The sequence below is a fragment of the Nocardia higoensis genome (genome assembly GCF_015477835.1).
GTDB classification, from domain to species: Bacteria; Actinomycetota; Actinomycetes; order Mycobacteriales; family Mycobacteriaceae; genus Nocardia; species Nocardia higoensis_A.
The window spans coordinates 1-227,293 of record NZ_JADLQN010000002.1 but is presented as its reverse complement, the minus strand read 5'-3'; the positions used below and the strand labels follow the sequence as shown (position 1 = coordinate 227,293).

General features: G+C 68.5%; 229 protein-coding genes, 1 tRNA gene, 3 pseudogenes and 1 riboswitch (1 of these 234 cut by a window edge). Of the genes and pseudogenes, 99 read left to right on the top strand and 134 right to left on the bottom strand.

Annotation, left to right across the window (positions count from 1 at the left end):
• On the top strand, positions 1–1,077 hold the 3' portion of the coding sequence (locus IU449_RS15205; protein WP_195002760.1) for an NAD(P)H-dependent flavin oxidoreductase. It extends 21 nt beyond the left edge of the window; only the last 1,077 of its 1,098 coding nucleotides appear in the window; its start codon lies beyond the left edge, outside the window; the stop codon is at positions 1,075–1,077.
• Between the two features lie 194 nt (positions 1,078–1,271).
• Here IU449_RS15205 and IU449_RS15200 read toward each other — a convergent pair whose 3' ends face one another.
• Positions 1,272–2,039 (bottom strand): SDR family oxidoreductase, encoded by a 768-nt coding sequence (locus IU449_RS15200; RefSeq protein WP_195002759.1) that lies wholly within the window; start codon positions 2,037–2,039, stop codon positions 1,272–1,274.
• 102 nt (positions 2,040–2,141) lie between these two features.
• On the opposite strand from IU449_RS15200, the gene IU449_RS15195 reads away from it, so the two are divergent.
• From IU449_RS15195 to IU449_RS15185, 3 genes are all read left to right on the top strand, one after another.
• Positions 2,142–3,011, top strand: coding sequence for a helix-turn-helix transcriptional regulator (locus IU449_RS15195; RefSeq protein WP_195002758.1), 870 nt, complete (start codon positions 2,142–2,144; stop codon positions 3,009–3,011).
• Positions 3,012–3,081: 70 nt separating this feature from the next.
• Positions 3,082–3,261, top strand: a complete 180-nt coding sequence (locus IU449_RS15190; RefSeq protein ID WP_195002757.1) for a hypothetical protein — start codon at positions 3,082–3,084, stop codon at positions 3,259–3,261.
• Between the two features lie 220 nt (positions 3,262–3,481).
• Positions 3,482–4,480: an Lrp/AsnC family transcriptional regulator gene (locus tag IU449_RS15185; protein WP_195002756.1), complete on the top strand. Its 999-nt coding sequence runs from the start codon at positions 3,482–3,484 to the stop codon at positions 4,478–4,480.
• Between the two features lie 179 nt (positions 4,481–4,659).
• Here the strand turns inward: IU449_RS15185 and IU449_RS15180 are convergent, their stop codons facing one another.
• Positions 4,660–5,214, bottom strand: coding sequence for an NAD(P)H-dependent oxidoreductase (locus tag IU449_RS15180; protein WP_195002755.1), 555 nt, complete (start codon positions 5,212–5,214; stop codon positions 4,660–4,662).
• Between the two features lie 345 nt (positions 5,215–5,559).
• Entirely contained in the window at positions 5,560–6,672 is a 1,113-nt protein-coding gene (locus IU449_RS15175; protein ID WP_195002754.1) for a hypothetical protein, read from the bottom strand.
• A gap of 425 nt (positions 6,673–7,097) precedes the next feature.
• On the opposite strand from IU449_RS15175, the gene IU449_RS15170 reads away from it, so the two are divergent.
• Complete coding sequence (locus IU449_RS15170; RefSeq protein ID WP_195002753.1) at positions 7,098–8,612, top strand: GMC family oxidoreductase; 1,515 nt, start codon at positions 7,098–7,100, stop codon at positions 8,610–8,612.
• 106 nt (positions 8,613–8,718) lie between these two features.
• Here IU449_RS15170 and IU449_RS15165 read toward each other — a convergent pair whose 3' ends face one another.
• The 10 genes from IU449_RS15165 to IU449_RS15120 all read right to left on the bottom strand — a co-directional run bounded on the left by IU449_RS15165 (position 8,719) and on the right by IU449_RS15120 (position 18,943).
• The gene (locus tag IU449_RS15165) at positions 8,719–10,101 is read right to left on the bottom strand and encodes an aldehyde dehydrogenase family protein (protein WP_195002752.1); all 1,383 of its coding nucleotides are present in this window, start codon (positions 10,099–10,101) and stop codon (positions 8,719–8,721) included.
• A complete protein-coding gene (locus IU449_RS15160; RefSeq protein WP_195002751.1) occupies positions 10,101–11,201 on the bottom strand; it encodes a phenazine antibiotic biosynthesis protein in 1,101 nt (366 codons plus the stop codon). The genes IU449_RS15165 and IU449_RS15160 overlap by 1 nt, the downstream gene beginning before the upstream one ends.
• 35 nt (positions 11,202–11,236) lie before the next feature.
• A complete protein-coding gene (gene phzG / locus IU449_RS15155; protein ID WP_195002750.1) occupies positions 11,237–11,917 on the bottom strand; it encodes a phenazine biosynthesis FMN-dependent oxidase PhzG in 681 nt (226 codons plus the stop codon).
• 24 nt (positions 11,918–11,941) lie between these two features.
• Entirely contained in the window at positions 11,942–12,775 is an 834-nt protein-coding gene (locus tag IU449_RS15150) for a PhzF family phenazine biosynthesis protein (RefSeq protein ID WP_195002749.1), read from the bottom strand.
• 41 nt (positions 12,776–12,816) lie between these two features.
• Positions 12,817–13,110 carry a hypothetical protein gene (locus IU449_RS15145; RefSeq protein WP_195002748.1) on the bottom strand — a complete coding sequence of 98 codons (294 nt, stop codon included), beginning with the start codon at positions 13,108–13,110 and terminating at the stop codon, positions 12,817–12,819.
• Positions 13,107–14,981, bottom strand: coding sequence for an anthranilate synthase family protein (locus IU449_RS15140; RefSeq protein ID WP_416382174.1), 1,875 nt, complete (start codon positions 14,979–14,981; stop codon positions 13,107–13,109). Before IU449_RS15140 ends, IU449_RS15145 begins: the two co-directional genes overlap by 4 nt.
• The gene (locus tag IU449_RS15135; RefSeq protein ID WP_195002747.1) at positions 14,978–15,601 is read right to left on the bottom strand and encodes an isochorismatase family protein; all 624 of its coding nucleotides are present in this window, start codon (positions 15,599–15,601) and stop codon (positions 14,978–14,980) included. The genes IU449_RS15140 and IU449_RS15135 overlap by 4 nt, the downstream gene beginning before the upstream one ends.
• A 15-nt stretch (positions 15,602–15,616) precedes the next feature.
• Complete coding sequence (locus IU449_RS15130; protein ID WP_195003216.1) at positions 15,617–16,828, bottom strand: 3-deoxy-7-phosphoheptulonate synthase; 1,212 nt, start codon at positions 16,826–16,828, stop codon at positions 15,617–15,619.
• A 116-nt stretch (positions 16,829–16,944) separates the two neighbouring features.
• Complete coding sequence (locus IU449_RS15125) at positions 16,945–17,436, bottom strand: PhzA/PhzB family protein (RefSeq protein ID WP_195002746.1); 492 nt, start codon at positions 17,434–17,436, stop codon at positions 16,945–16,947.
• Positions 17,437–17,572: 136 nt separating this feature from the next.
• The gene (locus IU449_RS15120) at positions 17,573–18,943 is read right to left on the bottom strand and encodes an FAD-dependent oxidoreductase (protein ID WP_195002745.1); all 1,371 of its coding nucleotides are present in this window, start codon (positions 18,941–18,943) and stop codon (positions 17,573–17,575) included.
• A 527-nt stretch (positions 18,944–19,470) separates the two neighbouring features.
• Between IU449_RS15120 and IU449_RS15115 the strand changes: the two genes are divergently transcribed.
• The gene (locus tag IU449_RS15115; protein WP_195002744.1) at positions 19,471–20,115 is read left to right on the top strand and encodes an RNA polymerase sigma factor; all 645 of its coding nucleotides are present in this window, start codon (positions 19,471–19,473) and stop codon (positions 20,113–20,115) included.
• A 155-nt stretch (positions 20,116–20,270) separates the two neighbouring features.
• On the opposite strand, the gene IU449_RS15110 is transcribed toward IU449_RS15115, so the two are convergent.
• Positions 20,271–20,738 (bottom strand): hypothetical protein, encoded by a 468-nt coding sequence (locus tag IU449_RS15110; RefSeq protein ID WP_195003278.1) that lies wholly within the window; start codon positions 20,736–20,738, stop codon positions 20,271–20,273.
• Here IU449_RS15110 and IU449_RS29065 point away from each other — a divergent pair.
• The 4 genes from IU449_RS29065 (at position 20,622) to IU449_RS15090 (ending at position 24,795) form a co-directional block, all read left to right on the top strand.
• Positions 20,622–22,502, top strand: coding sequence for a BTAD domain-containing putative transcriptional regulator (locus tag IU449_RS29065; RefSeq protein WP_416382185.1), 1,881 nt, complete (start codon positions 20,622–20,624; stop codon positions 22,500–22,502). The genes IU449_RS15110 and IU449_RS29065 overlap by 117 nt on opposite strands.
• Before the next feature lie 19 nt (positions 22,503–22,521).
• Positions 22,522–22,722, top strand: a complete 201-nt coding sequence (locus tag IU449_RS29060; RefSeq protein ID WP_228804726.1) for a hypothetical protein — start codon at positions 22,522–22,524, stop codon at positions 22,720–22,722.
• 793 nt (positions 22,723–23,515) lie between these two features.
• Complete coding sequence (locus IU449_RS15095; RefSeq protein WP_416382173.1) at positions 23,516–24,031, top strand: type IV toxin-antitoxin system AbiEi family antitoxin; 516 nt, start codon at positions 23,516–23,518, stop codon at positions 24,029–24,031.
• Positions 24,028–24,795, top strand: coding sequence for a nucleotidyl transferase AbiEii/AbiGii toxin family protein (locus IU449_RS15090; RefSeq protein ID WP_195002742.1), 768 nt, complete (start codon positions 24,028–24,030; stop codon positions 24,793–24,795). Before IU449_RS15095 ends, IU449_RS15090 begins: the two co-directional genes overlap by 4 nt.
• Before the next feature lie 208 nt (positions 24,796–25,003).
• On the opposite strand, the gene IU449_RS15085 is transcribed toward IU449_RS15090, so the two are convergent.
• Genes IU449_RS15085 through IU449_RS15070 form a run of 4 tightly spaced genes read right to left on the bottom strand, consistent with a single transcriptional unit; the run spans position 25,004 to position 28,560 of the window.
• A complete protein-coding gene (locus IU449_RS15085; RefSeq protein WP_195002741.1) occupies positions 25,004–25,312 on the bottom strand; it encodes a hypothetical protein in 309 nt (102 codons plus the stop codon).
• Positions 25,285–25,560 carry a hypothetical protein gene (locus tag IU449_RS15080; protein WP_195002740.1) on the bottom strand — a complete coding sequence of 92 codons (276 nt, stop codon included), beginning with the start codon at positions 25,558–25,560 and terminating at the stop codon, positions 25,285–25,287. Before IU449_RS15080 ends, IU449_RS15085 begins: the two co-directional genes overlap by 28 nt.
• Entirely contained in the window at positions 25,550–26,830 is a 1,281-nt protein-coding gene (locus IU449_RS15075; protein ID WP_195002739.1) for a cytochrome P450 family protein, read from the bottom strand. The genes IU449_RS15080 and IU449_RS15075 overlap by 11 nt, the downstream gene beginning before the upstream one ends.
• 17 nt (positions 26,831–26,847) lie before the next feature.
• Positions 26,848–28,560 (bottom strand): cytochrome P450, encoded by a 1,713-nt coding sequence (locus IU449_RS15070; RefSeq protein WP_228804724.1) that lies wholly within the window; start codon positions 28,558–28,560, stop codon positions 26,848–26,850.
• On the opposite strand from IU449_RS15070, the gene IU449_RS15065 reads away from it, so the two are divergent.
• Positions 28,470–29,498 (top strand): helix-turn-helix transcriptional regulator, encoded by a 1,029-nt coding sequence (locus tag IU449_RS15065; RefSeq protein WP_324188262.1) that lies wholly within the window; start codon positions 28,470–28,472, stop codon positions 29,496–29,498. The two genes, IU449_RS15070 and IU449_RS15065, sit on opposite strands and share 91 nt — an antisense overlap.
• Positions 29,495–29,701 carry a DUF397 domain-containing protein gene (locus IU449_RS15060; protein WP_195002737.1) on the top strand — a complete coding sequence of 69 codons (207 nt, stop codon included), beginning with the start codon at positions 29,495–29,497 and terminating at the stop codon, positions 29,699–29,701. The genes IU449_RS15065 and IU449_RS15060 overlap by 4 nt, the downstream gene beginning before the upstream one ends.
• Before the next feature lie 340 nt (positions 29,702–30,041).
• Here IU449_RS15060 and IU449_RS29055 read toward each other — a convergent pair.
• A pseudogene (locus tag IU449_RS29055) lies at positions 30,042–30,186 on the bottom strand (IS3 family transposase); the annotation flags it as partial.
• Between the two features lie 218 nt (positions 30,187–30,404).
• Positions 30,405–30,989: a hypothetical protein gene (locus IU449_RS15055; protein ID WP_195002736.1), complete on the bottom strand. Its 585-nt coding sequence runs from the start codon at positions 30,987–30,989 to the stop codon at positions 30,405–30,407.
• Between the two features lie 157 nt (positions 30,990–31,146).
• Here IU449_RS15055 and IU449_RS15050 point away from each other — a divergent pair, with 157 nt between their 5' ends.
• Positions 31,147–31,392 (top strand): hypothetical protein, encoded by a 246-nt coding sequence (locus IU449_RS15050; protein ID WP_195002735.1) that lies wholly within the window; start codon positions 31,147–31,149, stop codon positions 31,390–31,392.
• Positions 31,393–31,668: 276 nt separating this feature from the next.
• Here the strand turns inward: IU449_RS15050 and IU449_RS15045 are convergent, their stop codons facing one another.
• Positions 31,669–32,244 carry a hypothetical protein gene (locus IU449_RS15045; protein WP_195002734.1) on the bottom strand — a complete coding sequence of 192 codons (576 nt, stop codon included), beginning with the start codon at positions 32,242–32,244 and terminating at the stop codon, positions 31,669–31,671.
• Positions 32,245–32,823: 579 nt separating this feature from the next.
• Between IU449_RS15045 and IU449_RS15040 the strand changes: the two genes are divergently transcribed.
• From IU449_RS15040 to IU449_RS15020, 5 genes and pseudogenes are all read left to right on the top strand, one after another.
• Positions 32,824–33,177 carry a type II toxin-antitoxin system RelE/ParE family toxin gene (locus tag IU449_RS15040; protein ID WP_195002733.1) on the top strand — a complete coding sequence of 118 codons (354 nt, stop codon included), beginning with the start codon at positions 32,824–32,826 and terminating at the stop codon, positions 33,175–33,177.
• 5 nt (positions 33,178–33,182) lie between these two features.
• Positions 33,183–33,485 carry a helix-turn-helix domain-containing protein gene (locus tag IU449_RS15035; RefSeq protein WP_195002732.1) on the top strand — a complete coding sequence of 101 codons (303 nt, stop codon included), beginning with the start codon at positions 33,183–33,185 and terminating at the stop codon, positions 33,483–33,485.
• Between the two features lie 183 nt (positions 33,486–33,668).
• Positions 33,669–33,905, top strand: a complete 237-nt coding sequence (locus tag IU449_RS15030) for an EndoU domain-containing protein (RefSeq protein ID WP_195002731.1) — start codon at positions 33,669–33,671, stop codon at positions 33,903–33,905.
• Positions 33,906–34,003: 98 nt separating this feature from the next.
• Positions 34,004–34,276: a hypothetical protein gene (locus IU449_RS15025; protein ID WP_195002730.1), complete on the top strand. Its 273-nt coding sequence runs from the start codon at positions 34,004–34,006 to the stop codon at positions 34,274–34,276.
• A 95-nt stretch (positions 34,277–34,371) separates the two neighbouring features.
• Positions 34,372–34,695 (top strand): annotated as a pseudogene (locus tag IU449_RS15020) (IS701 family transposase); the annotation flags it as partial.
• A 125-nt stretch (positions 34,696–34,820) separates the two neighbouring features.
• Here the strand turns inward: IU449_RS15020 and IU449_RS15015 are convergent.
• The 3 genes from IU449_RS15015 to IU449_RS15005 all read right to left on the bottom strand — a co-directional run bounded on the left by IU449_RS15015 (position 34,821) and on the right by IU449_RS15005 (position 37,636).
• Positions 34,821–35,975: an acetyl-CoA C-acetyltransferase gene (locus IU449_RS15015; protein ID WP_195003214.1), complete on the bottom strand. Its 1,155-nt coding sequence runs from the start codon at positions 35,973–35,975 to the stop codon at positions 34,821–34,823.
• A gap of 82 nt (positions 35,976–36,057) precedes the next feature.
• Positions 36,058–36,681 (bottom strand): TetR/AcrR family transcriptional regulator, encoded by a 624-nt coding sequence (locus tag IU449_RS15010; RefSeq protein WP_195002729.1) that lies wholly within the window; start codon positions 36,679–36,681, stop codon positions 36,058–36,060.
• A gap of 25 nt (positions 36,682–36,706) precedes the next feature.
• Entirely contained in the window at positions 36,707–37,636 is a 930-nt protein-coding gene (locus IU449_RS15005) for an MBL fold metallo-hydrolase (protein WP_324188261.1), read from the bottom strand.
• A gap of 47 nt (positions 37,637–37,683) precedes the next feature.
• Between IU449_RS15005 and IU449_RS15000 the strand changes: the two genes are divergently transcribed.
• Entirely contained in the window at positions 37,684–38,106 is a 423-nt protein-coding gene (locus IU449_RS15000; protein WP_195002727.1) for a MerR family transcriptional regulator, read from the top strand.
• A gap of 32 nt (positions 38,107–38,138) precedes the next feature.
• On the opposite strand, the gene IU449_RS14995 is transcribed toward IU449_RS15000, so the two are convergent.
• Positions 38,139–38,957 carry an SDR family oxidoreductase gene (locus IU449_RS14995; RefSeq protein WP_195002726.1) on the bottom strand — a complete coding sequence of 273 codons (819 nt, stop codon included), beginning with the start codon at positions 38,955–38,957 and terminating at the stop codon, positions 38,139–38,141.
• Positions 38,954–40,195 carry an acyl-CoA dehydrogenase family protein gene (locus tag IU449_RS14990; protein WP_195002725.1) on the bottom strand — a complete coding sequence of 414 codons (1,242 nt, stop codon included), beginning with the start codon at positions 40,193–40,195 and terminating at the stop codon, positions 38,954–38,956. The genes IU449_RS14995 and IU449_RS14990 overlap by 4 nt, the downstream gene beginning before the upstream one ends.
• A gap of 89 nt (positions 40,196–40,284) precedes the next feature.
• Here IU449_RS14990 and IU449_RS14985 point away from each other — a divergent pair, with 89 nt between their 5' ends.
• The 6 genes from IU449_RS14985 to IU449_RS14960 are packed head-to-tail and all read left to right on the top strand — an operon-like array spanning position 40,285 to position 46,476.
• Positions 40,285–41,856 (top strand): FadD3 family acyl-CoA ligase, encoded by a 1,572-nt coding sequence (locus tag IU449_RS14985; RefSeq protein ID WP_195002724.1) that lies wholly within the window; start codon positions 40,285–40,287, stop codon positions 41,854–41,856.
• Complete coding sequence (locus tag IU449_RS14980) at positions 41,856–42,827, top strand: enoyl-CoA hydratase (protein WP_228804720.1); 972 nt, start codon at positions 41,856–41,858, stop codon at positions 42,825–42,827. Before IU449_RS14985 ends, IU449_RS14980 begins: the two co-directional genes overlap by 1 nt.
• Positions 42,827–43,969, top strand: a complete 1,143-nt coding sequence (locus tag IU449_RS14975; RefSeq protein ID WP_195002723.1) for an acyl-CoA dehydrogenase family protein — start codon at positions 42,827–42,829, stop codon at positions 43,967–43,969. The genes IU449_RS14980 and IU449_RS14975 overlap by 1 nt, the downstream gene beginning before the upstream one ends.
• Positions 43,966–44,976 (top strand): acyl-CoA dehydrogenase family protein, encoded by a 1,011-nt coding sequence (locus IU449_RS14970; protein ID WP_195002722.1) that lies wholly within the window; start codon positions 43,966–43,968, stop codon positions 44,974–44,976. The genes IU449_RS14975 and IU449_RS14970 overlap by 4 nt, the downstream gene beginning before the upstream one ends.
• Positions 44,973–46,028: an acyl-CoA dehydrogenase family protein gene (locus IU449_RS14965; RefSeq protein ID WP_195002721.1), complete on the top strand. Its 1,056-nt coding sequence runs from the start codon at positions 44,973–44,975 to the stop codon at positions 46,026–46,028. The genes IU449_RS14970 and IU449_RS14965 overlap by 4 nt, the downstream gene beginning before the upstream one ends.
• A gap of 37 nt (positions 46,029–46,065) precedes the next feature.
• Complete coding sequence (locus IU449_RS14960; protein WP_195002720.1) at positions 46,066–46,476, top strand: cupin domain-containing protein; 411 nt, start codon at positions 46,066–46,068, stop codon at positions 46,474–46,476.
• Between the two features lie 16 nt (positions 46,477–46,492).
• On the opposite strand, the gene IU449_RS14955 is transcribed toward IU449_RS14960, so the two are convergent.
• From IU449_RS14955 to IU449_RS14940, 4 genes are read right to left on the bottom strand one after another with little or no spacing between them, the layout of a single operon-like run.
• The gene (locus IU449_RS14955; RefSeq protein WP_195002719.1) at positions 46,493–46,753 is read right to left on the bottom strand and encodes a Txe/YoeB family addiction module toxin; all 261 of its coding nucleotides are present in this window, start codon (positions 46,751–46,753) and stop codon (positions 46,493–46,495) included.
• Positions 46,750–47,004, bottom strand: coding sequence for a type II toxin-antitoxin system prevent-host-death family antitoxin (locus IU449_RS14950; protein WP_267468335.1), 255 nt, complete (start codon positions 47,002–47,004; stop codon positions 46,750–46,752). The genes IU449_RS14955 and IU449_RS14950 overlap by 4 nt, the downstream gene beginning before the upstream one ends.
• Before the next feature lie 50 nt (positions 47,005–47,054).
• Entirely contained in the window at positions 47,055–47,387 is a 333-nt protein-coding gene (locus IU449_RS14945; RefSeq protein WP_195002717.1) for a hypothetical protein, read from the bottom strand.
• Positions 47,387–48,625: a Rieske 2Fe-2S domain-containing protein gene (locus IU449_RS14940; RefSeq protein WP_195002716.1), complete on the bottom strand. Its 1,239-nt coding sequence runs from the start codon at positions 48,623–48,625 to the stop codon at positions 47,387–47,389. The genes IU449_RS14945 and IU449_RS14940 overlap by 1 nt, the downstream gene beginning before the upstream one ends.
• A gap of 198 nt (positions 48,626–48,823) precedes the next feature.
• Here IU449_RS14940 and hsaA point away from each other — a divergent pair, with 198 nt between their 5' ends.
• From hsaA to hsaB, 4 genes are read left to right on the top strand one after another with little or no spacing between them, the layout of a single operon-like run.
• A complete protein-coding gene (gene hsaA, locus IU449_RS14935; RefSeq protein WP_195002715.1) occupies positions 48,824–49,987 on the top strand; it encodes a 3-hydroxy-9,10-secoandrosta-1,3,5(10)-triene-9,17-dione monooxygenase oxygenase subunit in 1,164 nt (387 codons plus the stop codon).
• Entirely contained in the window at positions 49,987–50,895 is a 909-nt protein-coding gene (gene hsaD, locus IU449_RS14930) for a 4,5:9,10-diseco-3-hydroxy-5,9,17-trioxoandrosta-1(10),2-diene-4-oate hydrolase (protein ID WP_195002714.1), read from the top strand. Before hsaA ends, hsaD begins: the two co-directional genes overlap by 1 nt.
• Before the next feature lie 3 nt (positions 50,896–50,898).
• The gene (hsaC, locus tag IU449_RS14925) at positions 50,899–51,804 is read left to right on the top strand and encodes an iron-dependent extradiol dioxygenase HsaC (RefSeq protein WP_040794235.1); all 906 of its coding nucleotides are present in this window, start codon (positions 50,899–50,901) and stop codon (positions 51,802–51,804) included.
• A 47-nt stretch (positions 51,805–51,851) separates the two neighbouring features.
• Positions 51,852–52,457, top strand: a complete 606-nt coding sequence (hsaB, locus tag IU449_RS14920) for a 3-hydroxy-9,10-secoandrosta-1,3,5(10)-triene-9,17-dione monooxygenase reductase subunit (RefSeq protein WP_195002713.1) — start codon at positions 51,852–51,854, stop codon at positions 52,455–52,457.
• Between the two features lie 57 nt (positions 52,458–52,514).
• On the opposite strand, the gene IU449_RS14915 is transcribed toward hsaB, so the two are convergent.
• Entirely contained in the window at positions 52,515–52,718 is a 204-nt protein-coding gene (locus tag IU449_RS14915) for a type II toxin-antitoxin system VapB family antitoxin (protein WP_195002712.1), read from the bottom strand.
• Between the two features lie 122 nt (positions 52,719–52,840).
• On the opposite strand from IU449_RS14915, the gene IU449_RS14910 reads away from it, so the two are divergent.
• Together IU449_RS14910 and IU449_RS14905 are read left to right on the top strand one after the other, a co-directional pair.
• Complete coding sequence (locus tag IU449_RS14910) at positions 52,841–53,497, top strand: SRPBCC family protein (RefSeq protein WP_195002711.1); 657 nt, start codon at positions 52,841–52,843, stop codon at positions 53,495–53,497.
• On the top strand, positions 53,497–53,895 hold the full coding sequence (locus tag IU449_RS14905) for an ArsR/SmtB family transcription factor (RefSeq protein ID WP_195002710.1): 399 nt from the start codon (positions 53,497–53,499) through the stop codon (positions 53,893–53,895). Before IU449_RS14910 ends, IU449_RS14905 begins: the two co-directional genes overlap by 1 nt.
• A 73-nt stretch (positions 53,896–53,968) precedes the next feature.
• Here IU449_RS14905 and IU449_RS14900 read toward each other — a convergent pair whose 3' ends face one another.
• The gene (locus IU449_RS14900) at positions 53,969–55,597 is read right to left on the bottom strand and encodes an FAD-binding protein (protein WP_195002709.1); all 1,629 of its coding nucleotides are present in this window, start codon (positions 55,595–55,597) and stop codon (positions 53,969–53,971) included.
• Between the two features lie 108 nt (positions 55,598–55,705).
• Between IU449_RS14900 and kstD the strand changes: the two genes are divergently transcribed.
• Both kstD and IU449_RS14890 read left to right on the top strand, forming a co-directional pair.
• Positions 55,706–57,421 carry a 3-oxosteroid 1-dehydrogenase gene (kstD, locus tag IU449_RS14895; protein ID WP_195002708.1) on the top strand — a complete coding sequence of 572 codons (1,716 nt, stop codon included), beginning with the start codon at positions 55,706–55,708 and terminating at the stop codon, positions 57,419–57,421.
• A gap of 109 nt (positions 57,422–57,530) precedes the next feature.
• A complete protein-coding gene (locus tag IU449_RS14890) occupies positions 57,531–58,391 on the top strand; it encodes a MaoC family dehydratase (protein WP_195002707.1) in 861 nt (286 codons plus the stop codon).
• Between the two features lie 33 nt (positions 58,392–58,424).
• Here IU449_RS14890 and IU449_RS14885 read toward each other — a convergent pair whose 3' ends face one another.
• Entirely contained in the window at positions 58,425–58,733 is a 309-nt protein-coding gene (locus IU449_RS14885; protein WP_416382171.1) for a Txe/YoeB family addiction module toxin, read from the bottom strand.
• Positions 58,734–58,845: 112 nt separating this feature from the next.
• Here IU449_RS14885 and IU449_RS14880 point away from each other — a divergent pair, with 112 nt between their 5' ends.
• A complete protein-coding gene (locus tag IU449_RS14880) occupies positions 58,846–59,655 on the top strand; it encodes an alpha/beta fold hydrolase (RefSeq protein WP_195002706.1) in 810 nt (269 codons plus the stop codon).
• Between the two features lie 41 nt (positions 59,656–59,696).
• Positions 59,697–60,044: a zinc ribbon domain-containing protein YjdM gene (locus IU449_RS14875; protein WP_195002705.1), complete on the top strand. Its 348-nt coding sequence runs from the start codon at positions 59,697–59,699 to the stop codon at positions 60,042–60,044.
• Positions 60,045–60,126: 82 nt separating this feature from the next.
• Here IU449_RS14875 and IU449_RS14870 read toward each other — a convergent pair whose 3' ends face one another.
• The 6 genes from IU449_RS14870 to zapE form a co-directional block, all read right to left on the bottom strand.
• Positions 60,127–60,585 (bottom strand): hypothetical protein, encoded by a 459-nt coding sequence (locus IU449_RS14870; RefSeq protein WP_195002704.1) that lies wholly within the window; start codon positions 60,583–60,585, stop codon positions 60,127–60,129.
• Positions 60,582–61,856, bottom strand: a complete 1,275-nt coding sequence (locus IU449_RS14865) for a DUF58 domain-containing protein (protein ID WP_195002703.1) — start codon at positions 61,854–61,856, stop codon at positions 60,582–60,584. The genes IU449_RS14870 and IU449_RS14865 overlap by 4 nt, the downstream gene beginning before the upstream one ends.
• An 11-nt stretch (positions 61,857–61,867) precedes the next feature.
• Complete coding sequence (locus IU449_RS14860; protein ID WP_195002702.1) at positions 61,868–62,830, bottom strand: AAA family ATPase; 963 nt, start codon at positions 62,828–62,830, stop codon at positions 61,868–61,870.
• A 12-nt stretch (positions 62,831–62,842) separates the two neighbouring features.
• A complete protein-coding gene (locus tag IU449_RS14855) occupies positions 62,843–63,340 on the bottom strand; it encodes a hypothetical protein (protein ID WP_195002701.1) in 498 nt (165 codons plus the stop codon).
• The gene (locus IU449_RS14850; protein ID WP_195002700.1) at positions 63,337–64,308 is read right to left on the bottom strand and encodes a DUF4129 domain-containing protein; all 972 of its coding nucleotides are present in this window, start codon (positions 64,306–64,308) and stop codon (positions 63,337–63,339) included. Before IU449_RS14850 ends, IU449_RS14855 begins: the two co-directional genes overlap by 4 nt.
• A gap of 132 nt (positions 64,309–64,440) precedes the next feature.
• Positions 64,441–65,754 carry a cell division protein ZapE gene (gene zapE / locus IU449_RS29050; RefSeq protein ID WP_324188260.1) on the bottom strand — a complete coding sequence of 438 codons (1,314 nt, stop codon included), beginning with the start codon at positions 65,752–65,754 and terminating at the stop codon, positions 64,441–64,443.
• 125 nt (positions 65,755–65,879) lie between these two features.
• Here zapE and IU449_RS14840 point away from each other — a divergent pair, with 125 nt between their 5' ends.
• Positions 65,880–66,482: a TetR/AcrR family transcriptional regulator gene (locus IU449_RS14840; RefSeq protein ID WP_324188259.1), complete on the top strand. Its 603-nt coding sequence runs from the start codon at positions 65,880–65,882 to the stop codon at positions 66,480–66,482.
• A 79-nt stretch (positions 66,483–66,561) separates the two neighbouring features.
• On the opposite strand, the gene IU449_RS14835 is transcribed toward IU449_RS14840, so the two are convergent.
• From IU449_RS14835 to IU449_RS14805, 7 genes are all read right to left on the bottom strand, one after another.
• On the bottom strand, positions 66,562–67,002 hold the full coding sequence (locus IU449_RS14835) for an NUDIX hydrolase (RefSeq protein ID WP_195002699.1): 441 nt from the start codon (positions 67,000–67,002) through the stop codon (positions 66,562–66,564).
• An 88-nt stretch (positions 67,003–67,090) separates the two neighbouring features.
• The gene (locus tag IU449_RS14830; RefSeq protein WP_195002698.1) at positions 67,091–68,272 is read right to left on the bottom strand and encodes a lipid-transfer protein; all 1,182 of its coding nucleotides are present in this window, start codon (positions 68,270–68,272) and stop codon (positions 67,091–67,093) included.
• Positions 68,273–68,285: 13 nt separating this feature from the next.
• Positions 68,286–68,732 (bottom strand): MaoC family dehydratase, encoded by a 447-nt coding sequence (locus IU449_RS14825; RefSeq protein ID WP_195002697.1) that lies wholly within the window; start codon positions 68,730–68,732, stop codon positions 68,286–68,288.
• Positions 68,729–69,685 (bottom strand): bifunctional MaoC family dehydratase N-terminal/OB-fold nucleic acid binding domain-containing protein, encoded by a 957-nt coding sequence (locus tag IU449_RS14820; protein WP_195002696.1) that lies wholly within the window; start codon positions 69,683–69,685, stop codon positions 68,729–68,731. The genes IU449_RS14825 and IU449_RS14820 overlap by 4 nt, the downstream gene beginning before the upstream one ends.
• Positions 69,686–69,786: 101 nt before the next feature.
• The gene (locus IU449_RS14815; RefSeq protein WP_195002695.1) at positions 69,787–70,956 is read right to left on the bottom strand and encodes an acyl-CoA dehydrogenase family protein; all 1,170 of its coding nucleotides are present in this window, start codon (positions 70,954–70,956) and stop codon (positions 69,787–69,789) included.
• Positions 70,941–72,029 (bottom strand): acyl-CoA dehydrogenase family protein, encoded by a 1,089-nt coding sequence (locus IU449_RS14810; protein ID WP_195002694.1) that lies wholly within the window; start codon positions 72,027–72,029, stop codon positions 70,941–70,943. Before IU449_RS14810 ends, IU449_RS14815 begins: the two co-directional genes overlap by 16 nt.
• 27 nt (positions 72,030–72,056) lie before the next feature.
• The gene (locus IU449_RS14805; protein ID WP_195002693.1) at positions 72,057–74,225 is read right to left on the bottom strand and encodes an acyl-CoA dehydrogenase family protein; all 2,169 of its coding nucleotides are present in this window, start codon (positions 74,223–74,225) and stop codon (positions 72,057–72,059) included.
• A 160-nt stretch (positions 74,226–74,385) separates the two neighbouring features.
• On the opposite strand from IU449_RS14805, the gene kstR reads away from it, so the two are divergent.
• The 7 genes from kstR to IU449_RS14770 all read left to right on the top strand — a co-directional run bounded on the left by kstR (position 74,386) and on the right by IU449_RS14770 (position 83,012).
• A complete protein-coding gene (gene kstR / locus IU449_RS14800) occupies positions 74,386–75,021 on the top strand; it encodes a cholesterol catabolism transcriptional regulator KstR (RefSeq protein ID WP_195002692.1) in 636 nt (211 codons plus the stop codon).
• Between the two features lie 182 nt (positions 75,022–75,203).
• The gene (otsB, locus tag IU449_RS14795; protein ID WP_195002691.1) at positions 75,204–77,774 is read left to right on the top strand and encodes a trehalose-phosphatase; all 2,571 of its coding nucleotides are present in this window, start codon (positions 75,204–75,206) and stop codon (positions 77,772–77,774) included.
• Positions 77,775–78,026: 252 nt separating this feature from the next.
• Positions 78,027–79,043 (top strand): metal ABC transporter solute-binding protein, Zn/Mn family, encoded by a 1,017-nt coding sequence (locus IU449_RS14790; RefSeq protein ID WP_324188258.1) that lies wholly within the window; start codon positions 78,027–78,029, stop codon positions 79,041–79,043.
• A gap of 104 nt (positions 79,044–79,147) precedes the next feature.
• Positions 79,148–80,014, top strand: coding sequence for a metal ABC transporter ATP-binding protein (locus IU449_RS14785; RefSeq protein ID WP_324188257.1), 867 nt, complete (start codon positions 79,148–79,150; stop codon positions 80,012–80,014).
• A complete protein-coding gene (locus IU449_RS14780; RefSeq protein ID WP_416382170.1) occupies positions 80,014–80,892 on the top strand; it encodes a metal ABC transporter permease in 879 nt (292 codons plus the stop codon). Before IU449_RS14785 ends, IU449_RS14780 begins: the two co-directional genes overlap by 1 nt.
• Before the next feature lie 96 nt (positions 80,893–80,988).
• Positions 80,989–82,158: an acyl-CoA dehydrogenase family protein gene (locus IU449_RS14775; RefSeq protein ID WP_195003207.1), complete on the top strand. Its 1,170-nt coding sequence runs from the start codon at positions 80,989–80,991 to the stop codon at positions 82,156–82,158.
• A gap of 50 nt (positions 82,159–82,208) precedes the next feature.
• Complete coding sequence (locus IU449_RS14770) at positions 82,209–83,012, top strand: enoyl-CoA hydratase/isomerase family protein (RefSeq protein WP_195002690.1); 804 nt, start codon at positions 82,209–82,211, stop codon at positions 83,010–83,012.
• Between the two features lie 21 nt (positions 83,013–83,033).
• Here the strand turns inward: IU449_RS14770 and IU449_RS14765 are convergent, their stop codons facing one another.
• From IU449_RS14765 to carD, 6 genes are all read right to left on the bottom strand, one after another.
• Positions 83,034–83,309 (bottom strand): DUF4190 domain-containing protein, encoded by a 276-nt coding sequence (locus IU449_RS14765; RefSeq protein WP_195002689.1) that lies wholly within the window; start codon positions 83,307–83,309, stop codon positions 83,034–83,036.
• A 248-nt stretch (positions 83,310–83,557) separates the two neighbouring features.
• On the bottom strand, positions 83,558–84,532 hold the full coding sequence (gene rlmB, locus IU449_RS14760; RefSeq protein ID WP_195002688.1) for a 23S rRNA (guanosine(2251)-2'-O)-methyltransferase RlmB: 975 nt from the start codon (positions 84,530–84,532) through the stop codon (positions 83,558–83,560).
• Entirely contained in the window at positions 84,532–85,932 is a 1,401-nt protein-coding gene (gene cysS / locus IU449_RS14755) for a cysteine--tRNA ligase (protein ID WP_195002687.1), read from the bottom strand. Before cysS ends, rlmB begins: the two co-directional genes overlap by 1 nt.
• A gap of 98 nt (positions 85,933–86,030) precedes the next feature.
• Positions 86,031–86,498: a 2-C-methyl-D-erythritol 2,4-cyclodiphosphate synthase gene (gene ispF / locus IU449_RS14750; protein ID WP_195002686.1), complete on the bottom strand. Its 468-nt coding sequence runs from the start codon at positions 86,496–86,498 to the stop codon at positions 86,031–86,033.
• Between the two features lie 107 nt (positions 86,499–86,605).
• Positions 86,606–87,298 (bottom strand): 2-C-methyl-D-erythritol 4-phosphate cytidylyltransferase, encoded by a 693-nt coding sequence (ispD, locus tag IU449_RS14745; RefSeq protein ID WP_195002685.1) that lies wholly within the window; start codon positions 87,296–87,298, stop codon positions 86,606–86,608.
• Positions 87,299–87,317: 19 nt separating this feature from the next.
• A complete protein-coding gene (carD, locus tag IU449_RS14740; protein ID WP_011206964.1) occupies positions 87,318–87,806 on the bottom strand; it encodes an RNA polymerase-binding transcription factor CarD in 489 nt (162 codons plus the stop codon).
• Between the two features lie 397 nt (positions 87,807–88,203).
• On the opposite strand from carD, the gene IU449_RS14735 reads away from it, so the two are divergent.
• Both IU449_RS14735 and radA read left to right on the top strand, forming a co-directional pair.
• Complete coding sequence (locus tag IU449_RS14735; protein ID WP_324188256.1) at positions 88,204–88,842, top strand: hypothetical protein; 639 nt, start codon at positions 88,204–88,206, stop codon at positions 88,840–88,842.
• 98 nt (positions 88,843–88,940) lie between these two features.
• Complete coding sequence (gene radA / locus IU449_RS14730) at positions 88,941–90,329, top strand: DNA repair protein RadA (protein WP_195002684.1); 1,389 nt, start codon at positions 88,941–88,943, stop codon at positions 90,327–90,329.
• A 55-nt stretch (positions 90,330–90,384) separates the two neighbouring features.
• Here radA and IU449_RS14725 read toward each other — a convergent pair whose 3' ends face one another.
• Positions 90,385–91,038, bottom strand: coding sequence for a hypothetical protein (locus IU449_RS14725; RefSeq protein ID WP_195002683.1), 654 nt, complete (start codon positions 91,036–91,038; stop codon positions 90,385–90,387).
• A 123-nt stretch (positions 91,039–91,161) separates the two neighbouring features.
• Positions 91,162–91,785, bottom strand: a complete 624-nt coding sequence (locus IU449_RS14720) for a carbonic anhydrase (protein ID WP_195002682.1) — start codon at positions 91,783–91,785, stop codon at positions 91,162–91,164.
• Positions 91,786–91,897: 112 nt separating this feature from the next.
• On the opposite strand from IU449_RS14720, the gene IU449_RS14715 reads away from it, so the two are divergent.
• Complete coding sequence (locus IU449_RS14715) at positions 91,898–92,809, top strand: A/G-specific adenine glycosylase (RefSeq protein ID WP_416382169.1); 912 nt, start codon at positions 91,898–91,900, stop codon at positions 92,807–92,809.
• Between the two features lie 187 nt (positions 92,810–92,996).
• On the opposite strand, the gene IU449_RS14710 is transcribed toward IU449_RS14715, so the two are convergent.
• Complete coding sequence (locus IU449_RS14710; RefSeq protein ID WP_195002681.1) at positions 92,997–93,791, bottom strand: alpha/beta fold hydrolase; 795 nt, start codon at positions 93,789–93,791, stop codon at positions 92,997–92,999.
• Positions 93,792–93,826: 35 nt separating this feature from the next.
• On the opposite strand from IU449_RS14710, the gene IU449_RS14705 reads away from it, so the two are divergent.
• The 3 genes from IU449_RS14705 to IU449_RS14695 all read left to right on the top strand — a co-directional run bounded on the left by IU449_RS14705 (position 93,827) and on the right by IU449_RS14695 (position 95,393).
• A complete protein-coding gene (locus tag IU449_RS14705; RefSeq protein WP_195002680.1) occupies positions 93,827–94,150 on the top strand; it encodes an antibiotic biosynthesis monooxygenase family protein in 324 nt (107 codons plus the stop codon).
• Positions 94,151–94,187: 37 nt separating this feature from the next.
• Positions 94,188–94,364: riboswitch (cobalamin riboswitch) on the top strand.
• A gap of 31 nt (positions 94,365–94,395) precedes the next feature.
• Positions 94,396–94,593 carry a CbtB domain-containing protein gene (locus tag IU449_RS14700; RefSeq protein ID WP_195002679.1) on the top strand — a complete coding sequence of 66 codons (198 nt, stop codon included), beginning with the start codon at positions 94,396–94,398 and terminating at the stop codon, positions 94,591–94,593.
• On the top strand, positions 94,584–95,393 hold the full coding sequence (locus tag IU449_RS14695) for a CbtA family protein (protein ID WP_195002678.1): 810 nt from the start codon (positions 94,584–94,586) through the stop codon (positions 95,391–95,393). The genes IU449_RS14700 and IU449_RS14695 overlap by 10 nt, the downstream gene beginning before the upstream one ends.
• Before the next feature lie 224 nt (positions 95,394–95,617).
• Here the strand turns inward: IU449_RS14695 and IU449_RS29045 are convergent, their stop codons facing one another.
• The gene (locus IU449_RS29045) at positions 95,618–95,869 is read right to left on the bottom strand and encodes a zinc ribbon domain-containing protein (RefSeq protein ID WP_324188255.1); all 252 of its coding nucleotides are present in this window, start codon (positions 95,867–95,869) and stop codon (positions 95,618–95,620) included.
• Entirely contained in the window at positions 95,832–96,878 is a 1,047-nt protein-coding gene (locus IU449_RS14690; protein WP_324188254.1) for a transposase, read from the bottom strand. The genes IU449_RS29045 and IU449_RS14690 overlap by 38 nt, the downstream gene beginning before the upstream one ends.
• Before the next feature lie 46 nt (positions 96,879–96,924).
• Here IU449_RS14690 and IU449_RS14685 point away from each other — a divergent pair, with 46 nt between their 5' ends.
• On the top strand, positions 96,925–97,545 hold the full coding sequence (locus IU449_RS14685; RefSeq protein WP_228804714.1) for a transcriptional regulator: 621 nt from the start codon (positions 96,925–96,927) through the stop codon (positions 97,543–97,545).
• A gap of 27 nt (positions 97,546–97,572) precedes the next feature.
• Here IU449_RS14685 and IU449_RS14680 read toward each other — a convergent pair whose 3' ends face one another.
• Positions 97,573–98,013, bottom strand: coding sequence for an OsmC family peroxiredoxin (locus IU449_RS14680; RefSeq protein ID WP_195002676.1), 441 nt, complete (start codon positions 98,011–98,013; stop codon positions 97,573–97,575).
• 236 nt (positions 98,014–98,249) lie between these two features.
• The gene (locus tag IU449_RS14675; protein ID WP_195002675.1) at positions 98,250–98,702 is read right to left on the bottom strand and encodes an SRPBCC family protein; all 453 of its coding nucleotides are present in this window, start codon (positions 98,700–98,702) and stop codon (positions 98,250–98,252) included.
• Between the two features lie 70 nt (positions 98,703–98,772).
• Between IU449_RS14675 and IU449_RS14670 the strand changes: the two genes are divergently transcribed.
• Entirely contained in the window at positions 98,773–100,188 is a 1,416-nt protein-coding gene (locus IU449_RS14670) for a sensor histidine kinase (protein WP_195002674.1), read from the top strand.
• 241 nt (positions 100,189–100,429) lie between these two features.
• On the opposite strand, the gene IU449_RS14665 is transcribed toward IU449_RS14670, so the two are convergent.
• The 17 genes from IU449_RS14665 to ftsH all read right to left on the bottom strand — a co-directional run bounded on the left by IU449_RS14665 (position 100,430) and on the right by ftsH (position 118,046).
• Positions 100,430–102,979: an ATP-dependent Clp protease ATP-binding subunit gene (locus tag IU449_RS14665; protein WP_195002673.1), complete on the bottom strand. Its 2,550-nt coding sequence runs from the start codon at positions 102,977–102,979 to the stop codon at positions 100,430–100,432.
• A gap of 284 nt (positions 102,980–103,263) precedes the next feature.
• The gene (locus tag IU449_RS14660; RefSeq protein ID WP_195002672.1) at positions 103,264–103,887 is read right to left on the bottom strand and encodes an FHA domain-containing protein; all 624 of its coding nucleotides are present in this window, start codon (positions 103,885–103,887) and stop codon (positions 103,264–103,266) included.
• A 302-nt stretch (positions 103,888–104,189) separates the two neighbouring features.
• A complete protein-coding gene (locus IU449_RS14655) occupies positions 104,190–104,549 on the bottom strand; it encodes a histone-like nucleoid-structuring protein Lsr2 (RefSeq protein WP_067858458.1) in 360 nt (119 codons plus the stop codon).
• A 149-nt stretch (positions 104,550–104,698) separates the two neighbouring features.
• Complete coding sequence (gene lysS / locus IU449_RS14650) at positions 104,699–106,165, bottom strand: lysine--tRNA ligase (RefSeq protein WP_195003204.1); 1,467 nt, start codon at positions 106,163–106,165, stop codon at positions 104,699–104,701.
• Positions 106,166–106,367: 202 nt separating this feature from the next.
• Positions 106,368–106,790: a rhodanese-like domain-containing protein gene (locus tag IU449_RS14645; RefSeq protein WP_195003203.1), complete on the bottom strand. Its 423-nt coding sequence runs from the start codon at positions 106,788–106,790 to the stop codon at positions 106,368–106,370.
• Positions 106,791–106,795: 5 nt separating this feature from the next.
• A complete protein-coding gene (locus IU449_RS14640; RefSeq protein WP_228804864.1) occupies positions 106,796–107,350 on the bottom strand; it encodes a cysteine dioxygenase in 555 nt (184 codons plus the stop codon).
• A gap of 405 nt (positions 107,351–107,755) precedes the next feature.
• Positions 107,756–108,550, bottom strand: coding sequence for a type III pantothenate kinase (locus IU449_RS14635; RefSeq protein WP_195003202.1), 795 nt, complete (start codon positions 108,548–108,550; stop codon positions 107,756–107,758).
• A gap of 47 nt (positions 108,551–108,597) precedes the next feature.
• Positions 108,598–109,017 carry an aspartate 1-decarboxylase gene (gene panD, locus IU449_RS14630; protein WP_067858451.1) on the bottom strand — a complete coding sequence of 140 codons (420 nt, stop codon included), beginning with the start codon at positions 109,015–109,017 and terminating at the stop codon, positions 108,598–108,600.
• A gap of 13 nt (positions 109,018–109,030) precedes the next feature.
• On the bottom strand, positions 109,031–109,987 hold the full coding sequence (gene panC / locus IU449_RS14625) for a pantoate--beta-alanine ligase (RefSeq protein ID WP_195002670.1): 957 nt from the start codon (positions 109,985–109,987) through the stop codon (positions 109,031–109,033).
• Entirely contained in the window at positions 109,984–110,931 is a 948-nt protein-coding gene (locus IU449_RS14620) for a Rossmann-like and DUF2520 domain-containing protein (RefSeq protein WP_195002669.1), read from the bottom strand. Before IU449_RS14620 ends, panC begins: the two co-directional genes overlap by 4 nt.
• A 136-nt stretch (positions 110,932–111,067) precedes the next feature.
• The gene (locus IU449_RS14615) at positions 111,068–112,426 is read right to left on the bottom strand and encodes a DUF6779 domain-containing protein (protein WP_195002668.1); all 1,359 of its coding nucleotides are present in this window, start codon (positions 112,424–112,426) and stop codon (positions 111,068–111,070) included.
• A 70-nt stretch (positions 112,427–112,496) separates the two neighbouring features.
• Entirely contained in the window at positions 112,497–112,964 is a 468-nt protein-coding gene (locus tag IU449_RS14610; RefSeq protein ID WP_195003201.1) for a DUF3180 domain-containing protein, read from the bottom strand.
• Positions 112,961–113,512, bottom strand: a complete 552-nt coding sequence (gene folK / locus IU449_RS14605; protein ID WP_195002667.1) for a 2-amino-4-hydroxy-6-hydroxymethyldihydropteridine diphosphokinase — start codon at positions 113,510–113,512, stop codon at positions 112,961–112,963. The genes IU449_RS14610 and folK overlap by 4 nt, the downstream gene beginning before the upstream one ends.
• Positions 113,509–113,937 (bottom strand): dihydroneopterin aldolase, encoded by a 429-nt coding sequence (gene folB / locus IU449_RS14600; RefSeq protein WP_195002666.1) that lies wholly within the window; start codon positions 113,935–113,937, stop codon positions 113,509–113,511. Before folB ends, folK begins: the two co-directional genes overlap by 4 nt.
• The gene (folP, locus tag IU449_RS14595; protein ID WP_228804860.1) at positions 113,934–114,773 is read right to left on the bottom strand and encodes a dihydropteroate synthase; all 840 of its coding nucleotides are present in this window, start codon (positions 114,771–114,773) and stop codon (positions 113,934–113,936) included. Before folP ends, folB begins: the two co-directional genes overlap by 4 nt.
• Before the next feature lie 74 nt (positions 114,774–114,847).
• A complete protein-coding gene (gene folE, locus IU449_RS14590) occupies positions 114,848–115,522 on the bottom strand; it encodes a GTP cyclohydrolase I FolE (protein ID WP_416382168.1) in 675 nt (224 codons plus the stop codon).
• Positions 115,523–115,592: 70 nt separating this feature from the next.
• Positions 115,593–118,046 carry an ATP-dependent zinc metalloprotease FtsH gene (gene ftsH, locus IU449_RS14585; RefSeq protein WP_195002664.1) on the bottom strand — a complete coding sequence of 818 codons (2,454 nt, stop codon included), beginning with the start codon at positions 118,044–118,046 and terminating at the stop codon, positions 115,593–115,595.
• 333 nt (positions 118,047–118,379) lie between these two features.
• Between ftsH and IU449_RS14580 the strand changes: the two genes are divergently transcribed.
• The gene (locus IU449_RS14580; RefSeq protein ID WP_195002663.1) at positions 118,380–119,333 is read left to right on the top strand and encodes a hypothetical protein; all 954 of its coding nucleotides are present in this window, start codon (positions 118,380–118,382) and stop codon (positions 119,331–119,333) included.
• Position 119,334: 1 nt separating this feature from the next.
• Here IU449_RS14580 and IU449_RS14575 read toward each other — a convergent pair whose 3' ends face one another.
• Positions 119,335–120,270 (bottom strand): DUF1266 domain-containing protein, encoded by a 936-nt coding sequence (locus IU449_RS14575; RefSeq protein WP_228804713.1) that lies wholly within the window; start codon positions 120,268–120,270, stop codon positions 119,335–119,337.
• Between the two features lie 141 nt (positions 120,271–120,411).
• Here IU449_RS14575 and IU449_RS14570 point away from each other — a divergent pair, with 141 nt between their 5' ends.
• Positions 120,412–120,711 carry a DUF2277 domain-containing protein gene (locus IU449_RS14570; RefSeq protein WP_195002662.1) on the top strand — a complete coding sequence of 100 codons (300 nt, stop codon included), beginning with the start codon at positions 120,412–120,414 and terminating at the stop codon, positions 120,709–120,711.
• Here IU449_RS14570 and IU449_RS14565 read toward each other — a convergent pair.
• Positions 120,687–121,979 carry a PucR family transcriptional regulator gene (locus IU449_RS14565; protein WP_195002661.1) on the bottom strand — a complete coding sequence of 431 codons (1,293 nt, stop codon included), beginning with the start codon at positions 121,977–121,979 and terminating at the stop codon, positions 120,687–120,689. The two genes, IU449_RS14570 and IU449_RS14565, sit on opposite strands and share 25 nt — an antisense overlap.
• A gap of 293 nt (positions 121,980–122,272) precedes the next feature.
• On the opposite strand from IU449_RS14565, the gene IU449_RS14560 reads away from it, so the two are divergent.
• The 4 genes from IU449_RS14560 (at position 122,273) to IU449_RS14545 (ending at position 130,887) form a co-directional block, all read left to right on the top strand.
• Entirely contained in the window at positions 122,273–123,796 is a 1,524-nt protein-coding gene (locus IU449_RS14560) for an aldehyde dehydrogenase family protein (protein WP_195003199.1), read from the top strand.
• Positions 123,797–124,262: 466 nt separating this feature from the next.
• Positions 124,263–125,156: a LysR family transcriptional regulator gene (locus IU449_RS14555; RefSeq protein WP_195002660.1), complete on the top strand. Its 894-nt coding sequence runs from the start codon at positions 124,263–124,265 to the stop codon at positions 125,154–125,156.
• A gap of 1,202 nt (positions 125,157–126,358) precedes the next feature.
• Positions 126,359–128,344: a protein kinase domain-containing protein gene (locus IU449_RS14550; protein WP_416382184.1), complete on the top strand. Its 1,986-nt coding sequence runs from the start codon at positions 126,359–126,361 to the stop codon at positions 128,342–128,344.
• Positions 128,341–130,887, top strand: coding sequence for a protein kinase (locus IU449_RS14545; RefSeq protein WP_195002658.1), 2,547 nt, complete (start codon positions 128,341–128,343; stop codon positions 130,885–130,887). The genes IU449_RS14550 and IU449_RS14545 overlap by 4 nt, the downstream gene beginning before the upstream one ends.
• Positions 130,888–130,890: 3 nt before the next feature.
• Here the strand turns inward: IU449_RS14545 and hpt are convergent, their stop codons facing one another.
• The 4 genes from hpt to IU449_RS14525 form a co-directional block, all read right to left on the bottom strand.
• On the bottom strand, positions 130,891–131,448 hold the full coding sequence (hpt, locus tag IU449_RS14540; protein ID WP_195002657.1) for a hypoxanthine phosphoribosyltransferase: 558 nt from the start codon (positions 131,446–131,448) through the stop codon (positions 130,891–130,893).
• Positions 131,449–131,484: 36 nt separating this feature from the next.
• Positions 131,485–132,501, bottom strand: coding sequence for a tRNA lysidine(34) synthetase TilS (tilS, locus tag IU449_RS14535; RefSeq protein WP_324188253.1), 1,017 nt, complete (start codon positions 132,499–132,501; stop codon positions 131,485–131,487).
• A gap of 94 nt (positions 132,502–132,595) precedes the next feature.
• Positions 132,596–133,714 (bottom strand): zinc-dependent metalloprotease, encoded by a 1,119-nt coding sequence (locus tag IU449_RS14530; RefSeq protein ID WP_195002656.1) that lies wholly within the window; start codon positions 133,712–133,714, stop codon positions 132,596–132,598.
• A 13-nt stretch (positions 133,715–133,727) separates the two neighbouring features.
• Positions 133,728–135,182 (bottom strand): D-alanyl-D-alanine carboxypeptidase, encoded by a 1,455-nt coding sequence (locus IU449_RS14525; RefSeq protein WP_195003197.1) that lies wholly within the window; start codon positions 135,180–135,182, stop codon positions 133,728–133,730.
• Positions 135,183–135,378: 196 nt separating this feature from the next.
• On the opposite strand from IU449_RS14525, the gene IU449_RS14520 reads away from it, so the two are divergent.
• Positions 135,379–135,870 (top strand): inorganic diphosphatase, encoded by a 492-nt coding sequence (locus IU449_RS14520; protein ID WP_195002655.1) that lies wholly within the window; start codon positions 135,379–135,381, stop codon positions 135,868–135,870.
• Positions 135,871–135,997: 127 nt separating this feature from the next.
• Here the strand turns inward: IU449_RS14520 and IU449_RS14515 are convergent, their stop codons facing one another.
• Positions 135,998–136,252 (bottom strand): hypothetical protein, encoded by a 255-nt coding sequence (locus IU449_RS14515; protein ID WP_195002654.1) that lies wholly within the window; start codon positions 136,250–136,252, stop codon positions 135,998–136,000.
• A gap of 276 nt (positions 136,253–136,528) precedes the next feature.
• Positions 136,529–137,350 (bottom strand): crotonase/enoyl-CoA hydratase family protein, encoded by an 822-nt coding sequence (locus IU449_RS14510; RefSeq protein WP_195002653.1) that lies wholly within the window; start codon positions 137,348–137,350, stop codon positions 136,529–136,531.
• Between the two features lie 318 nt (positions 137,351–137,668).
• Between IU449_RS14510 and IU449_RS14505 the strand changes: the two genes are divergently transcribed.
• The 3 genes from IU449_RS14505 (at position 137,669) to IU449_RS14495 (ending at position 143,815) form a co-directional block, all read left to right on the top strand.
• Complete coding sequence (locus tag IU449_RS14505; RefSeq protein ID WP_195003196.1) at positions 137,669–138,136, top strand: flavin reductase family protein; 468 nt, start codon at positions 137,669–137,671, stop codon at positions 138,134–138,136.
• Positions 138,137–138,476: 340 nt separating this feature from the next.
• Complete coding sequence (locus IU449_RS14500; RefSeq protein WP_195002652.1) at positions 138,477–142,427, top strand: Pls/PosA family non-ribosomal peptide synthetase; 3,951 nt, start codon at positions 138,477–138,479, stop codon at positions 142,425–142,427.
• Positions 142,427–143,815, top strand: a complete 1,389-nt coding sequence (locus IU449_RS14495) for a M1 family metallopeptidase (RefSeq protein ID WP_195003195.1) — start codon at positions 142,427–142,429, stop codon at positions 143,813–143,815. Before IU449_RS14500 ends, IU449_RS14495 begins: the two co-directional genes overlap by 1 nt.
• Before the next feature lie 39 nt (positions 143,816–143,854).
• Here the strand turns inward: IU449_RS14495 and IU449_RS14490 are convergent, their stop codons facing one another.
• Together IU449_RS14490 and IU449_RS14485 are read right to left on the bottom strand one after the other, a co-directional pair.
• Positions 143,855–144,151 (bottom strand): hypothetical protein, encoded by a 297-nt coding sequence (locus IU449_RS14490; protein ID WP_228805135.1) that lies wholly within the window; start codon positions 144,149–144,151, stop codon positions 143,855–143,857.
• A 16-nt stretch (positions 144,152–144,167) separates the two neighbouring features.
• On the bottom strand, positions 144,168–144,656 hold the full coding sequence (locus IU449_RS14485; RefSeq protein ID WP_195002651.1) for a DUF2752 domain-containing protein: 489 nt from the start codon (positions 144,654–144,656) through the stop codon (positions 144,168–144,170).
• 308 nt (positions 144,657–144,964) lie between these two features.
• Between IU449_RS14485 and IU449_RS14480 the strand changes: the two genes are divergently transcribed.
• Positions 144,965–146,032: an alpha/beta fold hydrolase gene (locus tag IU449_RS14480; protein ID WP_195002650.1), complete on the top strand. Its 1,068-nt coding sequence runs from the start codon at positions 144,965–144,967 to the stop codon at positions 146,030–146,032.
• 143 nt (positions 146,033–146,175) lie between these two features.
• On the opposite strand, the gene IU449_RS14475 is transcribed toward IU449_RS14480, so the two are convergent.
• From IU449_RS14475 to IU449_RS14445, 7 genes are all read right to left on the bottom strand, one after another.
• Positions 146,176–146,985 (bottom strand): SDR family NAD(P)-dependent oxidoreductase, encoded by an 810-nt coding sequence (locus tag IU449_RS14475; RefSeq protein WP_195002649.1) that lies wholly within the window; start codon positions 146,983–146,985, stop codon positions 146,176–146,178.
• Between the two features lie 195 nt (positions 146,986–147,180).
• Positions 147,181–148,362, bottom strand: coding sequence for an NADH:flavin oxidoreductase (locus IU449_RS14470; protein ID WP_195002648.1), 1,182 nt, complete (start codon positions 148,360–148,362; stop codon positions 147,181–147,183).
• A 43-nt stretch (positions 148,363–148,405) separates the two neighbouring features.
• Complete coding sequence (locus tag IU449_RS14465) at positions 148,406–148,987, bottom strand: TetR/AcrR family transcriptional regulator (protein ID WP_195002647.1); 582 nt, start codon at positions 148,985–148,987, stop codon at positions 148,406–148,408.
• Between the two features lie 55 nt (positions 148,988–149,042).
• Entirely contained in the window at positions 149,043–149,723 is a 681-nt protein-coding gene (locus tag IU449_RS14460) for a DUF305 domain-containing protein (protein ID WP_195002646.1), read from the bottom strand.
• The gene (locus IU449_RS14455) at positions 149,723–151,303 is read right to left on the bottom strand and encodes an LVIVD repeat-containing protein (RefSeq protein ID WP_195002645.1); all 1,581 of its coding nucleotides are present in this window, start codon (positions 151,301–151,303) and stop codon (positions 149,723–149,725) included. The genes IU449_RS14460 and IU449_RS14455 overlap by 1 nt, the downstream gene beginning before the upstream one ends.
• A 174-nt stretch (positions 151,304–151,477) precedes the next feature.
• Positions 151,478–152,407, bottom strand: coding sequence for an alpha/beta fold hydrolase (locus IU449_RS14450; RefSeq protein WP_195002644.1), 930 nt, complete (start codon positions 152,405–152,407; stop codon positions 151,478–151,480).
• Positions 152,408–152,427: 20 nt separating this feature from the next.
• A complete protein-coding gene (locus IU449_RS14445; RefSeq protein WP_195002643.1) occupies positions 152,428–153,300 on the bottom strand; it encodes an oxygenase MpaB family protein in 873 nt (290 codons plus the stop codon).
• 44 nt (positions 153,301–153,344) lie between these two features.
• Between IU449_RS14445 and IU449_RS14440 the strand changes: the two genes are divergently transcribed.
• Positions 153,345–153,992 (top strand): TetR/AcrR family transcriptional regulator, encoded by a 648-nt coding sequence (locus tag IU449_RS14440; RefSeq protein ID WP_195002642.1) that lies wholly within the window; start codon positions 153,345–153,347, stop codon positions 153,990–153,992.
• A gap of 137 nt (positions 153,993–154,129) precedes the next feature.
• Here IU449_RS14440 and IU449_RS14435 read toward each other — a convergent pair whose 3' ends face one another.
• Positions 154,130–154,870, bottom strand: coding sequence for a GntR family transcriptional regulator (locus tag IU449_RS14435; RefSeq protein WP_195002641.1), 741 nt, complete (start codon positions 154,868–154,870; stop codon positions 154,130–154,132).
• A 93-nt stretch (positions 154,871–154,963) separates the two neighbouring features.
• On the bottom strand, positions 154,964–156,115 hold the full coding sequence (locus IU449_RS14430; protein ID WP_195003193.1) for an acyl-CoA dehydrogenase family protein: 1,152 nt from the start codon (positions 156,113–156,115) through the stop codon (positions 154,964–154,966).
• 171 nt (positions 156,116–156,286) lie between these two features.
• Between IU449_RS14430 and IU449_RS14425 the strand changes: the two genes are divergently transcribed.
• The 9 genes from IU449_RS14425 to IU449_RS14385 all read left to right on the top strand — a co-directional run bounded on the left by IU449_RS14425 (position 156,287) and on the right by IU449_RS14385 (position 166,022).
• Positions 156,287–157,342, top strand: a complete 1,056-nt coding sequence (locus IU449_RS14425) for a MaoC family dehydratase (RefSeq protein ID WP_195002640.1) — start codon at positions 156,287–156,289, stop codon at positions 157,340–157,342.
• A 53-nt stretch (positions 157,343–157,395) separates the two neighbouring features.
• Positions 157,396–158,634, top strand: a complete 1,239-nt coding sequence (locus tag IU449_RS14420; RefSeq protein WP_195003192.1) for a CoA transferase — start codon at positions 157,396–157,398, stop codon at positions 158,632–158,634.
• Positions 158,631–158,870: a hypothetical protein gene (locus IU449_RS14415; protein WP_195002639.1), complete on the top strand. Its 240-nt coding sequence runs from the start codon at positions 158,631–158,633 to the stop codon at positions 158,868–158,870. The genes IU449_RS14420 and IU449_RS14415 overlap by 4 nt, the downstream gene beginning before the upstream one ends.
• Complete coding sequence (locus IU449_RS14410) at positions 158,867–160,240, top strand: NAD-dependent succinate-semialdehyde dehydrogenase (RefSeq protein WP_195002638.1); 1,374 nt, start codon at positions 158,867–158,869, stop codon at positions 160,238–160,240. The genes IU449_RS14415 and IU449_RS14410 overlap by 4 nt, the downstream gene beginning before the upstream one ends.
• A gap of 32 nt (positions 160,241–160,272) precedes the next feature.
• On the top strand, positions 160,273–161,475 hold the full coding sequence (locus tag IU449_RS14405) for an acyl-CoA dehydrogenase family protein (RefSeq protein WP_195002637.1): 1,203 nt from the start codon (positions 160,273–160,275) through the stop codon (positions 161,473–161,475).
• On the top strand, positions 161,462–162,688 hold the full coding sequence (locus tag IU449_RS14400) for a CaiB/BaiF CoA transferase family protein (protein ID WP_195002636.1): 1,227 nt from the start codon (positions 161,462–161,464) through the stop codon (positions 162,686–162,688). The genes IU449_RS14405 and IU449_RS14400 overlap by 14 nt, the downstream gene beginning before the upstream one ends.
• Positions 162,689–162,883: 195 nt before the next feature.
• On the top strand, positions 162,884–163,621 hold the full coding sequence (gene fabG / locus IU449_RS14395; RefSeq protein ID WP_195002635.1) for a 3-oxoacyl-ACP reductase FabG: 738 nt from the start codon (positions 162,884–162,886) through the stop codon (positions 163,619–163,621).
• A complete protein-coding gene (locus IU449_RS14390; protein ID WP_195002634.1) occupies positions 163,621–164,835 on the top strand; it encodes an acetyl-CoA C-acetyltransferase in 1,215 nt (404 codons plus the stop codon). The genes fabG and IU449_RS14390 overlap by 1 nt, the downstream gene beginning before the upstream one ends.
• On the top strand, positions 164,832–166,022 hold the full coding sequence (locus IU449_RS14385) for an acyl-CoA dehydrogenase family protein (RefSeq protein ID WP_195002633.1): 1,191 nt from the start codon (positions 164,832–164,834) through the stop codon (positions 166,020–166,022). Before IU449_RS14390 ends, IU449_RS14385 begins: the two co-directional genes overlap by 4 nt.
• 52 nt (positions 166,023–166,074) lie before the next feature.
• Here the strand turns inward: IU449_RS14385 and IU449_RS14380 are convergent, their stop codons facing one another.
• The 4 genes from IU449_RS14380 to IU449_RS14365 form a co-directional block, all read right to left on the bottom strand.
• Positions 166,075–167,235: a hypothetical protein gene (locus IU449_RS14380; protein WP_228804711.1), complete on the bottom strand. Its 1,161-nt coding sequence runs from the start codon at positions 167,233–167,235 to the stop codon at positions 166,075–166,077.
• A 260-nt stretch (positions 167,236–167,495) separates the two neighbouring features.
• Positions 167,496–167,765 (bottom strand): hypothetical protein, encoded by a 270-nt coding sequence (locus IU449_RS14375; RefSeq protein ID WP_195002631.1) that lies wholly within the window; start codon positions 167,763–167,765, stop codon positions 167,496–167,498.
• Positions 167,766–167,874: 109 nt separating this feature from the next.
• Positions 167,875–168,114, bottom strand: a complete 240-nt coding sequence (locus tag IU449_RS14370; protein WP_195002630.1) for a CsbD family protein — start codon at positions 168,112–168,114, stop codon at positions 167,875–167,877.
• 117 nt (positions 168,115–168,231) lie between these two features.
• Complete coding sequence (locus IU449_RS14365; RefSeq protein ID WP_195002629.1) at positions 168,232–168,717, bottom strand: ArsI/CadI family heavy metal resistance metalloenzyme; 486 nt, start codon at positions 168,715–168,717, stop codon at positions 168,232–168,234.
• A gap of 94 nt (positions 168,718–168,811) precedes the next feature.
• Between IU449_RS14365 and IU449_RS14360 the strand changes: the two genes are divergently transcribed.
• Complete coding sequence (locus tag IU449_RS14360) at positions 168,812–169,171, top strand: Rv2640c family ArsR-like transcriptional regulator (protein WP_195002628.1); 360 nt, start codon at positions 168,812–168,814, stop codon at positions 169,169–169,171.
• Between the two features lie 76 nt (positions 169,172–169,247).
• Here IU449_RS14360 and IU449_RS14355 read toward each other — a convergent pair whose 3' ends face one another.
• Both IU449_RS14355 and IU449_RS14350 read right to left on the bottom strand, forming a co-directional pair.
• Positions 169,248–171,389, bottom strand: a complete 2,142-nt coding sequence (locus IU449_RS14355; RefSeq protein WP_195002627.1) for a catalase — start codon at positions 171,387–171,389, stop codon at positions 169,248–169,250.
• Positions 171,390–171,514: 125 nt separating this feature from the next.
• Complete coding sequence (locus IU449_RS14350; protein ID WP_195002626.1) at positions 171,515–171,988, bottom strand: DUF5994 family protein; 474 nt, start codon at positions 171,986–171,988, stop codon at positions 171,515–171,517.
• Positions 171,989–172,081: 93 nt separating this feature from the next.
• Here IU449_RS14350 and IU449_RS14345 point away from each other — a divergent pair, with 93 nt between their 5' ends.
• Positions 172,082–172,792: a TetR/AcrR family transcriptional regulator C-terminal domain-containing protein gene (locus IU449_RS14345; RefSeq protein ID WP_416382167.1), complete on the top strand. Its 711-nt coding sequence runs from the start codon at positions 172,082–172,084 to the stop codon at positions 172,790–172,792.
• Between the two features lie 219 nt (positions 172,793–173,011).
• Entirely contained in the window at positions 173,012–174,211 is a 1,200-nt protein-coding gene (locus IU449_RS14340) for a fatty acid desaturase family protein (protein ID WP_195002625.1), read from the top strand.
• 24 nt (positions 174,212–174,235) lie between these two features.
• Here IU449_RS14340 and IU449_RS14335 read toward each other — a convergent pair whose 3' ends face one another.
• From IU449_RS14335 to IU449_RS29855, 13 genes and pseudogenes are all read right to left on the bottom strand, one after another.
• Positions 174,236–174,568, bottom strand: a complete 333-nt coding sequence (locus IU449_RS14335) for a hypothetical protein (RefSeq protein ID WP_228804707.1) — start codon at positions 174,566–174,568, stop codon at positions 174,236–174,238.
• A 255-nt stretch (positions 174,569–174,823) separates the two neighbouring features.
• Positions 174,824–175,144 (bottom strand): thioredoxin, encoded by a 321-nt coding sequence (trxA, locus tag IU449_RS14330; protein WP_195002624.1) that lies wholly within the window; start codon positions 175,142–175,144, stop codon positions 174,824–174,826.
• A 116-nt stretch (positions 175,145–175,260) separates the two neighbouring features.
• On the bottom strand, positions 175,261–175,878 hold the full coding sequence (locus tag IU449_RS14325; RefSeq protein ID WP_195002623.1) for a hypothetical protein: 618 nt from the start codon (positions 175,876–175,878) through the stop codon (positions 175,261–175,263).
• Between the two features lie 30 nt (positions 175,879–175,908).
• Entirely contained in the window at positions 175,909–177,096 is a 1,188-nt protein-coding gene (locus IU449_RS14320; RefSeq protein ID WP_228804705.1) for an MlaD family protein, read from the bottom strand.
• Positions 177,097–177,182: 86 nt separating this feature from the next.
• On the bottom strand, positions 177,183–178,295 hold the full coding sequence (locus IU449_RS14315; protein ID WP_228804703.1) for an MCE family protein: 1,113 nt from the start codon (positions 178,293–178,295) through the stop codon (positions 177,183–177,185).
• Positions 178,292–179,407 carry an MCE family protein gene (locus IU449_RS14310; RefSeq protein WP_195003188.1) on the bottom strand — a complete coding sequence of 372 codons (1,116 nt, stop codon included), beginning with the start codon at positions 179,405–179,407 and terminating at the stop codon, positions 178,292–178,294. The genes IU449_RS14315 and IU449_RS14310 overlap by 4 nt, the downstream gene beginning before the upstream one ends.
• Positions 179,404–180,456: an MCE family protein gene (locus IU449_RS14305; protein WP_324188250.1), complete on the bottom strand. Its 1,053-nt coding sequence runs from the start codon at positions 180,454–180,456 to the stop codon at positions 179,404–179,406. The genes IU449_RS14310 and IU449_RS14305 overlap by 4 nt, the downstream gene beginning before the upstream one ends.
• 4 nt (positions 180,457–180,460) lie before the next feature.
• Complete coding sequence (locus tag IU449_RS14300) at positions 180,461–181,498, bottom strand: MlaD family protein (RefSeq protein WP_195002621.1); 1,038 nt, start codon at positions 181,496–181,498, stop codon at positions 180,461–180,463.
• Positions 181,495–182,805 (bottom strand): MlaD family protein, encoded by a 1,311-nt coding sequence (locus IU449_RS14295; protein ID WP_195002620.1) that lies wholly within the window; start codon positions 182,803–182,805, stop codon positions 181,495–181,497. The genes IU449_RS14300 and IU449_RS14295 overlap by 4 nt, the downstream gene beginning before the upstream one ends.
• Before the next feature lie 3 nt (positions 182,806–182,808).
• Entirely contained in the window at positions 182,809–183,663 is an 855-nt protein-coding gene (locus IU449_RS14290) for an ABC transporter permease (protein WP_195002619.1), read from the bottom strand.
• A 1-nt stretch (position 183,664) separates the two neighbouring features.
• On the bottom strand, positions 183,665–184,564 hold the full coding sequence (locus IU449_RS14285) for an MlaE family ABC transporter permease (RefSeq protein WP_195002618.1): 900 nt from the start codon (positions 184,562–184,564) through the stop codon (positions 183,665–183,667).
• 14 nt (positions 184,565–184,578) lie between these two features.
• Positions 184,579–185,784: a GMC oxidoreductase gene (locus IU449_RS14280; protein ID WP_324188249.1), complete on the bottom strand. Its 1,206-nt coding sequence runs from the start codon at positions 185,782–185,784 to the stop codon at positions 184,579–184,581.
• 141 nt (positions 185,785–185,925) lie between these two features.
• A pseudogene (locus IU449_RS29855) lies at positions 185,926–186,093 on the bottom strand (FAD-dependent oxidoreductase); the annotation flags it as partial.
• A gap of 468 nt (positions 186,094–186,561) precedes the next feature.
• Here IU449_RS29855 and IU449_RS14275 point away from each other — a divergent pair.
• The 8 genes from IU449_RS14275 to IU449_RS14240 all read left to right on the top strand — a co-directional run bounded on the left by IU449_RS14275 (position 186,562) and on the right by IU449_RS14240 (position 192,132).
• Positions 186,562–187,299: a carboxymuconolactone decarboxylase family protein gene (locus IU449_RS14275; RefSeq protein WP_195002616.1), complete on the top strand. Its 738-nt coding sequence runs from the start codon at positions 186,562–186,564 to the stop codon at positions 187,297–187,299.
• 55 nt (positions 187,300–187,354) lie between these two features.
• Positions 187,355–187,828, top strand: coding sequence for a hypothetical protein (locus tag IU449_RS14270; RefSeq protein ID WP_195002615.1), 474 nt, complete (start codon positions 187,355–187,357; stop codon positions 187,826–187,828).
• A 70-nt stretch (positions 187,829–187,898) separates the two neighbouring features.
• Complete coding sequence (locus tag IU449_RS14265) at positions 187,899–188,507, top strand: TetR/AcrR family transcriptional regulator (RefSeq protein WP_324188301.1); 609 nt, start codon at positions 187,899–187,901, stop codon at positions 188,505–188,507.
• Between the two features lie 92 nt (positions 188,508–188,599).
• Positions 188,600–189,196, top strand: coding sequence for a carboxymuconolactone decarboxylase family protein (locus IU449_RS14260; RefSeq protein ID WP_195002613.1), 597 nt, complete (start codon positions 188,600–188,602; stop codon positions 189,194–189,196).
• Between the two features lie 79 nt (positions 189,197–189,275).
• The gene (locus tag IU449_RS14255) at positions 189,276–190,115 is read left to right on the top strand and encodes a glucose 1-dehydrogenase (RefSeq protein ID WP_195002612.1); all 840 of its coding nucleotides are present in this window, start codon (positions 189,276–189,278) and stop codon (positions 190,113–190,115) included.
• 125 nt (positions 190,116–190,240) lie between these two features.
• Complete coding sequence (locus IU449_RS14250) at positions 190,241–191,239, top strand: iron-containing redox enzyme family protein (RefSeq protein WP_195002611.1); 999 nt, start codon at positions 190,241–190,243, stop codon at positions 191,237–191,239.
• Complete coding sequence (locus tag IU449_RS14245; RefSeq protein WP_195002610.1) at positions 191,232–191,912, top strand: HemK2/MTQ2 family protein methyltransferase; 681 nt, start codon at positions 191,232–191,234, stop codon at positions 191,910–191,912. The genes IU449_RS14250 and IU449_RS14245 overlap by 8 nt, the downstream gene beginning before the upstream one ends.
• Positions 191,893–192,132 (top strand): CDGSH iron-sulfur domain-containing protein, encoded by a 240-nt coding sequence (locus IU449_RS14240; protein WP_416382166.1) that lies wholly within the window; start codon positions 191,893–191,895, stop codon positions 192,130–192,132. Before IU449_RS14245 ends, IU449_RS14240 begins: the two co-directional genes overlap by 20 nt.
• A 57-nt stretch (positions 192,133–192,189) precedes the next feature.
• Here IU449_RS14240 and IU449_RS14235 read toward each other — a convergent pair whose 3' ends face one another.
• Both IU449_RS14235 and IU449_RS14230 read right to left on the bottom strand, forming a co-directional pair.
• Positions 192,190–192,462 carry a hypothetical protein gene (locus tag IU449_RS14235; protein WP_324188248.1) on the bottom strand — a complete coding sequence of 91 codons (273 nt, stop codon included), beginning with the start codon at positions 192,460–192,462 and terminating at the stop codon, positions 192,190–192,192.
• Positions 192,459–192,833, bottom strand: a complete 375-nt coding sequence (locus tag IU449_RS14230) for an SHOCT domain-containing protein (RefSeq protein WP_195002609.1) — start codon at positions 192,831–192,833, stop codon at positions 192,459–192,461. The genes IU449_RS14235 and IU449_RS14230 overlap by 4 nt, the downstream gene beginning before the upstream one ends.
• A 298-nt stretch (positions 192,834–193,131) precedes the next feature.
• On the opposite strand from IU449_RS14230, the gene IU449_RS14225 reads away from it, so the two are divergent.
• A complete protein-coding gene (locus IU449_RS14225; protein WP_195002608.1) occupies positions 193,132–193,617 on the top strand; it encodes a CinA family protein in 486 nt (161 codons plus the stop codon).
• Positions 193,618–193,790: 173 nt separating this feature from the next.
• Here IU449_RS14225 and IU449_RS14220 read toward each other — a convergent pair whose 3' ends face one another.
• The gene (locus IU449_RS14220; protein WP_195002607.1) at positions 193,791–194,447 is read right to left on the bottom strand and encodes an SRPBCC family protein; all 657 of its coding nucleotides are present in this window, start codon (positions 194,445–194,447) and stop codon (positions 193,791–193,793) included.
• A 241-nt stretch (positions 194,448–194,688) separates the two neighbouring features.
• Between IU449_RS14220 and IU449_RS14215 the strand changes: the two genes are divergently transcribed.
• Entirely contained in the window at positions 194,689–195,930 is a 1,242-nt protein-coding gene (locus tag IU449_RS14215) for an MFS transporter (protein ID WP_324188247.1), read from the top strand.
• 1,563 nt (positions 195,931–197,493) lie between these two features.
• Positions 197,494–198,324 (top strand): class I SAM-dependent methyltransferase, encoded by an 831-nt coding sequence (locus IU449_RS14210; protein ID WP_195002606.1) that lies wholly within the window; start codon positions 197,494–197,496, stop codon positions 198,322–198,324.
• Positions 198,325–198,382: 58 nt separating this feature from the next.
• Here the strand turns inward: IU449_RS14210 and IU449_RS14205 are convergent, their stop codons facing one another.
• Positions 198,383–199,060 (bottom strand): GntR family transcriptional regulator, encoded by a 678-nt coding sequence (locus IU449_RS14205; RefSeq protein ID WP_195002605.1) that lies wholly within the window; start codon positions 199,058–199,060, stop codon positions 198,383–198,385.
• 206 nt (positions 199,061–199,266) lie between these two features.
• On the opposite strand from IU449_RS14205, the gene IU449_RS14200 reads away from it, so the two are divergent.
• From IU449_RS14200 to IU449_RS14155, 10 genes are all read left to right on the top strand, one after another.
• Positions 199,267–199,704, top strand: a complete 438-nt coding sequence (locus IU449_RS14200) for a hypothetical protein (RefSeq protein WP_195002604.1) — start codon at positions 199,267–199,269, stop codon at positions 199,702–199,704.
• 2 nt (positions 199,705–199,706) lie between these two features.
• Positions 199,707–199,940 (top strand): hypothetical protein, encoded by a 234-nt coding sequence (locus IU449_RS14195; RefSeq protein ID WP_195002603.1) that lies wholly within the window; start codon positions 199,707–199,709, stop codon positions 199,938–199,940.
• Positions 199,941–199,969: 29 nt separating this feature from the next.
• The gene (locus IU449_RS14190; protein WP_195002602.1) at positions 199,970–200,599 is read left to right on the top strand and encodes a DUF2637 domain-containing protein; all 630 of its coding nucleotides are present in this window, start codon (positions 199,970–199,972) and stop codon (positions 200,597–200,599) included.
• A 1-nt stretch (position 200,600) separates the two neighbouring features.
• Positions 200,601–201,917 carry an FtsK/SpoIIIE domain-containing protein gene (locus IU449_RS14185; RefSeq protein WP_195002601.1) on the top strand — a complete coding sequence of 439 codons (1,317 nt, stop codon included), beginning with the start codon at positions 200,601–200,603 and terminating at the stop codon, positions 201,915–201,917.
• Positions 201,918–201,965: 48 nt separating this feature from the next.
• On the top strand, positions 201,966–202,148 hold the full coding sequence (locus tag IU449_RS14180) for a hypothetical protein (protein ID WP_195002600.1): 183 nt from the start codon (positions 201,966–201,968) through the stop codon (positions 202,146–202,148).
• Positions 202,145–202,291 carry a hypothetical protein gene (locus IU449_RS14175; protein ID WP_195002599.1) on the top strand — a complete coding sequence of 49 codons (147 nt, stop codon included), beginning with the start codon at positions 202,145–202,147 and terminating at the stop codon, positions 202,289–202,291. Before IU449_RS14180 ends, IU449_RS14175 begins: the two co-directional genes overlap by 4 nt.
• Positions 202,292–202,400: 109 nt before the next feature.
• Complete coding sequence (locus IU449_RS14170; protein WP_195002598.1) at positions 202,401–202,928, top strand: hypothetical protein; 528 nt, start codon at positions 202,401–202,403, stop codon at positions 202,926–202,928.
• Positions 202,925–204,637, top strand: coding sequence for a helitron helicase-like domain-containing protein (locus IU449_RS14165; RefSeq protein WP_228804701.1), 1,713 nt, complete (start codon positions 202,925–202,927; stop codon positions 204,635–204,637). The genes IU449_RS14170 and IU449_RS14165 overlap by 4 nt, the downstream gene beginning before the upstream one ends.
• Positions 204,638–204,651: 14 nt before the next feature.
• Complete coding sequence (locus IU449_RS14160; protein ID WP_195002597.1) at positions 204,652–204,828, top strand: helix-turn-helix domain-containing protein; 177 nt, start codon at positions 204,652–204,654, stop codon at positions 204,826–204,828.
• Positions 204,825–206,054 (top strand): site-specific integrase, encoded by a 1,230-nt coding sequence (locus IU449_RS14155; RefSeq protein WP_195002596.1) that lies wholly within the window; start codon positions 204,825–204,827, stop codon positions 206,052–206,054. Before IU449_RS14160 ends, IU449_RS14155 begins: the two co-directional genes overlap by 4 nt.
• A gap of 14 nt (positions 206,055–206,068) precedes the next feature.
• On the opposite strand, the gene IU449_RS14150 is transcribed toward IU449_RS14155, so the two are convergent.
• From IU449_RS14150 to IU449_RS14135, 4 genes are all read right to left on the bottom strand, one after another.
• Positions 206,069–206,144: transfer RNA gene (locus IU449_RS14150), tRNA-Thr, on the bottom strand.
• Positions 206,145–206,201: 57 nt separating this feature from the next.
• The gene (locus tag IU449_RS14145) at positions 206,202–207,404 is read right to left on the bottom strand and encodes a DNA polymerase III subunit delta' (protein WP_195002595.1); all 1,203 of its coding nucleotides are present in this window, start codon (positions 207,402–207,404) and stop codon (positions 206,202–206,204) included.
• A gap of 52 nt (positions 207,405–207,456) precedes the next feature.
• A complete protein-coding gene (gene topA / locus IU449_RS14140) occupies positions 207,457–210,417 on the bottom strand; it encodes a type I DNA topoisomerase (protein WP_195002594.1) in 2,961 nt (986 codons plus the stop codon).
• A 267-nt stretch (positions 210,418–210,684) separates the two neighbouring features.
• Positions 210,685–210,891, bottom strand: coding sequence for a cold-shock protein (locus tag IU449_RS14135; protein WP_011206895.1), 207 nt, complete (start codon positions 210,889–210,891; stop codon positions 210,685–210,687).
• 470 nt (positions 210,892–211,361) lie between these two features.
• Here IU449_RS14135 and IU449_RS14130 point away from each other — a divergent pair, with 470 nt between their 5' ends.
• Complete coding sequence (locus IU449_RS14130) at positions 211,362–213,716, top strand: DEAD/DEAH box helicase (RefSeq protein ID WP_324188246.1); 2,355 nt, start codon at positions 211,362–211,364, stop codon at positions 213,714–213,716.
• 316 nt (positions 213,717–214,032) lie between these two features.
• Here the strand turns inward: IU449_RS14130 and IU449_RS14125 are convergent, their stop codons facing one another.
• The 11 genes from IU449_RS14125 to ssd form a co-directional block, all read right to left on the bottom strand.
• Positions 214,033–214,383 (bottom strand): Rv3654c family TadE-like protein, encoded by a 351-nt coding sequence (locus IU449_RS14125; protein WP_195002593.1) that lies wholly within the window; start codon positions 214,381–214,383, stop codon positions 214,033–214,035.
• Positions 214,376–214,660, bottom strand: coding sequence for a TadE family type IV pilus minor pilin (locus IU449_RS14120; RefSeq protein WP_228804818.1), 285 nt, complete (start codon positions 214,658–214,660; stop codon positions 214,376–214,378). The genes IU449_RS14125 and IU449_RS14120 overlap by 8 nt, the downstream gene beginning before the upstream one ends.
• A gap of 122 nt (positions 214,661–214,782) precedes the next feature.
• The gene (locus IU449_RS14115; protein ID WP_195003181.1) at positions 214,783–214,998 is read right to left on the bottom strand and encodes a DUF4244 domain-containing protein; all 216 of its coding nucleotides are present in this window, start codon (positions 214,996–214,998) and stop codon (positions 214,783–214,785) included.
• Between the two features lie 2,137 nt (positions 214,999–217,135).
• Positions 217,136–217,966, bottom strand: coding sequence for an ABC transporter permease (locus IU449_RS14110; RefSeq protein ID WP_228804699.1), 831 nt, complete (start codon positions 217,964–217,966; stop codon positions 217,136–217,138).
• The gene (locus IU449_RS14105; protein WP_195002590.1) at positions 217,963–218,790 is read right to left on the bottom strand and encodes an ABC transporter permease; all 828 of its coding nucleotides are present in this window, start codon (positions 218,788–218,790) and stop codon (positions 217,963–217,965) included. The genes IU449_RS14110 and IU449_RS14105 overlap by 4 nt, the downstream gene beginning before the upstream one ends.
• Positions 218,787–219,617 carry an ABC transporter ATP-binding protein gene (locus IU449_RS14100; RefSeq protein WP_195002589.1) on the bottom strand — a complete coding sequence of 277 codons (831 nt, stop codon included), beginning with the start codon at positions 219,615–219,617 and terminating at the stop codon, positions 218,787–218,789. Before IU449_RS14100 ends, IU449_RS14105 begins: the two co-directional genes overlap by 4 nt.
• 14 nt (positions 219,618–219,631) lie before the next feature.
• Positions 219,632–220,729 carry an ABC transporter substrate-binding protein gene (locus IU449_RS14095; RefSeq protein ID WP_228804697.1) on the bottom strand — a complete coding sequence of 366 codons (1,098 nt, stop codon included), beginning with the start codon at positions 220,727–220,729 and terminating at the stop codon, positions 219,632–219,634.
• Between the two features lie 155 nt (positions 220,730–220,884).
• On the bottom strand, positions 220,885–221,487 hold the full coding sequence (locus IU449_RS14090) for a type II secretion system F family protein (RefSeq protein ID WP_195003179.1): 603 nt from the start codon (positions 221,485–221,487) through the stop codon (positions 220,885–220,887).
• Between the two features lie 12 nt (positions 221,488–221,499).
• Positions 221,500–222,288 carry a type II secretion system F family protein gene (locus tag IU449_RS14085; RefSeq protein WP_195002588.1) on the bottom strand — a complete coding sequence of 263 codons (789 nt, stop codon included), beginning with the start codon at positions 222,286–222,288 and terminating at the stop codon, positions 221,500–221,502.
• Entirely contained in the window at positions 222,285–223,472 is a 1,188-nt protein-coding gene (locus IU449_RS14080; RefSeq protein ID WP_195002587.1) for a TadA family conjugal transfer-associated ATPase, read from the bottom strand. Before IU449_RS14080 ends, IU449_RS14085 begins: the two co-directional genes overlap by 4 nt.
• Positions 223,469–224,575 carry a septum site-determining protein Ssd gene (gene ssd / locus IU449_RS14075; protein WP_195002586.1) on the bottom strand — a complete coding sequence of 369 codons (1,107 nt, stop codon included), beginning with the start codon at positions 224,573–224,575 and terminating at the stop codon, positions 223,469–223,471. The genes IU449_RS14080 and ssd overlap by 4 nt, the downstream gene beginning before the upstream one ends.
• A 389-nt stretch (positions 224,576–224,964) precedes the next feature.
• Here ssd and IU449_RS14070 point away from each other — a divergent pair, with 389 nt between their 5' ends.
• Positions 224,965–225,804, top strand: coding sequence for an HAD-IB family hydrolase (locus IU449_RS14070; protein ID WP_324188300.1), 840 nt, complete (start codon positions 224,965–224,967; stop codon positions 225,802–225,804).
• Between the two features lie 454 nt (positions 225,805–226,258).
• On the opposite strand, the gene IU449_RS14065 is transcribed toward IU449_RS14070, so the two are convergent.
• A complete protein-coding gene (locus IU449_RS14065) occupies positions 226,259–227,005 on the bottom strand; it encodes an oxidoreductase (protein WP_195002584.1) in 747 nt (248 codons plus the stop codon).
• Between the two features lie 131 nt (positions 227,006–227,136).
• Here IU449_RS14065 and IU449_RS14060 point away from each other — a divergent pair.
• A partial coding sequence (locus tag IU449_RS14060; protein ID WP_195002583.1) for an acetyl-coenzyme A synthetase N-terminal domain-containing protein occupies positions 227,137–227,293 on the top strand: 157 nt, incomplete at its 3' end.

The following is a 227,293-nucleotide window of genomic DNA, read 5'->3' as shown; positions in this document are numbered from 1 at the left end:
TTGCGGACCGCGCTGACCGACCTGGTCGGCATCGAGCACCCCATCGTGCAGACCGGCATGGGCTGGGTCGCCGGACCGAGCCTGGTCTCGGCGACCTCCAACGCGGGCGGCCTGGGCATCCTCGCCTCGGCGACGATGACCTACGCCGAGCTGGAAGCCGCGATCGCCAAGACCAAGGCACAGACCGACCGGCCGTTCGGCGTGAACATCCGCGCCGACGCGGGCGACGCGGGCGAGCGCATCGACCTGCTCATCCGCGAGAAAGTCGCGGTCGCCTCGTTCGCGCTCGCGCCCAAGAAGGACCTCATCGCGAAGCTGAAAGACGCCGGGGTCGTGGTGATCCCGTCGATCGGCGCGGCGAAGCACGCGGTGAAGGTGGCCTCCTGGGGCGCGGACGCGGTGATCGTGCAGGGCGGCGAGGGCGGCGGTCACACCGGCCCGGTCGCCACCACCCTGCTGCTGCCCTCGGTGCTGGACGCGGTCGACATCCCCGTCGTCGCCGCGGGCGGCTTCTTCGACGGCCGCGGCCTGGCCGCCGCGCTCGCCTACGGCGCGGCCGGGGTGGCGATGGGCACCCGCTTCCTGCTCACCCAGGACAGCAGCGTGCCCGACGCCGTCAAACAGGAGTACCTGAAGCGGCACCTGCAGGACACCGTGGTCTCGCTCAAGGTCGACGGCATGCCGCACCGAGTGCTCAATACCGAACTGGTGCAGCGCCTGGAACATTCGGGCAATTGGCGCGGGTTCACCGCGGCGGTGTCGAACGCGGCGAAGTTCAAGAAGATGACCGGCATGAAGTGGTCGGCCCTGGTGCGCGACGGCCTGGCCATGCGCAAGACCAAGGACCTCACCTGGTCGCAGGTCATCATGGCCGCGAACACCCCGATGCTGCTGCGTGCCGGGCTGGTCGAGGGCAACACCCAGGCGGGTGTGCTCGCGGCCGGTCAGGTCACCGGCATCATCGACGACCTGCCGACCTGCAAGGAGCTCGTCGAACGGATCGTCGACGAGGCCGAGGCGCGGCTCGACGCGCTCGCGGCCCTGCGTAATTCGTCGAAGGTGACTGCCTCGGAGTGACCCGGCGACACGGCGGGCTCGGACCGGTGGATCGGTCCGAGCCCGTTCTGTGTTCGAGGTTCCACGCACGCCTGCGTCGAGCGTCACGGCATCGCGCGGGTCGACAGCGGAGCGGATTCCGCGCGGGGCCTACCGGCGCGTCCTGGATCCGGGGTCCGGATCGGAAGTTGTCCCCAGGTCTGCACAGGTGCTGATCACCAGGGCAGTCGCCCGTATTCGATGCCATCGGTGGCGCCCCAGCGGTAGCCCCAGAGCTGCCCGGTCGGGCCGTCGGCAGGCAGGGTCGCCAGATGCACGATCGGTTCGGCGCCCTGTTCGGGGGTGCGGAAGCCGGTGTTGTGGTTGAGGTCGGTCGCGCAGTAGCCCGGGTTCGCGGCGTTGACCTTGATCGGGGTGTCCCACAGCTCCTTGGCGTACATGGTGGTGATCATGGTGAGCGCCGTCTTCGACGACGGATAGGTGATCGACGTCATCGGCCACATCGGGCCGTCCTGGTCGTTCATCAACTGCACCGAGCCGACCTCGCTGGAGACATTGACGATGCGCGCGGCCTCGGCGCGACGCAGCAGCGGCAGCACGGCGTTGGTGACCGCCACCGGGCCGAACACATTCGTCTCGTACACGGTGCGCAGGGAATCGACCGAGGTGGTGGACGGTTGCAGGCCGGTATCGAAGCCGCCGGTGATGGCGGCATTGTTGACCAGGATGTCCAGCCGGCCGAATTCGGTGTCGATGTACTCGGCGACTGCGGTGATCGAGGCGGCGTCGGTGACATCCAGCCGGACGAAGCGGACCTCGCCGCCCTCGGCGGCCAGTTTCTCCGCGGCGGCCCGGCCGCGCTCGGGATCTCTGGCGCCGAGCAGGACGGTGACGCCGCGGGCGGCGAGCGAGCGTGCGGTTTCGTAGCCGAGGCCCTTGTTGGCTCCCGTGATCAGAGCAATGGAGGTGGTGTCGTTGGTCATGCCGACAATGGTTCCAGTGCGCACGGCCCCCAGGGGAGGGCCGAACGAGCGTGGTATCACCGGTACCCCCCTCCGACCGCCACGAGCGAGCACACTGGGGACATGGCGAATCGGACCGATCTTGCGGCATTCCTGCGGGCGCGTCGCGCCGACCTGCGCCCCTCGGATGTCGGACTGCCGCAGACCGGGCCGCGACGCACACCCGGCCTGCGGCGTCAGGAGGTCGCGCAACTGGCGGGCATCTCCGTCGAGTACTACGTGCGCCTCGAACAGGCCCGCGGCCCGCGCCCGTCGGCACAGGTGATCGGCGCGCTGGCCAGGGCGTTGATGCTCACCGCCGACGAGCGCAACTACCTTTTCCGCACCGCCGGACACCAGCCGCCTGTCGTGGCAGGCCCGAACCGCACCGTCTCCGTCGCCGTCCGCGCCATCCTCGACGGGCTGACCGCCATGCCCGCCTACGTGGCCGACGCGAGCTACGACATCCTGGCCTGGAACGCCATGGCCGTGTTCTTCATCTCCGACCTCACCGACACCCCGGCCTCGGATCGCAATATGGTGCGCTGGGCGTTCCGTCGCCGCGCCGACGACCCGAGCTGGTCGGACCCGGAGACCCTGCAATTCGCCAGGACCACTGTCGCCGACCTCCGCGCCGCCTACGCCCGCTATCCCGGCAACTCGGGCCTCGGCGCCCTGGTCACCGAACTGCTCGGCACCTCAACGCGTTTCGCGCAGATGTGGGCCTCCCAGGACGTGGCCGAACGCCGCAACCACCGCAAGCGGGTCACGCACCCCGAATACGGCGTGCTCGACTTCGAGTGCCAGGTGCTGCATCTGCCCGACAGCGATCAGCGGATCATCATCTACTGCGCAGATCCCGGCTCGCCCACCGAAGCGATCTTCCGCGAACTCGCCGAAGGCACGAGACCCCTTGTCCCACTATCATTGCCGGGAAGCGCGCGGCGCGTCTGAGGGAGGCCGGGCCTCGCATACCCGCCCTTGACGTTTCTCAGATCTCGAACGGGCAGACACAATGCAGGACATGGAAAACGGTGACGACAAGGACGCGACCGCGCCTTCCCCCGCCGTTCAATACTGGACGGTGGGTTTGACGTGCGTGGCGATCGTCGCGACCGCCTACCTGATCGTCGGACTGTTGCGCAAACCGCTGTGGGACAAAGCCGTTGTTCTTCCAGTCTCTGACGAAGGCCGCTTTGACTGATCACCGCGGATCATGATCTAATCGGGCAGAGCTGGGTTGCGCATGGGCGCGGCTCGTCGTCAGGCTGGGGGTTGGCCGTACGGCGTTGACAATCTCTCTTCGCGGGAACGCCAAGTCCGCTGAGGTGCTCCCATCCCTTGCTACCCGAGGAAAAAGGGTGTCGCGAACCTTGCTGAGCGTCCCTGGCCCGAGGCGGCCAGAAGGTGATCTTCCTGAGACGGTGGTCTCCACAATCGATGTATTGGACCACTGCATTCTTCATGCCCTGCGTATAGACGGTCGGGCGCCGTTCAGCCGGATCGCCGAAGTTCTGGACGTCTCCACGCAAACCGTCGCCCGTCGTTACCGGCGGCTGAGCAGTGAGATGGCGCTTCGCGTTGTCGGGGTGGTGAACCCGCAGCGATCGTCGGGTGAGAAATGGATTCTGAGACTCACGGCCAGCCCGAACACCGCTGAGCGTGTCGCGCAGAGCCTGGCTCGGCGCGACGACACCACATGGGTGCGGCGCATGTCCGGGGGAAACGAGATCTGCTTCGTCACGGTGACGAACTCCGCGGCGCACCATAAGCTGCTGTTCCACGAGATCCCTCGCGCAACCAGCATCACCGAGGTGTCGGCGCACCGCCTGATGCACGCCTATCTGGGCGGTCCCACCGCATGGCAGGGGCACACGACCGCCCTCACCAGCGAGCAGCAGGAGCAGCTCCGCCGAGCATGCGACTCGGCAGAGGGCGCTGACGATCACGAGCCCCTCACATCCCTGACCCAGACGGACTGGCAACTGCTGGCCACGTTGCAGCGTGACGGCCGCATCAGTTACACGGACCTCGCCGCCAAGACCGGCCTGTCGACCTCGACCGTTACGCGCCGACTCGCTGCTCTGCAGGCGGGCGGCATCCTCACCTTCGACGTCGAGATCGGTGCGGAGGTGTACGGCATCACAACGCAAGCCCTGCTGTGGATGTCGGTCACCCCCGCGCACCTGGACCAGGTAGCGAGAACCCTGATCCAACACAAGGAACTGGCCTTCCTGGCCTCTACCACCGGCCCCACCAACCTGGTGGCCCTCGTCCTGTGCAGGACTCCCACCGAACTGCACGACTACCTGGCCCAGGGTCTCAGCGCGCTGGACTCCATCCGTATGCTCGAGACAAGTCCTGTCCAGAAGACCCTGAAAACCTGTAGTCCGTTCCTGCGCAACAGCATCGGATCGGCGTAGACCTCCACGTCCGGTTCCATGGTCGAGTGCGGCGAATCCGCCCACCGGTCGCCGCCGAACCCAGGTCCGCAACGCCTCCTCGTGATTACCCAGGTCGCGTGCGACCTGGGTAATCACGTTACGACCCCCACCCGCCCCGAACAGTTCCGTGTACGTGATCTACACCGATCCGGGCAATCTCAGCCGACCGGCGTCCCGCTGGTCGCGATGAGCCTGCAGTACTCCTTGGCATCCAGGACGAGGTCCTCGTCCGACGGGTCGAAGATCAGGCCGTAGACAGCGTGAACACCTTGATAGTCGAATTGGCAGAACTCCAGTGTCTGACTGACCGGAGCGAGGTACTCGTCGAGGGTCCGGCGGGCGAGGCCTTCTGCGCTGTAGGTATCGGAGGTACTGCCGACCGAGACGGCCAGCCAAGCCTTCTTGCCGCGCAGCGCGGAGGCGGAACCGTCGAAGGTGAAGGCGAAACCGTGAATCAGCACCGCGTCGAACCATGCCTTGAGTGCCGGGGTCACGTTGTACCAGTACAGCGGGAACTGCAGAATCACGGTGTCGTGCTCACGCAGCAACTGCTGCTCGCGCGCGACATCGATGTCGAGATCGGGGTAGGTCTGATAGAGGTCGTGGACGGTGACGTTGCCCAAGTCCTGAATCTCGGCGAGCCGGGCGGCGTTGGCGCGGGACTCGCTGAGGTTCGGGTGGGCGACGATGACGAGTGTGCGATTGGTGGTCACAGACGGTTCCATTTCTCGTGTAGGACGCAAACCCGTGCGTCGTTACTGTCGATGAGGGTGAGCAGGTCGGCCGTGGCCGTGGTCACGCGTGCTTCTCGAGCGAGCAGCTACGTCTTCCAGTAGATTCGGTCAGTGATCCGAGTGGCGTCTGTGGACGCCATATTGACGGACTCATTCCACCGGCGACCGTCCTGGCGGTGGATATTCACGCTCGCCTCGCCGACCGCCGGTTCGACTGTCGCCGGCATGGCGTCGGCGGGAAACTCTCAGATCACGCGCTCGCATCACGATTGTGCCGGAGCCCCGGGTGATCACCCACGGGGACAACGCCAGCACACCGGTGATTCATGCGACGGACCCTGCCCGATTGTTTTCGACAGCCCCATTGCCGATGCCATCTCGATGGGAGGCCAGAGGGACCGTTCGGAAGTTGAACGCCTTGTCGCGAATGGTGATCGTGAAGGAGAGTCCGGACCGCTCGCCCGCTGCAATCATCAACACGAGCATCGGCATATGCCATTGATACTTCGTGAGCGTGCCTCGACTCGCATGGACATCCGAACCGTCGTGCGCCGATACATTGCCGTAGTTGTTGACGCAGAAAACGTTCGGCGTGGCAATCATCGCACCGATTCTGGCCCGCCCGGCCTCGAGGAACTCGTCTCGCGAATTGACGCCGGACAGCAGGTCCATCTGCCTCTGCTCCTCGGCGTGGTAGTAGTCACGGATCTGGATTCCCGTGCTTCGCGCGACCACGCTTCGCGGCACTGTCAGAAACATGAGGGAATTGCCGAGGGGGAGGTCCGGCGAGTAGAGACTGTTCTTCAGGACGAACATGTTCTCACTGTCGCGCTCGAGGAACTCGGTCTTCATCTTGTCCAGGTAGGGACCGATCTTGGTCGGCGTGGCACAGCTTTCGGCGAACCCGACGGGAAGTTCCCTGACCTCGGTGGAGCGCGATGTTTCGACGGGTGGCAGGAACTCCGCCAGCTCATCGGGTCGAATCCCCAGATCTCCGAGTCCTCGGGCGATCTGGAATTCATCCTGTCCGGTCTTCAGGGTCTTCATCAGTGCCTGATGAAGACGGAAACATTTGTATCCGTCTTGCAGCGGGAACGGCACGCACGTGAAGATGCCCTGCATGTGCGGGTCCGAGCGATAGGTGACGGAAGCGACCAGAAAGCTGTCACAGTAGCTTTCATACTTCTCCGAGAGGAGTCCCTGAAAGGACGACAGGGGGAAATCCTCGGGAGAATCGAAAGCAAGCTCTATCAGGTGGCATCTGACGAAGAGCGGATTCCCTCGAAAGAAGTGCGCCAGGGCCTTCTCGAATTCGGTGAGATCGAAGACCCGCTCAACCTTGTAGGTCGAGAGCGCCGGGAAGAACTGCGACTCGTTTATGAACGGGTAGGTGGTCATGGAGAGTCGAAGGACTTTGTCGGCAGTGGCGATGGGCATGTGAATACCTCCATGTGATCGCGGTCGATGCATGACATGAATTGCATACGATGCGGACACCATCGAGGTTTCCGGTATGCACAGCGAATATATGTTCCCCAAAGGTTCGGCCACCGCACGTGGCGCAGTATTGGTTGATTCGTTCCATCGAGCGCGGCTCACGTGGCCGATATTCACTCCGGCAGCGCTGGTGAACCGTCGTCGTTCGGCGGTTCGCCGATCGCCGGGTGCGTGAGCCTGGCATCACGTGACCGCGGACCGGCGGTCTCCGGGTGAATGAAACGCCTTCAGAAGGTCGGTCATGGAGTAGATCCGTCAGGCGGTAATGCCCGCTGGAATCTTTCGGCCAGAGGTCGGTGATCGGCTTCCCGAATCGGCTCGGCACCGCGACGCTCGCCGCAACGAGATCGAAAGGGGTCCCTGCTATGTCCCACTCTGTCGAACCGGCCGACGTCCTGATCGTCGGTGGCGGGTCGGCCGGCGCGGTACTCGCCGCGCGCCTGAGCGAGAACCCCGCCCGGCGCGTCGTGTTGCTCGAGGCCGGGCCGGACTACGGCCCCACCCGGTTCCCCGCCGCGCTGCTCGACGCCAACCGCATCGCCGATCTCGATCACGACTGGGGATACACCTCACGGGGCGGGCGGCTGAGCCCCGAGATCGCCACGCTGCGCGGCAAAGTGATCGGCGGGAGTTCCGCCGTCAATGTCGGCGCCGCCCTCCGCGCCCGCGCCCGCGACTTCGCCCGATGGGCCGAGCAAGGGCTCGACGACTGGAGCTTCACCGACGTCCTGCCGTACTTCCGCGCACTGGAAAACACCCCCACCGGCCATGACGAGTTCCACGGGCGAAGCGGGCCGATGCCCGTGCGCCAATTGACCGACGCCGAACTGACTCCCGCGCACAAGGGCTTCATCGAGGCCGCTGTCGCCCGTGGCCACAAGCGGATCGACGACTTCAACGGCGCCGAGCAGGGCGGCGTCGGGGCCTTCGCCGTCAATGTCCTCGACGGGATCCGGCAGAACACAGCCTTGGTCTACCTCACCGCTGAGGTGCGCGCTCGCCCGAATCTCACTGTGCACGGTGCCGTTGCCGTCGACCGGGTCCTGTTCCGCGGTACGAGTGCGACCGGAGTGGTCACCGCCGACGGGGCGGTGCACAACGCCGACGAGGTGATCCTTTCTGCCGGGACCTACGGAAGCGCCGCGATCCTGCTGCGCTCCGGCATCGGCCCCGTCGGCGACCTGACATCGCTCGGCATCGAGCCTCGCGCCGACCTACCGGTCGGACAACACCTGCAAGACCACCCCTTCTTCCACACGATCTACGCACTCGCTCCGGGGCGAGCGGAGATGACCCCGGCCCTCGGCGCGCTGCTGTGGACCGCCTCCAGCGAGGCCTCGGACGGCGAACTCGACCTGAACATCGTCGCCGTGCATCCCAACGGGGCTCCGTTCATGCCCGCCGGCGGCATCGTCGGCCTGTCCACGGCTCTAGTCCTTCCCGACGCGCACGGCACGCTTCGCCTCGCCGACCGCGATCCGCTGTCCCAGCCCCTGATCGACCACAACTACCTCGGCACCGACCGCGACCGTCGGCGCATGCTCGAAGGCGTCCGACTCGCCCGCGATCTGGCCCGTCACCCGGCCCTCACGCCATCACTCGCCGAGCTGCTGATCCCGCGCGAACTGCCCGACGACCCCGCGCAACTGATGCAGGTGGTCGAATCCGACCTCTCCATCTACGGTCACCCCACGTCTACCGTCCCTATGGGTGCCGCCGACTCGCCTCAGGCCGTCGTCGACTCCCGCGGAGCCGTGCACGGATTGGCGGCCCTGCGTGTCGTGGACGCCTCGATCATCCCGTACGTGCCCTCCAGCGTCACCAACCTCACCACGATCATGCTCGCCGAACGCATCGCCGACCTCGTCTACAACCGCTGATACTCCCGAGACCGCCGCTGTCGCGGAAGGACATTCGGCGTCGCGCTCCACCATCCACATCGGGCGGTGGAAGAGCCCGTTCCGTCTCTGTCCGACCCGCGGAAGACTACGTCGTCGACGTGACGATGCCTTTGTTCCACATGAGGAAGTCGCCGAGAAACCCGTCGTGGGGAACTCCGGATGCCATCCAGTGGGTGTGCCGGTCGCCGAGGTAGACATTGCGGATCGTCGGTTCGTCCACCAGCCGGCCCAGCAGTTCGTCGTCCTCGGTGAGCACGGTGAGCACCAGCGTGTCGCGTAATGGGGCGATGCCGGCGGCGCGTGTCCACGGAGCGACCCATACGCAAGGGAACGGCAGCTCGACGCGGATCTGCGGGGCGGCGGGGTCGTCCACTTCGTACACGGCCGGACGCAGGACCGCGCTGCCGTCACCGAGTTCGTCGACGACGCCTGCACCGCCGAGCCAGGCCCGCGCGCCTGCCGCGGTCTTCAGCAGGTAGCTCTCGATCGCACGGGCTGCTTGCCGTTGCTGCACCGGAAGGCTCGCCTGGGGATGCTCCGGAGGCAGGCTGGGTATCGCGGCCAGTCGTTCGGCTATCGCCTCGGCGAGTGGAGCGGGGTCGCCCTCGACGAGCACAGCGCTGGCGCTCACGCAGCCGGTGCCTCCGTGGTCGGCCACCGACTCGACGATGACGTCCAGGTGCCGACGCCAGTCGGTGTCAGCGGTGATGAGGATCTTCGACCGCCCCGGTCCCTGCGGCGACACCTGGGTGCCACGGTACTTCGCCACGACGTCGGCGCCGCCGTAGACCATCCCCAGGTCCGCACCGCGCAACACCCCCTCGGCACCGGCGTGATCGGTGGGCAGCATCACCACGTGGTCGGCCGGGAATCCGGCGGTGCGCAGCGCGGTGATCAGTCGATACGGGGTGAACGGATCCCGGCTCGACGGGCGAACCGCGACCCGGTAACCCAACGCGAGTGCCTCCGGCCAGATGGCGTGGGTGCCCGGATGATTGCCGGCCGCGTGGACCGCGAACACCGACCCCCGCCGGACCCAGACAGCTCGGCCGGCCCGGGTGGAGGGATGCTGCCAGTCCGCCGCCGATCCTCTGGGACGGGCTCGATGAGCGCTGTCGAAGGCGTTGGCCACCCGTCGCGCCACTGAGCCGTTCGCCTCCCGCACCGACGAGATCGGCACACCGCCGGCCCGGCTGACCGCATGCTGGTAGTCCGCGGGGGACAGGCCGCCGATGGTGGCACGGTCGAACAGTTCAGCCGCCTCTGCCAGCAGAGCGGCCCGCTCTGTTGCAGGCAACGTCTCGGCCCTGTGCAGTGCGGCCATCGATCGACGGACGAACACCGGCGGGACCAGGCTCACCTCGGCGAGGACGGCCCCGCTGACATCGGTGACCGTCAGCCGGTTCGCCGCCCGGAACTCACCGGATGGTCCCAGCGCTGGAATGTCGATCGGGACAGCGTCGACCATCAGTACACGCCCTCGATGACGGCCTCGTCTTCGAAGGTGGCGACCGGCGCGATGTCGGCCACCGCGTGGCCGACAGTGCCCTCGACGGCAGGCATCCGAGTGGCCAGGTCCCGTTCGAGGTTGTTGGGCAGCAGGAACGACTTGCTGACGTGGTTGACGACAACCTGGCCGCGCTGTCCTTCCGGCACGTGCTCGCCCGTCTTCGCGTCGACGACCGTGAACGTGACGTACGGGGAGAAGGGGTCGAAGACGCAGGGCGAGCCGCTCTCCAGGCCCGCGCGTTCACCCGCGACGCCGATCATCATCGTGCTGCCGTACTCGCCGCACATCGCGATGTCAGGGAAGATCTCGTTCTTGAACAGGTTGCGCGAGTCCGGGTCCATCTGTGTTCCACCCCAGCGGATCGCCTTCACCTGAGAGTTCACCAGGTCGACCAGCGCGTCGTCGGAGGCGATGCGATCGAGCAGCGGCGGGGTGATCGTGAGCAGGCCGACATCCTGGGTGCGCAGCACGTCGACCGCCTGGTCGACGACATGCCCGGCGTAGGCCTCGGCGTCGGCGAACCGCCGGCCGGCGATGAGCTTTTTGACCCAGCGCGGGTCCAGGTCGATCGTGAAGCCGTGCGTTCCGTGCGTGCGGGCATGCCGATGGAACAGCGTGGCGACAACATGCGGGCCGGTGGGGATGATGCCCAGCCAGTTGACGCCGCGTGGGACACCGTGCCGGTCCAGATGCGCGTTGCTCCAGGACACCATCCGCTCCAACCAATCCCGCATCAGCACGACCCGCTTCGGGGTGCCCGTGGTGCCACCACTCTCGTAGAACCCGACCACGTCGGGACGCTTCCCGTAACCCTTCGGAATCAGGTCCTCGGCCCGGACTTCGCGCAGTTCGGCGGCGACGTTCGGGAACAGCCGCAAGTCCGTGTGGGTCCGCACGTCCGCTCGTGGGTCGAATGCGAGCGTCTTCGCTCGCTCCAGCCAGAACGCACAGCCGGTCTCGGGGTTGAAGTGCCATTCCATCGCCGCCCGGATGAACTCGTCCGGGTCCGGCGTGACATCGAAGGGGAGATCCAGGATCTTCTCGGTCGCAGTGGTCATCGGCGGTACTGCCTTTCTGTCGGTGTGTCGGTCGCTCAGGGCTGCAGCCGATTCGTCTGCCAGCCGTCCGGCCCGAGGTCGTACCGCAGGCGACGGTGCAGGCGGTCGGAGGCAGCGGACCAGAACTCGACCACGGCCGGCCTCAGGCAATAGCCGACATAGGAATCCGGCCGCGGGAGCGCCCGGTCGAGCAGCTCGAGTTCGAGGGCCTGGGCCCGAAGCGCCGCAACGTCTGTCAGGGGCGCGCTCTGATGACTGACGCTCGACATGGCGTGCAGCGGGATCGGTCGTGCCGACCACAGCGCGTCGGACTCGTCTTCCGGCAGCGGCGTCACCGGGCCGGACAGGATGAGTTGCTGACCGGTCTCCCGCCAGTAGAGCAGCCCCGACGCCCAGCCTGTCGCGGCTATCTCACGGCCTTTCTGGCTTCCGCTGTGGCTTGCGAAGACCAGTCCTCGATCGGTGATCGAGATGATCACCACGATGCGGTTGGAGGCGATACCACGGGCATCCGCGGTGGCCAGTGCCAACGCTCTCGGCTCGCGGACACCGCGCTCGACGGCGTCTTCCAGCCAGCTGCGCACCAGGTCCAGCGGCTGCGCGGGCGGCCGGTCGTACTCCGGGAAGTCGAGATCGACGGCCCCCCCGAGTGATTCGAACCGGCTCGATGTCGATCTTGTGCCTTCTGGCTTCACGTCGTGTCGACCCGTGACCATTGACAGGGCTCCTTGCTGAAAGCGCTAGATGCAGAGGGTTCCGCGGGCGATGATGACGCCGTGGCCGCTGACGTTGACGGCCGAGACCTGCTCGCCACCGCCCCAGGCGATGGCCCGCATCAGCGAGGGGCGCCCCAGTTCGATGCCCTGTTCGATCTCGATGTCCTGCTCCCATCCCGCCAGACCGTGCCTGGCCAGGTGGATCGCCAGCGGACCGGCGGCCGAACCTGTCGCCGCGTCCTCCACCACCCCGTAGGCAGGCGAGAACATCCGGATACGCCATCGCGCGCCGGCACCGGCGAAACAGTTGACGGCCATGTCCGGAAAGCGGGTCAGTGCCCGATGGTCGGGGCACACGGCGGACAGCGAGGGAATGTCGGGCAACCCGACGAACACGTGCCGCGGGCCGTTCCGATATGCCTCCACCGGCGCGATCGAGGTCTGCACGCCGAGCGCCTCCAGCAGTTCGGGGCCGTGCTCGTAGAGTTCCCATCGGGGCAGTGGCTGCTCCATCCAGACTTCGGTGGCGCCGTCGTCGGTACCGAGCCGGAACGGAATGACACCGATCGCGGTCTCCAGTTGCAGCTTGTCCTGGCCGAGCTTCTCGGCGAGCGCCACAGCGGTGCCGAGCATCGGGTGCCCGGCGAACGGCAGCTCGTTGACCGGAGTGAAGATGCGGATGTGCGCGTCGCCGCCGCACTCCGACGGCAGGACGAAAGTGGTTTCGGACAAGTGCATCTCGTTGGCGATGCGTTGCATCAGGTCGGTGGTGAGGTCCTCGCTGTCGAAGATCACGGCGACTGGATTGCCGTCGAGCGGCCGACGGGCGAACGAGTCGACGACCACGTAGTCGTGCATGCTGGCTCCGCTCGGGATAGTAGGTACCGGGTGGTGGGGGTTCACGAGTGTTTCCCCTCGGCTGTGGCGACCACGTCGAACTCTGTCCGGTGGGTCGGTGGACGGCCGATCAGCTCGGCCGCCCGGTTCGGTGGCAGGCGCTGATCCGCGGGAATGTCCCGGGCCCACCACATGACCGCGCCCCATCGGTTTCGCTCCCGATCGACGATCCAGAGCTTCACGCGCAGGCCCTCGACCTCGCACCAGTCAGCGATCGAGCTCCGCATGTCCTGTTCGAGCGACTCGATCGTCGCGCCGGAATCGGTCAGATCCCACCACGCGATGGTGACGGTCATCGGTCGAGCACCCCCCGGATCGCATCAGCGATCAGGCGTGGTCCATCGACGGTGAGCACCGACTCCGCGTGGAACTGCATCGACGCGAAACGCGGGCCGCGTAAGGCGTGCACCTCGCCGGTCTCGGCGTTCTGGCTCACCTCGACCGGACCGATCCCGTCGACCTCGATCTTGTCCTGATCGCAGAAGGCCGCGAAGGTGTTGTAGAAGCCGACCCGTTCGCGGACCCCGAACAGGTCCACCTCCCGCGCCAGCCCCTGGTTGGGCGGCTGCAGGCGGCGCAGTTCGAGGCCGAGCCGGATGCTGAGTACCTGGTGACTCAGGCATACCGCGAGCAGCGGCCGACGTGCCGCCAGCGCGGTGTCCAGCGCCGACCGGAGGTGGGCGATCTTGGGGTGCGCGGCGATCCGCGGATCGCCGGGGCCTGGACCCAACACGATCAGGTCGTAGCTGTCCATGTCGTAGGGCTCGTCGAAGCGCCGCACCTCCACCGCCAGGCCGAGCGAGTCGAGTTGGGCGGCCAGCATCGCGGTGAAGGTGTCCTCGGCGTCGATGATCAGGGCCGGCACACTCGGCAGTGTCGGTACTCCTGAGCCGAGCGGGTCGCGTCGTCCGATCCAGAAGCTGGAGATTCTCTCGTTCCGGCGCAACAGCTCGGAACGGACCTCCGGGTGCGTCCCGAAATCGGTGGTGCCCGCCGACGGCTCCAACGCGTCGAGCAGACCGGCCACCTTGGCGCGGGTTTCGGCTGCCTCGGCCAACGGCTCGGAGTGGCGGACCAGGGTCGCGCCGACGTCGATTCGCATCCGGCCTGCTCGGTCGATCTCGGCTGTGCGGATGAGGATCGCGGAGTCGAGTTGACGGTCACCCTGGGGACCTCGGCCGATCAGTGCGACGACGCCGCTGTAATAGCGACGACCTCGCGGCTCGTACCGCGCGATCACTCGGGCCGCGCTCTCCAGTGGGCTGCCCGTGACCGTCGGAGCGAACATCGTCTCCCGCAGGATCTCTCGCACGTCCATCTCGGTCCGGCCCTCGATCAGGTACTGCGTGTGCGCGACGCGTTTCATCTCCTTGAGGTCCGGACCGAGTATCCGACCGCCGCCGGGACAGATCCGCGCCATCATCTTCAGTTCCTCGTCGACGACCATGAACAGTTCGTCGGTCTCCTTGCGGTCGGCGAGGAATTCCAGGACACCGTGGAGGGTGGGACCACTGCTCGGGTACCGATAGGTGCCGCTGATCGGGTTCATCACGGCGGTCCCGTCGCGCAACGAGACATGCCGCTCAGGTGTCGCGCCGATCAGCGTTGTCCTCCCGTCATGGATGACGAAGGTCCAATAGGCCTGCTGTTCGCGTTGCAGCAGCCGTCGGAAGAACGAAAGCGCGGCCTGCGGCGTCCACTCGCTGATGTCTGCCAGGAAGGATCGCTTGATGACGAAATTGGCGCCCTCGCCCGTGCCGATCTCGTCGTCGACGATCCGCCGGACCAAGTCCGCGTAGGCGTCGTCGTCGAGATCGAAGTGCCCGCCGGCCGGGACGGTCGGCGCATTCGGCAGGCGGGTGAGGGCGTCGGCGAGCGGTATCCGATCCTGGCTACCGACGGTCATCACCAGCAGCGGCGCGCCGTCGTTCGGCGCGTCGAAGCCGCGCTCGGCCAACTGCCGATAGGGCACGAGCACGAGCGCGTCCCAGCCCTCGGCATCGTCGGCGAGCGGGATATCCGACAGCGACTCCACCTCGACCACGTCGCCGGCCAGCACGTCGAGCATGCCGGGGACGCCACTCTCTGGCCGGCTGACGAGCGCGAAGGCGGAGGTCTGCGCCGTGAGGATCCGACCCAGCAGATCATGCTCGGCGGACGCCGTCACTGGAACACGTCTTCGGTCAGGACCACCGTCGCGCAGCACAGAGCCGCGTACGCGAGTGTGCTGTGGTGGTCGGCTTCGGTGAAGTCGCCGAGAGCGTCGGCGACCAGGAACGGCTGGATGTCGTGGCTGAACGCGTCCAGTGCCGTTGTCAGCACGCCGACGTGCGCGTACACGCCGGACACGATGAGCTGGTCGCGTCCGGCCGCACGCATCCGCGCCAGCAGATCGGAGTTGTGGAACGCGCTGTATCGCCACTTGGTCAGCAACCAGTCGGAGGCTGCCGGCGCCAGCTCGGGGACCACCCCTCGCTCACCGGGTTCGGTGCTCATGCCCGGTCCCCAGAAGTCCTTCAGCAGCCCGCGCTGCCGGTCGGTCATCCCCCCGGGTTGTGCCGTGTAGGCGATCGGCACGTCGAGGTCGACACACCGCTTGCGCAGCAGCGCGGCATTGTGCACCAGTTCGTCACGCAACGGCGACGCCAGCGGCTTCAGGAAGAAGCTCTGCATGTCGTGCAGCAGGAGCACGGCACGTGCCGGATCGACGGTCCACTGCGCGACATTGGCCGGCAACGTCGTCCGGGTCGGCATCGGATACGAGGGGATCGGTGGGATTCCCGCCATCGAGACACTCCTTCCTTATCGGTTACCGGTCGGTCCGCTCGGCACGGCTCGGGCCGCACCGACTGGATCCACTGCTGTCGACCACGCGGCGACCACCTCCGCGGCCTGGGTGGCGTTGAGCCGGGGGTCGCACAGACTCGTCCAGCGTCCGGAACCCAGCTGTGCCTCGAACGCGTCGTCGACACACTCGAGCACGTCGTCCGGGGTCGTCTCGAGGTGCAGACCACCGGCCACCCCGCCGGCCAGTTCGACCACACGCCGGAAGGTGTGCACCTCCCGGATGATGGTGCTCACGTGCCGGGTCTTGCGTCCGTCAGCGGTGACCGTGTTGTTGCCGTGCATCGGGTCGCAGAGCCAGATCACCGGGTGGCCGGCGGACCGCACGGCCGCGACGAGTTCGGGCAACCTGGTCGCGACGGCGCCGGCGCCCATCCGGGCGATGAGGGTGAGCCGACCGGGTTCCCTGTTCGGATCCAGGAGGTCGCACAGCAACGTGATCTCACCGGCGCTCATGCTCGGGCCGACCTTGCAGGCGACCGGATTGGACACCTGCGCGAGCAGGGCCAGGTGCGGACCGTACAGCTGGCGGGTCCGCTCACCGATCCACGGCCAATGGGTGGAACTCAGCCAGAGCCTGCCGTCGGAATGCTCCCGGACCAGGGGCTGCTCGTAGTCCAGCAGCAGAGCCTCATGGCTGGTCCACACGGTCGGCTCGGCAGCCGGCGTGCTCGACTCCGCTCCGGCCGGTCGCCAGCCCAGCCGTCCCATGATCTCCCCGGCCGCGCTGAAACCGGTGAGCATCCGCAACGGATCGGGCCGACGGCTCTCGGGATCAGGCTCGGGGCCGTTGACGAGGTGGCCACGGTAGCTCGGCAGCTCCATGCCGTCGATCGACTCGGTGTCCTTCGACCGGGGCTTGGCGAACTGACCCGCGATCCGCCCGACCTTCAGCACGGGTACGCCGGTCGCGCCCTCCAGCATGTCGGCGAGCTGTTCGAGCAGTTCGGTCTTGGCGGCGACATGTTCCGCGGTGCGGTCGGCCGGGTCCTCCGCACAGTCACCGACCTGCAGCACCAGCAGCTCACCCCGGGCCGCGTCGGACAGTCGACCGTGCAGCTCGTCCACGTCGGCCGGTCGGACGAGTGGCGGGCAGGTTGCCAGGAATTCGCGTGCCAACCGGACCTGCTCGGGGTTCTCCCAGATCGGTTGCTGAGGGCCCCTGAGCATTTCCGGGGTGAGGTGTTCCTCGAACACGTGATGCTCTGTGGGCTCGGCGGCTCGTGGCTGGTTCGCCGCGGACTCCGGCACGGACGCGCCGGTGAGCAGGTGACTCCGCTGCGGATTCATGTCGGGATTCCGTCACGTCGGATGGCGGGTACGGCGATGCCCAGGGCGCGGTACTGCTCGATCGGGTTCATGAATTCGCGCTGCTGCTTGATCTTCCCGTCCTCGAACAGGAAAGAGTGCAGGAAATGGTTGCGGTAGTGGCCGACCGGGTAACCGGGGAACACGATCCGGCCTTCGCCGTCGCACTCGACCCAGAACCGGTTCGGGTCCTGGGTGTCGAAGATCTCGACGTTGGTCCAGACCCAGTCGGGAAAGCACTGCAGCGACCAGACGCCGTGCTCGCCCAGGCGGTCCCGACCGCTGATCGCGATCGGTTGACCGGTGTCGTTGGTCCAGAGGCCGCCGACGCCGTCTTCGGTGAACAGCAGATGACGGCGCAGCCGGTCTTCCCCACGGGTGGCCATGTAGGTCTCGACGATCGCGCGGTTGTGGCGGCGCACCTCGTCATCGGTCGGCGCCACATGTGCGGCGGGTTCGGTCTGGAACATGCTTGTACCTCTTACTGGTGGATAGAGGCCACGGTCCCGGTGGATTCCGGACCATGGCGGCGTGCCGAAAGCCCATAGATCTCGGTCGAGATGGGGGCAGAGCTGTGAGACCCGGTCGCGCCCAGGCCACGCGGGATCAGCGGCGGCGCAGGTTTCCGGCAAAGACCCGGAGCATCGTTCCCGGCCGCATGAGCGTGGTCGGCGGGACGAGCAGGTACTGCACCTTCAGGAACCGCTCGGCCAGCACACTGTCGTGCTCGGCGGCGGTCAGGACCATGTTGATGTACGCGTTGACCATCCGCACCGAGAGCGGACGGGGCCCTTCGACTTGCGGGATGGACAGGTCACTTCCGGTGGCCATCTGCCAGGTGACACCGAGCGGCTTCGAGACGGCCTTGAAGAACCGCTGCGCCAGCCGATCCGTGCCGCCCCGCAGTGTGTTCCGGAGGGTCTCCGCCTGGATGGCGGCCACGGTCATGCCCTGCGCATAGATCGGGTTGAAACTGCAGATCGCGTCACCCACGACGAGCAGCCCTTCCGGGAACCGGGACAGCTTCTCGTACCGGCGGCGTACGGTCGCCGGGAACCGGTGCGCGACAATCTCGCTCAGCGGTTCGGCGTCGCGGATCGAGGCGAACACGTGCGGCGGGACGATCGGCTCGGCGAACGCCAGGAACCCGGCCTGGTCGGTCGGCGGGTGGTGGCCGCCGTACCCGATCAGGGTCAGAATCCAGCGGCCGTCTTCCTGCTCCAGGTACTCGGCACCGGTCGGACGCGTCGGAGCGTGCCCGATGATCACCACCTTCTCCCTGCCCATCGAGCCGGGGACCGGGCGAAGGTACTGGCTGACATACAGCAGATCGACCCGCAATGTCTCCTCCGGCGGACGGGAATACCCCATCGCCTCCAGCCACGTGGTGGCTCGCCCGGACCGTCCGGTCGCGTCGACCACCAGGTCGGCGTGTATGACGTCGGCGGAGTGGTCCTCGGTGTACAGGACCTCGACGCCGAGCACCCGGGTGTTGTCGTCGGTCGTCTCCAGACCGACCACCTGGCAGCCATCGATCAACTTGACGTTCGGCAGCCCCATGACCCGGTTGCGTACCGAGTTCTCGAGGTGCGGCCGGCTCGGCTGGTATGTGTCGGAGAGTTCGGTGTACTCACCGGTCATGCAGAGCAGATGGCCACCCAGGTCGTTCCGCAGTTCGGCGGGCGAGCTGATGGTCGGCGCGCCATCGGCCACGAATTCGTCGAGCAGCCCTGGAAACAGTTCCTCGAATATCTCGGCTCCGCGAGAGAGCAGCCCGTGAGCATGCCGCCCCTGCGGCGCTCCTCTCCGGGGCGCGATGCCCACCTCGGACACCCGGTCGCGTTCGATCAGCGTGATGCGGTCGTACGAATCCGCGAGGACCCGCGCCGCGAGGAGGCCGGAGACACTCGCGCCCAGCACTACCGCATGCCCGCCGAGCCTCGTGTTCGTCGATGCGGAGGCACCGCTTCTACTCATGCCGCCCTCGTCTCGCCATTGGTATCAGCATGTATTGCTAGAGGCGAGCGACGCCGGCACTGATACACCCGCAATCGGCCCATGACGGCACGACCGCGCCGGAAGACTTTTGCGCGCGGATACCGAATCCGACTGAATTCGCATACGGGAGATCCGATCTGAATCCCGCCGAGTAGTGGAAAGCGTTCCGAGTGTTTCACCGTTGAGCGAGATCAGCGAGTGTTGCGCACTATGTTGTCCGACAACACTATTGACAATCCACTGCCGGTTGTGATGCGAGGGCACTGCCGAAAATGCGCCATATCCCTGCCTGCTGTGCGGCACACCACCGCTGTCCTGCGACGTCGCCGCGCGCTGCACGGGGAGTGCGGTTCGCGGTGCAGCGGTATGCCAGCGAGCGGTGCAACTCCGACGGTGACGATGGCCCCTGTTGTCCGGAGAACGGATTTCCACCGATCTCGAATGCTGGTGGAAGCCCTTTTCCTCACAGGGAAGGAACGGCCGTGGTGAATATGGAGCTCGATCGAATGGACGTCGATTCAGCAGGGGGGCCGGTCACTTTCGAGTCCGATCGAGGTGATCACGCCGATCAGGAGTCCACCGCCAGCGCGCTGGTCGGGATGGCGGTCGACGGAGACGAGGATGCCTGGGAACTGATCGTCACCCAGCACACTCGCTACCTGGGCTCCATCGGGACGGCGAAACGCCTCTCTTCCGAGGAGTGCTCCGACGCCGTGCAGGAGACGTGGCTCAGTGCGGTCGCCCAACTGCCGAAACTCCGCGACCCGAGCCGGCTTCGTCCGTGGCTGGCCATGATCATGCGACGTAACTGCGAAAGCATCAGCCTTCGCCGAAACACACGGCGCGAGGAACTGGTGGGCGACGTTGCCGACACCGTCGGGGAATGGCTTCGTGACGACCGTGTCGACATCGAGCGGGACATACTGGCCACCGAACGGACATCGGTGCTCCATCAGGTGTTGCGGCTGCTACCGGAGGCCGAACGCGTGCTCCTCACGGAGTTGGCCCGCAACGACGGTTCCTACAGCGAGATCGCCGGTCACCTCGGAATCCCGGTGGGCAGTATCGGCCCGACCCGGATGCGAGCGCTACGCCGGCTGCGCGAGATGTTCGATCACACCCCGACAGGTGACGTACTTCAGTTCGCCTGAGGCCGCGTACCCCGCAGTGCCCCGGACGCGTGGTCACGGTTCGGGGTCGCTGGAAGGGGGAGCCCGCGACGCTTCAGGCGCGATACTCCGTCCGCCTGGCCGAAGTCCAAAGCTGTTGCACCACAACAACATACATTTCCATTCGGAATGGCACCTCACAGAATCGCTATCGCGAGTGACGCTCGACACATACAATCACCGCCCGCTGCCCGGCGTGTAAAACTTCGGCGCAGGCGACAGCTGAGTTCGATGCTCGGGGGACGACGGCCGATGAACTTCTCCAGGGGGAAAGATCTGATGATCCACTGGCTGCATTGCCCGGCATGCGGAGCCGGTCCGCGCAAGGCACCGTCGCCACGAAGGTGGCGATGTCGAATCCCGTTACCCGCCGGAGCGAGAGTCCGGTGATCGATCTCGGCGAGCCGGTTGCGCGATTCGAGGTTCTCGGCCCTTTGCGGGCCTGGCGGGGTGGAACTGCCATCGATCCCGGCCCTCTCCAGCAACGAGTGGTCTTCGCCGTTCTGCTGCTTCACGCGAATCGGCTGCTGGGTCGAGAACAACTGATCGACGCCGTGTGGGGTGATGCGATTCCCACCCACGCGGTCAACCTTCTCCAGCGGCATGTTTCGCGCCTGCGCAAGGTTCTCGAGCCCGACCGGCAAGTCAGGGGGCCGTCCAGCCAACTCGTCTGGGTGGATAACGGATACGTGCTGGCCGTCGCCGACGGCGGCCTGGATCTGGACGTGTTCGAGTCCACGGTGGCGCGGGCGCGTGCCGCACGCGCGGCCGGGGACCTGGCATGTGCCGCCGAACAACTGCGGTCCGCGTTGAGCCTGTGGCGAGGACCCCTGTGCGACGGACTGAACAGCCCATTCCTCCACGCCGAGCGCGACAGGCTGGCCGAGCGCCGCCTCGACGTGCTCGAGGATCAACTCGAACTGGAGGTCGCTTTGGGCAACCACACCGAAGCGATCGACCAACTCCGGCGGCTGACGACCGATCACCCTCTGCGGGAACGTTTCTGGGGCACGTTGATGTTGGCTCTGTATCGATCGGGCCGCCAGGGCGACGCCCTGCGGGCCTACCGCAGTGCGCAACAGCGAATCCGCAGCGATCTAGGGGTAGAGCCCACCGGCTCACTGCAACGACTCCACCAGCGGCTGCTGGTCGGAGATCCCGACCCGGCATCCTCGACGTCCGCTGGAAAGCAGGCGGCCCCCACGAAACGGGTGGTCGGCCCGACGAAGCCCATGGCAGGCGGGCCCCCGCCCGCGCAACTGCCACACGCCCGCTCCGATTTCGCCGGGCGAGAGGCGGAGATCCGACGATTGGATGCCCTGCTCGACGACGATGACGGTCTGGAGAAAGGCCTGGTCATCGCGGCGATCACCGGAACGGCCGGGATCGGCAAGACCAGCCTGGCCGTGCACTGGGCGCACCGGATACGCGACCGCTTCCCCGACGGCCAGCTCTACATCGATCTGCGAGGGTTCGATCCCGCCGGACCGGCATTACAGCCGTCCGAGGTGATTCGGCACTTTCTGCACGCGTTCGGCGCACACCCGTCCCGCTTGCCGGTCGATGTCGACCGGCAAGCCGCGCTCTACCGTGGCCTGCTCCACGGCCGCCGCATGCTGATCATTCTCGAGAACGCCACCGACGCCGCACAGGTGCGGCCGTTGCTGCCCGGTGGTCCCGGCTGCCTCGCCGTGGTCACCAGCCGGAACTCGATGGTCGGCCTCGTCGCGGTAGACGGTGCGCACGCCGTCAATCTCGACCTGTTGAACGCCGAGGAAGCACGAGAAATCCTCGTCCGCCGTCTAGGCGCGGATCGCATCGCGCGTAAACCCGCGGCGGTCGAGACGATCATCGACGCGTGTGCGGGACTTCCGCTGGCACTGTCGATCGTGGCCGCCCGTGCTGCGACAAACCGGCTCTTCTACCTCGATGAGCTGGCGAGGGAGCTCGAAGGGGCGCACGGCAGCTTGGACGCGTTCGACTGCGGCGACGACTCGACCAACGTGCGGGCAGCGTTCGCCTACTCATACCGAAGTCTGCGTGCACCGACGGCACGGCTGTTTCGACTGCTGGCATACGCCGATCCGGTCATCTCCGTTCAGTCGGCGGCCGGTCTGGCCGACCAGCCACCCGCACTGGTGGGCAAGCTCCTGGCCGAACTGGTTCAGGCGAACCTGGTGATCGAACGGGAATCGGGCTGCTTCGTGCTGCCGGTCCTGCTTCGGCTGTACGCGCGCGAACTCTCCGAGGAAAGCGATGGCCTCGATCACGCTGTCGGATGTGCCGACCCGGAGATCCTGCACTTTGCCAGAACCACCGTCGCCGACCTGCGCGCCGCCTACACCCGCTACCCGGCAATCCCGCCTTGACCGGCCTGGTCACCGAACCATGCGACACCTCAACATGTTCGCCGAGACGTGGGCGTCCCAGGAGGTCGCCGAGCGCCGCAACCACCGCAAGCGGGTCACCCATCCGGAGTTCGGCGTGCTCGACTTCGAGTGCCAGGTACGGCACCTGCCCGACAGCGATCAGCGGATCATCGTCTACTGCGCCGATCCGGGCTCTACGAGCGAAGCGGTGTTCCACTAACTCGCCGATGGTTGTCGCCCTCACAGTGCCTTGGCTGCGAATCGACGCTGACCCGTCATCACCTCCGACGCTGCCCGCCCGAGGACGACATCCGTTCGCGGCGAGACCTTTCCGCACTCACGAGTGAGCTATCGCGCCGAGTTGCGGCCGCACAGCACCATCCACACCGACCTCGATTCGCTGTTCGGTCCCTTCGCCGCGGACCAGGATCGAGACGATGGTGTCTCTGCCGGGTGGTAGGACACGTGCCACGACTGTGCAGTTCTGCGCTTGTGACAGCGCGTCGCGCACGATCGCTCGGACGGAGGATCGAAGGCGCTCGGGGGCTTGGTCGAGGCCTCCACCGTCGTCCAAGATGACGGTGGCGATCGCCTCCAACAGCGGCCGTGCCGCAGCATCGAGGCGTATGAGGCGAGTGTCCCGCTCGCTTTGTGCGGCGGGGCGGCGGCTTCACGGGCTGCTTGGTCAGCGGCTTGGCGGCGGAGGCTGAGTATCGCGGTCGCCATCGGCCGGACCACGCGTCCGAAGAATGTCGCCATGAGCTAAGTAGCGGCATTGACCGACCCGCGCACCGCGGCTATGCACGCCGACAGGATGGGCATTAGTATGCATTCCGTAGGCCAAAAACCTACGAAATGCATACTAATGCAGAGGAGGCCTGGTGGTCGACCATCACAGCACCCCGCTCCCGGCAGGCCTGTGGCACAGCCCTCTCCGTACGATTCGCCCACAGGATGCGACCGCTGTCTACGCCAACCCTCGACCCGAGATCGCTCGCTTGACGGATAAGGGATTGCTCCATCGTGTCGCCCACGGCTACTACGTCATCGTTCCACCCGAACACGTCGGGCGGACCTGGCTACCGGGTCTAGAAGCGGTAGCCGCAGGCATCGCCTCCTCGATATACGGAGCAGACAACGCGGTGCTGATGGGAATCAGCGCCGCACGAATGTGGGGTGCCATTCCCCGCGCCCTCGCGACCGCGGTCGTCGCCGTCCCTCGCCAGCACAGGCCGATCACGCTGTCGGATCGGACTGCGACAGTGCGCTTCGTTCGGCGCGACACCGACGCACTGGATGCCGAGCGAGCGGAAACGCCACTCGGTCCCGCACTGGTTACCACCCCCGAACAGACCGTTCTGGACCTCACGAAACGACCGGGCCTCGGAAATGCCGAGGCAGACGTCCCGGCTGCTGTCGCGACGCTCTACGCACGCAGCGATCACGAACGACTCGTACAACTCGCGGCGGCACAGCGGCTCATGGGCGTGCTCCGCCGCGCCGAATCCTGGGGGGAGATACGAGCATGAACATCGATGAACGAGAGGCCGTGGCCGACCGGTTCGGCGTCTCCCCGGAACAGGTCGAACGCGATCACCTGATCTCCCACCTTCTCGCGGCGATCAGCGACCGATTCGGGGATCGGCTGCACTTCATCGGTGGAACAGCGCTTTCGCGCACCCACCTGACCAACGGTCGGCTCAGCGAGGACATCGATCTGGTCGCCCTGGGCAGCCGGACCGCACTCGCGGCGGAACTCGACGCAGCGCTGCCACGTGCTGTCGCACGCACCCATGGTCGGCTGGAGTGGATGCCGGCCCTGACCGCGACAGCGGATACCTGCGCTGCGAATCTCCGCTCGGCGCAGGGTCTGTCGGTCAAGATCCAATTGCTCTCCTCACGAAACCGGACACTCTGGCCGACTGAGTCGCGAATCCTCGAACAGCGCTATGGCGACGCCCCACCGGCCGAACTGTTCGTGCCTACCCTGCCCGCTTTCGCCGCCGCCAAGACAGCGACCTGGCACGACCGGCGCGCACCACGCGATCTGTGGGATCTCTGGGCACTGGTGGCAATAGACGGTATCGACCACGCCGCAGCAGAGCTGTATCGACGCTATGGTCCGACGAACAGACTGCCAGGGGCCCACCTTTTCGACCGGCCACCGGCCGACGACGCATGGAACTCGCAACTGGCCGGGCAGACTCGACTCGACATCACCGCAGCAGAGGCACTGCGGAAAGTCCGCGAGGCATGGGCACGTCTGTCACCCACCGGAGACAGCGGCGGATAGCCCTGGAACGCGAGGTCGATCTGACCGACATTGCCACCGACTGCCGGTGCGGGGCCGGCGACAGCGAGTCCCGCACCGTCCGGGGTCAGTAGTCCAGGCGCTCGATGAGCGTCGCGTCGACCGTCCGGCCTCGAAGTCGGCGGGCTCTGTGCTCCGCCGCGCCGAAACCCGGGGGTATACGAGCAGAACTGAACGCGGCGGTGTGCGGTCAGGGATTGGGGTTCCAGCCGCGCACCCGGGGGATGACGGTTCGGGGCACGACCAGCGTGGCTGCCAGGGTGAGTGCTTTGGTCGCTGTCCCGAAGTGTTCGATGCTCGGGGCCAGGATCGTGGTGGCGCGGATCTTGCAGGCGCTGTCGATGATGAGCGTGGTGGGCATGAACGTGTCTGCGTCGATGTCGAGAACGTGGGTGATGGTGCAGCCGTGCGCCGCGGCGAGTTCGACGAGCGTGTGGCGGTCGGCCTCGGGTGCGGAGCTGACGCTGAGGTTCAGCAGTCCGAGAGCGATGGTGCCCATGCGTTTCCTTCGATCCGGCCGCGTTCGCGGAAGTACTGGTAGTCGTTCCTGCTCACCAGGAGGGCGGCGAGCTTGGTGGAGCAGTGCCAGGCACAGCCGCCGTGGAGCTGCAGCGCGTTCGCGGCGTGTTCGGGTGATCGTGTGGGCCAGTGCGGGTTGTCGTGGCGGCGCTCGTCGGCGGCGGTGCGGATGCTGGGTGCCTGCTCGAGCGGGACGACGGCGCAGATCGACGGAATATCAGCGGCCACGGTGGGGCCCTCCCGGATCGCGCGGCCGGTCCAGATACGCGGGCAGGGACCGATGTCCGTGGGATACGAAACTGGGCAGCGGCCGCAATTCACCCGGCTCGACAGCGAGCGTCAGATCGGGAAACCGCCCGAACAGCGCGGGGAGTGCTTCGATCGCCTCCAGCCGGGCCAGGGCCGCACCGAGGCAGTAGTGCGGCCCGTACCCGAAGGACAGATGCTCGGTGTTCGGGCGGGTCGGGTCGAAGACGTCGGGATGCGGGCCGTGCAGGTGCGGGTCACGGTTGGCGGCGGCGAAGCAGGCGAGGATCGCCTCACCGGCTTCGATCCGCTGGCCCGCGATGTCGATATCGGTGACCGCGTAGCGCAGCGGCAGATTCGGCACCGGCGGCGCGTACCGCAAGCACTCTTCGATCAGCTGCGACCACGTCACAGCACCGGTACGCAGTTGCGCCAGTAGCTCAGGCCGGGTCAACAACTGATAGACGGCCCGATCGATCAGGTTGACGGTGGTCTCGTAGCCGGCGCTGATCACCAGCAACAGCGTGTGGACGAGTTCTTCTTCGCTGAGCCGATCGTCGTTGTCGCGGTGGCTGATGAGCAGGCTGGTCATATCCTTACCGGGCTCGATGCGGCGGCGCGCCACCAACTGCGTCAGGGTGTCGACCAGCTCGGTGAAGGTGGTCGACGGGTCGCGGCGCGGGCTGGTGGAGAAGATCTCGTCGACACACACCCGCAGTCGCGGTTGCAGCTCGGCGGGGACTCCCATCAGGGCGGTGATCACCCGCAGCGGCACTTGGGTGGCGTAGTCCTCGCGCAGGTCGATCACCGTCCCGTCGGGGCGGGCGGCGAGATCGTCGAGCAGCCTGCGGATGATCATCCTGATCTGCGGGCGCAACGCGGCGACGCGGCGAGCGCTGAAGGCAGGGCCGACGAGTCTGCGCAGACGGTGGTGCTCTTTGCCGTAGGCGGTGAACATGTTGCGCACCGACACCCACGCGATCTGCGGCCAGTCCGCGGGCACTCCCCCGGTGATGAAGGCGGGCCAATGTCGATGGGCGTCCTTGGACACCCGCCAGTCGGTGAACAGTCCCTTGATCACCTCCGGGTCGGTGACCGCCCACGCGGGGATATCGCCGGGCAGCAGCACCCGGACCAGCGGCCCGCGCTCACGCAACGCGATGGCTTCGCCGATGATGTCGGCGCCGGTGACGTCCAGCCGGATCGGATCAGGCTCGCGGCCAGGTACGGGTGTTGTTTGCAGATCGGTCATGAGGGATCGCCTAACGTTCAGCGGAGGGTCGGAACCGACAGTGACGAAACAGGTGTGAAGACGACCGGCAGCGCTTCCAAGGACCGATGGAACGGGCCCGGCCGCCAGCTCAGCCGGTCGGCGGGGACCGCCAGTTCGATCTCGGGCAGCACGTCGAGGAGCTGATCGATCGCATCACCGGCGATCAGCTCGGCCAGCGCCCGTGCGGGGCAACGGTGCGGCCCTGCGCCCAGTCCCAGATGGGACTCGTTGCCGAAGATGTTGCCGCCCATCACGGCCGGGTCGTTGTTGGCCGCGGCCAGGCTGATCACGATCGGCTGATGCGCCGGCAGCCAAATGCCGCCGACGAGCTGCGGTTGACGCGGGTAGGACATGCAGAAGTTCGCCAACGGCGGATCACGGAACAACACATGGTTCAGCGCGTCACGGGTCGAGACCTCACCCGCGACGACCCGGCCCCCGAAGTCCGGGCGGCTCGTCATCAACGACACCGTGTTGACGATCAGATTCGTCAACGGCTCACTCGCCGCCGCATACAAGGTGAACAGCTGATGGACCAGTTCCGCATCGTCCAGACCGGCAGGATGCGCGAGCAGCCAGGACGTGACGTCCTCCCCCGGCCGGGCACGTTTGCGGGCGACGAGCTCGCCCAACGCCCGCACCGCCGAACGGTTCCCGCTGACCGCATCGGTGGTGGTGTCGAACATCGTCGCCATCCCGGCAGCGACCCGCTCACTGATGTCGGGATCGCACCCGATCAGCTCGCCGATCACCTCGAACACCAGCGGGCGTGCGTAGTCGCCGAGCAGATCGGCCCGACCTGAGCCGCCGAACCCGTCGATCAACCTCAGCGCACTGCGCTCGACCAGCGCATGCAGGGCGGTCAAATCCACGCGCCGCAGCGCGTCCACGTTCGCCGCGCGATACCGCGCATGCTCGATCCCACTGCTGCGCAACGCGTTCGGACGCTTCTGCATCATCGGCAGAACCGGACACCCCTGGCGGATGCCACGCTGCCAGGAACTGGGATCGGCCGGGAAGCGCTCGGGATCGTTGAGGATCTCCAGCGCGGTCCGATAGCCGATCACCAACGTCGCGGGAACCCCAGGAGCCAGCCACACCGGCACCAGCGAACCGAACCGCTCACGCATCCGGGCGTATGCGCCATACGGGTCGGATGCGAATTGTTCGGTGAAGATCGGGACACGCGATGCGTTATCGGCGTCCGGCGGCGAGCCGCGACCGATAGGGCATTTGCTGGGAGCAGCACCATCGATTTTCCTGACAGGCACGGAGGTAGCCAGCGGCTTCGCGCCGAATCGGACGCTTGGGCAGTCGACATGCCCACCCCTCACTCGGACATCAGCCCAACCATCGGAGTCGGCCCGCCTACCCGTCGATCGTCGGAACTCGTTGGTGCGCACGCGGATTGGCTCAGCTGACTTCCGGGACTCGGCAAGGAACGGCACGAGCACACCCAGCGCCGCCAGCGGAAGAACCGCCAGAAGCAGACATATTTCGTACACAGGCATCTCAGATCCTTTGGGCACAAGAGTGTTGGATTTGCCGCGATATCGCTGAGCCCCGGTTCCCCCACCGCCGAAGCCCCTCAAGTACACACCAAATCGACCTAAAATGAATGCCTGACAAGGCAATTCGTACGAAATTGGTTGGTCGTCCATCGTGGGGCGGTTCATTAAGAACCGGTCCACGACGGCACGGTCCACCACGCACCGGTCCGTGGTGGAACTACCCTGGTAGGGAGGCACGAAGGATGACAGGTTCGACACTTCCGAGGAGAGCGCTCGGCCGCAGGCTGCGCGAGCTCAGAGAGCGGGCGAACAAGAGTCAGCTCGCCGCGGGCACGTGCATCGAGGTGTCCAAGCAGACGATCGGGCGTGTGGAGGAAGGAAGGCCGGCGCGCATCAGCACGGCGCAGTACCGCGAACTGCTCGACCTCTACGGCGCGAGCGAGGCGGAGCGAGAGGAAGTTCTCGAGCTGCACAAGGAGGTGAGGGCGATCAACGACAGCGTCTCGACGCAGGGGTGGTGGCGCGCGTACTCCGATGTGGTCAATCCGCACTTCGACCACTACATGAGCCTCGAGCAGGCGTGCGATCGCCTGACCGCCTTCCAGCTGACGCTGTTGCCCGGCTTGGTGCAGACCAGCAGCTATCGAAGGTGGATCGAGACCACGACCGATCCGGTGGTCTCTGCGGTCGATGTAGAGCGCCGACTGGAATTGCTCGCGCGGCGACAGCATCGGCTCACCGGGGCACCCGGCTTCCAGCTAAACGCGCTGCTCTCCGAGGCGGCCCTGCGCCATCATGTCGGGAGTGCCGAGGTGATGGTGGAGCAGCTGCACCATCTCATCGAAGTCAGCCGCATGCCCAATGTCTCTTTGCGAGTCGTTCCCTTCACGGCGGGGCCGCACATGGGCCTGCGTACCCAGAGTTTTGTCCTGCTGCACTTTCCCCCGCTGTCAGTGCGCGCGGAACCGGTGCCACCGGTCGTCTATGTGGAGGGCTACACCGGCGCACTGTTCCTCGAGGAAGATGCGCTGGTAGCGCGCCACCGCGCGGCCGTGGAAGACATCCAGCGAGCGGCGCTGGACGAAGAGAACACCAGGGAACTGGTGGGACAGATCGCGAAGGAGTACACATCGTGAGTGCAGACCTATCCGGCGCACACTGGTTCAAGAGCACGTTCAGCAACGCGGGCGGCGAGTGCGTCGAGATCGCACATCTGGACGGCGGTGGCGTCGGCGTGCGCGACTCCAAGAACCCGAGGGGGGCCGTCTTGACCTTCACCCCGGCGGAATGGGATGCCTTCCTCGCCGGAGCCCGCGACGGTCAATTCGATCGGCCCTGAACGCCGAAGGGCCATCCGGGCACGAGTGAACGGCCTCACCCCGACCATCGAGGCGAGGCCGTTCAGCCGCACCCCTTGATCAGCCCTCGAATCGTTCCGACAGCGCGCAGCACCGCCATCGCCTCGGGTTTCCGATGCCTCATTCGGTGAGGTCGGCACATATCTGCGAGAAGTCGACCGCTTCGCCGACTTCTCATGCAAGTGGCCAGTCCCCGATAACGCCACCACCCGGGAGTAGAGTCCGGGTTGTTTCGTCGGTTTCAGTTGATCCCGAAGGCCACCGGGTGGTGGGTGCTGCATGGCATGTCCACAGCTCGCCGCTTGGCCGCGGCGCCTAGAATTTGCCCCGAGCGATTTTTCGCAACGCGTCTTTCTCCAGCTCGGCATCGGCCAGCAACTCGCTTCAACCGGGCATTCTGCTCCCGCAGTTCCTTGAGCTCTTTCGCAGCGTCGGTGTCCATCCCGCCGTATTGGCGCCGCCGCCGTTTCCGTCCTGCCATGGTTCTCAGTGTCTTTCTGACCCCTCACCAGTGCTAACAGGACTCTAATTCCAGGCGGTCGCATTCACCGGGGACATGCCAGGTGTTCTTCATCGCCGACCTCACCGAGGCCCTCGGATCCGATCGCAACGCAGCTGTCCGGGTCGTCGCCGGTGGAGTGCCCCCGAGTAATCCCGGGGCCGCCGGGACAGGCTTCGGTGCGGCTACCAATCCTGGATTGCGGCTCGCAGTATCGGTTCAGGATCGCGGCCTGACAGTTTGACGGAGATAGCGATCCCCAACAGCGAAGCGGTCTTGGCGAAAATTGCCTCGGAGGAATTCGTGACATCGAACCCCGCGCGGTCGACCCGAAGAACACCGGGGGGCAGCTGGACACGCGCGTCGGCGGTCAGGCCGTGCAGGACGGCGTCGGCCATGTCCGAAGGTAAGCCCGAGGTGAACGGGCGTGTCCACAGCCTGCTCGCGATTGTTCGTTGTTCGTCGCTGTCGATCAGGTCGAATGATGCGACTTCGACTTCGATCAGGGTGGTGGTCGCGTCGTCACTGACGACGAACTGCGCCCCGAGTAGTGCGCGTGGTGCGATGCCGCCGTGGCGGCGCAACACCTCTACCATCACTCGGATGTCTCCTACCGTGCCCGGACTATCAGTAGCGGGAGCGGACGATGTGAGTATCCGCGCGGCGGAATACGCGGCGTTCTCGTCGTCTTCGTCTATCGCGACGATCCCGTGACCGTCGACTTCGATTGTCATCATCGCGGCGGCAGCCCGTTCTGCTTGCGCCACCAAGGACCGAATTCTGGGTACTTGTCGATCACATCGGGATCATAATTCTTACCCGGCGGATGTGTCTCGAGGGCTCTTTCGTGTGCCTGTTCGTAGGACACCCTGCGAGCGAATCGACACACCGGACGCGCCGGCCTGGTCGAAGATTCACCTACGCAATGTGGAAGCGTTCGGTGGCGGCACCCTGGCCGTTGACCCCGTGACAGGCCAGGTCAAACCACACATCCATGTAGCTGTCGGGCTCAAGGAATATTCGGCGACCGGTCACACCAGTCATCTTCTCGGTGCACAAGTGCAGTTCCTGACCGAGATGATCATCACCGAAGTAATCTCGCCGGAACTGCACCGGACACCGCAACCGGACATGTTCGATGTCCCGCTGTTGGGGTTCGGCTCCGGCCGCTGAGGACACTCCACAATGACTGCGGCCGCTTACCGCGCACGCCCCGGCGAACTCCCGGCTCCACCACAACCTCGGGCGGCACCCATGGCTGGCCCCGGCGGCGGTCAACGGGCTGCTCTCGGCCAGGGCGGGCAGCGAGGCCATCTTCTCCAGAGTGGTCTCCCGCGGCCGCTGGCGGTTATCTGATCCCGGGATCGGCAAATCGGGCACTGAGGCGGAGCTGAAAGCAAGCCAGCTCTGGGAGACCGATTCCCGGACTCTCAGAGCCGAGATCAGGCGTCAGCCGGCGACCCGAACTACGGTTGCCTTGCGGAGCTTTCCGTGGAACCTCTCACCGACCTCGTAGTCGACACGAACCCCGGGATGGATCATCGACAGGTCACCGTCGAACTCGTGCTCGGAAAACCACACATCTCCCGCCGGGTCGGCGATCGCCCCGACGAACCAGTAGCCCAGCCACCACCGGACGACACTTTCGAGGGAACCGTCCGGTCGATGCGCGGCACCCGCGTGCCCATAGGGCACCACTACTGCGGGCTCGCTCTCCCGATACCACCCCGTGTCGCCGGGAACCAGCGGCTGGTCGCCACGCCCGCGGTCCTCGGGCCAGATCATCCCGGTCCGTGACAGGACATCGTCCTGAATGTGGCTGGCCAACTGGCAGGCCACGGACTCCGGTGCGACTTCGGCGGAGGGGCGATATCCCATCTCGACTCCCAGTTCGGGAATCCGTATGCCGATGGAATCGCCGAGCCGATCATCGGTCTCGGCGTCGATCAATACCTGAAGGCCGAACGCATTCACCAGGTCATCAGCCACTAGCTGCGCCCCAGCGACAGCGTTGGACTCGATCATTTCAGCGATTTTGCCACACCGCCAACGGAATCCGACACCGGTTGAGTGGGGTCACATACAGGTTCTTGCCGGCGGCATGGGCCGCTTCGACATGGAACACATCACCGGAGGTGTACCCGGGTGGCCCCGTCGCGGTAGCGGCGAAACGCCGAATGCAGGTTGTCGTCTTTGACGTTCCACTGCGGGCCTTCCGGCGCTGCTCCGTTGATGCAGACCGAGACCGTGTTCTCGAATCTTTGCTATGGCACGAGAACTGTTGCCGCGCACACACTGTCGAGCAGCGCTACCCGGGTCTGACCGCACCGCCGCGCACTCATGGCATGGCGTCGTCGTGCCGCACGACTCGACGCGAAGGCGGCGGTGAAGCGCACGCGCACGCCGGGGCCGAAAGTGTCGGCCCCGACCTGTCGACTCAGCGATCCAAGCGCTCGATGACGGTCACGTTGGCCGTGCCGCCGCTCTCGCAGATGGTGAGCAGGCCGTAGCGGCCCGTATCGGCTGCCGAGCCAGCTGCTCGTTACGCAACCAGCGGATATGCCGTTCGAGTGATATCATCTATAGGTGATAGCGTGAGATTTTGTGGGGAACTGGGATGTGGACCTGGCATATGTCGAAGACTGGCTGGTCAACTTGGATCAACAGTCATACGAGCAAGTCATTGCGGCGATCGAGTTGCTTGCCGAGCGCGGCCCGCAACTCGGCCGCCCGCTCGTCGACACGATCAAGGCATCACGACACAAGAACATGAAGGAGTTGCGCCCGGGTTCGACTGGTCGGTCGGAACTACGTGTGCTCTTTGCGTTCGACCTCGAACGCAAAGCGATCTTCCTCATTGCAGGAGACAAGGCCGGTCAATGGGACAAGTGGTATCGGGTGAATATTCCGATCGCCGATGATCGCTTCGACGAGCATCTGGCCAAGTTGAAGGGTTGAGAGCTATGACCAATCTCGATGACATACTCGCCAAACGACCCGTCGACCGGGCGGTGGTCGATGCGCATAAGACCAGGATGCTCGACCAGGTCCGCGCCTACCGACTGAAGGAATTACGGGAAGAGCTTCACCTGACTCAGCAGGAAGTGGCCGACCGGTTGAATGTGGGGCAGAACCGGGTGTCGAACATCGAGCGCGGCGATCTCGATCGCGTGCGGCTCGAAACCCTCCGCCGTTACGTCGCTGCGGTCGGCGGCACGCTTCGGATCGAGGTCGAACTCGGGGACGACCGCTTCAAGATCGCGTAGGCAAGGGGCCGGTATCACCACCGGCCCCAGCCTTTTCCAGTCAGCTGTCCAGGCGTTCGATGATGGTGACGTTGGCCGTGCCGCGTAGCTGCGCGCGGTGAATCCGAGTCGGTCGAGCAGCTCAGCGGCGCTCTCGAACGAGGACACCCCGACTTCGACCTCGTCGGTGCCGTCGATGCCGTCGTGGCGGATCTTCTTGACCGCTACCAACGATCCGGAGGGGCATTGGACGTCGCCAAGAACCCGGACCAGCCGCCGGTCCTGCAGAACAACGGCAACTGGGCGTGCATTGGTACACGAAACGGCGTGGAAATCAAGGTCATCGTCGACTCGAACGGCAACGTCATCACCGCCTACCCGCTCGGAGGTAAGGGGGTAACCCGGAACGACGCGCAAGGCAACCCTCAACCGATCAATTAGGCAGACTTCAAATGAATTCGAACAGAGCAGCGCGAGAGGCCCGGAGGCGACAGCGGGATCCCCAAGCCGTCGAAGCCCGTAATCAGCGGCTCAACAAGTTGAACAAGGACTCGCGCGAGCTCCTTGAAAGCGTCGCCGACCGGTTGCCGTCGGACCTGGTCGCCTCCTGCCGGAGCGATAGCGACGCCGGGGAGTGGGCAAACTCGGTCGACGAGCTGTGCGCGATTCTCGTCAAGCGCCAGATCAAGATCACGCAGGTCGAGCGCGACCTCGTGGCCAACCTGCTCGGCCAGTTCAATCCGCCGGTCGAGGGATACCCCTACATCAGCGACCCGGACGGCGTGCTCTCCGAGCTCAACGTGGCTACCTGATACGCCGCGATGATCTGCGGCTCGTCGGCTGGCGGATCTTCGAAAGAGCCTCTGCTTAGTACTGCAACGGCACTCGCTTCGAGTATCGTGCCTGCGTGGTCGTGGATGTTGTTGCAGCGGAGTTGGATTCGCTGCATGCGCGGATCGGTGGCCGGTTCACCCGGTCGGAGCCGCAGGAGCGGGTCCGGGAGTATATGACCGGTCTGGTGGCGGGGCTTGAACGCAAGAACGGGTGGACGCTGGCCGAGGCCGCCGGTGAGATCTCTCCGGACGGCATGCAGCGGCTGCTGCGGCGGGCGGACTGGGACGTCGACGGTGTGCGTGATGATGTGCGCGATTACGTCGCTGACAGGCTTGGTGACCGGGACGGGGTGCAGCGTCAGTATTCCGGCACCGCCGGCCGGACCGAGAACTGTCAGACTGTCCTACCGCGACATGGTGATGGCCCTACCGCGACATGGTGATGGCGGCACGAGCGGTCTCTTGATCGGCACAACCTGCGCCGATTCGGGACCGGCAATTCACCGGCCCCGAATTGATCGGATCAGGAGTCCAGGCGCTCGATTATGGTCGCGTTAGCGGTGCCGCCGCCCTCGCAGATGGTGAGCAGGCCGTAGCGCCCGTTGCGGCGCTCAAGCTCGTTGAGCAGCGTGGCGAACAGCTTCGCGCCGGTCGCGCCGAGCGGGTGGCCCAGAGCGATGGCACCGCCGTTGACGTTCACCTTCTCCGGGTCCGCGCCGGTCTCCTTGATCCAGGCCAGCACCACCGGGGCGAACGCCTCGTTGATCTCGATCACGTCGATGTCGTCGATGGTCAGGCCGGTCTTCTCCAGCGCCCACTTGGTGGCCGGGATCGGCGCGGTGAGCATGAAGATCGGGTCGGCGCCGCGGGCGCTGACGTGGTGGATGCGGGCGCGGGGCTTCAACCCGTATTCCTGCACCGCCCACTCCGAGGCGAGCAGGGTGGCGGACGCGCCGTCACAGATCTGGCTGGCCACGGCGGCGGTCAGCGGGCTGCCCTCGGCCAGGGCGGGCAGCGAGGCCATCTTCTCCAGACTGGTCTCGCGCGGGCATTGATCGATCCAGAAGTCGCCGACCGGCACGATCTCGCCGTCGAAGCGGCCGTTCTTGATGGCGTCGCGGGCGCGTTCGTGGCTGCGCAGCGCCCAGCGCTCCATGTCCTCGCGGGTGATGTCCCACTTCTCGGCGATCATCTGCGCGCCGCGGAACTGCGAGACCTCGCCGGTGCCGTAGCGGTGGTCCCAGCCCTGCGCGCCGACGAACGGCGAGTCGAAGCCGTACTCCTTGCCCGCGAGCATGGCCGCCGAGATCGGGATGGCGCTCATGTTCTGCACGCCCGCCGCGACGATCACCTCGGCGGTGCCGCTCATGATGGCCTGGGCACCGAAGTTGATGGCCTGCTGGCTGGAGCCGCACTGGCGGTCCACGGTGACGCCGGGCACCTCTTCGGGGTAGCCGGCCGCCAGCCACATGGTGCGGCCGATATTGCCCGCCTGCGGGCCCACATTGTCGACGCAGCCGACGATGACGTCGTCGACGCGGGCCGGGTCGAGCGGCTGGCGGTCGAACAGGCCACGCAGCGCGGCCGCGCCGAGATCGGCCGGATGCACGCCTGCCAGTGCGCCGTTGCGCTTGCCGACGGGAGTGCGCACCGCGTCGACGACGTAGGCGTCGCGCATCGGGGCGTAGGGGCGGCGAGCGGAGGGTGCGGACATCTGAACTCCTAGTGGTGACGCGGCGGCGTGATTGCGCGGGGAGGCGCTACGCCTGGTCGGTGCGCTCGGGCACGGTGAGTCCGTCGAGCACGATGGTGAGGTATTGCTTGGCGAGGGTCTCGACGGTGATCGGTCCGCCGGGGCGGTACCAGCGCACCGCCACCCACACGGTGTCGCGCAGGAAGCGGTAGGCCAGTTCCACGTCCAGTTCGGGGCGGAAGCTGCCATCCGCGACGCCGTTGGTGAGCACCTGGTGCCACAGCGCGCGGAACTCGCGGTTGTATTCGTCGATGTAGGCGAATCGTTCGGCGTCGCGCAGGCGCTTGGCCTCGGCCTGGTAGATGGCCACGGCCGCGTGGTGGCGGTCGAAGGATTCGTAGGAGGCGAGCACCAGGGCTTCCAGGGTGTCGCGCGAGCTCAGGCCCGCGGCGACGATCTCGCGGTAGCGGCCGAACAGATCGTCGAGGAAGCCGCGCAGGATCTCGTCGACCATCGACTCCTTGGAATCGAAGTGGTGGTAGAGACTGCCGGACAGGATGCCCGCGGAGTCGGCGATGTCGCGTACGGTCGTCGCGCGCAGGCCCCGTTCGGCGAACAGCTCGGCGGCCAGGCCGAGCAGTTCGTTGCGCCGTGCTGATTTCGAGGCGTCTGGTGCGGTCACGTTGGCCATAGTACAACCAAGCATTTGCTTGGTGCTAGATGGCGGCGAGATGATGGGCTGCGTCGTGATCGTGGGTCGGGATGACGGTAGCGAAGTGACGCGCCAGGTGCAGGCGGTGCAGGGTCTTGAAGGCGAGATCGCGGTCGTTGTCGGCGAGACTGCCGGGAAAGGCGGATTTCTGGCGGATCTCCTCGATCTGCAAGGAATGCCAGGCGGCATCACCCGCCAGCAGAATCCAGCCGCGCCGGGTGTGAGCGAGGATGCCGATGCTGCCGGGGGTGTGGCCGGCGAGGTCGACCAGGACCACGCTGCCGTCGCCGAACAGGTCGTGGCTGCGGGTGAAGGTGAGGATCGGCGGGCCGTCGAGATCGTATTCGATCAGGGGACGATCCTTCAGCGAATCGCGCACGCCGCCGACCGGAGCGACGGCGCCTCGGGAGATCCAGTGGTGCTCGGCGCTATGCAGGTACACCGGCAGGCCCGGCATATCGAGCAACCCGCACACATGATCCCAGTGCGCGTGTGTCGGGAGCGCGAAATGCACAGAAGCCAATGCGGGTTCGGCCGCCAGTGCGGTGATCGTCGGGATGGTGTCCGACGGCGGGCGCACGGCCATCCGCAACAGTCTCGGTAGCTGCGCGATGGCGCGATGATCGGCATCGATGCAGTAGCCCGGATCGACGAGGAAGGTCGCTTCCGGGTGCTGGACCACGAACGAGGTCATGGAGTTGGCGATGCGGCGCGGCGAGAAGCGTCCCTCCACGACAGCGGCTGTCGGCACCAGCCGTGGCACCTGGGCCAGGGCGGTCACCGTGACGGTGCGCCGGGCGGTGGGCAGTCCCGCATCGGTGATCGAACGCAGGAACCGCTGGTCGGCACGTCGCGGCCGTAGCGCGCCGCGCACCGAACCGACTGCCGCGGAACAACATTCGAACAGGCTCGGGGTGCGTACTGGATCAGACACGATGGCACGGTAATACTTCATGTCGACATGAAGTAAAGAGGTGCATCGTGACCACAACCCGGACGATGAAGATCGGCGACGCGGCAGCCGCCCTCGGCGTCGAGGCGCATGTGCTCCGGCACTGGGAATCCGTCGGTCTGCTCACGCCGAAGCGCAGCCCGTCGGGTCATCGCAGCTACGACGAGCACGTCCTGGACTCCGCGCGGCTGATCCGGATCCTGCAGCGCGCCGGATTGTCCCTCGACGCGATGCGCCGACTCGGGCACAGCGCCCACGAGGAACGCCTGGCCCTCGTCGCCGCCCATCGCGCTCAGGTGCGTGAGCGAATCGCCCTGCTGCAGGCCACCGAGCAGTTCCTCGAACACCTCACTGCCTGCAGCCACCCGGTCATCGCCGATTGCCCGGAATGCTCGGATTTCACCAAGCGCGGTAACGCGCGCCGCACAGCGGAATTTCCGGATCGGCGCTGATCCCGCCGGACACTCCCCCGGGAATCGAATCGTCAGGCCCGCTGGCTGCTGATCGAGACCACCTCGCCGGTGAGGTAGGTGGTGTAGTCGCTGGCCAACATCGCGATGGTCGCGGCCACCTCCCACGGCTCGGCGGCGCGGCCGAAGGCCTCACCCTCGGAGAGCCGGTCGAGGAGTTCGGTCGAGGAGACCTTGTCCAGGAAGGCATGCCGGGCGATGCTCGGGGCGACCGCGTTGATCCGCACGCCGAATTCGGCGGCCTCGATCGCGCTGCACCGGGTCAGCGCCATGACACCCGCCTTGGCCGCCGCGTAGTGCGCCTGCCCGTACTGCGCGCGCCAGCCCAGCACGCTGGCGTTGTTGACGATCACGCCGCCGTGACCGGCCGAGCGGAAGTAGTTCAGCGCGGCCCTGGTGCAGCGGAAGGTGCCGTTGAGGGTGATGTCGAGGACGCGATCCCACTGCTCGTCGGTCATGTCGGCCACCGGGGTCTCGCCGCCCAGACCGGCGTTGTTGACCATGATGTCGATGCGCCCGAGCGCCGCCGCCGCGCCGCTGACGAGGTCGTTCACCTGCTCGGTGCTCTGCACGTCGCAGACGATCGCGGCGATCCGGCGTTCGGGGAACTCGCCTTTCAGCTCGACCTCGGACTCGCCGAGGCGGCGCTCGTGCCAGTCGGAGATCACCACGTCGGCGCCTTCGGCCAGCAGTCGGCGCGCGGTGGCCGAGCCGATGCCGGTGCCTGCGGCGGCGGTGATCACCGCGACCCGTCCGGTCAGCAGGCCGTGCCCGGCCACCGGCTGCGGCGCCACCGACAGCGGGCCGCCTGCGTTCTGTCCACTCGCGGTCACGGACGAGCCTCCCTCGGCAGACCGAGCACCCGCTCGGAGATGATGTTGCGCTGCACTTCGTTCGAACCTCCGTAGATCGTGTCGGCGCGGGTGAACAGATACAGCCGCTGCCATTCGTCGAGATCATCGGCACTCGCCGCCGCGGCGCCGGAGCCCGCGGTGGCCGACGTCGAGCCGCCCGCGCCCGCCACCAGACCTTCCGCGCCGCGCACCGCCATCGCGAGCTCGCCTAGACCGCGATGCCAGTTGGCCCACAACAACTTCGCTACCGAGGCCTGCCCGGATTCGTCGATGCCGTGCCCGGCCATCGTGCGCAGGGCGTGGGCGCGAAGCACTCGCAAGCCCACCCAGGCGCGGTCGATGCGGTCGGCCAGTAGTGGGTCCTCGACCGCGCCGGTGCGCTTGGCCAGGTCTTCGATATCGGCCAGTTCCCTGGCGAATCGGATCTGCTGACCAAGGGTGGAGATGCCGCGCTCGACGGCGAGGGTGCCCATCGCCACCCGCCAGCCGTCGCCCGGTTCGCCGACGACGAGATCGGCATCGGTACGCGCGTCGTCGAAGAACACCTCGTTGAATTCCGAGGTGCCGGTGAGCTGGATGATCGGGCGCACCTCGATGCCGGGCTGGTTCATCGGCACCAGCAGGTACGACAGGCCCTTGTGCCTGCTCGAGCCCTTCTCGGTGCGCGCGACCACGAAACACCAGTCGGCGACATGTGCCAGCGAGGTCCAGATCTTCTGCCCGTTGATCGACCACTGATCGCCGTCGAGATGGGCGGCGGTGGTGATGGCGGCCAGATCCGAACCCGCGCCCGGCTCGGAATAGCCCTGGCACCACAGTTCGGTGACATTGCGGATGCCGGGCAGGAAGCGGCGCTTCTGTTCCTCGGTGCCGAAGGCGAGCAGGGTGGGGCCGAGCAGTTCCTCGCCCACGTGCGAGACGCGCGCGGGCGCGTTCGCCTTGGCGTATTCCTCGTGGAAGATCACCTGCTGGCGCACGCTGGCGGCGCGCCCGCCGTATTCCTCCGGCCAGCCCAGGCAGGTCCACCCCGCCGCGGCCAGGTGCCGGTCCCACGCGAGCCGTTCGTCGAAGGCCTCGTGTTCGCGGCCTGGGCCACCGAGTCCGCGCAGGTCACGGAATTCTCCGTCGAGATTGTCCGCCAGCCATGCGCGCACTTCCGCGCAAAACCGCGCGTCCTGTGCGGCGGTACTGGATTCTGAGGTCTGGATCGCAACCACGTCGGTAGGATAACCTACCAAGCACTTGCTTTGTAGAGCGCTGCTCGAGTCGGCTCCGACCGGCACGCGCACCGACGGTGAGGAAATCCGTGACCGTTCCTGCACAGACGACACCGCTGGCCCTGCACGAGGCCGCGCGGTCGTACGGCGACGCGCCCGCGCTCGCCGACGGCGAGGTCCGCCTCGACTGGTCCGGCCTGCTGGCCGAGGTCCAGCGCACAGCACGCGCGCTGATCGCCCGCGGAGTGCGCCGCGGCGACCGGGTGGCGATGTGGGCTCCCAATACCCATCACTGGGTGGTCGCGGCGCTGGCCGCGCAGTACGCGGGCGCGGCGCTGGTGCCGCTGAACACCCGTTATGTCGCCGACGAGGCCGCCGACGTGCTGGCCCGCGTGCATCCGGCGGCGCTGTTCGTCTCGGGCACCTTCCTGGGCCGCGACCGCCTGGCCGAACTGCGCGCGGCCGCGCCGGAACTCGCGATCGAGACGGTCGTGGTGATCCCGGTCGAGCCGGGCACCTCGGTCGAGACCGACGCGCACACGCTGAACTGGCCGGATCTGGAAGCAGCCGCCGAATCGGTGCCTGCCGAGGCGGCCGAGCAGCGGGCACGCGAGGTCTCCCCCGACGACCTGTCCGACATCCTGTTCACCTCCGGCACCACCGGCCGCAGCAAAGGCACATTGGTGGCCCATCGCCAGGCGCTGTCGGTGGTGCGCGCCTGGGCCGAGCGCGCGACGCTGCGCACCGACGACCGCTACCTGGTGGTCAACCCGTTCTTCCACAACTTCGGATACAAGGCGGGCATTCTGGCCTGTGTGGTCACCGGGGCGACGATCGTCCCGCAGGTCACCTTCGACGTGCCGCAGACCATGCGGCTCATCGGTGCCGAGCGGATCACCGTGCTGCCCGGCCCGCCGACGATCTACCAGACCATCCTCGATTTCCCCGACCGCGCCTCCTACGACCTGAGTTCGCTACGGGTCGCGGTGACCGGCGCGGCCACCGTGCCGGTGGTGCTGATCGAGCGGATGCGCGAGGAACTGGCCTTCGACGTGGTGCTCACCGCCTACGGCCTGTCGGAGTCCGCCGGATTCGGCACCATGTGCGACACCGGCGACGACGCGGCCACCGTGGCCAACACCTGCGGCAGGCCCATTCCCGGGTTCGAACTGAAACTCGCCGGCTCCGGCGAGGTGTTGCTGCGGGGCCCGAACATCATGCTCGGCTATCTCGACGATCCCGAGGCCACCGCCGAGGCCATCGACGCCGAGGGCTGGCTGCACACCGGCGACATCGGCACCGTCGACGAGCGCGGATATCTGAAGATCACCGACCGGCTCAAGGACATGTACATCAGCGGCGGCTTCAACGTCTATCCCGCCGAGGTCGAACAGGCCCTGGCACGGCTGGACGGCGTGGCCGAATCCGCGGTCGTCGGGATTCCGGACGAGCGGATGGGCGAGGTCGGCAAGGCGTTCGTGGTGCCCAAGCCCGGCGCCACGCTCTCCGAGGACCAGGTCATCGCGCACGCCAAAACCGTGCTGGCCAATTTCAAGGTGCCGCGCGCGATCGAGTTCCGCGACCAGTTGCCCTACAGCGCGGCCGGGAAAGTGCTCAAGCGGCAGCTCCGTGACGGCGAAAAACGTGAGGAGAATTCGTAATGTCAGACCAACCCGCCGGGGTGCCCGACGAAGGTGAGGTAGTCACCTACGAGCGGCGCGGCCGAGTCGCCGTCATCACGATGAACCGGCCCGACTACCGCAACGCGCAGAACTCGGTGATGACCTACGCCCTGGACGCGGCCTTCGTGCGCGCGGTCGAGGACGACGAGGTCGGGGTGATCGTGCTGGCGGGCAACGGCAAGCATTTCAGCGCGGGCCACGACATCGGCACCCCCGGGCGCGACCATCACGTGCGCTACGAGAACAAGGCCGTGCTGTGGTGGGACCACGTCGACAAGGCGGGCGGCGATCAGCGTTTCGCGCGCGAGTCCGAGGTCTACCTGGGCATGTGCCGGCGGTGGCGGGAGATTCCCAAGCCGACCATCGCCATGGTGCAGGGCGCGTGCATCGCCGGCGGGCTCATGCTGGCCTGGGTGTGCGACCTGATCGTGGCCTCCGAGGACGCCTTCTTCTCCGATCCGGTGGTGCGCATGGGCATTCCGGGCGTGGAGTACTTCGCCCACCCGTGGATGCTCGGGCCGCGTCAGGCCAAGGAGTTCCTCTACACCGGTGACCGCTTCGACGCCGCGACGGCCAAGGAGTGGGGCATGGTGAACCGGGTGGTGCCGCGCGCGGATCTGGAGGCCGAGACATTCGCGCTGGCCGAGAAGATCGCCGCCATGCCGCGTTTCGGGCTGGCGTTGACCAAGAAGGCGGTCAACCAGGCCGAGGATCTGATGGGCATGCGCGCGGGCATGGACTCGGTGTTCGGCCTGCATCACTTCGCGCACGCGCACAATGCCGAGGTCGGCGCGGATTCGCTGGGCGGGATGAACGCCAGGAGCATGCGCGATACGGCGACCGTCTCCGAGAAGAACGCCGCTGACACGAACAGTACCGACGAGAACAGCGCTGGGCAGAACGGTTCTTCGGAAAAAGCCGGTGCCGCAGAGAAGAACGGGACAGCCTGATGGATTTGGATCTGGATCAGGCGGCGCGAGAATTCCAACGGGAGGTCAGGGAGTTCCTGGCCGCGAACAAGCCCGCGCAGCCGCTGCCCTCGATGGACACCGCCGAGGGCTTCGAGGCGCACCGCGAGTGGGAGCGCACGCTGGCCGAGGCCAGGCTCTCGGTGGTCGCGTGGCCGCAGGAGTACGGCGGTCGCGACTCCTCGCTGCTCGACTGGGTGCTCTTCGAGCAGGAGTACTACGCCGCGCAGGCCCCGGGGCGGGTCAGCCAGAACGGCATCTTCCTGCTCGCGCCGACGCTGTTCGAGCACGGCACAAAGGAACAACTCGACCGGATCATGCCGCGCATGGCGCGCGGCGACGACATCTGGGCGCAGGCCTGGTCGGAGCCGGAGGCGGGCAGCGACCTGGCAGGCATCCGCTCGACCGCGCGGCGCACCGAGGGCGGCTGGCTGCTCAGCGGGCAGAAGACCTGGAGTTCGCGGGCGACGTTCGCGGACTGGGCTTTCGGCCTGTTCCGCAGCGACCCGGAAGCCGAACGCCACAAGGGCTTGACCTACGTGATGTTCCCGCTCACCGCCGAGGGCGTGTCGGTGCGGCCGATCCCCCAGCTCGACGGTGAGCCCGGTTTCGCCGAGATCTTCCTCGACGAGGTATTCGTCCCCGATCGCGACGTCATCGGCGCGCCCGGCGAGGGCTGGCGGGTGGCGATGAGCACCTCCAGCAACGAGCGCGGCCTCTCGCTGCGCAGTCCCGGCCGGTTCACCGCGACCGCGAGCAGGCTGATCGACCTGTGGGCCGAGCACGCCGACGAATCCGACACCGCCACCCGCGACGGGGTGGTCGACGCGTGGATCCGCAGCGAGGCCTACCGCCTGCACACCTGGGGCACCGTCACCCGCCTGAACGAGGGCGGCAAGCTGGGCGCGGAATCCTCCATCACCAAGGTGTTCTGGTCCGAACTCGACATCGCCATGCACGAGACCGCGCTGGACGTGCTCGGCGCGCGGGCCGAGGAAGCGAGCGCGTGGACCGACGGCTACCTGTTCTCGCTGTCGGGCCCGATCTACGCGGGCACCAACGAGATCCAGCGCAATATCATCGCCGAGCGGCTGCTCGGTCTACCGAGAGGGAGCAGCCGATGAGGTTCGCGCTCAGCCCCGAACAGCTCGACTTCGCAGGCAGCGTGCGCAAACTGCTCGACAGCGGGCGCGCGCCCGCGGCGGTGCGTGCGTGGTCGGCCGGTGACCGCGCGCCCGGTCGCGCGCTGATCGGCCAGCTCGCCGAACAGGGCGTGCTCGGCCTGGCGATCGGCGAGGATCACGACGGCGCGGCCGCGGAGCCGATCGACCTGGTGGTCGCCTTCGTCGAACTCGGCCGCGCCGCCGCGCCCGGCCCGCTTGCCGAGAGCGCCGCCGCCATTCCCGCACTGCTGCAATCGCTTCCGGATTCCGGGCCCGCGCAACGTTGGCTGCCCGGCATCGCCGCTGGATCGACACTGGGCACCGTCGCGTTCGCCGAGCCGGGCGGCCGGGCCGTCGCGGTCGACGCCGACGAGGCCGAGCTGGTTCTGCTCGTCTCCGGCGACACCCTCTCGGTGGGCACGCCCGGCGCGGCGATCCGCTCGATCGACCCGGCCCGCCGGTTGTTCACCGTCGAGGCGGGCGAGATCGTGGCCGAGGGCGAGCAGGTGCGTACGGCCGCGGCCCGCGCGTTCGACGCCGGTGTCCTGGCCTCGGCGGCCCAGCAATGGGGCGCGGGCCGGGCCCTGCTGCACGCCGCCACCGAATACGCCAAGCAGCGCAAGCAGTTCGGCAAGCCGATCGGTGAGTTCCAGGCGGTCAAGCAGAAGCTCGCCGACGTCCTCATCGCCCTCGACCTGGCCGAACCGCTGCTGCACCGGGCCGCGCTGACCTTCGAGGACCCGACCCGCTCCCGCGACGTCTCCGCCGCCGCCGTGGCCTGCGACGAGGCCGCCTACTCCGCCGCCCGCGCGGCGCTGCAGGTGCACGGCGCGATCGGCTACACCGCCGAATACGACCTGTCGCTGTGGCTGACCAGGGTCACCGCGCTGCGCTCGGCCTGGGGCACCGCCGCCGCGCATCGCGCCCGCATCGCCGCCGAGCTGCGGCGGGAACGGGGCATCGCATGAGCCTCGACGAGACCGAACGCAGAGAATTCGCCGATTCGGTGCGCGCGCTGCTGACCAAGCACGCCAAGCCGGAATCGGTGCGCGCGGCCATGGACACCGACCTCGGCTATGACCCCGCCCTGTGGCGGCTGCTGTGCGAACAGATCGGCGTGGCCGCGCTGGCGATCCCCGAGGAATACGGTGGCGTCGGCGCGAGCCTGGTCGAATCCCTGCTCGTGGTGGGCGAACTCGGCCGCACGCTGGCCGGGGTACCGATGCTGGGCTCGGCGGTGCTCGGTGTGCAGGCGCTGCTGCTGTCCGGCGACACCGAGGCCTGTGAACGGCTGCTGCCCGAGGTCGCCGAAGGTTCGCGCACCCTCGCGGTGTGCTGGGCCGGGCCGCGCGGCTGGGACGAACCGGGGGTGCGCGCTGAGGGCGACACCCTCGACGGCACCGCCCACTACGTGCTCGACGCGACCGGCGCGGGCACGCTGATCGTGGTCACCGCGACCGGCTGGTTCGAGGTCGACGCCGACGCCGAGGGCGTCACCCGGCGGACGGTGCCCGCTCTCGATCCGACGCGCAAGCTCTCCGAAGTGAGCTTCGCGTCGGTGCCCGCCCGCCGCCTCGGCGCCGGCGATTGCGCCGAACTCACTCGCAAGCTGCGCGAGATCGCGTGGGCCGCTCTTGCCGCCGAACAGGTCGGCGCGGCCCGGCGCTGTCTCGAGACGACGGTGGAATACACCAAGTCCCGCGTGCAGTTCGGCCGGGTGATCGGCAGTTTCCAGGCCCTCAAGCACCGCATGGCCGACATGTACGTCCTGGTGGAATCGGCGGAATCGGTGTCACGACTGGCCACCGAATCGCTGGCGACCGGCGCCGCCTCGGCCGCCGAGGATGTCTGGGTCGCGCGCACGCACTGCTCGCGGGCCTTCACCGACGTGGTCGCCGAGACGGTGCAATTGCACGGCGGCATCGCGATCACTTGGGAACACGACGCGCATCTGTTCTTCAAGCGCGCCCACGGCGACGCCCAGCTGTTCGGCGCGGCGCGGCGGCCCGCGGCGGCCTGAACCACTACGCACGGGTGCGGCGGCCTAAAGTCGGACGATGACCGATGATCGTCCGGCCCCGGCCGCCGCTCTCGACCTACGCCCGCACCCCGAAGGGGGCTGGTACCGCGAAACCTGGCGCAGTCCTGTCGAATTCACCCCGAACGGCTATCCCGGCCCGCGCGCCGCCGCCACCGCGATCCTGTTCCTGCTGATGCCCGGCGAACACTCCGCACCGCACACGGTCCGCTCGGACGAACTGTGGTTCTGGCACGACGGCGGTCCGCTCGTGCTCGAGATCGGTGAACGCCAGGTCGTTCTCGGCCCAGATCTCGCGGCGGGCCAGCAGCCGCAGGTGATCGTGCCGGGCGGCATCAGCCAGTCGGCCCGACCCCTTGACGACCGGCACGTCCTGGTGAGCTGCGTCGTCGCGCCGGGTTTCGACTTCGCCGACTTCCGGCTCGATTGATCGCTCCCCCCGGCGATCACTCTCCGTAGTGGAAGCGACAGGCGACGATGATCACCGTGTCGTCTTCGATGGCGTAGACGACACGGTGTTCGCTGGTCACCCGTCTGGACCAGTACCCGGAGAGGTTCTGGCGCAACGGCTCCGGTTTCCCGATGCCTTCATGGCCGTTGCGAGAGATGTCGTCGATCAGTCGGTTGAGGCGCTTCAGAACCTGCCGGTCCTGGGCCTGCCACCAGAGGTAGTCCTCCCAGGCAGCCGATGTGAACGTGATCTTCACTCGTCGTCCACGGGAATCAGTTCGTGCGCGACTGCCTCCCCGCCTCGATGCTCAGCGAGTGAACGCTCCAGATGACGGGCGTTGGCCGGCGTGCCGAGCAGGTACGCCGTTTCCTTCAGGGCTTCGTATTCGCGCAGCGAGATGACCACAGCTGGTTCATGACCCGCTCGGGTGATGACGACTTCTTCCAAGTCATCGGTCACCCGATCGAGTACAGCCGCCAGGTTGGCGCGCGCCTCGGTAATACTCATCGGTTGCATAACACCGAGTGTACGTTATTACGTACAGAAAAGGGGCAGGCCTACTCCGGAACCTCCAGCACGCCCTCGTCCACCGCCCATTTGATGGTCTTCTCCAATTGGGCACAACCTTCGGGCCTACCAGGACCGGCCCCCTTCTCCGCCAGCCCGGCGAAGACCGGGCAGTGAGCCTCCGGCGGTTCGGTCCACTGGACCGAGGTCTGGTGCGTGCTGTATTTGCGCACCAGGACGCGGGTATGACACCCCTGGCATTGCAGGGGTGTCATACCGTCGTCGAGATAGTGCTGTTTGTCCAGCGCGGTCTGGGCCTGCACCGCCGCCCGCCGCGCGGGCTGATCGGCGAAGTCCGGCGCCTTGGCCCAGCTCGCGGTCATCAGACTCCGGCCTCGGACTTCTCCGCCTCGGCGGCTTCGGCCTCGCGCTTGCGGCGCAGGTTCTCTGCCACTTCGGCCTCCCACGCCTCGTTCGCCTTGGTGGTGTCCACCTCGAACTCGAAGCGCTGGGTCATCTTCTCGGTCACGTCTGCCGCGTCCACGTAGAACTGCTCGTACCAGCGGCGCAGCTGATACACCGGGCCGTCTTCCTCGCACAGCAGCGGGTTCTCGACCTTGGACTTGTGCTTCCAGATCTCGACATCCTGCAGGAAGCCGGTGCCGAAGAACTCGGTCATCGTCTGGGCGAGCTTGGTCGCGGTCTCGTCGTCGAGACCCTTCGGCTTCTCCACTGTCAAGCCGTATTGCAGGACGAACGAATCCTGCGTGACCGGGTAATGGCAGTTGATCAGCACGACCTTGATCTCGTAGCCGCCGTAGATGTTGACCAGCGGATTGATCATGTAGGACGGCCCGAAGTAGGACGCTTCGGATTTGAGCAGCGTCTCGCCGCCGTACTTGGCCGCCATACCCACGTCCGGGCGACCCTTGGTCTCCAGGAATTGGGTGGCCACGTGCCCCTCGAAGACGTTCTTGAAATACGTCGGGTAGGCGTAGTGGATGTAGAAGAAGTGGGCCATGTCGACGACGTTGTCGATGATCTCGCGGCAGTTGGCGCCGTCGATCTCGATCCTGTTCCAGGTCCACTCGGTCCAGTTGCCGTCCAGACCGTCGGTGGGCGTGCCGTCGGCGGTCGCGTACGGCCCCTCGATGAACGGTATGGTCACGTCTTCCGGCGGCTGGTTGCCTTCGTGGTCGTGCCAGACGTACAACTGACCGTTGCGTTCGAGGGTGGTCCACTTGCGGGTGCGGGCCAGCGGCGGCACACGACGCGCGTACGGAATCGAGGTGCACTTGCCGTTCTCACCCGACCAGCGCCAGTCGTGGAACGGGCAGGCGATCTCGTCGCCCTTGACCTCGCCCATACTCAGGTCGCCGCCCATATGCCTGCAGTAGGCGTCGAGCACGCGCAGCTCGCCCGCACTGTCGGCCCAGACCACGAGCTTGGTGCCGAAGGCCTTCACCGAGTGCGGCTTGCCGTCGCGGAAGTCCTTGGCCAGCCCGAGGCAGTGCCAGCCACGCGCGTACCGGGTGGGCGTAGTGCCCACATCGAGCTCCCTGACTTTGGCTCCACCGCGCGCACCGGCACCACCTGGCCCGTTGCTCGGGGTAACTCCCATCGCGATTCCTCCTCCTTCGGTACTAGAACACGTTACAAAAATGTCCCGTTCCACGCCAGCGATCGGCATGGTTTGGTACCAAAGGTCATTAGTAGACCTGCAAAGAGTCCCACTTCTCGACATAAATAAGAACGTGTTCTAGTCTCGAAGGCAAATGAGTACCGGTTACCAATCCGACCAGGCAGGAGCAGGTCCGAGATGACGCAAGAAGTGACCGAACGGGTCGAAGCGCTGTTGCCGACCCTGCGCGAGCGCGCGCAGGAGGCAGAGGATCTGCGGCGCATTCCCGAGGAAAGCATCAAGTCTCTCCAGGAGACCGGCTTCTTCCGACTGCTGCAGCCCAAGCAGTGGGGTGGCTACGCCGCCGACCCGGTCGTCTTCTACGACACCGTCCGCACGTTGGCCTCGGCATGCGGTTCGACCGGCTGGGTGGCCGGCATCATCGGCGTGCACAACTGGCACCTGGCACTGTTCGATCAGCAGGCCCAGGAAGAGGTGTGGGGCGAGGACACCGATGTCCGCATCTCCTCCTCCTACGCCCCGATGGGCATCGGCACCGCGGTCGACGACGGCTACATCGTCAAGGGCGCGTGGGCCTGGTCCTCGGGTGCCGATCACGCGACCTGGGTGGTCGTCGGCGGCCCGGTGATCAAGGACGGCAAGCCGGTCGACTTCGGCAGCTTCCTGATCCCGCGCTCGGAATACCGCATCGACGACGTGTGGAATGTGGTCGGCCTGCGCGGCACCGGCTCCAACACCGTGCACGTCGACGAGGTCTTCGTGCCCAAGCACCGCTTCCTGAGCTTCCGCGCCATGAACGAGCTCGCCTCGCCCGGCCTCGAGCGCAATACCGACCCGGTCTACAAGATGCCGTGGGGGACCATCCATCCCACCACCATCTCCGCCCCGATCGTCGGTATGGCCTACGGCGCCTACGCCGCGCACGTCGAGCACCAGGGCAAGCGGGTGCGCGCCGCCTACGCGGGCGAGAAGGCCAAGGACGACCCGTTCACCAAGGTGCGCGTCGCCGAGGCCTCCAGCGATATCGACGCCGCCTGGCGTCAGCTGTCGGGCAATGTCGCCGACGAATACGCCCTGCTCGTGGCGGGCAAGGACATTCCGCTGGATCTGCGTGTGCGGGCGCGGCGCGACCAGGTCAGGGCCACCGGCCGGGCCATCGCCTCCATCGACAAGCTGTTCGAGGCCTCCGGCGCCACCGCGTTGACCAACGGCACGCCGCTGCAGCGCTTCTGGCGTGACGCGCACGCGGGCCGGGTGCACGCCGCCAACGATCCCGAGCGCGCCTACGTCATGTACGGCACGCACGAATTCGGTCTGCCGATCACCGACGGGATGGTGTGATGGCCTCAGCTCCCGCGCAGACAGCCGCCGAGACGACCGCCGAGATCACCTTCGAGTCGACCTCCCGGTTCGCCCAGGTCCGCCCCGACCTGAAACTGCACTACCACGAGGCGGGCGTCGGCAACGGCCCCACCATCGTGCTCCTGCACGGCGGTGGCCCCGGCGCCTCGTCCTGGTCGAATTTCGCCCGCAACATCCCGGTGCTGGCGCAGAATTTCCACGTGCTCGCGGTGGATCAGCCCGGATTCGGGCAGTCGGACAAGCCCGTCGACCATCCGCAGTACTTCGCGCACTCGGCGTCGGCACTGAAAGACCTGCTCGACACTCTCGGCGTCACCGACCGGGTGCACCTGCTGGGCAACTCGCTCGGCGGCGGCGCGGCCACCCGCTTCGCGCTGGACTACCCGGATCGCGCGGGCAAGCTGGTGCTGATGGGCCCCGGCGGCCTGAGCATGAACGCCTACGCGCCGGACCCGACCGAGGGGGTGAAGCTGCTCTCGCGCTTCAACTTCCAGCCGACGCGCGAGAACCTCGAGGCGTTCCTGCGCATCATGGTCTTCGATCAGAAGCTGATCACCGACGAGCTGATCGACGAGCGCTTCGCCTCGGCCAACACCCCCGAGGCGCTGGCCGCGACCCGCGCGATGGGCAAGTCCTTCGCCGGCCCGGACTTCGAGCTCGGCATGCTCTGGCGCGACGCCTACAAGCTGCGTCAACCGGTGCTGTTGGTCTGGGGCCGCGAGGATCGGGTCAACCCGCTCGACGGTGCCATCGTGGCCACCAAGATGATCCCGCGCGTGCAGCTGCACGTGTTCGGCGGCTGCGGGCACTGGGCGCAGCTGGAGAAGTTCCACGAATTCAACCGGCTCACCACGGATTTCCTGTCCGGTGTGGGCAAGGAGGGATGAGTCATGGGTATCCGTTCGCTCGGCTACCTGCGCATCCAGGCCACCGACATGGCGGCCTGGCGTGACTACGGTCTGAAGGTGCTCGGCATGGTGGAGGGCAAGGGCAGCGACCCCGAATCCCTCTACCTGCGGATGGACGAGTTCCCCGCCCGCCTGGTGATCGTGCCCGGCGAGAGCGACCGACTGCTGGTCTCCGGCTGGGAGACCGCGAATGCCGCCGAACTGCAGGACATTCGCGACCGTCTCGATCGCGCGGGCGTGGCCTACAAGGAAGGCACCGACGCGGAGAAGGCCGACCGGCGGGTCTACGAGCTGATCCGCTTCGAGGACCCCTCCGGCAACACCCTCGAGGCGTTCCACGGTGTGGCACTGGAACATCGGCGCGTGGTGAGCCCCTACGGTCACCGCTTCGTCACCGAGGAACAGGGCCTGGGCCACGTCGTGCTCAGCACCTCCGACGATCAGGCTGCCCTCGAGTTCTACCGCGATGTGCTCGGCTTCCGGTTGCGCGACTCCATGCGGCTGCCGCCGCAGATGATGGGCCGTCCCGCCGACGGAGAACCGGCCTGGCTGCGCTTCTTCGGCTGCAACCCGCGCCATCACTCGCTGGCGTTCCTGCCGATGCCCACCCCCAGCGGCATCGTTCATCTCATGATCGAGGTGGAGAACGCCGACGACGTGGGCCTGGCGCTGGACCGCGCGCTGCGCAAGAAGGTCAAGATGTCGGCCACCCTGGGCAGGCATGTCAACGACAAGATGCTCTCGTTCTACATGAAGACGCCGGGTGGTTTCGACGTCGAATTCGGTTGCGAGGGGTTGGAAGTCGAGGACGACGACTGGATCGCGCGGGAATCCACGGCGGTCAGCCTGTGGGGCCACGACTTCTCGGTGGGCATGCGCCCGGAGTAATGCCGCCCTGCGGCGATCCGATCCAGTGGACAGGACGGCGAATCACGATGGAGACGACGACAGTGACCACCGACGGGAATCCGGTGATCGATCCCAGGCAGTTCCGCACCGTGCTCGGGCAGTTCTGCACAGGTATCACCGTCATCACCACCTTCGGCGACAGCTCCGATGGGGACAGCGCGCCGCCGATCGGCTTCGCCTGCCAGTCGTTCGCCGCCCTGTCCCTGGACCCGCCCCTGGTGTTGTTCTGCCCCACCAAGGGCTCGCGCTCCTGGGCGGCGATCGAGAAGTCCGGGCGCTTCTGCGTCAACATCCTGGCCGAGGCGCAGCAGCCGGTCTGCGCGCGCTTCGGCTCCAGGGAGGAGGACAAGTTCGCCGGTGTGCCCTGGCGCACCACCGAACTCGGCCTGCCCGCCCTCGACGACGCGCTGGCCACCATCGAATGCCGGGTGGACAGCGTGGTCGACGGCGGTGATCACTACATCGTCATCGGCCGCGTGCTCTCGCTGTCGGAATCCACCGATTCCGGCCGCCCGCTGCTGTTCTATCGCGGTCAGTACACCGCCATCGAACCGGAGAAGACCACGCCCGCCCCCTGGCGCGCGGATCTCGAGCACTTCCTCACCACCACCACGCTGGACACCTGGTTATAGGTCCCGCTCTGTTCCGCATGCCCCGGAGTCGCCCCGTCGATCCGGGGCGTTGCGCTGTCAGGAGGCGCTTCGACCTTTCGGCTGAGCGTCCCCGGTCAGGTCCGGCAGTCCGCCGTCAGCGAGCCAGTCGAGGAATGACTGCCGCTTACGGCGTTTGACCGCGTCCTCGAGCGCGGCACGGACCGTGCCGTCACTCGTGGTACCGAATATCTCGGCTGCCCCGGCGAGCGCAGATTCATCCGGATCGATCACGATTCGCACCTCACTTCCGCTGTGCGGCCCGCTGGTTCCGCGAATGTCTGCCTCGATCAGTACCCGGTGCACAACCCAACCGGCAGAACAAGGTGTACTTTATAAGTTGAAACTTATCAAAGGAGGTTGACGTGCCACTACTGACGGACCCGGCCGCTGCGGCCGGACTGGTGACCAGGGAAATCCGCACGGGCTCGCGGGACGGGAACTCCACCCGGATCGCGGTGGCCCGGCGAACGTATCCGACCGGCCAGAAGGATCTCTGGGAGGCGCTGACCAGCGCGGAGCGACTGCCGCGATGGTTCCTGCCGGTGAGCGGGGAGCTGGAAGTCGGCGGGCGGTATCAGCTCGAGGGCAATGCGGGTGGCGTCGTCGAGGAATGCCAGGAACCGCAGCGGTTCGCGGTGACCTGGGAGTTCGGCGGACACATGTCCTGGCTGACGGTGACGCTGAGCCCGGAGGGCAGCGGAACGCAGCTCGAGCTGGTGCACGAGGCGCCGGTGGACCCGCAGATGTGGGAGCAGTTCGGGCCCGGCGCCGTCGGCGTCGGCTGGGATCTGGCGCTACTGGGCCTGGCCATGCACGTCGAGACCGGCGAGGCCGTCGACCCCGAGGTGGCCATGAGCCTGCACACCACCCCCGAGGGCCTGACCTTCATCCGCACCGCCGCCGAAGGCTGGGCCGACGCGGCCGTCGCCGACGGCGACGACCCCACCGCCGCGCACACCGCCGCCGAGCAGACCATCGTCTTCTACACGACCGAGCCCGAGGCGGGCGCCGAGTCCTGATGGCGGTTCCTCCGGCGAAGATCTTCGAGGCGCTCGGCGATCCCCTGCGCCGCCACATCCTCACCCTGCTCGCGGTCGGCGAACGCCCCGCGGGCGAGCTGGTGGCGGCCGTCCAGCAACACGCCTCGATCTCTCAGCCCGGCGTCTCCCAGCATCTGAAGGTGCTGCGCGACGCCGGGCTGGTCACGGTGCGCGCCGAAGGCACCCGCCGCCTCTACGCCCTCGATCCGAGCGGCATCGAGACCGCTCGTACCTGGCTCACCGGTCTACTCGATCCGCTATACGGATTCGGCCAGCCGTTGGACGCTCTGGCCACCGAGGTCGCCCGAGGCAAACACGCCCGCCGCACCCGGACGGGAAGCATGGACGAGTTCCGCCGGGACGCTCACGGAGCCTGAGTCGCAGAGGTCAGGCGATGCCCAGCTGCCGCAGAGGTCGACCCGCGCACGTCCGGGAGTCCCCGGTGAGGCCCTAGGGTCCTTCCACTGCGGCCTGTTCGGGCACGCGCGCCGCGTGCCGTCCGGCGCGGCGGCCGGAGAACACGGCGTCGGCGAGCGACAGTCCGCTGACGTAGGAGTCCGAGCAGATGCCGACGGCGGTGCGGCCCGCCGCGAACAGACCGGGGATCGGCAGGCCGGCGGTCGAAGTCACCGCTCCGGTGGTCTCGTCCACGACCACTCCGCCGAGGGTGAGCATCGGGCAGGGATTGGTGAGGCTCGGCTTGATGCCGACATCCAGCAACCAGTACGGGCCGCCGCGGACCGATTCGGTGAATTCGGCCGGTTTGCCGACCGGGTCGGGCGCGCCGGCGGCGATCGCCGCGTTGTGCTCTTCGACGGTGGCGCGCAGCCCGGCCGGATCGATGCCCGCCGCCCGTGCCACGGCCTCGAGGGTGTCGCCGCGTTTGGCGTTGCGGCGCATGACTTCGAACTGGGCGCGCTGGAACCAGGCGGACTCGGTGCGGACCTTCCGGATCGCGGTGCGCATGCGTTCGTCGTCGGCGAGCACCCAGCCTTGGCCGTCGTGATGGTTGACCAGCAGGTGGCCGACGGCCGCGCCGTAGCGGGTCTCGTCGATCACCCGGCGGCCGCGGGCGTCGACCAGCAGCGCGCCGGTGAAACTGCTCGGCGGCAGGATGAACCGCCACGCCGAGATATTGCCCATCCGATCGGTGGCGGCGCCGACCTGCTGCGACATCAGGATGCCGCTGCCGTCGTCGCCCATACTGCCCAGTTCCAGGCCGTGCCGGTATTGCGGGCCGTGCTGATGCACCATCTCCCGGTTGGAGATGAAACCGCCCGCGCTCACGACGACGCCGCGTCCGGCCCGCACCCGGAGGGTGGTGCCGTAGCGACGGTCGAGCGCGTCGAGCTGACGCATCAGGGCTTTGCGCAACGGCGGGTAGTAGATGCCCGGCTTGGCGGCGATCGCGGCCAGCCGGTGATAGCGCGACCGCACCCGGGCCGGGGCGTCGCGCAGCGTCCGGCACTCGACGCCGATCACCGCGCCGTCGGCATCGGTGAGCAGTCGGGTGGCCGCGGTGAGGTATTCGACGCGCACGCCGTTGCGCAGCGCGGAGGCGATGAGCGGCGCGGTCATCTTCTTGCCGGAGGTGCCACGCCCCTTGACGCGATGGCCCCGCTGAGCGGGCACCGCCACCTCACGGCCGTAGCCGGAGACCTCGCTGCCGCTGTAGTAGAGGTAGTACTTGTCGTTCGGATACGAGGTCTTGTACGGGCACAGGGAGGCGTCGAACGGGACGCCGTGACCGGACAGCCAGTCGATCATCGCCGGGCTCTCGTCCACGAAGCGCCGCAACGTCTCCGGCGACACCGCGTCCCCGACCTCGCGGCGCAGGTAGGCCAGCATCTGCTCCGGCGAATCCTGCACCCCGGCCGCGCGCTGCACAGCGGTGCCGCCACCCGCGTAGATGATCCCGCCCGACAGCGCCGAGGTGCCGCCACCCGCGAACCGTTCCAATACCAGCACGTCCGCTCCGGTGGCCGCCGCTTCCAGCGCCGCGCAGGCGCCCGCCGCGCCGAATCCGATCACGATGACATCCGCGGTGACATCAGCGGTGAGTCCAGCGTCCAAGCCCATGCACTTCACTCCGAACTGAAACAAGTTGTCCCGGCTGATGGGACGTAAGAAAACTCTTCTGCCTGTCAACATAGACCAACGGCGCGTCCATTCTATAACGTGTTCTACATGACTGATCCGGTTCTTGACCCACACAGCTACGACGTGGTGGTCGTCGGTAGCGGCGCCGCAGGCATGACCGCCGCCCTCACCGCCGCCCATCACGGACTGCGGGTCGTCGTCCTCGAGAAGGCAGCGCACTACGGTGGCTCGACCGCCCGCTCCGGCGGCGGCGTGTGGATTCCCGGCAACAAGGCGCTGCTCGCCTCGGGCCGCCCCGACGACCGTGAGCAGGCGCGCACCTACCTGCACAGCATCATCGGCGACGTGGTGCCCAAGGACCGGATCGACACCTACATCGACCGCGGCGCGGAGGCCTTCGACTTCGTGCTCGACCACACCCCGCTGAAGATGAAGTGGGTGCCCGGCTACTCCGACTACTACCCGGAGGCTCCCGGCGGTCTCGGCCAAGGCCGTTCCTGCGAGCCCAAGCCGTTCGACCTGAAGGTCCTCGGCGCGGAGAAGGACAAGCTGGAGCCGCCGTATGCCAAGGCTCCGCTGAATGTCGTGGTCATGCAGGCCGACTTCGTGCGGCTGAATCTGATCCGCCGCCACCCGAAGGGCATGATGCGGGCGCTGCGCGTCGGCGCGCGCACCTACCTGGCGAAATTCACCGGCAAGGAAATCGTCGGTATGGGCCGGGCGATCATCGCCGCCATGCGCAAGGGCCTGCTCGACGCCGACGTGCCGGTGCTGCTCGAGACGCCGATGACCAAGCTCGTCGTCACCGACGGCGTGGTGACCGGCGTGGAGGCGCTGCACGATGGCAAGCCGACGGTGTTCTCCGCGCGCTACGGCGTGGTGCTGGGCAGCGGCGGCTTCGAGCACAACGCCGAGATGCGCGAGAAGTACCAGCGCGCGCCGATCACCACCGAATGGACGACGGGCGCGGCCGCCAACACCGGCGACGGCATCCTGGCGGGCATGGAGCTGGGCGCCGACGTGGGCTTCATGGAAGACGCGTGGTGGGGGCCGACGGTGTTCAAGAACGGCAAGCCGTGGTTCGCGCTGGCCGAGCGGAATCTGCCCGGCAGCATCATGGTCAACTCCCAGGGCAAGCGGTTCGGCAACGAGTCCGCCCCGTATGTGGAGGCCGTGCACACCATGTACGGCGGCGAGTACGGCCAAGGCGAGGGGCCGGGCGAGAACATCCCGGCCTGGCTGGTGTTCGACCAGCGCTACCGCGACCGCTACATCTTCGCCGGGCTGCAGCCGGGTATGAAAATCCCGTCTCGCTGGATGGAGAACGACAACATCGTCAAGGCAGCCACCCTCGAGGAGCTCGCGGGCGTCATCGGCGTGCCCGCGCAGAACCTGGCCGCGACCGTGCAGCGCTTCAACTCCTTCGCCGAGACCGGCAAGGACGCCGACTTCGGGCGCGGCGACAGCCATTACGACCGCTACTACGGTGACCCGACGGTCAAGCCCAACCCGTGCCTGGCCGAGATCTCGCAGGGGCCGTTCTACGCCGCGAAGATCGTGCCGGGCGACCTCGGCACCAAGGGCGGTCTGGTCGCCGACTCCTCCGGTCGCGTGCTGCGCGAGGACGGCACCACCATCCCCGGCCTCTACGCCTCCGGCAACTGCTCGACCCCGGTCATGGGTCACACCTACGCAGGCCCCGGCGCGACCATCGGCCCCGCCATCGCCTTCGGCTACCTGTCGGTGCTCGACATCGTCGAACGCAAGAAGGCGCAGGCGGCCACCGCTTCGGCCCAGGTCTGAACAGGACGTCCGCTCGGTGGGCTCCGGTGTTCCCAGCACCGGGGCTCGCGACGCAGGATGACCGGCAGGCAGGGCCCATCCATCCACCGCTTCACGAGGAGACCATCCGATGCCCATCGATCCGTCCGTCGCGCTCGGGGCCGAGCTGCCCACGCGGGAGTTCGCCTGGACCCCTTCCGACGTGCAGCTCTACCACCTGGGTCTCGGCGCGGGCGCGCGCTGGACCGACCAGGCCGAGCTGCGCTACCTCGACGACCGCGAACCCCAGGTGTTGCCCAGCTTCGCCACCGTCGCCCAGACGCTGCACGAGACCGAACCGCCGAAGGTGAGCTTCCCCGGCATCGACATCGACCTGGCCAAGGTCGTGCACGCGCACCAGGAAGTTCACGTGCACCGGCCGATCCCGGCCTCGGGCAAGGCGACCAGCACCGGCCGGGTCAGCGAACTGTGGGACAAGGGCTCGGCGGCGGTGATCGTGCAGGAGCACACCATCACCGGCTCCGACGGCGAACCGCTGTGGACCACCCGCTCCTCGATCTTCGCCAAGGGCGAGGGCGGTTTCGGCGGCGAACGCGGCCCGAGCACGAAAGCCGAACTCCCCGAACGGGACCCGGATCTCGAGCTGCTCATCCCGACCCTCCCCCAGCAGGCCCTGCTCTACCGCATGCTCGGCGACCGCAACCCCTTGCACTCCGACCCCACCTTCGCCCGGGCCGCCGGATTCCCCAACCCGATCCTGCACGGCCTGTGCACCTACGGCCTGGTCTGCAAGGCGACCACCGACAACGTGCTGGATTCCGACGCGACCCGCGTCACCGGTTACCGCGCCCGCTTCGCCGGCGTCCTCTACCCGGGCGAGACCATCCGCGCCCGAATCTGGCGCGGCGATGGCGAATTGACCATCGCCGCCACCGCCGTCGAGCGCGACGACGCACCGGTCTTGAACGACGTCAGCCTGACATTCCGCTAGACCACAGGTCCTCGCGGTGGGCGGGCACTTCGGCTATTCGTCCTTCGGATATTCGTCCTGGTGCCCGCCCACGGCGACGATCACGATTTCGGTCTCGGCCACCTGATACACCAGTCGATGTTCGCGCGTGATCCTGCGCGACCATTGGCCGGACAAGTGATGCCTGAGCGGCTCGGGCTTGCCCCCCTTGAATGGGTCGATGAGCGCGACCGCGATCTGTTTGTTCGCGGCCCTCGAGACCGTGCGATCACGAGTCGGCCAGGAAGAGTAGGTCTCCCAGCCGTATCCGGTGAACACCACCTTGCGCTCACTCATCAGGGCCGACGCGAAGCGCGCGGTCACGGGTGCCTCCTTTAGAATGATTGTGTTTCTAGTTTAGAAATCATGCAATCAGATGGACGGGCACGCCGATAGTGGGAATGCCCGCCGGCCTCCCCCGCGCGAAAGAAGGACCATGCCCATAGCCACCCTCAACGGGATCGCCCTCAGCTACGACGTGAGCGGCACGGGGCCGCTGGTCGTGATGGTCATGGGAGCAGGCAGTCCCGGACGAGTATGGCGCACCTATCAGGTGCCCGCGCTGGTCGCGGCCGGATTCCGGGTCGCGACCATGGACAACCGCGGTATCGCGCCCTCGGCCGAGTGCGCAGGCGGCATGCGCGTGGAGGACCTGGTCGACGACACGGCCGCGCTGATCGAACACCTCGGCGGCGGCCCCGCGCACGTGGTGGGCACTTCGATGGGCGCGCGGGTGGTGCAGGAGCTGGCGCTGGCCCGCCCCGAACTCGTGCGCAAGGCGGTCATGCTCGCCACCGTCGGCCGTCAGCATCCGCTCGCGCGCACACTGAATCTGGGCGAGCAGGCATTGCACGACAAGCGCGTCCAACTGCCGCCCGAATACGCGGCGGCGATCAAGACGATGCTCAACCTCTCCCCGCACACCGTGCAGGACCCCGCCAAGGCCCAGGAGTGGCTCGACATCTTCGAGTTCGGCGCCTCCGCGTCACCGTCCGCGGGCGTGCGCGCCCAGCTGGGGATGGACCGGTCGCAAGACCGGCTCGCCGCGTACGCGGGGATCACCGCCCCGAGCCTGGTCGTCGGATTCGCCGACGACCGCATGGCCCCGGCGTTCCTCGGCCGGGAGGTGGCCGCGGCCATCCCCGGCTCCCGTTACGTCGAGATCGAGCGCTGCGGCCACTACGGCTATCTGGAACGGCCTGACGAGGTCAACCGCACGATCATCGACTTCCTGCTGGGCCGCTGAGCCCAGCCCCCGAGACGACCACCGAAAGAGGACATCCGGCGATGACCGCGGAACTCCCACCCTGCCCCGCCTGCTCCTGCGAATACACCTATGAGATGGGCGCGCTGCTCGTCTGCCCCGAATGCGCGCACGAATGGACCGCGGCTGCCGGGGATGACACCGCCGAGGACGGGGTGATCCGGGATGCCGTCGGCAATGTGCTGTCCGACGGCGACACCGTGACAGTGATCAAGACGCTGAAGGTGAAAGGCAGCCCGACCGGAATCAAGGCGGGCACCAAGGTCCGCAACATCCGGCTGGTCGCCGGGATCGGCGACCACGACATCGACTGCAAGGTCGACGGCATCGGCCCGATGCAGCTGAAATCCAGCGTGGTCAAGAAGGTCTGACCTACCCGCGCGCAGCCGAGTCCGTGCACGAACTCCCCGCGCTCGCCCTTCCTCACGGATTCGAGCAGCCGGGTTCCGCGAGTCATCCGAGAGCGGGGTCCACCTGCTGTGGCGTCGGGCGTCGCCGAGGGGCCAGGGACTGCACCACCGAGTAGTACAGGGCGATGACGACGATCGGGGCGAGGGCGGGCGCCCACGCGAGGTGCACCGGCAGCAGGGCCGCGGCGGTGGCGCAGGCGGTGAAACCGATGGCGCCCAGAGCCGACGGCAAGGTGGTGGGGACGACGCCGGAAGGGGCGGAGACGGTGGCGGCGTTGAGCAGGTAGGCGGTCGCGACCAAGCCGAGAGCGGCCGACTCGACCGCGCCGACGTCGGCGAGGGTGAGGACCGCGAGTGCCAGCAGGACAGCGGCGACGGCGGCGGCGCGGAACCACCAGCCCAGCACCACGAGGATCAGCGCGGGCAGCGCGGCGGGCGCGTAGAGCAGGGCCACGCCCCCGCTGAGCAGGGCACCGGCCAGGACGGCGAGGAATCGGGTCATCGGCGGATCCGGGTGCTTCGGCGGTGGGCGGGCAGCAGGCGCATGGCCTGGTCGAGGCGCACATCCTGCGACCAGCCGACGATGTCGACGCCGACAGCGGCCATGTCGCGGTACATGGTGGCGCGCTCCAGATGCCACATGCGGGCCAGGGTGGGATCGAGTTCGTCGCGGAAGGGGGTGCCGCGCAGCACATCCACCACCACCACGACGTGCCCGCGTTTGCGCAGATCGATCAGGGCGAGCGCGAACTGCGTGTCGAGCAGGGTGGAGAAGGCGACGATGATCGCGCCGAGCGGGACGGCGGCGTGCGGGGCGAGGGTGCCGGTGGTGGGGATGTGTTCGTCGCCGACGGCGAGCACGGTGTCGACGATGCGGTAGAACTGGCGGCGGCCGATGTCGGGACGCAGCCAGCGCGGCTGATCGCCGAGGCAGACCACGGCGGTGCGGTCGCCCGCCGAGAGGGTGGACTGGACGACCTGGGCCGCGCCGCGCACCGACAGTTCCAGCGCGTCGGTGGCCGGGCCCGGGGCTTGCAGCGAGGTGTCGATCAGGACGACGACATCGGCCGAGCGGTTGGTCAGGCGCTCGGTGATGAACAACCGCCCGCGCCGGGCGCTGACCGGCCAGTTCACCGTGCGCAACTGGTCGCCGGGGCTGTACACGCGGATGTCGGCGTACTCGACGCCGGGCCCGTGCCTGCGGGTGAGGTGGGTGCCGAGGCGTTCGGGCAGTTCGGTTCTGGGCATCCGCATGCGCTGGGGGTCGGTCACCGGATACACGTAGAGCTGTCCGGCGGGCAGAATCTCGCTCGCGGTCGCCAACCCCGAGGGGCTCAGGGCGGTGACGCGCACCGACAACGGATACCGGCCCCACCGCGCGGCCGACAGGCTCAGGCGAAGTCCGGCCGGCCCGGCCCCGGAATCGCCTGCCTGCTCGACGGTGATGTCCAGGCCGGTCAACGGCTCGGGCGCGAGTCGAAGCAACGCGTACCCCGACTCCACATACGCCGCGACCGAGTACTCCATCCGCTCGGTTTCGAAACAGCGCTGGACGCCGCCGCCGTCGAGGCCGATCACCGTGCGCGAACGCTGCCAGGGCGCCGAGGCCAGTACCCCCAGCAGCGGCGCCGCGAACACCACCGGCTGCCAGCGCGCGAACACCACCGCCGTCAGCAGGGCGACCGCCGCGCACCCGGCGAGCATGTACGCCAATGCGGCCGGCCGCCAACGCAGTTCGGCCTCGACGGTGGCGGCGGCATCACGGTGTCTCATCCCCACCCGCCTCAGGTCGCGGTGGCGCGCGGCACCGGCAGCCTGCGCAGCAGTTCGCCGATCACATCCTCCCCGCGCACCCGCCGCACCCACATCTCCGGACGCAGCGTGATGCGGTGGGCCATCGCCGGGATGGCCAGCACCTTCACGTCTTCGGGGATGACGTAGTCGCGGCCGAGCAGCAGTGCGCGGGCCCGCGCCATCTGCACCAGGTCCAATTCCGCACGGGGGCTCGCACCGACCTCCACCTGCGGATGCCCTCGGGTCGCGCTCGCCAGCGCCACCACGTAGCCGACCACATCCGGATGCACCGTGACGTACTCGACGGCCTGGCGCATCTCCAGCAGCGTGTGCGCGTCGACGACCCGGTTGACCTCCGGCTGCACCGAGCCGCGTTCGAGCCTGCGCCGGATCATCTGTGTCTCGTCCTGCTCGGACAGATAGCCCAGCCGCAACTGCACGGCGAAGCGGTCCAGCTGCGCCTCCGGCAGCGGATAGGTGCCCTCGTACTCGATCGGGTTGTCGGTGGCGAGCACGATGAAAGGCTGTGGCAGCGGGAAGGTTTCGCCGTCCATGCTGACCTGTCCCTCGGCCATCGCCTCCAGCAGCGCGGCCTGGGTCTTGGGTGGAGTGCGGTTGACCTCGTCGGCCAGCAGGACATTGGTGAACACCGGGCCGCGGCGGAAGTTGAACCGGCCGGAGTTCATGTCGTAGATGGTGGAGCCGAGCAGGTCGGCGGGCAGCAGGTCCGGGGTGAACTGCACGCGGGTGAATTCCAGGCCGAGCGCCGCGGCGAACGAGCGGGCGATCAGCGTCTTGCCGAGCCCCGGCAGATCCTCGATGAGGACGTGGCCGCCGGAGAGCACGGCGATCATGATCAGCCGCAACTCCTCCTGCTTGCCGACGACGACGCGGGACAGTTCCCGCAGGACCGCGTCGGCGCGCTGAACGGTCGCCTCCAGTGGCATGGTCATGCTCAACTCGTCTCACATTCTCTGCAGGCGGTGCAGGATCTCGTCCAGGGTCGCCCTGCCCGGTGCGGGTGTGCTCTGATCACGAACTTCGGAATCGGTCGGGTCGACCCAGCGCCACAGGTCCGGCCCGAACAGGTGCAGCCCGGCGGCCTGCATCGCCCGGCGGTTCTTGGCGACCCTGGTCCCCGCCGACAGCTCGAATTCCTTGGCCAGCAGGGGACGCAGGTGGCGGTCCCAGTCGGCGCGGGTGCCGTCGGCGCGGGCGGCGAGCATCTCGGCCCTGGCCTGCCAGCGCCGCAGCATCTCGACCGGGCCGTTGTCGATCTCCTCGGATCTGTTGTCCGACTGGGTGACTCGACGCTCACGTAACGACGACGCCAGCGCGACGAGTGCGAAGGCGACCGGCAGCGCGGCCAACGGCAGCATCGCCTCGCGCCACCTGACGAAGGCGACGGCCTCCACCAGCAGCGCCGCCGCGATCGCGGTCACCGCCACGGCATTGCGGTTCATCCGCCCTCCCCCGGCGCTGCCACGCTCCTCAGCGTCGCGCCCTGCAGGTCGGCGAGCACGACGCGCAGCAGTTGCTCGGCGCGCATGCGCTGCCATTCGAGCATCGCGTGCGGGCTGAACCTGGCCTCCTCGAACATGGCGACCAGTTCCCTGGCGGAGGCGTCGTGCAGCTTGCCGCTGGCGAAGGCGCGGGCCAATACCTCCATCGGAGTGTCGGAGGCCTTCGGAGCGGCGGTCCGATCCGAGGCCAGACCTCGTTCCATCGCGACATAGCAGGCGATGATGGCGGTGCGCGGATCCTGGCCGGGCGCGTTCATCGCCGCCAGGCCCATTTCGGCGGCCCTGGCCAGCGATTCCTCTTCGGTCGGCTGAGCGGGTCGTTCGGCGGGCGCGCTCGGCGCGGGTGGGCGGCGAGCCGTGACACCGACGACCACCAGACCGAGGCAGGCCACCGCGACCAGCACCACCGCGGCCACGATCGCCAGCCGCAGTTCCGCGCCGGTGAGCTGGGTGGTCGTGCCGGGACCGAGGGTGGGCGTGCCCGTCGGCTCACCGCCGGACGGCGCGTCCACGCCGGACGGGGCCGCCGGAGCGCCACCGCCGATCCGTACCAGGAACAAGGCTGAGACGGCCATCAGGACCGCGCCGAGTCCCGCGAGCGCGGCGGGCACGATCAGCCAGTCACGGCTCCACCGCAGATTCAGCGGTTCTGTCTCGTGCTCGGGTTCGGGCATGCTCAACGGCAACTGGTGCTTACTGGCCAGCACGCCCGCCAGCAGGACCACGATGGAGACGGTCAGCAACACCGGCATCACCGCGACGGTCAGCGCGGACGGGCCGGAATCGGAGGTCGCCTCGGTGGCCGGTGCGCCGGGGATGTGCCCGCGCAGGGCAACGGTGGCGACCGCGATCAACGCGACCGCCCCGATCACGCGGTATATCGGCACATGCGCCCGTACCACGATCATTTGCCACCACATCCGTCAGCACCCCGAAACAGCCACATCTTGACATGCCGGACGGTGCGGCCGGAGCCGAATGGCAGACTTCGTACCAGCCGGTAGCTGCGGTTTAGCCGCAGGTCGGCGGCATTCCGGCGATCATCCAGCCCGGGCGTCACGATGGTGTGAGATTTCATAGAGCCGACTCACCGTCCGGCCCAGATCGGCCACTCCCGCGACCCGCGCGACACCGGTCGCCAGTTCCTCGAGCGGGACGGCGGCGTGGACGGTGAGTGTGCGGTCGGCGTCGTAGAGGACGTCGACCAGATTCACCCAGCGCATCGCCTGATCCGGCGGCACTTCGCGCAGTCGGGGGACGCCGACGACGATCCAGCGTTCGAACCGCGCGGCGAGGGCCACATAGTCGGCGGCGGAGAGTTCGGCGCCGCACAGTTCGGCGAAATCCGCTGCGAGCGTGGCGTTCGCAGCGCTGCGCACCGTGAACGCGCGGGCACCGACGCGGACAACTGTTGTCCCGGGGAAGGACGGAGTTCCGCCGACCGAATAGATACCCGCCGCGAAACCGGTGCACGGGTCCGGGCCGTCGGCCCGCCTGCCGTGGATCCGCGCCACACCGGCCACACTCCTCCGGAGCCCGTCCTTACCAGAGCCGCTCCCTGCACAGGCGGGTCCGGTCGGCGGCGGCGCCGTGCCGCGCAACCGGGCCCCGCCTGCCCCGTAAACCTCCGCCCGCTCGTCCCCCAGATCGTCCATCCGCTCGACAACGCCGCCGGGGAGCTGGTCCGCGAGGGTCTGAGGACCATGGCTCGGCATGACAGTGCCCGCTGCCCGATGGCGCGCGACCTCGGCTCGGAGGCGACGATAGTCCTGTGGGCCGTCGAGCGCGACCACTGTCATGTGCTCGGTGATGCGGGCGATAGCGGGCAGGAAGCGGTCGTGGAACAAGGGGTTGGGGAGCAGATCCGCGGGCGGGTAGTTCGAGGTGACAACGAGCGGAACGCGACGATCGAACACGGCGTCGAGCAGGCGCGCGACAAGCATCGCGTCGCCGATGTCGTGGACGTGGAATTCGTCGAAGCAGATCAGTTCGGCATCGCCGATCAGCCGGGTAACCGCGTCGGCGACCGTGCTCGTCGTCGTGGCGGCGGCGTGCAAGTGCGCGAAGAACTCGTGGAAGTGCCAGCGGCGCTTGCGTTTCGAGAAGGTACCGGTGAAGAACCGGTCCATCAGCATCGTCTTCCCGCGACCGGGCGGGCCGTACAGGTAGACCCCGCCGCCGCCCCGCCGTGGATGTCCGCGCCTGTCGAGCAGGGCGGCCAGGCGATCCGCCGCCGCGCGTTGGGCCGCGTCGAGGTCGAATCGGCGGGAGCCGCGCCCGCTGTCCACCGCCTCTCCCGTCGGCGCCGACTGCCCCGCCCCTGGACGGTCGCCTTCCCGCTCAGCCGCACTCACCGGCCCGATCTCCTTCTGCCGAGACTGTCTACACGCTCGAATGCACATCGGAGCTCCTTCTCTCTACAACCGTAGAGTCATCCTCTACAGTTGTAGAGGATGACTTCGATCGGAGAACAGAGCGGGTGACAATATCCACAGCGGACCGGCGTTCCCGGATCGCGGACGCGGCCGTCTCGGTGATCGCCGAGCACGGGCTGCGCGCGCTCACGCATCGCGCCCTCGACAATGCCCTCGACCTGCCGCCCGGCTCGGTGTCCTACTACTTCCGCACCAGGGCCGCCCTGCTCATGGCGGTCACCGACCGGATAACGGAACGCTCACGCACAGAATTCGAGGCCGCGGATCTCGGCCTCGACGGCGCGGACGCCGAGCCGTCCACCACCGAGGTGACGCGCGGCGTCGCCGCATGGCTGGACCGGCTGCTGCGCACCCGGCGGGCGGACCTGCTCGCCCGGCACACGCTGATCGTCGACGGCCACACCGACCAACAGGTGCGCGACCGGCTGGCAGGCGCCCTGTTCTCGGTGGAGCGGGCGCGAGAGCTGTTCTCGGCATGGGGAATCGAGGATCGGCGGGCGGCCGAGGACTTCGTTGCCATGCTCGAGGGCGCGGTGTTCGACCGGTTCGCCGGTAGGCGCCGCGCGCTGGCGCCCGGCACGGCCGACAGCGTCGAACAACTCTCCGGCCTCATCGGAAACTACCTGCGCGGTCTCCGAACTCGGTGACGCGGCGCCGAATCGGCAAGTAGCGCCGCCGATCAGCAATCAGCGCCGAATCAGCCGATGTGAGAGCAGCAAGCGCGGATCAATCAGCGGGCCAGCCGAGTTCGGAATAGATCTCGCCGGTGAGCGCGCCACGGATGCCCGCGGCCGGGTAGGCGATGATGTCCTCCGGCAACGCGTCGAGCGGGAACCAGCGCAGCTCGTAGCACTTGCCGGGCTCCCGATTCTCCGGCTCGCCCGCCCAGCGCCGCGCCTGGAAGAACAGCCCGAGCCGATCGGGCCTGCCCACGTCGACGACATGGGCGGTGTGCACCAGCCGCAACTCGGCCGGGTCGATGCGCACACCGATCTCCTCGAAAGCCTCCCGCACCGCACCGGCTCTCGCCGACTCGCCCTCCTCCAGCTTCCCGGCGGGCAGATGCCAGAGACCGTCGAACTCGTCGCCGCTACGCCGCCTGCTCAACAGCACCGACCGATCGCGCATCAGCAGGACGTGCACATCGACGAAGTGCTGGACGCTCATTCGGAAACTCCTCGCCTGGGGCGGATCGACGCCGCCACGGTATGCGAAGCCCGACCTGCTTCCCTCCGCGGCGACAAGGCGCTCCGGCTCAGTTCGCGCTGAGGACCAGGCCCGAGGTGGGGACGCCGGTGCCCGCGGTGACCAGGATGTTCTCCAGCGCGTCGACCTGGTTGACCGACGTGCCGCGGATCTGACGGACCGCTTCGGTGATGCCGTTCATGCCGTGGATGTAGGCCTCGCCGAGCTGGCCGCCGTGGGTGTTGAGCGGCAGGCGGCCGCCGATCTCGATGGCGCCGTCGGCGATGAAGTCCTTGGCTTCGCCGCGGGCGCAGAAGCCGAGTTCCTCGAGCTGCATGAGGACGAAGGGGGTGAAGTGGTCGTAGAGGATGGCGGCCTGCATGTCCTGCGGGCCGAGACCGCTCTGCGCCCAGAGTTGTTCGCCGACCAGGCCCATCTCCGGCAGACCGGTGAGCGCGTCGCGGTAGTAGCTGGTCATGACGTACTGGTCGGCGCCGCTGCCCTGGGCCGCGCCCGCGATCACCGCGGGACGGTGGGGCAGGTCGCGGGCGCGTTCGACGCTGGTCACCACGATCGCCACACCGCCGTCGGACTCCTGGCAGCAGTCGAGCAGGTGCAGCGGCTCGGCGATCCACCGGGAGTTCTGATGGTCGTCGAGGGTGATCGGCTTGCCGTAGAAGAAGGCGTCGGGATTGACGGCGGCGTGCTTGCGGTCGGCGACGGCGATGCGGCCGAAATCCGCGCTGGTGGCGCCGTAGACGTGCATGTAGCGGCGGGCGACCATCGCCACCTGCGCGGCGGGTGTGCCCAGGCCGTGCGGGTAGGACCAGCCCGCGTCGATGCCCGAGGAGGTGGGCGCGGTCGCCAGGGCGGTGGAGAACTGGCCGAAGCGCGACACCGAGCGTTCGTTGAAGGCGCGGTAGGCGACGACCACGTCGGCGACTCCGGTGGCCACCGCCATCGCGGCCTGCTGGACGGTCGCGCAGGCCGCGCCGCCGCCGTAGCCGATGTGGCTGAAGAACCTCAGCTGCGGAATACCGGTGGCGCGGGCGACGGCGGCCTGGGTGTTGTTGTCCATGGTGAACGTGGTCAGGCCGTCCACGTCGGCGGGGGTCAATCCCGCGTCGGCGAGCGCGGCGGTGACCGCCTCGGCGGCCAAGCGCAGTTCACTACGGCCGGACTCCTTGGAGAAGTCGGTCGCGCCGATCCCCACGATGGCGGCGCGGCGGCTCAGCGGTCGCTGTTCACTCATCACTGCCTCCGGCTCACTCATGACTGCCTCCGGCGAAACCGTTGTTGACGGCGATGACCGCGGTCGCCGTGATGTGGTCGCCGAGGCTGTCGCGGCCCATGACGGCGATGGTCAGGTCGCCACCGGAGATCTCGGTGACGGTGCCGGTGAGGGTCAGGGTGTCGCCCGCGTAGAGCGGGACGCCCAGCCGCAGGGCGATGGACTTCACGATGGCGCGCGGACCCGCCCAGTCGGTGACGAAGCGCTGCACCAGACCGGTGTCGGTGAGGATGTTGACGAAGATGTCCTTCGATCCACGCGCGACCGCCTTGTCGCGGTCGTGGTGCACATCCTGGAAATCGCGGGTGGCCAGCGCCGTGCTGATCACGAAGGTGGGATCGGCGTGGATCACCAGCTCGGGCAGGGCCGTGCCCACCTCGACGCCGGTGGGAAACGGCGACACCGCAGTGGTCGGGGTCATGAGCTCACCTTCCAGTAGGGCAGCGTGGCGTCGTCGTCGAGCTGTTCGAAGCCGACCTCGACCGCCAGCCCGACCCGCACGTCCGCGGGATCGATGCCGCGCAGTTCACCGAGCATCCGCACGCCTTCGTCCAGTTCGACCAGGGCGACGACGAACGGCAGCTGCCGCCCCGGCACCTTCGGCGCGTGGTGCACCACGTAGCTGAAGACGGTGCCCCGGCCGGTGGCCACGACATAGTCGGTCTGCTCGGACTTGTCCTTCCAGATCGCCGGGACAGGCGGGTGCCGCAGCGAGCCGTCGGGCAGCTTCTGGATGCGCAGTTCGCCGAGTTTCGTTCCTTCCCAGAAGAACTCGGTGTCGTGCGAGACCAGCGGTTTGACGCGATCCCCGGCGGGCTTGTCCTTCGCCTCCGGCGGCGGCTGCGCGGCCGCTGTCTCGGGCGCGAATTTCAGGATGCGGAACAACATCTCGGTGACCAGTTCGTCGCCGACGTACCAGCAGGTGCGGTAGGTGACGAACCAGCCCTCGCCCAGGCCGGTGCGTTTGGGGCCGGTGCAGGAGTCGAGCTTGCTGGTCACGGTGACCTGCTCGCCGGGCACCAGGTAGCGGTGGTAGATCTGCTCGCAGTTGGTGCCCACCACCGAGGTGTAGCCCGCGGCGTCGAGCAGGTCGTTGGTGGCGGTCATCGGGTCGTCGGGCGGGCGGACGCCGTTGAGTCCGAGCATGGTCCACACCTGGGCCATCGCGGGCGGGGCGACGATGCCGGGGTGGCCGGCGGCGCGGGCGGCCGCGTCGTCGACGTAGATCGGGTTGGTGTCGCCGATCGCCTCCACCCAGTTGTTGATCATGGGCTGGTTGACCGGGTCGCGCGCCAGGCGCGGCGCGGACTCCCCCGCCGCGATGATCTTCTCGGCGGCGGCCGCGATGTCCTCCGGCGTTGCGGTTTCCGGCACGCGCACGGCTCCTTCTTGTCGAATGCTTCGGTGTGCTGCTGTGTTGTCCAGCCGCGTAGGTGCTGCCGCTGGGGCGAAACGCCGGGGTGGGAGCCCGGCGTTCAGCGCGGCACGCGCGGCAGGTTCAGCCCGGCGGTGGCGACCAGTTCACGCATGACCTCGTTGACGCCGCCGCCGAAGGTGACCACCAGGTTCTGTTTGGTGCGCCGGTCCAGCCAGCCCATCAGCTCGGCGGTCGCGGGATCGGCCGGGTCGCCGAAGCGGCCCACCACTTCCTCGACCAGCCTGCCCGCCTCCTGCAGCGATTCGGTGGAGAACACCTTGGTCGCCGAGGCGTCGGCGATGACCTGCGCCTGGTCGGCGTCGGCGCGTTCGGCGGTGCCCGCGACCTGCCAGTTCAGCAGTTCGTTGCGCCGCACCATCGAGTGCACCTTGGCCAGTGCCCGGCGCACGTCCGGTTCGGCGAGCGCGCCCTGACTCTTCGCCCAGTCGCGCATCCGGTCGTAGAGCTGCTCGATCTTGCCGGACGGACCCAGCCCGACCCGCTCGTGATTGAGCTGGGTGGTGATCAGCCGCCAGCCCCGGTTCTCCTCGCCGACGAGCATGTTCGCGGGCACGCGCACATTGTCGAAATAGGTGGCGTTGGTGTGGTGGGCGCCGTCGCAGGTGATGATCGGCGTCCAGGAGTAGCCGGGGTCGGAGGTGTCCACGATCAGGATGGTGATCCCGCGGTGACGCGACTCCACGGTGCCGGTGCGGCAGGCCAGCCAGACGTAGTCGGCTTCGTGCGCGCCGGTGGTGAAGATCTTCTGGCCGTTGACGATCCAGTCGCCGCTGCTGTCGCGGACCGCGCTGGTGCGCAGCGCGGCAAGATCGGTGCCGGCCTCCGGCTCGGAGTAGCCGATCGCGAAGTGGATGTCGCCGCTGAGGATGCCGGGCAGGAACTTCTGCTTCTGCTCCTCGGTGCCGTAGGTCTGCAGGGTGGGGCCGACGGTCAGCAGCGTCACCAGCGGCAGCGGCACATCGGCGCGCACCGCCTCGTTGTAGAAGATCTGCTGTTCGACCGGACCGAAGCCCTGCCCGCCGAACTCCTTGGGCCAGCCCACGCCGAGCCAGCCGTCGCTGCCCATCCGGCGCACCACCGCGCGGTAGGCGTCGCCGTGGCGGTTGATCGCCATCTCCGCCTCTTCCTCGGGCGTGACGAGATCGGCGAAGTAGGAACGCAATTCGTCGCGCAGCGCACGCTGCTCGGCGGTCAGATCGATGAACATCTTGCTCCTAGACGGTCCAGGCGCAGCGACTCACCGCCGAGCCAGCGGACGAGATCCTTGGCCTGTGAGTAGTAGCGGTGCATCGGATGGGTGATGTCGACGCCGAGCCCGCCGTGCAGGTGGTGACACTTCTGCATGGCGGCGGGCAGCTCGGCGGTCACGGTATAGGCCAGCACGTCGAGGTCGTCGTCGACACGCGCGCGATGGTCCTGATCGTCTGCTCCCGGCGTGGGCTGCGCGGCCGCGACCTGCGCGAGCGCCCAGGTCGCCGAGGCGGCGACCGCGTGCAGGGTGCGCGAGACCACGTACAGGTCGGCGACCTGCTGGGCGACGGCTTGGAATTCGGCCAGCGGCCGGTTGAACTGGCGCCGGGTGCGCAGATGCTCGGCGGTGAGCTTCAACGCGCCCTCGAGCAATCCGTCGGCCGCCGAGCCGATCGCCGCGACCGCGTACCGGTGCAGGTCGGCCAGATCGCCCGGCAGCAGACGCTCCGCCGGGATCTGCACGTTGTCCAGCCGCACGGTGGCCTCGGGCAGGCCGCCGGAGGCCGGGGAGGCGGTGCGGGTCAGCCCCGGTGCGTCGCCGTCGACCAGCGCGATGCCCGCGTCGGTGGGGATCAGCAGCCAGCGAGCCTCGTCGGCGTAGGGCACGGCGATCTTGTGCCCGCTCACCCGGACCACGTCCCCGTCGGCGACCGCGGTGGTCTTCGGTGAGGTGGTGAACGGGTCGCCGGGTTCGCTGAGCGCGGCGGTGAGGATCGCGCCCTGGGCGATCGCCGGATAGACGACCTCGGCGACCGCATCCGGCAGCATCGGCAGCAATGGCAACAGGCCGAAACCGAGCGTGGGCAGCGCGGGCACGGCGACGGCGTCGGTGGCGAGCTCGGTGAGCAGCACCGAGATCTCCGGCAATCCCATGTCGTCGCCGCCGAAGCGTTCCGGCAGCGCGAGGACGAGCAGACCGGTCTCGACGAGGCTGGGCCACAGCCCGAAGTCGCGTGCCTGTTCTCGTTCGAGCAGGCCGACGACGACTTCGGCCACGGCGTCCTGGCCCTCGTCCCTGGTGAAATCCACGGTTGTTCTCCCAGTTGACTTGTGCGGCTAGCCGACCGCGTCGCGGGGCAGCCCGAGAATCCGCTCGGCGGCGACGGTGAGCAGGATCTGCTCGGTGCCACCGGCGATGGACAGGCAGCGGGTGAGCAGGAATTCGGTGACCTCGGCGGTCTCCTGCGCGCCCAGTGGACCCGAGCTCTCCACCGCGAACTCCGCCACCGCCTGCCGATGGCGCACCCCGACCAGCTTGCGCACGCTGCTCTGCGCGCCCGCGTCACCGCCGGCGAGCACGGTGAGCGCCGCGCGCTGTTCGAGCAGCAGTCCGCCGATGGCCTCGGCGACGAAGCCGCCGAGCCGGTCGGCGATCAGCTCCGAGCCGGGACCTGTGCTGGGCAGCTTGGCGATCAGCTCCTCGAGCGCGCGGCCGATCCCGTTGCCGCCCATGGCGATCCGTTCGGCGGACAGCGTGGAGCGAGCGATCTTCCAGCCGTTGTTCAGCGCGCCGACCACACAGTCGTCGGGCACGAAGACGTCGTCGAGGAAGACTTCGCTGAACCGCGCCTCACCGGTGATCTGCACCAGCGGGCGCACTTGCAGCCCTTCGCTGCGCATGTCCACCAGGAAGTAGCTGATACCGCGATGCTTGGGCGCCTCGGGATCGGTGCGCGCCAGGCAGATCCCCCAGTTGGCGCGATCCCCCAGCGAGGTCCACACCTTCTGACCGCGCAGCCGCCAGCCGCCCTCGACCTTGGTCGCGGTGGTACGCAGTGCGGCCAGATCCGAGCCGGCCTCGGGTTCGCTGAACAGCTGACACCAGACGACCTCGCCGCGCAGCGTCGGCCAGGCGAACCGGTCGATCTGCTCCTGGGTGCCGTGCTGGAGCAGAGTGGGCACCGCCCAGCCGCCGATCGCCAGATCGGGAGCGGTCAGGCCCGCGCGGCGCAGTTCCTCGGAGATCATCAAGCCGGTCATCGGGTCGGCCGCGCGACCGTAGGGGCGCGGCCAGTGCGGCATGACGAAACCGGCGTCGACCATGGCGTCGCGCTGCTGGTCGGCGGGCAGCGCGGCGATCGCGGCGACTTCTTCGGCCAGGCCGGTGGCGGCGGTGCCGTCGACCTCGACGCCGTCGGCGGCGAGCACCCGGTCGGCGCCGGTGGTGCGCCGGTGGCCGGCCCGCGTGAGTTCGGTGACCCTGGCCCGCCAGCGCGGACCACCGCCGAGCAGCTGGCGCAGCGCGGTGGCCCGGCGCAGGTAGAAGTGGGCGTCGTGCTCCCAGGTGAAGCCGATGCCGCCGAGCACCTGGATGCAGTCCTTGGCGGTCTCCACGGCCGCGTCCAGCGCGATGGCCGCCGCGATCGAGGCGGCGATCGGCAGTTCCTCGCCGCCCTCGTCCACCGCGGCGGCGGCGTCGAGCGCGACGGCGCGGATGAGCTCGGTGCGGCACAGCATCCAGGCGCAGATGTGCTTGACAGCCTGGAAGGAACCGATCTTGCGGCCGAACTGCTCGCGCACCTTCGCGTACTCGACGGCGGTGTCCAGACACCAGCCCGCCAGCCCGGCCAGTTCGGCGACGGCCAGCACCACCAGCAGATCCTCGACCGGATGCGGCGAGGTGAACACCTGATCCTCGGCGACCGGGGTCTGCGCGCAGTGCACGCGGGCCAGCGGGACGCTCGGATCGGTGGGAGTCAGCGCTTCGATGCGCAGGCCGGGCGCGTCCGGCGGCAGCAGGCACCAGCGCACTCCCCCGGGTGCCTCCGACGCGCGAATCGGCAGCAGAACGGCGGTACCGGGCTCAGCGCCGAGCACCTGCGGCCAGCTACCGGTCAGGGTGCCCGCCCCCGGTCCGGGCGAAAGTTCGTTGCCGCCGACGAGATCGGCGGCGGTAGGGTCGACGGCGACCCCGCAGGGCTGGTCTTCGGCGAGCGCGCCCGCGGTGACCAGGTTCGCCAGCGCGGTGGTCAGCACCGGTCCACCGACCAGATCGTGGGCGGCCTGCTCGAGCAGCACCGCCAGGTCGGCGACCGTCGCGCCCGCGCCGCCCGCCTCCTCGGCGACCGCGACGCGGAACACCCCGAGATCGGCGAGGGCGGGCCAGTACCCGCGCCAGAACCCGGTCGGCTCGGCCCGCATTGTTGCAATCGGACGGACCGAACCGGCCCACCCGCGCATCGACTCCTGGACGGCTTTATGCTCGTCAGTGGTGGCGATGGTCACAGTCCATACCGCCCTTCCCGGCGTGACTCCCACACCTAGAACATGTTCTAATATCCGTGCCGGTGTCAAGTCAAGAGAGGGCCTGCGACCGGCACGACTCCGGCGCGACGGCGTCGGCCAGGCAGCCGAAACCACCATTGGCGGAAAGGACTCACATCCCATGGCCAGCCCCTCCCGACCACAGCCCGCCGCATCTCGTCCCGCGACGGTCACCACGTTGAGCGAGGACGAGCTGAGTTCGGCTGCGCAGCGGGAGCGCCGCAAGCGGATCCTGGACGCGACGCTGGCGCTGGCCTCCAAGGGCGGCTACGACGCGGTGCAGATGCGCGCGGTCGCCGAGCGCGCCGACGTCGCCGTGGGCACGCTGTATCGCTACTTCCCTTCCAAGGTGCATCTGCTCGTCTCGGCACTGGCACGCGAATTCGAGCAGTTCGAGGGCAAGCGCAAGCCGCTGCCCGGGGCGTCGCCGCACGAGCGCATGCATCTGCTGCTGACCCAGATCACCCGGATGATGCAGCGCGACCCGCTGCTCACCGAGGCGATGACCAGAGCCTTCATGTTCGCCGACGCGTCGGCGGCCGCCGAGGTCGATCGGGTGGGCAAGGTGATGGACCGGGTGTTCGCCCGCGCCATGAACGACGGCGAGCCCGACGACCGCCAGTTGGCCATCGCCCGCGTCATCAGCGACGTGTGGCTGTCGAATCTTGTGGCTTGGCTCACCCGCCGCGCCTCGGCCACCGACGTCAGCGATAGGCTGGAGCTGACCGTCGATCTACTACTCGGCGATCAGAGGTAGCCAGGGCGAGCGGTTCCACCACGAGGTTACCCGCCGGTTACTTGTGCGTTAACCGGCCGAATCGGTTGATCTGGGCTGTCTATCGAGCGCACACCGACCGGCGCGATGTGGTGCGGCAAATTCAACACAGTATTGTTCTGCCCGCCCGTGAAACATCCCCCTCCGATCATTAGGTTGGATGCGTGAGCGCACAGGATCTGCCACAAGAACTTCGCCGTGCACTGTCGACGGTCGCGCGCGAACCGAGACTGCTGGTCGCCTCGGACTACGACGGAACGCTCGCCCCGATCGTCTCCGACCCGTCCAAGGCGACTCCCCACTGGGAGTCGGTGAGCGCGCTACGCGCCCTCGCCGGCCTGACCGGCACCACCGCCGCCGTCATCTCCGGGCGCGCGTTACGCGACCTGGCGGCGCTCTCGCGTCTACCCGTCGAAGTCCAGCTGATCGGCAGCCACGGTTCGGAATTCGACATCGGCTTCGTGCACGCGATCGACGCCGATGCCAAACAGCTGCTGCGCGAGGTCTACGGGGTGCTCGGCGAGATCTCCGCCGACAACCCGGGCACCACCATCGAGGTCAAGCCGGCCAGCATCGCGCTGCATGTGCGCAATGCCGCGCCGGAGATCGCCCGCCGCGCGCTGGACGCCGCGCGGCTCGGACCGGCGCGCTGGGTCGGCGTGCAGGTCACCGAGGGTAAAGCGGTCATCGAGCTGGCCGTCATCAACACCGACAAGGGCACCGCACTCGACACCGTCCGCCATCAGCACGGCGCGACCGCCGCGGTGTTCTTCGGCGACGACGTCACCGACGAGAAAGCCTTCCGGGCGCTGTCCGGCCCCGACATCGGCATCAAGGTCGGCGATGGCGAGAGCCTGGCGAAGTACCGGGTCGACAGCACCGAAGCCGTCTCCCGCGCGCTGGCCTATCTGCTCGAGGAGCGACGCACCTGGCTGGCGGGCGCCAGCGCGCCGCGCATCGAGCGGCTCACCATGCTGGCCAGCCCGCGCTCGGTCGCGCTGCTGACCCCCGACGCCACCGTCACCTGGTTCTGCCACCCCGAGCCCGATTCGGCGGCGGTGTTCGCCCATCTGCTCGGTGGACCACAGGCCGGGCATTTCAGCGTCGCGCCGCAGCGTCCCGGGCTGCCGCTGTCGCAGCGCTATGTCGACGGCACGATGACCGTCGAAACACGTTGGGCCAGTTTGCAGGTCACCGATTACCTGCCCCACGACGTCGCTCCCACCCGCACCGACCTGACCCGCGTGATCACCGGTCACGCCAAGGCCGTGGTCACCTTCGCCCCCCGTCCGGAATTCGGTCAGGTGCCGGTGAGTATCGAGGCCGTCGACGGCGGTCTGCGGGTGCGCGGCACCAATGATCCGATGGTGCTGCGTTCGCGCGGGGTGCGCTGGACGATCGAGAACGAGGGCAACCACGACGTCGCCACCGCGGTGGTCGATCCGTCCGAGGGCCCGGTCATGCTCGAACTGCGTTGCGGAACCAGCGATCTGGAGCCGTCCAGGACCAGCGAGGCCGAGCGCAGGCGGATCGCCGAGGCCTATTGGCGGGACTGGGCCGCCACCCTGGATCTGCCGCCGCTGAAGCCGGACCTGATGAAGCGTTCGGCACTCACCCTGCGCGGGCTGGTCCACGCACCGTCGGGTTCCATCCTGGCCGCGGCCACCACCTCGCTGCCCGAGGACATCGGCGGCGTGCGCAACTGGGACTATCGCTACTGCTGGCTGCGCGACGCCGCGCTCACCGCGCAGGCCCTCGTCACGCTGGGCTCACTGGAAGAAGCCGATCAGTTCCTCGGCTGGGTGCACCGGGTGCTCGAGACCATCCCCGGCCCTGAACGACTGCATCCGCTCTACACGATCTACGGCGAAACCCTGCCGCCGGAGGCCGTGATCGACCAGCTGCCCGGATACGCGGGTTCGCGCCCGGTGCGTGTCGGCAACGCGGCGAACATGCAGGTGCAGCTCGACGTCTTCGGCCCCATCGTCGACCTGATCTCGGCGCTGGCGCACGCGCGCGAGAAGAAGGGCGTCACCGCCCCGAGCGCCGTCCTGCCCGACGCGGACTGGGAGCTCGTGTGCGCGATGGTCTCGGCCGTCCAGCGACGCTGGACCGAGCCCGACCACGGCATCTGGGAAATCCGCGGCAACCCGCGCCATCACGTGTACTCGAAGGTCATGGGCTGGCTGACCATCGACCGCGCGCTCACCCTGGCCAAGCGCTTCGATCGCGATGCCGACCCGGCGTGGGAGTCGCTGCGCGACACCATCGCCGACGAGGTCAAGGCCAAGGGCTGGAACGATGACGTGCAGTCCTACACCGCGGCCTACGACGGCACCGATCTGGACGCGGCGACCCTGCACATCGGTCTGTCCGGCCTGATCGATCCCTCCGATCCGCGCTTCGCCGCCACCGTGGTGGCCACCGAGGCCGAGCTGCGCAGCGGTTCCACGGTCTACCGGTACCACCACGACGACGGCCTGCCCGGCGGCGAGGGCGGGTTCCATCTGTGCGCGGCCTGGCTGGTCGAGGCGTATCTGCTGATCGGCAAGCGCTCCGACGCCGAAGCGCTGTTCGCCCAGCTGGTGGACGTGGCGGGCCCGACCGGTCTGCTCAGCGAGGAGTACGACCCGGTCGCCGAGCGCTCGCTGGGCAACCACCCGCAGGCCTACAGCCACCTCGGCCTGCTGCGTTGCGCCCAGTTGCTCTCCCAGCCGGTGCAGGCGCTCGTCTGAGCCCTCGCCTCGACTGTTCGTCCCACTGCGGCGGCCCCGTGACCACACTCGTCGGTCACGGGGCCGTCGGCGTCGAACCGGTGTCACCGAGTCCACGCCTGTCCGTGAGCGCCGGTGTCGTGCGGCCGCAGCCGCAACCTCCGGTGGCTTCGAGCACAACCTCGGCAACCGGTCGCGACACGACCAGCCCGATGCGCTACCGTTTATGGTAATCGTTTCCGTTTTTGGCTTGCCGTGAGTGGAGTACCCAGCGTGACCAAGAAGATTGCCCGGTTCGCGGGCACGGCGAGCAGTGCCGTGGCCGTCGCCGCCCTGACGATCGCGGCTGCGACCGCGTGCACCACCGATGCGGCCGATTCCGGCCGGATCAGCGTGGTCGCCTCCACGAATGTGTGGGGCGACATCGCCGCCACGGTCGCCGGCCCCGACGCCGAGGTCACCGCACTGATCTCCGATCCCGGCGCCGATCCGCATTCCTTCGAGGTCACCGCCGTCCAGGCCGCCCAGATCTCCGACGCCGACCTGATCGTCTACAACGGTGGGCACTACGACGAGTTCATCGCCGAGGCCATCGAGGGGAAGAACAAGCCCACGGTCGAGGCCGTCGCCATCGCCGGCGGCGCGGCGGGTGACACCGCCGCGGGCGAGGAACACGGCGAGCACGCGCACTCCGGAGAACCCGATCACGCCGACGAAGCGGGACACGCCGGTGAAGCGGGACACGGCAGCGAAACCGAGCACGATCACAGCAACGAACACGTCTGGTACGACACCCACGTCACGGGCGAGGTCGCCGAGCGCATCGCCGAGTCCCTGGGCGAACTCGACCCCGAGAACGCCGCCGCCTACGCGGGCCGCGCCGCCGCTTTCGCCGGTGGTCTGGCCGCTGTCGAGGAGATCACCGGCCGGATCGCCGCCACGCGTCCGGGACAGCCGGTACTGCAGACCGAGCCGCTGGCCTCCTACCTGGTGTCGGCCGCGGGCGCCGAGGACCGCACCCCGCCCGAATTCCAGGAAGCGATCGAGCAGGGTACCGATCCCGCACCGGCCGCCGTGGCCGCCGTACGCGAGCTGATCGCGAGCGGTCAGGTGCGCGCGCTGGTCTACAACGTGCAGACCGAGGACAAGACCACCAAGGATGTCCGGGCTGCCGCCGAGGCCGCGGGCATCCCCGTTGTCGAGGTGACCGAAACCCTGCCCGAGGGCCTGGATTACATTCGGTGGCAGACCCGCAACGCCGAGGCACTGGCCACCGCCCTGTCGCGGTAGTCGCCGGACCGTGCCCCGCACGACCCGTCCCACCCCTGTCCACAGCATTCCGCCTGGGAGCAGCGCTGACCGAGCCGAACGAACCGACCACCACACCCGCCGCCGTGCCACGCCGCTCCCGGCGCGATGACGCCGTGCCCGCGATCCGCCTGCGCGGCGCCGAACTCGGCTTCGGCGAACGCACGTTGTGGAACGGCCTGGATCTCGACATCGCTCCCGGTGAGTTCGTCGCGGTGCTCGGCCCGAACGGCAGCGGGAAGACCTCCCTGCTGAAGGTGTTGCTGGGACAGGTGGCGCTGACCGCGGGCACGGCCGAGGTCGTCGGCACGCCCGCCCGGACCGGCCATGCCGACATCGGCTACATCCCGCAGCAGAAGACCATCGACGCGGGCGTGCAGTTGCGCGGAGTCGATCTGGTCGGACTCGGGGTCGACGGGCACCGATGGGGCCTCGGCCTGCGCGGACGCGGCGCACGCAAACGCAAGGTGGCCGAGGCGGTCGCCGCGGTCGGCGCACAGCACTACGCGCACGCGCCGCTGGAACTGATGTCCGGCGGCGAGCAACAGCGACTGCGGGTGGCGCAAGCGCTGGTCGGCGATCCCGAAGTGCTGTTGTGTGACGAGCCGTTGCTGAGCCTGGACATGGCCAATCAGCGGCTGGTCGCCGAACTCATCGATCGGCGCAGGCGCACCCATGACACCGCGGTCGTGTTCGTCACCCACGAGATCAATCCGATTCTGCCGCTGGTGGACCGGGTGCTGTACCTGGTCGACGGTCGGTTCCGGATCGGTGCGCCCGACGAGGTGATGACCTCGGAGGTGCTCTCCGAGCTCTACCGCACCGAGGTCGATGTGCTGCGGGTGCGCGGGCGACTGGTGGTCGTCGGCACCGGGGACACCCTCGACGCCCTCGGCTCGGCGGGCGCCGAACACTGTCACGCCGAGAACCCCCAGAGCGGAGTCCACGCCTGATGGACAAACTCGCCGACGTCCTGGGCAAGATGTTCGACTTCTCCACCACCGTCGACCTGCTCGGCTACGACTTCGTCCAGCAGGCCCTGCTCGCGGCGGCCCTGCTCGGGCTGCTCGCGGGCGCGATCGGACCGCTGATCATCAGCAGGCAGATGTCGTTCGCGGTGCACGGCACCAGCGAGTTGTCGCTGACCGGCGCGGCCGCGGCGCTGCTGGCCGGGGTGGGCGTCGGATTCGGCGCGATCGCGGGCTCGGTGGTGGCGGCGGTGCTGTTCGGCGTGCTCGGCACCAAAGCGCGCGAACGCGATTCGGTGATCGCGGTGGTGCTGTCCTTCGGCCTCGGCCTGTCGGTGCTGTTCCTGTGGCTCGGCCCCGAACGCGCGGGCTCGAAGTTCTCGCTGCTGACCGGTCAAGTCGTCAGTGTTGGTTACAGCGGTCTGGCGATGCTCGTCGCGGCCACCGTCGTGGTGCTCGCGGTACTGGCGGCGATCTACCGCCCGCTGCTGTTCGCCAGCTCCGATCCGGAGGTCGCGCTCGCGCGCGGAGTGCCGGTACGGGCGCTCGCGGTGATCTTCGCCGTATTGCTCGGCGTCACCGCCGCCTTCGGTGTGCAGATCGTGGGCGCACTGCTGGTGCTGGCCATCCTGATCACCCCGGCCGCCGCGGCCGCGCAGCTGACCGCCGATCCGGTGCGGGCGACGGTGCTGTCGATCGTCTTCGCGGAGCTGGCCGCGGTCGGCGGCATCCTGCTCTCGCTGGCGCCGGGCGTTCCGGTGTCCACCTTCGTCACCACCATCTCGTTCCTGATCTACCTGATCTGCCGGATGGTCGGCGCCCGGCGCACCTCGGCGCGGCGCGCTCGTCCGGTCGCGGCCTGACAACACACCCGGCGAATTGATGGCACTCGCCATCAATAGGGCACCGGCGGTTTCGTATGCTCATCACAATCGTCCACCGAACGAATGGTTGCCACCGTGATCGACTTCTCGATTCCGTCCGAACTCGCCGCCGAACGCGACCGAGTCCGCCGATTCGTCATCGACAAGATCGTCCCGTTCGAGCGCGACCCGCGCCTGACCGCGCACGGTCCCACCGACGAGCTGCGCCAGGAACTCGTGGAGCTGGCGCGCGCCGAGAAGCTGCTCACCGTGCAGGCGCCGGAGGCCCTCGGCGGCCGCGACCTGACCCACGTCGAGCAGGCCGTCATCTACGAAGCGGCGGGCTGGTCCACCCTCGGCCCGGTGGCGATGAACTGCGCGGCGCCCGACGAGGGCAATATGTACCTGCTCGGCAAGATCGCGAATTCCGAGCAGATCGACACCTACCTGATGCCGGTGATCAACGGCCACCAGCGCTCGGTGTTCGCCATGACCGAGCCGGGCGGCGCGGGCTCCGACCCCGGCCAGCTGTCCACCGAGGCGGTGTTCGACGGCGAGAACTTCGTGATCAACGGCCACAAGTGGCTCATCACCGGCGCGAACGGCGCGAAGACCTGGATCATCATGGCGCGCCTCGCCGCCAACCCGCACCTGCCGGAAGGTCCGACGCTGTTCCTGACCGACGGCGACCAACCCGGCATCGTCATCGAGCGCACCATGAACACCATGGACCGCAACTACGTCCAGGGCCACGGCGTCGTGCGGTTCGACAACCTGACGCTGCCGAAGTCGGCGCTGCTCGGTGAAGCAGGCCAGGCGCTGCGCTACGCCCAGCTGCGGCTGGCCCCGGCGCGCCTGACGCACTGCATGCGCTGGCTGGGCGCGGCCGAGCGCGTGCAGAGCATCGCCGTCGACCACGCCAAGACCCGCACCGCCTTCGGCAAGACCATCGGCGAGCACCAGGGCGTGTCGTTCATGCTGGCCGACAACGAGATCGCCCTGCACCAGTGCCGCCTGACCATCTGGCACGCCTGCTGGCTGATGGACCAGGGCGAGAAGGCCCGCCACGAGAGCTCGATGGCCAAGTCCTACGTGTCCGAGGAGCTGTTCAAGGTCGCCGACCGGGCGGTGCAGGTGCTGGGCGGCATCGGCATCAGCGATGAGACCGTGGTGGAGATGATCTTCCGCGACATGCGCGCCTTCCGCCTCTACGACGGTCCGACCGAGGTCCACAAGTACGCCATCGGCCGCAAGATTCTGCGCTGAGCGCATTCGGCGCCGACTTGTCCGGCGACGAATTCGGCTACCATCCCCCCATGAGTTCGGAACTGCTCGTCGATGTCTCAGCGGGCATCGCCGTCCTCACCCTCAATCGTCCCGCCCAGCAGAACGCCTTCACTCCCGCCATGGCGGCGGAACTCGGTACGGCGCTGGCCAGGTGCGATGCCGAGGACGCGATCCGAGCCGTGGTCATCACCGGCACCCCGCCCGCGTTCTGCGCGGGCGCGGACCTGTCGCAGCGCGTGGGCGAGGTCAGCGCGACCATCGAGCCCGCGCCGTGGCGGGTCCGCAAGCCGGTGATCGCAGCCGTCAACGGGCACGCGGTGGGTCTGGGCCTGGCGCTGGCCCTGCAGTGCGACCTGCGCTACCTGGCCCGCGACGCCGTCTACGGCCTCACCCAGGTGCGCCGCGGCGTGATCGCCGACGGCTACGCGCACTGGACGCTGCCGCGCCTGGTCGGCATCGCCAATGCCGCCGACATCATGCTCACCGGCCGTACCTTCGACGGCGAGGAAGCCGTCGCGATGGGCCTGGCCAACTCTTGCCTGGCGGGCGGCGAAGTACTGCCGACCGCGATGTCGGTGGCCCACGACCTCGCCAATGGGTCCGCGCCGCTGCCGGTGGCGCTGTCCAAGCGACTGTTGTGGGAGAGCTTGGGCATGAGCCCGGCGATGGTCGGCCGGTTGGAGACCGACCTCAACGAGCACGTCGCGAAGAGCGTCGACGGCGGCGAGGCGATGGCGGCCTTCCGCGAGCGGCGTCAGCCCGACTGGAGCGGGCGGGTGAGCACCGAATGGCCGACCTGGGACAGCACTTCCGAACGGCCGAGCCTGGACTGAGCGACCGCCCGACCGGCCCGCTCAGCCACCCCCGAGCAGCATCAATCCGAACAGCACGGCCATGCAGATCATCAGAATCGTGCCGATGACCCCCAGGGTGTAGCCGACCGCGACCTGCGCCCGGCCGCCGAGCCCACCGCCGGATGCCTCGATCTGGTCGTGCGCACGCTTACCCAGCGCCCATGCCACCGGACCGAACGCGCCACAGCAGAGGATGCTCGCCGCGCCGAGGAACAACACCGCCGTAGCGTGCGGATGCTCGACCGGCGAACCGGGGGGCTGATTGGGTATCACCACCACCCGAATTCTACGGGGCCCGAGCGCATTCGCGCGTCTTTTACCCTCCCGAGCGTCGGTGCCGCGTCCCGCCGAGCCCCGGTTCCGGCCCGGGCCGCGTCGGCGCGGCGCCCGCCGAGCGTCCACGGGCCGGCGCTGCGGTCAGGCGACCGAAAGCCCTTGTCGCACAAAGTGATCAGGACACCGGAGGCAACGGACGGCAACGCCGGACCCCCGAGCGCCGACCTCGACGGGGCCGACGACGGTCGTCAGCCCCGGCGCTGACGGGCGATCTCGGCGAGCACCACACCCGCCGCGACCGAGGCGTTGAGCGACTCGACCGGACCCGCCATCGGAATGCTCAGCACCTCGTCACAGGTCTCGCGGACCAGACGTGAGAGTCCCTTACCCTCCGAGCCGACCACGATGACGGTGGGATCGCTGCCGTCCAGATCGTCGAGCGTGGTGTCGCCACCGGCGTCCAGACCGATGATCCGCATGCCCTGGTCGGCCCAATCCTTCAGCGTGCGAGTCAGATTCGTCGCCCGCGCGACCGGCAGCCGGGCCGCCGCGCCCGCGCTGGTGCGCCAGGCCACCGCCGTGACGCTGGCGCTGCGCCGCTGCGGGATGACCACACCGTGCCCGCCGAACGCGGCCACCGAACGGATCACCGCGCCCAGATTGCGCGGATCGGAGATGTTGTCCAGCGCGACCAGCAGGGCGGGCTGGGCGGAGGTCCGCGCCAGCTCGGCCAGATCGTCGGGATGGGCGTACCGGTACGGCGGCACCTGCAGCGCCATGCCCTGATGCAGGCCGTTGGAACTCAGCCGGTCCAGGTCGGTGCGCGGCACTTCCAGGATCGAGATACCCGCGTCGGCGGCCAGCTGCACGCTCTCGCTGAGCCGCTCGTCGTTCTCGGCGCCCACCGCGACGTACAGCGCCGTCGCGGGCACGCCCGCGCGCAGGCACTCCACCACCGGATTGCGGCCGAGGACCAATTCGGGACCATCGTCATGCTTACGCCCCGCCGGACGACCCGGCCCGCTGCGCGAACCCGACCGCGCCGCCGCCTTGGCCGCGGCCGCGGCGCGCTTGGCCGCGGGATGCTTGGTGCGCGCCTCAGCGGGCGGGGTCGCGCCCCGGCCCTCCAGGCCGCGCCTGCGCTTGCCGCCGGAGCCGACGACCTGCCCCTTCTTGGTACCGCCCTTGCGCACCGCGCCGCGTCTCTGCGAATTGCCTGCCATCAGTTCGCCTTTCCACCAGCGCTCAGCGACCATTCCGGGCCGTTCGGGGTATCGGTCACGTCGATGCCTGCGGCCTGCAAACGGTCGCGCACCGCGTCGGCGGTGGCCCAGTCCTTGTCCGCGCGGGCCTGCGAGCGACGCTCGAGCTCGGCGCGGATCAGGCTGTCGAGCGCCTGCTCGGCCCCCGAATCCTCCTGCGCGCCCTGCCATTGCGGATCGAACGGGCACACCCCGAGGATCGACAGCATGCCGCGCAGCTCACCGGCCAGTTCCGCGACGGTGTCGACAGCCCCCGACTCCAGCGCCTTGTTGCCCTCGTGTACCACGCGGAAGACCTCGGCCAGCGCGCGCGGCACCGCGAGATCGTCGTCCATCGCCTCGGCGAAGGCGTCGGTCCACTTGCCGACCGGGATATCCCCGACCTGTGCGGCGGCCCGGTGCAGGAACGCCTCGATGCGACGGTAGGCGGCGACGGCGTCCTCGAGCGCCTTGTCGGAGTACTCGAGCATCGAGCGGTAGTGGGCGCTGCCCAGGTAGAAGCGCAGTTCCACCGCGCGCACCTTGGTCAGCACATTCGGCACGGAGAGCACATTGCCCAGGGACTTGGACATCTTCTCCCCGCCCATGGTCACCCAGCCGTTGTGCAGCCAGTACCGGGCGAAACCGTCACCGGCGGCCTTGGACTGGGCGATCTCGTTCTCGTGGTGTGGGAACACCAGATCCAAGCCGCCGCAATGGATGTCGAATTCGGGGCCGAGATAGAACCCGGCCATCGCCGAGCACTCCAGGTGCCAGCCGGGACGGCCCGGCCCCCACGGCGAGGGCCAGTGCGGCTCACCGGGCTTGGCGGCCTTCCACATCGTGAAGTCGCGCTGGTCGCGCTTGCCCTCGCCCGCGCTCTCGCCCTGGTTGACGTCGTCGAGTTTGTGCCCCGACAGCGAGCCGTAATCCGGGTAGCTCTGCACGTCGAAGTAGACGTTGCCCGCGGAAGCGTAGGCGTGCCCGCGATCGATCAGGCGTTGCATGAGTTCGACCATCTGGGTGATGTGGCCGGTGGCGCGCGGTTCGGCCGAGGGCGGCTGCACACCGAGCAGGTCGTAGGCGCGGTCGAAGGCCCGCTCGTAGGTGGCGGTCCACTCCCACCAGGGGCGGCCCGCCTCGGCGGCCTTGTTGAGGATCTTGTCGTCGATATCGGTGACGTTGCGGATGAACCAGACGTCGTAGTCGTGTGCCTGCAACCACCGTCGCAGCACATCGAAGGCGACGCCGGAACGCACATGACCGATATGGGGTTCGCCCTGCACGGTGGCACCACACAAGTACACCGAAGCGCGGCCGGGAACCAGCGGCGCGAATTCGCGCATGGTTCGGCTTTCGGTGTCAAAGAGGCGCAGTGTCACGGGGGTCGATCCTAGTCGGTGGTAGCAGGGCGTTCGTGCCCCGGCTCGACTCGACGCCTCGGCGGTGCTATATGCCCGTCACCCGAGCCGCACGCGCCTCAGGCCCGCGGCCTGATCAGCGCCGTGGCGACGGCCGCGACACCCTCGCCCCGACCGGTCAGGCCGAGCCCGTCGGTCGTGGTCCCCGACACCGAGACAGGAGCGCCGAGCAACTCGCCGAGCAGCCGCTGGGCTTCGATGCGACGGGGGCCGATCTTGGGCCGGTTGCCGATCACCTGCACCGCGGCATTGCCGATCTCGAACCCGGCCTCGGCGAGCAGCCTGCGCACTTCGGTGAGCATGGCCGCCCCGGAGACGCCTGCCCATTCCGGACGGCCGGTGCCGAAGACCGCGCCGACGTCACCGAGCCCGGCGGCGGACAGCAGCGCGTCGCAGAGGGCGTGCGCTGCCACGTCACCGTCGGAGTGCCCGGCGCAGCCGTCGGCGTCCTCGAACAACAGCCCGGCCATCCAGCACGGCCGGCCCGGCTCGATCGGGTGCACGTCGCTGCCGATTCCCACTCGCATGCTCAGACCGTCTCACATCGCGCGGGCGTGGTCGTACACGGCCGGGCGTGGCCCCTCGCGGTGATGCGGCGACCCGGTGTGTCCGGGGCGGCATCCGCCGACCGGGCTCACAGTGCGGCGCGGTGGGAGATCAGTGTCTCCGCCAGCCGGAGGTCCAGCGGGGTGGTGATCTTGAAGGCCAGCGGATCTCCCGGCACGGTGCGCACCGCGGCGCCGAGGCGCTCGACCAGACCGGCGTCATCGGTGGCGGGCACATCGCTCGTGTAGGCCGCGCGCAGGAGATCGGCGGCGAAGCCCTGGGGTGTCTGGACAGCGCGCAGCGCGGCCCGATCGGGAGTGCCGGTGACAAGGCCGTCGGCGTCCACGGATTTGATGGTGTCGACCACCGGAAGCACCGGAATCACGGCACGGTGGCCTGCCCGCAATTCGCCGACGATTCGCCCGATGAGTTCGGGCGGCGTCAGAGCGCGGGCGGCGTCGTGCACCAGGAAATATCCGGCATCCGGCGCGTCGGCGAGTCCGGCACGCACCGAATCGGTGCGCTCGGCGCCGCCGATCACGACCCGCACGGCATCCGAGGGCGGCAGCAGGGCGACTGCACGCTCGGAGAATTCGGCGGGAACCATCACGACGATGCGGTCGACCACCCCGGAGGCCAGCAGACCATCCACGGCGAGTCGGACCATGGGCGTGCCGCCGACCGGAACGAACGCCTTGGGAGATTCCTCACCCAGGCGGACGCCGCGGCCGGCGGCAGGTACCAAGGCAACGACGGGAACGTCGCTGTCGGTGTTGTTCATCGATCGATCGGCGGTGGCGTCAGGACGCCGCGGCGAGGACCTCGTCGAGCAGGGTCTCGGCCTTGCCGTCGTCGGTGCCCTCGGCGAGCGCGAGCTCACCGACCAGAATCTGCCGGGCCTTGGCCAGCATGCGCTTCTCACCGGCGGAAAGACCGCGGTCCTGTTCACGACGCCACAGGTCGCGAACGACCTCGGCCACCTTGTTCACATCGCCGGAGGCGAGCTTCTCCAGGTTGGCCTTGTAGCGACGGGACCAGTTGGTCGGCTCCTCGGTGTGCGGCGCGCGTAGCACCTGGAAGACCCGATCGAGACCCTCCTGGCCCACGACGTCGCGGACGCCGACGTATTCGGCATTTTCCGCGGGAACGCGTACGGTCAGATCGCCCTGGGCGACCTTGAGGACCAGATACTCTTTTTGCTCACCCTTGATGGTGCGAGTCTCGATTGCTTCGATCAGCGCCGCTCCGTGGTGGGGGTAAACGACGGTGTCTCCGACCTTAAAAATCATGTGTCCCGTGCCCCTTTCGATGTTCACAGTTTAACATGCGACTCGATAACGGCGCGATCAACTGTGCAGGTCAGGGCCACAACGAGGACTCCGCCGGGGTTGACAGAACCTGCGCGGTGTGCATCACGTTGTGCCAGAAGGAGTTATCACCGGGCACCACCAGCACCGCCCCGCGGACGGTCCCACAGCGGTCACGCCGCAAACCCGCACGACCGGCTCAACCGTTATCCAACGGATGCCTGGGCCGCGTGTCGACACCGCCGTGTCGCCGAGGCCGTGCTTGCGGTGCCGGGCCGAGGTCGACCACCCGGCAGCACCGGCGTGGGACTCGACTACTACGCTGCCTAGTTACTACTCTCCGTAGCGGAGTGTGCCCGGTCGACATGGAGGACAAGCCGTGACTGCCCTGAACTCACGTCTGATGGTGACGGTGGCCGCATTCGCCGCAGGCGCCGCACTCGCGCTGTCCGGCTGCAGCGCGGGTCAGATCTCGCAGACCGCCAACCAGTCGGCGGCGGTCAACGGCAACCACGCCGACGTCGAGGACATCTCCCTGCGCAATGTCCACATCGTGTACCCCGGCGAGGGCTACACCAATGTGGCGGGCGGCAAGGCGCTGCTGGCGCTGTCCATCGTCAACAACAGCGGCGAGACCCCCGACGAGCTGACCAGCGTCACCACCGACCTCGGCAAGGTGACCATCACCCCGGCCGGCGGTGAGAAGACGCTGAAGATCGGTCCGCAGGAGATCGTCACCTCCGGCCCCGCGGGCAGCACCACCGCCGCGGGCGACCACGGCGGCCAGGCGAGCCCCGCCGAGCAGGGTTCCGCGGGTCAGGACGCCGCGGAGCCCGCCAAGATCGAGATCACCGGTCTCACCCAGGACATCGTCCCCGGCCTGACCTACACCGTCTCCTTCAACTTCAAGGAGAACGGCACCGTGCAGGTCGATGTCCCCGTCGACGCGGGCGTGGACACCGAGCGTCAGCAGTCGCCGCTGTCCGGTCCCGCCCCCGAGGGCGCGAGCGGCCACTGAGCGGCCGTTCCCCCGGGAACACGAACCACGAGAAAGGCTGTCGCGATCGGTGCGGCAGCCTTTCTCGTTCTGTCGGCACGGCTGCGTAAGGTGCCGGTGTGGCAAAGACCAAGGCGATCTTCCGGTGCTCGGCCTGTGCGCACGAGGTGGCCAAATGGGTGGGCAAATGCCCCGACTGCGGCGCCTGGGGCACGGTGGACGAGGTGGCCGCGATCGCCGCGGCGTCCGGGGGAGCGCCGGGCAGGCGCGCGATGCTGCCCAGCACCGCCGCGGCGCCGCTGTCGAGCATCGACTCCCAGATCACCAAGGCTCGCCCGAGCGGCGTGTCCGAACTCGATCGGGTGCTCGGCGGCGGGGTGGTGGCTGGTTCGGTCGTGCTGCTGTCCGGCGAGCCGGGCGTGGGCAAGTCGACCTTGCTGCTCGAGGTGGCCCATCGGTGGGCCCGCAGGCCGGGCGAGAAGGCCCTCTACGTCACCGCCGAGGAATCGGCGGGACAGGTCAGGCTGCGCGCCGACCGCACCGGTGCGGTGCACGAACGGGTCTACCTGGCGGCGGAATCGGATCTGTCGATCGTGCTCGGTCACGTCGAGCAGGTGCGCCCGAGCCTGCTGGTGGTCGACTCGGTGCAGACCATGCTCGCGCCCGATGCCGACGGCGTGATCGGCGGCGTCACCCAGGTCCGCGCGGTGACCGCGGCGCTGACCTCGCTGGCCAAGGCGAGCGGGATCGCGGTGCTGCTGGTCGGGCACGTCACCAAGGACGGCAATGTCGCGGGCCCGCGCACGCTCGAGCACCTGGTGGACGTGGTGCTGCAGTTCGAGGGCGACAAGAATTCCACGCTGCGAATGGTGCGCGGCATCAAGAACAGGTTCGGCAGCGCCGACGAGGTGGGTTGCTTCGAGTTGCACGAGGACGGCATCGCCTGCGTCGACGACCCGTCCGGGCTGTTCCTGCACCACCGGACCGACCCGGTCTCCGGCACCGCGGTGACCGTCGCGATGGACGGCAAGCGGCCGCTGGTGGGCGAGGTGCAGGGTCTGACAGTCAGAACCGAGATTCCCGCGCCCCGCCGCGCGGTCAGCGGGCTGGACTACAACCGCGTCGCCATGGTGCTGGCCGTGCTGCAGAGCCGGGGACGGGTGTTCCTGGGCAAGCACGACGTGTACGCCGCCACGGTGGGCGGTATGCGCCTGGTCGAGCCCTCCGCGGACCTGGCCATCGCGCTGGCCATCGCCAGCGCCGAATGCGATACCGCGCTGCCCGCGGGCTGGGTGATCCTGGGAGAGGTCGGCCTGGCGGGTGAGGTGCGCAAGGTGACCGGGGTGGCGCGCAGGCTCGCCGAGGCCCAGCGCCTCGGGTTCACCACAGCGCTGGTGCCGCCCGGGTCGGAGCAGGTCAAGGTCAAGGGAATCCGCATCCACGAGGTCGGCGACGTGCGCTCGGCGCTGCGCATCGCGGGCCTGCGTGGAACCAGATCCGAGGGGTGAGGCCGGGGGTTCGGACGATGTCGGCTCAGGCGATGTCGGCTCAGGCGATGTCGGCTCAGGCGATGTTGAACGGTTCGGCCGCGCTGCGCACCGAGCCCAACTGCGCCACGACCGTGTAGGCACCCGGCGGGACCGGCACGCGCTCCCCCGCGCACTCCGGCTGGGAGGTGGAACCGGACCAGGTGACCTGGAAGGCGGCTTGCTCGCCGCGGTCCAGCGTGCGGGTGTCCGGCTGCCCTTCCGGGTAGCAGTCGGTGCTCGTCCAGAGCCTGCGGCTGCCGTCGAGGGTCTGCACGGAGATCTGCTGGGCGGCCGATCCGAAGTCGCGCGAGCACGGCTCGGCGGAGATGTTGGTGATGACGATGCCGAACACCGGCTTCTCGCCGACGCGGTAGGTGGGCTGGGCCACGGTCACCTTGACCGCGAGCGACTGATCGGGACACTGGGCTCGCGCGGGCTGCGCCGCAACGGTCGAGGAGAGTTCGGAGGCACCGGCCGCGGCGCTGCCGGAGGGCTCCACCTTGCCGTCACCGGCCGGTGCGGCGACCGTGGTCGACGCGGCCTGGGCGCCGCCGGCGGAATCGCCGCCGCGCGCGACCATCAGCACGACCCAGATCAGTAGCGCGAGCACCACGACCAGAACCCCGACGGCGAAGACACGGCGACGCCAGTAGATCTCCGGAGGCAGCGGTCCAGTCGGTTCCAGCACGATTCAAACTTACGGCCACCGAGCGGCACGTGGTCTCATGACCTCGGCGTGTCGGCCCCCGCCGGAGCCGACACGCCACGATCGAGCCGCCGTCGAGCTGCTGTTATATCGTTTCTATCCGGTTCAGGCCAGTTCGCCGATGTTGCCGACGACACGTTGCAGCTGGATCTTGCCATCGGCCAGTTTGTAGGTGACCGCCGCGATGGCCAGTTCGCCGGTGGCGACTTTGCTGGAAATGCTCATCGAGCGCTGCATGAGCAATCGCGAGGTCTCGACGACGTGCCTGGCCTCCATCTCGTCCACGCCGGCCAGACCCTCGCGGCGGCCGAGGAGGATGGACGGGGCGACCCGCTCGACGATGCTGCGGATGAAGCCGCCGGGCACCTCGCCGCCGTCGAGGGCGTCGAGGGTGGCTTTGACCGCACCGCAGCTGTCGTGTCCGAGTACCACGATCAGCGGCACATTCAGCACGTCCACGCCGTACTCGATGGAGCCGAGCACCGAGCTGTCGATGACGTGGCCGGCCGTGCGCACCACGAACATGTCGCCGAGGCCCTGGTCGAAGATGAGCTCGGCGGCGACCCGCGAATCACCGCAGCCGAACAGAATGGCCTTGGGTTGTTGCCCCGACGCCAGCCTGGCCCGGTCGACCAGCCCTTGACTAGGATGCAGCACGTCGCCGCTGACGAATCGCTCGTTACCCTCGCGAAGAGACTTCCAGGCGCTTATCGGATTCGAGTCAGGCATACCGACCATTGTGCCTGGCCTGACCGCTACCAGCGAGTCACTTCGGTTACGGGTGGGCAAACTCGGACTGTCACAGCGGCGGTCGAGACAGTGAGGACGGGTACGGGGCGGCGTGGATCGACGGAACGGAACAGCGGGCGCCGAGACGAGCGGCATCCCGGCGGACATCCTGCTCAGCTGGTACGGCGAAACCGCTCGCGACCTGCCCTGGCGACGCCCCGGCGTGACCGCGTGGCAGATCCTGATGAGCGAGATCATGCTCCAGCAGACTCCGGTGGTGCGGGTCGAGCCGATCTGGCTGGAGTGGGTCCGGCGCTGGCCGGTGCCTTCGGCGATGGCGGCCAGTTCGCAGGCCGAGGTTCTGCGCGCGTGGGGCAAGCTGGGATACCCGCGCCGGGCACTGCGCCTACACGAATGCGCGCGCGTGCTGGCCGAGCGACACGATGACGAGGTGCCCACCGAGGTCGAGGTGCTGCTCGGGCTGCCCGGCATCGGCGACTACACCGCCCGCGCGGTGGCCTGCTTCGCTTACGGGCAGCGGGTGCCGGTGGTGGACACCAATGTCCGGCGTGTGGTGGCACGGGCGGTACACGGCCGGGCCGAGGCGGGGAATGCGGCCGCACGCGATCTGGTCGAGACCGAGGCGCTGCTGCCGCTCGCCGTCGAACCCGCGGCCCGGTTCTCGGCCGCGCTGATGGAATTGGGGGCGACCGTGTGCACGGCCCGCAGCCCCGAGTGTTCGCGCTGCCCGCTGCCGCGCTGCGCCTGGGTCGAGGCAGGCAGGCCCGCCTCGCAGGTGGTGCGCCGGACTCAGAAGTACGAGGGCACCGACCGCCAGGCCAGGGGGAGATTGCTGGACGTGCTGCGTGATGCCGCCGGACCGGTCGAGCGGGTCCGGCTGGATCTGGCCTGGACCCGCGATCCCGGTCAGCGCGCTCGAGCGCTGGACTCGCTGCTGGTCGACGGGCTCGTCGAGCAGACCGCCGACGGGTTGTTCGCGCTGGCGGGCGAAGGCGAGCGCTGAGCCGACGGGCCCGATCCCGTGGTCGGCACCACGAACCGGTTGCCGCACGCCTGGGCGATCGCCCGCTGCGCCCGGTCACCCGGATCGGCGCCCAGCGGATCAGGACGGGGTCGCGGCGCCTCGGTGTCGGCGAACCACGCGGCTCGTCGGCCGCGTGGATCGGTGACCGGTCGAACCGGTGACGAGCTCAGCGGTCGGCGAGGACGCGGCCGAGGAACCGCTCGACCTCGGACCGGTAGCGGCGCGGTTGTTCGTCGTGCACGAGATGTCCCGCGCCCTCGACCCACACGTACTCGGCGTGCGGGTTCACCTCGGCCATCCGGCGCATCTGCCCCGGCACCGTGATGGTGTGCTCGCCCTCGATCAGCAGGGTGGGTACTCGCACGGATGTCCATTCGTCCCAGAAATGGCGGCGGCCCCATTCCTCGGAGATCTCGCGGAAGGTGGCGACGGAACCGTGCAGGCGGTAGCCGTCGGGGCTGTGCTGGAAGGAGCGCAGGAAGTAGCGGCCCGCGACCTCGCCGAAGTAGTCGATCACGGCCGCGGCGTCGGGGAACGGCTGCGGCCAGGCCTCGATCATGGTCGCCCAGTTCGCGGCGGTGCGGCCGGTGAAATCGGGGCCGATGTCCTCCACGACCAGTGCGCGCACCCGCTCGGGATACCGCGCGGCGAAGACCCAGCCGTGCAGGGCGCCCATCGAATGCCCGATCACCACCATCGGTTCGGTGATCTCGGCGGTGGATTCGGCCAGGTCGGCGACGAACGCCTCGGTGGCCGGTTCGGACGGCGCGGGCCTGCCGTGACCGGCGGCGTCGAAGGTGCGCACGTGGCCGTGGTCGCGCAACCAGTCCAGGTGGCCCGACCAGGTGCGCGCGCTGCCCATCAAGCCGTGCAGCAGCAGAATCGGGGCGCCCGCGCCGCCTTCGTCGTGTAGCGGCCCCGCGCGATTCGCGGGCGCGGCCGACTTCGCCTCTGTCACCATCGACTCGATTGTGCCCCGGCCGTATTGTCGGTGGTATGGCTGTTGTGAAGATCAATGCGATCGAGGTTCCCGAGGGCGCGGGTCCCGAACTCGAGAAGCGGTTCGCCGCCCGCGCGCACGCGGTGGAGAACTCCCCGGGTTTCCTCGGGTTCCAACTGCTGCGCCCGGTCGCCGGTGACGACCGCTATTTCGTGGTCACGCAGTGGGATTCCGAGGAGTCCTTCGCCGCGTGGCGCGACGGTCCCGCGCGGACCGCGCACGCGGGCAGCGGCGACAAGAAGCCGGTCTCCACCGGCGCCTCGCTGCTGGAGTTCGAGGTCGTCCTCGACGTGCCCGCGCAGGCCGCGGCGGGCGAATGAGCACTGTCCGGGGGTGGGCGCCGTCAGCATCGTATTGACGGCGTACAACCCCGGGTGTCACAGTTCGAGGTGACCAAGCGAGGGTGAGCGGTAATCCGGTGGGAATCCGGAGCGGTCGCGCCACTGTATTCGACGTGCCGAGTCCGTCTCCGCCACCGGCGGGGGTTCTCGGGGCGGCGGGAGCCAGACACCGGCACCATCGCACAAACCCCCTTTACGGGACGCAGATCCCTCAGGAGGATCCCATGGCCATCGCGCATATCCCCGCCACCAGGGCGACCGATTCGGTCGCGACCGTGCTCGTCACGGTCGGTGTCGTTCTTCTCGCACTGCTCACCCTCTACCTGGTCGGGTTCGACCAGGGCGCGATCTCGCGCGGCGGGATGTTCCTGCACGAGCTGATGCACGACGGACGGCATCTGCTGGGTGTTCCGTGCCACTGACGGGATCGCTGAAAACTCTGTTGTTGCGTGGTCTGCTGGCCGGTGTGATCGCCGGCCTGCTGGCCGCCACGGTCGGCCATTTCGTCGGGGGACCCCACGTCGACGCCGCGATCGCGCTCGAAGAGGCGATGGCGGCATCGGAAACGGCGGCCGACGGGCACTCGCACGGGGCCGAAGCCGGTCATTCCCACGGCGACGACGCGGCGCATTCCCACGGCGACGACGCGGTGGTGAGCCGGACCGGCCAGAAGTTCGGCCAGTTCCTGGCGCTCGGCCTCTACGGACTGGCGCTCGGGGCCATCTTCGGCGCGGTGGCGCATTACGCGCGCCGCTTCACCTCGCTGTCGGGTCCCGCACTGGGAATGCTCCTCGGTGTCAGCGGCTGGGCCGCGATCGCCGCGGTGCCGTTCTTCAAGTATCCGGCGAATCCCCCCGCGGTGGGCGACCCGGACACCATCGACGACCGCACTCTGCTGTGGGTGGCGGTGGTGCTGCTCGGCATCGCCGCGGTCGGGGCAGGCCTGTACGCGTTCAGAGTGCTGGCCGGGCAGCTGTCGACGGTCCGGTTGATCGGCGGCGTGCTCGCGTTCGTCGCCGTGACGACCGTCGGCTATGTGCTGTTGCCGGGCGTGGACGAGGTGTCCGCGGACTTCCCGCCGAGCCTGCTGTGGCAGTTCCGGGTGTCCTCGCTCGCGGTGTCGGCCACTCTGTGGGCGGCGCTCGGGCTCGGATTCGCGGCACTGACCGAGTTCTCGGACCGCACGCGAACTGCCGAACGCGAGCGTGTCGCCGCGGGATGAGCCCAATCCGTTCCCACGGTTGAGGGGGCGAGGGAGTATCTCCTTCGCGACGTGAGACCCCGGCCCGTACCTACGGACCGGGGAGAGACTGCCGAAAGAGGTGGTGCGAGCCGGCGCAGGCTCGCACCACCTTTCGTTTTCGTGCCCTCCGGGCCGAGTTACGGCACCAGCGCCAACTGGCGCGACTGCGCGACCAGAGCGCCTGTCGAGTCCCATATCTCTATCTATCTCGAAGTCTTCCTCGTGTTGACGTCCTCCCGGCCGTGAACGAACGACCGGGATTCCTCCCGCGGCAGGGTGTGCCGCTCCGGTGGGTTCCTGCTTCTGCGTCGACTGCCCGCCGGATTGCTCCGTTGAGGTCTTACACCGACTCGACAGGCGTTTCCCCTCTCGGCCCGCCCGGCCGCGAGAATATTCGTTGCCGCGTTCACATCGCGGTCATGGATCGTGCCGCACACGCACGTCCACTCCCGCACGTGCAGTGGCTTCTTCTGCCCGACCACCCCACACCTCGAGCACAGGCGGGAACCAGCGATCCACCTTGGCGAAGGTTCGCCCGTACCGGGCTGCCTTCTCCTCGAGCATGGTCGTGAACGTCGACCAGCCCGCATCGTGCACCGATTTCGCCAACCGGGTACGGGCCAGACCCTTCACGCACAAGTCCTCCACGAATATCGCTTGGTTCTCGCGAATGATCCGTGTCGACTGCTTGTGCGCCCAGTCCCGCCGCGCATCCGCCACCCTGGCATGCGCGCGAGCCACCTTCAGCCGAGCTTTCGCCCGGTTCTTCGACCCCTTCTCCTTACGCGACAGTGCTTGTTGAGCCTTACGTAACCGGCGCTCGGCTCGGCGCAGGAACTTCGGCGATTCGATCGTCTTCCCGTCCGACATCACCGCGAAGGTGGTCAACCCCAGGTCGATACCCACCTCGGCGTCCAACTCCGGCAACGGCTGCTCGTCGACCTGCACGACGAACGACGCGAAGTACCGGCCCGCCGCATCAACGATGACCGTGACCGACGACGGCTCCGACGGCAGATCCCGCGACCACGCCACCCGCACCTCACCGATCTTCGGCAACCGCAACTTCCCACCCGGCGTGACCGCGAACCGGGAGTTCTTCGTAAACCGGATCGCCTGCCGATGGTCCCGGCGGGACCGGAACCGAGGCACACCGACCCGCCCACCCTTCCGCTTCCCCGTCACCGACGCGAAGAAATTCCGGTACGCGGTATTCAAGTCGGCCAGCGCCTGCTGCAACACCACCGACGACACCTCACCCAGCCACGCCCGCTCCGGGGTCGCCTTGGCCGCGGTCAACCGTTGCGACAACTCCGCGTCACCGATCCGCTCACCCCGGCCGAACGCTTCCCGCCGGGCGGCGAGGGCATCGTTGTACACCACCCGCGCGCACCCGAACGCCCGTGCCAGCGCGACCTGCTGACCGGGCGTCGGGTAGACGCGGTAGCTGTACCGAAGCTGCACGCCCCGACATTATCATGCAGACACGTCAATTATGTTCCGCTACAACATGATCCACGTTACGGCCTACGGCACGCTCGGCCTGGAAAGCCCTCCCGCGTGGGCCTTCACCACCGCCCTGAAGGCGGTGCACCAGCCCACATTGGCCCCGATCCGCGCGATCGTCCGCCGGATCCTGAGCGCGCACGAACCGTTCCCCGCGCTGGCGGTGGACGGCGAGTGGACGATGCTCGACGCCAACGCGGGCGTGGGCGTCTTCCTCGTCGGCCTGGATCCCGCATTACTGACACCGCCGGTCAACGTGTTGCGCCTGACCCTGCACCCCGGCGGTCTCGCACCTCGGATCGTCAATCTCGGCCAGTGGCGCGGGCATGTTCTGAACCGTCTCGAGCGGCAGATCACTGCTACCGGCTCCCCGGCACTGGCCGAGCTGTACTCCGAACTCGCCGCCTACCCTGTCGACAGGGGCTTCGCGCTTGCATCCGTTCCGGACGCGGACGTGCCCGCCGTGCCGATGCGTCTACGGCACGACGGGCACGAACTGGCATTGCTCAGCGTCACCAGCGTGTTCGGCACGCCGCGCAATGTGACCACCGCCGAACTCGCCGTCGAATCGTTCTTCCCCGCCGACGCGGCCACCCGCACGGCGCTCACCGCGCTCGTGGGCTGACCCGCCGGGTTTCGGCAGATGCGCTGATCAGGCGAGCGCGGCGTCCAGGGCGATGTCGTCGACTCCGGCCAGTGCCTTGGACACCGGGCAACCGGCCTTGGCGGCCTCGGCGGCGGCCAGGAAGCCGTCGGCGTCCATGCCCTGTACCCGGCCGCGCACGGTCAGCTTGATGCCGCTGATGCGGAAGCCGCCCGCCGGATCGGGGCCGAGAGTGACGTCGGCGGTCACGTCGAGGCTCTCCGGGGTGCCGCCGTCGGTGGCGATCTGCGCCGAGAGCGCCATGGCATAGCAGGACGAGTGCGCGGCGGCGATCAGCTCCTCGGGGCTGGTGGTGCCGTCGGCATCGTCCGCGGCGCGCTTGGGGAACGATACGTCGTACTTGCCGACGCCGGAGCTGGCGAGCTCCACCTGACCGGAACCGTCCTGCAGACCACCGGACCAGGCGGTGCGCGCGGTACGTGTTGGCATCATTGTCCTTTCACGATGAGACCGAAATGCTGTTGGGCCGTACTCCTGCACGATCGAACCTACTCGCGTGCCGGATCGTGCGAGGCCGCTTCGCGACGGTCTCGGCCCGTCACGACAGGTCGTCGGCACCACCGCGCGATCGCGTCGACGACCCGAGCGGCCACAGTGGCGACACCGGCGCGCGGCGATTACTCGACGCGACCGACATCTCCGAGCGAGCGTGCACGCGACCGGGCTCAGCCGACGGCGGCCGCGGTGCGCTCCTCGAGCTGATCGAGCATCCTCGGCCAGACCTGCTCGTGCAGATCGCGTACCGCGGCGCTGGCGAATCCGCTGTGGCGCAGGCGCAGTCTGATGCCACGCGGCTGCTTCACCAGTTCGACGCGCACGACGGTCTCCGCGCCCTCGGTGGCGGCGGTGACCCAGGTGAACTCGACCTCGCGCGCCGGCACCAAGCGCAGGAAGCGGCCGTAGTGCGGATTGCGCTTGCCCTCGAACTCGGTCTCGAAATAGAACGGTTCACCGACTTCGGGCCGCATCCGCACCGAATCCGGCGCCGCCAGCCAGATGTCGAAACCCCGTGTGAGCGCGGCGAAAACCAGCGCGGTGGGCGCGGTCATCACCCGCTCCACGGACAGTTCGTGCGGGCGGGCGGACAGATCGGGAAGGCGAGTGGACTGGTCGACCATGCCCGGACCTTACCCGCCGAAATCACCGCATGACCGGAGCCTCGGCGGCATGGCCGAATAGGCTGCAGGGGTGACAGTGCCAGCCATAGCGAATCGGGACTCGATCGTGCGCGACTGCGCCATCGCGCTCATCGTCGCGATGATCCAGGTCGCGGGGGGTCGCGCGGTGAATGTGGGGCAGTCGGGGGTGCGTTCGCTGGACGTGCTCGGCTGCGTCCTGTTGCTGGCCGGGCCCATCGCCCTGGCGCTGCGGCAGGTCGAGCCTCTGGCCGTGCTGGTGGTGACACTGGCGGCCTGCGGGATCTATCTCGCGCTGGACTACGGCTACGGCCCGGTCTTCCTCTCGCCGGTGATCGCCTTTCTCACCGCCGCGGTCAACGGGTCACGCTGGTGGACTTATCCTTTCGCGCCGCTGAGCTTCCTGCTGTTCGTCTGGCCGCTGCCCGCGCTGCTGGGGCGGCCGGTCAGCGGCTGGATGGCGCTGGCCGTGCTGGGCTGGCTGGTGGTCGTGCTCGGCGCGGCCGAGGCGCTGCGGGTGCGCAAGCTCATCGCGCAATTGCGGGAGCGGCGTTTCGACGCGGCCAGGCGGGCCGAGCACGCCCAGCGCGAGCGGTTCGCCTGCGAGGAGCGGCTGCAGTCGGCACGCGAACTGCACGACGTTCTCGCACACAGCCTTTCGCTGATCAACGTGCAGTCCTCGGTGGCGCTGGAATTGTTCGAGCGCAAGCCGATGCAGGCGCGGTCGGCGCTGGCGGCGATCAAGAAGGCGAGCAAGGATTCGCTCGACGAGGTGCACGCGATGCTGCCGACCATCCGGCGCGGCCTGGTCTCCGGCCCTCTGGCCGACGACAAGACCGCCGATCCGGAGCGCCCGCGCCGCAGCGGGAAACGCGGCGGCGTCAGCGGCCGGCTCGGGATGGCGCCCACGTCCGCCCGCGCCGATCGCGACGGCACCCACACCACCCGCAGCGCACCCGCCGAACCCACGCCCACGCCGCCACCCCCGCCGCGACCGCCGGAGCCGAGCATCGCCGATCTGGACTCGGTGGTGCGCCGGGCCCGCTCCACCGGCCTGGCCGTGCAGATCAAAGTCGTGGGCACTCCGGTCAGCCTGCCCGAGGACATCGACACCGCGGCCGCCCGCATCGTCCAGGAATCGCTGACCAATGTCATCCGCCACGCGGCGGGCGCGACCGCCACGGTCAGCGTGCGCTACACCGCCGAGTCGGTGGACCTCACCATCGACAACAGTCGCCCGCTGGGCACCCTCACCCGGTCGCCCGGCGGCCGCAACGGCATCATCGCGATGCGTGAACGCGCCCACGCCCTCGGCGGCGCGCTGACGGCGGGCCCGCGGCCCAGCGGCGGCTACCGCGTCGCGGCGCGGCTGCCGGTCCGCCCCGCCACCGCCACACCCATTCTGAAGGCGGTCGAGGACCCGTCGGAACCCGAACCGGCTCCCGCCGACGCGGGCGCGCCGGAATAACCCTCCGAGCGGGTCGTCACCCGCCGACGCAGGGCATAGAGACATCTACCTCGCCGGGGCAGCCTGGTAGATCGCGCTCCAGTTCGCCGACCACGTGACGGCAGCGAGATGCGGTGGCACCGTCGCGAGGACTCCGGCCGTTCGCGATACCGATCTCACCGCGGCAGACCATCCGGCCGTGTGGAACGATCGAGGCCCGCTCCTGGCGGGAGCGGGCCTCGATGTCGTATCGCGGTACTGATTACTCGCCGGAGGCGGCCTCGGCGGGGCCCTCGGCGGCGCCGGTCAACACCACCTCGGGCTTGTCCTCGGCCTTGGTCAGCTTCGCCTTGCTGGTGAAAGTGAAGCGGGCGTCCTCGCCGGAGCCCTCGCCGTCCCAGCCGTCGACGTCGACCAGGATGGTCTGGCCGGGGCCGATCTCGCCGAAGAGGATCTTCTCCGACAGCTGGTCCTCGATCTCGCGCTGGATGGTCCTGCGCAGCGGCCGGGCACCGAGCACGGGGTCGAAGCCACGCTTGGCCAGCAGGTTCTTGGCGGTATCGGTGAGCTCGATCGCCATGTCCTTGTTCTTCAGCTGCGTGGCGACGCGGTTGATCATCAGGTCCACCATCTGGACGATCTGCTCGTTGGTGAGCTGGTGGAAGACGATCACATCGTCGATGCGGTTGAGGAACTCGGGCCGGAAGTGCTTCTTGAGCTCGTCGTTGACCTTGAGCTTCATCCGCTCGTAGTTCGAGCCGGCGTTGTTGCTCGCCGAGAAGCCCAGGCCGACCGCCTTGGAGATGTCCTGCGTGCCGAGGTTCGAGGTGAAGATCAGCACGGTGTTCTTGAAGTCGACCGTGCGACCCTGACCGTCGGTCAGGCGGCCGTCCTCGAGCACCTGCAGCAGGGTGTTGTAGATCTCCTGGTGCGCCTTCTCGATCTCGTCGAACAGCACCACCGAGAACGGCTTGCGGCGCACCTTCTCGGTGAGCTGGCCGCCCTCCTCGTAGCCGACGTAGCCCGGAGGGGCACCGAACAGGCGCGAGGCGGTGAAGCGGTCGTGGAACTCGCCCATGTCGATCTGGATGAGCGCGTCGTCGTCGCCGAACAGGAAGTTCGCCAGGGCCTTGGACAGCTCGGTCTTACCGACACCGGACGGGCCGGCGAAGATGAACGAGCCCGAGGGACGCTTGGGGTCCTTCAGACCGGCGCGGGTGCGGCGGATCGCCTTGGAGACGGCCTTGACGGCGTCCTCCTGGCCGATGATCCGCTTGTGCAGCTCGTCTTCCATGCGGAGCAGACGGGTGGTCTCCTCCTCGGTGAGCTTGAACACCGGGATGCCGGTCCAATTGGCCAGCACCTCCGCGATCTGCTCGTCGTCGACCTCGGCCACGACGTCCAGATCACCGGAACGCCACTGCTTCTCGCGCTCGGCGCGCTTGGCGACGAGCTGCTTCTCCTTGTCGCGCAGGCGCGCGGCCTTCTCGAAGTCCTGCGCGTCGATCGCGGACTCCTTCTCCCGGCGGGCGTCGGCGATCTTGTCGTCGAACTCGCGCAGGTCCGGCGGCGCGGTCATCCGGCGGATGCGCATGCGCGCGCCCGCCTCGTCGATGAGGTCGATCGCCTTGTCCGGCAGGAACCGGTCGTTGATGTACCGGTCGGCCAGGGTGGCGGCGGCGACCAGCGCGCCGTCGGTGATGGAGACCCGGTGGTGCGCCTCGTAGCGGTCGCGCAGACCCTTGAGGATGTTGATGGTGTGCTCGACGGTCGGCTCGCCCACCTGCACCGGCTGGAAGCGGCGTTCCAGGGCGGCGTCCTTCTCGATGTACTTGCGGTACTCGTCGAGGGTGGTGGCGCCGATCGTCTGGAGCTCACCGCGAGCCAGCTTCGGCTTGAGGATGGAGGCCGCGTCGATCGCGCCCTCGGCCGCGCCCGCGCCGACCAGCGTGTGCAGCTCGTCGATGAACAGGATGATGTCGCCGCGAGTGTTGATCTCCTTGAGCACCTTCTTCAGGCGCTCTTCGAAGTCACCGCGGTAGCGGCTGCCCGCGACCAGGGAACCCAGGTCGAGGGTGTAGAGCTGCTTGTCCTTGAGCGTCTCGGGGACCTCGCCGTTGACGATGGCCTGGGCCAGGCCCTCGACCACGGCGGTCTTGCCGACGCCGGGCTCGCCGATCAGCACCGGGTTGTTCTTGGTGCGGCGGCTCAGCACCTGCATGACGCGCTCGATCTCCTTCGAGCGGCCGATGACCGGATCGAGCTTGCCCTCCAGGGCGGCCTGGGTGAGGTTGCGGCCGAACTGGTCGAGCACCAGCGAAGTGGACGGGGTGCCCGTCTCGCCGCGGGTGCCGGACTCGACCGGCTCCTTGCCCTGGTACCCGGACAGCAGCTGGATGACCTGCTGACGGACCCGGTTCAGGTCGGCACCCAGCTTGACCAGCACCTGCGCCGCCACGCCCTCACCCTCGCGGATGAGGCCGAGCAGAATGTGCTCGGTGCCGATGTAGTTGTGGCCCAGCTGCAGCGCCTCGCGCAGGCTCAGCTCCAGCACCTTCTTGGCGCGCGGAGTGAACGGGATGTGCCCGGACGGAGCCTGCTGGCCCTGCCCGATGATCTCCTCGACCTGGCTGCGCACGCCCTCCAGCGAGATGCCGAGCGACTCCAGCGACTTGGCCGCGACACCTTCACCCTCATGGATCAGGCCAAGCAGGATGTGCTCGGTGCCGATGTAGTTGTGGTTGAGCATCCTGGCCTCTTCCTGGGCCAGGACAACGACGCGCCTCGCGCGGTCGGTGAACCTCTCGAACATCGCTCCCTCACTCTCCTGCTCAGACCTTCAGTGGCATCCGACACTCAGAGCTCTTCGGTCTGTCGGTCGTCAGCCTGCCATGAAGCCCGGGGGTTGTGGCCCCTGCCTCCACTCTAGTTGGCGGGGGTTCCGGCCGCCTGTGGTCCACCCTATTGGGAACCGGCGACAACATGGTCATTCACTCACAACGCGAGCGGTAGGCGAATCGTTTCCGTGGGGGTTTTGCCCAGAGCGAACACCTCTACACCCGCGAGGGCGGGCCGGGATCGCCCCGGCGAGCCGGGTCACAGATCGCGGTCGGAGATGATGCCGCTCTGCATGGCCAGGGCGGCCAGCCGCACCCGCTTCTGGTTCTGTGGCAGATTCTCCACCCCGAACTTGGCGAACAGCGCCCGCAGGTGGGTCTTGATGGCGTCGACGCTGAGGAACAGTTCCTCGGCGATCTGCTGGTTGGAGGCGGGCGTCGCGAACCCCGCACCGTTCTTGTACGGGCGGCACAGCGCGATGAGGACCGCCATCTGGGTCTCGGTGAGCGAGCGCAGGGTGGGGGTGCTGCCCGTCGCCACCCGGGTGATGTCCTCGGCGGGCGTGCCGAACTCGTGGAAGGACACCAGCGAGGTGCCGACCCGGATGCGATCTCCCGGCTGCAGCCGGTGCCTGCCGGTGAGCCGCTCGCCGTTGACGAACGTGCCGTTGCGGGAAAGGCCGTCGTCGACGATGGTCCAGTGCGTGCCCAGGTACTCGACCGCGGCGTGCAGCCGCGAGACCTCGGCATCCCAGCTCAGCGAGAGGTCGGCCTGCGGGGAACGGCCGATGGTGATGCGCTGACGCTCGGCGCTCAGCTCGAACTCCTGCTGCCGCCCGTTGTCGTCGACGTACCGCAACAACGAACCGACGAATGCTGTCACCGCGCCGCCACCTCATCTTTCCCACATCGCCTGCCGCTGGAGCGCACCGGGCGATCACCGACGAACCACCAGTGGAACGATCGCACAGATCGCCCGCGCCGCCCACCCCTGCCGAGGTCACGTGCCATCGGGCGGGCCGAAATATGTCTGTGTTCTGTCACGGGCACGCCACGTCTGTGGTCCGCGTTGTCCCGAGAACGCCTCGAGAACGCCTGCCATGAGCACGCCCTGTCGTGAACACACTGCCGCCCGGGTGTCGCACGATTCACCCGGGCGGCAGTGGGAAAAACCCGCTCTTCGTGTCAGCCCTTCGAAGCCTTGTTGTAGGCGTCGGTGATGTCGGCGGAGATGCGGCCGCGCGCGGAGACCTTGTGGCCATTGCGGCGCGCCCACTCACGAATTGCGGCGCTTTGTTCGCGATCGATCGATACGCGGCTCTTCGGTGCCGCGGCGCCACCGGAGACCGCCTTCGCGCGGCGACGGCCGCTCACCCGACGCGCATTGGAAACCCACTCTTCCAGCCCGTCACGCAGCTTCGCGGCATTGACCGACGACAGATCGATCTCGTACGACACTCCGTCGATCGCAAACTCGATGGTCTCGTCTGCGATGGACTCACCGTCGACATCGTCGATCAGGCTAACGGTGACCTTCTTTGCCATGAGCTGAACGTCCTCTCGAAATCGTGCGACCCGCGACTAGGCCGATTACCCGTGATAAGAATACCTTGAAGTCAAAAAATTCCAAGACGGGACCGGAGCAGCACTACCGAACTACTGCTGCTCTACTACTTCCGATCTACTACTGCGACTCAACGAGCAGCCGGGCGAACAATTGGGAACAGTATCGTTTCCCGGATTCCGAAACCGGTGAGCGCCATCAACAGGCGATCGATTCCCATACCGGTTCCGGTCGTCGGCGGCATACCGTACTCCATCGCCGCGAGGAACTCTTCGTCGAGGACCATTGCCTCCTCGTCTCCCTGAGCGGCGAGCCTGGCCTGGTCGACGAACCGCTCTCGCTGGACCACCGGATCGACGAGTTCGGAATAACCGGTGGCCAGCTCGAAGCCGCGCACGTACAGATCCCACTTCTCGGCCACGCCGGGCTTGCTGCGGTGTTGCCGAGTGAGCGGAGAAGTCTCCACCGGGAAGTCGCGCACGAAAGTCGGCGCGTACAGCTTGTCGCCGTACTGGTGTTCCCAGAGTTCTTCGACGAGTTTGCCGTGGCCGTAGCCCTTACCCTCCGGAATTTCCAGTCCGACATGCGCGGCGATCGATCGCAATTCCTCGACGGTCGTTTCCGGAGTCACCGGACGGCCCAGCGCCTCGGACAGTGACGGATACATCTCGACGGTCGACCACTCGCCGCCGAGGTCGTATTCGCTGCCGTCGGGAAGGGTTACCACCAGTGTGCCGAGCGCCTCCTGGGCGACTTCCTGGATCAATTCCCTGGTCATCGTCGCGGAGTCGTCGTAGGTGCCGTAGGCCTCGTAGGTTTCCAGCATCGCGAACTCCGGTGAATGCGTGGAATCGGCACCTTCGTTCCGGAAGTTCCGGTTGATCTCGAAGACCTTCTCCAGGCCGCCGACCACACAGCGCTTGAGGAACAACTCCGGCGCGATACGCAGGTACAGGTCCATATCGAGCGCGTTGGAATGGGTGATGAACGGCCGAGCCGCCGCACCGCCGTGCAGCGTCTGCAGCATCGGCGTCTCGACCTCGAGGAAGCCGCGGCGTTCGAGCGCGTTACGCAGCGCCCGCACCACCGCGACCCGCGTCCTGGCCATCTGCCTGGCCTCCGGGCGCACGATCAGATCCACATAACGCTGGCGGACGCGCGATTCCTCGTTCATCTCCTTGTGCGCCACCGGCAGCGGACGCAGCGACTTGGCCGCCATCGACCAGGAATCGGCCATGACGCTCAATTCGCCGGTGCGGGAAACGATCACCTCACCGTGCACGAACACGAAGTCGCCGAGGTCCACATCGGACTTCCAGGCCGCGAGCGCCTCGGCGCCGACCCCGTTGAGACTGATCATCGCCTGCAATTTGGTGCCGTCACCCTCCTGCAGAGTGGCGAAGCACAACTTGCCGGTATTGCGTACGAAGATGACGCGTCCGGCTACGCCGGCCTTTTCTCCGGTCTGGGTATCGGCGGGTAGGTCGGGATAGGCGGCCCGGATCTCGGCCAGGGTATGGGTGCGCGGCACGACCACGGGGTAGGCGTCCACGCCTTCGGCGAGCAACCGCGCACGCTTGTCCTGGCGAATCCGCATCTGCTCGGGCACGTCGGCGACGGGCTGGGCGGCGTTCTTCTTGCCTGCAGGCGCATTCGGGGTGCTCACATCGGGTAACCCTAGCGTGGCCCGCAAATCCGCCCGCGAGCGCCCGGACACCGCGCGAACAGGCCGGGAACGTCTCGCCGACCGCGCGCGCGAAGGCGAACGGTCGGCGTGGAATCCGGTTGCGAAAGATGTATTACAGCGACGCCAGGGACGCGACCTCGCGAGCGAAATGCGCGGTCCCCGCGGCGACGGTGAGCAGTCCGGCGGCCTTCAACGCCTGATAGCCGCCGACCAGATCGGTGGCCCGGTGCAGGCCGAGTTGCTGCAGCGAGGCGGCGGCCAAGCTCGAGGTGTATCCCTCCGAGCAGACCACGATCCATTCCACGTCGTGATCGGTGGCCAGCGCCAGTCGCGCGGAACTCGACGGATCCAGCCGCCATTCCAGGACATTGCGTTCGATGACCAAGGCGCCGGGCAGAGTCCCCTCGCGATCGCGCTGGGCTTGCGGGCGAATGTCCACCAGAATCGCGCCGCGGCCCAGAGCCTCGGGCAGCTGCCAGGCATAGATCCGGGTGAGGGCGGCTCGGGCGTGGTCGAGCATCTGGTCGATGGTCAGACGGCTCATCGGATATCACCTTCGGGCTCATCGGTGAGAACGGTGCGCGTGCGCCGCAGCGTGCCGTGACCGGTGACCTCGTAATAGGACATGGCGGTCAGTGGCGGCGAATACGCGTGCACGCTCAGGGTCGGTTCGGCGGTGTGCGATCCGATCGCCGCGGGGGCGCGCATCACCTCGTGCACCCAGCCGATCGGGAAGGCTGCCTGGTCACCCGCCGACAGTGTCCTGGCACGCAATTCCGTTCCATTCCAACGTAATTCCGACAGCGCGCCGCTGAGTACGGTCAACGCGCCGAGTGAGCCCGCGTGGTCGTGCAGCTCGGTGGTCTTCGATGGCGTCCAGCTGATCAGCCACACATCGACCTCGTCGTCGGCGTGGATCCGGGCGGACCAGCGTTCGTCGACGGGCAGGATGCCGCCCTCGGGCAGCAGGTGGTCGTAACGCCCGTCGAGCACGTCCTCGGCCCCCTCGTCGGTGATGCGCAGCAGGTCGGCGGGACGCAGCCGGGTGGGCAACGCGGGCGCGAGCGGGCGCTGCAGGCGAGGATCGTCGGGCAGGCGCGCGGTGGTGACACGACGAGGCGCAGCGATCAGCGGGGACGTCGGCGCGAGCGGGGCGACATCGGCGATCCGGGCGGCCGCCGTCGACGACAAGACGGTCGGTTCGGCGAGTGCCCGCGTGGGATCGGAAGAAGCGAGAACAGAGGAACGCATGAGCGATACTCCAGGAGGGTGAACGGTCGAGGGACTATCAGAAGTCGGCCTCGAACTGTCGGGGCCGGATCAGCCTCGACAACACTCCTGGGTGCGCACATGGTGGAACACGTCAGCGAGTGTAGCAGCGTCGTCCGGGAGGGCGACAGCCCCCGGAAAGTGATCTACGCCGCGGGCTACCGGCGCCGCGAGTGATCCACGCGCGTCGGTGCCGTCCACTTCCGCCGCCGGTCCTCGTCCCGGCACCTCTCACCCCTTGCGCCGCTGCAGGTTCCGCTCGTAGACCCGCAGCAGACCGGTCAGCGTGAGGTGCGGTTCGTGCTTGTCGATGGTCTCGGACTCGGGCACGATCAGCGGCGCGCTGCTGCCCGTGGCGACCACCGTGACATCCTCGCCCGCGAAAGCGTCGAACTCGTCGCGGATGCGGTCGATCAGCCCGTCGACCAGGCCGGCGAACCCGAACACCGCGCCCGACTGGATCGCCTCCACGGTGTTCTTGCCGACGACCGAGCGCGGCCGGGCCAGCTCCACCCGGCGCAGGCCCGCCTTCTCGATCAGCGCTTCCCCGGAGATGACGACGCCGGGAGCGATCACCCCGCCCAGGAACTCGCCCTTGGCCGAGACCAGGTCCACGGTGGTGGCGGTGCCGAAGTCGACGACGATCGCGGCGGCGCCGAACTGCTGGTGGGCGGCCAGCGCGTTGACGATGCGGTCCGCGCCGATCTCCTTCGGATTGTCGACCAACAGCGGGATGCCGGTCCGCACACCGGGTTCGACCAGCACGTGCGGCACGTGTGACCAGTACCGGTCCAGCATCGCGCGCAGTTCGTGCAGCACCGGCGGCACCGTGGACAGCGCGGCGACGCCGACCACCTCCTCCAGCGGCGCGCCGATCAGGCCGCGCAGCTGCATGGCGAACTCGTCGGCGGTCAGCAGCGGGTTGGTGTGCATGCGCCAGTGCCGGTGCAGGCGGGCGTGCGATCCGCTGCCCGTGAACAGGCCCAGCTCGATGCTGGTGTTGCGGACGTCGATGGTCAGCAGCATCGGTCCCCCGGTCGCGGCTCCCTCCGTCGCGGAGGAAGGATCGGGCATCAGACGAAGGTCAGCGCGCGCGGGGACGTCAGGCCGGACCCCTCCGGCGCGTGTGCCGGGTCGGCGCCCAGCTCGACGGCGCGGTTGCGCTCGTCGACGAAGACCACCTTGGGCTCGTACGCGGCGATCTCCTGCTCGTTCATCATTCCGTAGGCGATGAGGATCACCAGGTCACCGGGGTGCACGAGGTGCGCGGCGGCGCCGTTGATGCCGATCACGCCGGAACCGCGCTCGCCCGCGATGACATAGGTCTCCAGGCGGGCGCCGTTGTCGATGTCGACGATGCAGACCTGCTCGCCCTCGAGCAGATCGGCGGCGTCGAGCAGGTCCTGGTCCACCGTCACCGATCCCACGTAGTGCAGGTCCGCGTGGGTCACGGTGGCCCGGTGGATCTTGGACTTCATCATGGTGCGCAGCATCGTCGTCGCCTTTCTAGCGCGCGGGAGGAACGAGAGCGGAATCGGCGGGCACCGGGCGGGGTGCGGCGCCGTGGTTCGGGTGCCCGTCGATCGGGGCGCCGAGGGTGACGGCGATGTTGTCGATCAAACGCGTGGCGCCGACCTTGGCCGCCACCAGCAGGCGGGCATTGCCGGAGGCCGGGGCCGGGCCGAGCGTCGAAGAACGCAATTCCAGGTAGTCCAGGTCGATGCCCTCGGCGGCGTCGAGGACCGCGCGGGCCGCCGCGACCACGCCCTCGGCGCCCAGGCCGCCGGAGTGCGCGCCCGCCGACAGGGCGGCCGAGAGCGCCAGCGCCGTCTCGCGCTGGGCGTCGTCGAGGTAGCGGTTGCGCGAGGACAGGGCCAGCCCGTCGGCTTCGCGCACGGTCGGTACGGCCACGATCTTCACGTCGAAGTTCAGATCGCGCACCATCTGCCGGATCAGGGTGAGCTGCTGGTAGTCCTTCTCACCGAAGAACGCCTGGGTCGGGCGGGCGATCTGGAACAGCTTGGCGACCACGGTGAGCATGCCCGCGAAATGCGTGGGGCGGGTGAGGCCTTCGAGTTCGGCGCCGAGCGGGCCGGGGTGCACGGTCGTGCGCGGGCCGTCGGGGTACATGTCCGCGGGACTGGGCGCGAACACCAGCTCCACGCCCTCGGCGCGCAGCAGTTCCACATCGGCGTCCAGGGTGCGGGGGTACTTGTCGAGGTCCTCGCCCGCGCCGAACTGCAACGGATTGACGAAGATCGAGACGATGACGACCTGGTTGGTCCGCTTCGCCTGTCGGACGATCTCGAGGTGACCGTCGTGCAGGGCGCCCATGGTGGGGACGAGCGCGACGGTGCGCCCGACGCCGCGCAGCGCCTTGGCCACCGAGCCGAGCACCTCCGGATCGTGGTGCACGGTCAGCTCGCCGGGGCGATACGCGCCACGCAGTGCGGTGTTGATCATCGGCGTCCCTCCAGCAGGTCGATCAGGGCGGGGTCGGCGGCGGCCCGGCGGGCCGTGCGCAGCGACAGGGCGCGATAGGCCTGCGCCACGCCGGGATCGGCGGCGTCGAGCGCGTCCAGATGCGCCGCCACCGCCGCCGCGTCGCCCCTGGCCACCGGGCCGGTCAGGGCGGACTGGCCGCGGCGCAGGGCATTGTCCAGGGCAGCCGAGGCGAGCGGGGCGAGCAGGCGTTCGGCCAGGCCGCCGGGCTGGTCGTCGACGATCTGCTGGCCGAGCAGGCCGGGGCCGGCCAGCGATTCCCGCAGCGCCTGCACCGCGTCGAGCACCAGGGTCACCAGGTGATTGCTGCCGTGCGCGAGGGCGGCGTGGTAGAGCGTGCGATTCTCCTCGGCCACCCGGACCGGCTCGCCACCCATCTCGATCACCAGCGACTGCGCGACGGCGTAGCCGATGTCGTCGGCGGCGGTGACGCCGAAGCAGGCGTTGGCCAGGCGGCTGAGGTCTTCGTCGTGGCCGGTGAAGGTCATCGCCGGATGGATGGCCAGTGGGCGGGCACCCAGGGCGGTGAGCGGTTCCAGCACGGCGACGCCGTTCGCGCCGGAGGTGTGCGCCACCAGCGTGCCCGGTCGGACCACGCCCGCCGTCGCCAGGCCGCGGACCAGGCCGGGCAGCTCGGCGTCGGGGACGGCCAGGAGCAGCAGTTCGGCACGCGCGGCGACCTGCTCGACCGGCAGGATCTCCGAATCGGGCAGCCGGGTGCGCGCACGATGCTTGGAGGCATCGGAAATGGCGGCGACGCCGAACACCACGTGTCCGGCGCGTTCCAGAGCCGAGCCGAGAGCCGATCCGACGCGTCCCGCCGAGACGATTCCCACCGTCAGGCGTGCAGGCGCGGGGTCGAATCCCGACGCGGCGCTGTCGGAAGTCGGGCTTGCCGAGGTCAACGTTGTCCTCTCGATGTCGTTCCAGTCCCGCGCTGCGGGTACCGGACGTTTCGTGGTCGAGGATATCCGCCCGTCGTTTGCCAGAGCTACCGGGACCGAACGTGATTTATCGCTCACCCACTCCGTGGGCGCGGTTTCAGTTGCTGCGCTGCTGTTCGGCGGCGAGATTGGCCATGATCTCGGCGACCGACAATTTGCGCTCCCCTGCCCCGGCACCGGACTTCTCGCGATGTCGGCGGCGGGAAGGGGTGCCGACGGCCGACTTCGGCGCCGCCGCCGGGGCGGGCTGCGGGTGGGTCGGCTTGTTCGCGGTATCGGCGGCGCTCGCGTCGGCCACCGTAGTCGAGGGGGCGACCGCGGCCACGGCGGGCGGCGCCGCGGAGGTCGTGCGGGGCGTGGCGACCGCGGGGGCGTCGGCGGCGCTGGACGAGACTGTCGCGGCGTCGGCCGAAGGATGCTCGGACGCGCGGGAATCCGCCGCGCCGGCCGCTGTGGTGGCCGCATTTGTTGGTTCCGCGGGGGCGCCGGATCCGGTCGGGCCGCTCGTCGCGATCGCGGGGGCGACCGACACGGAAGAGGCGGCCTCCTGGACCGCGAATGCCGCAGCGGTGCCCTTCGTCTGCGCGGCATCGGCGGAACCGGTGGACGCGAGGGAGGCCCGCTCGGCGGAAGGGACGGCCTCGTTCGACAGCTCGTCACCTTCGGAGGTTGCGCCTTCGGAGGTGGCCGCTTCGGAGGTCGCATAGACATCGGCCCAGGCTCCCGCGTCACCGAGGGTATGGAACGCGTGTGGCCAGTTGCCGGGACCGAGACGGGTCGCGGCCGGGGCGGACGGGTCGTAGTCGGCGGGGACGATGGAGGTCTCGGCGGTCACCGGCTCGTCGTCGGGACCCGCGAACGCGGCGGGGTACGGGTGCCCCGGTTCGAAGACCGGGGTCGATCCGCGGGCACGCGAGGCGGTATCGGCATTCGGCGAGTTACCGTTCGCCGGAGCCTCGTGATCGGCCGCGTCGCCGAAGCTTCCCGGCAGCGCTCGGACGCGCACGGCTTCGGCGCGCAGCGCGGGGCGGTCGACAGGCAGATCGCCGTCGAAGAGGCGCTGCAGGCTCTGGCGCAGCACCGACAGTTCGGCGCGCAGGGCGGCCATCTCGGCGGCGTCGGCGCCGACCTCCTCGCGGACCCTGGCCTCCACGCCCATCTCGTACTCGCGGCGCGCGGAGATCTCCCGATCCAGCTGCAACTCGTAGACCTTCTGCAGGTCGCGGACCTTCGCCTGGTCCACGGCGGCATCCTTGCGGTACTTGGTGGCGGCCATCGCGGCGACGGCCGCCGCCCACAGCGCGGCCACCATGCCCACGCGTATCAACTGCACGCTGTTGCTGAAGATCAGGAACACACTGGCTATCAGTCCCAGCAGCACGAGAGCGCCGATGAAATAGCGTCCCGCTTGATCCCGCCGGGGACGGGAAGTGCTGCTACGGGACGGTCCAACCATGCCCGCCAGGGTAGCCTGCGCGCGCGGTTCCGCCCACGATACGCCGGAGTGATTCCGATCCCGGAATTCGCTATGTGGTAGCGGTCTCGTCGGTGGGATCGTCCGGAGCTCGGCAGCAATACTCGAGCCACAACGCGGCGGCGACCAACGCCACACCCGCGAAGAAGCCCACCACGGCACCGGGAGAGTCGGCGGCAGCCGCGGTGAGCTCGCCGCGCTGCGGGAACACCCAGAACAGGAAGCCGAGCCAGATGCCCGCCACGATCGCGCCCACCTGGACCGAGGCCTTGGCCAGCGCGGCCGCGCGGGCGGCGGTGATCGGGTGCAGTTTCCGGCCGGTGCCCACCTCCTCGTTGCGCACCCTGGCCCGGATCACGAACGCCAGCGCCACCTCGATCGCGGCCACCGGATACAGCGAGGCGCCGGCGAATACCGAGATCGGCGGAAAACTGCCATAGGCGAACCGGGTCGCCATCCAGGCCGCCAGCGCCGCGACCACGACCGTGGCCACCAGGTCCCATGCCTTGGTCGGCTTCAGTTGCACTCCGAGGATCCCTCCCCCGCGACCGCGCGGGCACTCAACGACAACTCGGTACGTCGCACGCCCGCGCGCTCGGCGGCATCGAGATCGGCCAGCCAGTCCCGCACCGGCCGCTCGACACCCGACACGGCCAGAACCGCCTCGGGCTGCGCGGCCAGCCACGGGATCAGCACGAAGGCGCGTTCGTGGGCGCGCGGGTGCGGCAGAGTCAATACCGGATCGGCACTGATCACCGGCTCCCCGCCGCGGGCGCACCACACCACGTCGACATCGAGGGTACGTGCGCCCCAACGGATCTCCCTGACCCGATGCGCGGCCTGCTCGAGGCGCTGCCCGGCGGCCAGCCAATCGCCCGGCTCACGCGCGTCGTCGTCGACCACCACCACCGCGTTGAGGAAGTCGTCCTGCTCGACTCCGCCCCACGGCGCGGTCGTGTACACCGGCGAGACCGCGACCAGGCAGTCGGCGAACTCGTCGACCACGCCGCGCAGGTGCGCGAGCCGGTCGCCGAGATTGGAGCCGATGGACAGCACCGCCCGGGTCACCCGGCCTCCTGCCTGGTGCGGGAGGTGACCACCCGGACATCGGCGAAACTGTGCGGGATCGGCGCGGACGGCTTGTGCACCACCACTTCGGCACGCAGGATGCGCGGATCGGTCATCACGTCGTCGGCGATCTCGCAGACCACCGTCTCGATCAGATTGCGCGGCGGGCCGGCCACGATGCGCACCGCCCGCTCGGCGAGCGCGCCGTAGTCGACGGTGGCGGCGAGGTCGTCGGAGGCGGCCGCGACGGTGAAGTCGACCCACACGGTCAGGTCGATCACGAATTCCTGGCCGTCGCGACGCTCGTGCTCGAAGACACCGTGCCTGCCGAACACCCGCAGGCCACGCAGTTCGATGCGGTCCGGTCCGGCCGATCGTGAGTCGGCGGCATCGGCGGTGGCGGCCGGTGTGCTCTGCTGGGTCATCGGGTAGCTCCTTCCGGCCGCTCGGACGAGATCGCCGCGGCTGCCCGCTGCCAGGCGTCGACGACGGCGATCGCGTCCAACGAGGAGCGCACGTCGTGCACCCGGACGCCCCAGGCGCCGTGCTGGGCGGCGAGGGCGGAGACCGTCGCGGTGGCGACTTCGCGACCGTCGGGTGGGCGCGGTCCGTCGGCGTCGGCCAGCAGGGTACCCAGGAACCGTTTGCGCGAGGCGCCGATCAGCACCGGCAGGCCTGCCGCGACGAACTCCGGAAGCGCGGCCAGCAACGCCCAGTTGTGCTCGGCGTTCTTGGCGAAGCCGAGACCGGGGTCGAGGATCAGCCTGCCGGGATCCACTCCCGCCCCGACCGCCAGATCGACCTGGGCGCCGAGTTCGGCGCGCACCTCGGCGACGACGTCGTCGTAGTGCTCGGCGGGGCCCGCGTGCCGGTAGTCGGCCGCCGCGCGCCAGTGCATGAGGATCCATGGAACCCGCGCGTCCGCCACGACTTTCACCATATCGGGGTCGGCGCGGCCACCGGAGACATCGTTGATCACGGCGACACCGGCGGCCAACGCGGCCTCGGCGACCGCGGCGCGCATGGTGTCCACACTGGTCGGCACGCCCGCGGCGACCAGGCCGCGGATCACCGGGGTCACCCGGGCGGCCTCGGTGACCGGGTCGACGCGATCGGCGCCCGGCCGGGTCGACTCGCCGCCGACGTCGACGATGTCGGCGCCCGCGGCGTAGAGCTCGATGCCGTGCGCGATGGCGCGGTCGGGGTCCAGATACCGCCCGCCGTCGGAGAAGGAATCGCCGGTCACGTTCACCACGCCCATCACCACGCACCGACGGTCGCCGCGTGCGGTGATGCTCGGGACGGACACCGCTTCCGCCTTCCCTGCGGCTCGGTTCACTTCCGCAGAATCAGATCGAGTGCCTCGGCACGCGAGGCAGCGTTGGTCTGCAGCAGTCCGCGCACCGCCGAGGTGGTGGTGCTCGCGCCGGGCTTGCGGATACCGCGCATCGCCATGCACAGATGCTCGGCCTCCACCACGACGATCGCGCCGCGCGGTTCCAGCTTGCGCATGACGGCGTCGGCGATCTGGCTGGTCAGCCGTTCCTGCACCTGCGGGCGCTTCGCGTAGAGGTCGACCACCCTGGCCAGCTTGGACAGGCCGGTCACCCGCCCGGCCGGGCCGGGGATGTAGCCGACGTGCGCGACGCCGTGGAAGGACACCAGGTGATGCTCACAGGTCGAGTACATCGGAATGTCGCGCACCAGCACCAGCTCCTGGTGTCCCTCGTCGAAGGTGGTGTCGAGCACCCGGTCGGGCTCGGTGTACAACCCGGCGAACATTTCGCGGTAGGCGCGAGCGACCCGAGCCGGGGTGTCGATCAGGCCGGGACGGTCCGGATCTTCGCCGACGGCGATCAGCAGTTCGCGGATCGCCGCTTCCGCCCGGTCCTGGTCGAAGAGACGACCGGTCTCTTGCGCGCGCAGGCTCGGCTGGGGCACCACGCCGTTCGCGCCGTCGAATTCCGCGCCGGTCACGGCGTCGAACGCCGTGTCATGGTTGGCCGACAATCGAGGACACCTCCAAATCCGCGCCGGTGGTCTTCGCCCACCGGCGTGGTCGAGCCTAATCGTGACCGGATCAGGACCGGCCGTTCGGTCCGTCCCAGTCGCGGCGGTCGTCGTCGTGCGCCGGTCCGGGACGGGAGGGCTCGTCGTAGGCCGGGCCGTCCTGGCCTGCCGGGCCACCCTGCTGCGGCTCGCCCCACGGCTGGAAGCCCTGCGGCGGCTGCGGCGCTTCCGGCTGGGGCTGCGAGTGCGGGCCGCTCCATCCGCCGTACCCCGGAGCGCCTGCCTGCTGCTGCGTCGGCTCATCCCGTGGCGGCCAGCCGGGTGCCGACCAGCCCGCGGGAGCGCCGTAGTCCGGTCGCGAACCGTGGGTCGGCGCGCCCGGTCGCGGATAGACCTCGGTGGGCGGGGTGTGACCGCCCGGCTGCGGATGGGCGTACTGCGGCTGCGCCTGGTAACCGCCCTGGGCGTGCTGGCCCTGCGGCGCGGCGCCCTGCCGATGACCCGGGTGCCCGTTGACGGGAACCGGCGTCAGCTGCTTGGCCGCGACCTGCACCGCCGCCTGGTCGACAGGCTGCTCCGGGGGCCACGACTCCCCACGCTCGGCGGCGAGTTCGCCCGGGGTCTTGACCGGCGGCTTGTCCGAGGGCACCCGCTCGCCGAAGTCGTTGAACGCGGTGATGCGCGGCCGCTTGGTCACCCCGGTGAAGATCTGCTCGAGATCCTTGCGGTGCAGGGTCTCCCGCTCCAGCAGCGCGACGGCCAGCGTGTCGAGCACATCGCGGTACTCGTTGAGGATCGACCACGCCTCGGTGTGCGCGGCCTCGATGAGGTTGCGCACCTCCTCGTCGATCTCGCGGGCGACCTCGTGCGAGTAGTCCGAGCCCACACCCATCGACCGGCCGAGGAACGGGTCACCCTGCTCCTGGCCGTAGCGGACCGCGCCCAGGCGCGCGCTCATGCCGTATTCGGTGACCATCGCGCGGGCGATCTTGGTGGCCTGGTCGATGTCGGAAGAGGCGCCGGTGGTCGGCTCGTGGAACACCAGTTCCTCGGCGGCGCGGCCGCCCATCGCCATGACCAGGCGGGCGATCATCTCCGAGCGCGTCATCAGGCCCTTGTCGTCCTCGGGCACGGTCATGGCGTGACCGCCGGTGCGCCCGCGCGCCAGGATGGTGACCTTGTAGACCGGCTCGATGTCGGGCATCGCCCAGGCGGCCAGGGTGTGACCGCCCTCGTGGTAGGCGGTGATCTTCTTCTCGTGCTCGCTGATGATGCGGCTCTTGCGACGCGGGCCGCCGATGACGCGGTCGACCGATTCCTCGAGCGCCTCACCGGTGATGACCGAGCCGTTCTCCCGCGCGGTGAGCAGCGCGGCCTCGTTGACGACGTTGGCCAGGTCGGCGCCGGACATGCCGACGGTGCGCTTGGCCAGGCCCTCGAGGTCGGCGTCCGGGGAGATCGGCTTGCCCTGGGAGTGCACCCGCAGGATCGCGCGGCGGCCGGCCAGATCGGGATTGCCGACCGGGATCTGCCGGTCGAAACGGCCGGGGCGCAGCAGCGCGGGGTCGAGGATGTCGGGACGGTTGGTCGCCGCGATCAGGATGATGCCGGTGCGGTCGCCGAAGCCGTCCATCTCGACGAGCAGCTGGTTGAGGGTCTGCTCGCGCTCGTCGTGCCCGCCACCGAGGCCCGCGCCGCGCTGGCGGCCGACGGCGTCGATCTCGTCGACGAAGATGATGCAGGGGCTGTTCTGCTTGGCCTGCTCGAACAGATCGCGCACCCGGGAGGCACCGACGCCGACGAACATCTCGACGAAGTCCGAACCGGAGATGGTGAAGAACGGCACACCCGCCTCGCCCGCGACCGCGCGCGCCAGCAGGGTCTTGCCGGTACCCGGCGGGCCGTAGAGCAGCACACCCTTGGGGATCTTCGCGCCCAGTGCCTGGTAACGGACCGGATTCTGGAGGAAGTCCTTGATCTCGTAGAGCTCCTCGACCGCTTCGTCGGCGCCCGCCACGTCGGCGAAGGTGGTCTTGGGCATGTCCTTGGACAGCTGCTTGGCCTTGGACTTGCCGAAGCCCATCATGCCGCCGCGTCCACCGCCCTGCATCCGCGCCATCACGAAGATGAACAGGCCGAGCAGGATCACCATCGGCAGCACGAACAACAGGATCTGGGCCAGCCAGCTGTCCTGTTTGACCACCGTGTTGTAGGGCGCGCCGGACTGCTGCACGGCGTCGAAGATCTTCGAGGAGGTCTCGCTGCCGCCCGGGTACTTGGCGATGATCTTGTCGGAGCCCTTGGTGGCGTCGTTGCCGTTCTTCAGATCGATGCGCAGCTGCTGCTCGCGATCATCGATCTGAACGTTCTCGAGGTTGCCCTTGTCCTGGAGCTGGCTCAACGCCACCGACGTGTCCACGCTCTGCCAGCCGCGCGTGTCGTCTCCGAAATAACTGAACACATAGATCACCAGCAAGATGCCGGAGACTATGGCCAGGGTGCGAAACACTGTCTTGCGGTTCATAGAGCGTAGGCCGGGCGGCCAGTCCTTTCCGGTTTCTCCGGGTTCTTGCCGAGTGATCCATCGAGCGTGATCCATCGAGCGATACATCGAGCACAGCGTGTGGCATTACGCACCCGGTTCCGTCCGCTGGGGGAATCGGATGCGGACATGCCAGGTTACCGCGTACGGTCTACTCGATACATCGCGCCGTTCTGCAATCGGTGCAGTTCGACAGGTAAACGACCGGGGAACAGCGCAGGTTCCCGATTCCTCGCTCCGGTCTGCCTCGAGTCGACACAAGCATGTCATGTTCGGCCTATCGTGAGCGACGACACATAACGGAGCGCAGGGGGTATGGACATAGTCGAGCTACGAACGCCCACCGCGATCGTGCGGCACGGGCACGGACGTCTGATCGTTCTCCGTCCGGGCGGCGAGGGCGACACCGAAGGTGAGCGCGTGCTGGATGTCCCGGTCGACGAATTGTTGAAGGTCCGCCTGAGCAGGCGCGCCGACGACGCCGTCGTGATCGAGATCTATCTGCGCCACCCGGCCCCGGTGCTCACCGGCGTACCCGCCGACCGCACCCCGTTGCCGGTACTCATCGCCGAGCACGACGTGCCCGTGGCCGGCCGCATCGTCGAGCGCATCAACGACCAGATCCTGAACGCGCGGCGGGTCGACATCGCCGCCCCGGAGCTGGATCCGCCCGCACCGGTGTGGACCGAGGAAGGTCCCACCCGTGGCGACGTCGACCGCGCGGTGTCGCGGATGACCCCGCGAGCGGGCGCGGATGCCGGGATCGCCGCGCTGCACCATTTCGTCCGGCCCGACGAGTACGTCCTGGAGACGGCCGTGGCCACCGCCCCGCCCGCCGCGGGTCCCGGACTGCTGGCCGCCACCACCTCCCGGGTGTTGTTCATCTCCCTCGATCCGGAGAACGGCTTCGCCTACGAATTCCCGGTCGCCGCGGTGCTGTACGCGCATTCGACCGAGACGCCCGCCGGGGCGCCCGGCGAGATCGGGGCGGCCCGCGGCGAGACCGGACTCGAGATCCACGACGGCCACCTCACGCTGCGCTTCACCGGCGCGGACAGAGCCGACATGGAACGCGTCGCGTGCGCGGTGACCTTCGCGGTACGCCGCGAGGCCGTCGACGGCGCGGCGGGCCCGTCCGACCCCGGTGTCGCCCAGCTGTACGCCGAGTGGGAACTGCTGGTCGAACGGCACTCCCTCGGCATGGTCGACGACGTGCAGTTCCAGCGTTACGGGCGCGGCATCCTGCGCTCGCTGCCCGACGCGGGCTGACTCAGATCCCGGTCGCGCCGGGGTCACCGGATACCCCGGTGTCCCCGGCCTCGCCGGGCTCTGCCGGCTCGCCGTCCCGATCGATCTCCTCGAGCAACTCCGGACCGCTCTCCGGTTTCGGGCCGTTGAGTTCGATGCGACGCCACGGACTGGTCGGGCGAATCCACAACCGCAGCAGTTCCAGCCGGCGGTCGACGCCGCCGTTCTTGAGTTCGGCCAGGTCCTCGCACGCCTGCCAGTAGGTCCAGCCGGTGAGATAGGCGTCGCCGAACTGCCGCCAGTTGCGATATTTGCGCTGGGCGAGCGGGAGCGCGCGCATGAGATAGCCCCAGGCCACGTCGGCCTCGATGTATCCGGCGGTGAAGGCCATCCGCGCCACCGCGACCACTCTGGCCAGATCCCAGGCGTGGATGTCGGCGGGCAGCGGGCGAGCGAGGTGATCGGTGAAGCCGATCTTGATGGCCTGAGCCCAGATGTCGTAGTCACGCACCAGCGACTCCGGGTTCTCCATACCGCGGAACGAGGCGATCTGGCGAAGGAACGCCCGGTGCCGATCGGCGCGCTCACCGAAGCGGTCGCGTTCACTGGCGTTGATCGACGCCTTCACCAACGGGTTCACCAGCGCGTACAGCGGTGCGTGCATACCGTCGAGCAACTGCTCCATGGAGGCCTGCGCCTCGGTGCCGTCGGTGATGCCCCACGCGCCGGTCAGCGTGTCGATCGCCAGTTCGCGGCGATCCCCGAGCGGGTGCTCGCGTTCCGGGCCGAGCAACAGCGCGTCGTGGAAGGCGTCCCAGCGGGTCGAGTAGTAGCCACCGAGTGCCAGCGCGCGCAATTCGTCGTCGGAGATGGCCGCGCCGGACCAGTGGTCTTCCTCCCGGTTGTCGAGCTCTTCGTACGGGAAGGTCGTCAATGTGGGTATACCGCGGGCAGGCATGCCTCCGATTGTTCACCATGGACCGGTGCGGCAGCGCCGTTATCGTCCAGCGGGGGATTTCTCCCCAGTCGTCGCGACCGATTTCACGCCCATCAGATTCTTGCGGTGCCACATCGGCTTTCGGGGAGCTAATGTGCACCCATGTGTAGTGACATCACCCGCCTGCGCGGTTTGGAACCAGCCGCTACCGAGCAGGAAATCTATGCTTCCGCGCTGCAGTACGTGCGCAAGGTCGGTGGTGTGTCCGGCCTGTCCACCACCACCAAAGCCGCGGTGGACAAGGCGGTGGCGACCATCGCGGCCGCCACGACCACGCTGCTCGCCGAACTCCCGCAGCACCCGGTCGCCGACGGTGTCGAGCCGCCCGCGCGCCGGGTGCGGGCCAGGGAGGCGACCACGGACCGAGACGGCTCGGGCTACCGGCCCGCCGTCTCGTCGTAGGCGGCCAGGCAGGTGAGCGCGACCTCCAGCGCCAGCCCGCGCTGCTCGATCGGATGCCCGAGCAGTTCCTCGATGCGCTGTAGCCGGTAGCGCACCGTGTTCTTGTGCACGCCGAGCGCTTTCGCGGTCGCCTCGGGGCTGCGGCGCTGGGCGAGGTAGGTGTGCAGGGTGCGGCGCAGACGAACGACGTTCTCCTCCTCGCCCGCCAGCGCGCGCAGTTCCCGCTCGATCAGCCCTCGCATCGCCTCGGCGTCGACCCCGGCCAGGTAGGCGATCTCCACGTCCCGATACGCCACGACGCGGCGCCCGCCGTCGCCGCGCTCGGCGACCTGGCGGGCCGCCATCGCCTCGCGGTGCCCGGATCGGAAACCGGCGATCCGCGCGCCCGGCACCCCGAAGGCGACCCGCACCGGTTCGTCGACCGAGCCTGCCAGCTTCCGCTCGATCCGGCCGGGAACCGCGAGTTCGGCGGCGTGCGCTTGATCGTCGAGTCCGGCCCATGCCCACATCCCGCTGGCTCCCGACGACATCGTGAGCAGCCGGGCGCTGCCCAGATCCGCGGCCACCCGGGCGGCGACCCGGTCGAGCAGATCGGTCACCTCCGCATCGCCGCCGGGCTCGCCCTGATCGGTCCACAGCACGAAGGCCAGATGATGTCCGGTGAGCCGATAGCCCAGCCGGACCGCGGCCTGGTCGGTGTCGAGTTCCTCCCCGGCCAGCAACGCCCGCACGGTCTCGGTGCGCCGGTTGAGCGCCGCGCGCAGTACCCGCTCGCGTTCCTCGACATAGGTGTCGGTGAGCAGTTCCACCGACATGCTGATCCATTTGGTGGTGCGGTCGAACATCCGCAGCATGACCGCGCGTTCGATCTCCGCCGGCACCTCGCGCTGCTCGACCGCCTCGTTCATGTATTCGAGCACGGCCTCCATCCCGGCGTGATAGGTGCGCAGCAGCACCCGCAGGTCGAATCCGCGCCGGGCGATGGTGCGGGCGAAGGCGTGCGCCTCGGCGGGCAGGCTGAACTCGAAGGTGTCGCTGGTGAGATTGCTCAGCAGGGTCCGGGCGTGCGCGCGGGTGCTCGCGGCCAGGTCACGGCTCATGTCCCGGTCGGCGAGTTCGGGCACCTTGGCCACGATGACGCTGTCGAGCCGGACCACGACCTTCTCCAAGGTGTCCGAGCGCATGGTGTCGGAGACATAGTCGGCCAGCCAGGCGAGGACCACCGGACTGGTCCTGCCCGCCCGGTCTGCGACCGGATTTTGTTTCATCGACACAAATCGACCCGATCCGATTGACATAATGGGCCAAGAAACTCCCCCTGTATTGTGTCACGATCATAGTTCAGTGAGCTGACTCACAGCGGTCGGCGCACGGCGATGTCCACAGCACGACGTCAGTGGGAGAAACAGCAGTGACCAACACCGAGTCCGCGACCGAGCAGGCCGTGACCGAGCAGGATGCGACCGAGCAGGCCGCCAACGGCAGTGCCGTCGAGAACGCCCCGGCGCCGACGGCCGTCGAATCGAAGGCCGCCGCGGACAAGGCGACGGCCCCGGACGTGATCGAGGTGCGCAATCCCGGCACCGGCGAGATCGTCGGCTCGGTGCCGGTGCGGGGCGCCGACGAGATCGCCGCCACCGTCGCCGAACTGCGCAAACATCAGCCCGGCTGGGAGTCGATCGGCCCCGACGGCCGCAAGAAGTGGCTGCTGGCGTTCCAGGACTGGATCATCGACAACACCGAGCACCTGGCCGACGTGCTGCAGTCCGAGACCGGCAAGGCGCGTGGCGACGCGCTGATCGACCCGTCCTTCGGCGCCGACCTGATCGGTTTCTACGCTCGCCGGGCGGCCAAGTTCCTCGCCGACGAGCACCCCTCGCCGCACAGCCCGCTGGCCCGGGTCAAGAAGCTGACCGTGGCCTACCGGCCCTACCCGGTCGTCGGTGTGATCACGCCGTGGAACTTCCCGCTGGCGATGCCGATCATGGATGTGTTCCCGGCGCTGGCCGCGGGCGCGACCGTGGTGCTCAAGCCTTCCGAGGTCACCCCGCTCTCGGCGCTCGAACTGGCCAGGGGCTGGGAGGAGATCGGCGCACCGCCGGTCTTCGCCGTGGTCACCGGCGCGGGCGCGACCGGCGCCGCGGTGATCGACAACGTCGACTACGTGCAGTTCACCGGCTCCACCGCGACCGGCCGCAAGATCGCCGCGGCGTGCGTCGAGCGGATGGTCCCCTACAGCCTGGAGCTGGGCGGCAAGGATCCGGCGATCGTGCTGGCCGACGCCGATCTCGAGCGCGCAGCCAACGGCATCGCCTTCGGCGGCATGTTCAACGCGGGCCAGGTCTGCATCTCGATCGAACGCGTCTATGTCGAGGAGCCGGTCTACGACGAGTTCGTCGCCAAGCTGACCGAGAAGGTCGCCGCGTTGCGTCAGGGCCTGGACGGTCGCGCGATCGAGAACGATCTGGGCGCGCTGGCCAACGAGAACCAGGTGCAGATCGTGCAGCGCCACGTCGACGAGGCGGTGGCGGCGGGCGCCAAGGTACTCACCGGCGGCAAGCGCACCGGTCAGGGCACCTTCTTCGAGCCCACCGTCCTCGTCGACGTCGATCACGGCATGACCTGCATCACCGAGGAGACCTTCGGCCCGACGCTGCCGGTGATCAAGGTCGCCGACGAAGCCGAGGCGATCCGGCTGGCCAACGATTCGATCTACGGTCTGTCGGCCTCGGTCTGGACCGGCGACAAGGATCGCGGCGAGCGCATCGCGCGTCAGTTGAACGCCGGTGCGGTCAACATCAACGACGTGTTCGCCAACCTGTTCAGCTTCGCGCTGCCGATGGGCGGCTGGGGCCTGTCCGGCGTGGGCGCGCGCTGGGGCGGCGCCGCGGGCGTGCGCAAGTACTGCAGGCAGAAGGCCATCACCAAGCCGATCATGCCCACCCAGGAGCGGGAGCTGTTCTGGTACCCGGTGAAGCTGCCGAATCTGCTGACCGCGGTCGGCGCGATGCGCCTGGCCGGTGCGCGTGGCCTGCGCCGCTTCAACCTCCCCGCACTGCTCGAACTGAAGCGCAACAGCGAGTAGTCCCGGACCGACGGCCGGCTCGGAGCGGGGTGCCCCGACGGCCTCTCGGCGCGAAGCGCTGTGGTTCACGACTTGGTCGTGGATCACAGCGCTTTCGTCGTCTCCGGACCCATTTCGTCCGCTGGATACACTTAATGTGACGAATATCACTATCCGAGAATTCGGATTACACCCTTCCGTCCGGATCCATTTCCTGTGCGATTACCGAAACCTCTCGACACCTCGACCCATGGGACGCCGAGGGGAACGCGATCGGACCATTCATGCTGGTCGAACGTCCAAATCCAGGGAATGACACCCGGCGGCCGCCAGGATGCTCACCGTTCGCCCGAGCGCATTGTGCAAATCACCACAGAAGCCTCTATGCTGTGGAGTAACAAACCGTTGGACGGTTTCGCTCCCACTATCCAGACTTCTCGGCTTGATAAGGCTGGAAATTCAAGACCGATTCTGATAGCAAAGGGCTATGGACCCGCACTTGCGCGACCTGCGGTATTTCGTCGCCGTCGCTGAGGAACTGCATTTCACCAACGCCGCTCAGCGGCTGCACATCGCTCAACCCACCCTGTCCCGGCAGATCCGTCAGCTGGAACGTCAACTCGACGTCGTGCTGTTCGATCGCAACCAGCGCAGCGTGGCGCTGACCGTCGCGGGCAAGGAACTGCTCGAAGGCGCGCGCAAGATGCTGGAGCTGTGGGAGGTCACCAATATCTCGCTACAGGAAGCGGGCGAGGTCTTACGCGTGGGCATCCAGTCCGCGATGGGCCGCGGACTGCTGAACGATCTGGAGAGCGCGAGCGGATATCGGCTGGCCCTGCACGCCGCCTCCTGGAACGACGCTTCCAGCGGACTGGCGGGCAGACAGGCCGATCTGGCGCTGGTCTGGCTGCCGTTGCCCGACTCCAACCGCTACCGGTGGCAGGTGCTGCGCACCGAACCGCGCTGGGTGCTGCTGCCGGAGAACCATCCGCTGGCCGGTCACGAGGTCATCGATTTCGCCGATCTGCTCGACGAGCCGTTCATCGCCCTGCCCGCCGAAGCCGGGGCGATCCGCGACTTCTGGCTGGGCAACGACGCGCGCGGCGGCCGGGCCCCCAAGATCGGCGCCGAGGCGGCCACCCCCGAGGACAAGCTCGAAGCCGTCAGCCTCGGCCTCGGCGTGTGCCTGCTGGCCGAGAACAATGTGCCGATGTACCGGTGGCCGGGTCTGACCGCGCGCCCGCTCAGCGGAATCGCGCCGTGCGAACTGGCGGTCGCCTGGCGCGCCGACGACACCCGACCGACCATTCTCGAGTTCGCCGGCCGCGCGACCGAGGGTGGTTTCGCCACCGTGCAGCAACCCCAGCCGGTCGCGAGCTGACCCGCACGGATGCGGTCGCCGTCCGAGCGCGGGCGGTTGCCTCGGATCCCGCGCCTGGACGGCCGGGTCGGACCGAACCGCGGGCTCCGGATCCGGACGCCGTTTCGAGCCGAACCACCGAATCCGAGCTGAACTGCCGGATCACCGTCGTCGGGCACGTATCATTCGAAGTACCACGCGGGGACGCATCCGTCGGTGGTCGCAATCCGGCACAGCTCGTTGCCGACCAGCGCGGGGGGTACGCGCCACCCGCTCAGCCTCGAGGTCCGAGAATGAGTGCCGAGTCCGAGAGAAGTGTTCCGACGAGCCCTGGCCTGCGCGGAAACGGCCGGGCGCTCGAGGGTGAAGCCGCGGCGGTGCGGGCGTTCACCGCCGCGTGGGTGGCCGCTGCCCAGCTGCCCGCCGCACAGCGTTCCGCCCATCTGCCGCGCATACCCGACTTCCTGCCCGACGCGCGGACCCTGCGCACCGAGGCGCTGGTGGAGCTGATCCGCATCGATCTGCGCTATCGCTGGCTGGGCCCCCCGAGAACCGGAGCGGCCCCATCGTCGGACGCCGACCCGGCCGCCCGGCGCAAACGGCTGGCCGAGTACTGCGCCGAGTTCCCCGAACTCGACCGCGACCAGCTTCCGGCCGGGCTCGTCTACGAGGAATTCGTCGTCCGCAGGCACAGCGGCGACCACGTCGACCCGCGCACGTGCCTGCGCGAATACCCCGCGCAGGCCGAAGTCCTGCGCGAGCTGCTCAATGCCGACGACCTGGATCAGAGCACCCGACGCGCCGGCCCCGGCGAGGACGCCCCCAGCGACGACACCACCTACCTGGCCGGAAACGGGGCAACCGACGCCGGCCCGCCGAGCGCGCGCGCCGTGACCGTCCCCGCCGAACTCCCCGCGACGACCGCCCGTGTGTCGAGTACGCCCGAGGACACCACCGCCGAGACGGTCACACCCCGGACGACCGCGCCCGCCGCGGGCGGATTCGACACGACACACGCAGCACCGCCTTCCGATGAGACGCAGGCCCGGACCGGACCGCCGACTCCTGCGTACGAGGCCGGGGAGACCACATCGCTCGAGGGCACCGTGGTGTTCGAGGACACCGCGTCGGAGACCGTCACCACCGCCGCGTTCGCGGCCATCGCCTTCGAGGCCACCGCGCTCGAGGACACCGCGTTCACCGGCTACACCGACGTCGACGCCGTGACAGCGCTCGACACACAGGCCACCGGCGCCTACTCCCCGGACGCCGATCCCACCGCGACCGCCGCCCTGGCGACCGCGACGACCGGCCCCGGCCCGGGCAGGGAACTCGACCCGCTCGACCGCATCCACGTCGGTCAGCGGGTGGGCGATTTCGATCTGCTCACCGGGCTGGGGCGCGGCGCGTTCGCACGGGTGTTCCTGGCCAGGCAGCGCTCGATGCAACGACTGGTCGCGGTGAAGATCTCCGCAGATCACGGCACCGAGGCGCAGACGCTGGCCCAGCTCGACCACGACTACATCGTGCGCGTATTCGATCAGCGGCTGATGGATGCCCAGCGTGGTTCCGGGGCGGCGACGCGGCGGCTGCGCCTGCTGTACATGCAGTTCCTGCCGGGTGGCACGCTGCTGAGCGTGCTGCGCTGGGTGCGCAACACCCGGCCCGCCGAGCGCGACGGCAAGCTGCTACTGGCCGCGGTGGACGCGGCGATGGAGGAGAAGGGCGAGATCCGGCCCACCGATTCCAGCGTGCGCGCCGAGATCGCGGCGCTGAGCTGGCCGGAGACGGTCGCCTGGCTCGGTCGCCGGCTCGCCGAGGCGCTGGAGTACGCCGCCACCCACGAGGTGCTGCACAGGGACGTGAAACCGGCGAATGTGTTGCTGACCGCCGAGGCGGTCCCGAAGCTGGCCGATTTCAACATCAGTTTCAGCCGCAATGTGTCCGGTGCCAGCCCGGTCGCCTACTTCGGCGGCTCGCTGTCCTACATGTCGCCCGAGCAACTCGAGGCCTGTCATCCCGGGCGGGCTCGTTCGGCGGCCGATCTGGATACCCGGGCGGACATCTTCTCCCTCGGCGTGGTGCTGTGGGAGTTGCTCACCGGTGCCAAGCCCTTCGACGACTCCACCGCGGGCGTCGGTGAGCGCAGCGACGACACCACCCTCGAGGCGATGCTGGAGCGCCGCAGGCTCGGCGTGGACCCGGCCGCGCTGGAACGGGTACCGGCGGACTGCCCCGCCGCGTTGCGCCGGGTGCTGCTGACCTGCCTGGAGTCCGACCGCGAGAACCGGTGGGCCAGCGGCGAAGTGCTCGCCAAACAGCTCGATCTGTGCCTGGATCAGCGGGCCAGGGATCTGGTCGATCCCAAGCCGGGCAGCTGGCGGCTGCGGCTGCGGCCGTGGATCATCCCGGTGCTGGTGATCGCGATCGGGGTGCCGAATCTGCTCGCCTCGCTGTACAACATCCAGCACAACCAGACCCTCATCGTCTCCCGGATGGACGAGGAGGCCCAGCGCACCTTCCTGATCATCACCGGCATCGTGAACAGCGTCTTCTTCCCACTCGGATTCCTCGTGGTGGCCTACTTGTCGCGCTCGGTACTCGCGGTGCCGCGAGGTCTGCGCAAAGGCAGACGCTACGACGCGGAAACGCTGCGGAGAGCACGCAACGACGCGTTGCTGCTCGGCGAGCGCGCGGTGGTGATCCCGTTCGCGCTCTGGGTGCTGGCCGGGCTCACCTTCCCGCTCGCGCTGCAGTTGTCGACCGGCGGCATCACCGCGAACGCTGTCGTCCACTTCCTGGCCTCGCTGGTGGTCTGCGGCGCGATCGCGGCGTCGTATCCGTTCTTCCTGGCGACCTTCTACATCGTGCGCTGTATCTATCCGATCTTCCTGCGACACGGGGAGATCAGCGCGGGGGACGCGGTCCGGTTGCGAGCGCTGGACCGGCGCTGCAACGGTTACCTGGCGGTGGCCGCGTCGGTGCCGCTGCTGGCCGTGGCCGGGGTGACGTTCCTGCCGCCCGCCGACATCCCGCAGGTGATCGTCGCGGTACGTGTGCTGTCAGTCGGCGCCATCGTCGCCTTCGTGGGGTCGTATCTGCTGTTCCGTGCGCTGGAGGCCGACCTGCACGCCCTCGAGCGGGTGGTCGCGCCCGATTCGATCCACCGCGACACCGACCGTTCCGGTCCCGCGGAACCGCGCTCGTGACCGATCCGGTCGCCGACGCCCTCGCCCGGTTCGACAGGCAGTGGCGCGAGTGTCTTCGCGAGGGCGGCGAGCCGCCCAGCCCGGCCGATTTCGTCCCCCACGGAGATCATGTCCACCGCGCGGCCTTGATCGCTCTCATCCGCGCCGACCTGCGCGAGCGCGGCGCTCGTCCCGGACTCGCCAAGAGCATCGACGAGTACCGCCGCGATTTCCCCGAACTGTTGTCCGACACCTCCGCGCTCGTCGACCTGCTGCCCGAGTACTCGTCCGGCCCGGCGGGCTCGGGCTCGGGCTCGGACTCGGGCTCGGGCTCGGATCAGGACCCCACCGCGTACGCCGTCTCCGGTGACGCGACCACTCGCACGTCCCCCGGTCGCTCCCTGATCGAATCGGCGACCGGGGCGAGTGCGTGGTCGACGCCTCGGGATTCCCGGGAACGAACAGTCGCCGTCCCGGCCGATTCGCCCAGCGCGACCCCACGCCCCGCCGATACGCCCGCAACGGTCCCGAGCGCGGCCGACTCGACGGTCACGGGGGTCGGCCCGGCGGATACCCGAGCGGTGGACGCGGGGCCGAAGACCGCGTCGTCCCTGTCGGCGCCCGGGGCGGCGGACGCGGCGTCGGTACCGAGAGTCGAAGACATCGCCCATGTGCGCCCGGGTGATCGCATCGACGATTTCGAATTGCGCACCGAACTGGGTACCGGCGCCTCCGGCCGGGTCTTCCTCGCCAGACAGATCTCCATGCAGCGCCTGGTCGCGTTGCGGCTGACCGACCGGGCCGAGGGGATGCCGCGCCCGATGGCCCGGTTCGACCATCCGCACATCGTGCGTGTCTTCGATCAGCGGCTGTCCGGCGCGGACACCGCCGCCCTGGTGTGGATGCAGTACCTGCCCGGCGGCACCGCCGAAGGAGTGCTCGCACTGCGCAGGCGATGTCGCGAACCGGCGAGCGGCGCGTTGCTGCTCGCGGCGGTCGACGCCGCGATGGAGGCGAAAGGCGAGATCCCCCCGGCGAATTCGCCTGTCCGCCGCGCGCTGGCCGCGCTCAGCTGGCCGGAGACGGTCGCATGGATCGGCCGGGGCCTGGCCACTGCCCTCGACTACGCGACCCGGCACGGCACCGCGCATCGCGCCATCACACCCGCGAATATCGTGTTCACCGCCGAAGGCGTCCCGAAGCTGGCCGATTTCGCCCTGCCGTCCGTCCACCCGGTGCGCTCCGGCCTCGACAGCGACGATGGCCTCGTGAGCGACGATGGCCTCGTGAGCGACGATGGCCTCGACAGCGACGATGCCGCGCGGGCCACACCGCCGTCCGCCGACACCGATCCCGCGACGTGGTCGACCACCTCACCCGATCAGTCCGGGAACGACCTGGACCGGCCCCGGTCGTCCCCACGCGAGTCGCCGCCGATGCCAGAACTCGACGCCCAGGGCGATATCCACGCACTCGGCGTCGTGCTGTGGGAACTGCTCACCGGTGAATCCCCGCGCCCCGCGCAACATCCCGATGCCGAGCAGGCACCGACGGGCCGGACCCGAGTGGCCGGGGCGGACCTCGCCGAGCGGGTGCCCGCCGACTGCCCGCCCGCGCTGCGCCGGGTGCTGTCGACCTGTCTGGAACCCGATCCGCGGCGTCGCTGGGCGGATGCCGCGACCCTCGCCCGGCAACTGGATCTGTGCCTGGATCAGCGGGCCAGAGATCTGGTGGACCCACCCCCGGACAGCTGGCGGCGGCGGTTGCGGCCGTGGCGGGTGCCGCTGGTGGCCGCCGCGGTGGCGGTGCCGAACCTGCTGGCCTCGCTGTACAACATCGACCACAACCGCGCCCTGGTCACCGGACGGCTCTCGCAGCGGACCCAGGACCTGTTCGCCGTGTCGACGCTGATCACGAACGTGCTGTTCTTCGGGCTGGCCGCGATCATGCTGACCTACTGGTCGCGCCTGGTCGTCACGGTCCCGAGCGGGCTGAGCCGGGGTGGGGAGTACACACCCGGGGAGCTGGCGCGGGCGCGCAGGGCGGCGATCCTGCTGGGAGATCGCAGTGTGCTGGTCGCCTTCGCCTTCTGGATGATCAGCGCCGCCACCTACCCGGTGGGGGTGGCGCTGGCCGGGGAGGATCTCGCGCCGCACGCCTTCGCGCATTTCCTGGCCTCGCACGCGGTGTGCGGGGCGATCGCGCTGGCGTATCCGTTCTTCCTGGTCGGCTTCTACATCGTGCGCTGCGTGTATCCGATGCTGCTCGGGCACGGCGCCCCCGGCGCGGCGGATGTGGCGCTGCTGCGCGGATTGCAGCGGCGCTGCGTGGGATATCTCCTGGTGGCGGCGTCGATTCCGTTGCTGGCTGTCGCGGGCGTGACCTTGCTTCCGGTCGCCGACATCGGACAGATCATCGTGGCGGTGCGGGTGCTGTGCATCGGCAGCATCGTGATGTTCGTGGCCAGCTATCTGCTGTTCCGCACGATCGAACGCGACCTGGCCGCGCTGGAACGGGTGATGACGCCGCCGCTGGACACCGGCGCCCTCACCGTTCGGGTGTGAGGCTCAGGCCCCGCCGTACACCTTCGGATTCAGGGTGCCGATGTAGGGCAGGTCGCGGTAGCGCTCGGCGTAGTCCAGGCCGTAACCGACGACGAATTCGTTGGGGATGTCGAAGCCGACATGGGCGACCTCCACCTGGGTGCGCAGCGCGTCGGGCTTGCGCAGCAGGGTGACCACTTCCAGCGAGGCCGGGTTGCGGGTGGACAGGTTGCGCATCAGCCACGACAGCGTCAGGCCGGAGTCGATGATGTCCTCGACGATCAGCACATTGCGGCCCGCGATGTCCTTGTCCAGGTCCTTCATGATCCGCACCACGCCCGACGACGAGGTGGACGACCCGTAGGAGGAGACGGCCATGAATTCCATCTGGGTCGGAATCGGCAGCGCCTTGGCCAGGTCGGTCATGAAGAAGATGGCGCCTTTGAGCACGCCGACCAGCAGCAGGTCGTCCGCGGAGGAGCCCTCCGGGTAGCGCTTGGCGATCAGCTCGGCCAGCTCACCGGTCTTGGCGGCGATCTGTTCCTCGGTGATCAGCACCGATGCGATGTCGTCCCCGTACACGTGTAATGGTTTCCCTTCCCTGTGTTCGCGGCACGTTCACCGCGCGGGCGATCGGTCGTGCCTGCGCAGTGTCAGCCTGCCACGTTCGCGCGCGGCAACCAACCTCGCCCGGGCTGTGCCTCCCCCCACAGCCACGCCGCCCTGGCCGCGCCAGTCGACGATCAGCGCGTCGACGGCGTGCAGATGCTTGCCGGTCAGGGCATTGGCGCCACCGGCCAGCAGCCAGGTCCGCAACGCCCGCCGTCGCAGCGCGGCGGGCGCCGTGGCGAGGATCTCGACCGACAGCGCGCCCGTATCATCGCTCGCCCGCTCCAGCAACTCGGCGGCGAGCGCGTCGAGGACCGCGGAATCCTCGCGCAGCTGGGCGCCGGTGCGGGCCAGCGCCTCGGCCACCCCGCCGCCGAGCACGTCCTCGAGTAGCGGCAGAACCTCGGTGCGCAGCCGCACCCTGGTGAACTCCGCGCTCGCGTTGTGCGGATCGTCGTACGGGACCAGCCCGAGATCCGCGCACAGCCGGCGCGTGTCGGCGCGACGCACACCGAGCAGGGGCCTGCCCCACGGCGCGGCGTAGGGGGCCATGCCCTGGATGGAACGGGCGCCGGAGCCTCGGGCCAGCCCGAGCAGCACGGTTTCGGCCTGATCGTCGAGGGTGTGCCCGAGCAGAACCGGGCAGCCGGCGCGAGCGGATTCGAGCGCGGCGTAGCGGGCGGTTCGGGCAGCGGCTTCCGGACCGCCCTCGGTGCCGACCCGGACCGGAAGTACCCGGACGTCGCGAACGCCCAGGGTGCGGGCGGTGGCGGCCGCCTCGGCGGCCACCTGGTCGGAGCCCGCCTGCAACCCGTGGTCGACGACGAGCGCGTCCACCGCGAGATCTCGCGTGCCCGCTTCCACGACCGTCGCGGCGGTCAGCGCCAGCGAGTCGGGCCCCCCGGACAGGCCGACCGCGACCGCGGAGGTGTCCGCGGGCAGGAACTCGGCCAGCCAGGACCGCACGGCATGGCGTAGGACCAGTGCCGCCGGGGTCTCCGGCAAGCGGAGGGGCGCGCCGCTCACGCCGCGCTACTCGACCGAGCTGCCGTGCGAGGCGAAGCCACCGGGCGAGACCGCCGAGCGCACGGCGATCCGCGGCCTCGGGCATCGGGTCGGGTCATCCGAGCACTCGGGCGATCCACCGGTCCGGATCCTCGATCTCCGCTGTGCGGGGCAGAGTCGTCGCGTCGGTCCACACCGCGTTGAACTCGACGACCCCGACCCGGCCGACCACGTGATCGACGAATGCCTTGCCCCGCACGTATTGGGCGATCTTGGCGTCCATGCCCAGCAGTGCCCGCAGCAGCCGCTGGACCGGATTGGCCGGGCGTTGCCTGCGCAGGTCGAAAGCCGCGCGGATCTGGGCGACGGTCGGGACCACGGCGGGGCCGACCGCGTCCATCACGTGGTCGGCGTGCCCTTCCAGCAGCGTGCCGAGCATCAGCAGACGGTCGAGCGCCTCACGCTGCGGCGGCGCCTGGCTCGCGCGCAGCAGGCCGAGTACACCGCGCGCGGCCGGATCCTCGGAGACCACGCCGCGCCTGCGGTCGCGCACCTCGTCGAGCAGCCGCGAGAGCATCTGGGTCACGGTGTCGTCGCCGATGTCGCCGAACACATCGACGGTGTCGCGCATGTAGCCGGCCAGCCACGGCGCGGAGGAGAACTGCACCCGGTGGGTGACCTCGTGCAGGCACACCCACAGCCGGAAGTCGCTGGGCGAGACACGCAGGGTGCGTTCCACCGCGACGATGTTCGGCGCGACCAGCAGCAGCGTGCCGTCCGGCCCGGTGAAGGGGTCGTATTGGCCGAGGATGGCGGTGGACAGGAACGCCAGCATCGCGCCCGCCTGCACCCCCGCGGGCTTGCCCGTGATCTTGGCCTGCAAGCCGCTCGGCCGGGGGGCCGGACCGGTGAGTACGGCCATCGAGTCGGCGGCCGCGCTGATCCAGCCGGGCCGGTCCACGATCCTGGCCTCGGGGACGGGCTGGTCGTCGAGCAGCCCGCTCACCTCCCGCACCGGCTGCTCGGCGCGCACCGACGCCGCGGCGAGTTCGGCGACCACCTGCTCGGCGGCCGCTCGGGTCGTGCTCGGTCCGGCCGGGACCAGGGCGGCGCCGGTGCGCGCGGCCAGTCGCCAGTCGACCGGCGCGGACAGGCCCGATCCGCGCGCGCCGGGCCCGGTCGGCCCCGAGTCCGCGGCCGTCGTCTCTTCTGCCCCGTCAGCGCCTTCGAACATCGTCAACCACCCGTCACGAGCATCCACAGTTGCGTAATGTGCGCGCGATGGCGTCCAGCGCCGGTCGGCTCACCTCCGGCGGCCGATCGTTCGACATCAACGCGAAGGTCAGCACCCGTCCATCTCTGTCGAGCACATACCCGGCCAACGTGCTGGCAACCGTGAGAGTTCCGGTCTTGGCGCGCACCCAGCCCGCGCCCTCCCGGTTCTGCTGCACATAGCGCGAGCTCAGCGAGCCGGTCGCGCCCGCGACCGGCAGCGCGTCCAGCAGCGGGGTGAGCGCGGCGTGGTCGGTTCCCCGATCCGCGCCGCTCCCGGCCGTGGTGGTGGCGCCGTCCTCGTCGGCGCTCTCGGGGATCTCGCCCCCGGCCGCGGCGGCGGCGGCCAGGATGTCGTCGAGCAGCCGGGCGGGCAGGCGGTCGTCGGTCGACAGGCCGCTGGAGTCGTGCAGCACCACACCGGTCAGATCGAAGCCGGCGCCCTCGAGGGTGGCGCGCACCGCGGCGACCGCGCCGGTGAAGGACGGCTCGTGGCCGGTGGCCAGCGCGATCTCGCGGCCGATGGTCTCGGCGAGCACATTGTCCGAGTGCAGCATCATCGCGTGCAGGCGATCGCGCAGCGGCGCCGAACGCACCGAGGCCACCTCCGCGGCCGCGGGATCAGCGGTTCCGGTGCGCACCCGATTCGGGTCAAGTCCCAGGGCGGCGGCCAGCGTGCGGCCCACGTCCAGCGCCGGGGTGGTGGTGCGCGGGGAGTACTCGACCAGCGCCTCGGCGCGGCCGCCGTCGATCATCACCGCTTCGATCGGCGCGATCGACCCCTGCGGGACGTCGATGTCTTCCCAGCCCTGCGCCATCGTCGGACCGGCGTACAGCGAGGTGTCCACCACGATGGTGTCGACCGCGCGGCCCGCCGACCGGATCTGGCCGACCAGATCCGACAGTCGAGCCGAATTCGGGTAGTACCCCTTGCCGTCGGGCTGCGCGGTGAGCGTCGGGTCACCGCCGCCGACGAGCACCAGTTCGTTCGGCGCCGCGCCCGCGACGACCTTGGTGACCACCCGGTGGTCGGCGGGCAGCGCGAGCAGCGCGGCCGCGGTGGTGAGGATCTTGTTCGTCGAGGACGGGATGCGGGCTTCGTCGGCGTCGGAGCTCCACAGGGTCGTCCCGGTCTCGGCGTCGGTGACCACGCCGGAGAAATCGCCGAGGTCGGGGCTGGTGATCGGCTGGGCCAGCGCGGCGGTCACCCCGGCCGGAGTGGGCGCGCCGTTGTCGTCGGCGGGCTGCAACCGGGGGAGGGCCCGCACCGGCGCGGGTGATTCGGCGATGGTCAGTTTGCCGTGCCGGAATTCCGGAGTCCACGGCCGCACCACCAGCAATGCCGTGCCCGCCAGCAGCGCGATCACGGCGAAGGTCGTGACCACCGTGATCCACAGGCGTCTGCGGCCGCGGGAGGCCGAGTCGCCGATCGTCTTGTCGTTCCCAACCACGTGCCCGTCGTCTCCCTGACTCCACCCACCGCGCACCCGCCCGGCGCACCCGTATCCGCACCACCCACACTATCGGTGTTCGGCTACCGTTCTCCCCGACAGTCGCCGCGAGTCGGCAGCGCGCCTGCTCGCGCACCCAGCTCGCGCACCCGGATGCAGCACAGAAGGAGATGGCGTGGAGTTCGACGTCACCATCGAGATCCCGAAGGGCTCTCGCAACAAGTACGAGGTCGATCACGAGACCGGCCGGGTCCGTCTCGACCGCTTCCTCTACACGTCGATGGCCTATCCCGCCGACTACGGCTTCATCGAGAACACCCTCGGTGAGGACGGCGACCCGCTGGACGCGCTGGTCCTGCTGCCGGACTCGGTGTTCCCCGGTGTGATCGTCGAGGCCCGTCCGGTCGCGATGTACAAGATGGAGGACGAGGCAGGCGGCGACGCCAAGGTGCTGTGCGTGCCCGCGGGCGACCCCCGCTGGGACCACATCCAGGACCTCGCCGACGTCCCGGAGTTCGAGCTGGCCGCGATCAAGCACTTCTTCGAGCGCTACAAGGATCTGGAGCCGGGCAAGTACGTGAAGGGCTCGGAGTGGGTCGGTCGCGCCGAGGCCGAGGCCGAGGTCACCGCTTCCTTCCGGCGTCTGGAGGAGAAGGGCGGCCACTGAGCTGTCCTGCGCGACGAACGGCGAAAGGGACGTCCGGCACGGTGCCGGACGTCCCTTTCCTTTCGGCCGAGCACGGCGGTGGGGGAACCGTGCTCGGTGGTCGAGTGGTCTGTCGGGAGAGCGGGGATCAGTAGTAGATGTAGAGGTCCCAGCCGTCCCAGTTCTCGATGCACTCCCAGTAGTAGCCGCCGGTGCTCGGCGAGACGCCGTCGGCGCGGCAGGCTTCCAGGGTGGCGTAGGTGCCGATGTAGGTGCCGCCGTAGTAGGCGGCCTCGTAGGTGGTCTCGATCGGCGCGGCGGCGGTGGCGGTCGCGGCCGTCGACACCCCGGCGACGGTCGCGGTGGCCAGCGCGGCGGCGGCGATGAAGGACTTGATGCGCATGTCGTTGCTCCTCGTGTGTTCTCGCCGAGATGGTGATCCCGGCTTGCTGAGAACAACATTAGGGAGCGAAAAGGCCCTGCACAGGCACCCCAAGGTGGCGTTCGGGCACACCCTGGCGGTACTCACCGACCCCACCCTCGGACGGCCCCCGGACCACCCCGCGGTCCCCCGTCCCCGGTGTCGCCCGCACGTCGCCGAACACGCAGCGAGCCCGCCGGAGAGACCCGGCGGGCTCGGTGCGCGACCCGCGCACCGGCTTTCCGGCGCGCGAAAACCTCAGCGGCCCTTGAACTCCGGGGCACGCTTCGCGAAGACGGCCTGGATGGCCTCGGTCAGATCCTCCGACGGCAGGAACGCCGCGTTCCATGCCGAGACGTAGCGCAGGCCCTCGGCGATGTCGTTCACGCGCCGCTGTTCGAGCACGTCCTTGGCGCCCTGGACGACCAGCGGCGGGTTGGCGGCGATCTCGTTCGCCAGCGCGTGCGCGGCCTCGAGCAGCGCTTCGGGGTCCGGATACACGTCGTTGACCAGGCCGATCTTCTCCGCTCGCGCGGCGTCGATGTCCTTGCCGGTATAGGTCAGCTCGCGCAGGTGGCCCTCGCCGATGATGCCGGGCAGGCGCTGCAGCGAGCCCACGTCGGCGACGATGGCGACCTTTGCCTCGCGGATGCTGAACTTTGCCTCGGCGCTGGCGAGCCGGATGTCGGCGGCCGAGATCAGGTCGACGCCGCCGCCGATGCACCAGCCCGCCACCGCGGCGATGACCGGCTTGGAGCAGTCGGCGACCGAGTTGATCGAGGCCTGCATCCTGCGGACCTCCTTGAGGAAGTCGGTGCGCGGCGCGGCCAGCGCCCGGTCGGCCAGCAACTGGCCGAAGGTGCCCGACATCGCAGGCAGGTCCAGCCCGAAGGAGAAGTGCTTGCCGCTGCCGGTGAGGACCACCGCGCGTACCTGCGGGTCGGCGTCGAGTTGGGCGAAGATCTCGGGGAGCTCCCGCCAGAAGTCCGGTCCCATCGCGTTGCCCTTGCCGGGGCCGGTCAAGGTCACCCGGGCGACATGACCGTCGATCTCGACGGTGAAAGCCTGCCAATCAGTCATCCGCCCAGCGTATCGGCTGCCTGACGGCGTACAAACGCGACTCCCGCACCCACGGACTTCCGCACCCACGCCATTCCGTGGCCGGATTTTCCCTCCCGCGTGGCTCGAATCCGTGAGACCCCACGGCGCCGGGCATATCCGCCGAGGTCAGCGCGACGATCCGAGGATCACGGGCGAGCGCGGGACGGCACAGGGTTCGCCCAGGACCACGGCAACCGGCGTAGCTTTCGTGATGTGAGTGAAGTACCCCCGCCCGAGACGGGCCTGAAAGTCCCCGACGACGTCAGCGGCATCACCGCCGACCAGTACCGGGCGTCGATGCGGCACTACCCGGCCGGCGTCACCGTCGTCACCCTCGACTCGGCGACCGGGCCGGTGGGCTTCACCGCGACCTCGTTCGCGTCGCTGTCGCTGGCGCCGCCGCTGGTGTCGTTCAACATCGCGCACACTTCCTCGAGCCTGACGGCCCTGCTGGCCGCCGAGTCGGTGGTGATCCACTTCCTCGGCGAGCACCAGCGCCACATCGCGCAGCGCTTCTCCCGCGAAGCCGCCGAGCGCTTCTCCGACACCTCGCTGTGGACGACGCTCGACAGCGGCGAGCCGGTCCTGCACGGCACCCCCATCTGGGTGCGCGCGGCGGTGCACCAGCGCATCGCGATCGGCGATCACACGATCTTCATCGGCCTGGTCACCCGCGTGCACGACGAGACCGGCGAGCGTCCCGCGGCATCACCGCTGCTGTACTACAACGGCCGCTACCACCGTCCCTCCGAGCTGGAGGGCTGAGCACCGAGCCTCCGCGCCGGGGTCGCCGAGCCCGCGCTCACCGCGTCCGAGCGGACGGCGGCCAGGTCGTCGCCCGTCGCCCGGAGAACCCCGTCACCGAGGAGGGTTGCCGACCGGCGAGCCGGGAATCCGCGCCGAGGCCCAGGACACGACCCGCCCCTCGCGGACCTGTGATCTTCGTATCGAACCACCAGGTCGCGAGGCGTTTTCCGAGGATGTCACGGGTACCGTGACGGGGGGCCACCCTGCTGTTTGCCATTCGGTAACCCCACTGTGGGACAACGGGTGCGCGCAAGGATCACGAACGCGAACCGTTTTCAGGAGAGGCAGGCAGGACGTGATGCTCCACCCACAGGTCGATGCGGCGACCGAGACGGCGCCGCAGGAGCCGGGGGCACAGCCCGACCCGCTCTCGCGCGCACGATACGCACCCGCGCCGCGCACGCTGGTCGACGTCCTCGACGCCACCATCGCCACGCACCCGGACGCACCCGCGATCGACGACGGTGACACCGTCCTGTCCTACGCCGAACTGCACGGCGAGATAACCACTCGCACAGCGGAACTCGTCGCCGCCGGAGTCCGTCGCGGCGATCGGGTCGGCATCAGGATGCCCTCGGGCAGCCGCGATCTCTACATCACGATTCTCGCCGCCCTCCACGCGGGCGCGGCCTACGTCCCGGTCGACGCCGACGATCCCGAGGAGCGCGCGACCCTCGTCTTCGGCGAGGCCGGCGTCCGGGTCCTGGTCACCGGTTCCGGGATCGAACGATTCGGCGCCACGTCCGGCGACACCACCGCGGGCGACGCATCGGCGCCCCCTGCCCTCGACGACGACGCCTGGATCATCTTCACCTCCGGCTCCACCGGCACCCCGAAGGGCGTGGCCGTCACCCACCGCAGCGCCGCGGCTTTCGTCGACGCCGAGGCGCGGCTGTTCCTGCGAGACGCGCCGATCGGCCCGGGCGACCGCGTGCTGGCCGGTCTGTCGGTGGCCTTCGACGCCTCCTGCGAGGAGATGTGGCTGGCCTGGCGGCACGGCGCGTGCCTGGTTCCCGCGCCGCGCACGCTGGTGCGCACCGGCGCGGATCTGGGTCCGTGGCTGGTGCGCCGCGAGATCAGCGTGGTCTCGACGGTGCCGACGCTGGCCGCGACCTGGCCGCCGGAAGCGCTCGAAGCCGTGCGTCTGCTGATCTTCGGCGGCGAGGCCGTGCCGCCGGAACTCGCCGAGCGGGTCGTGCGCGAGGACGACATCGGCCGCGAGGTGTGGAACACCTACGGCCCCACCGAGGCGACCGTGGTGGCCTGCGCGGCGCCGCTGACCGGCGAGGGCCCGGTCCGCATCGGCCTGCCCCTGGACGGCTGGGATCTCGCGGTGGTCGACGCCCAGGGCAATCCGGTCGGGGAGGGTGAATCCGGCGAACTCGTCATCGGCGGTGTCGGCCTGGCCCGCTATCTCGATCCGGCCAAGGACGCCGAGAAGTACGCCCCGGCACCGCGTCTGGGCTGGGACCGCGCGTACCGCAGCGGCGATATGGTGCGCAACGAGGCCGAGGGCCTGGTCTTCCTCGGACGCGCCGACGACCAGATCAAGCTGGGCGGCCGCCGCATCGAACTGGGCGAGATCGACAACGCGCTGCAGCATCTGCCCGGTGTCACCGCCGCCGCTGCCGCGATCCGAACGACCAAGGCGGGCAACAAGATCCTCATCGGCTACCTCACCGGCCCGGACCAGGACTACGACCTGCACGCGGCCCGCGAGATCCTGGCCGGACAGCTGCCCGCGCCGCTGGTGCCGCGACTGGCCGTGGTCGAGGACATGCCGACCCGCACCTCCGGCAAGGTGGACCGCGGCGCCCTGCCCTGGCCGTTGCCGAAACGCGAAGCCGACGACGACGGCAGGCTCTCCGAGACGGCCCGCTGGGTCGCCGCGCAGTGGGACGCCATCCTCGGCGCCGAGGTCGGCGGTCCCGACGCCGACTTCTTCGACCTCGGCGGCGGCTCCCTGGCGGCCGCGCAACTGGTCACCGCGCTGCGCGAGCGCTACCCCACCGTGGCCGTCGCGGACCTCTACGACCATCCCCGTTTCGGCGCGCTGGTGACCTTCCTGGAGCAGTCCGCACCCGCCGCGGCGGTCGAAACGCGCACGGTCGCACCGACCCCGCGCCGCGCCCAGCTCGTCCAGCTGCTGGCGACGGTGCCGCTGACCACGCTGACCGGCCTGCAGTGGTTCACCTGGCTGGCCATCGTCGGCAATGTCGCGGCCTGGTCGCATTCGCTGCCCTGGCTGCCCCGGCTGTCGTGGTGGTGGGCGTTGCTGGCGTTCCTGATGTTCATCACCCCGATCGGCCGGATGACGCTGTGCGTGCTCGGCGCGCGACTGCTCTTGCGCGGCGTGCGGCCGGGCAGCTATCCGCGCGGCGGCTCGGTGCACCTGCGGCTGTGGGCGGCGGTGCGGTTGTCGGAAGCCAGCGGGGCGGAGAGCCTGTCCGGTGCGCCGTTCATGGTGCCGTTCGCGCGCGCGCTCGGCGCCCGGGTCGGCAGGGGCGTGGATCTGCACACCCTGCCGCCGGTGACCGGCATGCTCGAACTCGGCGACGGCGCCTGTGTGGAACCCGAGGTCGACCTGTCCGGATACTGGATCGACGGCGACATCGTGCACATCGGCCCGATCGAGGTCGGCGCGGGCGCGGTGGTCGGCTCACGCTCGATCGTGATGCCCGGCGCCAGAATCGGCAAGGGCGCCGAGATCGCGCCCGGCTCGGCGGTGGCGGGCAGGATCAAGGGCGGGCAGGAGTGGGCGGGCTCGCCCGCGGTGAAGGTGGGCAAGGCCCGCCATCGGTGGCCGGAGCAGGCACCCGCCCGCGCCAGGCACTGGATCGTCGTCTTCGCGCTGACCTCGATGGGGCTGGCGTCGTTGCCCGTGCTGGCGCTGGTCGCGGGCGCGGGCTGGCTGGCCTGGTGCGTGCGCGACACCACCACCCTCGAGGACGCGCTGCTCGGCGCGTACGGGGCGCTGCCGCCCGCGGTGCTGATCACGCTGGCCGTGTACGCGGGCGCCACGATCGCACTGGTCCGGCTGTTCTCCATCGGCCTGACCGAGGGTTACCACCCGGTGCGCAGCCGGATCGGCTGGCAGGCCTGGGCCACCGAACGGCTGCTCGACGGCGCGCGCACCTTCCTGTTCCCGCTCTACGCGAGCCTGATCACCCCGATCTGGCTGCGACTGCTGGGCGCGAAGGTCGGCAAGCACGTGGAGGCCTCCACGGTGCTGCTGTTGCCCAAGTTCACCACCGTCGCCGACGGCGCGTTCCTGGCCGACGACACCATGATCGCCGGCTACGAACTCGGCGGCGGCTGGCTGCGCATCGGCGAGGCCAAGGTCGGAAAGCGCGCCTTCCTCGGTAATTCCGGGATGACCGCGCCCGGCCGCCGGGTGCCGAAGAACGGTCTGGTCGCGGTGCTCTCGGCCGCGCCCTCCAAGGCCAAGGCTGGCTCGTCCTGGGTGGGCAGCCCGCCGGTGCGGTTGCGCCGCGCCGCCGAATCCGCCGACAGCCGACGCACTTTCGATCCCTCGCCGGGGCTGAAGGTGGCGCGCGCCTTCGTGGAGACCTGCCGACTGATTCCGGTCGTGGTGACCTTCGCCATCGGCCTGGGCGTGTTGTTCGCGCTGGCGTGGCTGGCCAGGACCTTCGGCCATCCGGTCGCCGCGCTGCTGAGCGGGGTGACCTTGCTGGTCGCGGGCGCGCTGGCCTGCGCCACCGCGGTGGCGGCGAAATGGCTTCTGGTGGGTCGGATCCGGGCCGAGGAACATCCGTTGTGGAGTTCGTTCGTGTGGCGCAACGAGGTTTCCGACACCTTCGTCGAGACCGTCGCCGCGCCCTGGTTCGCCCGCGCCGCGACCGGCACCGCGGTGCTCAATCTGTGGCTTCGCGGACTCGGCGCGAAGATCGGCCGCGGGGTATGGTGCGAATCCTATTGGCTTCCGGAGGCTGATCTGGTGACCCTCGGCGACGGCGCGACAGTGGAGCGCGGCTGCGTGGTGCAGACCCATCTGTTCCACGACCGCATCATGGCCATGGACACCGTCGTCCTGGCACCGGGCGCCACCCTCGGCCCGCACTGCGTCGCCCTGCCCGCCTCGACGATCGGCGCGGGCGCCACCGTCGGCCCGGCCTCGCTGGTCATGCGTGGTGACACCGTGCCCGCGTCCACCAGCTGGTGGGGCAATCCGATCGCGCCGTGGGCACGCCCGCGCCCGGAAGCCTCCGCGCCGGAGCCGGGACGCTGATGGGTGGCAAGGCGGCAGGCGGCAAGTTCTCGACCGGGGAGAAGTTCTACGACGACCCCATCGACGACTATCTCCCGCAGAACGGCAACCGCGGCTACCGGGTCTCGCGCTACGAGCTGGAGCTGATCTACAAAGTCGCGAGCAACCGGCTCAGCGGGCGCGCCGAGATCACCGCGGTGACCACCTCGGTGCGGCCGCGCTACGCCCTCGATCTGACGCAGTCGCTGAGCGTGTCGAAGGTGTTCGTCAACGGCGCCAAGGCCGCCCGCTACACCCATCGCGACGGCAAACTGGTCTTCACCCCGCAACAGCGGGTGCCCGCGGGCGGGGTGCTCTCGGTGACGGTGCTCTACGCGGGCACGCCCCGGCCGGTGCGCGGCCCGTGGGGTGAGGTCGGCTGGGAGGAACTCACCGAGGGCGCGCTGATCGCCAGCCAGCCCAACGGCGCCGCGTCCTGGTTCCCCTGTGACGATCACCCCAGTTCCAAAGCCAGTTACCGCATCTCGATCACCACCGACAGCCCCTACTTCGCGCTGGCCAACGGCGAGCTGGTGCGCAAGCTGACCAAGGCCAGCCAGACGACGTGGGTCTACGAGCAGGCCGAGCCCATGTCGAGCTACCTGGCGACCATCCAGATCGGCCCCTACCGCAAGCATCGGATCGGCTCCTCGCAGTCCCCGGTGCCCATGCACGCGGTCCTGCCGCCCCGCCTGCGCAGCGCCTTCGACCACGACTTCGGCCGCCAGCAGCACATGATGGAGGTCTTCGTCGAGGCGTTCGGTCCCTATCCCTTCGCCGCCTACACCGTCGTGGTCACCGACGACGAACTCGAGATCCCCATCGAGGCACAGGGCATCTCGGTCTTCGGCGCCAATCACTGCGACGGCAGACGGGGTTCGGAACGACTGGTCGCCCACGAGCTCGCCCACCAGTGGTTCGGCAACAGCCTCACCATCCGGCAGTGGCGCGACATCTGGCTGCACGAGGGTTTCGCCTGTTACGCCGAATGGCTGTGGTCGGAGGCCTCCGGCGGGCCGAGCGCGGACCGGATGGCCCGCGCCGCCCGGCACAATCTGTCGCGCGAACCGCAGGACATCCTGCTCGGCGACCCCGGCCCGGTGCTCATGTTCGACGACCGGATATACAAGCGCGGCGCGCTGACCCTGCACGCGCTGCGCATCGAACTGGGCGATGTCGCGTTCTTCGATCTGCTCAGGGAGTGGACCCGTCGCTATCGGCACTCCTCGGTCACCACCGAGGAGTTCACCGATCTGGCCGGGCATTACAGCCGGCTGCCGCTGCGCCCGCTGTGGGATGTGTGGCTGGGCGAACTCGCCTTGCCCGAACTCCCGCCGCGCGGCGGGACGGGCGCCCGGGCGTTCCGATAGCACACGCTGCTGTCACAGGTGTGGCGTCAGGGCACCAGGTCAGAACACCAGATAGCGTTCGGCCAGCTCCTCGATCAGCGGGTCGCCGTCGGGCACGCTGTCGAGGGCGTCCAGATCGGCTTCCACGGCGATGCGGCGCGGATCGTCCTGTTCGGTGTCGGGCGGCCCGTCCTCTCGCAGTTGCCGCACCAGCTTCGCGCGCACCCGCTCCCGGAGCGTGTCGCCCTCGTCGACGGCGAATTCGTGGTCAAGGCCACTGCCCGCGAACGCCTGGCCGTCGATCGCGTCGGGGTCGGCGGCAGGGTCCTCGGACCGGGAGTCGAGGGAATCCATCATGGACGAGCGGTCCTTCCTACACGGGAGTGAGCCAGGTCCCCCACGGGGTGTTGCGCAGTACCGCGTACCCGGCGATGAACGCGAAGATCGACAACGTGACGGCACGGTCGATAGCGGGCAGCCGAGGGCCCTGGCCGCGCCCGGCCCGGATCGCCCAGTCCACGACGAACCAGAAGAACAGCACGATCAGCGGCAGCGCGAGCAGATTGCTGTGCAACGAATCGAGCACGCGGCCGTCGGTGAGGTTGTGCACCGCGCGCATCCCGCCGCAGCCGGGGCAGTACACCCCGAACAGGCCCCAGGTCGGGCAGATGCCGTAGGAGTTCTCGACATGCGGGTCACGCACGTGCAGCAACACCAGCGCGCCCACGCCCGCCGCGCCGGTCAGCAGCGGCAGGCTCAGCGATTTCCAGCCGCCCCCGGCCTCCCGGGCCGGTCCCCCCGCGGCTTCCCACGGCCGCGGTTGCGATGACGGGAAGGCAAGGCGTTCGCGGGGGTTGTCCACCTCACCCACGGTAGCCGGGTGCCCGGGCCGGGCGCCACCGACCGTGAGCGTCCCGAAACCGCGCCGCCGCGACGCTCTCGACTCTGTAACGGTCGGCGCACGACTGGTAGCACCGTTGCCCCACGCCCCGATAGTCAGCTGGAGAACGCCATCGGAGCACCGGACGAATTGTGGCCGGGCAGGAAATTTCAACAGACCGATTATCGGGTATCCCAGTATCCAGGTCAGGTTTTCCGAGACCGAGCGCTTGCACTAGCAAGCACCCGTGCTCGCGCGGTACCGTGACCACAGACACAAAGGAGTGTGCGATGCTGGTGACGTCGATGAAGACCCTGGCGGGGGTGCGTGATGCCGAGCCGCTGACCGCTGCCTACCGGGCCGCGCTGCGGTCGCGGAAGTATTCGACGCCCGCGCTGAACAAGCCGAGCACACCGTCGGAGAAGACCCGCGTCACCACTGTCGACGGCGCGCGCCTGCGGGTGCGCAGCTACGGTCCGGCCGACGGCGACGTCATCGTGCTCATCCACGGCTGGAGCTGCTGCATCGAGTACTGGAACCCGCAGATCGACGCGCTGGCCGAACGGTTCCGGGTCGTCGCCTACGACCAGCGTGGGCACGGCGAGTCCAGCCTCGGCCGGGTCGCGCCCAGCGAGCAGACTCTCGCCGACGATCTGCACACCGTCCTCGACGCCACCCTGCCGCGCGGCCGCCGCGCCGTGCTCGTCGGGCACAGTATGGGCGGTCTCACCGTGCAGGCCTGGGCCGCGCGCTATCCCGACCAGGTCGCCGAGCGTGCCGCCTCGGTCGTGCTCGCCAACACCGCCGCCCAGAACATCCGCGGCGAAACCGATCTCATCCCGCTGCTGAACAAGCCCCTGGTGGTGGGCGACAGGCCGATCACCCTGCTCGGCCGCGACCTGCGGCTGCCGCTCGTCGTCGGCGAGACCTTGCTGTCGGCTCCCGTACCGATGCCGGGCGGACCGCTGCTGAGCCCGTTGCTCCACAGCGCGATGCGCGGCCGGGTGGTGGGCAAGCACGCCACCGCCGACGAGGTCGCCTTCGCGATGAACATCGTCCGGTCGTGCCGTCCGCTGACCCGCGGCCTGCACGCGGCGGCGCTGGCCCTCATGCACCTCGGCGATGCGGCCAAGCACATCACGGTGCCGACCACGGTCATCTCCGGGCTGCACGACAAACTGCTGCCGGAGCGGATGAACCGCCCGATCGTGGACGCGCTGCGTTCCACGGGCTCACTGGCCGACTACCAGATCTGGCCGACCGGGCATCTGGTCAATGTCGAGGCCGCCGACCGGTTCAACGACGAACTGATCCGTATCGCCTCGGGCGCCCATCAGACCCGGGCCGACGCGGTCTGACCCGGTGGACGGCGAGGTCGGCACCGCCCCGCTCCGACGAACGAGGCATGGTCGCGCGGCCTCGGCGTCACACCGGGCGACAGTCCCCGCCATCGATATGTGTGTGGCCTTCACCGACATGTTCGTGCCGCCGCACCACGGCGTCAGCGGGGTGCGAGCAGCTTCTTCAGCAACGGGTCGAGCAGCCCGTCCGGCAGCCGGTGCATCAGTGACCGGCTGAGGTCGGCCTTCACCGAATACCGCCTGCGCGGGCGCGCGGTGGTGGCCGCCTGCCACACCACCTCGGCGAGGATCCGCGGGTCGTTGGCGCTCGCGTTCTCCTTCTCGGCCATCGCGCCCACCTTGCCGATCAGTTCGGCGAAATAGGTCGAGTTCTGCTTCGCCTTGTCGAAGGTGGCGCGGATGCCCTCGACCATCGTGGTGCGGAACGGGCCCGGCTGCACCGTGCTGACCGGGATGTCGAGGAACATCAGTTCACGGCGCAGCGCGTCGGAGTAGGCCTCGATCGCGTGCTTGGTCATGGCGTAAGGGCCGTTGAGCATGAGCGCCTTCTGCCAGCCGGTCTCGGAGCTGATCGTGATCACTCGCCCGCGGGCGCGCCGGATCAGCGGGAACGCCGCCTTGACCACCCGGTAAGTGCCCAGCACATTGACGTCGAAGATCCGCCGCATATCCTCTTCGGCGACCTCGACCAGCGGACCGGTGAACATCATTCCGGCGAAGGTCACCACGGCGTCGATCCCACCCGGCGCGTGCTCCTCGGCGGCTTTCAGCGCCGCCGCGACCGACGCCGAGTCGGTCACGTCCAGCTCGAGGGGAATCAGATTCGGCGCGGGCCGCGGTGGGCGCAGGTCGGCGGCCAGCACCCGCCAGCCCCGGTCGGCGAACAGTTCGGCGGTCGCGCCGCCGAGGCCACCGCCCGCGCCGGTGATCAGCACGGTCTTCTTCGTCATCGCTTGATCCTTCGTCGTTTCGGGGGCCACGGTAGGGGCCCGGTGCCGGCGGTTCCGCCGGCAGGGGGCGGTGGAGGTGCGGAGAGTCGGTCGGTGCGAGGTCCCGGTCCAGCGGCGGTCGGTCGGTACGCGACAAGCCCGTCACTGCGCCCGGGTCCGTCAGTACGTGGCGGTCCGTCAGGACGTGGCGGTCCGTCAGTGCGCGGCGAGCTGGTCGGGGCGGGCCAGCACGCAGACGGTCCGGTCGTAGATAGTGGGCATGCACTTGTTGCAGTGCGTGCACAACGACTTGGTCTTCTCCTCCTGCTGGATGCGCAGCAGCAGATCGGGCTGGCGCAACAGGGCGCGAGCCATGGCGACGAACTCGAAGCCTTCGTCCATCGCCAGTTGCATGGTCTCGGCGTTGGTGATCCCGCCGAGCAGGACCAGCGGCATCGTCAGTTCGTGGCGGAACTGGCGGGCCAGATCCAGCATGTACGCCTCGCGGTAGGGGAATTCGCGCAGGAAGAACCGGCCGCCCAGGCGCATGCCCCAGCTCATCGGCGGCGGGAACGCCTTGGCGAACTCCTTGCGCGGGGCGTCGCCGTGGAACAGGTACATCGGATTGAGCAGCGAGCTGCCGATGGTGAGCTCCAGCGCGTCGAGGGTGCCGTCCTCCTCCAGCCAACGGCCGATCTGCAGGCTCTCCTCGATGTGCAGGCCGCCGGGCGCGCCGTCGTCCATGCTCAGCTTGGCCAGCACCGCGATCCGGCCACCGACCGCTTCGCGCACGGCCTGCGCGACCTCGCGGGCCAGCCGGGCGCGATTGGCCAGGCTGCCGCCGTAGGAATCGCGACGACGGTTGAGCAGCGGGCTGAAGAACGCGCTGACCAGGTAGTTGTGGCCGAAGTGCAACTCGACGGCGTCGAAACCGGCTTCCTCGGCGGTGCGCGCGGCGGCGGCGAAATCGCGCACCACCCTGGCCAATTCGGCCGCGTCGGGCTTGTGCGCCCGGGCCATGCCGAGCGGGTTGAAGAATCCGCTGGGAGCCAGGGCGGGCAGACGGTTGGACGCGGAATTCGCCACCGGACCGGCGTGGCCGATCTGCGCGCTCGCGGCAGCGCCCTCGGCGTGGATGGCGGCGGTCAGTTTCCGCAGGCCGGGCACCGCTTCCGGGCGCATGTAGATCTGGTGGCGATCGGTGCGGCCTTCCGGGGCGACCGCGCAGTAGGCCACCGTGGACATGCCGACGCCGCCGCGCGAGGGGGCGCGGTGGTATTCGATGAGATCGTCGGTGACCAGCGCGTCCGGGGTGCGGCCTTCGAAGGTGGCGGCCTTGATCACCCTGTTGCGCAAGGTGATCGGCCCGAGCTGGGCGGGGGTGAATACCTGGTTCATCGTTTCTCCAGAGGCGGTGATCATCGGTCCGCAGCGGCGGGGATCAGTGGTCCGCGGGCGTGCACAGGCCCGCGGTGACGAATTCGCGCAATGTCGTGACCGCGCGCGGGGACAGGATGCGGTCGTCGGCGAGCGGGGCGCCGAACCGGCCGAGAATCAGCTCGAAGGCGAGCAGCCAGCGCGCACGCGCCTCGCGCTCGGTCACCCACGGGCACTGCGCGCGCAGCAGCTCGACGAAGGGGTCGAGGGTGAACCAGCGCGCCGACCAGCCCATGTCGCGGCGGGATTGCACCAGCCGGGTGAGTAACCGCAGGTGCAGCCGCCCGATCGGGTCGTCCGCCAGGGTCACCAGCGGTTCGATCACCGCGGCCACGCACTCGGCCACGGTGGCCGATCGCTGCGCGAGGCCGTCCATCGACGACTCCCACAGCGGCGCGAGCCTGCTCTGCAACAGCGCGACGACCAGCGCGTCCTTGGAACCGAAGTGGTAATGCACCGCGGCCGGATTGACCTCGGCCGCGGTGCACACCGCCCGGATGGAGACCTTCTCGTATCCCGACTCCAGCAGCAGCTGCTCGGCTGCCGACAGCAGCCGTTCACGGGTGTCGGACTCGGCTCGGCTCACCCATTGAGTAGAACACGTTTCAATCAGTGATTCAACAGGTGATCGAACCAGCGCCTCACGGGTACGCCAACACCTCCGCCCCGCGCTGACTCAGCAGCACCGACAGCGTCGAGATCTCCTGCTGCTGACCGTTGAGCATCGACAGCGCCCTAGCCCGCACGGCGGCCGAATCGGTGGCCTGGGCCCCCGCCGCCGCCATGTCCACGCCACCCTGGTGGTGCCGGATCATCAACTGCAGGAACAACACTTCCCGCGCCGGTCCGGGCGCGTGGTACAGGCGGGTCAGCTCCTCGTCGGACGCCATCCCGGCCATCCCCGAGACCGCCCCCGCCTCACCGTCACCGCCGTGTCCACCGTGCCCGTCGTGCGCGCCCTGCTCCACCGTCGGCTGCACGGGCGCGCCGACCAGCTCGAGCCAGCCGGTCAGCGTGCCGACCTCCCGCCACTGCGAGATGCGGATCTGCTCGGCGGCGGCCCGCACCTCGGGCGCGGCGTCCGGGCCGAGCATCTCCACCATGGTCAGCGCCTGCTGATGATGCGCCGACATCTGTTGCGCGAAGGCGATATCGGCGTCGGCGAGCATCACCTGCTCGCCGCCCGAGGCTCCCGCGCCGCCGTCGCCGCGAGCGAACCAGCCGATCAGCACTCCGGCAGCCACGCACACCATCGCTGCCGCGAGCGCCGCGACCCGCACCCGCCACGACCGCCGCTCATCGGTTCCGTCCGCCGCGCTCATCAGGCCTGGAACACCGACGGATCGAGCTGCAGCGCCATGAACCCGTTGTCCATGCACGCGACGTAGAGCTTGTCGTCGTGGAACTCCGGCGGCGAGAGACACCAGTCGGCGGACAGATCGCCGCCGAGCAGCCTGCTCTGGTCGTTGACGACGCCGTTGAGCGAGGTCTGCCCCTGGATCACCGCGCGCGCCAGCGCGATGGTGCCGATGACCGGCGGGCCGATGATCGACCCGAGGACCGCGTGCAGCGAGTTCGGCAACTGCAGATTCCTGCCGGTCTGAGCGGGCGGGTTGTAGTAGGCGACTTCCTTGAAGTGGTCCGGGTCGCGCACGTCGAACACCCGGATGCCGGACTGGATCCAACTGCACGCCATCAACCGCGGATCGTCGGGCCGATCCAGTCGGCAATAGTGCGCGTCATAGCCGAACGCGCCGTTGCCCGCCGAGCTGGAGGTCCAGCGGTCCTGGTGCTGGGGCAGATTGATCTCCAGCTTGGCGCTGGTGCGCCATTTCGGGTTCGCCCGGTCGGCGATGTCGAACAGCTTCACGCCGCCCGAACCGCCCTCGTCGACGGTGAACAGGTGCGGTTCGCCGGCGTAGGTGGCGTAGATGCTGTGCTGGTTGATGAAGCCGTCGGTCCAGAACTTCTGGCCGATGTGCGGCAGCGGGTGCCCGATCACGGTGCGCGGCACCCGGTTCTGCACGGCCGAGACGTCGATGATCGTCAGGCCGCCCAGATTCGCCAGGTACATGGTGTTGCCGTCGGGGGTGAAGCCCATGCCGTGCGCCTCGACGCCGGTGAGCCCGCCCCAGACCACCATCGGCTGGGTGGGATCGCTGATATCGACGGCGCTGACGTAGCCCGGCGCGACGCCCGAGGCCCAGTAGGTGTTGCCGTCCGGGGAGAAGTCACCCTCGTGGGTGGTGATCGGGATCGGCATGTTCAGCATGGATCCGGTCGTGGTGTTCAGCAGCCGGGGATGTGCGCAGTCCTGGGAGATGTCGTAGATCGACATGTACCCCGCGCCGACGATCATCCCGACACCGGTGGCCACGAGCAGGCCGCGACCCTCGTGCACCTTCATCGACTCCCAGGTGCCGCCGACCATGGCCGGTTCGGTGAGCACCGCGGTGCGGACCGGGTTGACCGGATCGCTGACGTCGACGACGTGCACGCCCGCGTCGGGGCCGAACAGGTTGGTCGGGAAGGTCGAGGCGATGTAGGCGCAGTTCTCGTAGGTCGGGCTCACCGGTCCGGCGCCGAGGCCCTGGTACTGCCCGACCAGGTCGATATTGCAGTTGTAGCCTGCCGTGCTGCGCCGGGACCTGCGGTCTTCGAGCGGCACCTCGCCCTGCAGCCCGGTCTCCACCTGGTCGCCGGGGCGGCAGTTCGCCTGGTCGACCGCGGTCGGCCAGACCCCGGTGAATTCGTCGAACCCCGGTGGGGGTTCGGCGGTGCCGACCGCCGAACCGGTGACCAGCAGGGCCACCGCCGCCAGGGCCGAACCCGCACGGGTGGTGACAGCGCGCCACCCCCGGGTCCGGCGGACCGTGACATCGTTGTCTCGTCCTCGGAACATCGTTCTCCTCGTTCAGTACCCCCACACCGGAAGACCCGATCGCTTACGGGCTTCCGCGCCACAGGGTGTTATTCCCTGTTCCTCCCCTCGGTCCGTCCGCGCGCCGCGCGGCGGCTCCGTTGCTCCCCTTCCACCAGTGTCGCCCACCGCGCCGATCGCGATGACGGTTTTCGATCAGGCCGACGCCTGCCCGAGCTGTCCCAGCTCCCCCCGGCCCAGCGCGCGCAGGGCCGCGGTGACCTCGTCCGCGCACTCCAGCGGACCGCAGTGTCCGGTGTCGTACTCGCGCAATTCGATCAGCTGCGGCAGGCGAGCGGCGATGAACTCCGAGCGCGCCGGCGGCGCGATCCTGTCCTTGCGCCCGGCGATCACCAGCGTGGGGACATCGAGCGAACTCGGGTCGACGGTGGTCACCATGTTGACCAGCATTCCGCCGTACCCGCCGCGTCCGCGCGGTGAGGTGGCACCGATCATCCGATCCAGTTCGCGGGCCGCGCCCGCCGCTGTCCCCGGTCCCACGGCCCCCGATCCCAGCGCGACGTGCGACAGCAGCCGCCTGCGCACCGGCATCCTGCGCGGCAGGGGAATTCCGGCGAGCGGCGCCACCGTCATGGCCAGCCGTCTGCGGGCGCCGAGCAGCCGTTGCGGGCCTCGCAGGAAGTGCACATTGTCGAGGATCTCCCCGGGCGTGGTGTTCACCAGCGCGGCCGCGCGCACCCGCTGCGCGATGTCTTCGGGATACCTTGCGGCCCAGGCCATCACAGCGATGCCGCCCAATGAGTGACCGGCCAGCACCGCCTGTTCGCCCGCAGGGACCGTGGTCGTGAGCACCGCGTGCAGATCGTCGGCCAGATGATCCAGGGTGTAGCTGCCGCGGGCGGGCTGGTCGCTGAGACCGTGCCCGCGATGGTCGAAGGCGACGACCCGGAACTCCTCGCCGAGGTCGGCGATCTGCTTGCGCCAGAAGGCCAGATCGCACAGGACGCCGTGGGTGAGCACGATCGTCGGCGCGTCGGCGCGGCCGTGGATCTCGGCGTACAGCCGGGTACCGTCCGCACCGCGGACTTCGGTCACCTCGACCGGGCCGCGCCGCGTCTGTGCCACCGGGCCGCTCCGCGGCGGCGTCACCGCGCCCGCCGTAGCGCCTGCCGAGCGGGCGGCACCATCCGCACGACCCGAGGCAGCCGGGGCAGTACGGTGCGGGAGATCGCCGCCAGCGCGCCGAAGGCGATCTCGCGGCCGCGCGACCACGGCACCCCGAACAGTTCGCGCAGATGCGGCGGCAACAGCCCGCCGGTGATCAGGGTCAAGGTCGCGCCCGCGATCGGACGCACGGTGTAGTTCCACACGACCGGGATCCGCAGCACCGGGATCATCGGCGGTGGCTTGGGCCCGGCGACCACGGCGAGCACCCGGTCGCTGACCTCGGAGCGTTCCAGCTTGGTGGCGGCCATCTCGTCGAACCACGCGCAGAAGCTGTCCCAGTCCACGGGCATGTCCTGCTCGCGCACGCCGTACATCCGGCCGACCCGGCGCATCTCCTGGTAGAACTGCTCGACTTCGCCGGGCTTCCAGCCGCGCCCGAGCAGCTTCTGCTGGGTGTAGACGCCGTGCACGAGGCTGGCGTGCACCCAGTGGAATGCCTCCGGGTTCAGCGCGCTCCAGCGCGTGCCGTCGGCGTGCTGCCCCTTGAAGTGCTTGTGCAGCTCCCGCAGTCGCGCGGCGGTGGCCAGCGCCTGCTCCTGGCCGTAGACCACGCCCATGATCATGTTCAGCGTCCGGTCGGCACGGCCGTACGGGTCGGAATCGAACACCGAGAACTCGCTCACGCCCGCGGCCACGATCGGGTGGCCCACGTCGATGAGCAGCCGGCGCGAGGCGCCGAGCACGAATGTCAGATCACCGAACACCGACCAGGCCACCGAATCGGGGCCGAGAGGCGCGGGCTCCACGTCGGCCGTCACAGGCGTCGCCCGCCCGGTCACTCCCTCACTCATGAGACTATTAGTAGCATGTAAGTCTCAGATGCGACAATGGCCGAATGCCTCGCCCCTCCGCACCGCTGACCAGTTTGTTCGGCCGCGCGGTCGCCAAGGTCGTCGCACACTCCACGGCAGGTCCCGACGTCTCGAACATCTACGAGGCGACGCTGCGGGTGCTCACCGAGCGCGGCACCCAGGCGGCAACCATGGACGACATCGCCGCCCGCACCGGGGTCAGCCGCGCCACCCTGTTCCGCCGCTACGGCGGCAAGGACGCGCTGTTCGAGGCGGCGGTCGCGCACACTCTGCGCACTTTCCTGGCCGAGATCACCACGACCTTCCTCACCGTCATCGACCCGGCCGACCGCATCGCCGAAGCCTTCGTCGCCTGCCTGCGGTTGCGCGACCGATTGCTCGCCGACAGCCACGACCCCGAACGCAATGCCGAAATGCTCGCGATCCTGTCCGCCGGCGACCCCGCGCCGATCGACATCGGCCACCGCTTCATCTCCGCCCGCATCCGTGCGGGTCAGGAGGAAGGGACTTTGCCGCCCGGCAACCCCGACCTGCAGGCCGACGCGATCATCCGGCTCACCATGGGCTACCTGCTGCTGCCCGCCCCCGGCTACGACCTCGCCGACGACGATGTCGCCCGCGATCTGGCCCGCCGCGTGATCGCCCCGCTCATCACCTCCGGAATACGCTGACCCGCCCCCTCTTGCACCAGAGGGCGCTGTTCGCTCGGGCGGTCCACGCGACCGACAACCCTTACGGAGACCGGCTGCTCACCCGACCCATCGGTGTATCGGAAGCGAGCTCGGCCGCCGGTCGGCATCGGATCGACTCAGAGTGTGCTGCGGCGCAGCGTGACCCGGTAGGTGTAGTGCTCGGGCAGGAAATAGCTGATGGACAGGTCGATCACCTGACCGGTCGCGTCCGAGTACAGCCGGTCGACCCGCAGCATCGCATGTCCCGCTTCGCAGCCGAGCCCGCGCGCGATCTCAGCGGTGGCGGGCGCGACCGTGATCGACTGCGCGGCTTCCACGATCGGGCTGTCCAGGCGCGGTTCCAGCAAACCGATGACGGTGTGCGCGCTCGACGCGCCCGCGCCGAGTTCCGGGGCGTCGATCAGCGGCCGGGCGATGTGCTCGGGCAGGTGGACGGTGGTCAGCACGAACGGCACGCCTTCGTGGATGCGCCGGAAGACCACCGTGTACACCACGTCGGTGTCCAAGCGCAGCCTGCTGGCGGCGTCGATGTCGACGCGGCGCTGCAGCGGGCTGAGCACCTCCATCGTGGTGTCCGAGGACAGGTTCATCAGGTCCTCGATCGAGCCGTGATGGCGCAGGTAGCGCCCGTCGGACTCGGTCACGAAGGTTCCCCGGCCCGGGACGCGGTAGACGGTGCCGTCGGCGACGAGGTCCTGGAAGGCGCGGCGCACAGTCTGCCTGCTGACCCGATAGCGTTGGGCGAGTTCGGCTTCGGTGGGCAGCTTCACCCCGCCCCGGTAGCTCCCGGCGGCGATGCCCGCGCGCAACTCCCGCGACACCACCTGGTGCGCCGGTTCCGAATCCCGTGCGGCCATCGTGCTCCGTGCTCTCCCGTTCCCGTTCCGGCTGTTTCCGGCGTGTCCGGCTCATGACGAGCCCGCCGCGCGCGACGACAGCCCGCCGCGCGACTACAGCCCGCCGCGCGCGACGAGCTGAGCCGCGATGACATTGCGCTGGATCTCGTTGGTGCCTTCCCCCACGATCATCAGCGGCGCGTCGCGGAAATAGCGTTCCACGTCGTACTCGGTCGAGTAACCGTAGCCGCCGTGGATGCGCACGGCCGACAACGCGCCCTCCATCGCGATCTCCGAGGCGTACAGCTTGGCCATGCCCGCTTCCATGTCGCAGCGCTCGCCCGCGTCGTACTTCTCGGCGGCGTGCCAGGCCAGCAGCCGGGCGGCGGTCAGCTTGGTCGCCATGTCGGCCAGGTAGTTGCCGATCGACTGGTGCTTCCAGATCGGCTTGCCGAAACTCTCGCGCTGCTGCGCGTAGGCGAGGGAATCCGCGAGCGCGGCCGCGGCGACGCCGAGCGCCCGGCAGGCGACCTGGATGCGACCCACTTCCAGGCCCTTCATCATCTGCGCGAAACCCTTGCCCGGCACGCCGCCGAGAACCGCGGTCGCGGGCACGCGATAGTCGGTGAACGCCAGCTCACAGGACTCGACACCCTTGTATCCGAGCTTGGGCAGATCCCGCGAGACCTCCAGGCCGGGGCCGTGTTCGCACAGCACCACGGAGATGCCCGCGTGCCGGGGCGAGGCGTCCGGATCGGTTTTGCACAGCAGCGCGATCAGCCCGGAGCGGCGGGCGTTGCTGATCCACATCTTGGCGCCGTTGATCACCAGATCGTCGCCGTCGGCACGGGCGTGGGTGGTCAGCGCCTGCAGGTCCGAGCCGCCGGAGGGCTCGGTCAGCGCCATGGTCGCGCGCATCTCGCCGGTGGCCATCCTCGGCAGGTAGCGGCGCTTCTGTTCCTCGGTGCCGAACATCGTGAGCAGCTTGGCGACCACGGTGTGCCCGCCCATGGCTCCGGCCAGGCTCATCCAGCCGCGGGCCAGCTCCTCGGTGACGCGCGCGTAGCAGGGCATGGAGACCGGCGAACCGCCGTACTCCTCCGGGATCGCCAGACCGTAGATCCCGATCTGCTTCATCTGCTCGATCCACTTCTCGGGATAGGCGTCGGCGCGCTCCATCTCGCGCACGTGCGGGCGCACCTCGCGGTCGATGAACGTCCGTACGGTCTCGACCAGGTAGGACTCTTCGTCGTTCAGCTCGGTCATCTCCGCCTGCGTTTCGGTGTATTTGTACGGCCAAATAGCGGCCATATCGGTAGCATAGCCGCACATTGGTCTTGACATGAATGTTGTCGCGCTGCCAATATTCCGGGCAGCGCCGGACGGCCGGTGCTCGTTCCGGCATCGCCGGCGACCGGGATCGAGGTGGACCACGCTGTGAACCGACGCGAGACGTTCGTCGGTGGACCGTTTTTCGACGAGCTCGAGCCCGGCGCCACGTTCGACACCGCTCCCGCGGTCACTCTGACCAGCGGGCTCGCCGCCTCTCATCAGGCGATCCTCGGCGACCGGCTGCGCCTGCCCCTCGACGCGCACCTCGGCGAGTCGGTCATCGGCTCCCCCGCCCCCCTGGCCCATCCCGGCCTGGTCTGGGACATCGCCATCGGCCAGTCGACACTGGTCACCCACCACGTCAAGGCCAACCTCTTCTACCGCGGCCTGCGCTTCCACCGCTTCCCCGTCCTGGGCGACACCCTCTCCACCCGCACCGAGGTGGTCGGCCTGCGCGAGAACTCCGCCAAGCCCGGCCGCGCGCCCACCGGCCTGGCCGCGCTGCGCATCACGACCGTCGACCAGCACGACCGCGTGGTCCTGGATTTCCACCGCTGCGCCATGCTCCCGTCGAGTCCGTCTCCCTCCGCCGACCGCGTTCGCCGCGCCGACGACCTCTCGACCATCGGCATCGCCATCGACGGCACCGCCACCGGTGAGCCCGCGGGCGATCCGGCGAGCAGTGATCCGCGAGCCGTCGAAGGCTGGGATCTCGGCGCCTACCGCGCTCGGGTGCCCGGCCCCCACTTCTCCCCCGGCCTCGTCGGGACGGTTTTCCACAGCAGCGCCGACGTGGTCACCAGCGCACCCGAATTGGCGCGGCTCACCCTGAACATCGCCGCCGTGCACCACGACGAGCGCTCCGGCGAGGCAGGTCGCCTGGTCTACGGCGGCCACACCATCGGCCTCGCCTTCGCCCAAGCCACCCGCGCGCTGCCCGCCCTGGTGACCGTCCTGGGCTGGCAGTCCTGCGACCACACCGGACCGGTACGCGAGAACGACACCCTCGCCAGCGAACTGCACGTCGAGTCCGCCGAGCCCTGCGGCGACGGTCACGCCGTGCTCCTGCGCTCGATCGTCCACGCCCGTCCCCGGCCGGACTCCGAGCCCGATTCGCCACGACCGGTACTGGATTGGCGATTCACGGGGTTGCTGGCGTGAGCGCTCAGGGGCCGGAGGCGGCAGCACAGCATCACCACGCAGGCCCCCCGCACATGCCCGAAGGCCCCGGCACGACGAACGACTCGCGCCCCTTGGCCGGGCTGCGGGTAGTCGAGGTGTCGAGCTTCGTCGCCGCACCCCTGTGCGGGCTGACTCTCTCCCAGCTCGGTGCGGAGGTCATCCGTGTCGACCCGATCGGCGGGGCGGGCGACAAGAACCGCTGGCCGGTGACCGAGGCGGGCGAGAGCATCTACTGGGCGGGGCTCAATCGCGGAAAGCGCTCGGTCACCTGTGATCTGCGCAGTCCCGAAGGCCGGGAGCTGGTGCGACGGCTGATCACGGCGCCGGGCGAGGGCGGCGGCATCCTGGTCACCAATGCCGGCGGCCGGGGCTGGATGAGCCACGAGACGCTGAGCGCGCTGCGCCACGATGTCATCACGGTGCAAATTCTCGGCAAGCGCGACGGCAGCGCGGCGGTGGACTACACCGTCAACGCCGCCACCGGATTCCCGCTCATCACCGGCTCGCCCAGCCATGACGGCCCGGCCAATCACGTGCTGCCCGCCTGGGATGTGGCCTGCGGCCTGTACGCGGCGCTGGCCATCGCGGCGGCGGTACGCAAGCGCGAAGCGACCGGGCGGGGGTCGGCCGTCGACCTGCCGCTGTCGGATGTCGCACTCGCCGTGGCCGGGCATCTGAGCTACCTGACCGAGGTGCAGATCAACGGCGTCGAGCGCGAGGCCACCGGCAACGCCGTCTACGGCACCTACGGCAAGGACTTCCGCACCGGCGACGGCACACGTTTCATGGTCGTCGCCCTGACACCGCGGCACATGCGCGATCTGGTGCGGGTCACCGGCCGCACCGAGGTCGTCGCGGCGTTGGAATCCACACTCGGCGTGGACTTCTCGGCCGACGCGGACCGCTACCGCTACCGCGAGCTGCTGGACGCGGTGTTCGCCACCTGGTTCGCAGAGCACACCGCCGCCGAGGTGGAGGCCGCGCTGTCGGGCACTTCGGTGTTGTTCGACCGCTACCGCGGCTTCGCCGACATCGTCGCGAGCGGCGAACTCGCCGCCAATCCGCTGTTCAGTCCCCTGGAGCAGCCGCGCATCGGTACCTATCTGGCGGCGGGCCTGCCCGCGACCTTCGACGGCAGGCATCTGTCGACCGGCCCCGCGCCCGCGCTCGGCGCCGACGGCGCGGCGGTCGTGCGCGATCTGCTCGGTGCGCCCGACGAGGAGATCGAGGCGCTGATCGACGGCGGACATCTCGGAGCGTCGTCCCGATGAACGACAGGGCCACGATCGCCGGGCGCCCGGCTCCCGAGAAATCGGCCACTCACGAATCCGTCATCCCGCAGTCGGCCACCCGCGAGTCGGCTGTGAGCGAGTCGGCCACCCACACATCGGTCACCCTGAAGTCGGCCACCGCGCAATCGGCCACCGCGAAACCGGCCACCGCGAAACCGGCCGACGCGAAACCGGCCGACGAGCAGTACGCCATCGAGAAGAGGGCACAGCTATGAGCGACTACGCCACCACCGATCCGACGACCGGCGAGGTGCTCGCCCGGTTCCCCGAGGCCGCCGACGCCGATATCGACGACGCCCTCGCCGCGTCGAAGGCAGCCTTCGACGACTGGCGGCGCGTCCCCCGCACCGAGCGCGCGGCACTGCTGCGCCGGGTCGCCCGGCTCTACCGAGACAAGTCCGAGGAGCTGGCCGCCTGGCCGACCCTGGAGATGGGCAAGCCGATCAGCCAGGCCCGCGGCGAGGTCGCGCTCAGCGCCGCCATCTACGAGTACTACGCCGACAACGCCGAGGCCTTCCTGGCCGACGAGCCGCTGACCATCTCCGGGACCGGCACCGCCGTGGTGCGCACCGAGCCGATCGGCCCGCTGTTGGGGATCATGCCGTGGAACTACCCCTACTATCAGGTGGCTCGCTTCGCCGCGCCGAACCTGGTGCTGGGCAACACGATCCTGCTCAAGCATGCCCAGATATGCCCGCAGTCCGCACTGGCGATCGCGGAGGTGTTCGCCGAGGCGGGGGCGCCGGAGTCGGTGTACCGCAATCTGTTCGCGAGCAACGAGCAGGTCGCCCGGATCATCGCCGACCCCCGGGTGCAGGGCGTGTCGCTGACCGGTTCCGAGCGCGCGGGCGCGGCGGTCGCGGAGGTCGCGGGCAGGCACCTGAAGAAGTACGTGCTCGAACTCGGCGGCTCCGATCCGTTCCTGGTGCTCGACGACGCCGCGCTGGAGCAGACGGTGGCCGCGGCGGTGGGCAACCGGATGGGCAATGCCGGTCAGGCGTGCACCGCCTCCAAGCGCTTCATCGTGCTCGACGAGATCTACGAGAAATTCCTCGACGCGTTCGTCGCCGCTATGCGGGACCAGCGGCCCGGAGATCCGAAAGACCCCGCCACGACCTTCGGCCCGCTGTCCTCCCGGCGCGCGCGCGACGATCTCGCCCGCCAGGTGGACGACGCGGTCGCGCGGGGCGCGACCGTGGCCACCGGCGGGCGGCCCGTGGCGGGACCAGGCGCGTACTACGAGGCGACCGTGCTCACCGACGTCACCCCCGACATGCCCGCCTACCGGGAAGAACTGTTCGGCCCGGTCGCGGTGGTCTACCGGGTGCCGTCGGTGGACGCGGCGGTGGAACTGGCCAACGACTCGCCCTACGGCCTGGCCGCCGCGGTGTTCAGCGCCGACGAGCAGCTCGCGGCCGAGGTCGCCGACCGCTTGGACACCGGCATGGTGTGGATCAACGGCACCAGCCGCTCGGCTCCCGACCTGCCGTTCGGCGGGGTGAAGCGCTCGGGCGTGGGCCGCGAGCTCTCGCACTACGGCATCGCGGAGTTCGCCAACAAGAAGCTGATCCGCGATCCGCGCTGACGGCGAACCCTTTTCCAGCAGAGGAGCATTCGATGGCCGCCGACCAGGCCACCCTGGTGTCGCAGGTGTCCGACCAGGACTTCGCCGACATCCTGGCCCAGACCCGGGCCTTCGTCCGTGAGGCGGTGGTGCCGCGTGAACAGCAGATCGCCGACACCGACCGCATCCCCGACGACATCCGCCGCGCCGCCGCCGACATGGGGCTGTTCGGCTACGCGATCCCGCAGGAGTGGGGCGGCCTCGGCCTGAACCTCGCTCAGGATGTCGAGCTGGCCATGGAGTTCGGCTACACCACCCTGGCGTTCCGCTCGATGTTCGGCACCAACAACGGCATCGCCGGGCAGGTACTGGTCAACTACGGCACCGAGGAGCAGAAGCAGACCTGGCTCGAGCGCATCGCCTCCGGCGAGGTGGTGGCCTCCTTCGCCCTCACCGAACCGGGCGCGGGCTCCAACCCGGCCGGGCTGCGTACCAAGGCCGTTCGGGACGGCGATGATTGGGTGATCGACGGCGAGAAGCGCTTCATCACCAACGCCCCTTCGGCCGACCTGTTCGTCGTATTCGCCCGCACCCGCGCCGCCGACGCCGACGGGCCCGGCATCGCGGTCTTCCTGGTCCCCGCCGACACCCCGGGCCTCGAGGTCGGCGTCAAGGACCGCAAGATGGGCCAAGAGGGCGCCTGGACCTCCGACGTGCGGTTCTCCGGCGTGCGTGTGCCGAACGCGGGGCTGGTGGGCGGCAGCGAGGACGTCGGTTACCGGGCCGCCATGGTGTCGCTGACCCGCGGCCGAGTGCACATCGCCGCGCTCGCGGTCGGCGCCGCACAGCGCGCCCTGGACGAATCCGTCGCCTACGCCGCCACCGCCACCCAGGGTGGCTCCGCGATCGGCGATTTCCAGCTGGTTCAGGCCATGATCGCCGACCAGTACACCGGCGTGCTGGCCGGTCGCGCGCTGGTGCGCGATGTCGCCGCCCGCTACGTCTCCGGCGAGGACCGCCGCGTGGGCCCGTCGGCGGCCAAGCTGTACTGCACCGAGATGGTCGGCCAGGTCACCGATCTGGCGGTGCAGATCCACGGCGGCACCGGCTACATGCGCGACGTCGCCGTCGAGCGCATCTACCGCGATGTTCGCCTGCTGCGCCTCTACGAGGGCACCAGCGAGATCCAGCGGCTCATCATCGGCGGCCGGCTGGTGAAGCAGGCCAAGCGGGAGGCGACCGGTGGACAGCGCTGATACCGGCCACTCCGGCGCGGCAACGGATTCGGGCGAACTGCCACTCGCGGGGGTGACCGTCGTCAGCCTCGAACACGCCGTCGCCGCGCCGATGGCCAGCCGCCACCTGGCCGATTTCGGCGCCAGAGTCATCAAGGTGGAACGCGTCGGCGAAGGCGATTTCGCTCGCAACTACGACGCCGCCGTGCACGGCTTGGCCTCGCATTTCGTCTGGCTCAACCGCGGCAAGGAATCCGTCGCCATCGACCTCGAGGACGACCGCGGCCGGAAATTGCTGCGCGAGTTGATCTCCCGCGCCGACGTGTTCATCCAGAACCTCGCTCCCGGCGCCGCCGCGCGGCTGGGCTTCGGCGCCGACGAGCTGCGCCGCGAGCAGCCCGGCCTGATCGTGGTCGACATGAGCGGCTACGGCACCGACGGCCCGTACCGCGACCGCAAGGCCTACGACATGCTCATCCAGGCCGAGACCGGTCTCTGCTCGATCACCGGCACCCCCGAGACCGCGACCAAAACCGGTGTGCCCTCGGCCGATATCGCTTCCGGCCTCTACGCGCTGTCCTCGATCCAGGCCGCGCTGTTCCGCCGGGAACGCACCGGCACGGGCGCCACCATCGAGATCGCCATGTTCGACGCCACCGTCGAATGGCTCGGGCACTCCATGTACATGCAGATGTACCAGGACACGCAGATCCGGCGCATGGGCCTGTCGCACGCCGCGATCGCCCCCTACGACGCCTATCCCACCGCCGACGGGCAGATCCTCATCGGCGTCCAGAACGACCGCGGCTGGCGCGTCCTGGTCACCGACGTGTTCGGCGTCCCCGAGCTGGCCGACGACCCGCGTTTCGTCACCAATATCGACCGGGTCCGCCACCGCACGGAGGTCGACGCCGCCGTCGCCGAGCAGACCCGCCGTTTCACCACCGGAGATCTCGACGGACTGCTGGCGAAGTTCGGCATCCCCGCCGCCCAGCTCAACGACATGAAGGGCTTGATCGCGCACCCGCAACTGTCCGCGCGCGACCGCTGGCGCGAGGTGGGCACCGAGGCGGGTCCGATCCGCGCGGTGCTGCCGCCGATGACGTTCTCCGACGTGGAGATGCGCATGGACCCGGTGCCCGCGCTGGGCGAACAGACCGACGCGGTGCTGGCCGAACTCGGCAGCACGCCGGAGGAGATCGATCGCCTGCGCGCCGAGGGAGTCGTGCAGTGACTCCTGCTCGCCGGGGTCGGGCCGAGATCTGGTGCCGGGGCGCGGCGATGGCGTCCCGGCGAAGTCGCGCGATGGCATCCGCACAGAGTCACGCGCAGACACAACGTCCGCCCGCCGCGCGTTCCGCGCGCGGGACGACCGGCAGGGGCCGTGCACACAACGCCGGCCCGCAGATACGAACGGATCGGAGCTGACATGGGCTTGCTGGAGGGTCGGGTGGCCGTGGTCACCGGTGCGGCCCAGGGAATCGGGCTGCACATCGCACGCCGCTTCGTCGCCGAGGGCGCCAAGGTCGCCCTCGGCGACATCAACGACGAGGCGGGCGCGGCGGCCGTCGCCGAACTCGGCGGCGAATCGGTGGCCGCCTACGCGCATTGCGATGTCCGCGACGCCGGGCAGATCCAGGCGCTGATCGAGACAGCCGAGCGGTTCGGCCCGCTGGGTGTGTTCGTCAACAACGCGGGCCTGACTCGCGACGCCACCATGCGCAAGATGACCGAGGACGATTTCGACGCCGTCATCGCCGTGCACCTCAAGGGCACCTGGAACGGCACCCGCGCGGCCGCCGACCGGATGCGTGAGCACGGCCGCGGCGCCATCGTCAACATCTCCTCGCTCTCGGGCAAGATCGGCCTGCCCGGCCAGACCAACTACTCGGCCGCCAAGGCGGGCATCGTCGGTCTCACCAAGGCCGCGGCCAAGGAGGTCGCGTTCAAGAATGTGCGGATCAACGCCGTGCAACCCGGCCTGATCCGCACCGCGATGACCGAGGCCATGCCCCAGAAGGTGTGGGACCAGAAGATGGCCGAGATCCCGCTGGGCCGTGCGGGCGAGCCGGACGAAGTCGCCAACGTGGTGCTCTTCCTGGCCTCCGACCTGTCCTCGTATATGACCGGTGCCGTTCTCGAGGTCACCGGCGGAAGGTTCATGTGATGCGTGCGGCGGTGATCTGCGAACCGGTTCGCAGCCCGATCGGCCGTTTCGGCGGCTCCCTGGCGAGTCTGTCGGCCGCCGACCTGGGCGAGACCGTGCTGCGCGGCCTGCTCGAGCGCACCGGCCTGGCCCCGGGCGCGGTCGAGGACGTCATCCTCGGCAACTGCTACCCCAACAGCGAGGCCCCCGCCATCGGTCGCGTGGTGGCGCTCGACGCGGGGCTGCCGGTGACCGTGCCCGGCATGCAGGTCGACCGCCGCTGCGGGTCGGGCCTGCAGGCCGTCTTGCAGGCGGGCATGCAGATCGCCACCGGCGTGAACGACGTGATCGTGGCCGGCGGCGTGGAGAGCATGAGCAATGTCGTCTTCTACGCCACCGACTTGCGGTTCGGTGTCAAAGGCCCGTCCGTGAGCCTGCACGACGGGCTGGTCCGCGGCCGGATCACCGCGGGCGGCCGGGATCACCCGGTGGCGGGCGGCATGCTCGAGACCGCCGAGAATCTGCGCCGCGAATACAACATCGGCCGCACCGAACAGGACGAGCTGGCCGTCACCTCGCATCAGCGCGCGGTCGCCGCCCAGAACTCGGGTGTGTTCGCCGAGGAGATCGTGCCGGTGACGGTGCGGTCCAAGCGCGGGGAGACCGTAGTCGACACCGACGAGCACCCGCGCGCGGACTCCACCCTGGAGAAGCTGGCGACGCTGAAGCCGGTGCTCGCTGCGACGGACCCAGACGCCACTGTCACCGCCGGGAATTCGAGCGGCCAGAACGACGCCGCCGCCCTGTGCGTGGTCACTCACCCCGAACGCGCCGACGAACTGGGCTTGCGCCCGATCGCGCGCCTGGTGTCCTGGGGCGTGGCGGGCGTGGCGCCCAAGATCATGGGTATCGGCCCGGTCCCGGCCACTCAGGCCGCCCTCGACCGCGCGAATCTGAAGCTCGCCGACATCGATCTGATCGAACTCAACGAGGCCTTCGCCGCCCAGGTGCTCGCCTGCACCCGCGAATGGGGTTTCACCCGAAGCGATTTCGAACGTCTCAACGTGCACGGCTCCGGCATCTCGCTGGGCCATCCGGTCGGGGCCACCGGCACCAGGATGATCGCCACCATGACCAGGGAGATGCAGCGCCGCGATGCCCGCTACGGCCTGGTCACCATGTGCATCGGCGGCGGTCAGGGCCTGGCCGCCATCGTCGAGAAGGTCCGCGCGTGACCCGCCTGGCCCGCACCGCCGGGCTCACCGACGTCCAGACCGAAATCCTGGCTACCGTACGGGCGTTCGTGGATCGCGAGATCATCCCGAACGCGCAGAAGCTCGAACACTCCGACACCTATCCCGCCGACATCGTCGAGCGGATGAAGGAGATCGGCCTGTTCGGCATCACGATCGGCGAGGAGTACGGCGGCCTCGGCGAATCCCTGCTCACCTACGCCCTGGTGGTCGAGGAGATCGCCCGCGGCTGGATGAGCGTGTCCGGCGTGATCAACACCCATTTCATCGTCGCGCACATGATCTCCCGGCACGGCACCGAGGCCCAGAAGGCGCACTACCTGCCGAAGATGGCCACCGGCGAGATCCGCGGGTCGTTCTCCATGTCCGAACCCGATCTCGGATCCGACGTCGCCGCCATCAAGACCCGCGCCACCCGCACCGGCGACGGCTACACCATCGACGGCGCCAAGATGTGGCTCACCAACGGCGCCACGTCCAATCTCACCGCCGTGCTGGTGAAAACCGATGTGGGAGAGGACAAGCCGCACAAATACCTCACCACCTTCCTGATCGACAAGCCGGAGGGCACCGGCGAGGTCCTGCCCGGCCTCACTATCCCCGGCAAGATCGACAAGATGGGCTACAAGGGCGTCGACACCACCGAGGCTCTCTTCGACGGCTTCCGGGTCGGCGCCGACGCCATCCTCGGCGGCGTGCCCGGCAAGGGCTTCGCGCACATGATGGACGGCATCGAGGTCGGCCGCGTCAATGTCGCCGCCCGCGCCTGCGGCATCGCCGTGCGCGCCTTCGAACTGGCCATCGAGTACGCCCAGCAGCGCTCCACCTTCGGCAAACCGATCGCCGAACACCAGGCCATCGCCTTCAAGCTCGCCGAAATGGCGACCAAAGTCGAAGCCGCGCACCTGATGATGGTCAACGCCGCCCGCGCCAAGGATTCCGGCGAACGCAACGACGTCGTCGCGGGCATGGCCAAACTCATCGCCAGCGAATACTGCGCCGAGGTCACCCAGGACGCCTTCCGCATCCACGGCGGCTTCGGCTACTCCAAGGAAGCCGAGATCGAGCGCCTCATGCGCGAGGCCCCGTTCCTGCTCATCGGCGAAGGCACCAGCGAGATCCAGAAAACGATCATCAGCAAGGGCCTGCTGCGTGAATACCGCCTCTGAACAGGACATCCTGTGTCGCATCGCCTTCATGGGCGCGACACAGGACGCGGGATCACAGTGATCGAGCGGCGGCGTACTCGGGGCAGCGCTCTGCGAGGCCGTTGTCGATGGACACGGCCCGGCCGTGGGCCCTCGGTCGATCCTGCGACTGCTCGAGCGCACCCGCCATCAAGTCGGCGGCCTCCGCATAACGATGGTTGAGTATGCAGAGTACGATCGTCGGGTTCATCTCCACGCTCGGCCCCGACGGCCTCCACCCGCTGTCGGAGTTCGCGGATTTCGCGGCCTCGATCAGCCTGTCGAGGCTCGAATGCTCGGCGAGCCAGCTCGCGATCCGTCCGTCGAGGTGGTCGCACACCCACTGCACGCCACCGGCTATGCCGTCGGAGTCCCACATGACATGGGTATCGGCATAAGCGGATCGCCCATCCCGGTGGAAGGGCGACCGAGCGCACTCGCCGGGATCTCGCAGGGAATTACCTTGCGCGGAGTCGGTTCCCTCGAGCGTGGGCAGCAATTCGGCCACCCCCGCGGACCACAACGACACACTGCCTCTGATCTCAATGCCGCCGAACCTGCCGTGGTTCATGCCGATCCGCACCACAACACTCATCCCGGGCACATCGGTTTCGGCGGTGAACGCATAGCCGTCTTCGCTCTGCGACGGCTTCCCCCGCAGTCCCCTGTTCACCATCGCTTCCGCGAGTGCGAAAGGGAACCTTTCCCATACGGCGGCTTCGCCGGCGGGCTGGAGCATCTCGAACGGCTCCTCATCCGGGTGATCGATCCCATATCCACAGCTGTACCCGGTCATCTGGGTGGCCAGGTGCAGAATCGCGTTGAAGTAGTCGGGGTCTCCGTCGTCCTCGTCCTCCAGGCCCGACCGCGCATCGCGTTCCACCGCATCGAGCACCGACGCGGGAACATCGCCGTCCAGCTCTGGACCGTCCTCATCCCCGGAGGCCTCGATGCCCCACAGCTTCCGGCCGTTCCACCAAACGACCACCTCCGCACCTCCGGCGCCGTCCACCTCCCCCACGCCGACCACCGTGCATCCGACCGACAGCTTCGCGAGATCGAAAGTGTCTTCGACCGGATCCGACGCGGAATCCTGCACGAGCAGACAGCCGTCCTCGTAGGAGACGCAGGCCAGTGGCCCGTCCGGGCGGGCACTCCGCGCCCCCACCGGCTGAAGACCCAGCTCGGCCTGCACCCACTGCGATGTCGCACCGTGTATGCGAAGCCAATTCGACATGAAACCCATTCCGACTCTCCCGATCTCGCTCTTGCCGCGAGGACGATATCGAGCCGGTCCGACGAGAGACGCTTCGCCGGGCTCAGCCCGGCGCACCCTGTGGGCTGACGTCGCCCGGCGGACAGACGAATGCCCCGCCGTGGATCCGTGGCGGGGCATTCCTCGATCCGCCGGGTCCGGCGCGATCGCGCAGCCACTCCGGCGCGTGCGGGAAGAGATCAGTCCGGCGGCTCCTGCACGACGCCGGGCACCTCGCCGATGCTGCTCTGGTCGACTTCGGCGCTGCCGGGACCGAGATCATGGGCGAGGCGGCGATCCTGTGCGGCTTCTTTGCGCGCCTCGTTCGGGTCCGTCGTCGGTTCGGCGTCGCGGGCCTGTTGGGCTCGAGCCAGTTCCTCGCGCAGGCGGTCGGCGGTGGCCCGGTCACCCGCGTCTTCGGCGGTCGTGATGTCCTGATGGAGTTGGGCGATCATGTCTCGGGAAACCATGGTTCCTCCTCGATCTGGTTGCGGGGTCGGGCGGACTCGCGCCGGGAAACGGCGGCGGGCCGCCGACAACATCTGTCGACGGCCCGCCCGACTCCAGCCGGTGACCTGGTCAGTCCTGGTGCGACGCCTGACGCGCCTCGTCGACATCGGCCTTGGCGCGCGCCTTCTCGGCCGCGGCTTCCTTCTCCGCGGCGGTGCGCTGCGACTCCGCCTTGTCCTGCTGGGCGCGGCCTTCCTCGGCGAGATCGTGCTTGCCGGTCACCGCACCCGCGGCTTCCTTGACCTTGCCCTTGACGTCCTCGACGACGCCTTCCACGCCTTCGCTGACTCCGCTGGTGTGTTCTGGCATCTGTCCTCCTAGATAGTTAGGACCCTCTGACAACAGACGCCTACCCGGCCTCGCCGGTCCCAATCAGATGCCGCCGCGAGAGCCGGGTCACGGCAACTCGCGACGGCCTCCGGAGGGTCAGCAGCAGGAGGAAGTGGACGGCTGCGGCGTCTCGGCGGAAGCCTGCGCGGTGCCGCAGCAGACGCCGCCCTCGGCGGTCGCGGGATCGTCGAGGTGCTGCGGACTCGATCCGAACGTCTCCGAATCCGCGAGCACCGTGTAGACCTCCCACTTCTCCCCCGCGGGCCCGGTCACCCACACCTTGTCCTGGGTGGCGAAACAGCACGTGGTGCCGATCTCCTCTTCGGTGAACAGCCCCTCCTCGGTGAGACGAGCGATCTCCTCGTGCACCTTCGCCGAGGACTCCACCTCGACACCGAGGTGGTTGAGGGTGCCGCCCTTACCGGGGTTCTCCAGCAGGACCAATTTCAGCGGCGGGTCCGCGATCGCGAAGTTGGCGTAGCCCGGCTTCAGCTTCGCCGGCTCGGCGCCGAAGAGCTTCGAGTAGAACGTGACCGCCGCCTGCAGGTCGTCGACGTTGAGGGCGAGCTGGGTGCGTGACATGACATCCTCCACGTATGTGACATATATCGAATGAGTACGGCTCCAGCCTTCCACCTTTTCGACATATGTCAATAAGGTCGGTAGGATCGGGATCATGCCCAAGGCGCTGCCCGTCATCGATCTCTCCGCTCCCGTCTGCTGTGCGCCGGTCTCGGCGGCGCCGATGGCCGACGACGCCGCACTGGAGATCGCCCTGCGGCTCAAGGCCCTGGCCGACCCCGTCCGGATCAAGCTCATGTCGATCCTGCTCACCGCCGACGGCGGGGAGGTCTGCACCTGCGATCTCGCCACCGGCGTCGGCTTGGCCGAATCCACCGTCAGCCACCACCTCGGGCAACTACGGAAGGCCGGCATGGTGGGCTCGCAGCGGCGCGGCATGAACGTCTTCCATCGCCCCAACCGCGAGGCCCTCGACGCCTTGCGCCTGGCACTCGACCCCCACTGCTGCACCTAGCCTCTCACCGGCAACTCCGGCCCGCGGACACGACAGCGGGGCCGACGCGCTCGCCGGCCCCGCTCACCACAACAGCTCAGGACACCAACTGAGCGGCCCTCGACCACACCCGATGTTCCGGCAGCGCTTCGGCGATCAGCGCGAACGCCGATTCGATGCCGGAGGCGGTCTCGATGCCGTCGAATCCCTCCGCGATTCCAGCCGTACGCAGCGCCGCCTCACCCTCGGGCGTGGCGGCCACGACCTTGAGATGGCGGTGCGCTTCCTGCAGGAGCACCGTGAGTTTCGGGTCGGGCAGCGTCGCGGCGACGATCAGGGCGTCGAATTCGACGGAACGCGCGGTGTCGAGTGTGCGCGAGATCGGGACCGCGCGCTCACCGGTGCCCAGCTCGCCACCGTGAGCTGCGATGACCAGCGGGGTCATCGAGCTGTCGAAGATCGTCTCCACAGTCGCCGCCAACTCCTCGGCGTCGGTGTCGTCGTCGGCGACGATGCCGATGATCCGCCCGTCACCGGGCCAGCGGTCGCCCACCTGCCGCAGCGCCGCCGAGGTCGTGACCTCACCTGCCGCCGCCGGGGCACCGCCCTCGATGGTGAGCCCGAGAGTGTCGGCGACGGTCTGCGCGAGTTGTTCGTCGATATTGCGCAGCACGTTCACCGTGCGCTGCTTGATCGACTTTTCGTAGCACTTGCCGAGTTCGAAGCTGTACGCCTCGGCGACATGCTGCTTTTCGACCGGAGACAGACTGGCGTAGAACATGCGCGCGCCGCTGAAATGGTCGTCGAAACTCGCGGCCGCCTCCCTGACCTTGGCGCCCTCGACCGGGGCGGGGAATTCGATCAGCGCCTCCCCCGGTCGCGCGGTGAAGGGGCAACCGCCGTCGAGACTGTTCGGGCGATAGGGCGCCACGCCCGCGTGCACGGCGGTCTGGTGCATGCCGTCACGGAACATGTCGTTGATCTCGGTGTGCGGCCGGTTGACCGGCAGTTGCGCGAAATTCGGGCCGCCGAGACGCGAGATCTGGGTGTCCAGATAGGAGAACAGCCGCCCCTGCAGGAGCGGATCGTTGGTGAAATCGACACCGCGCACCACATGCCCGGGATGGAAGGCGACCTGCTCGGTCTCGGCGAAGAAGTTGCTGGGATTCGCGTTCAGCGTCATCGTGCCGATGACCTGCACGGGCGCGAGCTCCTCCGGGACGAACTTGGTGGGGTCGAGCAGATCGATCCCCTCGAACATCTGGTCCTCGTTGTCCGGGAACACCTGGACACCGAGATCCCATTCCGGATAGGCGCCTGCCTCGATGGCGTCGGCCAGGTCCCGGCGATGGAAGTCCGGATCCACGCCCGCGGCGATCTGCGCCTCTTCCCACAGCAGCGAGTGCACACCGAGCTTGGGCTTCCAATGCAGTTTCACCAGAGCTGTTGCGCCGTCGGAGTTCACGAATCGGAAGGTGTGGACGCCGAAGCCCTCCATCATCCGGTAGGACCGCGGAATGCCGCGATCGGACATGTTCCACAGCGTGTGCGCGGTGGCCTCGGTGTGCAGCGACACGAAATCCCAGAAGGTGTCGTGGGCGCTCTGGGCCTGCGGAATCTCGCGATCCGGATGCGGTTTGGCGGCGTGGACGACATCCGGGAACTTGATGGCGTCCTGGATGAAGAACACCGGGATGTTGTTGCCGACCAGATCCCACACACCGTCGTCGGTGTAGAACTTCGTCGCGAAACCGCGGGTGTCGCGGACGGTGTCGGCCGAGCCGCGCGAGCCGAGCACGGTGGAGAACCGCACGAAAACCGGTGTCTGCGCACCCTTCCGGAAGACCGATGCGCACGAAATGCTCTCCGCCGCGCCGTTGGCGACGAACACGCCGTGCGCCGCCGCTCCGCGCGCGTGCACCACCCGTTCCGGAATCCGCTCGTGATCGAAATGGGTGATCTTCTCGCGGAGGTGATGGTCCTGCAGCAGGACGGGGCCGCGCGGGCCCGCCTTGAGGGAATGGTCCGTATCGGCGATCCGCGCGCCCTGCGCGGTGGTGAGGAACGCGCCGTGCTGAGCTCGCGCCCCTTCCGGTTGTTCGACGTTCTGTCCGGTGGGGGTCACCGGCGCGGGCGCACGCTGGTCGGGTTTCGGCGCCACGGGCTCCCGGGGTTCGGTCGGTTCGGCCTGCTGGGCCGGCTCCGAGGAGGGCACTCCGGGCGGCATCTTCGACATCATCACACCTCTCTCGCCAGACTCCCTGAACACGGTGTCGCGGCCGAGCAGGTGCCCGGCCGATCGACGCACGGAGGCACTACCCGGTTCGATACGGCGCAATCAGGACGACGATCGCAGGAGTCGGGTCAGTCCGCGGCGGTCCACGGGATGTCGGGGGCGGTCCCGAGCAGTTCCCGCATCCGCCGGTCGGCCAGTTCCGGCGGGGTGTTCGCGGCGATGACGAGCAGGTCCAGCTGCGCGCCCTGGCGACCGGACAGGCGGATGACATCGGAGGACTGATCGGCGTCGGGGCCGGTGACCTCGATGCCGTCCGCGCGGTCGATACGGCGCCGATTCGCGCTGAAGACGTTCCGGTCGACGGCGATTCGGGCGATGTGCCCCAGCTGCGGGGTCACCGCGCTCACCAGGTCGTGGAGTTCGGAGGTGAGGTTGTCGGTCCGCGGCCACCAGGCGCCGTCGACCAGTCCGAGCGAATCCTCGGGGCTGCTCAGCAGGACCCTGGGTGTGCGGGTGGGGCTGCCGAACGGCTGCGCGACCGCAGAACGGGCCGCTCCCTCGCTCATCTCGAAGTGGCTGGAGGCGGGGCTGGTTCCGGTCACGTGTCACTACCTTCCTTGTGCTTCCAGTAGACGTCACCGGGGTCGGTATGTCAACGTTGTAGACCTACGTCAGCGACCAGGTCAGGAGCCACCGTGGTGAAGATGCCCGCCGAGCGAAGCCGCCGACGCACGGGCGTGGATCGACCGGGCGAGGCCCCGGTGACCAGGGATGCCGTCCTGGCCGCGGCATTGGCGATCATCGACCGCGACGGCATCGACGGGCTGTCCATGCGACGGCTGGCAGAGGCGGTCCGCCGGGACCCGATGGTGATCTACCGGCACCTGCCGAACAAGGCGGCGGTACTCGACGGCGTCGCCGAGATCGTCTTCGCGCGCCTGCGGGTCGACCCCTCGGACCCGGATTGGGCAGGACAGCTCAGGACGGTCGCCCGCGCCTTCCGGCGACTGGCGCTCGAGCACCCCCACGCGGTCCCACTGCTGGTGACGCGACCGTTGGCCACCCCCCTCGGCCTGCGCCCCCACGCGGTGGTGCGGCCGCTGGAAGACATTCTCGCGTTGCTCACCCGCGCGGGATTCTCCGGAGTCGATGCGCTGCACATCTACCGCGCCGTCTTCGGATTCCTCTACGGCCACGTGCTCAACGAACTGCAGGAGGTCGTCGAACGCCCGGAGGAGACCGACGACGTGCTGCGTCTGGGCTTGTACCGGCTGCCGATCGGCGAGTTCCCGCTGGTGCGCGGTCTGGCTCCGGTGCTGGCCGCCTACGACGGGGCAGCCGAGCTGGAACGCGGGCTCGACATCCTGCTCGCCGGCCTCGAAGGACCAGCGGGCGCCGATCGCTGACCGATCGGCCGACCGCGCACACGCCGCCGGTTTCCCGGTCCCCCAAGAGTCTCTCGTACGTTGGCCTACAGTTCAGCTCTACACTGTAGACAACCGGCGGCCGTAGCTTCTACGCTGGGATTATCGGGTGACGAATACCGCCTGCCGGGTTGTGCTCGTACCGATACTCACACACGGCGGTTCGTTTCGAAACGAGGCGTGGAACGAGGGTCGGAGCGCATGGCAATCACCGAAGTCGCGGCATATGCCCATCTGAGTGACCAGGACATCGAAGCCCTCGGCGCGGAATTGGATCGCATCCGCGCCGAGGTGACCGCGAGCCGGGGCAGCCGGGACGCGCGCTACATCCACCGCACGATCGCTTTCCAGCGCTGCCTCGAAGTGGCCTCCCGGCTGACCGTCGGCCTCACCCGCACGCGTGCGGGCTGGGCGGCGGGTACGGCCATGCTCGCGCTGGCCAAGAGCGTGGAGAACATGGAGATCGGCCACAATGTCGGGCACGGCCAGTGGGACTGGATGAACGATCCGGAGATCCACTCCACCACGTGGGAATGGGACATGGTCGGCGCCTCCGCGCAATGGCGCTATTCGCACAACTATCGCCATCACGTCTTCACCAATGTGGTGGGCATGGACGACGATGTCGGCTTCGGCGTGCTGCGGGTGACCCGCGACCAACCGTGGCGCCCCGAGCATCTGATCCAGCCGCTGCGCAATATCGTGCTCGCGCTGTTCTTCGAATGGGGCATCGCGCTGCACGGCCTGTATTCCGAGCGCGAACGTGCCGGCAGCGCCCCCGGCAAGGCCCGTCAGACCCGGGCGCTCCTCGCCAAGATCGCCCGCCAGGCGGGCAAGGACTATCTGCTGTTCCCGGCCGCGAGCGGACGGCGGTGGCGGCGCACCCTGACGGCCGACATCTGCGCGAACCTCGCCCGCAACGTGTGGGCCTATGTGGTGATCTTCTGCGGCCATTTCCCGGACGGGGCCGAGAAATTCGCGCCGTCGGTGCTCGAACAGGAGACGCGAGGGGAATGGTATCTGCGCCAACTGCTCGGCTCCGCGAATTTCCGGGCGGGCCCCGTCCTGGCATTTCTCAGCGGACATCTCAGTCACCAGATCGAGCACCACCTGTTCCCCGATCTGCCCAGCAACCGCTATCCGGAGATCGCGATCGAGGTGCGGGCACTGTGCGCCCGCTACGACCTGCCCTACACCACGGGGTCATTGCTCCGGCAGTATCTGCTGACGCTGCGCACCATTCACAAGCTGGCGCTGCCGGACGAGCTGCTGATCGCCACCTGCGACGACGCACCCGAAACCGCCTCGGAGAGGAAATTCCCGCCCCGCGACGTGGTCGGCTCGGCGGATGGGCCGCGTTCCCCCGGCCGCACCGGACTGCTCACCGCGATGCGGCGGTGAGCAGCCGATTCGCCGGGTCCGCGATCAGTGCCCGGCCTGATCGCTCAGTGACAGCCCTTCCCTCGCCTTGACCCGGCGATGCTCGAGCAGGATCCAGGTCGCGCCGCCGAGCAGGCCGACCGCGCACACCACCGCCCCGATGATCACCCACCCGGCGAATCCGTAGGCGGCTGCGGTCAAGGTCAGCCCGAGCGCGACGATGCCCAGCGCGAACATGACGATGCCGGGGATGTTGTAGCTGTCTTCGATCCCCTCGCCCGCATGGCTGCGCGTGGTGCGCGCATGATCCGGGAAGCCCTCGTCACCGGCGGGAATGGAGGCCCGGTTGGGATCGTTTGTCGCTCCGAGATCTGACATGGCGCTCTCCTTCGAACTGTTCAGCCCTACCTCCGGTCTTGACGGTTTCGTACCGGGTAAACCGTGCCGGGGGCGGAAACTCGTCACAACAGGAGCGGTGCTCACCCAGGCGATCGCTACTGCCGAGCTGAGCATGACGCTCCCGAGTCGTTCGGAGATGCGACACTGCCGGTCATCGCTGCCCCAGGTCAGCAAGGTCGGCACGCCGCTCGGTGCCCGCCGCCGGGACGGGACGGGCTCCGGGGAAGTCCCCACTCAAAAGAACTGGGCGAGCTCGCCGAGCAGTGCCGTCTTCGGGCGGGCTCCCGCGATCTGCATCACCGGTTTCCCCTGCGAGAACAGGATCATGGTCGGCGTGGACATGATCCTGAACTGCTGCCGCAGCGTCGGGTTCGACTCGATGTCTACCGCGGCCACAGTGAGTCTGCCGGTATTCTCGGCCGCGACCTCCTCGAGGATGGACGCCAGCATCTTGCAAGGGCCGCACCACGGTGCCCAGAAATCGACGAGGACGGGCTCGGGGCTGCGGAGCACGACCTCATCGAAGGACGCATCGGTGACGGTGATGGTAAGCACAGGACAATCCTTTCGGGCAGCTGTCTACTGATGAGCGGCAGACGCGGTGGGAGCCCGGTTCGGGCTAGGACTCGGGTCGCGGACGATCGCGCCCGGGCACTGTCTCTGCCAGCGGGTCATGGGAGTTCGACTTCGCCGGCCAGCCAGCGTCCGTCGACGTTCTCCATGGTCATGACGATGCGACTGCGATCGATCCGTGGTTGCGGATTCTGGGTGTTGCGCACGGATTGGTCCACGAAGAGCAGCACCTCGACCCTGTCGGGGGTAGCCGACTGTATTCCCGACGCCACGACGGTGCCGGTCGCCGAGGCGTTGTTGTCCACCAAGAGCTGTCTGAGCATTTCGCTCGACTCGGCATAGGTGTCCTTGAAGTCACCGGTCGCCCCGTCGAGCACGGCCTCGAAGTTCTCGTCGAGGTCACCGGAATCCACGGTCGTCAGCGTCACCGCATAGTCGCGCGCGGTGGCTTCGGCGGCTTCCGACGCCGCTTGCAGCCGATCGCGTTCGTTCAGCTGCCAGCTGTAGAACCCGGCGAGGGCGAACGAGCCCAGCATCAAAGCGCCCATCGCGGCCGCGATCATCGTGCCCCGCCGGACGGCCAGTGCGAACTTCAGCCTGCGCTTCGTCTCCCGCTCATGCGGTGCTTCGTGCTCCTTCGGCACTGCTTCGTCGGTCGTCTCCGGTTCCGTTTCGGCTGTGCCCTTCTCCGGTCTCGTTTCGGCGATCGGTGTCATCACTACTCCTTGTCGTCGGCCTCGTCGGCCTCATCGCGGCGGTGTAACCGGCAACTCCGGTCCGCCACGTGGCGTCGGCACTGTGTTCGGCCCGACCGGCGTCGGGTCCGCGCGCTGCAACGGGTCCACTCCCGGCGGCGGTCGCGATGTATCGTCTTCCGGCGGCCGGGGGGCGTTGGCGGCACCACGCACGAGTCCCCCTGGGGGAATGTCTTGGCAATACGTCCACAGGTATGGCTCAGGGAAGCTGGGTTCCGAGGGCACCCCCCGCGGCACCCCGTAATCACAGCTGAATTTCGGGTACGGATCTCCGAGCGCCCAGACACCACCGTCATGGATCATCGACGTGACCGCTTCGAGCATCGAGCCACGGTCGTTCGGGAACAACGCCTCGAGTGCCGGTACCCGCAGGTAGGAAAGTTGCGCGATGGTCGTCAGGTTGCCGAGCAACTGCACCATCGTGGGCGAATTGTCGGCGATCATGGTGTCCAGCGCGGCCATCGTGCCGGGGCCGCTGTCCAGCAGTTGCCGGAATCCACCGTCCATGGCGGATACGCCGCCGAGTACGCTGCTCAGATTCCGCGCGATCCCCGGTAATCCCGGACCGATGATGCTCGGAGTACCGAGAATCACCTTGCTGTTGCGCACCACGGAAACCGTCTGTGGCAGGACCGAATCCACGGTCGATATCAGGAATATCCCGCCGTCGAGAATGTCCGCGAGTTTCCGGCCGCCCGCGGCGCTCAGTGTCAGTTCCGACAGCATGGCCTGAACCTTGCCGACGTCGATCTGCCGGGATGTTCCATGGAGGTCTTCGAGCAACTCGGCCAACCCGATCGGGGTTTCGGTCCGCGCCGGCCCGATCTCGCTGCCATCGGTGAGATACGGGCCCGCAGCTGAGGACGGCCGGAAATCCAGGTACTGCTCACCGGCTGCGGACAACCCGGCGACGCGTACCTGCGAATCCGCGGGGATCCGGATGTCACCGTCGATCGATACCGTGGCCACCACATGATCGCCGGGGATACCTATCGATACCACGCGCCCAATCCGGATACCGCGATAGGTGGCGTCCTGTCCGACCAGCAATCCGCCGGATTCGGCGAGATGCACCTTGATCTCGATGGCCGAGCGGAATGGGTTCAGCCGCAACGCGCCGAGGAGAAGATACCCGAGGCCGATCACGAGAATCAGCAGCAATGCGACGGCCGAACCCATTGCGCGCCGTCGACGCACGAGACGTACCGCGGTGAGTGCTCCGCGCGCCGCCGCTTCCAGCGATCGGTGTTCCGCGCCGGCCGCACTCATCGGCCGGGCCCCAGCACGCGGTCCCGCAAACGCGCGAGCACGTAGGCCAGGCTGCCCACGAATGCGGTGAAGTCGGTGGCGTCGGGAAGGTGCAGTCCGGGGTCCGCCTTGTTGTTCGGATCGCTCACCGCACCCAACGCGATTCGCTGGATGTCGACGGCGGCGTGCACGGCCGGCCCATTGGTCATTTTCAGGAATGGGGCGATGATCTGGTTGATCGCGTCGAGACTGGTCCCCGGGTCGACCGACACATCGTTGAACGCGGCCGCCAGCCGGTTGAGGTCGGCGATCATTCCCCGGGTGTCGGCGCCCTGGATCGATGGGAATCTGCCGACTTGCGCCGCGATTCGATCCGCGCCGGATGCCAGGTCCGTCCATTGCCGCGTGTCCGCCGCGAGTGTGGCGAGTGCCGGGCCGGCAGCGGCGAGAGTATCGTCGATGCTCGTCTGCTGGGCGTTCAGGGCGCCGGTCAGCTGTGCGGTCTGGTTCACGGCATCGCGTATTTCCGACGATCGTGCCGCCAAAGTGGATACCAATCGAGTCGTGTCCTCGAGTAATCGGGCGAGGTTGTGTCCTCGGCCGCCGACCGCGGCGCCGAGCCCGTTGGTGACCTCGGTCAGGTTGCGCATCACTCCACCATTGACCAGTAGCGCCGCTGTGGTGAGGATCTCTTCCACTGTCGCGGCGGCAGAGGTCGACTCGAGGGGAATCCGATCTCCGTCCCGCAATAGCGGGGAAGGCGCCCTGGGGTGCGCGGGTGGAGTCAGCGCGACGAACACATCCCCGAGCGGGGTGGCCGAACGCAACTCCACTGTGCTCCCCACGGGCAGCGCGACCCCACCCTGGATCCGCAGTTCGACGAGCGCGACATAGTCACGCACCGCCATCGACTCGACCTGCCCGACATCGGCTCCGGCCAGCTTCACCTTCGCTCGAGCGGGCAGGTTCAGTGCGTTCGTGAAGGACGCGGTGATGGTGTAGCTGTCACCGCCGATGCCCGGCGTCGGCAGCGGAAGGCTGTTCAAACTCACCGCGCAGCCTGCTGTGGCGACGGTGACGGCAGCCAGCACGGCCGCGCATCCCACCCGCGTGGACCGATACATGCTCATTTCGGGAGCCCCGTCATCGCTTCGAGCATGCTGACGACTCCGAAATCGGGCCCGTAGTCCTGAAGGGTTCCGGTGGCACAGCCCAGGTTGCGTAGTCCCAGCAGGTTGCACACTTCCTTGGCCAGCTGGCCATCGACGATCATTCTGTCGACCAAGGCGTGCACCCGCAGTGCCCGATTGTTCGGATCGACCGCGTTGTAGACGTTGTCCAAGGTCAACGGCAGCACATCGAATACCTCGGCGACGTTGCGACGGAAGTCGACCACGGCATCGGTAATGGTCGTGGTGTTGGTGACGACGTCCCTGATGTTCTCCCTGTTCTGCTCGATCAGGCTCGTGGCCTGCAGCAGCAGCGCGTTGAGCTGGGCCCCGGTATGGCCCGTGCCCAGTTCCTCATCCGCGAGCATGTCGGTGAGCTGCCCCAACTTCCCGCCGAATTCACGGATCGTCGCGTCGTTCGCCGCGGCTGCCGCGGTCAGCGTTTCCAAACTGGTCACGATCGTGGTGATCTGCTCCTCGGTTTCCGCGCCGCCATCCTGGCTGAGACGTAACGCGCGGGACAGCTCGCTGAGCGCAGTCCGCACGTTTTGCCCCTGCCCCGCTGTGATCGCGGACGCGACGTCGAGCAGGTCCGCCACCGGCCCTGCGCCGGTGCCGTCGCCCGCGAGTTCGAGGGCGAGCCGGTCGGCCGTGGCGAGCAGGCTGTCGACATCGACCGGTGTCCGAGTACGGTCCAGGCCGAGGTGGTCACCGTCCCGGAGTATCGGACCCTCGCCCCGGTACGGCGGTGTGAATTCGACATGCCGGTCGGTCAGCACCGATGTGGAGACCGTCACAGCCATCGCGTCGGCGGGCACTGCGATCGACTTGTCCACCGTCAACGTCACATGTACTGACTCGCCGTTGGGCTCGATCACTTCGACAGTGCCCACCGGCATACCCAGTATCGCCACCGAATTCCCGACGAACAGACCGGCCGCGTCGTCGAATTCGGCAGTGATGGTGATGCTGCCGCTGCCGGAAAAGCCCGGCACGGAACCGGCCAGGCACCCAGCGGCGAAACCCGTGGTCACCAGGAGGACGGAAAGCTTCAGCAGTCGCGGGATGGTCATCGGCAGTCCTTCAGGTACTCGGCCAGCTTCGATTGGCTGGCCCGCCCGCTGAGCGCGCACATCCAGGAGTCGATGAACGGCCCGGCGGGCACCATCGCATCCAGAGCGTTCTCGCTGCCGAAGCCGTTGGCGAGGTTGCGCACGGTGACCGGGGCGATCTGCAGAATGTTGCGGAACAACTCGTCATGTGTGGACAACAGCTGGGTCACGGCGCGCAGATCGGTCAGCAGGACATCGAGGCTGCCTCGATCCGCAACGACGATCCGGTGCAACTGGTCGATCAGGGTGGTCGTCGAATCGAGCAGATTCTGGATGGCTTGGCGTCGTCCGGCCAGCTCGGCGAGCAAGACGGCAGCATGGCTCATCAGCGTGCCCAGCGATGCCCGCTGGTCGGACAACACCCGGGTGATCTCCCTGGTGCTCGCCAACAGCGAGCCGATCTGGTCACGGCGGTCGGCGATGAGGGTGGACAGCGTGTGAATGTTGGCGACCGCCTGCGGCATCAACGCCGGCAGGCCCTCCAACTGCGTGGCCAGCGTCGTCAATGTCCGGTCCAGTCCATCGGCGTCCACAGCGGCGAAGGTCCCGGTCGCATCCTCCAGGGTGTCCTGGAGGTCGTAGGGCACCGATGTATCAGCCAGCCGGATGGTGCGGTCCGGAATCTCACCGGAACCAGCGGGGCGCAGCTCCACATAACGCGAACCGAGCAGCGTGGTCAGTTTGATCGACGCCTCGGTGTCGGCGCCCAGCGGCGTGCCGGTGTCGATGCTCATCGCAACAAGCACATGGTCACCGGCCAGCCGAGTCGATTCCACTTTCCCGACTGTGACCCCCGCCAATGACACCTTGTCGCCCGGCGCGAGTTCCGCTATCTGAGTGAACTCGGCCCAGTATCTGGTCTTACCGACCTCCAGTGATCCCACGATGAGGGTGCCGACGACGACGGCGATGAGCACCGCAATCGAGACAACGCCCAGCCACAGCTTGCTGTACTCGTCGAGTGGGCGGTGGAGAACCACTGTGATCCGCCTGCGCATTCGCTCGTTCACCTCCTCACCTGCACGCGGCCGAATGTTCGGGAACACCGCTGGGGGTCGCCGCTCCGACGATCGTCGGCACCAGCGGACTCAGCCCCGGCAGAAAGCTCAGCGTGGCGTCGCAGAAATAGAAGTTGACGTAGCTGCCTTCCCCGAACGACCGGGCCAGTCCCTTCAGCATCAGCGGCAGGTTCGCACCGAGATATGCGATGCCGTTCTCGTTCTCCAGCAGCCCGCGCAGAAATCCGGGCTCCCGCACCACAAGCTGTTCGAGGTCGGTTTCCACGTCGGTGAAAACCGCCGAGGTCCGAGCGGCCACGTCGGCGATGCCGTCAACCGACCGCAGCAGCGGGTCGCGCCGGGCCGCCAGATCGGACACGATCTCACGCGCCCGGTCGATCATGGCCTGTGTGTTTCCGCTCTGCTGGGCTAGACTCGTGACGACGGCGTCCATGCCGGTGATGACCGCGCCGAGCACCGCGTCATCACCCGCGACTGCCGCCGCCAGTTCCGATGTATGCGATATCAGTTGCGTCACCGAAACAACATCACCTTGCAGCGCGAGCACCAACGCATTCGCGATGCTGTTGAGCTTTTCCGGGTCGAGGGTGGAGAACAATGGTTCGAAGCCGTTCAGCAGCGCCGAGATATCGAAGGACGGCTCGGTGTGCTCGACCGGTATCCGATCGCCGTCTGCCAGTATCTCGGGACCACCGAAGTCGTCGAGTGACAAGCCGAGGTAGCGCTGCCCGATGATGTTCTGATATTTCACAGCGGCTTTCGTATTGCCGGTCAGGGTATGCGCGGCCTCCACTCGAAAAGTGACCTCGGCGAGTGTGCCGCTCAGCCCCACCGCGTCGACCCGGCCGACGCGGATGCCCGCCAGGCGTACATCGTCACCGGGCCGCAGCCCTGAAATATCCGTGAACAGCGCCGAATACGTTTTCGTCGATCCGCCGACATTGCGTTGCAGTGTCGCGAACACCATCCAGGTCATCACGACCGATACCACCAGGAAGATGGTCAGTCCGAGCCCCGCTCTGTTCCCCCTCATCGATCGCCCTCCTCGAGGTCTGGTGAGATGCCGACCGTGGAGCCGCGCACCAAGGGTCCGAGCAGGACCTGCGCGGCCGCACCCAGGTCACCGCCGAGAATGCGGCCCACTATCTCCCGCTCCTGCGCACTGCCGACCGGGCCGACATTGCCACCGACCAAGGAGTCCGGGATGTGGAAGTTCTTCGGGTCGAGCCCTTCCGGAAGCTGTTGCGGCCCAGCGGAGATCGGTGCGGTAGCGCAGCTGGTGCCGACGAGCTCCCCGTAGCGGGGGCAGTCCTCGCGGGTATATGGGGTCGTCGGGCTCAGCGAGACGATCACCTTGATCATGACCATGTTCTTCTCGGGATCCCACGCCTCGTTCACCGCGGTATCCGACAACCGGCGGAAGCGGGTGAAGATCGGCACGAACTGATCGGCGTTGTCGGAGAGGACTCCCACCACCGGCGTGAGATCGGTGGTGATGGCGATCAGCTTGCCGGTGTTGTTGTCCATCGCCGTGCCGATGGTGTTCAGGGTGCGAAGGCCGGCGGACAGGAAAGCCGTCAATTCTGTTTCCTTCTCCGCCACGGTCCGTAGTGGTACGGCCGCTTCGTGCACGGCGTCGAGCAGATCGGGGGTCGCAATTCGCAGGCTTTCCAAGGTCGCGATGAGGCTCGTGAATGTGGAGGTCTGTCCTGGCACAGGTGTCATCATCGAATCGAGCTCGCCGACGATGCGGTCGAGCTGTTCTCCGGCCCGTACCAGTTGCGTCCCCCGCTGCTCGGTGGCCTCGACGATGGCGGCCAGCAGGCCCAGCCGGTTGCCCGGCTCCACTTCTCCCAGCGCGGAGAGGATCTCGCGTGCCTTGTTCAGAGCGGTCTGGAACTCGATGGTCTCCAGACTGCGGTCTTCGGGGATCTCCGCGCCTTCCGCGAGCGGCGCTCCGTCTCCGTTGTCGATCAACTGCACCGAAGACACTCCGAACACGTTGCTCGGCACCACCCGGGCGGTTACCGAGTCATCGAGCGACGCCGCGTATCTCGGGTCCAGGTCGAGACGCACATAATGCGGGGAGCCGTCACGTGACGGCTCTATCGATCGGACGCTGCCGACGATCACGCCCAGATACTTCACGTCCGATCGCGTGGGCAGACCATCACCGATATCGCCGAGGACAGCCGTCACCTGGACCTTCGCGTCGAAGTCGCCGTCCGATTCCATGACCATCAGCGCGATGACCACGAAGCTCACCAGCGAGAAGACGATGCCACGGAGCAACAATCGCCGTTCGGTCGGCCCTCGGCCGTCGAGATCGAATGTCGACATCGCTCAACCACCAAACCTGGCACCGGCGTCGAACCCCCAGAAGGCCATGGTCAACAGCATGTTGACGATGAGCATCACCGTGATACTGGCGCGCATCGCGCGACCCGCGGCGATCCCCACGCCCTGGGGTCCACCGGCGGCATAGAAGCCGTAGTAGCACTGAATGGTGGTGGCGATCACTACAAAGACCACAGCTTTGACTACGGAATAGACGATATCCGCCGGCGCGAGCGCCAGACCGAAATAGTGCGAGTAGGTACCTGCCGCCCCTCCCCCAGCGAACAGCACGACGAGCTTCACTGTCAGGAAATTCATCGCCAGGCACATGACGTACAGCGGCAACACCGTGATCGCCGCCGCGACGAGGCGCGTGGTGACCAGATAGGGAATCGGCCGGATGGCGAGCGCCTCCATGGCGTCGATCTCCTCGGAGATCCGCATGGCGCCCAACTGGGCGGTGAACCTGCAGCCCGCTTGGGCGGCGAAGGCCAGCGCAGCCATCACCGGCGCGAGTTCCCGAGTCGACACGATCGATGAGATCATCCCGGTTGCCGGTCCCATGCCCAGCAGGTCCAGCGCGTTGTACGCCTCGATACCGACGATCGCTCCCGCGGAGGCGCCGAGCACGACGATGACACCGGCGGTTCCCCCGCCCACCACTATCGACCCGTTGCCCCAGGTGATGTCGCTCTGGATTCGTACGAGCTCTCGTCGATAGTGTTCCAGCATCGCCGGAATCGCGGCCACCGCGCGTGCGAAAAACGAAACCGTGTGCCCGATGCGGATCACCGGGCGAAGAGAAGCGGCGGCGGCCCTCACCCATGGCCGGGTGACCGGGGGATAGTAGCGAGTCGCCATATCAGAATCCGTATCGTGGGAAGAGCAGGATATACATCTGGGTCAGCAGCACGTTCACGATCATCAACAGCAGAATCGAAGCCACCACCGACGCATTCACCGCATTCGCCACCCCACCCGGCCCTCCTCGAGTGTCGAGCCCTTTATGACAGCCGACGATTGCCACGATCGCTCCGAATACCGTCGCCTTGATCAGGCACAAGACCATGTCACCGACTGTCGCGAAGGAGGCGAAGGTCGCGACGAAACTTCCCGGTGTCCCGTCCTGCACGAAGACGTTGAACACATAGCCGGCCAAGAATCCGATGAAGCAGGTGAGCCCGGTCAGCGCGACGCCGACGAGCATGGCGGCCGCAAGTCGTGGAACCACCAAGCGGCGAATCACCGAGACGCCCATGACTTCCATGGCGTCGAGCTCGTCGCGAATCTTGCGTGACCCCAGATCAGCACAGATCGCCGACCCGACCGCCGCGGCCATCAGGGTCGCGGCCACCAGCGGCGCGCCCTGCCGGATGACCGCCAATCCGCTCGCAGCGCCGGCCAGTGATGTGGCACCCACCTGCCCGGCGATCAGCCCGAACTGTATCGAGAGTGTCACGGCGATCGGCACGGTCACGAAGAGCGTCGGAAGTACCGCGGTACCGGCCATGAAGGCGGACTGGCGAACGAATTCGGTGAAGGGGAATCTGCGCGTCACGATATCCACGAACAGGAATCTGAACGCTGCCACGCCCAAGGCGAATTGACCGCCAGTCGTTTCCAGCGCGGCGATCGGGTGCCGTCGCAGGTAACCGCGACTCCAGTCGGTGATCTGGCCGAGGGCGGGCTGCTCCTGTCCCGGCGACGAAGACCCATCCGGGCACGGATCGGCCGCGTGGCTGCGTCGATACTCGGAAGCCATGGCTGCTCCCCTCGTCAGCACGTCGCGGTTATCAGCGTGGCCTGACGTTCGGCCATCGCCGCGATCGTCAGTGACGGGGGGACGCCTGGGGCCACTGGATAGGTCGATCCATCCACGATGAACAATCCCGGATAGCCGAAGACTTCTCCGCGGTGGTCGACCACACCGTCGTCGGGAGTGCGGCCGATCGATGCTCCGCCGACCGGATGGACCGTGACCAGCCTTTGCCCGGCAGTCCCGAGCGGCCAGTTCGGCCTGAAACGCGACGGGCGGTAGGCTACGGCCATTCGCTCCAGCCGATCCGCGGTCCGCGCGTAGAACTCGGGGTCGAGGTGCTTGTATGGCTGGGCGTAGGGGTAGCCGTCCGCCGACTCCAATCGCGTACCGGCCTCACGGCCCGTCGAGAAGAGAAACACCGACTCCGACAACAGACGCCGTAGCGGTCCCGGTAAGGGCAATTGCGTGACGGGTGGGGCGGCTTCGCCGATGAATCCCTCGTCGGCTGCCCGATGAACTGTCTGAAACATGGTGTGCCGACCGTGATGCGCCGCGGACGACGCACCGGAGAGCATCGCCAGGTAGTCTCCGTTGCCCGAGAAGTTCATCCCCAACCCGGGCGGCAACCGCCGCATCGTACGGTACTTGTCGCGAGCGGCGAACAAGAGCCGCAGTGTGCCGATCGTGCCGGCGGACAGCACGAGCCTGGGCGTCCTGATCACATGATCGGTACCGGTGGTGTGATCGCGCCACAGGACCTGGTAGCCGGGTCCGTCTTCGCCGATACCGGTGACTTCGCACAGCGCACGGATATCCGCGCCGTTACGCTGCGCCGAGAACAGGTACGTGAGATCGAGCGTCGTCTTGGATCCGTACTCACAGCCGAGCGTGCACGCACCGCACGCGCGACACGTGGTCTGGGCTCTACCAACCGCATTGAGCCGCGTCTCCGGATGGTCCGGATCACCGAACTCCACGGCCAGTACCGGCGCCTCTCCACTGCCGCCGACCCGCGCCCTGGTGAGCGCGTCGTCGAATACCGCGCGAGACCGTACTCGGTGCGGAAGCGGCCGGGGCCGCTGCATCGCTTCGACCTTGCCGAAATACGCTGCCATCTCGGAGTCCGAGATCTCCGCCGGATAGTAGCGGTCGAAAAACCCTGCGGCAGGCCGTGATTGATATCCGGCATAGACGAGAGAGCCGCCGCCGACACCGCTTCCCACGACAGCCGCCACTCCGGGCCAGAGATGCACATCGAACAACCCGGCAGGCCGTGACCAGAGAATCCGATCTCCTCGCCTATCGGTCCGGGTCAACGCCCGAACGTAACCCAATACACCCGCGATACCTCGTGGAAGAGCTCTGGTCGTTCCGCTCTCGTACGCACTCGCCCGATCGCCCCACCACGGGCCACGTTCCAGTACCAGGACTCTCATACCGGCTTCTGCCATTCGCGCCGCCACCACGGCACCACCGAATCCCGAACCGACGACCACCGCATCGACCTCGGTCCGGTCTGCAGAGAAGAACATAGACATCACACGTCACTGCCTAGCTTGTGAACAGACTGTGGAGCACAGTCTTCGGTTTCGCAGGGTCACCCTGGCCGACACGGTCATGGGGACTTGCTGCCGATCGCTCCGTCTCGGCTCGGCCAGGATGGCCGCCGACTGTCACGCCGCTCCGATGCCAGTCCGATTTCTTGGTTGGTCGACCAATCTAAGCGCACTTGCGGCAGAACGCAATACCCCGCTACACATCGAAGAGCCACCTCCCAACGCCATGCCGCCCCAGTCACCCCACCGGTTTCCACACCGACACAAAGAGGTCCGGGACTGACAACTGAGCAGCTCGCAGGCCACACGACAGATGATCGCAGCCAGAATCCCGAGCAGCCGATCACGCCGAAGCGGCGGATCTCAATGCCCACCCCGAGAAGGTGGCCGAAACGGCCCGCCCGGGGTTGACCGCCGGCGAAGATCAGGCTTAGCCTTGGTCACATGACCAAGGATGGATGGGTTCACGACCGATCCGAACCACACCGTCGCGATATCGAAGAAAGTTGGGGATCAGCTATGACAAAGTCAGCCGGACATCCGGAGACATCGATCGGGAAGACCTACACTCTGCGTGGACTGTTCGGCTCTACTGTCCGCTTGCTGCCCCTGGCCCATCGCGCCGCGATGGTCTGGGGATTCCGCAGCATGGCGCCCGATTTTCGGGAAGAGATCATGTTGACCGTCGCCCGCGCGAATGGGTGCCGCTACTGCAGCTACATCCACCAGGAATGGGCGATCAGAACCGGTGTCTCCAATGAGGAGATCGCGCAACTGGAGGGAACCGACCTCGCCCGATTCGATCGCGCGAAATGGAGCGCCCTGGTGTACGCCAGGGCGCTGACAGAGGCGGACTTCGAGAAAGTCCCCGACGAGATCGCACAGGATGTGGCGAAGCACTACACCGATGGCCAGATCCGGAACATCAAGACAGTGGCCCTGGTCATGACCATCGTGAATCGGTCCGCGAACACCATGGACGCCCTGCTCGCACGACTACGCGGACGACCTCAATCGAGTTCTATACCCGCCGAGGTCGTCATCACCGCGACGTTGGTGGCGACCGCGCCCGTCATCGTCCCACTGCTGGTCCTCGTCCTACGAAAGTCGCCGATTCGGCTGTGGCGCGAATTCCGCGCCTTCAACGCAGGATTCGCACTCGGCAGTGCACGCGTCGCATGACGATCGGACCGCCCGGATCCGGCGCCGGCATCCGAGACCACAGAAAGAGATGAGCATGAACATCATCGACAGCGCGACCCGGATTCCGGGAGGCAAGCGGTCGGTCACGCAGTCCATGTCGGAGTGCGAACAACAATTCGATCGGCTTCCGGCTCCGCAACCGGATGGGGCACTGCTCGGCACCTATCGCGGGCGAGTCGTCGCCATCCCCGGGATCACCGGAAGTCCGACGCCACTACGACGCCTTGCCGACGTCACCATACCGCGAATGCGTTTCCCTTGGTACGGAAAAAGTTTCGACGGTTCTTCCGGGGCAAATGTCTGGTTGACCTCGACCGGCAGATTTCTGCGTTTCCGGTATGCCGTCCACTATTCGGACAGCGGAGTACGCCTCACCTACGACGTGCAGGAAAATCCAGCACTTCTTCGCGGGCTCGAAGCGGAGATTCGATCCCTGGCCCCCGGACGATATCTGTGCCGCGCGATACACAAGGGCCGGGTCCTGCTATACTTCACGCTGGAGTCGTAGAGCGAAAACGCCTCTGGGCTGGAGCTTTCCCGAACAGGGGCGTTTCTGAAGTTGGCCGAAGGATGCAGTCATCACCAGCAACAATCGCGGCTCGTCCGAGATACGCGCCAGAATACTCACCAGTGCCGCGCGGCGATTCCGCTCGCAGGGATACGTCGCGACAACGCTTCGAGAAGTGGCCGACGAAGCAGGGATGCTCCTGGGAAGTCTGCAATATCGTTACCCGCATAAAGAGGGCCTCCTCATCGCGGTCATGGAGCTGGCAGTCGAGCACACGACCCAGGCCATCCGTCGAGCCATTGTCGATAAGCAGGACGTCTCGGAACGCGTCCGCGCGGCCATGACCGCCTATCTGGAGACGTTGTGGAGCGGCGACGACGCCCTCTACGTGCTCCTGTACGACTGGAAGGCACTCAAAGGCGGCGACCGCGAGCGCGTCGCCCTGCTGCACGAACGGCTCTTCTCGCTGTTCGACGGCCTTTTCTACGAAGCAGCCGGCGCGGGTTACCTCGCGGCCGACGTCGATATCGCAACCCTGCGAGACCTCTGGCTCGGCGCGCTGAACTGGACAGCGGATCATCCCCCCCGGATGACGGCAGTCGAGATCAGCGAATTCATGTGGAAAGTACTTGTCGACGGGGCATCGGAAACAAGATTTCCAGAACGCCTGGATCCGTGAAACGGGGCGTCGGAATGCCACAGGATAGAGTATACGAGCTCTTCAACAAGAGGATCTACACCGTACCACAGTTGTGCGCCGATCTTCGTGAGGTGAATTGGATCGATGGCGCCAGAGTGTGGTTCAGGCGCCAGATGGATCGAAAAACACGTGAAGCCATAATGCTGGCGGTATCCCACGCCCACGACTGCCGCTATTGCACTTTTGTGCACAGGGAATGGGCTCTGTACACCGGCATCCCGCTGTCGGCGATATCGGAGATCGAGAGTCGGGAGAACGACCACCTCGATCAGCGCATCCAGGATACCTGCGGATCTCCGCACGATCCGATATGGCTCGCGACAACCTACGCCGAGGCTCTGGTCCGCGCCGAATTCGGATCGGTCGCGCCGTTTCTACAAGCCACCGTCACCGTCAGGTTCGACAGTCGCGACCGCACTCACATCGAGACAGTCGCTCGTATCATCACCATCCTGAACCGCAGCACCAACACGATCGACGCCTTGTCGGCCCGTCTGCACGGCCATCGCGTCGACGACAGCCGAGTTTCGGACGAGATCCTGGTAGCCGTATTCGCTTGGGCCATCGTCCTTCCCATGTTCGCCGCAGTCGCCCTGTTCAATCGCGAGTCTCCGCATCTCGTGCTGCAGCGCTTTCGGCAGGCCGGACTTCGGGGGCGAGCCCGGTAGCCGATGCGCACAGGACATGCTCATGGTTGAGCGCCCATACACGGGGTAGGTCCGGCGAAAACCTCGAAGAAGGAGCGTCATGGGCTTTCCCACACAACAGCAGCAGGTACCGGGTGTGCAGTCCCGGATGTCCCCGCCACCCGACTGTGGGGAGGAGACCTATCGCGGGTCGGGGAAACTGACCGGCAAGTCCGCGGTGATCACCGGCGCCGACAGCGGTATCGGCCGGGCCGTGGCCATCGCTTTCGCACGCGAGGGGGCCGACGTGCTGATCTCCTACCTCGACGAGGACGAGGACGCCGAGCAGGTCGCCGCACTGGTCGAGCAGGCGGGCCGGCGGGCCGTCCTGGTTCCGGGTGATCTCGCCGATCCCGCGCACTGCCGCGCCGTCGTGGATCGCGCGGTCCGGGAATTCGGGAAAATCGACATCCTGGTCAGCAACGCGGCCTACCAGATGACGCACGGGACGATCGAGGAGATCAGCGACGAGGAATTCGACTACACCTTCAAGGTGAATGTCGGCGCCTACTTCTCCCTGGTGAAGGCGGCGCTGCCGCACATGCCCGCGGGCGGATCCATCATCGGCAGCTCCTCGGTGAACTCCGACATGCCTTCGCCGACGCTGGCGCCCTACGCCGCCACCAAGGCGGCCATCGCGAACTTCTCGGCCAGCCTCGCGCAACTGCTCGGTGAGCGCGGAATCCGCGTCAACAGCGTCGCGCCCGGCCCGATCTGGACACCGCTCATCCCCGCCACCATGCCTCCGGAGAAGGTCCGCGCCTTCGGTGACGACGTGCCGCTCGGCCGGGCCGGTCAGCCCGCGGAACTGGCCCCGACCTACGTGCTGCTGGCCTCCGACGACGGCAGCTACATCTCCGGGGCACGTATCGCCGTCACCGGCGGGCGACCGATTCTCTGACCGTGGCACCTGCGCGATCGGCGGCGGGTGACGCCGTGACCACCGTATTCGCCGTTTCGCCCGCCTTTCGCCGGGTATAGCCGAACCAGTTTGCTTGATCAACTTCTTCGGCAGGGGGATCCCCGATGACCATCGCCGTCGCCTCGTCACCGACACTCCCGGCCGCGCGGGGCCCGCTCTCGGATGCCGTTATCGGTCTGCTCGGCCGCGCCCCCGGGTCGGCGCCGCCGCCGCTGGGAACGCCCGACCCCTTCGGCGACGACCTGCACCTGGCCCTGCACACCTGCTACGAGTTGCATTACCAGGGGTTCCCGGAGGTCGATCCGGGATGGGAATGGGATCCGGGCCTGCTCGGCCTGCGCGCGGAGATGGAGCGGGTATTCCTCGCCGCCCTGCGCGCGGCGGTTCCCGGCGGCGACGATCTGGACCATGAGCTGGAACAGTTGCTCGTCGTTCCCGACGAGCCCTCCGGGACCAGCGCGTTCCTGCTCGACGACGGCCGGTGGTGGCAGGTGCGCGAGTACTTCGTGCACCGCTCGATCTACCACCACAAGGAAGCCGACCCCTACGCCTGGGTTATCCCGCGATTGCGCGGTCAGGCCAAAGCCTCGCTGGTAGCCGTGGAATTCGACGAGTTCGGCGGCGGCCACGGCGACCGCGTGCACGCGCAGCTGTATGCCGATCTGCTGGCGGGGGCGGGGCTGGATCCGGGGTATCTGCACTACCTGGACGATGTCGGCGCGCCGATGCTGGCCCTGGTCAACATGATGTCGCTGTTCGGGCTGCACCGCGTGCATCGCGGTGCGCTGGTGGGACATTTCGCGACCGTCGAGATCACCTCGCCCCCCGGATCCCAGCGGATGGTCCAGGCCCTTCGCCGGTTCGAGGCCGACCCGGCGTGCGTGCGGTTCTTCGCCGAACACGTCGAAGCCGATGCCGTCCACGAGCAGGTCATGCGCACCGGCGTCATCGGTGATCTGCTCGCCAGGGAACCCGGCCTGCGCGCCGCGGTGACCTTCGGGATCCAGGTGACGAATCTTCTCGAGGATCGCTTCGCCGATCACGTCCTCGAGGCCTGGCGGGCCGGTCGCAGTTCGCTGCGTGAAGGAGCGATCGATGCATAACCCGCTGCGTCTGCCCCGGCGAGCTCTGGTGCGTCCCCCCGGGGTCTATCCGCCGCAGGCCGACACCTGGCTGCTGGCCCACGCGCTGGCCGAAGCGGGCATCCCGCGCGGCGCGCATGCTCTCGACGTCTTCACCGGCACCGGAGCCCTCGCGATCGCCGCCGCGCGCATCGGAGCCGCGAGGGTCACCGCCGTCGACATCTCCCGCCGCGCTGCCGCCGCGGCCTGGGTGAACCTGCACCTGCGTGGCGTCTTCGCCGAGGTGCACTGCGGGGATTTCGCCTCGGTCTTCGGCCGTCGCCCCTACGACTTGGTGGTCGCCAATCCGCCCTACGTCCCCGCCCCGCACGACACCCCGGTCGGCGCTGCCCGTGCCTGGGACGCGGGCACGGACGGTCGCGCGGTACTGGATCGGTTCTGCGCGCTCGTACCCTCCGCGCTCGCTCCGCGCGGCACCGCCCTCATCGTGCACTCCGCCCTGTCGGATCCCGAGCGGACCATCGACACACTGCGCGAACACGGTCTGAAGACCGCGGTGGTCGCCCGCGCGACGGTCCCGTTCGGACCGGTTCTGCGGGCGCGCGCGGCCTGGCTGTCGGCGACCCGTCGCATCGACCCCGCAACCGATACCGAGGACTTGGTGGTGATCCGCGGTGACCGCATCCGACGATGACCGCAAGCGAATGACCTTCACCGCCGACGGCCCCGCACTGGTCGAGGGGCCGCTCGACCTGGTCACCGCGGACGGGCGGACCATTCGTTGCGACCGATTCCTGGTGGCCGTCTGCCTGTGCCGCCGGTCGAAGATCTATCCGCTGTGCGACACCAGCCATCGGCGCCGCACACGCCACACCGGGTCGCCTACCGGCGCCGAGGCGAAACCTGCCCCTTGACCACCGTCACTGTCGTGGGCTCCCTTCATGCCTCGTACCCGCACTCGGTGGCGACTCTCAGCGAGTGCGCCTGCGGGTGGTCAGCAGCCCGGTCAGCCATCCGACCGCGAACACCAGCAACAGAATCAGCCACATCGGCGAACGCACCGTGATCAGCAGGAATTCGATCTCGACCTCGGTGCGGTTGGCGAAGATGAAGACGAACGCCAGCACGGTCAGCACGAGCGCCAGCCACTGGTTCAGCGACACCCGGGCGAGCAGCGAGGGCTTGTCCGACGGCTCCGGGACCGCGTGTGCGGCCTCGGACTTGCGTCCGGTCCAGCCACTCACGCGAGAGCCTTGGCCTTCAACACCTCGTATTCCTGCTCGCTGATCGCGCCGTCGGCCAGCAGCCGCTTGGCATCGGCGATCTGGGCGGCCGGGTTGGTGCCCGCCGTCTCCCGGATGTACGCCTGCTGTTCGGACTGCCATGTCTGCGCCTGCGCCATCGCCCGTTCCTGCATCCCTTTGCCGCGCACGATGATGTACACCAGAGAGGTGATCAGCGGAAGGATGATGAGGAACACGATCCACACCGCCTTCACCCAGCCGGAAGTCTCGCTGTCCCGGAACAGGTCGGCGATGATGTGGAACAGCAGCATCAGGTACGCGATGAACGCGAAACTCACCACGATCAGCCACAACACTTCCCAGAACGACATAGCGCACCTCGGTGATGTCGACGGAATGTCGCACGGCTGGCGACTGCGTTCACGGTATGACCGGGTGCGGCGGGCTGGGATCACCCGATCCGGGTGAAGCCGCACCCCGCGACCGCCTCCACCGACCACAGGCCCCCGGCGCCGAGACCGGCGGGCACAGGCGCGCACGGCGAGCAGCACGAGACCCGGACGTCCGGCCCGGATTGAACCACGCCGGTCCGGGTATCACCCGGCCCGTCGGCACGCCTCCACCGCGGGGTGCGCCGACCGCGACACCGAGAGCCGGAAGGACAGACGCATGGCCGGGGCCGATTCGCTCGCCGAAGAACTCGCCGACATCGCAGCGCGCGCAGACCTGACGATCGCCGTCGCCGAATCGCTGACCGCGGGCAATCTCGCCGCCGCACTCGGAGCGGCGCCGGACGCGGGCCAGTGGTTCCGCGGCGGCGTGGTGGCCTACTCGCGTTACGTCAAGCATCACGTCCTCGACGTGCCACTCGGGCCGGTCGTCTGCCGGACGGCGGCCGAGGCGATGGCGAACGGCGTCAGGAAGATGATGGACGCCACGGTCAGCGTCGCCGTCACCGGCGCGGGCGGTCCCGACCCGCAGGACGGCCACGAGCCGGGATCGGTGTGGTTCGCCGTCGCCACCGAAGGGTCGTGCGAAGCCTCGCACCGGACGTTCGACGGCGAGCCCGGGGAGGTTCTGGAACAGACCGTCGAACACGCGCTGCGCCTACTGCACACCGAGGCCGAGAAGCTCTCGGCGCGGCACAGCGGCTGAGCGCTCAGCCGACTCGGCCCAGCCCTCGACCTGCCTCAGCCCTCCTGCGCCGCCGAAGCATTGGTCACCGTCACCACCGCAGACGACTGCGACCTCATCACCGAACGCCCGCTCAGTCCGGCTCTATCCGGCTCAGTCCGGTTCAGTCTCAGCTCTATCCCCCTCAGTCCCGCTCAGTCCGGCGTATCACGTTCTTGCTCAACGGCGTCCAACTCCACCACGCCTGGCTCCACCGCGCCTGGGGCGCCGGAACCTTGCTCGACTGCGCCCTCCGCACTGCTTCGTTCGACGGATCCGCCCCGGCCGCCGGAACCGCCTCGCTCACCGGAACTCCGGCTCACCACGATGTCGGCCAAGCGCTGCAACGACTCCCGGTTGCGCGGTGCCAGCATCAGGTACTGCACCCGGCCCGGCAACACCCGGCCGGGCCCTTCGCTGGCGCATTCGGCCATCCGGATCTCGGTACCGCCGTCCCCGTCCGGCCGCAGATCCAGCCGCACCCGCGCCACCCCGAGCGGCCACGACCGCGCCCGCAATTCGAGCTGCCTCGGCTTCTCGACCCCCACCACCTCGGTGTAATCGTGCAGTGTCAAGGGCCAGGGCCCCACGCCGTGATGGATTCGCGCACCGACGGCCGGCCACGCCTTCTCGACATCGCGGATATGCGAGGCACCCACCACCCACAATCCGTACGACCAACCGTCCGAGAGCACCTCGAACACCTTCTCCGGCGGCACAGGCACCGTGACGGCGACCTCCCCGGGGTAGTCCTCCTCCCCGTTGCGCTTCCCCGAGCGATGAAGCAGATCTGCGAGCGTGCTGGATCGCATGACTCCGGCCTCCTCGATTCCAACCGCGCCACCTCGGCACGGGGCCGACCCGAACTACCCGCCCCACCCCGTCTCAAACGCGGGCGGCGAAACCGGCGCCGTCCCCCTCGGCCGGTCGTTACAGTGCCGCGGCGCCGAGCACCCTGCGGTTCTCCACGACGGCAGACCGGTCGTGCATATCAGGACGGTCATGTCGCATTCCCGCCGGTAACACGGTTGGTGCGTCCTTACGGTCGGTCGAGTGCGCATCGACACCACCCTCCGGACTCCCGCCACCGGTCGGCTCCGCGGGCCCGTCATCCTGTTCATGTCGGTCGCGGCCGCCCTCGGCACGTCGACCATCTACCCGCTGCAGCCCGCGATGGCCGATGTCGCCGACGCGCTGGGCGTGCAGATCACCGCCGTCGGGATCGCGCTCGCCTGCGGGCCCATCGGCTTCATGGTCGGCCTGGGTCTCCTTGTCCCGCTGGTCGACCGCTTCGCCCCCGGCCGCGTCCTCGCCGCGCAGTTCGGGGTGCTCGCGTGTGCGCTCGCGGCCTGCGCCACCGTCGGCACCGTCACCGTGCTGGGTCCGGTAGTCGGCCTGATCGGAGCATGTTCGGCGGTCGGCGCCGGTCTGAGCTCGGTCGCCGGGCGTTTGGCTCCCCCGCAGCGGCGGGCGACGGTCCTGGGGATGGTGACCGCGGGCATCTCGGTCGGCATCCTCGCAGGTCGGACCGCAGGTGGGTGGCTTGCCGACGAACTCGGCTGGCGCGCAATGCTGCTCGTGTTCGCTGCGGCCTGCGGCCTCGTCGCCGTCTGCTGCCTGATAGCGCTGCCCACAGCCCCCGGCAACGCCGAGCGCGGCTACTTTTCCACATTGCGTTCCCTCCCCGGCCTGTTCGTCCGCCACACGCCCCTGCGCGTCGCCGCTCTCCGCGGCTCCCTGTGGTACTTCGCGTTCTGCGCGGTGTGGGCGGGCCTCGCCGTGGCTCTGTCCGAGCCCCCGTACTCCTACTCGGCCGAACGGATCGGCCTGTACGCCCTCGCGGGCCTCTCCGGCATCCTGGCCACCCAGATCGCGGGCGCGCGGACCGACCGCGACGGCGCTCGCCGAGTGATCCTCACCGGCCTCGTCCTAGCCGGGCCCGCCGCGGCCGTCGCGGGTTTCGGTCTCTCGAACACGTTCGTGACGCTGGTCTGCCTGGCGATCTTCGACGCGGGACTGTTCGCCGCCCAGGTAGCCAACCAGAGCACCGTCCTGGCGATCGATCCCTCCGCACCCGCACGCTTCAACAGCGCCTACATGCTGGTCTACTTCCTCGGCGGCAGCCTCGGAACCGCGTTCGGCGCCGCGGCAGTCGAGTGGTTCGGCTGGCAGGCCACTGCCCTGATCACCGCGACAGCCATCGGCATCGCCGCACTGCTCACCGTCTACACACCCACGACGCCTGCCCCCAAAAACGGCGAAAGCCCTTCCCGTTTCCCCGGAAAGGGCCTCTGACCTGCTGAGCCGCCTGGGGGAATCGAACCCCCGACCTTTTCATTACGAGTCGAGTCCCTGACGTTCCGGCTGGCGTCCGGGTTGTCCGTGCTCCTACGTGAGGTGCTGGAACGCCTCCGTGGGAGTTTCGTCGTGTCCGGGGTCGTCGGGGTGAGTTGTGACAACGTGGTGACAACACCTGGCCCTGCTCGGTGGTGGGATGCGCATATCGGGGGCTGGCTTCCCGCCTGCCCCACAGGGCCTGCCCGTCACGCGCAGAGGCTCACAGGTCAAGAGTCGGCGGATGCCGATCACGTAGTGACGCCGATAGGCGCTCTTGAGGTGTGAGGGGCGCGGGATCACAATGCAGGCCGCCATCGAGCAGGGCCAGGCGACCGCAGGTCGCCCACACGAACGCGCACTCGACAAAGACTCGGCCATAAAGCCCTACAGAATCCTTGAGGACACCAACGAGCGGGAGTTCGTCACCAAGAAGTACCGCTATGCCAACACCCGGCTGAGGACACGCCCGGTTGTACGCCAGGGGCGACACGCCGCAAAATTCTTCTTACACAGGCGATCGCACGAAAGCCGCAGTTCAGGGCATCCGTCACGAAGAGGGCTCTGAGGTCATGCACAGCGTGGAACGGGTCATGCACAGGTTGTCCCCAACCCTGTAAACAGTCCTGTTTGGTGTCGGCGATTTTGATCGCTAGGTTTCCGGCGGATGCCAGGCCGGACAGTCACCGAGGTCAAGCAGAACGAGCGCTTTACACCCTTCGTTCCTGCGTCGGCCTGTGTGGTTAGGCTTCCAATCACCGCACATCAGCAGGGTTTTCACGCTGATGTCGGAATGAAGACGACCCCCGTCTCTAGCCAGACGGGGGCCGCGCAACCTTGCGCATCCCCGTGCCATAAAGAGAGGACGGAAGGCCTAATGAGCCTAACGGTCAAGCCCAACAATCCCAACGGGTACCCGGCCGATCCGCAAGACCCGGAACTGCATCCCTTGGCCGTTCTGACCCTGGCGTTGGGTCTCGGAGCGGCTGTCGGCTTCCTTGTCGGATGGCACGAAGGTGTCACCGTGTTTGGGGCGGTGATCAGCCTGTACAACCGCAATCGGTCGGGGGCGGCGGAGTAAGGCAGCGGCTTCGACTGGTCAGCTACAAGAGTGGCCAGTCGAAGCCCGTCGTTTGGGCGATAGCTCATCACGTAGACGGATGATCTACGGGTTCGACTGGCCGTAGCGGGGCCGCAACCACAGCCAGTCGACCAGGCAGAGTTCCGGCGGATGGGCGCTCAGGTGCGGGAGGCAGGTCCGGTAGGGCTGTCGTCGTGCCCAGCTCGGCTCGGTTGATGGAGAAGGCGGCCCGATAGGCATGGTCGGCGTTCTACCACGTCGCCAAAGCGGAGCCGACACGCCCAACGCGCCCCGGCCTGCCGGAGCCTGCGGAGGCCGGCCGGGCTGCGCGGTGCCGCGTGGCGGCACCGCTGGGCGGCGCGCCAGCGCCGCCCCTTGACTTCATATGGCGAGTTTCGGCAACTACTCGCGTAGGCGCCTGGGGCACAGGAAGAATCGATGTCATGCCCTTCGCGTTGACACCGCAGCGACGTTCGGAACTGGCCGCTCTGCTCGAGGACACGGAGCTGCTGCGGGCTCGGTTTCCGCGCGTGGCTGAGTACTTGGATACCGCTCCCATGCTCGCCGGCACCGGTGACCCGGAGGCGGATGCTGCGTTCGATCTGCGGTTCGTGCACTACATGGCCGGCGGTGACTCGGAGTCCGGCAATCCGTACTGGGACATCGTGGACCCCTCGGTCGGCAACGATGGCACTCGGCGAATAGTCAACGGAGGTGCTTCGCGCGGGAGCGCCCGACTGGCGTTCGTGCAGACGATCCTGCAGAGCACCTACGCCTACGCGATCCCGTCCCCAGAAACTCTGCGGTGGATCACAGACTTCGCCGCCGGCCGAACCATCCTCGAACTCGGTGCTGGCCGCGGCTATTGGGCGCATCAGCTCGCCAGGGCTGGAGCGGTGGTGCGTGCGTTCGACGTTGAGCCTCCCCACCGGGCTTCGAATGCGTCGTTCCCCGCCACGGCTGGCCAGGCCGACGTATGGCACGACGTCGAAGACCTGGACGCGTTCAATGCCGCCGTGACCGCCGACTCCGTGCTGTTCCTGTGCTGGCCTCCCGGCTGGGAGAACCCCATGGCATCGACGGCGGTGGAAATGTTCGGCAATGCCGGTGGCCGGCACCTGGTCTACGTCGGTGAACCACGGGGCGGTAAGACGGGCGATGAGTCGTTCTTCGACTCTCTGGATTCGGGCTGGTCACTGACAGCGACGGATCCGGAGTTCGTGTCGTGGTGGAATCTGAACGACACCGCCCAGATCTGGCAAAGGCACTCGTAGGACACAAAGAAGGCCGGCCCCACCGGAGTAGACAGGGCCGGCCTCGCGGAGCCGCGACTCAGGACGAAGGCGTGAGCGCCATCGTGAAGACGAACGAGTCGTAGCGGTCTCGCGGGTAGGAAACATCCGACAGCATCAGCAAGCGGTCATTGAGCAAGAACCGCTGACGAACCGTCTTGACCAGCTCGCCGGAGGCCACTTCGAGCCAGACCGCGTGGGCCGGGACGGGCGGCCGGTCAGCCAAGGTCTCTTCCAGAGACGTCGCGCTCTTGATGTCGACGCCCGGCAGATTGTAGGTGTCCGAGATCGAAACCGGGCGCCCCTTCTCTGACGCCATCGTGATCGTGTACTCGATCTCGTCCCCGTGTGCGATCCCGAATTCCGCGGCCAGGTGCTCATCGGCTCGGATGCGCTTCACTTCACGTTCGATCGACACGTCTTCATCCCCGGTCGCCGACTCGTTTGCGAAAGTGACTTCGGGGTCCTCCATCTGCCGTTCAGGCGACACACGAACCAGGGTCGGACGCGCAGCGACGAACGTGCCCCTTCGCTCGATCGTGTAGACGAGCCCTTGCCGTAACAGCAGGTCGATGACCTTGCGGATCACGATCTCGGAGACGTTGTGCCGCTTGGCCAGCTCGGCGTAACTGGGTAGCTGAGTCCTCGCCGGTAGAGCGCCGCTGCGGATGTCGCGGGCGATCTCACCGGCAATCACGACGTACGCGGGCTCACTCACGGCTGATCCTCCTGTTTCGTGGTCAGAGCTGGCTATACACAGTTGCGTATACGCAAATCTCTACCGTACCCCTCTCGCTTCGCGGACGAGTCAAGCCCCCTTCCGGGCTGTGTATACGCAAACCTCTTGTGCGTATACACAAGCTGTGTATACGCTGTTGTGTATGCACAGACGGTGCAGCAGTTCCAGCGACAAGGAGTACTGAGATGGCACTCAAGGACATGTGGATCCCGACCGACTTCCGCGCGGTCTTCCCGAAGGGCGTGCTGCTGCTCGGGGACATCGAGGCTCAGACCGAGTTCAGCGAGGACCGCAACGCGCCGAAGCGTCAGGCGGTCGACTTCGACCGTGAAGGCAACGGCTCGGGCAAGCGGCTGTGGAAGGCCACGATCATGGACCGGGCTGGCGGCAAGGCGAACCAGGCCGGTTTCGACATCACGTTCGTCGCTGACCAGATGCCGGTTCCTTCGGAGCCGGAGGTCGTGGAGGGCCTGCGTCCGATCGAGTTGGAAGGGCTGCTGCTCAAGCCGCGGGTGGTCGGTAACGGTCAGTTCAAGTCGATCGGCTTCTACATCCGCGCGACCGGGATCAAGGGCGACAACTCCGGCGCCAAGGGCGGCCAGACCTCGAACAAGGCGGCCTGATCATGTCGTTCATCAACACCATGATTGCCGGCCACGAGGGGATCTCGGCCGAGTATTCGCCCGGCTTCGAACACGAAGATCTCAGGGTTCCCGGCACGGTGCGCATATCCCTGGACGGGACGGCGCGCACCACCTCGATGAGCTTGAGCATCGAGGATGCCCGTTCGCTGCTGGCCCAGTTGCCGGGTGTGTTGGCCGAGCACGACGCGGCTGTGTCGTCGGATAAGGCGGCCTGATCATGGGTGCGGCGGGCCAGGCGGTGGGAATGCGTTACGCGCGTTGGTCCGCCGCAGCCATCATCGTCGGGGTGGGTGCGGCAGCGTTTCGGCTGTCGTACTCCACTCTCAAGGATCTCGCTGTCCTGGCACATATCCCGGCCCAGGACGCGTGGTTGTTCCCGCTGATCGTGGACGGCACGATCCTGCTGGCGACGTTCGGGGTGCTGGTGTGCCCCGGTCGGGAACGTCGCTTCTTCCTGGCGGTGCTGATCGTCGGTTCGGCGGTCTCGGTGGCGGGCAACAGCTTGCACGCGGTCGCCAACGGGCAACCGCTCCCGGCGTGGGCGTCGGCCATCGTCGCGGCGATCGCTCCGATCTCGCTGCTCGCCGATACGCATGGGTTGGCGGTGTTGTTCCGGGTCGCTCACCGTGCACCGGCTGCTGTCCCGGTGCCCGAACCTGTCGCCTCGGTTGAGTCGCCGCCAGAAGTGCCCGCCACGACGGCTGATCCCGTGCCCGAGGTGGCATCGCCGGAACCGGTGCCCGTACCTGATCCCGAACCGGTGACCGCGCCGATGCCGGTGGCTGCTCCGCGGCCAGTGGTGCCGGTCAAACCTGTCCGTTCTTCGCGACCGGTGCAGGACATGCTGCCGATCGCTCTGCCTGTAGGAGGCTGAGATGTCCACCCTGACAACCCTGTTCACCGCCGGATCGGCCGTCCTCGCCACCGGGGGCATGGCCTGGATGCGGTGGGCTGGGGACGACCGACCCCGAAAGGTCACCGCCGAAACTCTCGCTGATGCTGCTCCGGCTGGGTTGCGGACTGCGGTCTACATCCTGGCCGACCCGGCTCAAACGAACCTGATGTTCGCGGCTCTCGGCTTGGGTTCGCTCGAAGGCGGGTTCCCCTACGTCGAGCGCTACGACTTCACCGATCACGGCCTGGACGTGGAGCTGATGATGCTGGGCGGGCAATCCTTCGCCGACTGGTCGAAGGACGAAACCCTGGCCCAGTTCGCCACCTACTTCTCCGTCCCCGAGGTCACCGCCTCGTCCCCGGAACCGAGCTGGGTCCACCTGCACGTGCGGACCGTCGACACCCTGGCCGCTCTGGCGCCGGCACCGTTTGGTGGTGCGCATCGGGTCGATCTGGAGGCAGTGCCGGTCGGGGTCACCGAATCCCAAGACCTGTGGCGGCTGCGCGTCCTCTACGGGCACATCCTCCTCGCCGGTGCCACGGGCTCCGGGAAAGGCAGTGTGGTGTGGTCGATCCTGGGCGGGCTCGGTCCGGCGATCCGGGATGGCCTGGTGGATGTGTGGATGGCCGACCCGAAAGGCGGTGTCGAGTTCGGGCGCGGGGAAGACCGGTTGTTCGTCCGATTCGCCACCGACACCGCCACCATCCTCGCCCTGCTGCGCGAAGCCGTCGAGGTACTGCGGGAGCGGCTGGCGTTCATGCGCGCCAACGGGATCCGCAAGCACATCCCCACCCCGGACGAGCCGCTGGTGCTGATCATCATCGATGAGGCGGCCTCGCTGTCCTCGTACGCCGAGCGGGACGAGCAGCAGGACTTCCGACGGCTGACCGGCCTGCTGCTGTCGCAGGGTCGTGCGGCCGGGGTGTCGGTGATCGCGGCCTTGCAGGACCCGTCCAAGGAGACGATGCCGAACCGGCAACTGTTCCCCATCCGCATCGGCCTGCGTCTGGACGAACCGACGCAGGTGGCGATGGTCCACGGCCAAGGCGCCCGCGACCGGGGTGCCCGCTGCGACCGCATCAGCGAACACACCCCCGGCGTCGGCTACGTGGGTGAGGACGGCACCACCGACTTCGTTCGGGTGCGGGCGTTCTGGGTCTCCGACGCCGCCGCCGATCAGATCGTGGACACCTACTCCCCCGCTCCCGAGATCACCGGCCCGGTCGGCGATTACAGCGACTTCGACCCGGACGACCTCGGCGACGGCGACACCGGCACTTCGCCGGCCGCGGCCTGACCGCGCTCCGGCCTCTCCTCTCACCAACTCTTGGAAGGGCTCGCACTCATGAGCAACACCTATACAGATTCGAACGTGATCGACCTGGCTGCCCGGCGTCGCTGCCAGCTCGAAGCCCGCGGCCTGGACCCGATCGCGGTCGCGGTCCACGTCCTGGCCGAGACGGGCACCCCGATGGCGTGGCCGGTCAGCGATGGCTACGACGACGGCGACGGCGGGTGGGCGGCATGACCTCGCCGAAACCTGCTGCGGTGCAGTCAGATCCGGCTGAGCAAAGCCCGGAGAAGGCGGGCGGCCGCAAGAAGCGGGTCAACCTCTATGACCTGTCCCCGAACCAACTGGCCCTTTTCGAGCAGGAAGACACCGAGCAATGAGCACGACCACCACGACGACCACCACGACCGGGCGTGACCCGCTCGACGTGATCGGCCTGGCCCTGCTCAACGTCGGCGGCGCAATACTCATCGGTCTCACGGTCACGGCGTGGTGGGCGGTGCTGTTCCCGATGGTCTCGCTCCCGATCGTCCTGGCCGTTCTCGCCGGGTGCTGGTGCATCCGCTGGCCGGGGTCGGGGTGGTCGGTGGCTGGGTCGCGGGGATGGTGCTGTGGCGAGTGCGGAGCCCGCAGACCTTCGAGCGTTGGGTCACCGGCCGTGCCCGTGCCCGGTTCCTGGCCTTGTTCCGCTACCGGCGTCGCTGGGTGCGTCTGCTGACTGCCTGCGGTCTCGTCGTTGCTGACGGTGACCGGGTGCGGGTGCCGCGACTGCTCGATGTGTGGATCGGTGACAGTGATGACCTGGTGCATGTGCGGATGGTGGCCGGCCACCGCCCTGACGACTACAGCGATCGCGCCGAGCAGCTCGCCCACGCGTTTGGTGCTCGTGAGTGCCGGGTCAAGGTGCTCGGACCTGGCGTGGTCGAACTGAACTTCCACTACCACGATGCCCTCGCCGAACCGGTGAACCTGCCCCAGGTCATCGACGGCGGTGACTGGATGAAGGGGGCCGCATGAGCGACAGCACTGCCGTCCTGGCGGTGAACGGCGATCCGTCCCAGTCCCCGAACGCTCGGGTGACTGCGGCGGCTCACCGCGCACTCCCGAACCTCCGCGAAATCGCCGAATCCGCCGCCGAGAAAGAAGGCGTCTGCTCCCGCGTCCTCCCGATGCGGGCGGTCGACCCCACCACCGGCAAAATCTCCTACATCGGCGTCCCGTGCAAATCCACCGTGGAAGCGGTGTGCCCGCCGTGTGCGAAGGCCGCTCGTTGGCTGCGGATGACCCAATGCCGCGAGGGCTGGTGCCTGGCCACCGAACCCCAGCGGGAGAAGCCGACGATCACCGACGAGCAGAAGGATGTTCTCGATGCTCGGGCGCGGATGTTCACCGAGTACCACGAAGCCCGCCGCCTCGGCGACAACGAAGCCGCCGACGCCATCCGCGACCTGGTGGCCGAACTCGACCAGGAGCTAAAGGAACTCGGGGTCCGTGGCCCGTTCCCACCGCTGGACCGCAAACCCGCCCGCAAAGCCAAATCCACCCGCCGCCGCGACGACGTGCCCGACCTGCCGCGCCGCAAGGTCGCCAAAACCACGGTCGGGCGTGAGTACGCGGGCAAGTACCGGCCCTCGACCTTTGTCACCCTCACGCTGCCGTCGTATGGGCAGATCAACCAGGTGTCCGGCCCGGACGGCAAGCTCGTCACCGACGGGTCACCCCGCGACCCCGGTACCTACGACTACACCCAGGCCGCGCGTGACATCGTGCACTTCGCGAAGCTGTTCGACCGGTGGGTGCAAAACCTGCGCCGCGCGGTCGGCTGGAACGTCCAATACTTCGCCACCGTCGAACCCCAGAAGCGCGGCGCACCGCACCTGCATATCGCCATCCGGGGCACGATCCCGAACGCGATCTTCACCGCCGTCACGAACGCGACCTACCGCAACATCTGGTGGCCCCAACACAACCGCGAGCTCTACACCGGCGATCACATGCCGGTCTGGGACTACCGAGCCAACACCTTCGTAGACCCCGACACCCGGACCCCGCTGGCGGGGTGGGACGACATGTTGGCCGCGATGGACACCGTGGACGAGTTGGAGCCGTCGCACACGATCCGGTTCGGCGCCCAGTCCAAGCCGATTCAGATCCTCGGCGGCTCGGGCGAGGAAGACCGCAAGGTCAAGTACCTGACCAAGTACCTCACCAAGTCGATCGCCGAACTCCTCGAACCAGACAGCCCCCGCGTGGCCGCCCACTACGACCGGCTGTACGACGAACTTCAGCGCACCCCCTGCTCGCCCACCTGCGGTGTGTGGCTGCGCTACGGCATCGTCCCGAAGGGCGCCAAGGACAAGATGATCCCTGGTCGATGCAAGGGCAAAGCCCACCGCCGTGACACCCTCGGGCTTCCCGGGCAAAGGGTGTTGAACTCGAACCTGTGGACCGGCAAGACCGTCGCCGACCACAAAGCCGAACGTGCCGAGTTCGTGCGGCAGACCCTGGCAGCGGTCGGGATCATCCGCCCCGATAGCCGCGCCAATCTGCGCATCACCCTGGTTCGCCCTGGTGACAAGGAAGCCCCACCGCGTGAGCATCTGATCATTGCGGCGGTGTCCGAGCGGCTGCGACAACGCGCCGAGTACACCCATGCCCGCCTCGCCACCGGTGGCGCTCCGCCCGGCCCGCCGATGCCTCCGATCGTTCAGCAATCCGCCGCCTAGAAGGGACAGTCACCGTGTCGAAACTGTTGACCGAGCAGGAAGTCCGCAAGCTGATCCCGATCGGGCACAGCAAGTACTACGAGTTGATCGGCTCCGGGCAGCTGCGGTCGGTGAAGATCGGCCGGCGCCGCTTCGTCACCGAACAAGCCGTCGCCGACTACATCACCGGACTCGATGAGGCCGCGGCGTGAGCAGACGGCAACTGCCGCCACAGATCACGAAGATCACCCTTCGAGACGGGTCGGTCCGCTATCAGGTGATTACCGAGGCGGGGACGGACCCCGAGACGGGCAAACGGCGGCAGACTCGCAGGCGGTATCGCACGGAGAAGGAAGCCCGTGATGCGCTGGCGGATACGTCGATGGCTGTTCGCCGAGGCACCTACGTTCCAAGCTCGGCCTTGACTGTGGATCAGGTGTGCTCGGACTGGTTGGCAGGTAAGCGGGTTCGCGGGACGACGGCGACGAACTACGCGAACGCGCTGCAGCCTGTGCGTGATCGGTACGGCCCCGAGGCGGTGCAGAAGCTGTCGAAGCGGCACCTGGACGACTTGGTGACCGATCTTCTCACCGGGACCGCCAAGAAGGCCGATGGTCGGTGTCGGCGGCCGTGGAAGCCGGAGACGGTGAACGCGACCCTGGACCGTTTCGAGGCGGTGTTGGATTCGCTGATGGCGGAAGGCAAGTTGGTCCGCAACGTCGCTGCGCTGGTCGACCGAGTGCCGGCCAAACCCAAACGACGCCACGACACCTACTCCGAGTCCGAGGTGCGCAAGATCCTGGCGGTCGCGGCCGAGGATCGCAACGGTCACGCCTGGCACTTGGCGTTGTCCGGGCTGCGCCGCGGTGAGATAGGCGGGTTGCGGTGGTCGGATGTCGATCTGGACGGCGGGCGGCTGACCATTGCCAACAACCGGGTGTCGGTGAACGGAAAGGCTGTGGAGTACGAGCCGAAGTCGGAGGACTCTGGCCGGACATTGCCGCTGACTCGGACGCTCGAGGCGGAGCTCCGGGCGGCTCGCAAGCGGCAGGCGGCTGAGAGATTGGCGCTCGGTGAGGCGTACGGGCCTGGAACGCACGTGGTGGTCGATGAGGCTGGCCACCCGTATCACCCGGACACCTTGACGGGCTATTGGGAGAAGATCACCAGGGCCGCCGAGGTGCGGCGCCTTCGTCTGCATGATGCTCGCCACACCTGCGGGACCCTGATGCACCTTCAGGGGGTGCCGATCGCGGTGATCTCGGAGTGGTTGGGCCACGCTGACAGCGCGTTCACGATGCGCACCTACGTCCATTCTCAGGACGGCGCTCTGGTCTCAGCGGCCGGTACTTTGGAGGCCCTTGTGACAAACCGTGACAAGGGCGGTGCGGCCCCGACTCGCCGGAAGCGTCGGAAGGTACGGAAATCAGCTGGTTGAGGCTGATTTCCTGGTGGAGCCGCCTGGGGGAATCGAACCCCCGACCTTTTCATTACGAGTGAAGCGCTCTACCGACTGAGCTAAGGCGGCGTGCCTTTCGGCCACCGGAGTCTATCGTCTCGGGCCGCGGATCGCGAAAACGGGTGGTCAGCTGGTCCGGGCGGCGATGAAGGTGGCGACCATGGCGGCGACGGCGAAGCGGGGTTTGACGTTGAGATCGATGGCTTCGCGGCAGTCCAGGACGGCGTCGATGCTGCGGAGGAGACCCTCGGGCGGGACGCGGTCGGCGAGGTCGCGGATCGCGTCGGCCATGTCGGGGTGGGTGAGGGTGACCGCGGACAGGTCGTGGCCTGCGAAGCGGACGGCGAGGGCGTCGCGGAAGAGACCGGCGATGTCGATGAGGGCGCGGTCGAGGGCGTCGCGTCCGGTGCGGGTCAGGCGGGATTTCTGGCGGCGTTCGAGGTCTTTGAGGATGCCCGCCGAACCTCGGGTGGCCCCGGCCGAGCCCTTGCCGGTGCCGCCCGCGCCGAGGGCGGTGGCGAGTTCGTCGCGTTCGCGTTCGTCGCGTTCGGCGCTCATCTCCTTGGCCTCGTCGTCGGCGGCTTTCACCAGCGCGTCGGCGGCGGCATAGGCGGCGGCGGGACGGGCGGCGGCGGTGGCGATGGCGAGGGCGCGTTGCCTGCGCTCGCGGGCATGGGCGTCGGTGGCCAAGCGGCGGGCGCGGCCGACGTGGCCGCCACTGATCGAGGCGGCCCACTCGGCGGTGTCGGCGTCGAGACCGTCGTTGTCGCGCAGCACGGTGGCGATGTCGGCGACCGCGGGGGTCACCAGGTGCATGTGCCTGCATCGGGAGCGCAGTGTGACCGAGATGTCCTCGGGGTCGACCGACGGCGCGCAGAGCAGGAAGACAGTGCGGGCGGGCGGTTCCTCCACAACCTTCAACAGGGCGTTGCCCGCCCCTTCGGTGAGCCGGTCGGCGTCCTCGACCACGACCACCTGCCATCGGCCGGTACTCGGCCTGCGTGCGGCGATCTGCACGATGTCGCGCATCTCCTTGGTACTGATGCTCAGCCCTTCGGGAACCACCCGCCGCACGTCGCCGTGCGTGCCCGCCATGGTGGTGGTGCAGGCGTGGCAGCGACCGCAGCCCGGAGTCCCCGGATCGGTGCATTGCAGAGCGGCGGCGAAGCAGAGCGCGGCGATGGAGCGGCCGGAGCCGGGCGGGCCGGTGAACAGCCAGGAGTGCGTCATCGCGCCCTCGACGACACCCGCGCGGGCCGCCACCGCCGCGGCCGTCAACTCGGACTCGACGGCGTGCTGCCCGACCAGTCGATCGAAGACTCCCGCCACGACTACACCCTAGCCGCCCGGTCCGACCCGTCCGTCGGGGTGCGGCCCGGATTCAGGAGGTCTCCGCGCTCGTATTCGCCGAGGCCTTCTTGGCCGGAGCCTTCTTCGCGGCGGTCTTGGTGGCGCTCGCTGTGGTCGCCGTCGCCTTCGCGGCCGCGGCCTTCTTGACGGCCGTGGTCTTCTTCGCCGCCGTCTTCTTGGCCGGGGTCTTCTTCGCAGCGGCCTTCTTCGCGGTGGTCTTCTTGGCAGCTGTCTTCTTCGCGGTCTTCTTCACCGGCCCACGGGCCCGCCGATCGGCGAGCAGTTCCGCGGCCCGCTCGTCGGTGATCGACTCGACCTCGTCGCCCTTGCGCAGGCTGGCGTTGGTCTCCCCGTCGGTCACATACGGGCCGAACCGGCCGTCCTTGATCACCATCGGCTTGCCCGACACCGGATCGGCGCCCAGCTCACGCAACGGCGCGGTGGAGGCGGACTGACCGCCGCGCCGCTTGGGCTCGGCGTAGATCTTCAGCGCCTCCTCCAAGGTGACCGAGAAGATCTGATCCTCGGACGCCAGCGAACGAGAGTCCGAGCCCTTCTTCAGATAGGGGCCGTAACGGCCGTTCTGCGCGGTGATCTCTTCGCCGTTGGCGGGATCGACACCGACTACGCGCGGCAGCGACAGCAGCTTCAGCGCGTCCTCGAGGGTGACGGTGGTCAGGTCCATCGACTTGAACAGCGAACCGGTGCGCGGTTTCGGCGCGGCCGCCTTCTTCGCCGCCGCGGACTTTTTCGCACCCTCCGGCTCGGGTTCCGGCTCGGGCAGGATCTCGGTGACGTAGGGGCCGAAACGTCCCTCCTTGGCGACGATTTCGTGCCCGGTCGCCGGGTCGACGCCGAGCCTGCGCCCCTCCTGCGGGGTCGCGAACAGCCTTTCGGCGACCTCGGCGGTCAGCTCGTCCGGGGGCAGATCGTCGGGCAGGTTCGCGCGCTGGGAGATCGGATCGCCGTCGGGATCATCGGGATCGACGACCAGGCGCTCCAGATACGGACCGAAACGGCCGACCCGCACGACCACGTCGCGGCCCTCGGCATCGGTGAACAGCTTGATCGAGTTCACCGCTCTGGCGTCGATGTCGTCGAGCTGCCCGCCGACCATCTTCTTCAGACCGCCCGAGCGGGCGACCGAACCCTCGGCCCCGCTGTCGCCGCCGAAGTAGAAGCTGGACAACCAGTTCCCGCGGCGCTCCCGGCCACCGGCGATGGCGTCGAGATCGTCCTCCATGGCGGCGGTGAAGTCGAAGTCCACCAGTCGGCCGAAATACGCCTCCAGCAACCCGATCACGGCGAAGGCGACCCAGGACGGCACCAGCGCGCTGCCGCGCTTGTAGACGTAGCCGCGGTCGAGGATGGTCTTGATGATCGACGAATACGTCGACGGGCGGCCGATCCCCAGCTCCTCGAGCGCCTTGATGAGCGAGGCCTCGGTGTAGCGGGCGGGCGGATTCGTGCTGTGCCCATCGGGATTCAGCTCGACAGCGGTGACGTTCTGCCCCTCCTGCAGCGCGGGCAGGCGCGACTCGGCGTCGTCGGACTGACCGCCGGCCTCCTCGTCCACGCTCTCCACGTAGGCCTTGAGGAAACCGGCGAAGGTGATGGTGCGGCCCGAGGCGGAGAACACGCATTCCTCGCCGGTGCCCGCGACACCGGTGATGCGCAGCGTCAGCGTGGTGCCACGCGCGTCGGCCATCTGTGAGGCGACGGTGCGCTGCCAGATCAGTTCGTAGAGGCGGAACTCGTCGTTGTCCAGCCGCGAGTGCAATTGGCCCGGGGTGGCGAAGGTGTCACCCGCCGGACGGATCGCCTCGTGCGCCTCCTGGGCGTTCTTCACCTTCCGGGTGTACTGGCGCGGCGTCGGATGCACGTACTCGGCGCCGTAGAGCTGGGTGGCCTGGGTGCGTGCGGCCGCGATCGCCGACTCCGACAGCGTCGTGGAGTCGGTACGCATGTAGGTGATGTAGCCGTTCTCGTACAACCGTTGCGCCACCCGCATCGTGCGATCGGAGGTGAAGCGCAGCTTGCGACCGGCCTCCTGCTGCAGGGTCGAGGTCATGAACGGCGGATAGGGCTTGCGGGTGTAGGGCTTGGATTCCGCGGAGGTGACCGCCAGATCCACGCCGTCGAGCGCTTCGGCGAGCCTGCGTGCCCGGTTCTCGTCCAGCACGACCACGCCGTTGGCGGACTTCAACTGCCCGTCGGGGCCGAAATCACGGCCGCCCGCCACCCGGGCGCCGTCGACATTGACCAGGCGCGCGCCGAACGTGCGCGGATTCGCGCTGTCGGCCTGCTCGCCGGTGCCCGCATCGAGCTTGGCGGCGATGTCCCAGTACTCGGCCGAACGGAACGCCATCCGTTCGCGCTCGCGCTGCACGATCACCCTGGTCGCCACCGACTGCACCCGGCCCGCCGACAGCTTCGGCATGACCTTCTTCCACAGCACCGGGCTGACCTCGTAACCGTAGAGACGGTCGAGGATGCGGCGGGTCTCCTGCGCGTCGACCAGATCGGGGTCGAGTTCCCTGGTGTCGGCGGCGGCCGCGCGAATGGCCGGCTCGGTGATCTCGTGGAAGACCATCCGGCGCACCGGCACCTTCGGCTTCAGCGTCTCGAGCAGGTGCCAGGCGATCGCCTCGCCCTCGCGGTCGGGGTCGGTGGCGAGATAGAGCTCGTCGGCGTCGGCGAGCAGGCTCTTGAGCTCGGCGACCTTGGCCTTCTTGTCCGGGCTCACCACGTAGATGGGCTCGAAGTCGTTGTCGACGTCGACGCCGAGGCGGGCCCAGGACTGGCCTTTGTATTTGGCGGGCACGTCGGCGGCGCCGCGCGGCAGGTCGCGGATGTGACCGACCGACGCTTCCACCGTGTAGTTGCGGCCCAGATAGGGGGCGATCTTGCGCGCCTTGGTCGGGGATTCGACGATCACGAGACGACGCAGGGGACGACCCTGGTCGGCTGCACTGCGGTCTCGTGTTGCCACCGGCGAAAACACCTTTCCTTCTCAGAACCCGCGCCACGCGCCCTCGCGTCGTGCACGGCTGTAGGCAAGCGACGACTGCGAACATCGCTACCAGTGACGTTTATACCTTGACGACGGCAGCGGCCGGGCGCGCGCGACCCGAACCACTGAGCGTACGTGATGGGGAGATGGTAGCGCTCGACCCCTGAGGCAGCGCCCCACCCCGGATACAGCTCGTCCCTCATCCCGGTACCGGTGATGAGGGACGAAGCTGGATATAGATGCGGCTCAGCTGAGCGCGCGCACTCCGGTGGCCTGGGGGCCCTTGGTGCCCTGGCCGACCTCGAACTCGACCTTCTGGTTCTCCTCGAGGGTGCGGAAGCCCGAACCCTGAATCTCGGAGTAGTGGACGAAGACGTCAGCGGAGCCGTCCTCGGGCGCGATGAAGCCGAACCCCTTCTCCGCGTTGAACCACTTCACAGTTCCCTGTGCCATTATGTTCCTTCTCTTTTCTTACCGGAACGGCGGACAACTGGGTTCGTCCACCGGGCCCGTTCCGACCGCTGTACTCTTGGCCGTTCCCTGCGGGAAGATCCTTGCGGAAAGCACCGCAGGTAAAGCGCCAGGCACACCGCTCGCAACATCGATCCTGCTGATGGTTTGGACTTTCGATCCGTCCCTCGAACACAGAAGCTTGCGACCAGGAACCAGTGAACCATGTCTCAGAGGAATTCAACAGTCGAGTTACCGACAATTTGCAAAAAACTTGATCTTGCGAATGCGCGGATAAGGGACACAATCCCCAAATCCAGACTCACGGTTGGTTTGCCTTGGGATAACCGGGCGGTAGCTCCGTTGAAAGGCTGTGACGCAGGTCGCTATTCCGCATCGAGTATGCAGGTCGGTCGACCGGTAGAAGGCCATTCGATACCCGTTGGGCGCTCATCCGTGCTTGCCTCGTGACCGTGTACCGCGAAACCACCGCCGATATCGCCCTCGGTTACGGGCGATCGTTGCTGAACCGTGTCCTGGATTCTCCGGGAGATCCGCGGTTGACCCACGTGGACGACCAGCCCGCCAGGCGGGCTCGTACGACCGCATGGCCGGCGTGGGCCCATCCCGAGGTCGTCGCCGCGTTCCAGGCCGCGGGCATTCCGGCGCCGTGGACGCATCAGACCGAGACCGCCGATCTGGCCGCGAACGGGCAGCACGTAGTGATCAGCACCGGCACCGCCTCCGGCAAGTCGCTCGGGTATCAACTGCCGGTGCTCACCGCTCTGCGCGAAGATCCTCAGGCCACGGCCCTCTACCTGGCGCCGACCAAAGCGCTGGGTGCCGACCAGTTGCGCGCGATCTCCGAACTGACCCACGAAGGGGCTCTGCGCGATGTCCGCCCTGCCACCTACGACGGCGACACCCCGGCGGAGGTCCGGCAGTGGGTCCGTGACAACGCTCGCTGGATATTCACCAACCCGGACATGCTGCACATCGGCATGCTGCGGTCCCATCAGCGCTGGGCCAGACTTTTTCGCAGACTCCGCTACATCGTGGTCGACGAATGCCACTCCTACCGGGGAGTCTTCGGGTCGCACGTGGCGCTGGTGCTGCGCAGGCTGCGCCGCATCGCCGCCTGTTACGGAGCCGACCCGGTGTTCGTGCTCTGCTCGGCGACCACAGCCGATCCCGCAGACGCGGCAACCCGGCTGGTCGGAGCCCCGTGCGTGGCGGTCACCGAGGACGGATCGCCCTGCGGCGCCCGCACCGTCGCGCTGTGGGAACCTCCGTTGATGCACGCCACCGGCGGGGAGAACGGCGCGCCGGTCCGGCGTCCGGCCACCGTGGAGGCGGCACGCATCATGGCCGATCTGGTGGCCGAAGGCGCGCGTACGCTGACCTTCGTCCGCTCGCGGCGCGGCGCCGAACTGGTGTCACGGGAGACGCGCAGGCTGCTGTCCGAGCGAGATCCGGCACTGCCCGCCCGCGTCGCGGCCTATCGCGCGGGCTACCTCGCCGAGGATCGGCGCGCCCTCGAGGCCGCCCTGTCCGACGGGACCCTGCTGGGTGCCGCCACAACGAACGCGCTGGAACTGGGCGTGGACATCGCGGGCCTGGACGCCGTCGTCATCGCCGGTTTTCCCGGCACGGTGGCCTCCTTCCTGCAGCAGGCGGGCCGGGCAGGCCGACGCACGCAGGGGTCGCTGGTGGTACTGGTCGCCACCGACGACCCGCTGGACACCTACCTCGTCCATCACCCCGAGGCGCTGCTCGGCAAGCCTGTCGAGGCGACCATCACCGACCCGGCCAATCCCTACGTGCTGGGCCCGCAACTGCTCTGCGCGGCCGCCGAACTGCCCGTCACCGACGCCGAAGCCGATGACCTCGAAGCTCGCGGAGTACTCGCCGACCTGGCCGAACAAGGGCTGATCCGGTATCGGCCCGGCAAAGGTTCAGGCCGCTGGCACGTCACCGCGCACACCTACCCGCACGACGAGGTGGACGTGCGCGGCGGGGTCGGTGCGCCGGTGATGATCGTCGACGGCGAATCCGGGCGGTTGATCGGCACCGCCGACGCTGCCCGGGCGTCGTCCACGCTGCACGAAGGGGCTGTCCATCTGCACCAAGGCGAGACCTACGTGGTGGACGAACTCGACCTGGACGACGGCGTGGCGTTCGTCCACGAGGACGAGCCCGGCTGGACCACCACCGCCCGCTCGCTCACCTGCCTGACCATCGACGGCATCGTCGACGAGCACGCGCACGGCGCCGTGACGAGCGCGTTGGCGCAGGTCAGCGTGACCACCCAGCTCATCGGCTACCTGCGGACGCTGCCCACCGGCGAGGTGCTGGACATGGTTGAACTCGATCTTCCCGCCCGGACCCTGCCGACCAAGGCCGTCCTCTACACCGTCACCACCGACCTCCTGGAGACCGCGGGCGTCTCCGCCCGTGAGCTGCCCGGTGCGCTGCACGCCGCCGAACACGCCGCCATCGGCTTGCTCCCACTGATCGCGACCTGCGATCGCTGGGACATCGGCGGCCTGTCCACAGCAGAACACCCCGATACCGGCCTGCCCACGGTTTTCGTCTACGACGGGCAGCCCGGCGGTGCCGGCTTCGCCGAGCGCGGCTTCGCCCGGCTGCGTCCTTGGCTGGCGGCCACACTCGACGCCATCGAATCCTGTGTGTGCGTCACCGGATGCCCGTCCTGCGTCCAGTCACCCAAGTGCGGGAACGGCAACAGCCCCCTCGACAAGGGCGCTGCGACCCGCCTCCTGCGCGCGATGCTCACCGAACTCGACCGGACGCCCTTCCCGACATAGACGCAGGTCCACACGGTACGGACGGAGACACCGCCGGACCACCGGCCACATAGCTGGCTGTGGGCTGGGTCACGGCCGGAAGATTGACCGGCCGCCGCCGTCACCGGACGGACATCTCGGCCCTGAGAATAAAACGGAATAGTTTCATGTTAACTACGGCATTGCGGCCGATGCCTACCGGGTGGGACGCTTTCGCGATTTGAATTAGCGCAATCGGGCTCATTTAGATACCCCATCGTAATTGTCGACAGCCGGAGTATTCGGTAATTCAACCTTGCAGCATCCACTGTGGAACATTCCCGACCGGTCGGTCTTACTAATGCGCAGGTCCGGCGCGTGCACTCGCGCGCACGATCCGGTCGCCGAGGACACCGGCCGACACATTTCCTTCCACCGAGACCGTCACCTCCCATCCCACCACCTCACACGCGGTGACCGAACCGCCCATCCGGCGCACGATCGCGGCCGCTCGAGCGCATGCGTGATCTGTTCCGTTGTCCAGGACGCCCGCCGCCGCGAGCGCGCCGAGATCCGCGCCCGCCTGCGCCCGATGCCGCGCCACCACCACCGCGCCGAAGTTCACCAGCATCGAGGTGACCGCGATGAGCCCGACCAAGGCGATGCACGCGAACACGGTGGCCGCCCCCTTGTCGCCACCCCTATCCACCGTGGGCCTCCGTTCCCGGTTCGGGCACCGCGACCGCCTCGGCCCGCAGGCGAAGCGGCAGCAGTGGTGCGCCGACCGTGACCACTGCCACGATGAACCCGCCCTCGCGCCGCACCGAGATGTCGGCCTCCGGCGGCGCGATCCGCCCGGCAGCGGAGCGCGCGGCCGCCGAATCTCCCCTGGCCTCCAGCCGGGCGGCTTCGCGAGCGGCGTCGACACAACGGACCTGTGCCGACGCCGCGAACAGCGTCCCGAGGCAGAGCATCACGGCGATCATGATCGCGCTGACAGCGATGGCGGCCTCCACGGTCACCGCGCCGTCGTCGGCGACCAGACGGGCCGGCGTGGTGCGCGGTTGCGACCTGTCCACCAGCACATAGGACATCGCTGCGCGCCCGTTCAGACGCTGGTACTGAGAGCCTTGTCGATGATGCCGGTGAGCGCGTCCACGATAGAGTCCCCGGTCACCACCCCGTAGAGGACCGCACCGAACGCGGCCGCGGCGATCGTGCCGATGGCATATTCGGCGGTGGACATACCGTCGTCCGCACGCATCGCACGCACCAGCCGGATGCGCAGTTCCGTGCCGATCCTTCCGAGAGCGGCCCGGGTCATCCGGAGCATGGAGCGGGCGCTGTGCCGTCGCCGGTTCCCGGACCGGACGGAGAATGCGCGTGGGCCGCGACAAGCCGTCGCGTGGGCATGCGCGGCGAGGATGCGGCGAACGAAGTCCAGCCCGCGCACGCGCTCGTCCGCGCTGGGGCCGCCCGACGCGGCGCGGCGACCCGCGACGATACGCATCGCCGACGAGAGGGACCAAGCCGCCACCGTGGCGGCGGCCGCGACGACGCGGCGATCTGCCCATGCCGTGACCACCGTGCGCGGCAGTCGGCGCCGCAGGCTCAGACGCAGCCCCCTGAGCCGTCGCGCCCACAGGCAGTGCGCAGCGCGCGACTCGAGCGATGTCGCGGCGTGTGACGACCGCACCAGCGGGCGCGATCCGGACGTCCCGGCCTCCGGACGCGAGACCGGTGCCCCCGGAGCGGTGGTGCACTCGTCGCCCGAGCGACCGGGAAGAACGCATCGACGGGAAGCGCAACGCAACGGCGCCTTCCGCGCATTCACCGCTTTCGGGCCGGAGGTCACCGCGGGCATTTCTTCATCCGGCCCGGTCCGCATCAGCGCCTCCTCCGCACCAGCGGGCAACAGTTCCTCGCCTGATCCGATCGGCGGCACCGCCTCACGTGAGCCGATTGGCGGCGGTGCCCCGTGGGGACCGGACGCACACGGCGCCGCATCTACGCGGGAGAGGCTCGGGCTGGTCTCCGGCGAACAGGCATCGGCTACGCCCACAGCGAGATCCAGCGATTCCTGGACCGTGCCGGATCGGTGGGTGCTCATGGCATCGTCCGCCCGCGGCGGTCGCCAGAACATCGGGACGTGGATCAGCGGTCCGGCAGCGGCCACTCGTGACGTGCCGGGCCGCTGCGTATCGTGCCCCTCGTTCCGCGTCGTCGCTCCCGCACCGGCGGTCGCTGCGCGCAGGCTCGGATTCGACTTCGCGTCGAGGCTGCTCGGCGATGCGGCCGCGACCGCGTTCGGGCCGTCCGCCTCGACCGCATGGGCCGCAGGACCTCCGTTCCCGGCACCGTCTGCCGATTCGGTGGCGTCCTCGCCCTCCGTGGCAGGTGCAGCCTCGGATCCCTCATGCTGCTGAGTGACCATTTCGCGGGCAGAAGGCTCGGTGGCCTCCGTGCCGCCCACCAGGTTCGGACCGTCCACCGTGGTGGGATCGCTCACGGAACTGGGGCGGATGGGCTGCGGATCGGCGTGGCTACGGCGAACCATGAGCAGGGTGCCGAGCCTCCTGGTGGTCCGGCCGGTCGTGGTGGTGATCTGCACAGGCTGTCCTTTCTCATTACTGTCTGCGCGCGGCGGATGCCGCGACGAATGGGGACCGGGCACCACATCAGACGGGCAGGGGTAGCGCCCGGCGAGCGGAGGCCCGGAACTTTGGCCCGAACCTGCGTGGACAGGGCCCACGTGATCGACCGGTTCGAAAGCACGGGCACCCGCGGATCGCGGAGCGGGGTCGCCGGGCCCGCACGTTCGGCCACTGGCCGGTCGGTCGGATTCCGGCGATCGAGCTCCGGCCGGTCGCGAACCGCGTGCTCGGGCCTCGGCCGGTCGGGTCAGGCACCGCAGACCACCATGCGGACTCGAAGCCACGATGCGGCGGCACCGACGGCGCTCAGCGGGCAGAGCCGCGTACCCTCTCAGCCGGTGGTCTGCTCGGGTATGACACCGAGGCCGGCGGGACGGGTCGCGACGGAGCAGACCGAACCGACCGGACGCGGGTGAGAGCGATCCGGGTACGACAAGCGGTGCGAGGCGGCGGACCTGGGGCAGATCCCGGCTGACCGCGTCGACCCGGACGGACCCGGACGGCTCGATTGTGGCGTGGATCGGCGGCGGAGCAGCGGACTCGCAGCGTCGAGCGAGCGACGCGCCATAGACCGGCCGGGCGCGTCGGCCGAGCACATGGCGGCGTACCGGAGATCCCGTCCACGGACGGGCAGGCGTGGGGTGGCGCCGCGCACGCGCACGCCGCGCGCCGGTGGAACCGGGCGCCTGCCGGGCTCGCGCCGTGGAGATGACGGGATGGGATCGCATGTGGACAAGCGTCGTGGACAAGACCTGTGCCCGACAGCGTCCGATCGCCGAATGTGGACAACTCGGCGGCTGTGGACAACTACGTCGCGGCGGCCTGTTTGCCCATACCCATCCGCGCCAGCACCGCGTTCTCCATCAGTTGCACCACGTTGTAGAGCACCAGTGTGATCGCGGTGATGACCGCGACCGAGGCCCACAGCTCGTCGAACTTCGCGGCCGCGCTGAACTTCTGGATGGAGCCGCCGATGCCCTTGCCGGTGGACAGCCATTCGGCCAGCAACGCTCCGGTCACCGCTCCCGGCACCGAGACCCGGGCCGCCGCGAAGATCGACGGGAGAGCACCCGGCAAGGCCACCATGCGCAGTGCCCTCGCGCTGCCGCCGCCGTATACCCGGACCAAATCGAGGCTGTCGGGACTCGCCCGCCCCAGGCCGTACAGCACTGACGCCAGTGCGGGAAAAAGCACGACGATGCTGCCGATCGCGGCGACCGAAGCCGTGGTGCCGCGCCCGGTGATCAGGATGATGACCGGCGAGATGGCGACCAGCGGGACGCTGCGCAGCAGCAACGCCAGCGGCAGCACCCCGGCCTCGACGGCACGCGACAGTGAGAAGATCACGGCGAGCGTCACCGCGATCGTCATGCCGACCACGAAGCCGAGGCCGGCATCCTGGAGCGTCTGCACGGTGAGCGGTCGCAGGGCGGCACGGTTGTCGGCGGCGAGACCGCCCGCTTTCGCTCCGGCTTCGTCGACGAACAGGAACTCGAACACCTCCACCGGGCCCTTGGCCACGTACGGCGAGACGCCGGCGAAACTGACCACGGCCTGCCACAGCGCGATCACGATCAGCACCGTCAGCACGGCATCGACCAGTGCTCGTCGGACCGCCCGCACCATCGCACGGCTCATGCGCTCCCCCGTCCCGCCACCCAGGGGGTGACCAATCGAGCGAGTAGCCCGAACACGCCATATCCCACCAGCGCGACCAGCGCGCATAGCAGGAACACCGCCCAGACCCGCACCGAGTCCAACTGGCCCTGTAGCCGGATGAGGGTGATGCCGACACTCCGGTCCGTCGCTCCCATGTACTCGCCGAGGACAGCGCCGAGCAGTGAGGCCGGGACGGCGATCTGGAGCGCATTGAGAATCGCGGGCAGGGCCGCGATCAGCCGGACCTTGTACAGCTGCCGGAACCGGCCGCCGCCGAACACCCGGACCACGTCGAGGCTGGCCTGGTCGGCGGCATGGAAACCGAGCAGTGCGCCGACCACGGTGGTGAAGAAGACCGACAGCGCGGCGAGGAAGATCGCGGTCGCGGAGGGGTCCCCCGGCGATTCCGCACCGCCCAGCGCGACGATGGAGATGCCTCCGACCGCGACCAGGGGCAGGCAGTAGCTCACCACGGCGATCTGTGTGACGACCGTTTCGATCCGCGGCGCCAGCAGCACCGTGGCCGCGAGCACCAACGCCAGGCCGTTGCCCCACAGGAAGCCGACGACGGCCTCGTGGATAGTGACGGAGAAGAAGTCCCAGTACGCGGTGAATCCGTCGTCGGCGATCTGCCGGACCACCGCCCACGGCCCGGGCACCGGATCGTAGGTCGTGCCCGGGTCCGGCCGGAAAGCCAGCACCGAGAACAGCCACCAGCCGAGTACGAGGGCGACGGCGCCGAGGAGGACAGCGAGTCCGCCGGGAATGCCGCGTACCCGGAGCTGGGAGCGGGGCCCGGTCACGACTCAGCGCCCGCGCGTCCGTCGGCGCCGAAGAGGATCTCCGACGCCTTGTCCACCAACGCGTGGAACTCCGGCGTGCGCATCATCTCCGGGGTTCGCGGCCGGGGCAGATCGACCTCGATGATCGCCTTGATCCGGCCGGGCCGGGGTGACATCACCGCGACCTGGTCGGAGAGGAAGATCGCCTCGGAGATGCCGTGGGTGACCAGCAAGGTGGTCGCGGGCTTCTCGGTCCAGATCCGCAACAGTTCCAGATTGAGGTTCTGGCGGGTCATGTCGTCGAGCGCGCCGAACGGCTCGTCGAGCAGCAGCACCGAGGGCTTCAGCACCAGCGCCCTGGCGATGGAGACCCGCTGGCGCATGCCGCCGGAGAGCTGCGCGGGACGGCTGTCCTCGAAGCCGCGCAGCCCGACCAGTGCGATCAACTCTTCCACGTAGTCCTTGTCGACCTCCCGCCCTGCCACTTCGAAAGGCAGCCGGATGTTCTTGCGCACGCTGCGCCACGGCAGCAGTGCGTGATCCTGAAAGGCGATACCGAGTTCGCTGTTGCGGCGCAATGTCTCCGGCGCCTTGCCATCGACGACGACCGTGCCCGAGGTCGGGTGCTCCAGGTCGGCGAGAATCCGCAGGATGGTGGACTTTCCGCAGCCGGACGGTCCGAGCAACGCCAGGAACGAGCCCTGCTCGGTGTGCAGATCCGCGTCCGCCAGCGCCGTGACGGTGCGGCCACGGCCGGCCCGGAAGGTCTTGGTGAGACCGGTGATATGGATGCCGGTGCCGGACACGGAGGACGCCGCGTCGGCAGCGGTGGTGTTGTCGATGGACATCAAGGCCTCCTGGGTCACGGCAGGTAGGTCTCGAGTTCGGGATTCTCCGCGTAGATCTTCTCGATGATGCTGGTATCGAACAGTTCCTCGACGGTGACCTCCCAGCCTGCGGCGGCCAGGGACGCGACGGTCTGCTTCTTCAGCTCCGCGCTGATCGTGAACAGGCCGTTGGCTTCGGTCTCCGGGGTGGAGACGAGCAGGCTCTGGGCCTCGAGCCCCCGCTTGGTCTTCACCGGATCCAGGGCGCCGAAGGTGGATTCCAAACCGTCGGCGTTGTCGGAGGCCGCCTTGTCGTAGTACTCGGTCACCAAGGCCACGGTCTCGTCCACGGGATTGGCGAAGACATCCGACCAGCCTTTGATCTCGGCGATCAGGAAGTCTTCGAGCAGATCCCGGTTCTCGGCGAGATAGTGATCGGTGACGGTGAACGTCTCCGCGACGTAGGGGAGTCCGTTGTCGGCGTAGGGCAGGTTGGTGACCTTGTGGCCGGCCAGTTCGACGGTCAACGCCTCGTTGGTGAGGTAGGCCATGAAGCCGTCGACCTTGCCCTCCATCAGCGGAGTGGGGTCGAAGTCCACCGGCACGACCTCCACCTCGCTCGCGGGGATGCCGTTGGCATTGAGAATCGCCTCGAAGACGCTGGCGTTGGAGTCCTGGACGCCGATCTTCTTGCCCCGGAGATCCTGCGGCGTAGCGATATTCGCGCCGTCGGCGAGGGACAGGATGGTGAAGGGATTCTTCTGAAACGTCGCGCCGATGATCTTCAGCGGGGCGTCCTCGTTGGCGATGGCCGCGCCGACGGACGCCGCGTCGCTGAGCGCCACCTGGACGGTTCCGCTGAGCAGCTTGGCCACGCCGGTATCCGGGCCGGAGATACCGTTGACCGCCGAGAAACCGGCCTCGGTGTAGTAGCCCTTGTCGTAGGCGTAGAACTCGCCGGCGAACTCCTCGTTCTTGATCCATGAGTACTGGACGCTGATCTTGCCGTGTCCGTCCACGGTCGCCGAGTCGCTGCCGCCGCAGGCGGCGAGTCCGAGGGCGGCGAGCGTGGCGACCAGCGAGGTGGCGACCAGACGACGGCCTCGGCGGCGGGGGAAACGGTGCGACATCATGAATTCTCCTGCGTGAGCTGACAGTTCCGCCCGAGAGACGCAACGACAGTGCCTGGGCGAGCAGGTTATGAGACGGGCATTTCCACATGGAGACGTTCGGTTTCGTGGTCGTAAATTCTCCGGACGGCCGTTATCCGAACATCGCGGTGACGGATTCACAGCAGGCCGCCGTCCAGTACACGACCGGCGAGACCGACGACGACCGGAATGATGCCCAGGCAGAGGAACGCGGGCAGGAAGCACAGGCCGAGGGGGCCACTGATCAGCACCCCAGCACGTTCGGCGCGGGCGGCGGCCGCGTCCTCGATGGCACCGCGGTGCTGCACTGCGAGCTCGCCGACGGCTTCGGCCAGGGACGCTCCCGAGCGGGCCGAGCGCCGGGCCATTCTGGCCAGTGACTCGATCTCGGTGGCGCCGGGGCGACCGGCGGCATCCTGGGCGGCCCGCTCCCATGCGGTCGCGGCATCGGCACCGAGGGTGAGCATGTCGGCGGCGCGCAGCAGCGCGGCGCCCAGATCGGGCGGAGCGCTGGATGCGACGGCGGAGGCCGCGGCGGCCATCGGGAGTCCGGCACGTAGGCAGGCAGCGAGGAGATCGAAGACGGAGGCGATCGACAGCGGATCGAGGACGGACGGTTCCGATGCGGACGGATTCGGGTCCCGCCCGGTGGGCGGGATGCGCAGGCGATGGCGCGGCGCGGCGCGGGCGGGCCAGGACAGCAGCGCGACGGCGAGCACAACAGCGGCGGCGGCAGACATTCCGGACATCGCTCACACCAGACCTTTTCGGGTGATCGCATCGGTCCAGAGCACACCGACGCAGACGAATGCCGCGCCCAGCGGCAACAGTACGTCGCCCGCCGCGGTGGTGAGCAATACGCGCAGCGGTTGGGCGCCCATCAGTTGCCCGAGAGCCAGACCTAGCAGGGGAAGGCCGGACAGCACCGTCGCGGTCGCCCGCGCACCGGCCATCGCGGCGGCGCTACGACGGCGGAAGCGCACCCGCCCGGCGAGATCGGCACGCGCGGCGGCGAGCAGTTCGGCCAACGCCAAGCCGTGCCGCTCGGCGACCTGCCAGGCATCGGCGATGCGGTCCAGTTCCACGCGTATCACCGAATCGTCGTCGCGCAGACCGTCGGCGCCCGAGCCGCCGAGCCTGCTACGGGCCGCGCTGACGGCGAAAGCTCTGGCCGCCGGACCACTACCGGACTCGCGCGCGGCCACCTCGGCGGCGGCACTGGGATGCGCGCCGACCCGCAACTCGCCCACCACGGCTTCCAAGGCGTCGAGCAACCGGAGGGATTCGGCGCCCTGCTCACGATCGCGTCTGCCCCGGCGAGCTCGGACGGTCACGGTGGCAGCGGCCAGCGCGGCCGCGATGAACGGCCCGACCCCGGTCCCCACCACCACGGCTGCGGCCCCGGCGAGGCCCGCGATGCGCATCACCCTTGTGGACGACACACTCGGCCGTGCGAGGAACAACGCGCGCCGGCGGCGGCGGGCGGTGGGAGCCTGCGGTAGGAGCAGCGCCGAGGCCAGACAGAGGAGGGCGGGGATCATCCGCCGAGCCGCTCTGTGAGCAGGGCTGTCAATCGTGCCGCGGCCGGGACCGATCCGCCGTCCGCTCGCCAGGCGGCGGTGATGCGCACCCGGCCGTCCTCCGCGCGTTCGACCACACCGACCTCGCGCAACCCCCGCGAGCCGTCCGAGGCGCGTCGCACGTGCAGCACCACCTGGACCGCTGCCGCGAGCTGGCTGTGCAGGGCGGCGCGATCCATGCCGCCCAGCGCGGCGAGCGCTTCCAGCCGCGCGGGCACCTCGCGGGGCGAGTTGGCGTGGACCGTACCCGCGCCACCGTCGTGACCGGTGTTCAGCGCGGTGAGCAGATCGACGACCTCGGCGCCGCGCACCTCCCCGACGACGATCCGGTCCGGCCGCATGCGCAACGCCTGCCGCACCAGGTCGCGGACTGTCACCTCGCCGACCCCCTCGACATTCGCGGTGCGGGCGACCAGTCGCACGACATGCGGATGCGGTGGGGCGAGTTCGGCGGCGTCCTCCACACAGACGATGCGCTCCGCCGGATCCACCGTTGCCAGCAAGCTCGACAGGAGCGTGGTCTTTCCGGATCCGGTGCCGCCGACCACGAGAAACGCCAGACGGGCGCGAATGACGGCTTCGAGCAACGGCTTCGCCGACGCGGGTACCGCCCCCGAGGCCGCGAGCGCGTCCAGCCCCTGGGTCGCGGGGCGCAGCACCCGCAACGACAGACACGTTCCGCCGTGCGAGATCGGGGCGAGCACGGCGTGCAGGCGCACGCCGAACGATGCGCCGAGGGCCGACCCGGTGCCGCTGAGCCTGCCGTCGACCCAGGGCTGGGCGTCGTCCAAGCGCCTGCCCGCCGACAACGCCAGCCGCTGCGCGAGCCTGCGCACCGCCGCTTCGTCGGGAAAGGTGACCGACGTCTTCTCCAGGCCGTGCCCACGGTCGATCCACACCGCGTCGGGCGCGGTGACGAGCACATCGGCGACCCGTGGATCGTTCAGTAGCGGTTCGAGCAGTCCCGCGCCCGTCAGCTCGGTCTGCAGCAGGCGCAGGACACGCAGCAGATCGGTGTCGCCGAGGACGCCCCCCGTTTCGGCCCGGACCGCGGCGGCCAGTCGCGCCGGATCGGGATCACCGCTGTGACCGGCGATCCGCCGACGCACCCTGTCCAGCAGATCGGCGGTGACCAGGGTGCTCATCGAACCCGCTCAGGTGCGTCGAGGACGTCGAGCACCGCCGCCGCCGCGATGGCGAGCGGACCGCGCCGTGGCACTCGCAGCCCGCCACGTTCCAGCCGAGCAGGCAGCTCGGCCTGCGCGCGCACCGCGGCGAGCAGCGGTAGGTCGAGCACTTCGGCGATCTCCTCACCGTGCAGCCCGCCGGGCGCGGGCCCGCGAACTATCAAGCCCAGCTGGGGATTTCGAGCCGATATGTAGGCGGCCGCGGATTCCGCGGCCGCCACGGCGCGCAGGCGCGCCGGTACGACGAGCACGACCAGATCGGCCGAATCGAGCACTTGATCAGTGGCCGGTCCGCGCTCACCGGAGAGATCGCAGATGACGAGATCGCCTGCGGCACGGCCTGCTTCGAGCACCGCGTGGATGGCGGCAGCTCCGATGCGGGCGGGCAATCGACCGGCACCGCCGCGCCCGCAGGACAGCACCGCCAGCCCCGGCGCCGCGCACGGCAGCGCGTCGTGCAGTGCGCCCGCCGCGACACGGCCGTCCTCGACGACGAGATCCGACCAGCGCAATCCGGCCGTGTTCTCGATGCCGAGCAGCAGGTCCAGACCACCACCGAAGGGCGCGCCGTCGACCAGGAGAACGCGCCGGGCGGACGGTCCGCCGGCCGCTCGCACCGCTGTCGCGGCGGCCAGAACAGAGGCGCCCGCGCCACCGCAGGCCCCCGCGACAGCGACCACGACGCCATCGCCTGCCTTCGGTTCGCCGTGCTCAGCAAACTTCTCGACAAGCCCGACCGCGGCGCCGGGAAGCGCGATCACCCGCTCCGCTCCGACGGCCGCCGCGCATTGCCAATCCGAGAGCCCGGGCTCGCCGTCGGTCACCAGGATTACCCCCGCCCGGCGTTGGTGAAACGCACTCACGCACTCATGAGCACAGGCTGTGTCGAGGATCACCAACGGTGCGCTCGACCAGCTGTGCCGGCCCACCGGAGGGTCCGTCTCCAGCAGTGCGCGCTGGGCCGCGGCGGCGACCCGGCGCACCTCTTCGCGGAGTCGATCATCACGGATCAACACGAGTGCGGGCCGCGTGAGCGGGTGTTCGAGCGGATCGTGGGCCATGTGCGTCAGCGTCGCCGAATCGGCCGAGCGCCGACAGCACACGAATGCCGAATGTGGATAACTCACCGGTTGTGGAGAACGCCGCGGGACCGAAAGTGCGTCCATCCGGAAATAGAGGACGGCCCCAGCCGGGGGGGGAGGAGGCTGGGGCCGTCGGGGTTCAGCCCCGGGGGGTCGGGCTGAACACGCCTGGAACATGTCCAGGTGCCAGCAATACTACACCCATTGCCCGCCGCCGACGCAAGTGCGGCACGGAAGAACTTTTGTGACCGTTCACGTCTCCGGCGTCTCGCGAGCAAACATCGCGGCGGATGCACCGACCCGGCTGTGACCCGCGGCACCGTAGTCGCGCCTATCCTGAACAGGTGACGGCCGAGGACGACGATCCCGTGGTCGCGGCCTCCTGGGCGGCGCCCACCTTCGCGCACCCCCCGGACGGCGCGGCGCGCGTCGCGGCGTTCTTCGATCTCGACAAGACGGTGATCGCCAAGTCGAGCACCTACGTGTTCAGCAGACCGTTCTTCGCCCAGGGCCTGCTCAACCGCCGGGCGGTGCTCGAGAGCAGTTATGCGCACTTCCTGTTCCTGCTCTCCGGCGCCGACCACGACCAGATGGAGCGGATGCGCGAGCACCTGACCAAGATGTGCGCGGGCTGGAACGTCGAACAGGTGAAAGCCATTGTGGCCGAGACACTTCACGATATGGTCGACCCGGTCATCTACGCCGAGGCCGCCGACCTGATCGCCGATCACCGGATCCGCGGGCACGATGTGGTGATCGTCTCGGCCTCCGGCGAGGAAATCGTCGCCCCGATCGCGCGCGCACTCGGCGCCCAGCACACCGCCGCCACCCGGATGGTGGTCGCCGACGGCAAGTACACCGGCGAGCTGGAGTTCTACTGCTACGGCGAAGGCAAGGTGAGTGCCATCGAAAAGCTCGCCGCGGCAGAAGGTTACGACCTGTCGCGCTGCTACGCCTACTCCGATTCGATCACCGACCTGCCGATGCTCGGCGCGGTCGGCCACCCCACCGTGGTCAACCCGGATCGCGCGTTGCGCAGGGAAGCCCTCACGCGGGGCTGGACCGTGCTGACCTTCTCGAACCCGGTGTCGCTGTGGGCGCGCTTCCAGGCTCCCTCGTCGACCACGGTGGCTGCGACAGCCGCCGTCGGTCTGAGCGCGGCGCTGGCCGGAGCCGTCGGTTACCGACTGTTGCGGAAACGTCGCTGACACTGCTCGACGCGATTTCGAGACCGTAGGGCGACACGCGAGACACGGTTCCCTCCTGCAGATTCAACCCCTTGAGTGAGATGTCTCACGATGGTAGAAAGGTAGCTACGGAAGGCCGGATGGCCACGACGGAGCCGGAAGAGAAGGTTCAGTCCCCCGCCCGACTTTCCCAGCACGGAGGCCAGGTACCCACGCGGAGCGCGCCGCTACAAGGGCAGCAGCGTTGTGGGCCTGCGTAGTTCGACTGCCGACGGCGAGAGCCTCGCACAGGTTGCGGGGATGAACCGGCGGAGTACGAATGATCGCCGAGGCCATGGAACACAACCCGAATATGCACGCTTGGTAACCGGGTACTCCGTGCTAGCGGGCGGTGGAATCGTCGCAGGACGATAGCACCGCCCGTTTCGACGTGTATGGGGTTCTTCCGTGCAGCGTCCAGGTCTCCGGGAGGCGTTCAGCCCGCGGCGGCGTCGGCGATCGACGTCGCTTCCCGCGCGCCGTCTTCGAGCGCACCGCAGCACAGGATGACCCAGCCACCGACGCCGGTCGGGTCGCCGGTGCCGAACGCGGCCGCGGCGTCCAGGTAGGCCTGCCTGCGGCGCAGCCAGAAGACCTCCGGCACCCCGAGGCTGTGCGGATCTAGCCCGCTGGCCACCGTCACCAGTCTCGACGCGGCGCGCGCGACGATGCCGTCCGCGCTGCCGAAGGGCCGCAGCGACAGCAGCTCGCCGTGCACGACGGCGGCGATCACCGGTGCGGGGGCGCGGGTGACCTGCAGAGTCTGCACGAGTAGATCGAGGCGTTGCGCCACACCTGGTTCAGGGCGCGGTCTGCCCAGCGACAGTTCGTCGGAGACCAGATCGGCGGCCGCCAACAGATGCAACCGGGCGAGCGCCTGGAGGGGAGCGCGCTGCCAGGTGGCGGTCAGATTGCGCAGTGCGTCACCGTCGAGGGCTTGGCCGACCCGCAGCGAGCCGGCCAGGATGGGATCGGCGACCCGGCCGTCGGCGGGGATGTCGGTGCCGCCGCCGTCGATCGCGGCCGAGGACCGGGCGGCGCGGACAGCGGCCTCGGCCGCGGTGGTCGGCCAGCCGCGCCGGTTGGCTCGGTGCCGGTGGACAGTCGCCAGCGCGTCGCGGGCGCGGTCGGCGGCCTCGAGCACACCGGGCAGGTCGACGAGGGGCTGCAGCGGATCGGTCACGGGGACGAGGCTACTGAGGCAACCGGGAGCGATGCGGCGGGGCTCGCGCTACGAACCCGACACTCCACGCGGCGTGGATCACAGTTGACTAATCTCGGACTCGGCCCTGCCGACGTGAGAGAAGAGATGTGATGTCCGAAACCACCGCAGATCATCGAGAGTCCTACCCGCCGTCGGCGGAGTTCGTCGCGCAGGCCAACGCCGACAGCTCCCTCTACGACCGAGCCCGCACCGACCCACTGGAATTCTGGGCCGAACAAGCCCGCCGCCTGCACTGGCACACCCCCT

Coding starts and splice junctions, on each gene's coding strand:
- IU449_RS14980 (WP_228804720.1), top strand. CDS start 41,856: ATGTCAGACCAACCCGCCGGGGTGCCCGACGAAGGTGAGGTAGTCACC.
- IU449_RS14615 (WP_195002668.1), bottom strand. CDS start 112,426: ATGGTTGGACCGTCCCGTAGCAGCACTTCCCGTCCCCGGCGGGATCAA.
- IU449_RS15175 (WP_195002754.1), bottom strand. CDS start 6,672: ATGCCCATCGCCACTGCCGACAAAGTCCTTCGACTCTCCATGACCACC.
- IU449_RS14720 (WP_195002682.1), bottom strand. CDS start 91,785: ATGCCTGACTCGAATCCGATAAGCGCCTGGAAGTCTCTTCGCGAGGGT.
- lysS (WP_195003204.1), bottom strand. CDS start 106,165: ATGCGGATTCGCCAGGACAAGCGTGCGCGGTTGCTCGCCGAAGGCGTG.
- IU449_RS14110 (WP_228804699.1), bottom strand. CDS start 217,966: ATGAGCCGTGCGATGGTGCGGGCGGTCCGACGAGCACTGGTCGATGCC.
- IU449_RS14475 (WP_195002649.1), bottom strand. CDS start 146,985: ATGACGAAGAAGACCGTGCTGATCACCGGCGCGGGCGGTGGCCTCGGC.
- IU449_RS14445 (WP_195002643.1), bottom strand. CDS start 153,300: ATGAGTGAGGGAGTGACCGGGCGGGCGACGCCTGTGACGGCCGACGTG.
- IU449_RS14665 (WP_195002673.1), bottom strand. CDS start 102,979: ATGTTCGAGAGGTTCACCGACCGCGCGAGGCGCGTCGTTGTCCTGGCC.
- IU449_RS15195 (WP_195002758.1), top strand. CDS start 2,142: ATGGCGAATCGGACCGATCTTGCGGCATTCCTGCGGGCGCGTCGCGCC.
- IU449_RS14480 (WP_195002650.1), top strand. CDS start 144,965: ATGCTGGTGACGTCGATGAAGACCCTGGCGGGGGTGCGTGATGCCGAG.
- IU449_RS14780 (WP_416382170.1), top strand. CDS start 80,014: ATGGACAAACTCGCCGACGTCCTGGGCAAGATGTTCGACTTCTCCACC.
- IU449_RS14175 (WP_195002599.1), top strand. CDS start 202,145: ATGACCTCGCCGAAACCTGCTGCGGTGCAGTCAGATCCGGCTGAGCAA.
- IU449_RS14420 (WP_195003192.1), top strand. CDS start 157,396: ATGCCCGAAGGCCCCGGCACGACGAACGACTCGCGCCCCTTGGCCGGG.
- IU449_RS14860 (WP_195002702.1), bottom strand. CDS start 62,830: ATGACCATGCCACTGGAGGCGACCGTTCAGCGCGCCGACGCGGTCCTG.
- IU449_RS14200 (WP_195002604.1), top strand. CDS start 199,267: ATGGCACTCAAGGACATGTGGATCCCGACCGACTTCCGCGCGGTCTTC.
- IU449_RS14310 (WP_195003188.1), bottom strand. CDS start 179,407: ATGACCATCCCGCGACTGCTGAAGCTTTCCGTCCTCCTGGTGACCACG.
- phzG (WP_195002750.1), bottom strand. CDS start 11,917: ATGGTCACGGGTCGACACGACGTGAAGCCAGAAGGCACAAGATCGACA.
- folP (WP_228804860.1), bottom strand. CDS start 114,773: ATGGGCGTGGTGAACGTGACCGGCGATTCCTTCTCCGACGGCGGGCGG.
- IU449_RS14415 (WP_195002639.1), top strand. CDS start 158,631: ATGAACGACAGGGCCACGATCGCCGGGCGCCCGGCTCCCGAGAAATCG.
- IU449_RS14900 (WP_195002709.1), bottom strand. CDS start 55,597: ATGGGCTTGGACGCTGGACTCACCGCTGATGTCACCGCGGATGTCATC.
- IU449_RS14080 (WP_195002587.1), bottom strand. CDS start 223,472: ATGAGCACCCTGGTCACCGCCGATCTGCTGGACAGGGTGCGTCGGCGG.
- IU449_RS14635 (WP_195003202.1), bottom strand. CDS start 108,550: ATGCTGCTGACCATCGACGTCCGCAACACCAGCATCGAGCTGGGCCTG.
- IU449_RS14470 (WP_195002648.1), bottom strand. CDS start 148,362: ATGAACCAGGTATTCACCCCCGCCCAGCTCGGGCCGATCACCTTGCGC.
- IU449_RS14580 (WP_195002663.1), top strand. CDS start 118,380: ATGGACATAGTCGAGCTACGAACGCCCACCGCGATCGTGCGGCACGGG.
- IU449_RS14905 (WP_195002710.1), top strand. CDS start 53,497: ATGGCGGTTCCTCCGGCGAAGATCTTCGAGGCGCTCGGCGATCCCCTG.
- IU449_RS14210 (WP_195002606.1), top strand. CDS start 197,494: ATGCCCTTCGCGTTGACACCGCAGCGACGTTCGGAACTGGCCGCTCTG.
- IU449_RS15150 (WP_195002749.1), bottom strand. CDS start 12,775: ATGCACGACTACGTGGTCGTCGACTCGTTCGCCCGTCGGCCGCTCGAC.
- IU449_RS14850 (WP_195002700.1), bottom strand. CDS start 64,308: ATGATCGTGGTACGGGCGCATGTGCCGATATACCGCGTGATCGGGGCG.
- IU449_RS14565 (WP_195002661.1), bottom strand. CDS start 121,979: ATGAAACAAAATCCGGTCGCAGACCGGGCGGGCAGGACCAGTCCGGTG.
- IU449_RS15110 (WP_195003278.1), bottom strand. CDS start 20,738: ATGCCGCTGGAGAAGGTTGACCGCGTGGGTGGGAATCGCATCACCCCA.
- IU449_RS14365 (WP_195002629.1), bottom strand. CDS start 168,717: ATGTCACGCACCCAGCTCGCCCTCAACGTCGACGACCTGCAGGCGGCG.
- IU449_RS14230 (WP_195002609.1), bottom strand. CDS start 192,833: ATGTCGTTCTGGGAAGTGTTGTGGCTGATCGTGGTGAGTTTCGCGTTC.
- IU449_RS15170 (WP_195002753.1), top strand. CDS start 7,098: ATGTCCCACTCTGTCGAACCGGCCGACGTCCTGATCGTCGGTGGCGGG.
- IU449_RS15120 (WP_195002745.1), bottom strand. CDS start 18,943: ATGAGTAGAAGCGGTGCCTCCGCATCGACGAACACGAGGCTCGGCGGG.
- IU449_RS14275 (WP_195002616.1), top strand. CDS start 186,562: ATGACCAAGGATGGATGGGTTCACGACCGATCCGAACCACACCGTCGC.
- IU449_RS14095 (WP_228804697.1), bottom strand. CDS start 220,729: ATGATGTCGCACCGTTTCCCCCGCCGCCGAGGCCGTCGTCTGGTCGCC.
- fabG (WP_195002635.1), top strand. CDS start 162,884: ATGGGCTTGCTGGAGGGTCGGGTGGCCGTGGTCACCGGTGCGGCCCAG.
- IU449_RS14190 (WP_195002602.1), top strand. CDS start 199,970: ATGCGTTACGCGCGTTGGTCCGCCGCAGCCATCATCGTCGGGGTGGGT.
- IU449_RS15115 (WP_195002744.1), top strand. CDS start 19,471: ATGGACGTCGATTCAGCAGGGGGGCCGGTCACTTTCGAGTCCGATCGA.
- IU449_RS14255 (WP_195002612.1), top strand. CDS start 189,276: ATGGGCTTTCCCACACAACAGCAGCAGGTACCGGGTGTGCAGTCCCGG.
- ftsH (WP_195002664.1), bottom strand. CDS start 118,046: ATGAACCGCAAGACAGTGTTTCGCACCCTGGCCATAGTCTCCGGCATC.
- IU449_RS14945 (WP_195002717.1), bottom strand. CDS start 47,387: ATGACCGCGAGCTGGGCCAAGGCGCCGGACTTCGCCGATCAGCCCGCG.
- IU449_RS14890 (WP_195002707.1), top strand. CDS start 57,531: ATGCCCATCGATCCGTCCGTCGCGCTCGGGGCCGAGCTGCCCACGCGG.
- IU449_RS14705 (WP_195002680.1), top strand. CDS start 93,827: ATGGCTGTTGTGAAGATCAATGCGATCGAGGTTCCCGAGGGCGCGGGT.
- IU449_RS14245 (WP_195002610.1), top strand. CDS start 191,232: ATGCATAACCCGCTGCGTCTGCCCCGGCGAGCTCTGGTGCGTCCCCCC.
- IU449_RS14865 (WP_195002703.1), bottom strand. CDS start 61,856: ATGAGACACCGTGATGCCGCCGCCACCGTCGAGGCCGAACTGCGTTGG.
- IU449_RS14875 (WP_195002705.1), top strand. CDS start 59,697: ATGACCGCGGAACTCCCACCCTGCCCCGCCTGCTCCTGCGAATACACC.
- IU449_RS14870 (WP_195002704.1), bottom strand. CDS start 60,585: ATGACCCGATTCCTCGCCGTCCTGGCCGGTGCCCTGCTCAGCGGGGGC.
- IU449_RS14880 (WP_195002706.1), top strand. CDS start 58,846: ATGCCCATAGCCACCCTCAACGGGATCGCCCTCAGCTACGACGTGAGC.
- IU449_RS15010 (WP_195002729.1), bottom strand. CDS start 36,681: ATGGCCAACGTGACCGCACCAGACGCCTCGAAATCAGCACGGCGCAAC.
- IU449_RS14120 (WP_228804818.1), bottom strand. CDS start 214,660: ATGATCGCCGTGATGCTCTGCCTCGGGACGCTGTTCGCGGCGTCGGCA.
- IU449_RS14285 (WP_195002618.1), bottom strand. CDS start 184,564: ATGGCTTCCGAGTATCGACGCAGCCACGCGGCCGATCCGTGCCCGGAT.
- IU449_RS15125 (WP_195002746.1), bottom strand. CDS start 17,436: ATGTTCCAGACCGAACCCGCCGCACATGTGGCGCCGACCGATGACGAG.
- IU449_RS14315 (WP_228804703.1), bottom strand. CDS start 178,295: ATGAGCATGTATCGGTCCACGCGGGTGGGATGCGCGGCCGTGCTGGCT.
- kstD (WP_195002708.1), top strand. CDS start 55,706: ATGACTGATCCGGTTCTTGACCCACACAGCTACGACGTGGTGGTCGTC.
- ispF (WP_195002686.1), bottom strand. CDS start 86,498: ATGCGAGTGGGAATCGGCAGCGACGTGCACCCGATCGAGCCGGGCCGG.
- IU449_RS14700 (WP_195002679.1), top strand. CDS start 94,396: ATGGCCATCGCGCATATCCCCGCCACCAGGGCGACCGATTCGGTCGCG.
- IU449_RS14455 (WP_195002645.1), bottom strand. CDS start 151,303: ATGTTCCGAGGACGAGACAACGATGTCACGGTCCGCCGGACCCGGGGG.
- IU449_RS14430 (WP_195003193.1), bottom strand. CDS start 156,115: ATGACCGAGCTGAACGACGAAGAGTCCTACCTGGTCGAGACCGTACGG.
- IU449_RS15085 (WP_195002741.1), bottom strand. CDS start 25,312: ATGGGCACCATCGCTCTCGGACTGCTGAACCTCAGCGTCAGCTCCGCA.
- IU449_RS15160 (WP_195002751.1), bottom strand. CDS start 11,201: ATGACCACTGCGACCGAGAAGATCCTGGATCTCCCCTTCGATGTCACG.
- IU449_RS14555 (WP_195002660.1), top strand. CDS start 124,263: ATGGACCCGCACTTGCGCGACCTGCGGTATTTCGTCGCCGTCGCTGAG.
- IU449_RS15015 (WP_195003214.1), bottom strand. CDS start 35,975: ATGCGCGACGCCTACGTCGTCGACGCGGTGCGCACTCCCGTCGGCAAG.
- IU449_RS14295 (WP_195002620.1), bottom strand. CDS start 182,805: ATGTCGACATTCGATCTCGACGGCCGAGGGCCGACCGAACGGCGATTG.
- IU449_RS14680 (WP_195002676.1), bottom strand. CDS start 98,013: ATGCCAACACGTACCGCGCGCACCGCCTGGTCCGGTGGTCTGCAGGAC.
- IU449_RS15035 (WP_195002732.1), top strand. CDS start 33,183: ATGACCAATCTCGATGACATACTCGCCAAACGACCCGTCGACCGGGCG.
- IU449_RS14970 (WP_195002722.1), top strand. CDS start 43,966: ATGAGGTTCGCGCTCAGCCCCGAACAGCTCGACTTCGCAGGCAGCGTG.
- IU449_RS14100 (WP_195002589.1), bottom strand. CDS start 219,617: ATGTCCATCGACAACACCACCGCTGCCGACGCGGCGTCCTCCGTGTCC.
- IU449_RS14960 (WP_195002720.1), top strand. CDS start 46,066: ATGACCGATGATCGTCCGGCCCCGGCCGCCGCTCTCGACCTACGCCCG.
- panD (WP_067858451.1), bottom strand. CDS start 109,017: ATGCTGCGCACCATGATGAAGTCCAAGATCCACCGGGCCACCGTGACC.
- IU449_RS14655 (WP_067858458.1), bottom strand. CDS start 104,549: ATGGCAAAGAAGGTCACCGTTAGCCTGATCGACGATGTCGACGGTGAG.
- IU449_RS14515 (WP_195002654.1), bottom strand. CDS start 136,252: ATGCGCATCAAGTCCTTCATCGCCGCCGCCGCGCTGGCCACCGCGACC.
- IU449_RS14335 (WP_228804707.1), bottom strand. CDS start 174,568: ATGTCAGATCTCGGAGCGACAAACGATCCCAACCGGGCCTCCATTCCC.
- IU449_RS29060 (WP_228804726.1), top strand. CDS start 22,522: ATGCGACACCTCAACATGTTCGCCGAGACGTGGGCGTCCCAGGAGGTC.
- rlmB (WP_195002688.1), bottom strand. CDS start 84,532: ATGGCAGGCAATTCGCAGAGACGCGGCGCGGTGCGCAAGGGCGGTACC.
- IU449_RS14115 (WP_195003181.1), bottom strand. CDS start 214,998: ATGACCCGGGCCGCTCTCGGAAGGATCGGCACGGAACTGCGCATCCGG.
- IU449_RS14510 (WP_195002653.1), bottom strand. CDS start 137,350: ATGACTGATTGGCAGGCTTTCACCGTCGAGATCGACGGTCATGTCGCC.
- hsaA (WP_195002715.1), top strand. CDS start 48,824: ATGACGCAAGAAGTGACCGAACGGGTCGAAGCGCTGTTGCCGACCCTG.
- hsaC (WP_040794235.1), top strand. CDS start 50,899: ATGGGTATCCGTTCGCTCGGCTACCTGCGCATCCAGGCCACCGACATG.
- IU449_RS14375 (WP_195002631.1), bottom strand. CDS start 167,765: ATGGTTTCCCGAGACATGATCGCCCAACTCCATCAGGACATCACGACC.
- IU449_RS14855 (WP_195002701.1), bottom strand. CDS start 63,340: ATGAACCGCAATGCCGTGGCGGTGACCGCGATCGCGGCGGCGCTGCTG.
- IU449_RS15200 (WP_195002759.1), bottom strand. CDS start 2,039: ATGACCAACGACACCACCTCCATTGCTCTGATCACGGGAGCCAACAAG.
- IU449_RS14435 (WP_195002641.1), bottom strand. CDS start 154,870: ATGGCCGCACGGGATTCGGAACCGGCGCACCAGGTGGTGTCGCGGGAG.
- IU449_RS14505 (WP_195003196.1), top strand. CDS start 137,669: ATGCGGCACTACCCGGCCGGCGTCACCGTCGTCACCCTCGACTCGGCG.
- ispD (WP_195002685.1), bottom strand. CDS start 87,298: ATGAACAACACCGACAGCGACGTTCCCGTCGTTGCCTTGGTACCTGCC.
- IU449_RS14675 (WP_195002675.1), bottom strand. CDS start 98,702: ATGGTCGACCAGTCCACTCGCCTTCCCGATCTGTCCGCCCGCCCGCAC.
- IU449_RS15045 (WP_195002734.1), bottom strand. CDS start 32,244: ATGATCGAGTCCAACGCTGTCGCTGGGGCGCAGCTAGTGGCTGATGAC.
- IU449_RS14495 (WP_195003195.1), top strand. CDS start 142,427: ATGGGTGGCAAGGCGGCAGGCGGCAAGTTCTCGACCGGGGAGAAGTTC.
- IU449_RS14570 (WP_195002662.1), top strand. CDS start 120,412: ATGTGTAGTGACATCACCCGCCTGCGCGGTTTGGAACCAGCCGCTACC.
- IU449_RS14360 (WP_195002628.1), top strand. CDS start 168,812: ATGCCCAAGGCGCTGCCCGTCATCGATCTCTCCGCTCCCGTCTGCTGT.
- IU449_RS14530 (WP_195002656.1), bottom strand. CDS start 133,714: ATGTTCGAAGGCGCTGACGGGGCAGAAGAGACGACGGCCGCGGACTCG.
- hsaD (WP_195002714.1), top strand. CDS start 49,987: ATGGCCTCAGCTCCCGCGCAGACAGCCGCCGAGACGACCGCCGAGATC.
- IU449_RS14320 (WP_228804705.1), bottom strand. CDS start 177,096: ATGGGTTCGGCCGTCGCATTGCTGCTGATTCTCGTGATCGGCCTCGGG.
- IU449_RS14195 (WP_195002603.1), top strand. CDS start 199,707: ATGTCGTTCATCAACACCATGATTGCCGGCCACGAGGGGATCTCGGCC.
- IU449_RS14300 (WP_195002621.1), bottom strand. CDS start 181,498: ATGAGGGGGAACAGAGCGGGGCTCGGACTGACCATCTTCCTGGTGGTA.
- IU449_RS14165 (WP_228804701.1), top strand. CDS start 202,925: ATGAGCGACAGCACTGCCGTCCTGGCGGTGAACGGCGATCCGTCCCAG.
- IU449_RS14090 (WP_195003179.1), bottom strand. CDS start 221,487: ATGTCTGCCGCCGCCGCTGTTGTGCTCGCCGTCGCGCTGCTGTCCTGG.
- IU449_RS14825 (WP_195002697.1), bottom strand. CDS start 68,732: ATGACCCCGACCACTGCGGTGTCGCCGTTTCCCACCGGCGTCGAGGTG.
- IU449_RS14685 (WP_228804714.1), top strand. CDS start 96,925: ATGATCCACGTTACGGCCTACGGCACGCTCGGCCTGGAAAGCCCTCCC.
- IU449_RS14390 (WP_195002634.1), top strand. CDS start 163,621: ATGCGTGCGGCGGTGATCTGCGAACCGGTTCGCAGCCCGATCGGCCGT.
- IU449_RS15165 (WP_195002752.1), bottom strand. CDS start 10,101: ATGGTCGACGCTGTCCCGATCGACATTCCAGCGCTGGGACCATCCGGT.
- IU449_RS14405 (WP_195002637.1), top strand. CDS start 160,273: ATGGCCGCCGACCAGGCCACCCTGGTGTCGCAGGTGTCCGACCAGGAC.
- kstR (WP_195002692.1), top strand. CDS start 74,386: ATGGCCAGCCCCTCCCGACCACAGCCCGCCGCATCTCGTCCCGCGACG.
- IU449_RS14185 (WP_195002601.1), top strand. CDS start 200,601: ATGTCCACCCTGACAACCCTGTTCACCGCCGGATCGGCCGTCCTCGCC.
- IU449_RS14770 (WP_195002690.1), top strand. CDS start 82,209: ATGAGTTCGGAACTGCTCGTCGATGTCTCAGCGGGCATCGCCGTCCTC.
- IU449_RS14835 (WP_195002699.1), bottom strand. CDS start 67,002: ATGAGCGTCCAGCACTTCGTCGATGTGCACGTCCTGCTGATGCGCGAT.
- IU449_RS15145 (WP_195002748.1), bottom strand. CDS start 13,110: ATGACCGTCACCATCGCGTGGTGGGATCTGACCGATTCCGGCGCGACG.
- IU449_RS14220 (WP_195002607.1), bottom strand. CDS start 194,447: ATGCGATCCAGCACGCTCGCAGATCTGCTTCATCGCTCGGGGAAGCGC.
- IU449_RS15130 (WP_195003216.1), bottom strand. CDS start 16,828: ATGCTCAGGGGCCCTCAGCAACCGATCTGGGAGAACCCCGAGCAGGTC.
- IU449_RS14975 (WP_195002723.1), top strand. CDS start 42,827: ATGGATTTGGATCTGGATCAGGCGGCGCGAGAATTCCAACGGGAGGTC.
- IU449_RS14710 (WP_195002681.1), bottom strand. CDS start 93,791: ATGGTGACAGAGGCGAAGTCGGCCGCGCCCGCGAATCGCGCGGGGCCG.
- ssd (WP_195002586.1), bottom strand. CDS start 224,575: ATGGCCCACGATCCGCTCGAACACCCGCTCACGCGGCCCGCACTCGTG.
- IU449_RS14815 (WP_195002695.1), bottom strand. CDS start 70,956: ATGTTCATCGATCTGACCGCCGAGCAGCGTGCGCTGCGCGACGAATTG.
- IU449_RS14440 (WP_195002642.1), top strand. CDS start 153,345: ATGCCTCGCCCCTCCGCACCGCTGACCAGTTTGTTCGGCCGCGCGGTC.
- IU449_RS14290 (WP_195002619.1), bottom strand. CDS start 183,663: ATGGCGACTCGCTACTATCCCCCGGTCACCCGGCCATGGGTGAGGGCC.
- IU449_RS15190 (WP_195002757.1), top strand. CDS start 3,082: ATGGAAAACGGTGACGACAAGGACGCGACCGCGCCTTCCCCCGCCGTT.
- IU449_RS14460 (WP_195002646.1), bottom strand. CDS start 149,723: ATGAGCGCGGCGGACGGAACCGATGAGCGGCGGTCGTGGCGGGTGCGG.
- IU449_RS15135 (WP_195002747.1), bottom strand. CDS start 15,601: ATGGCGGGAATCCCACCGATCCCCTCGTATCCGATGCCGACCCGGACG.
- IU449_RS14370 (WP_195002630.1), bottom strand. CDS start 168,114: ATGCCAGAACACACCAGCGGAGTCAGCGAAGGCGTGGAAGGCGTCGTC.
- IU449_RS14250 (WP_195002611.1), top strand. CDS start 190,241: ATGACCATCGCCGTCGCCTCGTCACCGACACTCCCGGCCGCGCGGGGC.
- IU449_RS15075 (WP_195002739.1), bottom strand. CDS start 26,830: ATGACCGATCTGCAAACAACACCCGTACCTGGCCGCGAGCCTGATCCG.
- panC (WP_195002670.1), bottom strand. CDS start 109,987: ATGATCAACACCGCACTGCGTGGCGCGTATCGCCCCGGCGAGCTGACC.
- folB (WP_195002666.1), bottom strand. CDS start 113,937: ATGACCCAGCAGAGCACACCGGCCGCCACCGCCGATGCCGCCGACTCA.
- IU449_RS14500 (WP_195002652.1), top strand. CDS start 138,477: ATGCTCCACCCACAGGTCGATGCGGCGACCGAGACGGCGCCGCAGGAG.
- IU449_RS14940 (WP_195002716.1), bottom strand. CDS start 48,625: ATGGGAGTTACCCCGAGCAACGGGCCAGGTGGTGCCGGTGCGCGCGGT.
- IU449_RS14355 (WP_195002627.1), bottom strand. CDS start 171,389: ATGATGTCGAAGATGCCGCCCGGAGTGCCCTCCTCGGAGCCGGCCCAG.
- IU449_RS14270 (WP_195002615.1), top strand. CDS start 187,355: ATGAACATCATCGACAGCGCGACCCGGATTCCGGGAGGCAAGCGGTCG.
- IU449_RS14410 (WP_195002638.1), top strand. CDS start 158,867: ATGAGCGACTACGCCACCACCGATCCGACGACCGGCGAGGTGCTCGCC.
- IU449_RS14965 (WP_195002721.1), top strand. CDS start 44,973: ATGAGCCTCGACGAGACCGAACGCAGAGAATTCGCCGATTCGGTGCGC.
- IU449_RS14225 (WP_195002608.1), top strand. CDS start 193,132: ATGGCCGGGGCCGATTCGCTCGCCGAAGAACTCGCCGACATCGCAGCG.
- IU449_RS14325 (WP_195002623.1), bottom strand. CDS start 175,878: ATGACACCGATCGCCGAAACGAGACCGGAGAAGGGCACAGCCGAAACG.
- carD (WP_011206964.1), bottom strand. CDS start 87,806: ATGATTTTTAAGGTCGGAGACACCGTCGTTTACCCCCACCACGGAGCG.
- IU449_RS14340 (WP_195002625.1), top strand. CDS start 173,012: ATGGCAATCACCGAAGTCGCGGCATATGCCCATCTGAGTGACCAGGAC.
- IU449_RS14830 (WP_195002698.1), bottom strand. CDS start 68,272: ATGAGTGAACAGCGACCGCTGAGCCGCCGCGCCGCCATCGTGGGGATC.
- IU449_RS14135 (WP_011206895.1), bottom strand. CDS start 210,891: ATGGCACAGGGAACTGTGAAGTGGTTCAACGCGGAGAAGGGGTTCGGC.
- IU449_RS15065 (WP_324188262.1), top strand. CDS start 28,470: ATGCCTGACAAGGCAATTCGTACGAAATTGGTTGGTCGTCCATCGTGG.
- IU449_RS14490 (WP_228805135.1), bottom strand. CDS start 144,151: ATGATGGATTCCCTCGACTCCCGGTCCGAGGACCCTGCCGCCGACCCC.
- IU449_RS15090 (WP_195002742.1), top strand. CDS start 24,028: ATGAACATCGATGAACGAGAGGCCGTGGCCGACCGGTTCGGCGTCTCC.
- IU449_RS14950 (WP_267468335.1), bottom strand. CDS start 47,004: ATGAGTATTACCGAGGCGCGCGCCAACCTGGCGGCTGTACTCGATCGG.
- IU449_RS14180 (WP_195002600.1), top strand. CDS start 201,966: ATGAGCAACACCTATACAGATTCGAACGTGATCGACCTGGCTGCCCGG.
- IU449_RS14575 (WP_228804713.1), bottom strand. CDS start 120,270: ATGCCTGCCCGCGGTATACCCACATTGACGACCTTCCCGTACGAAGAG.
- hsaB (WP_195002713.1), top strand. CDS start 51,852: ATGGAGACGACGACAGTGACCACCGACGGGAATCCGGTGATCGATCCC.
- IU449_RS14085 (WP_195002588.1), bottom strand. CDS start 222,288: ATGATCCCCGCCCTCCTCTGTCTGGCCTCGGCGCTGCTCCTACCGCAG.